Source organism: Actinoplanes lobatus, assembly GCF_014205215.1.
Taxonomy (GTDB): Bacteria; Actinomycetota; Actinomycetes; order Mycobacteriales; family Micromonosporaceae; genus Actinoplanes; species Actinoplanes lobatus.
On the sequence record NZ_JACHNC010000001.1, the window covers coordinates 7773416 to 8001089 of the forward strand.

213 protein-coding genes, 5 pseudogenes and 2 riboswitches (2 of these 220 cut by a window edge) are annotated in these 227674 nt (G+C 70.2%); of the genes and pseudogenes, 92 read left to right on the forward strand and 126 right to left on the reverse strand.

The features are described 5' to 3' along the window. Window positions 1-559, forward strand: the 3' end of a protein-coding gene (locus BJ964_RS35695; RefSeq protein ID WP_188124759.1) for a transposase. 668 nt of this gene lie to the left of the window's left edge; 559 of the gene's 1227 nt are visible here — the last part of the coding sequence; its start codon lies beyond the left edge, outside the window; the stop codon is at window positions 557-559. Window positions 560-682: 123 nt separating this feature from the next. On the opposite strand, the gene BJ964_RS35700 is transcribed toward BJ964_RS35695, so the two are convergent. From BJ964_RS35700 to BJ964_RS35710, 3 genes are all read right to left on the reverse strand, one after another. Continuing rightward, window positions 683-1186, reverse strand: a complete 504-nt coding sequence (locus BJ964_RS35700; protein ID WP_188124760.1) for a histidine phosphatase family protein — start codon at window positions 1184-1186, stop codon at window positions 683-685. Further along, entirely contained in the window at window positions 1183-2196 is a 1014-nt protein-coding gene (locus BJ964_RS35705) for a hypothetical protein (RefSeq protein WP_188124761.1), read from the reverse strand. Before BJ964_RS35705 ends, BJ964_RS35700 begins: the two co-directional genes overlap by 4 nt. A 147-nt stretch (window positions 2197-2343) precedes the next feature. Further along, window positions 2344-5667, reverse strand: a complete 3324-nt coding sequence (locus BJ964_RS35710; RefSeq protein ID WP_229807250.1) for a DUF4132 domain-containing protein — start codon at window positions 5665-5667, stop codon at window positions 2344-2346. 99 nt (window positions 5668-5766) lie between these two features. Here BJ964_RS35710 and BJ964_RS35715 point away from each other — a divergent pair, with 99 nt between their 5' ends. After that, window positions 5767-6771, forward strand: a complete 1005-nt coding sequence (locus tag BJ964_RS35715; RefSeq protein ID WP_188124762.1) for a hypothetical protein — start codon at window positions 5767-5769, stop codon at window positions 6769-6771. Window positions 6772-6839: 68 nt separating this feature from the next. Here the strand turns inward: BJ964_RS35715 and BJ964_RS35720 are convergent, their stop codons facing one another. The 4 genes from BJ964_RS35720 to BJ964_RS35735 all read right to left on the reverse strand — a co-directional run bounded on the left by BJ964_RS35720 (window position 6840) and on the right by BJ964_RS35735 (window position 9893). After that, window positions 6840-7487, reverse strand: coding sequence for a class I SAM-dependent methyltransferase (locus BJ964_RS35720; protein ID WP_188124763.1), 648 nt, complete (start codon window positions 7485-7487; stop codon window positions 6840-6842). Then, window positions 7484-7972: a peptide deformylase gene (locus BJ964_RS35725; RefSeq protein ID WP_188124764.1), complete on the reverse strand. Its 489-nt coding sequence runs from the start codon at window positions 7970-7972 to the stop codon at window positions 7484-7486. Before BJ964_RS35725 ends, BJ964_RS35720 begins: the two co-directional genes overlap by 4 nt. A gap of 21 nt (window positions 7973-7993) precedes the next feature. Continuing rightward, entirely contained in the window at window positions 7994-8554 is a 561-nt protein-coding gene (locus BJ964_RS35730) for a SigE family RNA polymerase sigma factor (protein WP_229807249.1), read from the reverse strand. 139 nt (window positions 8555-8693) lie between these two features. Further along, entirely contained in the window at window positions 8694-9893 is a 1200-nt protein-coding gene (locus tag BJ964_RS35735) for a chorismate-binding protein (RefSeq protein WP_188127366.1), read from the reverse strand. A gap of 119 nt (window positions 9894-10012) precedes the next feature. On the opposite strand from BJ964_RS35735, the gene BJ964_RS35740 reads away from it, so the two are divergent. Continuing rightward, window positions 10013-10213, forward strand: coding sequence for a DUF5999 family protein (locus BJ964_RS35740; RefSeq protein WP_183227848.1), 201 nt, complete (start codon window positions 10013-10015; stop codon window positions 10211-10213). 95 nt (window positions 10214-10308) lie between these two features. Here BJ964_RS35740 and gcvP read toward each other — a convergent pair whose 3' ends face one another. Beyond that, entirely contained in the window at window positions 10309-13149 is a 2841-nt protein-coding gene (gene gcvP / locus BJ964_RS35745; protein WP_188124765.1) for an aminomethyl-transferring glycine dehydrogenase, read from the reverse strand. 77 nt (window positions 13150-13226) lie between these two features. Further along, window positions 13227-13310, reverse strand: a riboswitch (glycine riboswitch). A 49-nt stretch (window positions 13311-13359) separates the two neighbouring features. Here gcvP and mgrA point away from each other — a divergent pair. From mgrA to BJ964_RS35775, 6 genes are all read left to right on the forward strand, one after another. Further along, the gene (mgrA, locus tag BJ964_RS35750) at window positions 13360-14355 is read left to right on the forward strand and encodes an L-glyceraldehyde 3-phosphate reductase (protein ID WP_188124766.1); all 996 of its coding nucleotides are present in this window, start codon (window positions 13360-13362) and stop codon (window positions 14353-14355) included. Between the two features lie 17 nt (window positions 14356-14372). After that, window positions 14373-15044, forward strand: coding sequence for a nucleotidyltransferase domain-containing protein (locus tag BJ964_RS35755; RefSeq protein ID WP_188124767.1), 672 nt, complete (start codon window positions 14373-14375; stop codon window positions 15042-15044). Window positions 15045-15047: 3 nt separating this feature from the next. Beyond that, complete coding sequence (locus tag BJ964_RS35760) at window positions 15048-15815, forward strand: nucleotidyltransferase domain-containing protein (protein WP_188124768.1); 768 nt, start codon at window positions 15048-15050, stop codon at window positions 15813-15815. Between the two features lie 38 nt (window positions 15816-15853). Continuing rightward, a complete protein-coding gene (locus tag BJ964_RS35765; protein ID WP_188124769.1) occupies window positions 15854-16861 on the forward strand; it encodes an aldo/keto reductase in 1008 nt (335 codons plus the stop codon). Continuing rightward, window positions 16858-17436 carry a pentapeptide repeat-containing protein gene (locus tag BJ964_RS35770; RefSeq protein ID WP_188124770.1) on the forward strand — a complete coding sequence of 193 codons (579 nt, stop codon included), beginning with the start codon at window positions 16858-16860 and terminating at the stop codon, window positions 17434-17436. The genes BJ964_RS35765 and BJ964_RS35770 overlap by 4 nt, the downstream gene beginning before the upstream one ends. A 79-nt stretch (window positions 17437-17515) precedes the next feature. Beyond that, window positions 17516-19174, forward strand: a complete 1659-nt coding sequence (locus BJ964_RS35775) for a polysaccharide deacetylase family protein (RefSeq protein WP_229807248.1) — start codon at window positions 17516-17518, stop codon at window positions 19172-19174. Between the two features lie 48 nt (window positions 19175-19222). Here BJ964_RS35775 and BJ964_RS35780 read toward each other — a convergent pair whose 3' ends face one another. From BJ964_RS35780 to BJ964_RS35790, 3 genes are all read right to left on the reverse strand, one after another. After that, window positions 19223-19849: a DUF6193 family natural product biosynthesis protein gene (locus BJ964_RS35780; RefSeq protein ID WP_188124772.1), complete on the reverse strand. Its 627-nt coding sequence runs from the start codon at window positions 19847-19849 to the stop codon at window positions 19223-19225. A 35-nt stretch (window positions 19850-19884) separates the two neighbouring features. Continuing rightward, entirely contained in the window at window positions 19885-20562 is a 678-nt protein-coding gene (locus BJ964_RS35785) for a hypothetical protein (protein ID WP_188124773.1), read from the reverse strand. A 216-nt stretch (window positions 20563-20778) separates the two neighbouring features. Then, entirely contained in the window at window positions 20779-21588 is an 810-nt protein-coding gene (locus BJ964_RS35790; protein ID WP_188124774.1) for a metal-dependent hydrolase, read from the reverse strand. Between the two features lie 99 nt (window positions 21589-21687). On the opposite strand from BJ964_RS35790, the gene BJ964_RS35795 reads away from it, so the two are divergent. After that, window positions 21688-21924: a hypothetical protein gene (locus BJ964_RS35795; RefSeq protein WP_188124775.1), complete on the forward strand. Its 237-nt coding sequence runs from the start codon at window positions 21688-21690 to the stop codon at window positions 21922-21924. 653 nt (window positions 21925-22577) lie between these two features. After that, a complete protein-coding gene (locus BJ964_RS35800) occupies window positions 22578-22919 on the forward strand; it encodes a hypothetical protein (RefSeq protein ID WP_188124776.1) in 342 nt (113 codons plus the stop codon). Window positions 22920-22923: 4 nt separating this feature from the next. Here the strand turns inward: BJ964_RS35800 and BJ964_RS35805 are convergent, their stop codons facing one another. Continuing rightward, the gene (locus tag BJ964_RS35805) at window positions 22924-23685 is read right to left on the reverse strand and encodes a hypothetical protein (protein WP_188124777.1); all 762 of its coding nucleotides are present in this window, start codon (window positions 23683-23685) and stop codon (window positions 22924-22926) included. A 25-nt stretch (window positions 23686-23710) separates the two neighbouring features. Here BJ964_RS35805 and BJ964_RS35810 point away from each other — a divergent pair, with 25 nt between their 5' ends. Together BJ964_RS35810 and BJ964_RS35815 are read left to right on the forward strand one after the other, a co-directional pair. Then, complete coding sequence (locus BJ964_RS35810) at window positions 23711-24349, forward strand: nucleotidyl transferase AbiEii/AbiGii toxin family protein (RefSeq protein ID WP_307838019.1); 639 nt, start codon at window positions 23711-23713, stop codon at window positions 24347-24349. Beyond that, on the forward strand, window positions 24346-24867 hold the full coding sequence (locus BJ964_RS35815) for an alpha/beta hydrolase (protein ID WP_188124779.1): 522 nt from the start codon (window positions 24346-24348) through the stop codon (window positions 24865-24867). The genes BJ964_RS35810 and BJ964_RS35815 overlap by 4 nt, the downstream gene beginning before the upstream one ends. 10 nt (window positions 24868-24877) lie before the next feature. Here BJ964_RS35815 and BJ964_RS35820 read toward each other — a convergent pair whose 3' ends face one another. Genes BJ964_RS35820 through BJ964_RS35845 form a run of 6 tightly spaced genes read right to left on the reverse strand, consistent with a single transcriptional unit; the run spans window position 24878 to window position 29131 of the window. Then, the gene (locus BJ964_RS35820; RefSeq protein WP_188124780.1) at window positions 24878-25105 is read right to left on the reverse strand and encodes a DUF4177 domain-containing protein; all 228 of its coding nucleotides are present in this window, start codon (window positions 25103-25105) and stop codon (window positions 24878-24880) included. Beyond that, entirely contained in the window at window positions 25041-25700 is a 660-nt protein-coding gene (locus BJ964_RS35825) for a GrpB family protein (protein WP_188124781.1), read from the reverse strand. Before BJ964_RS35825 ends, BJ964_RS35820 begins: the two co-directional genes overlap by 65 nt. A 38-nt stretch (window positions 25701-25738) precedes the next feature. Next, entirely contained in the window at window positions 25739-26500 is a 762-nt protein-coding gene (locus BJ964_RS35830) for a maleylpyruvate isomerase family mycothiol-dependent enzyme (RefSeq protein ID WP_188124782.1), read from the reverse strand. 37 nt (window positions 26501-26537) lie between these two features. Then, entirely contained in the window at window positions 26538-27383 is an 846-nt protein-coding gene (locus tag BJ964_RS35835) for a hypothetical protein (RefSeq protein ID WP_188124783.1), read from the reverse strand. After that, window positions 27380-27694: a PadR family transcriptional regulator gene (locus BJ964_RS35840; RefSeq protein ID WP_188124784.1), complete on the reverse strand. Its 315-nt coding sequence runs from the start codon at window positions 27692-27694 to the stop codon at window positions 27380-27382. The genes BJ964_RS35835 and BJ964_RS35840 overlap by 4 nt, the downstream gene beginning before the upstream one ends. 45 nt (window positions 27695-27739) lie before the next feature. Then, entirely contained in the window at window positions 27740-29131 is a 1392-nt protein-coding gene (locus BJ964_RS35845; RefSeq protein WP_188124785.1) for an aminotransferase-like domain-containing protein, read from the reverse strand. A 64-nt stretch (window positions 29132-29195) separates the two neighbouring features. Between BJ964_RS35845 and BJ964_RS35850 the strand changes: the two genes are divergently transcribed. Beyond that, window positions 29196-30362: a trans-sulfuration enzyme family protein gene (locus BJ964_RS35850; RefSeq protein WP_188124786.1), complete on the forward strand. Its 1167-nt coding sequence runs from the start codon at window positions 29196-29198 to the stop codon at window positions 30360-30362. On the opposite strand, the gene BJ964_RS35855 is transcribed toward BJ964_RS35850, so the two are convergent. Continuing rightward, window positions 30349-31131: a PhzF family phenazine biosynthesis protein gene (locus BJ964_RS35855; protein ID WP_188124787.1), complete on the reverse strand. Its 783-nt coding sequence runs from the start codon at window positions 31129-31131 to the stop codon at window positions 30349-30351. The genes BJ964_RS35850 and BJ964_RS35855 overlap by 14 nt on opposite strands. A gap of 65 nt (window positions 31132-31196) precedes the next feature. Here BJ964_RS35855 and BJ964_RS35860 point away from each other — a divergent pair, with 65 nt between their 5' ends. The 7 genes from BJ964_RS35860 (at window position 31197) to BJ964_RS35890 (ending at window position 39710) form a co-directional block, all read left to right on the forward strand. Then, a complete protein-coding gene (locus tag BJ964_RS35860) occupies window positions 31197-31805 on the forward strand; it encodes a TetR/AcrR family transcriptional regulator (RefSeq protein WP_188124788.1) in 609 nt (202 codons plus the stop codon). A 15-nt stretch (window positions 31806-31820) separates the two neighbouring features. Further along, entirely contained in the window at window positions 31821-34241 is a 2421-nt protein-coding gene (locus BJ964_RS35865) for an MMPL family transporter (RefSeq protein WP_188124789.1), read from the forward strand. Between the two features lie 253 nt (window positions 34242-34494). Further along, window positions 34495-35403: a protein DA1 gene (locus tag BJ964_RS35870; protein WP_188124790.1), complete on the forward strand. Its 909-nt coding sequence runs from the start codon at window positions 34495-34497 to the stop codon at window positions 35401-35403. Window positions 35404-35640: 237 nt separating this feature from the next. Further along, window positions 35641-36549 (forward strand): hypothetical protein, encoded by a 909-nt coding sequence (locus tag BJ964_RS35875; RefSeq protein WP_188124791.1) that lies wholly within the window; start codon window positions 35641-35643, stop codon window positions 36547-36549. Window positions 36550-36753: 204 nt separating this feature from the next. Continuing rightward, window positions 36754-37518, forward strand: a complete 765-nt coding sequence (locus BJ964_RS35880) for an ArsR/SmtB family transcription factor (protein ID WP_188124792.1) — start codon at window positions 36754-36756, stop codon at window positions 37516-37518. Between the two features lie 57 nt (window positions 37519-37575). Beyond that, the gene (locus BJ964_RS35885) at window positions 37576-38331 is read left to right on the forward strand and encodes a hypothetical protein (RefSeq protein WP_188124793.1); all 756 of its coding nucleotides are present in this window, start codon (window positions 37576-37578) and stop codon (window positions 38329-38331) included. Window positions 38332-38354: 23 nt separating this feature from the next. Beyond that, window positions 38355-39710, forward strand: a complete 1356-nt coding sequence (locus BJ964_RS35890) for a phenylacetate--CoA ligase family protein (RefSeq protein WP_188124794.1) — start codon at window positions 38355-38357, stop codon at window positions 39708-39710. Between the two features lie 14 nt (window positions 39711-39724). Here the strand turns inward: BJ964_RS35890 and BJ964_RS35895 are convergent, their stop codons facing one another. The 3 genes from BJ964_RS35895 to BJ964_RS35905 form a co-directional block, all read right to left on the reverse strand. After that, window positions 39725-40252 (reverse strand): hypothetical protein, encoded by a 528-nt coding sequence (locus tag BJ964_RS35895; protein ID WP_188124795.1) that lies wholly within the window; start codon window positions 40250-40252, stop codon window positions 39725-39727. A gap of 34 nt (window positions 40253-40286) precedes the next feature. After that, on the reverse strand, window positions 40287-40796 hold the full coding sequence (locus BJ964_RS35900) for a hypothetical protein (RefSeq protein ID WP_188124796.1): 510 nt from the start codon (window positions 40794-40796) through the stop codon (window positions 40287-40289). 62 nt (window positions 40797-40858) lie between these two features. Further along, complete coding sequence (locus BJ964_RS35905) at window positions 40859-41062, reverse strand: helix-turn-helix transcriptional regulator (RefSeq protein WP_188124797.1); 204 nt, start codon at window positions 41060-41062, stop codon at window positions 40859-40861. 105 nt (window positions 41063-41167) lie between these two features. Here BJ964_RS35905 and BJ964_RS35910 point away from each other — a divergent pair, with 105 nt between their 5' ends. Beyond that, complete coding sequence (locus tag BJ964_RS35910) at window positions 41168-41794, forward strand: hypothetical protein (RefSeq protein ID WP_188124798.1); 627 nt, start codon at window positions 41168-41170, stop codon at window positions 41792-41794. 391 nt (window positions 41795-42185) lie between these two features. Next, window positions 42186-42941, forward strand: coding sequence for a hypothetical protein (locus BJ964_RS35915; protein WP_188124799.1), 756 nt, complete (start codon window positions 42186-42188; stop codon window positions 42939-42941). On the opposite strand, the gene BJ964_RS35920 is transcribed toward BJ964_RS35915, so the two are convergent. The 5 genes from BJ964_RS35920 to BJ964_RS35940 all read right to left on the reverse strand — a co-directional run bounded on the left by BJ964_RS35920 (window position 42916) and on the right by BJ964_RS35940 (window position 47794). Continuing rightward, window positions 42916-44733 (reverse strand): vWA domain-containing protein, encoded by a 1818-nt coding sequence (locus tag BJ964_RS35920; protein WP_188124800.1) that lies wholly within the window; start codon window positions 44731-44733, stop codon window positions 42916-42918. The genes BJ964_RS35915 and BJ964_RS35920 overlap by 26 nt on opposite strands. Then, complete coding sequence (locus BJ964_RS35925) at window positions 44730-45083, reverse strand: hypothetical protein (protein WP_188124801.1); 354 nt, start codon at window positions 45081-45083, stop codon at window positions 44730-44732. Before BJ964_RS35925 ends, BJ964_RS35920 begins: the two co-directional genes overlap by 4 nt. 340 nt (window positions 45084-45423) lie before the next feature. Further along, on the reverse strand, window positions 45424-46539 hold the full coding sequence (locus BJ964_RS35930; RefSeq protein ID WP_188124802.1) for a CapA family protein: 1116 nt from the start codon (window positions 46537-46539) through the stop codon (window positions 45424-45426). 89 nt (window positions 46540-46628) lie between these two features. Further along, a complete protein-coding gene (locus tag BJ964_RS35935) occupies window positions 46629-47210 on the reverse strand; it encodes a GNAT family N-acetyltransferase (RefSeq protein ID WP_203832511.1) in 582 nt (193 codons plus the stop codon). After that, a complete protein-coding gene (locus BJ964_RS35940; RefSeq protein WP_188124803.1) occupies window positions 47207-47794 on the reverse strand; it encodes a dihydrofolate reductase family protein in 588 nt (195 codons plus the stop codon). Before BJ964_RS35940 ends, BJ964_RS35935 begins: the two co-directional genes overlap by 4 nt. Window positions 47795-47884: 90 nt before the next feature. Here BJ964_RS35940 and BJ964_RS35945 point away from each other — a divergent pair, with 90 nt between their 5' ends. Then, window positions 47885-48376 (forward strand): winged helix-turn-helix transcriptional regulator, encoded by a 492-nt coding sequence (locus BJ964_RS35945; protein ID WP_188124804.1) that lies wholly within the window; start codon window positions 47885-47887, stop codon window positions 48374-48376. Window positions 48377-48565: 189 nt separating this feature from the next. Next, complete coding sequence (locus BJ964_RS35950; protein ID WP_188124805.1) at window positions 48566-49459, forward strand: hypothetical protein; 894 nt, start codon at window positions 48566-48568, stop codon at window positions 49457-49459. 131 nt (window positions 49460-49590) lie between these two features. Here the strand turns inward: BJ964_RS35950 and BJ964_RS35955 are convergent, their stop codons facing one another. Next, window positions 49591-50535 (reverse strand): ketopantoate reductase family protein, encoded by a 945-nt coding sequence (locus BJ964_RS35955; RefSeq protein WP_188124806.1) that lies wholly within the window; start codon window positions 50533-50535, stop codon window positions 49591-49593. A gap of 117 nt (window positions 50536-50652) precedes the next feature. On the opposite strand from BJ964_RS35955, the gene BJ964_RS35960 reads away from it, so the two are divergent. Together BJ964_RS35960 and BJ964_RS35965 are read left to right on the forward strand one after the other, a co-directional pair. Further along, window positions 50653-51222 carry a TetR/AcrR family transcriptional regulator gene (locus BJ964_RS35960; RefSeq protein ID WP_188124807.1) on the forward strand — a complete coding sequence of 190 codons (570 nt, stop codon included), beginning with the start codon at window positions 50653-50655 and terminating at the stop codon, window positions 51220-51222. Window positions 51223-51412: 190 nt separating this feature from the next. Continuing rightward, window positions 51413-51835 carry a hypothetical protein gene (locus BJ964_RS35965; protein WP_188124808.1) on the forward strand — a complete coding sequence of 141 codons (423 nt, stop codon included), beginning with the start codon at window positions 51413-51415 and terminating at the stop codon, window positions 51833-51835. A 31-nt stretch (window positions 51836-51866) separates the two neighbouring features. Here the strand turns inward: BJ964_RS35965 and BJ964_RS35970 are convergent, their stop codons facing one another. From BJ964_RS35970 to BJ964_RS35980, 3 genes are read right to left on the reverse strand one after another with little or no spacing between them, the layout of a single operon-like run. After that, complete coding sequence (locus tag BJ964_RS35970) at window positions 51867-52280, reverse strand: NUDIX domain-containing protein (RefSeq protein ID WP_203832512.1); 414 nt, start codon at window positions 52278-52280, stop codon at window positions 51867-51869. Next, window positions 52277-53020, reverse strand: a complete 744-nt coding sequence (locus BJ964_RS35975; protein WP_188124809.1) for a class I SAM-dependent methyltransferase — start codon at window positions 53018-53020, stop codon at window positions 52277-52279. The genes BJ964_RS35970 and BJ964_RS35975 overlap by 4 nt, the downstream gene beginning before the upstream one ends. Next, window positions 53020-53361 carry an ArsR/SmtB family transcription factor gene (locus BJ964_RS35980; protein WP_188124810.1) on the reverse strand — a complete coding sequence of 114 codons (342 nt, stop codon included), beginning with the start codon at window positions 53359-53361 and terminating at the stop codon, window positions 53020-53022. The genes BJ964_RS35975 and BJ964_RS35980 overlap by 1 nt, the downstream gene beginning before the upstream one ends. Window positions 53362-53457: 96 nt before the next feature. On the opposite strand from BJ964_RS35980, the gene BJ964_RS35985 reads away from it, so the two are divergent. Both BJ964_RS35985 and BJ964_RS35990 read left to right on the forward strand, forming a co-directional pair. Beyond that, window positions 53458-54426, forward strand: a complete 969-nt coding sequence (locus BJ964_RS35985) for a quinone oxidoreductase family protein (RefSeq protein ID WP_188124811.1) — start codon at window positions 53458-53460, stop codon at window positions 54424-54426. Between the two features lie 24 nt (window positions 54427-54450). Continuing rightward, entirely contained in the window at window positions 54451-55317 is an 867-nt protein-coding gene (locus BJ964_RS35990) for a TIGR03620 family F420-dependent LLM class oxidoreductase (RefSeq protein ID WP_188124812.1), read from the forward strand. 65 nt (window positions 55318-55382) lie between these two features. Here the strand turns inward: BJ964_RS35990 and BJ964_RS35995 are convergent, their stop codons facing one another. Beyond that, window positions 55383-56012, reverse strand: coding sequence for a TetR/AcrR family transcriptional regulator (locus BJ964_RS35995; RefSeq protein ID WP_203832513.1), 630 nt, complete (start codon window positions 56010-56012; stop codon window positions 55383-55385). 73 nt (window positions 56013-56085) lie between these two features. Here BJ964_RS35995 and BJ964_RS36000 point away from each other — a divergent pair, with 73 nt between their 5' ends. Beyond that, window positions 56086-57357 (forward strand): FAD-dependent oxidoreductase, encoded by a 1272-nt coding sequence (locus BJ964_RS36000; RefSeq protein WP_188124813.1) that lies wholly within the window; start codon window positions 56086-56088, stop codon window positions 57355-57357. A gap of 37 nt (window positions 57358-57394) precedes the next feature. Here BJ964_RS36000 and BJ964_RS48595 read toward each other — a convergent pair. Further along, a pseudogene (locus tag BJ964_RS48595) lies at window positions 57395-57589 on the reverse strand (cyclic-phosphate processing receiver domain-containing protein); the annotation flags it as partial. Between the two features lie 194 nt (window positions 57590-57783). Here BJ964_RS48595 and BJ964_RS36005 point away from each other — a divergent pair. Continuing rightward, entirely contained in the window at window positions 57784-58596 is an 813-nt protein-coding gene (locus tag BJ964_RS36005) for a hypothetical protein (RefSeq protein ID WP_188124814.1), read from the forward strand. A gap of 13 nt (window positions 58597-58609) precedes the next feature. On the opposite strand, the gene BJ964_RS36010 is transcribed toward BJ964_RS36005, so the two are convergent. Next, window positions 58610-59020, reverse strand: coding sequence for a macro domain-containing protein (locus BJ964_RS36010; protein ID WP_188124815.1), 411 nt, complete (start codon window positions 59018-59020; stop codon window positions 58610-58612). An 88-nt stretch (window positions 59021-59108) separates the two neighbouring features. Between BJ964_RS36010 and BJ964_RS36015 the strand changes: the two genes are divergently transcribed. From BJ964_RS36015 to BJ964_RS36025, 3 genes are read left to right on the forward strand one after another with little or no spacing between them, the layout of a single operon-like run. Continuing rightward, window positions 59109-59843, forward strand: coding sequence for a leucine-rich repeat domain-containing protein (locus BJ964_RS36015; protein WP_188124816.1), 735 nt, complete (start codon window positions 59109-59111; stop codon window positions 59841-59843). Beyond that, window positions 59840-60970, forward strand: a complete 1131-nt coding sequence (locus BJ964_RS36020) for an AAA family ATPase (protein WP_188124817.1) — start codon at window positions 59840-59842, stop codon at window positions 60968-60970. The genes BJ964_RS36015 and BJ964_RS36020 overlap by 4 nt, the downstream gene beginning before the upstream one ends. Further along, entirely contained in the window at window positions 60967-62178 is a 1212-nt protein-coding gene (locus tag BJ964_RS36025; protein ID WP_188124818.1) for a vWA domain-containing protein, read from the forward strand. The genes BJ964_RS36020 and BJ964_RS36025 overlap by 4 nt, the downstream gene beginning before the upstream one ends. A gap of 8 nt (window positions 62179-62186) precedes the next feature. Here BJ964_RS36025 and BJ964_RS36030 read toward each other — a convergent pair whose 3' ends face one another. The 11 genes from BJ964_RS36030 to BJ964_RS36080 form a co-directional block, all read right to left on the reverse strand. Further along, the gene (locus BJ964_RS36030) at window positions 62187-64502 is read right to left on the reverse strand and encodes a leucine-rich repeat domain-containing protein (RefSeq protein WP_188124819.1); all 2316 of its coding nucleotides are present in this window, start codon (window positions 64500-64502) and stop codon (window positions 62187-62189) included. Between the two features lie 97 nt (window positions 64503-64599). Further along, window positions 64600-65238, reverse strand: a complete 639-nt coding sequence (locus tag BJ964_RS36035) for a DUF4360 domain-containing protein (RefSeq protein WP_188124820.1) — start codon at window positions 65236-65238, stop codon at window positions 64600-64602. Between the two features lie 344 nt (window positions 65239-65582). Continuing rightward, the gene (locus BJ964_RS36040) at window positions 65583-67766 is read right to left on the reverse strand and encodes a hypothetical protein (RefSeq protein ID WP_188124821.1); all 2184 of its coding nucleotides are present in this window, start codon (window positions 67764-67766) and stop codon (window positions 65583-65585) included. An 88-nt stretch (window positions 67767-67854) separates the two neighbouring features. Next, window positions 67855-71949, reverse strand: coding sequence for a hypothetical protein (locus tag BJ964_RS36045; protein WP_188124822.1), 4095 nt, complete (start codon window positions 71947-71949; stop codon window positions 67855-67857). Next, window positions 71946-72347, reverse strand: coding sequence for a hypothetical protein (locus BJ964_RS36050; RefSeq protein WP_188124823.1), 402 nt, complete (start codon window positions 72345-72347; stop codon window positions 71946-71948). The genes BJ964_RS36045 and BJ964_RS36050 overlap by 4 nt, the downstream gene beginning before the upstream one ends. Before the next feature lie 234 nt (window positions 72348-72581). Beyond that, window positions 72582-73493 carry an LLM class flavin-dependent oxidoreductase gene (locus BJ964_RS36055; protein ID WP_188124824.1) on the reverse strand — a complete coding sequence of 304 codons (912 nt, stop codon included), beginning with the start codon at window positions 73491-73493 and terminating at the stop codon, window positions 72582-72584. After that, window positions 73490-75073 (reverse strand): glycosyltransferase family 2 protein, encoded by a 1584-nt coding sequence (locus BJ964_RS36060; protein ID WP_188124825.1) that lies wholly within the window; start codon window positions 75071-75073, stop codon window positions 73490-73492. The genes BJ964_RS36055 and BJ964_RS36060 overlap by 4 nt, the downstream gene beginning before the upstream one ends. A 12-nt stretch (window positions 75074-75085) precedes the next feature. Then, a complete protein-coding gene (locus BJ964_RS36065) occupies window positions 75086-75859 on the reverse strand; it encodes an inositol monophosphatase family protein (protein WP_188124826.1) in 774 nt (257 codons plus the stop codon). Next, window positions 75856-76947: a glycosyltransferase gene (locus tag BJ964_RS36070; RefSeq protein WP_188124827.1), complete on the reverse strand. Its 1092-nt coding sequence runs from the start codon at window positions 76945-76947 to the stop codon at window positions 75856-75858. Before BJ964_RS36070 ends, BJ964_RS36065 begins: the two co-directional genes overlap by 4 nt. Beyond that, a complete protein-coding gene (locus BJ964_RS36075; RefSeq protein ID WP_188124828.1) occupies window positions 76940-78004 on the reverse strand; it encodes a zinc-dependent alcohol dehydrogenase in 1065 nt (354 codons plus the stop codon). The genes BJ964_RS36070 and BJ964_RS36075 overlap by 8 nt, the downstream gene beginning before the upstream one ends. Beyond that, window positions 78001-79254, reverse strand: a complete 1254-nt coding sequence (locus BJ964_RS36080; protein WP_188124829.1) for an aspartate aminotransferase family protein — start codon at window positions 79252-79254, stop codon at window positions 78001-78003. The genes BJ964_RS36075 and BJ964_RS36080 overlap by 4 nt, the downstream gene beginning before the upstream one ends. Before the next feature lie 380 nt (window positions 79255-79634). Between BJ964_RS36080 and BJ964_RS36085 the strand changes: the two genes are divergently transcribed. Further along, complete coding sequence (locus BJ964_RS36085) at window positions 79635-80204, forward strand: hypothetical protein (protein WP_188124830.1); 570 nt, start codon at window positions 79635-79637, stop codon at window positions 80202-80204. Between the two features lie 138 nt (window positions 80205-80342). Here BJ964_RS36085 and BJ964_RS36090 read toward each other — a convergent pair whose 3' ends face one another. Beyond that, window positions 80343-82136 (reverse strand): family 43 glycosylhydrolase, encoded by a 1794-nt coding sequence (locus tag BJ964_RS36090; RefSeq protein WP_229807247.1) that lies wholly within the window; start codon window positions 82134-82136, stop codon window positions 80343-80345. 29 nt (window positions 82137-82165) lie between these two features. Beyond that, on the reverse strand, window positions 82166-84199 hold the full coding sequence (locus tag BJ964_RS36095) for a family 43 glycosylhydrolase (protein WP_188124832.1): 2034 nt from the start codon (window positions 84197-84199) through the stop codon (window positions 82166-82168). A gap of 319 nt (window positions 84200-84518) precedes the next feature. On the opposite strand from BJ964_RS36095, the gene BJ964_RS36100 reads away from it, so the two are divergent. Continuing rightward, window positions 84519-87725 (forward strand): hypothetical protein, encoded by a 3207-nt coding sequence (locus BJ964_RS36100; protein ID WP_188124833.1) that lies wholly within the window; start codon window positions 84519-84521, stop codon window positions 87723-87725. Between the two features lie 145 nt (window positions 87726-87870). Continuing rightward, window positions 87871-89118, forward strand: coding sequence for a guanitoxin biosynthesis pre-guanitoxin forming N-methyltransferase GntF (gene gntF, locus BJ964_RS36105; protein WP_188124834.1), 1248 nt, complete (start codon window positions 87871-87873; stop codon window positions 89116-89118). A 36-nt stretch (window positions 89119-89154) separates the two neighbouring features. Here gntF and BJ964_RS36110 read toward each other — a convergent pair whose 3' ends face one another. Further along, window positions 89155-89739 carry a lysophospholipid acyltransferase family protein gene (locus tag BJ964_RS36110; RefSeq protein WP_229807246.1) on the reverse strand — a complete coding sequence of 195 codons (585 nt, stop codon included), beginning with the start codon at window positions 89737-89739 and terminating at the stop codon, window positions 89155-89157. 292 nt (window positions 89740-90031) lie between these two features. Here BJ964_RS36110 and BJ964_RS36115 point away from each other — a divergent pair, with 292 nt between their 5' ends. The 3 genes from BJ964_RS36115 (at window position 90032) to BJ964_RS36125 (ending at window position 92361) form a co-directional block, all read left to right on the forward strand. Beyond that, window positions 90032-90586 (forward strand): NlpC/P60 family protein, encoded by a 555-nt coding sequence (locus tag BJ964_RS36115; protein ID WP_229807245.1) that lies wholly within the window; start codon window positions 90032-90034, stop codon window positions 90584-90586. Between the two features lie 221 nt (window positions 90587-90807). Further along, window positions 90808-91431: a hypothetical protein gene (locus tag BJ964_RS36120; protein ID WP_188124837.1), complete on the forward strand. Its 624-nt coding sequence runs from the start codon at window positions 90808-90810 to the stop codon at window positions 91429-91431. A 42-nt stretch (window positions 91432-91473) separates the two neighbouring features. Continuing rightward, window positions 91474-92361, forward strand: a complete 888-nt coding sequence (locus BJ964_RS36125) for a hypothetical protein (RefSeq protein ID WP_188124838.1) — start codon at window positions 91474-91476, stop codon at window positions 92359-92361. A 42-nt stretch (window positions 92362-92403) separates the two neighbouring features. Here BJ964_RS36125 and BJ964_RS36130 read toward each other — a convergent pair whose 3' ends face one another. The 3 genes from BJ964_RS36130 to BJ964_RS36140 form a co-directional block, all read right to left on the reverse strand. Continuing rightward, window positions 92404-93399 (reverse strand): ribonucleotide-diphosphate reductase subunit beta, encoded by a 996-nt coding sequence (locus BJ964_RS36130; protein ID WP_188124839.1) that lies wholly within the window; start codon window positions 93397-93399, stop codon window positions 92404-92406. Next, the gene (locus tag BJ964_RS36135) at window positions 93399-95798 is read right to left on the reverse strand and encodes a ribonucleoside-diphosphate reductase subunit alpha (RefSeq protein WP_188124840.1); all 2400 of its coding nucleotides are present in this window, start codon (window positions 95796-95798) and stop codon (window positions 93399-93401) included. The genes BJ964_RS36130 and BJ964_RS36135 overlap by 1 nt, the downstream gene beginning before the upstream one ends. Window positions 95799-95923: 125 nt before the next feature. Further along, window positions 95924-96137, reverse strand: a riboswitch (cobalamin riboswitch). Between the two features lie 55 nt (window positions 96138-96192). Next, window positions 96193-96549, reverse strand: a complete 357-nt coding sequence (locus tag BJ964_RS36140; protein ID WP_188124841.1) for an ArsR/SmtB family transcription factor — start codon at window positions 96547-96549, stop codon at window positions 96193-96195. Between the two features lie 3 nt (window positions 96550-96552). Between BJ964_RS36140 and BJ964_RS36145 the strand changes: the two genes are divergently transcribed. The 4 genes from BJ964_RS36145 (at window position 96553) to BJ964_RS47525 (ending at window position 100448) form a co-directional block, all read left to right on the forward strand. Beyond that, the gene (locus tag BJ964_RS36145; protein ID WP_188124842.1) at window positions 96553-97179 is read left to right on the forward strand and encodes a hypothetical protein; all 627 of its coding nucleotides are present in this window, start codon (window positions 96553-96555) and stop codon (window positions 97177-97179) included. 478 nt (window positions 97180-97657) lie between these two features. Next, window positions 97658-98821, forward strand: coding sequence for an ISAs1 family transposase (locus BJ964_RS36150; protein WP_239163898.1), 1164 nt, complete (start codon window positions 97658-97660; stop codon window positions 98819-98821). 376 nt (window positions 98822-99197) lie between these two features. Further along, a complete protein-coding gene (locus BJ964_RS36155) occupies window positions 99198-99503 on the forward strand; it encodes a hypothetical protein (protein WP_188124843.1) in 306 nt (101 codons plus the stop codon). 99 nt (window positions 99504-99602) lie between these two features. After that, window positions 99603-100448: a CPCC family cysteine-rich protein gene (locus BJ964_RS47525; RefSeq protein ID WP_203832686.1), complete on the forward strand. Its 846-nt coding sequence runs from the start codon at window positions 99603-99605 to the stop codon at window positions 100446-100448. A gap of 24 nt (window positions 100449-100472) precedes the next feature. Here BJ964_RS47525 and BJ964_RS36165 read toward each other — a convergent pair whose 3' ends face one another. From BJ964_RS36165 to BJ964_RS36175, 3 genes are all read right to left on the reverse strand, one after another. Then, complete coding sequence (locus BJ964_RS36165; protein ID WP_188124844.1) at window positions 100473-101027, reverse strand: hypothetical protein; 555 nt, start codon at window positions 101025-101027, stop codon at window positions 100473-100475. 208 nt (window positions 101028-101235) lie between these two features. Beyond that, entirely contained in the window at window positions 101236-101631 is a 396-nt protein-coding gene (locus BJ964_RS36170; protein ID WP_188124845.1) for a TolB family protein, read from the reverse strand. Continuing rightward, window positions 101598-102269, reverse strand: coding sequence for a TolB family protein (locus BJ964_RS36175; RefSeq protein WP_188124846.1), 672 nt, complete (start codon window positions 102267-102269; stop codon window positions 101598-101600). The genes BJ964_RS36170 and BJ964_RS36175 overlap by 34 nt, the downstream gene beginning before the upstream one ends. Before the next feature lie 145 nt (window positions 102270-102414). Between BJ964_RS36175 and BJ964_RS36180 the strand changes: the two genes are divergently transcribed. Then, on the forward strand, window positions 102415-103485 hold the full coding sequence (locus tag BJ964_RS36180) for a cellulose-binding domain-containing protein (protein WP_188124847.1): 1071 nt from the start codon (window positions 102415-102417) through the stop codon (window positions 103483-103485). A 67-nt stretch (window positions 103486-103552) separates the two neighbouring features. Here the strand turns inward: BJ964_RS36180 and BJ964_RS36185 are convergent, their stop codons facing one another. From BJ964_RS36185 to BJ964_RS36290, 22 genes are all read right to left on the reverse strand, one after another. After that, window positions 103553-104197 carry a glycosyltransferase family 2 protein gene (locus tag BJ964_RS36185; protein WP_203832685.1) on the reverse strand — a complete coding sequence of 215 codons (645 nt, stop codon included), beginning with the start codon at window positions 104195-104197 and terminating at the stop codon, window positions 103553-103555. Window positions 104198-104220: 23 nt separating this feature from the next. Next, the gene (locus tag BJ964_RS36190; protein ID WP_188124849.1) at window positions 104221-105798 is read right to left on the reverse strand and encodes a hypothetical protein; all 1578 of its coding nucleotides are present in this window, start codon (window positions 105796-105798) and stop codon (window positions 104221-104223) included. Beyond that, window positions 105795-106634, reverse strand: a complete 840-nt coding sequence (locus BJ964_RS36195) for a hypothetical protein (RefSeq protein ID WP_188124850.1) — start codon at window positions 106632-106634, stop codon at window positions 105795-105797. The genes BJ964_RS36190 and BJ964_RS36195 overlap by 4 nt, the downstream gene beginning before the upstream one ends. Before the next feature lie 28 nt (window positions 106635-106662). Continuing rightward, window positions 106663-107487: a hypothetical protein gene (locus tag BJ964_RS36200; protein ID WP_188124851.1), complete on the reverse strand. Its 825-nt coding sequence runs from the start codon at window positions 107485-107487 to the stop codon at window positions 106663-106665. Between the two features lie 32 nt (window positions 107488-107519). Then, entirely contained in the window at window positions 107520-109496 is a 1977-nt protein-coding gene (locus tag BJ964_RS36205; RefSeq protein ID WP_188124852.1) for a phage tail protein, read from the reverse strand. Continuing rightward, window positions 109493-110530: a hypothetical protein gene (locus BJ964_RS36210; RefSeq protein WP_188124853.1), complete on the reverse strand. Its 1038-nt coding sequence runs from the start codon at window positions 110528-110530 to the stop codon at window positions 109493-109495. The genes BJ964_RS36205 and BJ964_RS36210 overlap by 4 nt, the downstream gene beginning before the upstream one ends. Further along, window positions 110527-111363 carry a hypothetical protein gene (locus BJ964_RS36215; protein ID WP_188124854.1) on the reverse strand — a complete coding sequence of 279 codons (837 nt, stop codon included), beginning with the start codon at window positions 111361-111363 and terminating at the stop codon, window positions 110527-110529. The genes BJ964_RS36210 and BJ964_RS36215 overlap by 4 nt, the downstream gene beginning before the upstream one ends. A gap of 4 nt (window positions 111364-111367) precedes the next feature. Then, window positions 111368-113203, reverse strand: coding sequence for a putative baseplate assembly protein (locus BJ964_RS36220; protein ID WP_188124855.1), 1836 nt, complete (start codon window positions 113201-113203; stop codon window positions 111368-111370). After that, complete coding sequence (locus BJ964_RS36225) at window positions 113197-116295, reverse strand: putative baseplate assembly protein (protein ID WP_188124856.1); 3099 nt, start codon at window positions 116293-116295, stop codon at window positions 113197-113199. Before BJ964_RS36225 ends, BJ964_RS36220 begins: the two co-directional genes overlap by 7 nt. Next, window positions 116292-116696 (reverse strand): GPW/gp25 family protein, encoded by a 405-nt coding sequence (locus tag BJ964_RS36230; protein WP_188124857.1) that lies wholly within the window; start codon window positions 116694-116696, stop codon window positions 116292-116294. The genes BJ964_RS36225 and BJ964_RS36230 overlap by 4 nt, the downstream gene beginning before the upstream one ends. Before the next feature lies 1 nt (window position 116697). Continuing rightward, the gene (locus tag BJ964_RS36235; RefSeq protein WP_188124858.1) at window positions 116698-116979 is read right to left on the reverse strand and encodes a PAAR domain-containing protein; all 282 of its coding nucleotides are present in this window, start codon (window positions 116977-116979) and stop codon (window positions 116698-116700) included. 26 nt (window positions 116980-117005) lie between these two features. Then, on the reverse strand, window positions 117006-117662 hold the full coding sequence (locus tag BJ964_RS36240) for a phage baseplate assembly protein V (RefSeq protein ID WP_188124859.1): 657 nt from the start codon (window positions 117660-117662) through the stop codon (window positions 117006-117008). A 9-nt stretch (window positions 117663-117671) separates the two neighbouring features. Beyond that, complete coding sequence (locus BJ964_RS36245; protein WP_188124860.1) at window positions 117672-118889, reverse strand: phage late control D family protein; 1218 nt, start codon at window positions 118887-118889, stop codon at window positions 117672-117674. Further along, window positions 118889-119554, reverse strand: a complete 666-nt coding sequence (locus BJ964_RS36250; protein WP_188124861.1) for a CIS tube protein — start codon at window positions 119552-119554, stop codon at window positions 118889-118891. Before BJ964_RS36250 ends, BJ964_RS36245 begins: the two co-directional genes overlap by 1 nt. A gap of 15 nt (window positions 119555-119569) precedes the next feature. Then, a complete protein-coding gene (locus tag BJ964_RS36255) occupies window positions 119570-120217 on the reverse strand; it encodes a hypothetical protein (RefSeq protein ID WP_188124862.1) in 648 nt (215 codons plus the stop codon). Next, entirely contained in the window at window positions 120214-120360 is a 147-nt protein-coding gene (locus BJ964_RS36260; protein WP_188127587.1) for a DUF6760 family protein, read from the reverse strand. The genes BJ964_RS36255 and BJ964_RS36260 overlap by 4 nt, the downstream gene beginning before the upstream one ends. Continuing rightward, the gene (locus tag BJ964_RS36265) at window positions 120357-120740 is read right to left on the reverse strand and encodes a phage tail assembly protein (RefSeq protein ID WP_188124863.1); all 384 of its coding nucleotides are present in this window, start codon (window positions 120738-120740) and stop codon (window positions 120357-120359) included. Before BJ964_RS36265 ends, BJ964_RS36260 begins: the two co-directional genes overlap by 4 nt. A 2-nt stretch (window positions 120741-120742) precedes the next feature. Continuing rightward, window positions 120743-121174 carry a phage tail protein gene (locus tag BJ964_RS36270; protein ID WP_188124864.1) on the reverse strand — a complete coding sequence of 144 codons (432 nt, stop codon included), beginning with the start codon at window positions 121172-121174 and terminating at the stop codon, window positions 120743-120745. Between the two features lie 17 nt (window positions 121175-121191). Continuing rightward, the gene (locus tag BJ964_RS36275; protein WP_188124865.1) at window positions 121192-122352 is read right to left on the reverse strand and encodes a phage tail sheath family protein; all 1161 of its coding nucleotides are present in this window, start codon (window positions 122350-122352) and stop codon (window positions 121192-121194) included. A 30-nt stretch (window positions 122353-122382) separates the two neighbouring features. After that, complete coding sequence (locus BJ964_RS36280) at window positions 122383-123201, reverse strand: Pvc16 family protein (RefSeq protein WP_188124866.1); 819 nt, start codon at window positions 123199-123201, stop codon at window positions 122383-122385. 5 nt (window positions 123202-123206) lie between these two features. Next, the gene (locus tag BJ964_RS36285; protein WP_188124867.1) at window positions 123207-124982 is read right to left on the reverse strand and encodes an ATP-binding protein; all 1776 of its coding nucleotides are present in this window, start codon (window positions 124980-124982) and stop codon (window positions 123207-123209) included. A gap of 115 nt (window positions 124983-125097) precedes the next feature. After that, complete coding sequence (locus BJ964_RS36290; protein WP_188124868.1) at window positions 125098-125796, reverse strand: hypothetical protein; 699 nt, start codon at window positions 125794-125796, stop codon at window positions 125098-125100. Window positions 125797-125903: 107 nt separating this feature from the next. On the opposite strand from BJ964_RS36290, the gene BJ964_RS36295 reads away from it, so the two are divergent. Both BJ964_RS36295 and BJ964_RS36300 read left to right on the forward strand, forming a co-directional pair. Beyond that, complete coding sequence (locus BJ964_RS36295) at window positions 125904-128723, forward strand: AAA family ATPase (protein ID WP_203832684.1); 2820 nt, start codon at window positions 125904-125906, stop codon at window positions 128721-128723. 12 nt (window positions 128724-128735) lie between these two features. Continuing rightward, window positions 128736-130781, forward strand: coding sequence for an eCIS core domain-containing protein (locus BJ964_RS36300; RefSeq protein WP_188124869.1), 2046 nt, complete (start codon window positions 128736-128738; stop codon window positions 130779-130781). Between the two features lie 7 nt (window positions 130782-130788). Here the strand turns inward: BJ964_RS36300 and BJ964_RS36305 are convergent, their stop codons facing one another. Then, window positions 130789-131355, reverse strand: a complete 567-nt coding sequence (locus tag BJ964_RS36305) for an NADPH-dependent FMN reductase (protein ID WP_188124870.1) — start codon at window positions 131353-131355, stop codon at window positions 130789-130791. A gap of 241 nt (window positions 131356-131596) precedes the next feature. Between BJ964_RS36305 and BJ964_RS48600 the strand changes: the two genes are divergently transcribed. Further along, the gene (locus BJ964_RS48600; protein WP_229806651.1) at window positions 131597-132661 is read left to right on the forward strand and encodes a LysR substrate-binding domain-containing protein; all 1065 of its coding nucleotides are present in this window, start codon (window positions 131597-131599) and stop codon (window positions 132659-132661) included. A gap of 21 nt (window positions 132662-132682) precedes the next feature. On the opposite strand, the gene BJ964_RS36315 is transcribed toward BJ964_RS48600, so the two are convergent. Then, the gene (locus BJ964_RS36315; RefSeq protein ID WP_188124871.1) at window positions 132683-134089 is read right to left on the reverse strand and encodes an FAD-binding oxidoreductase; all 1407 of its coding nucleotides are present in this window, start codon (window positions 134087-134089) and stop codon (window positions 132683-132685) included. Window positions 134090-134621: 532 nt separating this feature from the next. Between BJ964_RS36315 and BJ964_RS36320 the strand changes: the two genes are divergently transcribed. Together BJ964_RS36320 and BJ964_RS36325 are read left to right on the forward strand one after the other, a co-directional pair. Then, window positions 134622-134954, forward strand: coding sequence for an STAS domain-containing protein (locus BJ964_RS36320; RefSeq protein ID WP_188124872.1), 333 nt, complete (start codon window positions 134622-134624; stop codon window positions 134952-134954). Window positions 134955-135253: 299 nt separating this feature from the next. After that, on the forward strand, window positions 135254-135874 hold the full coding sequence (locus BJ964_RS36325) for a phosphate signaling complex PhoU family protein (RefSeq protein ID WP_407650820.1): 621 nt from the start codon (window positions 135254-135256) through the stop codon (window positions 135872-135874). Window positions 135875-135893: 19 nt separating this feature from the next. Here BJ964_RS36325 and BJ964_RS36330 read toward each other — a convergent pair whose 3' ends face one another. The 3 genes from BJ964_RS36330 to BJ964_RS36340 form a co-directional block, all read right to left on the reverse strand. After that, window positions 135894-136445, reverse strand: a complete 552-nt coding sequence (locus BJ964_RS36330; protein WP_188124874.1) for a phospholipase — start codon at window positions 136443-136445, stop codon at window positions 135894-135896. A 180-nt stretch (window positions 136446-136625) separates the two neighbouring features. After that, on the reverse strand, window positions 136626-137537 hold the full coding sequence (locus BJ964_RS36335) for an alpha/beta hydrolase (protein WP_188124875.1): 912 nt from the start codon (window positions 137535-137537) through the stop codon (window positions 136626-136628). A 110-nt stretch (window positions 137538-137647) separates the two neighbouring features. Then, a complete protein-coding gene (locus BJ964_RS36340; protein WP_188124876.1) occupies window positions 137648-138955 on the reverse strand; it encodes a chymotrypsin family serine protease in 1308 nt (435 codons plus the stop codon). 276 nt (window positions 138956-139231) lie between these two features. On the opposite strand from BJ964_RS36340, the gene BJ964_RS36345 reads away from it, so the two are divergent. The 4 genes from BJ964_RS36345 to BJ964_RS36360 all read left to right on the forward strand — a co-directional run bounded on the left by BJ964_RS36345 (window position 139232) and on the right by BJ964_RS36360 (window position 142555). Next, the gene (locus BJ964_RS36345) at window positions 139232-140200 is read left to right on the forward strand and encodes an aldo/keto reductase (protein WP_188124877.1); all 969 of its coding nucleotides are present in this window, start codon (window positions 139232-139234) and stop codon (window positions 140198-140200) included. A 175-nt stretch (window positions 140201-140375) separates the two neighbouring features. Next, a complete protein-coding gene (locus BJ964_RS36350; RefSeq protein WP_188124878.1) occupies window positions 140376-140888 on the forward strand; it encodes a YcxB family protein in 513 nt (170 codons plus the stop codon). Window positions 140889-141247: 359 nt separating this feature from the next. Continuing rightward, entirely contained in the window at window positions 141248-141895 is a 648-nt protein-coding gene (locus tag BJ964_RS36355; protein ID WP_188124879.1) for a hypothetical protein, read from the forward strand. A 177-nt stretch (window positions 141896-142072) separates the two neighbouring features. Then, window positions 142073-142555, forward strand: a complete 483-nt coding sequence (locus tag BJ964_RS36360; protein ID WP_188124880.1) for a YfbM family protein — start codon at window positions 142073-142075, stop codon at window positions 142553-142555. A 315-nt stretch (window positions 142556-142870) separates the two neighbouring features. Here the strand turns inward: BJ964_RS36360 and BJ964_RS49325 are convergent. Continuing rightward, a pseudogene (locus BJ964_RS49325) lies at window positions 142871-143021 on the reverse strand (transposase); the annotation flags it as partial. 2 nt (window positions 143022-143023) lie between these two features. Then, window positions 143024-143647 (reverse strand): DinB family protein, encoded by a 624-nt coding sequence (locus tag BJ964_RS36365; protein WP_188124881.1) that lies wholly within the window; start codon window positions 143645-143647, stop codon window positions 143024-143026. Window positions 143648-144210: 563 nt separating this feature from the next. Here BJ964_RS36365 and BJ964_RS36370 point away from each other — a divergent pair. The 5 genes from BJ964_RS36370 to BJ964_RS36390 all read left to right on the forward strand — a co-directional run bounded on the left by BJ964_RS36370 (window position 144211) and on the right by BJ964_RS36390 (window position 149695). Next, complete coding sequence (locus tag BJ964_RS36370) at window positions 144211-145380, forward strand: sensor histidine kinase (RefSeq protein ID WP_188124882.1); 1170 nt, start codon at window positions 144211-144213, stop codon at window positions 145378-145380. Beyond that, window positions 145377-146036, forward strand: a complete 660-nt coding sequence (locus tag BJ964_RS36375) for a response regulator (RefSeq protein ID WP_188124883.1) — start codon at window positions 145377-145379, stop codon at window positions 146034-146036. The genes BJ964_RS36370 and BJ964_RS36375 overlap by 4 nt, the downstream gene beginning before the upstream one ends. 82 nt (window positions 146037-146118) lie before the next feature. Beyond that, window positions 146119-146520, forward strand: coding sequence for a hypothetical protein (locus tag BJ964_RS36380; RefSeq protein WP_188124884.1), 402 nt, complete (start codon window positions 146119-146121; stop codon window positions 146518-146520). Then, complete coding sequence (locus tag BJ964_RS36385) at window positions 146520-147212, forward strand: ABC transporter ATP-binding protein (protein ID WP_188124885.1); 693 nt, start codon at window positions 146520-146522, stop codon at window positions 147210-147212. Before BJ964_RS36380 ends, BJ964_RS36385 begins: the two co-directional genes overlap by 1 nt. Further along, complete coding sequence (locus BJ964_RS36390) at window positions 147209-149695, forward strand: ABC transporter permease (protein ID WP_188124886.1); 2487 nt, start codon at window positions 147209-147211, stop codon at window positions 149693-149695. The genes BJ964_RS36385 and BJ964_RS36390 overlap by 4 nt, the downstream gene beginning before the upstream one ends. A 58-nt stretch (window positions 149696-149753) precedes the next feature. Here the strand turns inward: BJ964_RS36390 and BJ964_RS36395 are convergent, their stop codons facing one another. Further along, a complete protein-coding gene (locus tag BJ964_RS36395) occupies window positions 149754-151772 on the reverse strand; it encodes a 2Fe-2S iron-sulfur cluster-binding protein (protein WP_188124887.1) in 2019 nt (672 codons plus the stop codon). A 67-nt stretch (window positions 151773-151839) separates the two neighbouring features. Between BJ964_RS36395 and BJ964_RS36400 the strand changes: the two genes are divergently transcribed. Beyond that, on the forward strand, window positions 151840-152457 hold the full coding sequence (locus tag BJ964_RS36400) for a TetR/AcrR family transcriptional regulator (protein ID WP_188124888.1): 618 nt from the start codon (window positions 151840-151842) through the stop codon (window positions 152455-152457). On the opposite strand, the gene BJ964_RS36405 is transcribed toward BJ964_RS36400, so the two are convergent. After that, entirely contained in the window at window positions 152432-153283 is an 852-nt protein-coding gene (locus tag BJ964_RS36405; protein ID WP_188124889.1) for a helix-turn-helix transcriptional regulator, read from the reverse strand. The two genes, BJ964_RS36400 and BJ964_RS36405, sit on opposite strands and share 26 nt — an antisense overlap. A gap of 105 nt (window positions 153284-153388) precedes the next feature. Here BJ964_RS36405 and BJ964_RS36410 point away from each other — a divergent pair, with 105 nt between their 5' ends. Further along, window positions 153389-154249, forward strand: coding sequence for an NAD(P)H-binding protein (locus BJ964_RS36410; RefSeq protein WP_188124890.1), 861 nt, complete (start codon window positions 153389-153391; stop codon window positions 154247-154249). Between the two features lie 31 nt (window positions 154250-154280). Here BJ964_RS36410 and BJ964_RS36415 read toward each other — a convergent pair whose 3' ends face one another. Both BJ964_RS36415 and BJ964_RS47535 read right to left on the reverse strand, forming a co-directional pair. Further along, window positions 154281-154685: an NUDIX domain-containing protein gene (locus BJ964_RS36415; RefSeq protein WP_188124891.1), complete on the reverse strand. Its 405-nt coding sequence runs from the start codon at window positions 154683-154685 to the stop codon at window positions 154281-154283. A gap of 96 nt (window positions 154686-154781) precedes the next feature. Next, window positions 154782-155417 (reverse strand): TetR/AcrR family transcriptional regulator, encoded by a 636-nt coding sequence (locus BJ964_RS47535; protein ID WP_189638221.1) that lies wholly within the window; start codon window positions 155415-155417, stop codon window positions 154782-154784. A gap of 96 nt (window positions 155418-155513) precedes the next feature. On the opposite strand from BJ964_RS47535, the gene BJ964_RS36425 reads away from it, so the two are divergent. Then, window positions 155514-155963: a DUF6640 family protein gene (locus BJ964_RS36425; RefSeq protein WP_188124892.1), complete on the forward strand. Its 450-nt coding sequence runs from the start codon at window positions 155514-155516 to the stop codon at window positions 155961-155963. Further along, the gene (locus BJ964_RS36430; protein WP_188124893.1) at window positions 155960-156589 is read left to right on the forward strand and encodes an NAD(P)-dependent oxidoreductase; all 630 of its coding nucleotides are present in this window, start codon (window positions 155960-155962) and stop codon (window positions 156587-156589) included. Before BJ964_RS36425 ends, BJ964_RS36430 begins: the two co-directional genes overlap by 4 nt. A 205-nt stretch (window positions 156590-156794) precedes the next feature. Here BJ964_RS36430 and BJ964_RS36435 read toward each other — a convergent pair whose 3' ends face one another. Further along, the gene (locus BJ964_RS36435) at window positions 156795-157520 is read right to left on the reverse strand and encodes a GNAT family N-acetyltransferase (RefSeq protein ID WP_188124894.1); all 726 of its coding nucleotides are present in this window, start codon (window positions 157518-157520) and stop codon (window positions 156795-156797) included. An 81-nt stretch (window positions 157521-157601) separates the two neighbouring features. Between BJ964_RS36435 and BJ964_RS36440 the strand changes: the two genes are divergently transcribed. Both BJ964_RS36440 and BJ964_RS36445 read left to right on the forward strand, forming a co-directional pair. Continuing rightward, window positions 157602-157949, forward strand: coding sequence for a DUF952 domain-containing protein (locus BJ964_RS36440; RefSeq protein ID WP_188124895.1), 348 nt, complete (start codon window positions 157602-157604; stop codon window positions 157947-157949). 383 nt (window positions 157950-158332) lie between these two features. Continuing rightward, window positions 158333-160978 (forward strand): helicase-related protein, encoded by a 2646-nt coding sequence (locus BJ964_RS36445; protein WP_188124896.1) that lies wholly within the window; start codon window positions 158333-158335, stop codon window positions 160976-160978. Window positions 160979-161899: 921 nt separating this feature from the next. Here BJ964_RS36445 and BJ964_RS36450 read toward each other — a convergent pair. Further along, entirely contained in the window at window positions 161900-162115 is a 216-nt protein-coding gene (locus BJ964_RS36450; protein WP_188124897.1) for a helix-turn-helix transcriptional regulator, read from the reverse strand. Between the two features lie 480 nt (window positions 162116-162595). Then, window positions 162596-162939, reverse strand: a pseudogene (locus tag BJ964_RS36455) (IS982 family transposase); the annotation flags it as partial. A gap of 394 nt (window positions 162940-163333) precedes the next feature. Here BJ964_RS36455 and BJ964_RS49715 point away from each other — a divergent pair. Beyond that, the gene (locus tag BJ964_RS49715) at window positions 163334-163537 is read left to right on the forward strand and encodes a class III lanthionine synthetase LanKC N-terminal domain-containing protein (protein ID WP_456049056.1); all 204 of its coding nucleotides are present in this window, start codon (window positions 163334-163336) and stop codon (window positions 163535-163537) included. Here the strand turns inward: BJ964_RS49715 and BJ964_RS48610 are convergent. Continuing rightward, a pseudogene (locus tag BJ964_RS48610) lies at window positions 163528-163791 on the reverse strand (IS5/IS1182 family transposase); the annotation flags it as partial. The gene BJ964_RS49715 and the pseudogene BJ964_RS48610 overlap by 10 nt on opposite strands. Window positions 163792-164084: 293 nt before the next feature. On the opposite strand from BJ964_RS48610, the gene BJ964_RS36460 reads away from it, so the two are divergent. Beyond that, on the forward strand, window positions 164085-164459 hold the full coding sequence (locus BJ964_RS36460; protein WP_188124899.1) for a hypothetical protein: 375 nt from the start codon (window positions 164085-164087) through the stop codon (window positions 164457-164459). A 91-nt stretch (window positions 164460-164550) separates the two neighbouring features. Here BJ964_RS36460 and BJ964_RS36465 read toward each other — a convergent pair whose 3' ends face one another. From BJ964_RS36465 to BJ964_RS36485, 5 genes are all read right to left on the reverse strand, one after another. After that, window positions 164551-165057: a GNAT family N-acetyltransferase gene (locus BJ964_RS36465; RefSeq protein WP_203832683.1), complete on the reverse strand. Its 507-nt coding sequence runs from the start codon at window positions 165055-165057 to the stop codon at window positions 164551-164553. Window positions 165058-165236: 179 nt separating this feature from the next. Next, window positions 165237-165467, reverse strand: a complete 231-nt coding sequence (locus tag BJ964_RS36470) for a hypothetical protein (protein ID WP_188124900.1) — start codon at window positions 165465-165467, stop codon at window positions 165237-165239. Then, window positions 165440-166324, reverse strand: coding sequence for a hypothetical protein (locus tag BJ964_RS36475; protein ID WP_188124901.1), 885 nt, complete (start codon window positions 166322-166324; stop codon window positions 165440-165442). The genes BJ964_RS36470 and BJ964_RS36475 overlap by 28 nt, the downstream gene beginning before the upstream one ends. Then, window positions 166311-166784: a hypothetical protein gene (locus BJ964_RS36480; RefSeq protein WP_188124902.1), complete on the reverse strand. Its 474-nt coding sequence runs from the start codon at window positions 166782-166784 to the stop codon at window positions 166311-166313. Before BJ964_RS36480 ends, BJ964_RS36475 begins: the two co-directional genes overlap by 14 nt. A gap of 115 nt (window positions 166785-166899) precedes the next feature. Further along, a complete protein-coding gene (locus BJ964_RS36485; RefSeq protein ID WP_188124903.1) occupies window positions 166900-167193 on the reverse strand; it encodes a hypothetical protein in 294 nt (97 codons plus the stop codon). 250 nt (window positions 167194-167443) lie between these two features. On the opposite strand from BJ964_RS36485, the gene BJ964_RS36490 reads away from it, so the two are divergent. After that, entirely contained in the window at window positions 167444-167701 is a 258-nt protein-coding gene (locus BJ964_RS36490; protein ID WP_188124904.1) for a hypothetical protein, read from the forward strand. 34 nt (window positions 167702-167735) lie between these two features. Here the strand turns inward: BJ964_RS36490 and BJ964_RS36495 are convergent, their stop codons facing one another. From BJ964_RS36495 to BJ964_RS36530, 8 genes are read right to left on the reverse strand one after another with little or no spacing between them, the layout of a single operon-like run. Then, window positions 167736-168422, reverse strand: a complete 687-nt coding sequence (locus tag BJ964_RS36495; RefSeq protein ID WP_188124905.1) for an SDR family oxidoreductase — start codon at window positions 168420-168422, stop codon at window positions 167736-167738. Beyond that, window positions 168422-169246 carry a 5-deoxy-glucuronate isomerase gene (iolB, locus tag BJ964_RS36500; protein WP_188124906.1) on the reverse strand — a complete coding sequence of 275 codons (825 nt, stop codon included), beginning with the start codon at window positions 169244-169246 and terminating at the stop codon, window positions 168422-168424. Before iolB ends, BJ964_RS36495 begins: the two co-directional genes overlap by 1 nt. A gap of 14 nt (window positions 169247-169260) precedes the next feature. Further along, window positions 169261-170400, reverse strand: a complete 1140-nt coding sequence (locus BJ964_RS36505; RefSeq protein WP_188124907.1) for a glycoside hydrolase family 88 protein — start codon at window positions 170398-170400, stop codon at window positions 169261-169263. A gap of 21 nt (window positions 170401-170421) precedes the next feature. Next, window positions 170422-171063, reverse strand: coding sequence for a ferredoxin-NADPH reductase (locus tag BJ964_RS36510; RefSeq protein ID WP_188124908.1), 642 nt, complete (start codon window positions 171061-171063; stop codon window positions 170422-170424). After that, window positions 171060-171944, reverse strand: a complete 885-nt coding sequence (locus BJ964_RS36515) for a carbohydrate ABC transporter permease (protein ID WP_188124909.1) — start codon at window positions 171942-171944, stop codon at window positions 171060-171062. The genes BJ964_RS36510 and BJ964_RS36515 overlap by 4 nt, the downstream gene beginning before the upstream one ends. Beyond that, window positions 171944-172849 (reverse strand): carbohydrate ABC transporter permease, encoded by a 906-nt coding sequence (locus tag BJ964_RS36520; RefSeq protein ID WP_188124910.1) that lies wholly within the window; start codon window positions 172847-172849, stop codon window positions 171944-171946. The genes BJ964_RS36515 and BJ964_RS36520 overlap by 1 nt, the downstream gene beginning before the upstream one ends. Window positions 172850-172907: 58 nt before the next feature. Next, the gene (locus BJ964_RS36525) at window positions 172908-174197 is read right to left on the reverse strand and encodes an extracellular solute-binding protein (RefSeq protein WP_188124911.1); all 1290 of its coding nucleotides are present in this window, start codon (window positions 174195-174197) and stop codon (window positions 172908-172910) included. Between the two features lie 3 nt (window positions 174198-174200). Continuing rightward, window positions 174201-176042, reverse strand: a complete 1842-nt coding sequence (locus tag BJ964_RS36530; protein WP_229806654.1) for a DUF2264 domain-containing protein — start codon at window positions 176040-176042, stop codon at window positions 174201-174203. A gap of 240 nt (window positions 176043-176282) precedes the next feature. Between BJ964_RS36530 and BJ964_RS36535 the strand changes: the two genes are divergently transcribed. Both BJ964_RS36535 and BJ964_RS36540 read left to right on the forward strand, forming a co-directional pair. Continuing rightward, on the forward strand, window positions 176283-178178 hold the full coding sequence (locus tag BJ964_RS36535; protein ID WP_203832681.1) for a heparinase II/III domain-containing protein: 1896 nt from the start codon (window positions 176283-176285) through the stop codon (window positions 178176-178178). Then, entirely contained in the window at window positions 178175-179281 is a 1107-nt protein-coding gene (locus BJ964_RS36540; RefSeq protein ID WP_188124913.1) for a substrate-binding domain-containing protein, read from the forward strand. The genes BJ964_RS36535 and BJ964_RS36540 overlap by 4 nt, the downstream gene beginning before the upstream one ends. A gap of 22 nt (window positions 179282-179303) precedes the next feature. Here the strand turns inward: BJ964_RS36540 and BJ964_RS36545 are convergent, their stop codons facing one another. Continuing rightward, entirely contained in the window at window positions 179304-180278 is a 975-nt protein-coding gene (locus BJ964_RS36545) for an ArsR/SmtB family transcription factor (protein WP_188124914.1), read from the reverse strand. Between the two features lie 88 nt (window positions 180279-180366). On the opposite strand from BJ964_RS36545, the gene BJ964_RS36550 reads away from it, so the two are divergent. Beyond that, on the forward strand, window positions 180367-181554 hold the full coding sequence (locus BJ964_RS36550) for an MFS transporter (protein WP_316254213.1): 1188 nt from the start codon (window positions 180367-180369) through the stop codon (window positions 181552-181554). Window positions 181555-181619: 65 nt separating this feature from the next. Here BJ964_RS36550 and BJ964_RS36555 read toward each other — a convergent pair whose 3' ends face one another. From BJ964_RS36555 to BJ964_RS36565, 3 genes are all read right to left on the reverse strand, one after another. Further along, on the reverse strand, window positions 181620-182639 hold the full coding sequence (locus BJ964_RS36555; protein ID WP_268248012.1) for a substrate-binding domain-containing protein: 1020 nt from the start codon (window positions 182637-182639) through the stop codon (window positions 181620-181622). A 625-nt stretch (window positions 182640-183264) separates the two neighbouring features. Continuing rightward, entirely contained in the window at window positions 183265-186135 is a 2871-nt protein-coding gene (locus BJ964_RS36560) for a CBM35 domain-containing protein (RefSeq protein ID WP_203832680.1), read from the reverse strand. Between the two features lie 258 nt (window positions 186136-186393). Further along, on the reverse strand, window positions 186394-187395 hold the full coding sequence (locus BJ964_RS36565) for a LacI family DNA-binding transcriptional regulator (RefSeq protein WP_188124916.1): 1002 nt from the start codon (window positions 187393-187395) through the stop codon (window positions 186394-186396). Window positions 187396-187598: 203 nt separating this feature from the next. Between BJ964_RS36565 and BJ964_RS36570 the strand changes: the two genes are divergently transcribed. The 4 genes from BJ964_RS36570 (at window position 187599) to BJ964_RS36585 (ending at window position 192495) form a co-directional block, all read left to right on the forward strand. Continuing rightward, on the forward strand, window positions 187599-188966 hold the full coding sequence (locus BJ964_RS36570; protein WP_188124917.1) for an ABC transporter substrate-binding protein: 1368 nt from the start codon (window positions 187599-187601) through the stop codon (window positions 188964-188966). 62 nt (window positions 188967-189028) lie between these two features. Further along, window positions 189029-189961, forward strand: coding sequence for a carbohydrate ABC transporter permease (locus BJ964_RS36575; protein ID WP_188124918.1), 933 nt, complete (start codon window positions 189029-189031; stop codon window positions 189959-189961). Further along, on the forward strand, window positions 189961-190830 hold the full coding sequence (locus tag BJ964_RS36580) for a carbohydrate ABC transporter permease (RefSeq protein WP_188124919.1): 870 nt from the start codon (window positions 189961-189963) through the stop codon (window positions 190828-190830). Before BJ964_RS36575 ends, BJ964_RS36580 begins: the two co-directional genes overlap by 1 nt. Before the next feature lie 21 nt (window positions 190831-190851). Continuing rightward, window positions 190852-192495, forward strand: a complete 1644-nt coding sequence (locus BJ964_RS36585) for a glycoside hydrolase family 13 protein (RefSeq protein WP_188124920.1) — start codon at window positions 190852-190854, stop codon at window positions 192493-192495. A 90-nt stretch (window positions 192496-192585) separates the two neighbouring features. On the opposite strand, the gene BJ964_RS36590 is transcribed toward BJ964_RS36585, so the two are convergent. Continuing rightward, window positions 192586-193230 carry a hypothetical protein gene (locus BJ964_RS36590; protein WP_188124921.1) on the reverse strand — a complete coding sequence of 215 codons (645 nt, stop codon included), beginning with the start codon at window positions 193228-193230 and terminating at the stop codon, window positions 192586-192588. Beyond that, the gene (locus BJ964_RS36595) at window positions 193227-196925 is read right to left on the reverse strand and encodes a S8 family serine peptidase (RefSeq protein ID WP_188124922.1); all 3699 of its coding nucleotides are present in this window, start codon (window positions 196923-196925) and stop codon (window positions 193227-193229) included. The genes BJ964_RS36590 and BJ964_RS36595 overlap by 4 nt, the downstream gene beginning before the upstream one ends. Window positions 196926-197429: 504 nt before the next feature. Between BJ964_RS36595 and BJ964_RS36600 the strand changes: the two genes are divergently transcribed. The 4 genes from BJ964_RS36600 (at window position 197430) to BJ964_RS36615 (ending at window position 201639) form a co-directional block, all read left to right on the forward strand. Next, window positions 197430-197690: a hypothetical protein gene (locus BJ964_RS36600; protein ID WP_188124923.1), complete on the forward strand. Its 261-nt coding sequence runs from the start codon at window positions 197430-197432 to the stop codon at window positions 197688-197690. 54 nt (window positions 197691-197744) lie between these two features. After that, window positions 197745-197900, forward strand: coding sequence for a hypothetical protein (locus tag BJ964_RS36605; protein WP_188124924.1), 156 nt, complete (start codon window positions 197745-197747; stop codon window positions 197898-197900). After that, window positions 197897-199297 carry an RICIN domain-containing protein gene (locus tag BJ964_RS36610; RefSeq protein WP_188124925.1) on the forward strand — a complete coding sequence of 467 codons (1401 nt, stop codon included), beginning with the start codon at window positions 197897-197899 and terminating at the stop codon, window positions 199295-199297. Before BJ964_RS36605 ends, BJ964_RS36610 begins: the two co-directional genes overlap by 4 nt. 200 nt (window positions 199298-199497) lie before the next feature. Then, the gene (locus BJ964_RS36615; RefSeq protein WP_188124926.1) at window positions 199498-201639 is read left to right on the forward strand and encodes an NB-ARC domain-containing protein; all 2142 of its coding nucleotides are present in this window, start codon (window positions 199498-199500) and stop codon (window positions 201637-201639) included. Here BJ964_RS36615 and BJ964_RS36620 read toward each other — a convergent pair. Then, entirely contained in the window at window positions 201614-203074 is a 1461-nt protein-coding gene (locus tag BJ964_RS36620; protein ID WP_188124927.1) for a hypothetical protein, read from the reverse strand. The genes BJ964_RS36615 and BJ964_RS36620 overlap by 26 nt on opposite strands. Before the next feature lie 184 nt (window positions 203075-203258). Between BJ964_RS36620 and BJ964_RS36625 the strand changes: the two genes are divergently transcribed. Both BJ964_RS36625 and BJ964_RS36630 read left to right on the forward strand, forming a co-directional pair. Continuing rightward, window positions 203259-204008 (forward strand): phosphotransferase, encoded by a 750-nt coding sequence (locus BJ964_RS36625; protein WP_188124928.1) that lies wholly within the window; start codon window positions 203259-203261, stop codon window positions 204006-204008. A gap of 10 nt (window positions 204009-204018) precedes the next feature. Further along, window positions 204019-204195 (forward strand): hypothetical protein, encoded by a 177-nt coding sequence (locus BJ964_RS36630; protein WP_188124929.1) that lies wholly within the window; start codon window positions 204019-204021, stop codon window positions 204193-204195. Between the two features lie 15 nt (window positions 204196-204210). Here BJ964_RS36630 and BJ964_RS49330 read toward each other — a convergent pair whose 3' ends face one another. From BJ964_RS49330 to BJ964_RS36650, 4 genes are all read right to left on the reverse strand, one after another. Then, on the reverse strand, window positions 204211-205347 hold the full coding sequence (locus tag BJ964_RS49330) for a hypothetical protein (RefSeq protein ID WP_188124930.1): 1137 nt from the start codon (window positions 205345-205347) through the stop codon (window positions 204211-204213). Between the two features lie 115 nt (window positions 205348-205462). Further along, on the reverse strand, window positions 205463-206260 hold the full coding sequence (locus BJ964_RS36640; protein WP_188124931.1) for an alpha/beta fold hydrolase: 798 nt from the start codon (window positions 206258-206260) through the stop codon (window positions 205463-205465). Between the two features lie 13 nt (window positions 206261-206273). After that, window positions 206274-207560, reverse strand: a complete 1287-nt coding sequence (locus BJ964_RS36645; RefSeq protein ID WP_188124932.1) for a helix-turn-helix domain-containing protein — start codon at window positions 207558-207560, stop codon at window positions 206274-206276. A 44-nt stretch (window positions 207561-207604) separates the two neighbouring features. After that, on the reverse strand, window positions 207605-210181 hold the full coding sequence (locus BJ964_RS36650; protein ID WP_188124933.1) for an ATP-binding protein: 2577 nt from the start codon (window positions 210179-210181) through the stop codon (window positions 207605-207607). 169 nt (window positions 210182-210350) lie between these two features. On the opposite strand from BJ964_RS36650, the gene BJ964_RS36655 reads away from it, so the two are divergent. The 5 genes from BJ964_RS36655 to BJ964_RS36675 all read left to right on the forward strand — a co-directional run bounded on the left by BJ964_RS36655 (window position 210351) and on the right by BJ964_RS36675 (window position 213329). Beyond that, window positions 210351-210734 (forward strand): hypothetical protein, encoded by a 384-nt coding sequence (locus tag BJ964_RS36655; protein WP_188124934.1) that lies wholly within the window; start codon window positions 210351-210353, stop codon window positions 210732-210734. Beyond that, window positions 210731-211660 carry a hypothetical protein gene (locus BJ964_RS36660; protein WP_188124935.1) on the forward strand — a complete coding sequence of 310 codons (930 nt, stop codon included), beginning with the start codon at window positions 210731-210733 and terminating at the stop codon, window positions 211658-211660. Before BJ964_RS36655 ends, BJ964_RS36660 begins: the two co-directional genes overlap by 4 nt. Then, the gene (locus tag BJ964_RS36665) at window positions 211657-212055 is read left to right on the forward strand and encodes an NUDIX hydrolase (protein ID WP_188124936.1); all 399 of its coding nucleotides are present in this window, start codon (window positions 211657-211659) and stop codon (window positions 212053-212055) included. The genes BJ964_RS36660 and BJ964_RS36665 overlap by 4 nt, the downstream gene beginning before the upstream one ends. 103 nt (window positions 212056-212158) lie before the next feature. Next, on the forward strand, window positions 212159-212932 hold the full coding sequence (locus BJ964_RS36670; RefSeq protein WP_188124937.1) for a phosphotransferase: 774 nt from the start codon (window positions 212159-212161) through the stop codon (window positions 212930-212932). Window positions 212933-212936: 4 nt separating this feature from the next. Then, window positions 212937-213329: a hypothetical protein gene (locus BJ964_RS36675; RefSeq protein WP_188124938.1), complete on the forward strand. Its 393-nt coding sequence runs from the start codon at window positions 212937-212939 to the stop codon at window positions 213327-213329. Window positions 213330-213576: 247 nt separating this feature from the next. On the opposite strand, the gene BJ964_RS36680 is transcribed toward BJ964_RS36675, so the two are convergent. From BJ964_RS36680 to BJ964_RS36690, 3 genes are all read right to left on the reverse strand, one after another. Then, window positions 213577-213846 (reverse strand): hypothetical protein, encoded by a 270-nt coding sequence (locus tag BJ964_RS36680; RefSeq protein WP_188124939.1) that lies wholly within the window; start codon window positions 213844-213846, stop codon window positions 213577-213579. Window positions 213847-213910: 64 nt separating this feature from the next. Then, window positions 213911-214396, reverse strand: coding sequence for an adenine nucleotide alpha hydrolase family protein (locus BJ964_RS36685; protein ID WP_188124940.1), 486 nt, complete (start codon window positions 214394-214396; stop codon window positions 213911-213913). A gap of 74 nt (window positions 214397-214470) precedes the next feature. Continuing rightward, window positions 214471-215706, reverse strand: coding sequence for an RNA-guided endonuclease InsQ/TnpB family protein (locus BJ964_RS36690; RefSeq protein ID WP_188124941.1), 1236 nt, complete (start codon window positions 215704-215706; stop codon window positions 214471-214473). A gap of 25 nt (window positions 215707-215731) precedes the next feature. On the opposite strand from BJ964_RS36690, the gene tnpA reads away from it, so the two are divergent. Beyond that, on the forward strand, window positions 215732-216148 hold the full coding sequence (gene tnpA / locus BJ964_RS36695; protein ID WP_188124942.1) for an IS200/IS605 family transposase: 417 nt from the start codon (window positions 215732-215734) through the stop codon (window positions 216146-216148). 216 nt (window positions 216149-216364) lie between these two features. On the opposite strand, the pseudogene BJ964_RS47540 reads toward tnpA, so the two are convergent. Beyond that, window positions 216365-216484 (reverse strand): annotated as a pseudogene (locus BJ964_RS47540) (NAD-dependent epimerase/dehydratase family protein); the annotation flags it as partial. Window positions 216485-216500: 16 nt separating this feature from the next. Between BJ964_RS47540 and BJ964_RS36705 the strand changes: the two are divergent. Both BJ964_RS36705 and BJ964_RS36710 read left to right on the forward strand, forming a co-directional pair. After that, a complete protein-coding gene (locus BJ964_RS36705) occupies window positions 216501-217109 on the forward strand; it encodes an isochorismatase family cysteine hydrolase (RefSeq protein ID WP_188124943.1) in 609 nt (202 codons plus the stop codon). 74 nt (window positions 217110-217183) lie between these two features. After that, the gene (locus BJ964_RS36710; protein ID WP_188124944.1) at window positions 217184-217723 is read left to right on the forward strand and encodes a hypothetical protein; all 540 of its coding nucleotides are present in this window, start codon (window positions 217184-217186) and stop codon (window positions 217721-217723) included. A 72-nt stretch (window positions 217724-217795) separates the two neighbouring features. On the opposite strand, the gene BJ964_RS36715 is transcribed toward BJ964_RS36710, so the two are convergent. Together BJ964_RS36715 and BJ964_RS36720 are read right to left on the reverse strand one after the other, a co-directional pair. Continuing rightward, on the reverse strand, window positions 217796-219706 hold the full coding sequence (locus BJ964_RS36715) for a caspase, EACC1-associated type (RefSeq protein ID WP_188124945.1): 1911 nt from the start codon (window positions 219704-219706) through the stop codon (window positions 217796-217798). Continuing rightward, window positions 219703-220071, reverse strand: a complete 369-nt coding sequence (locus tag BJ964_RS36720; protein ID WP_188124946.1) for a hypothetical protein — start codon at window positions 220069-220071, stop codon at window positions 219703-219705. The genes BJ964_RS36715 and BJ964_RS36720 overlap by 4 nt, the downstream gene beginning before the upstream one ends. 223 nt (window positions 220072-220294) lie before the next feature. Between BJ964_RS36720 and BJ964_RS36725 the strand changes: the two genes are divergently transcribed. Then, window positions 220295-221470: an MFS transporter gene (locus BJ964_RS36725; RefSeq protein ID WP_188124947.1), complete on the forward strand. Its 1176-nt coding sequence runs from the start codon at window positions 220295-220297 to the stop codon at window positions 221468-221470. Here the strand turns inward: BJ964_RS36725 and BJ964_RS36730 are convergent. Beyond that, on the reverse strand, window positions 221454-221897 hold the full coding sequence (locus BJ964_RS36730; RefSeq protein ID WP_188124948.1) for a MarR family transcriptional regulator: 444 nt from the start codon (window positions 221895-221897) through the stop codon (window positions 221454-221456). The two genes, BJ964_RS36725 and BJ964_RS36730, sit on opposite strands and share 17 nt — an antisense overlap. Window positions 221898-221955: 58 nt before the next feature. Here BJ964_RS36730 and BJ964_RS36735 point away from each other — a divergent pair, with 58 nt between their 5' ends. Beyond that, the gene (locus tag BJ964_RS36735; protein WP_188124949.1) at window positions 221956-222615 is read left to right on the forward strand and encodes a hypothetical protein; all 660 of its coding nucleotides are present in this window, start codon (window positions 221956-221958) and stop codon (window positions 222613-222615) included. Next, the gene (locus BJ964_RS36740) at window positions 222612-223280 is read left to right on the forward strand and encodes an HAD family hydrolase (protein ID WP_188124950.1); all 669 of its coding nucleotides are present in this window, start codon (window positions 222612-222614) and stop codon (window positions 223278-223280) included. Before BJ964_RS36735 ends, BJ964_RS36740 begins: the two co-directional genes overlap by 4 nt. A gap of 290 nt (window positions 223281-223570) precedes the next feature. Here BJ964_RS36740 and BJ964_RS36745 read toward each other — a convergent pair whose 3' ends face one another. The 4 genes from BJ964_RS36745 to BJ964_RS36760 form a co-directional block, all read right to left on the reverse strand. Further along, window positions 223571-224335 (reverse strand): hypothetical protein, encoded by a 765-nt coding sequence (locus tag BJ964_RS36745; RefSeq protein WP_188124951.1) that lies wholly within the window; start codon window positions 224333-224335, stop codon window positions 223571-223573. A gap of 343 nt (window positions 224336-224678) precedes the next feature. Continuing rightward, window positions 224679-224870, reverse strand: a complete 192-nt coding sequence (locus tag BJ964_RS36750; RefSeq protein WP_188124952.1) for a hypothetical protein — start codon at window positions 224868-224870, stop codon at window positions 224679-224681. Between the two features lie 977 nt (window positions 224871-225847). Continuing rightward, window positions 225848-227245 carry an alpha/beta hydrolase gene (locus tag BJ964_RS36755; protein WP_188124953.1) on the reverse strand — a complete coding sequence of 466 codons (1398 nt, stop codon included), beginning with the start codon at window positions 227243-227245 and terminating at the stop codon, window positions 225848-225850. 65 nt (window positions 227246-227310) lie between these two features. Continuing rightward, window positions 227311-227674: the end of a serine/threonine-protein kinase gene (locus BJ964_RS36760; RefSeq protein WP_188124954.1), read on the reverse strand. The gene runs 1445 nt beyond the window's last position; 364 of the gene's 1809 nt are visible here — the last part of the coding sequence; its start codon lies off the right edge, out of view; it ends in the stop codon at window positions 227311-227313.

Here is a 227674-nt window from a genome sequence, read left to right on the forward strand (position 1 = left end):
AGCGGATGTCGACCGCTGCTGGCAGGTGTTCCGGCGCGGATTCGACATCGAGCACACGTTCAGAATGATCAAGCAGAACCTTGGCTGGACCGTCCTGCAGCTACGGGACCCGGCCGCGCCCGACCGGTGGACCTGGCTCATCCTGGCCGCGCACACCCAGCTGCGCCTGGCGCGGCCCCTCGCCCCAGACCTGCGCCGCCCCTGGGAGCGCCCGGGCCCGGCCGAGCGATTGACTCCGGCCCGGATCCGGCGGGGTTTCGGTACCTCCGCGCGACCAGCTGCACGCCAGCGCGTGCACCGAAACCCAGCCGACCCGGCCCCGGGCGCCCACCCGGCTCCCGCAACCGGCACACGGCCACCCGCCACGACGTCGGACTCATCCTCGTCACCGGCCAAGCCCACCAACGACCGGCCCACCACGAGAAGGGCACCAGGCCCCGCCGCACGGGTTAAATCACAAGCTCAAGCAGCACACGGCTCGGCTGATCGACAGCGACGCCGATGCCGCCGAGTGGCTGCGATCCGGCGGCCCGGCCAGGGGCCCGGCTCGATCAGGTGACAACAGCTCAAGCCACAACCCCACCACCCGGCTGCCAGGTCCGACCGACTCAGCCGACCGACAACTCAAGCCACCCAGGGCTCAGCTGCCCGGCTGCCAGATCCGACATGCTCGACGCCCGGCCTACGGCGCCTCGATCAGGTCGGGGAACCGCAGCGCCTCCCAGAATTGCTCGGCGGGCCACCCGACGGCATGCCGGCTGGCCAGCCACAGCGTGCCGGCGAGCCCGTGCGTCCCGATGACCAGAGTGCCCCCGGCCGCGGCGTGCCTGTCCACAGCGGCGGCGAAGCGGCCCACTACCTGGTCCCGCGGCTCCCATCCCTCGTGGTCGGCCCCGTTCAGGTAGGCGCGGGCGGCCGCCCGGTAAACGTCACCACCGGTCCACGCCGGCGGGCGGCGCACCTCGGCGAATCCGGAATCGACAGCCACCCTCGTATCTCCCGCGATCTGAGCGAGTGTCTCCATCGCCTTGGGCTCCGGGCTGGAAACGAACCGCGCCCCCGGCTGGATCAGCAGCGCCAGTTCACGGGCGGCCGCCCGGCCCGCCGCGCTCAACCGCCACAGCTCCGCCGGAACGCCCGGGTCGATCTCCGGCATCGCGTGCCGGACGAGCAGAATCCGGCTCACCGGCTCGGCATCCGATCCGGGGCGGTGAGCGGGCGGTCGGAGGCGAAAGCCCGCAAGATGCGGCCGAGGATCAGGCCGATCGGGATCGCCACCAGGATGAGTACGACGTCCTCGTCGGCGGCGTCGGCCGGCGGGTTGGCGGCGAGCGCGGTGAACGGCGCTCCGGTCCGCAGCACGATGGTCGCCAGTGTGAGCGGCAGCCACAACACCGGCAGCACGAGCGCGGCGATCACCGCCACCGGCGTGTGGTCGTTCCGGCGGAGAGCGATCGCGACGACGATCACCACGAGCAGCACCGTGAAGGCATAGGCCCCGATCACACGCCCCGCCGAGGGCTGCGGGGAGACGTATCGAAGCAACCACGGCGCCGCCGTGAGGAGAACACCGACCGCGACCCGGGTCAGGCTCACGACGGGGGCAGCGCGCACGGCGGCGGCGACCGCGACCGATGCCAGCAGGGACCCGACCGCAGCGCTGCCCAGGTGGAGGGCCACCTCGGTGTCGGTCGGCGACTCGGTGATCGTCACCAACCCGGACGCGACCGCCGCGACGGTCGCCGTGGTGAGCAGCGTCCCCGGGCGGGACACACGGGAGAACGCGCGTACGGCGGCGGAGCCGGCGAGGATCGCCACCACCGCACCGATCGCGAGCCGCATCGTGCCGGAGTCCTGATCGATCCGGTCGAGGCCGAGGTCGGCGCCCAGCCACAGCAGTCCCCCGGCCGATACGGCGCGGGTCGCCCTGCGGTCGCCGCGGGCGTACACGATCGCCATCAGGATCAGGGCGATCAGCGCGCCCCAGCGCAGTTCGCGGGCCCAGTAGGTGTTGTTCTCACCGTAGGCGGCCGGGCCCTCCGGCTCGCTCAACGGCTGCAGGATGGTCACACCGACCGCCCACATCGCAGCCGAAACGGCCGCGAGCGACAGCAGCACGACCTGTTTCGCCACGGTCCGCCACCCGACAGGTCCGGTGGCGGCATCAGCGACGGTGAGACGATCCCGGAGTCCCATGGCGGCACACGCTACCGAAGTTCAAGATCGGCAACGACCCACGACCGCCATGGGCGCCGGCTGTCAGGCGTGGTGACGACCCACGACCGCCATGGGCGCCGGCTGTCAGGCGTGGTGACGACCCACGACCGCCATGGGCGCCGGCTGTCAGGTGGTGACGTCGGTCAGGTCGCGCAGCACCTCCGAGGCAAGGACCGGGTCCAGGCCGGCCAGTGGCAGTGTCTGCTCGCCGGTGAGGTTCCATCGACTGGCGCTGCCGTCGTGCAGGTAGACCGCGACCAGTTTCTGTTCGGCGTCGTAGCCGACCTGGCCGACGATGCCCGGGTCGAGGTCGACGGACAGGATCTGCCCCGGCCCGGCCGTCAGGTCGAAGCCGCGCTGGATTCCGGCGTTCGCCGCCTCCTGCCGGATCCAGCCACGCCGGTCCAACATGATCACCTTGGTGGTCGGCACGGTCACGCCTTCGAACCGCTCCAGCCGCCCGGTGGCCGCCTCCTGCTCGGTGAGCGTGTACACCGGCCGCCCGAGCTGGGGGAACGGCTGCATGATCTCGTAGTCGGCGAACACCTCCGCCCATCGGGACGTGCCCACGCCCAACTGGACCGGATGAGCGATGCCGACCACGTCGTCGTCGCCCAGGTCGACGGGTTCGTCGTCGACGTCGGCGAGGCTGCGGTCCTCGGCGATCCGCAGTGCACCGACCACGGCGCCGTCGCCGGCGAAGCGGGCCCAGACGAGCCGCCGGCCGATGTGCCACATCAGCGGGTGCTCGGCGAACAGCCGACGGAACTCCGCACCGGTCCAGCGCCGCCCGGTGACCATGGCCTGTTCCAGCCGCTTGACCTGCTCGGTGGAGATCTTGCGGACGTCCCGTTTCAGGGCGGAGAACCGCCGGTAGGCCGCCTCGGCGAGCTCCTCGTCGTCCCGTGCCCCCGGTTTGGGCAGCGCCTTGAGCCGCTTGCCGTCCGCGTCGGCCACGAGCGGCCGCAACTGCTCGTCGAACCCGACCACGAACTGCCGCGGACCGTAGTCCAGCCGAAGCCGGCCGTCGGCGTCCAGCCCGAAGTCGGGGACCAGCCGGTCGGCCAGCTGCTCGGCGCTGAGCCCGAGCGCCTCGGCGACCTCGGCGATCCGGGCGGTCGCGGCTTCGCGCAACGGTCTGGACTTGGCCTTCTGGGAGATCCGGTGCACCTGCATGAGCGCCTCGTCGGTGCCGATGCCGACGAGGACGGACAGCCCGGAGACCGCGGCGGCGCTGCGGCCCTCGGTGGGCCAGACCATGATCAGTGGGGTGAGCCGCCGGGCGGTCTCGTCGTCGCCGGTCAGGGCGACCGCGTCGTACACCCAGCCGTCCTTGGCGACGCCTCCGGCGGCCTGCCACAGCTCGAACAGCGCCCACCCGAACTCGGCCAGATCGTTCGGTTCGACGGCCTCGCGGACCGGTTCGAGACCCGCGTACGGGTCGTCGGACCGGGAGATCATCAGGATGAGAAGGAGGTTGGCGACAGCCTCGACGGGTAGCGCCCCGGACCCGTCACGCAGCCGAACCGGCGGCAGCACGCCGGGCGCCGCCCACTCCGGCGGTGCCGGCATCCGGCCGGGAAGAGCCATCAGCGGGTCGGCGACGAACAGTGCCTCCACCCCGGCGGCGGCCTCCTGGCCGTAGCCGGCGGCGGCCGCCCGGATCTGCTCGGTGTGACCGTGGTCGTGCAGCAGGAGAAGGGCGCGCTCGGCCTGCCGGCGGGCCGTGCCGGCCCGGCCCAGAGCCGCCGGGATCAGCGCACGGGCGGCCGCCGCGGGATGCCGCGCCAGCCACCGCTGGGCGAGGCTGCGCACCGACTTGAGCCGCGCCGACCAGTCGGCCATCAGTGTCGCCACCTCAAGCGACGTGAACGGCATGAGCAACGGGCCGTAGTCGGCGGGTGTCGCCCGGGCCAGGGTCAGCACCGTCGGGAGCGCGTCGGTGCCGAGTCGTGCCGCGGTGGCCCTGAGCCACCGGGGCGTGCTGTAGTCGGTGCGCGGCCGCCATCGGGGGAGTGTCTGGCGAGCGATCTCCTCAGGGCCGCGGGTGAACAGGTTGCTGGGAGCGTCGTCCCACCGGCCGACACCGTTGATCACCGACTCCGCCACGGCGAGCCAGTCGGTAGCGGGTTCCTCGTGGTAGTACACGTAGGTATCCGCCCACTCCTGCCGCTCGCCCGGAAGCCAGCTCAGCGCGGGCGCGTCGGCGCAGGTCAGCCCGGCGACCACCGGCGGCTTCACGGCCTTCTTACGGTTCCGCCAGGGCGGGTCGGCCAGCACCGGCGGCACCGCGGACAGTGGAGCGGCCGCCACCTTGCCCCAGGCCTCCACGATGGCCCGCACCCGCCCGGCGGCCACCGGGCCGAGCAGCGGCATCACCTGATCGGCGAGGTCGGGATACCGGCCCACGTGCGAGCGCAGCAACTCGTCGTCCTCCTCGGCGAGGATCCGCAAGGCCCGGACGGGGAACCGCTCGGCCGCCTCCAGCAGAGCCGCCCGGACAGGTCGTGAACCGGAACGGGCCAGCAGGCCGCGCATGACGTCATCGCCCGGCAACGCCGCCAGCACGGAGAGAACACGCTGTTCGGCGCCACGGCCGGCGTAGCGCGGGAATCCCCGGTCGACCCAGTAGAACAGGGTCGGTGCGACGGCCACACCGACGCCGTCGACAAGGGCGAGCACGAGTTCCCTGTCCACGTCCAGGTCCGGGAGACCGAACTGGCTGGCAAGCTGGGCCGCCTGCTCCGGTGTCCGCGCCGCGTAGAGCAGCATCCCGCAGCGAGGGCGGTCGTCGGCGTTCAGCGCGTCGGTCACGTCCTCCTCCACCCAGTCCGGCCGCGGGACCAGCACCGAGCAGGCGGCCCGGGCGAACAGGAACCCGGAGCGGAAGGTCGCCAGCGCGGCGACGACCTGGTCGAACTCGGGCTGCGGCGCGCAGGCGAGCGCCGCTCGGACCCGCAACAGCACCGCCGGGCCGGGCGGCTCGTCGTCGAGAGGGGCGGTCTGCGGGCGGCGCCGGATCCCGGGATCGGCCGTGGGGGCATGCCGCCACGCGAGTGGCAGCCTGTCGTCGATGATCAGCAGCGATGCCATCTCGACCGCCGCGAGTGCCGCGAACCGGAGCCCGTGCTCGCTGATCCACACGTCGGCCAGCGCGGCCTCGTCGGCGGCGTCTCGCGCCGCGATCGCCGCGACGGCGGCGGCCCCGACCGGGACGGCCGCCCCGGCCAGCCACTCCGCTGCCGCCGCCCGGAAGGCCTCCGGTGTGGAGGGGGCGGCGAGGACCTGGCTCACCCGGTGCTGTCGCTCGGCGAGCATCCTGTCGACCCGGGTGCGCGCCTGCGGATCGGCCACGAACGGCCGCACCCGGGCGCCGCCGCGACGCGGATGCAGGTGCTCCAGCCAGGCGTCCGGCAGGATGAGACTGTCCTCTGTTCCCGTGTTCTCCACGCCGCGCAACCTACCGCCGGGGTACGACAGAATCGCCGGCGCGGCACAGGGAGTACTCCGGGCTGACACACACGCTCGGATGAGTCATGATCATCCGCCATGGGGTTCTGGGGAAGTTACGTCATCCATCGCGGCGAGGCCCTGGTGTGGGATCTGCTGCCCGAGGTGCCGGAGCTGCGCGACGGTGACCTGGAGTACGACCAGGTTTCCGGTGGATGGCAGGTCACCCGGATCTGGGCCTCGTCCGGCGACCTGCCGGACACGTTCCTCACCGACCTGCGTGACGCGACCGGGGCTCCGGTGCTGGCCGCCGACATCCTCGACAGTTCCGCCGCCTACGTGCACGCGGTCGGTGTGGGGACGCCGTTCTGGGACACGTGGCTGGACATCGACGCCGCGGTCGCCTACTCCGCGCTGCCGTCCTCGCCGTTCGACGAGGACGGAAACCATCTGGGTGACGACTGGGTGGATCCGAAGTACGAAGCCGAGGCGGCCGCCACCAGGCAGCGCATGCTCGCCGAGACGCTGAGCGGCGCCGCCGCCGCGGCCGCCGCGGTGGCTTGGGCGCGTGAGGCCGGCCTGAGCCCGGCACCGGTCGCTGCGGTGGAGGCGGTGCTGGCCACGACCGGGACATTCGTCGAGGACCAGTTCTTCACGGTGCTCAACCGGCTCGGCGTCGACACGTTCGCGGTACCGGCCCGGCCCACGGTCGCTGAGCTGCTGAGCGGGCTGATCGGCCACCGGCTGGAGGGCGTCGACGTCGTCGCGCACCAGCCGGTACGCGGCGAACACCTGAGCCATGCCGCAGCGCCTGACCTGCTCTGGCGCTTCGGTGACCACCCGCTCCTGATCTCGTGCGGGTGCCGCCACGAGGTGGAGTTACGGTCAGTGACCGTTTCGCCGGGTCAGGGGTCCGCGTACGATCCGGCGGAGGCGTTCGTGGGCGCCCGGCTGAGCGGTGCCGCCCCCCTGTTCGGGAAGTATGCGCAGGCGGAGGGTGCGGTGCTGCGGTTCGGCGAAGGCGACCTCGTCATCCGCTCCGCGGGCGGCGACTGGGCCGCGACGCTGGACGACGGCGTTCACCCTCGCCGCTGGTTGTCTTGACCGTTGCCGAGCGCATGTCGGCGCGGGTGAGCCGGCGTGATCTCGAAGTAGGGAGACAGGCAGACCTGTCAGCGGGTGAAGAGGGCCTGCCAGCGGGTCGGCAGGGTGGTTCCGGCGACATCCACCTGGGTGATCGAGATCGGCCTCAACCCGCCGGTCGCGAAACCGTCGACCTCGGCCCGGGTGAGCGGCCACGGCGGCCCGGACCCGTCACTGTCCACCCGGGTGGTGGCCGCCGCGAGCACGACCAGCAGCCCGCCGGGCGCCACGAACGTGCCGGCCACGGCGATCGCGCGGGCTCGGACAGCGGCCGGCAGGGCCTGTACGTTGTTGCTCTCCAGCACCAGGTCGAAGCCGTGCCGCCACTGGGTGGGCGGATCGAGCAGGTCCGCCACGACATAGTCGACCGGGCTCGACGGATGCCGGGCACGGGCCAGGTCGATGGCGGTGGCCGAGATGTCGAAAGCGGTCACCGCATACCCGAGCGCGGCCAGATACTCCGAGTCCCGGCCGGGACCGCAGCCGACGACCAGCGCCCGGCGGCCGTCCCCGGCGGGCAGGTCCAGCGCCCGCAGATGGGCGCTGGGTGCGGCGACGTCCCAGGGCACTTCGGCTCGCCCGTCGCGCGCTTGGGCGTACAGATGCTCGAACCAGCCGGTGGGATCACCCACCGCGAGGGAGGCCGCGGCCAGGCGCCGGACGTCGGCGGCGGTCATCGGGGAACGACGCGGCGCAGCTCGCGCAGGGCCTGGCGGCGCACGTCGCCGGTGAGGGTGTCGACGTAGAGGCGGCCGTCGAGGTGGTCGGTCTCGTGCTGGAGTGCCCGGGCCAGGAAGCCGGCGCCCTCGATGACGAGGGGTTCGCCGTGCTGGTCGAAGCCGTGGCAGACGACGGATTCGGAGCGGCGGGTGTCGAAGCCCATGCCGGGCAGCGACAGGCAGCCCTCCTCGTCGGTCTGCTCGCCGGCGAAGTCGCTGAGCACCGGGTTGACGACGTGGCCGACCCGGCCGCCGACGTTGTACGAGAACACCCGCAGGCCGACGCCGATCTGTGGGGCGGCGACGCCGGCGCGGCCGGGTTCGCGGACGGTGTCCTCGAGGTCCTGGACGAGTTCGCGCAGTGCCGCGTCGAAGGTGGTGACGTGGTCGGCGGGTGTGCGCAGGACCGGGTCGCCGAAGAGCCGAATAGGCCTGACTGTCATGCCCGCAAGGCTATCTGGTCGTTACGTGAATAGGACGGGCCGGTCGTTGACCAGCATCTGCCGGAGTTTGATCAGGGACCGCCGGGTCTGGCTCTTGACGACGGTGACGGGCACCCCGAGTTCCTGGGCGACCTGTTCCACACTGTGGTCGGCGAAGTAGCGCAGCATGACGATGGCCCGGTCGCGGGCGGGCAGGCGGGCGAGGGCGTCGAGCATGGTGAGCCGCAGTTCGGGGCTCATCGAGTAGGCGGGTTCGCGCAGTTCGCCGGGGACGGCCTCGGTGGAGCTGCGGCGGCGCCGGTGGTCGAGGTAGACGCGCAGGAGCACGCGCTGGGCGTACGCGATGAGGTTGTCGCTGTCGACGGCCCGGTCCCAGCTGAGGAACAGCTTGGTGAGGGTGGTCTGGGTGAGGTCCTGGGCCAGGTGCCAGTCCCGGCACAGCTGGAAGGCGCTGCTGTGCAGCCGGGCCGTGCTGGCGTGGGCGAATCCCGCGAAGTCCACCCGGAGGTGGATGCCGGAGACCGGTGGATCAAGGGTGTCGAGCATGACCGCGATGTCGCCTCTCTGCAGCCACCACGGCACTCTCGTGCCATTGTGGACCGCCTCGGTGCCGCGCGTGCGTCAAATTACGCGCTCAGCCCCCTGCTGTGGGGGCGGATGCCGACAGTGGCACGCAATAGGTAGAGGCGGCTCGGAGAGAGCTTGGAGGAGGCTGTGGGGGTCACACGCCGCGCAGGGCGGCCCGCAGGGGTCCGGCTTTGGCGGCGGCTTCGGCGACCTCGTCGGCCGGGTCGCTGTCGATGGTGATGCCGCCGCCGGCCCAGGCGTGGACGCGGCGGCCGTCGACGGCGACGGTGCGGATGCTCAGGCCGAGGTCGAGGTGGTCGTGGCCGAGCCAGCCGAGGGCGCCCATGCTGACGCCGCGGCCGACCGGTTCGAGGGCGGCGATCTGGGCGAGGGCGGCGAGTTTGGGGGCGCCGGTGACGCTGCCGCCGGGGCAGACGGCCCGCAGCAGGGCGGCCAGGTCGACGTCGCCGTCGAGCGGGGCGGAGACGACGGATTCGGCCTGCCAGAGACCCACCCATCGGCGTACGGCGAACAGCTCGTCCACCCGCACCGGCCCGGTCCCGGGCAGCCGGGCGAGGTCGTTGCGTTCCAGGTCGACGATCATCACGTGCTCGGCGCGTTCCTTGGTGGAGGCGAGCAGTTCGCGGCGGCCGGCGTCGGTGGCGGGGCGGGTGCCCTTGATCGGGCGGGTGATGACCCGGCCGTGGCGGACCTCGACGAGGGTTTCCGGGGAGGCGGTGGCCATGGCCCAGCCGTCGCCGGCCAGGACGCCGCCGTAGCGGGCGCCGGGCAGTCCGGCTACGCGGTGCAGCGCGGGCCCGGGGTCGCCGGTGTAGGGCGCCGACGCGTGCCCGACGACGTTGACCTGGTAGACGTCGCCGCGGGCGATGGCGGCCCGGACCTGGTCGACGGCGTGGGCGTGGTCGGCGCGGCTCCAGCTGTCCCGCCAGGGCCCGAGCGACCATCCCTTAGAAAGGGAAAAATCGCCCTGAAAGTCGGAATGTCGGTATACAACCGCGTAAACGTCGGGAATGCTGGGCACTGGCGAGGGGGCGCCGACCACTCCCCCAGCCATCACGCATCCGGCATCCGCCGACACGTACAGTGCTGCCCCGCAAGTTGCACCATCGCCGATCGTCTTGTTTTTGTCACCCGTTCGGCCAAGGTTCCGCACCGGTAGTCCGTTGCCGTCGAGGAATGCGGCCAGAAGCTCGGCAGGGTCACCGGGATCACCCCGATGCCATCGAAAAGCGCTCAACACGTCATGACGTGCACCGCAGTCCGCCGGGGCGCCCGGCGGCGCACCGAACGGAGGTAGCGGAGAGTGGTCAACGACGCCGCCGCCGTGGAACATCGGAATCGAGGAAGCGGACACCGGCGCCGTCACCGGGTTGAACCGCTGTCGTTCGATGTGAGGTAACGTTCGTCACCGCGATTGTGAACCTTCACACAACCCCCAACGGAGATCCACCGATGTGCCAGCACCTGAACCCATGCCCCCCCGCCGACGCTACCGACCGTGAGGCCGCACTCATCATCGCGACCTTCCGGGAGCAGGGCTGGAGCCTGCTCTGCAACGGCGTCATCATCTTCGAGGACACCGGCGAGCTGCTGCCGGACGGCACCATGATCGAGCCGCACCGCGGCCCGGCGGTGCACGCCCTGGCGGCGTGACCCGTCACCGAACACGCGACGCAGCGTAATCAATCGACGACTACGAAGGCGGCGCAGGCCGCGATCAAAGACGACCGCGACCTGCGCGACTGAGATCAGTCCTCGAACGCCTCGGGCGACGGGCACGAGCAGACCAGATTCCGGTCTCCGAAGGCCCCGTCGATCCGGCGCACCGGCGGCCAGTACTTCGCCGTCCGGTCCACGCCCGCCGGGAAACCGGCAACGGAGCGTGAATACGGGTGAATCCACTCATCCGCCGTCACCGCCGACGCCGTGTGCGGCGCGTTGGCCAGCGGATTGTCGTCCTTCGGCCACACCCCGGCCGCGACCTGGTCGATCTCACCCTTGATGGCGATCATCGCGGCGATGAAGCGATCCAGCTCCGCCAGATCCTCGCTCTCGGTCGGCTCGACCATGAGCGTGCCGGCCACCGGGAACGACATGGTCGGCGCGTGGAAGCCGTAGTCGATCAGCCGCTTGGCCACGTCGTCGACCGAGACACCGGTCGCCTTGGTGATCGGGCGCAGGTCGAGGATGCACTCGTGCGCGACCAGGCCGTGCTCACCCGCGTACAGCACCGGGTAGTGCTCGCGCAGCCGCGCCGCCACATAGTTGGCCGCCAGCACCGCCGACGCGGTCGCCGCCGCGAGACCGTCCGGGCCCATCATCCGGATGTACGCCCACGAGATCGGCAGGATCCCCGCCGAACCGTGCGCCGCCGCCGAGACGGCGTGGTGGTCGCCCTGCTCGAGCGGGTCGCCGGGCAGGAATTCCGCGAGGTGCGCGCCGACCGCGACCGGGCCCACGCCGGGACCGCCCCCGCCGTGCGGGATGCAGAACGTCTTGTGCAGGTTCAGGTGCGAGACGTCCGCCCCGAACTTCCCGGGCCGGGCGTAGCCGACCAGCGCGTTCAGGTTGGCGCCGTCCACGTACACCTGGCCGCCCGCCTCGTGCACCTTGGCGCACAGGTCGGCGATCGAGGTCTCGTAGACGCCGTGGGTGGACGGGTAGGTCACCATGATCGCCGAGAGCGCGTCCCGGTGCTTCTCGATCTTGGCGTCCAGGTCGGCCAGGTCGACGTTGCCGTCCGCGTCACACGCGACCACGACCACCCGCATGCCGGCCATCACGGCGCTGGCCGCGTTGGTGCCGTGCGCGCTCGACGGGATCAGGCACACGTCGCGGTGGGTCTCGCCGCGGGAACGGTGGTAGCCGCGGATGGCGAGCAGGCCGGCCAGCTCGCCCTGGGAGCCGGCGTTCGGCTGGACGCTGACCGCGTCGTAGCCGGTGATCTCGGCGAGCCACTTCTCCAGCTGGGCGACGAGATGCTCGTAGCCGGCAACCTGCGATTTCGGCGCGAACGGGTGGATGGCGGCGAATTCCGGCCAGGTGACCGCCTCCATCTCGGTGGTGGCGTTCAGCTTCATCGTGCACGAGCCCAGCGGGATCATGCCGCGGTCCAGCGCGTAGTCCCGGTCCGACAGTTTGCGCAGGTAGCGCAGCATGCTCGTCTCGGAGTGGTGGGTGTTGAACACCGGGTGCGCCAGGTAGTCGCCGGTGCGCTCCAGGTCGGCCGGGATCGGGCGGCCGACCGAAACAGGCTCGTCGCACACGTAGGCGCCCGCGACGGCCGTACCGAACGCGTCCCAGACCCGCTGCACCTCGGACGCGGTGGTGGTCTCGTCGCAGGAGACCGACACGTGGTCGGCGTCGACGAGGCGCAGGTCGATGCCGTACTTGGCGGCCGCGTCCAGGACGGCCTCGGCCTTGCCGGGGACGCGGGCGAGCACGGTGTCGAAGAAGTGGTCGTACACCACGGTCACGCCGTCGACGGTGCGCAGGCCGGCGGCCACGCGGGCGGCGTGCCCGTGAGTGCGGGCCGCGATGGCGCGCAGCCCGGCCGGGCCGTGGTAGACCGCGTACATGCTGGCCATGACGGCGAGCAGCACCTGCGCGGTGCAGATGTTGCTGGTCGCCTTCTCCCGGCGGATGTGCTGCTCACGGGTCTGCAGGGCGAGCCGGTAGGCCTGGTCGCCGTCGGCGTCCTTCGAGACGCCGACCAGACGCCCGGGAAGCGACCGCTCCAGGCCGTTGCGCACCGCCAGGTAGCCGGCGTGCGGGCCACCGAACCCCAGCGGTACGCCGAAGCGCTGCGTGGTGCCGGCCGCGATGTCGGCGCCGATGTCCCCGGGCGAGCGCAGCAGGGTCAGCGCCAGCAGGTCGGCGGCGACCGTGACCAGGGCGCCCGTGACGTGGGCGGCCTCGACCAGGGCGGCGTGGTCCCGGATCTTGCCGGAGGCGCCCGGGTATTGCAGGTGCAGCCCGAAGTAGTCGTCCGGCAGCTGCTCGCCGCCGTCGAGGTCCACGAGGTGGATGACGATGCCGAGCGGTTCGGCCCGGGTCCGCAGCACCGACAGCGTCTGCGGGAACGTGTCGGCGTCCACCGCGTACACGTTGCTCTTGTTCTTGGCGGCGCGGCGCGCGAGGGTCATCGCCTCGGCGACCGCCGTGGCCTCGTCGAGCATCGACGCGTTGGCCGTGACCATCCCGGTCAGGTCGGTGACCATGGTCTGGAAGTTGAGCAGCGCCTCCAGGCGGCCCTGGCTGATCTCCGGCTGGTACGGCGTGTAGGCCGTGTACCACGCCGGGTTCTCCAGCACGTTCCGCTTGATCACCGCCGGGGTGACCGTGCCGTAGTAGCCGAGCCCGATCATCGGGGTGGCCACCACGTTGCGCCCCGCGATGCCGCGCAGCTCGGCGATCGCCTGCTCCTCGGAGATGCCGGCCGGCAGATCGAGTGATCCGTCGAACCGGATGGAGGAGGGGATCGCGGCGTCCATGAGTTCCTCGACCGAGCCGTACCCCACCGTCTTGAGCATGTGGGACTGCTCGTCCGGGCCGGGGCCGATGTGCCGGGAAACGAACGGGGACGTCATGGGCGACTCCAGAACGTGAGAAGGTCGAGGATCAACCTCCCCCTCTGTCATACCCACACCGCGGCATTTCAGAGTCGCCTGCCCACGCGGTCCTTTTGCCTGAAAGTTTCCGGGGAGGAGTTGCCTCTTCGGCGCCCAAGGGTCTCTCCCGCGTGCTCCCCCAACCTACCAGCGCACGGGGGTGGGTCCGGGAGTCCTAGGGTGTGCGATGTGACGTACTTCCCTGCCGCCGACCGCTACCGCGAGATGATCTACCGTCGTGCTGGTCGCAGTGGCCTCAAGCTTCCCGCCATCAGCCTCGGCCTCTGGCACAACTTCGGTGACTCCCGCCCCATCGACCGTCAGCGCGCCATCGTCCGCCGCGCCTTCGACCTCGGGGTCACCCACTTCGACCTGGCCAACAACTACGGGCCGCCGCCGGGCAGCGCGGAGACCAAGTTCGGCGCCATCCTCAACACCGACCTCAAGCACCACCGCGACGAGCTGGTCATCTCGTCGAAGGCCGGCTACACGATGTGGGACGGCCCGTACGGCGACTGGGGCTCCCGCAAGTACCTGGTCTCGTCGCTGGACCAGTCGCTGAAGCGGATGGGCCTCGACTACGTCGACGTCTTCTACCACCACCGGCCCGACCCGGAGACCCCGCTCGAGGAGACGATGACCGCCCTGGACGCCATCGTGCGCTCCGGGAAAGCGCTCTACGTCGGCATCTCCAACTACCGGTCCGAGCAGGCCGCCCTGGCCGCCGACCTGCTCCGTGAGCTGGGCACGCCGCTGCTGATCCACCAGCCGTCCTACTCGATCCTGAACCGGTGGATCGAGCACGACCGGCTGCTCGACACCCTCGAGGCGGCCGGGGCGGGGTGCATCGCGTTCAGCCCGCTCCAGCAGGGTCTGCTCACCGACCGTTACCTGACCGGCATCCCGGAGGACTCGCGGATCCGCACCAGCGTGTTCCTCAACGAGAGCGCCCTGGACAAGAACACCCTGGCGCGGCTGCACACGCTCGACGACATCGCGAAGCGGCGCGGGCAGTCGCTGGCCCAGATGGCGCTGGCGTGGGCGCTGCGCGACGAGCGGATGACCAGCCTGATCATCGGCGCGTCCAGCGTCGAGCAGCTGGAGAACAACATCGCCGCCCTGGGCAGGATCGGCTTCGACCAGAGCGAGCTGGACGAAATCGACGCGACGGTGCTGGACCTGTAGACGTACGCTCCGGGCTCATGATCGAGTTCGTGCAACGGCACACGGCCCTCGCGGTCGTGGTCGGCTCCCGTGCCTATGGACTTCACCGGCCGGATTCCGACCACGACCGGCGGGGTGTGTTCGTGGCGCCGACCCGCGCCTTCTGGTCCCTGGACAAGCCGCCCACCCATCTGGACGGGCCGGCCGAGGAGCAGTTCTCGTGGGAGATCGAGCGGTTCTGCACGCTCGCGGCGCAGGGTAACCCGACGGTGCTCGAAGTGCTGTGGTCGCCGCTCGTCACGGACCGAACCGTCGACGGCGACGCCTTGCTCGCGGAGCGAAAGGCGTTCCTCTCCACCAGGGTGGCCGACACCTACGGCGCCTATGCGCGCGACCAGCTCGCCAAGGTGGCGTCCCGGCACGCCCGAACGGGGGAGATCAACTTCAAGCAGGCGATGCATATGATCCGCCTGCTTCTCGCCGGGGCGCACGTGCTGCGTACCGGGGAGGTCCTGGTCGACGTCACCCACCTGCGCGGCGAACTGCTCGCCGTGCGTAACGGCGACGTGCCGTGGCCGGACGTGGCCGCCTGGGCCGAGCACTTGCAGGCCGACCTCAGCGTTGCGGCGGCCGGCACCGCGCTGCCGGAGAAGCCGGACCGCGACCGCATCGATTCAGTGCTCGTGGGCGTACGCGAAAGGAATCTGTAGACAGTGACCGTCGATGTCCCGTCGTGGGCCGGCGAGGCCGCCGCCTCCCTGCCCTATCCCCTGCTCTTCGCCACCGTGAGCGGGGCGCACCTCTACGGTTTCGCGTCGGTCGACTCGGATCTCGACCTGCGGGGCGCGCACGTGCTGCCGCCGGACGAGGTGGTCGGCTTGCGAACAGGACCGGACACGCTCCAGGACGGCGGTGTCCGCGACGGCGTGGAGCTCGACGTGGTCAGCCACGATCTGCTGAAGTTCGCGCGGCTGCTCAACAGCCGGAACGGGTACGTGCTGGAGCAGCTGCTGTCGCCGCTCGTGGTGCTCACCTCAGGAGTGCACGCCGAGCTGAAAGCCCTGGCCCCAGGCATGATCACCAGCAATCACGCGCACCACTACCTGGGGTTCGCGGCCACCCAGGAGCGGCTCTACCACAAGAGCGGGCATCTCAAGCCGGCGCTCTACACGCTGCGGGTGCTGCTCACCGGCATCCATCTGATGCGCACCGGCGAGTTGGAGACCGATCTGGGCATTCTCGGTCAGCGGCTGGCCTACGTGCCGGAGCTGATCGCGGCGAAGCGCGAGGCCGAACACGGACCCCTCCCGGCCACCGCGGCGGCCCATCTCGCCGCGGACGTCCCGGCGCTGCGCGCCGAGCTGGAGGAGGCGAGAGACCAGAGCAAACTTCCGGGGTACGCGGACGCGAGCGCCGTGGCGGCCCTGCACGATCTCGTGGTGCGCACCCGGCTCACTCAGTCCTCCAGCGGCTGCCCCTAGGGTTGCCGGGCCAAGGTCCGGCTGGAAGGATTTCGGGCATGGAGTACCGGAATGTCGGGGGCAGCGGGCTTCGGGTCAGCGAGCTGTGCCTCGGGACGATGACCTTCGGCAACGAATCGGACGAGCCCACCTCGCACGCCATCCTGGACCGTTACGTGGAGGCGGGCGGCAACTTCGTCGACACCGCCGACGTGTACGCGGGCGGCGCCTCCGAGGAGATCGTCGGCCGCTGGCTGGCGACCCGGCAGCGGGATTCCCTGGTGGTGGCGACCAAGGCGTTCTGGTTCACCGGTGACGGCCCCAACGACAACGGCGCGGGCCGCAAGCACCTGATCGCGGCGGTGCACGCCAGCCTGCGCCGGCTGCGGACCGACTACATCGACCTGTACCAGCTGCACTGCTTCGACGAGACGACCCCGATCGAGGAGACCCTGTCGACGCTGGACCAGCTGGTGCGCTCCGGGCTGGTGCGGCATCTCGGCGTCAGCAACTACGCGGCCTGGCAGTTGCAGAGGTCGGTGGACGTGGCCCGGTTCCGCGGGTGGGAGCCGTTCGTGGCCGCGCAGCCGCTCTACAACCTGATCGACCGGGACATCGAGACCGAGCTGGTGCCGGTCTGCCGCAACGAGGGCGTCGGGATCATCCCGTGGTCGCCGATGCGGGGCGGCTGGCTGACCGGCAAGTACCGGCGCGGCATGACGGCGGCGCCGGCCGGCACCCGGTGGGAGGGCGACAAGCAGCCCTGGCTCGGCAACTGGCAGGACAGCGTCGACGAGCGCGTCTGGCGGGTCACCGACGCCCTGATCGCGGTGGCCGAGGAGTCCGGGCACACGCCCGCGCGGGTGGCGCTGCGGTGGCTGCTGCAACGGCCCGGGGTGACCGCCCCGATCGTCGGCGCCCGCACCGTCGAGCAGCTCGGCGACAACCTGGGCGCGACCGGCTGGGCGCTGGACGACAAGCAGCTGGAGCGGCTGACCGCCGCCGGTGATCAGCCGCTGCCGTACCCGCACGGCTACCTGGCCGGATCCCCGCGGCGGCGCTCGTGAAGGTGATCACCACCCGGGACTGGGACGCGGGCGCCGGCAAGGAGCGCCGGCACGAGGGTGTCCAGTTCTCCGCGCTGGACCTGTGCGAGACCGACGTGGAGGGCGTCGAGTTCTCCGAGTGCGTCTTCCGCGACGCCCGGTTCAACTGCTCCCAGCACACCGATGTCGCGTTCCTGAACTGCCGGTTCGTGAACTGCAACTTCTTCGACGCGACGTTCACCAACTGCAAGGCGGTGGGCAGCTCCTTCGAGGGGTGCGCGTTCGACCTGACCACGGTCGACGGCGGGGACTGGTCGTTCATCACGCTGCCCCGGGCCGATCTGGGCAGCGCCACCTTCACCGGCGTCCGGATGCGGGAGGCCGACCTGACCGGGATCCGCTGCCGCAACGGCACGATGCGCGGGTTGGACCTGTCCGCGGCGACCTTGACCGGCGGCGATTTCACCGGCTGCGACCTGCGCGGGACCGACCTGCACGCGTTCGATCCGCGGGCGCTGGAGCTGCGGGACGCGGTGATCACGGCGGACCAGGCGGTGGTGATCGCGATGACCCTGGGCCTGCAGATTCGCGACTAGGTTAGGCTGCCAATCGACCACTGTCGATTTATGTGCCCAATTTGGGAGCGCTCCCGGAATGAGATTACTCGCCGCAGCCATGTTGATCACCGCCACCGTCGCCGTACCCGCCCCGGCCGTCGCCACCCCGGCCTGCCCCGGCTACGTCGGCCTCACCTTCGACGACGGCCCCACCCCCGGCAACACCGCCGCCCTGCTCGACGCCCTCCAACGCGCCGGGTTACGGGCCACCATGTTCAACACCGGACAGAACGTCGAGGCCAACCCCGAACTGGCCCGCGCCCAGGTCGCCGCCGGCATGTGGCTCGGCAACCACAGCTGGGACCACCCGTTCATGACCCAGCTCCCCGAAGCCGAACAGGCCGCCCAGATCTCCCGCACCCAGGACGCCATCCGCAAGGTCACCGGCGTGACGCCCACCCTGTTCCGGCCGCCCTACCTGGACACCAACGACGCACTGCGGGCCGTCGAACGCCGCTTCGGCCTCACCGAGATCAACACCGACGTCGACTCCCGCGACTGGGACAACGCCTCGGTCGAACAGATCCTCGCCAGCGTCGACAAACTCTCCGACGGCGACGTCATCCTCATGCACGACTGGCCGCCGAACACGGTCGCCGCCATCCCCGCCATCGCCGCCTCACTGCGCGCCCGCGGCCTCTGCGCCGGCAAGATCTCCCCGGTCACCGGCCGGGCCGTCGCGCCCGGCACCCGGGCACTCACCCACGTGCACACCCCCGGCCGGATCGAGGACCGCGGCACCGACACCCGCTACACCTGGCCCGGCGTCTACTTCGAAGGCCGCTTCCGCGGCGACGCGATCGGCGTCGTCCTCGACGACGCGGTCAACGACTACGAGCTGCAAGTCGACGATCAGGCTCCGGTCACCCTGGTCACTCCGGGAAGAACAACCCATTGGGTACGCGGACTCGCGCGCGGCACACACACCGTACGCATCGCCAAACGCACCGAGAGCCCGTGGACGCCCGGCCAGTTCGGCGGCTTCGTGGCCGGACCCGGCGGCGCACTGCTCACCGAACCCGCCGCCCGCGGCCGCCAGATCGAGTTCATCGGCGACTCCTGGACCGCCGGCTACGGCAACTCCTCCGCCGGCCGCGACTGCTCCACCACCGGCGGCGTCGACCGCAACTCCAACGCCGACCAGGCGTTCGGCGCGCTGACCGCCCGTACCCTGCGCGCCGACTACCAGCTCAACGCCTGGTCCGGGATGGGAATGGTGCGCAACTACGACGGCTCCAACCCGGCCGTCGACTACCGCACCTACTACGACCGGGTCCTCCAGGCCGCCGACACCGCCGACTGGCAGCGGCCGCGCACGTGGAAACCGCAGGTCGTGGTGATCGGGCTCGGCATCAACGACTTCTCCACCGCCCTGCACGCGGGCGAACGCTGGGCCGACGAGGCCGCCCTGGCCGCCGACTACGAGGCCGCCTACCTGGGATTCCTCGACAAACTCCGGGACCGGTACGGGCCGCACACCCAGCTCGTGCTGACCTACCCGTCGATGTGGAACACCACCGCCCTGGCCACCTCGGTCGAGAAGATCGTCGCCCAGCGTACGGCCGCCGGCGACCGCCGGATCAGCGCACTGCACTACGACAACGACGCGCTCGGGCTCGACCTGCTCGGCTGCGACTGGCACCCGTCCGCCCACGACCACCGCCAGCTGGCCGGCGCGCTCACCGCCCACCTGAGGAGCCTGCCGATCAGGTGGTGAGATCCGCCAGGCTGTCGACCCTCACCGCCCACCCGCGCAGATCGCCGATCAGGTGGTGGGATCCGGCAGGCTGTCGAGCACGATCCGCAGCGCGCCCGCTGCGTCGGTCTCGTCATGCGTCCGGCCGTCCCGGGTGTGAACCCGGAAACGGCCGGACGTGCCCACCGGCTCCACCACCGGCCCGTTCCGTCCGACATGAAGATGGAAGTGGCTGGTCGAGGGCTCCAGCGCACGTAGCTCCGGAACGTGGAAGGCCAGTTCGACGAACGGGGCCAGCCGGTCCGCCACCGGGTCCGCCACGTGGTTCCCGTAGAGCCACAGCCACCGCGTCTCTCCACGGTCGCCGCGCTCACGGGCCTCGGCGAGCGCCACCGACCCGAGGAAAGGCCAGGCCGCGGCGATCGGGCCGGGCCGTTCCCCGGACAGCCACCGGTCCGCCGCCGCGGTAGCGGCCGCCAGATCCGGCGCGTAGCCCTGCAACCGGGTTGCCGGACCGTCCCTGAGCGCCAGGTAGAGCGGGCGCCGCCGCATGGAATCCCTCGCCAGATCCGCGCTCCGGTCGCCGTCGGCCACCGTGGCATGCCGAGGCGGGTTGGCGACGTCCCGCTCACGAACCAGCCGCGGGATCCCGGCCCGATCGAATTCGGCCTGCCAAGCTTCTCTCGCCGTCATCACCGGTCCAGAGTGCCACCGATCCACGGCGCCGGATGTCAGTCGAGGGCCGGCAGGGTGGACGGTCCGTTGTCGACGAGCGCGTAGGTGGTGGACAGTGGCGCGTCGCCGAGTTCCTGGGCGATCACCCCGTACCGGCCGGAGAGCTGGAGGAACGCGTCACCGTTGCTGATCGAGTAGATCGGCCGGCCCTCGCCGTCCTTCCTACCCACCGGCTCGACGGTGAACAGCTGACCGGCCCGGCTCGTGTCACAGGCGGCGGCCACCACGGTCAGCGGGTTGCTCCCGTTGCTCTTGATCCCCAGACAGGACGGCTCGCCGCCGGCGTCCGCCTTGGCCGTCTTGATCAGGTACTTCCCGTTGTGCGGGGTGAACACGAACAGGCTGTGCTCCGCCTCGCCGTCCGTGGTGGTGAGTTTGCCCTTCTCCAGCACGACGATCGACTCGGTGGTCTCGATCGGCTTGATCACGACCTGCCGCCTGCCCGCCAGAATCGGGTCACCGCCCGCGGTGGCGCCGGTGCTGTCACCCGCCGCGGTGGCGGACGGCTCGGCGTCGGCGGCCGCCGGCGCGGAGGCCGGCACCGGAGTGGCCGACGCCGGGGCGGCCGCCTGCGTGGCGGGCTGCCCGGCCGGCTCCGAGCTGCTCGAACAGGCTTGCTGGGTCAGAGCCAGGGTCGCGACGACGGCGACCGCGGAGATGTTCCGGCGAAGCAAGGCGTTCCCCCTCGTTGATCGGACGCTTCCGATCCTGGTGCACCCCGGTTTCCGGCGAATCCCTGTTTCGTGCCGTCCGGGGATCGATCAGGACACCCCTCGAAGTTCCTGTTCGGCGGGTCCCGCAGGGAGGATCAGGAGACAGGTTCCTGTTCGGCGGGTCCCGCAGGGAGGATCAGGAGACAGGTTCCTGTTCGGCGGGTCCCGCAGGGAGGATCACGAGACAGCCCCGAGAAGCAGCACCGAGCCGACGCCGAGCGCCACCATCGCCCACACGACGCCCGTCTCGGTGGGCGAGCCGGTGCGGAAACGCGCCCAGTGCGGCGCGCCGACCGGGGTCCACCGGCAACCCCGGATGCGCAGCGGCCACCACAGCGGAACCGCCGAGAACGTCAGCGCGTCACCGAGCGCGTGGGCCAGCCAGCCCCAGGCGACGGCGAGGCCCACCCACCAGACGGCGGCCCCGGCCGGGATCAACGCCGCCGCCAGGGCCGCGCCCACGCCTCCGACCAGCACCGCGCCGACGGCCGCCGTGAACCGGGGCGCGAACCGCCGGAACCGGCCCGGCAGAATCATGTCCCCCACCCTGGCCCGGGTCCGCGGCGACAGAGCGGAGTGCGCGGCCAGCCACACCGAGACCCCGATGATCCACAGTACGGCGGTCCGGCCCGCCCAGAGGCTCACCCCGGCGGCGACCAGGCCGGCGACGACCGCGCCGAGCGCCGTGTGGGTCACGGCCCGGTGCCCACCGCGCGGCCGGCCGGTCGAGCAGTGCCGACACGACGCGGTACGCAACGCGGCCGCCGCCCGGGACACCCCGCCGGCCAGCAGCCGGGTCGGATACCCCACCGAATGGGCGATCGTGGACTTCGGATGGTCGACATCCGGGGCCAGTGCCATCCCGGTGGCCACGGCGGCGCCGAACACCACGGCCGCCGGCGCGGGCGCCGCACCGGCCGCGGTCAGGACCGCGCACCCGGCCAGCCAGCCCACTCCCCCGGACAGCGCATGCGACCGGCCCATCATGGTCCCAGCATCGCCGGGCACCGCAAGCCGGATTGACTTCGGCCCGTAGTGGGCATGTCACGGGAGGACCACCCGAACCAAACCCATGGGAAGGCAGTCATGACCACCTACGACAGCACTGTCGGTGCCCGAGACGACATCGCCGCCCCTGAGCGGACGACCGGCTCGCGGGTCAAGCAGGCCGGACAGGTGGTGCGCAACCGCCCCGGCATCGCCTCGGCCGCCGTCCTCGCACTCGCCGCCGTCACCGCCACCGGCGTGATCGGCGGCCGCAAGGTCGCCCAGGCCCGCCGCCCGCGCAGCCGCTGGCAGCGCCTGCTCGACCGTGTCCGCTGACGCAACCCTCACCGAGAACGTGCCCGGTCTGCCCCGCAGCACCGGGCACGTTCATGATCCCCAACCCCACCCAGCCCTTCCGCGGCCCGCCCGCCGCGGTAGCGCCGCCGTAGCGCCGCTCCCGCCGGGCCCGACCTTGGACGTTTCCCCACCCCATCCGGTAGCCAGCCACCCAAGATCGCCCACCGCCCCGCGCCCACCAACCCGCGCAGCGCGACCTTGGACGTTTCCCCACCCCATCCGGTAGCCAGCCACCCAAGATCGCCCACCGCCCCGCGCCCACCAACCCGCGCAGCCCGACCTTGGACGTTTCCCCACCCCATCCGGTAGCCAGCCACCCAACATCGCCCAGCGCGACTCGGCCGGGACGGCCGAACCGGCGGGCGCGCGGCGACCCGCAGTCGCGGTGAGGCTGGTCGAACCGGCGGGACGGGACGGACTGCGGTTGGGGCGACGTCACGCGTACCGATGAGGGTTGTCGGCGCGGAGGTTGCCGGGCGTGCTGCGGCGGGTGCCGCCGGACCGTACCGGGGATGAGGCCGCGCTGGTGCTCGCTACCGCAACCACCTGGATGAGCCGCCGCACCCTGCCTAGAGCATCCTAGGAATCTAGGTGGTTGCTGCCTGACCGGTGTGTCGGTTTAGGCTGATGGCATGTCCGTGAGTACCGCTCCCGTCACGCACCTCGCCCGGCCCCACCGGCCGGTCGTCGTCGCCGGGACGCTCGGTGAGCTGCGCGGGCCGATCTCCGGCCTGGTGGAGCTGCCGCTGCGCCTGTGGTGGCAGCCGCAGCGGGCCTTCGACCTCGGCGTGCACACCATGCTGCTGTGGATGTATGAGAACGTGCTGCGCGAGGCGATCCGGGTCGACGAGCTGCGGTCGTACCTCGACGGGCCGACCCTGGCCCGGCTGTGGCCGGAGCTGAACCTGCCCCGGGGCGTGCGCACGGCCTGGGAGGCCCGGCACCCCCGTCTGCGGGTCCTCGCCGGCGCCTGAGCGGTCAGCTCGTTGCCTCGACCGCGGCTTTCCATGCTTCCGGAGTCCGGTAGTGGTTGCGGTTGGCGTCGGACAGGACCATGCGCAGCGGCGCCAGGTGCTCGGTGTCGGCGGGTAGGTCGAGCCGGCTCAGTAACGTGAGCGCCTCGCCCGGGTCGATGTCGCCGTAGTAATCGCGGTAGCAGCGGACCAGCGCCTCAAGGAGGGCGGGCGCGAGGGTGGGCACCGCGACGGCCGCCTCGTACACGTCTCGTTTGTCCTTCCACGGCACCAAACCCGAGAGGCGCAGCACGCGGTCGGCCCGCAGACGCAGGGGCCCGGCGGTGAGATCGCCGCCCCCGCGCACGTCGGCGCCGAGCACCTCGGCGAAGACGGAACCGCTGATGGTCCAGGTCTCGAACCACTCGACCCACAGCGAGTAGAGCAGCTGCGACGGCACCTCGGGCGCTTCCAGCCTGCTCCGCACTCCGGTCCAGAACGCCTCGGCCGCCGCCGGGTCGGTTTCCGGGGACGTGTACCAGGGGCTCAGGTAGAAGGCGATTTCCTGGGTGACCCAGAACTCGTCGATCAGGTCCAGGAGGCCGAGGGCGATCCGCACCCGCTCGGGCGGGGACAGCTCCTCGTCGCCCAGGATGGCCTCGGTCCAGTTGTGGGCCAGGAAATCGGTGCCCACGTTCGTACCATCGTCGTCTTGCCATCGACCGCCGCCGAGCGGGAGCACACCCGCTGAGCTCAGCCATCGCAGCGCGTCGTTCGCATCGGACATGGGCGCAGTGTGCCAATCTGTCGGCGTGCATGTCGACGACTTTTACCGCGACGTCGCCCGGATCGCGCTGGCCGTCGCCGACAAGCACGGCTTCGTTCTCGGCGGCGGGGTGGCGTGGCTGGTGAACGGGCTGGTCGCGCGGCCGACCGAGGACATCGACCTGTTCACCGACACGGCCGGTGGGGTGCTGGCGGCGGCCGGTGAGGTGACGTCGGCGCTGACCGCGGCCGGGTACCGGGTGGTCCGCGAGGAGGCCGACGAGCTGTTCGCCGGGATGGACGCCGACATCCAGGAGTTCCTGGTCGCCGGGGAGGACCGGGCGCTGCGGCTCACCCTGTGCCGGCTGGACCGGCACCGCGCCCCGGTGGTGATGGACGTCGGCCCGGTCATGCACCTCGACGACCTGGTGGCCACGAAGGTCGCGGCCCTGGTCAACCGGCGGGAGGTGCGCGACTACATCGATGTGGCGGCCGCGCTGGAACGCTATCCGCTGGACCGTGTCCTGGAGCTGGCGCACGCCGCCGATCCGGCCCTGGATCCGCAGGACATCGCCGATGCCGGGCGCTATCTGGACCGGCTGGACGACGCCCGGTTCGCCCTCTACGGCCTGGACCGTGACGCCATCACCGCCCTGCGCGAACGCCTGGCAGGATGGCCCCGATGATCTCCGGAATCCTGGTGCCCGGCCACGGCTACACCGTCGAGGGGTCGCTGTTCGACCTTGCCGACGCCATCCTGACCGCCCGCGGCGACGAGGTCGTGCCGGTGAGGTGGACCCCTCCGGACGGGCTGTTCCAGGTCGGCCCGGAGCCGTTCGTCCGGGTCCATGTGGCGGCCGCCCTGCACCACGCGACCGCCCGGCCGGTCCTGATCGCCAAGTCCCTGGGGACCCACGCGGCCGCGCTCGCCGCCGAGCGTGCGCTCCCCGCCGTCTGGCTCACACCCATCCTGACCGATCCGGCGGTGGTCGCCGCGATCGCCGCCAACCCGGCCCCGGCCCTGATCGTCGGCGGCACCGCCGACCGGTTGTGGCTGCCCGAGGCGGTCCGCGCCACCGGCAAGCCGTTCCTGGAGATCTCCGACGGGGACCACAGCCTGCGCGTTCCGGGGCCGGTGCGGGCGTACACCGACGTGCTCGGCACGGTCGGCACGGCCGTCGAGGAATTCCTGGCAGCGCTGTGAACGGCGGGATCTACCGCTGGAGGGACCGCTTCAGCGTGTAGACGATGTTGCCGAATCCCCAATAGGCGGACCCGTGCGCCGGCGTCTCGGCCGCCACGACCTCCCAGCCGCGGCGGCCCGCCTGATTGAGCGCAGCGACCGGATTCTCGGCCGTCATCGGTTTCTCGCCGTCGTCACCCAGCCAGTGGATGGTGCGCCCGTTCTTCACGATGATCGCCGCGTACTCCCAGACCGCCATCCGGCGAGGTTACCGGTGTGGCGGCGAAGGCGCGGGCGAGGATCTGGTCGATGACGTCGTTCTTGGACAGGGTGTAGCCGTCCGGGTCGGCGGCCAGCCGGCGTTTGGTGACGGCGTACAGGTCGCGGTCGGACGGGTGGGTGCGCAGCCAGTCGCGCAGCAGGCGGTGGCGGATCGGCTCGGGGGCGCCGGGTGGCCACACGTGCAGGTGGACGTCCTCGGCCGCGCTGATCAGCATGCGGTGGCCGTGCCACCAGGGTTCGCGCAGCAGCAGACGATAGCCGGCCCGTTCCAGGTCCGGCACGTAGGCGCTCTCGTCGCCGGTGCCGGACAGCAGCAGGTCGATGTCGATGATCGGCTTGGCGGCCAGGCCGGGCACCGAGGTGGAGCCGACGTGGTCGATGCTCAGGATCCGGTCGCCGAGGGCCTGCCGGATCCCGTCCCGGGCAGCCGTGTAGCGGTCCGCCCAGGACGGGTCGTGGTCCTCGATGACGACGGTCTGCCACCGCCCTGGTGGTTCGCCGATCAGGGCGGTGGCGGTCTGTTCCGGGGTGCCGTGAAAGCGCTCGGTGATCTCGCGCGGGTACTCGGCCATCTCAACCTCCGTCGATAGCAAAGTCCGCCAGAATACGACTACTCCTCGGGATCCCAGGCGAGGAGGAGGTCGAACACGCCGGCGTCGCCGTCGACTTTCAGGTCGGTCACCGGGATCCGGCCGTAGAGGGCCAGCACCAGCTCGGAGGCGGTCGCCCGCAGGGAGGCGCCGGCCGGGGCCTCGTCCGGCTCGGCGACCCGGACGCCGTCGGCGGTCAGGGTGAGCCGCCAGGTGCGGCCCTCGGTGGCCTGGTAGTCGACCGCGACCGGCTGGTACGGCCACCGGTACGGCCCGGCACAGCAGGTGGCCAGGAACTCGTCGACCCCGTCGAGCGCCACCTCGCCCGGCAGCGGCTCCGCGGCGCCGGCGGTGACCTGCGCGTCGTACGTGTGCACCGCCACCTCCTGGAGCTGGTGCCGGGCGACCGCCCCGGCCGTCTGCGGTGACGCGGACACGTCCCACCACGTCCAGCAGCCGTGGTCCGGGCCGGCCTCCCGCAGCGCGTCCGCGAGGATGCGCTGCGAGTCGGCCAGCCAGGACAGCAGGGCCTCGCGCTCGCCGGGCGCCTCGCTCGCCCAGACCGAGGCGTCCGGTGGGGTGTCGGCGGGCCCGGCGGCGACGGTGGCGGCCCAGCGGCGGCGCCCCTCCCCCACGTGCCGGGCCAGGTCGAGCAGCGCCCACTCGGGACAGGTCGGCACCGGGGCGCCGAGGTCGGGAGCGGCGGTGATGGCGGCCCGGAACGCCTCCGTGCGCTCGTCGAGGAGGCGGATCAGGTCGGGGAACTCAAGGATCTGTGACACGGCGAGTTTTCTACCATGACCCGTCTTTCGGCGCGCCTCATATAAGGGCACGGCGGTGGCCGACGGCGGCCGCGGCGAGCAGGAGCAGCCAGGGTGCGGCGGTGACCGCGAGGCCGTACGCGATGGTCCCGTCGCCGACGACCGCACCGACCGCGACCGCGGTGACGTGGGTGAGGAAGTTGCACAACGCGAGCGCCGCCACCGCGAGCGGGACCCGCGGGTCGATGAACGACCAGGCCAGACCGGCGACGACCAGTACGAGCATGGCCTGCTGCTGGATGAAAAAGCTGGTCCACAGCACCGTGCCGGCCCCGGTCGGCAGGATCACGATCGCGAACGGCAGAAGAGCCATCCAGAGGTACGGGCTGGAGCGTTCCCGCCGCGGGCTGAGGTTGACGGCCAGCACCAGCAGCGCGGCGACCGGCGCGGCCCAGAACCCGTCGTTGAGGTAGGAGCCGCTGCGTTCCAGCGCGACGAGCGCGGGGGCGACGGCGAGCACCGTGGCCACGGCCGACAGCCGGTACGCGCCCCGGGCCAGGGCGAACAGCGCCGTCACGTGCAGCACGAGGGCGGCCAGGCCGGCTACCGCGTACTGGGCGATGCCGAGCGGGGTGCCGACGATCGCGGGCACGTCCAGCGGCAGGGCGGTGAGCACGTCGACCGCGGTGGCGTAGAGCAGCACGGCGAGGGCGGCGAGGCGGATCGGCGAGCGGTCCAGACCGTACCCGGCCCGGGCCCGCAGCGCGCCGATGACCAGGGCGGACGTCTCCCGCAGGGTGGGCGCCTGGCCGGATTGCAGCAGGGTGTCGAGGATCTCGTCGCGGGGCGAGCGGGCCGGGTAGAGGCGGACCAGGCGGGCGTAGCGGCGTTCGACGCGGTTCATGCGGGGCGCACCACCGAACGGGTCAGGGGCACGATGCGGGCGGCTTCCGCGTACACCCGGGCTTGTTCTTGAAGGGCTGTCCGGCCGTGCGGGGTCAGCTCGTAGGACCGGCGGGCCCGCCCGTTGACGATTTCCTCGCTGGCCACCCGGATGTGGCCGGCGGTGGTGAGCCGGTCGAGTGCGGTGTAGAGGGTGCCGGTGGCGAGGCGGACGCGCTCCCCGGACAGTTCGGACACCCGTTGGATGATCGCGTACCCGTGCAGCGGCCCGTGTTGCAGGGCGGCGAGGGTGAAGTACGTGGTCTCACGCATGCACCAGACTATACGTAGTTACACGACATATGACGAGACCCGGAATCAGACGGCGATGGCGGGAAGGGGCACCGGGACACGCTCACCGCTGTAGCCCTGCCAGGCCTGTGCCAGCGCAAGGACCGCGGCGGTGATGTCGGCGGGTGAAGCCACGAAAGGCAGTCGCAGCCGGTCGTGGCTGCCGCCGGTGGGGTCGAGCTGACCACCGGGCAGGACGGCGACCCCGTGGCGGAGCGCGGCCTGGGCGTAGGCGGCGGCGTCACCGTACGGGAGGCGTACCCAGAGGGTCTGACCGCCGGAGGCGGCTTCGAACGTCCACGACGGAAGCCGTTCCCGCAGCTCGGCGCAGAGATGGTCGTGACGCCGGCGCAGCGAGAGGGCGCGGGCCGCGGCCAGCGCGGTCAGGTCGCCGACCAAGTGGGACGCGGCCAGCTGATCCAGCACCCCGCTGCCCAGGTCGTGGACCGCCTTGAGCCGCGCCAGCCGGTTGATCAGCGGCGCCGGGGCGTGGACCCAGCCGACCCGCAGCCCACCCCAGACCACCTTGCTCAGCGAACCGACGACGATCACGCCTTTCATCACCGAAAGGGGACCGTCGAAGGCCAGTTCGGCGAGGACGTCGTCGACGACCAGCGGCACGTCCTCCCGCAGCGCCGCGGCGACGATCTCGCGACGTCGGGGCTCAGCGAGGTGCCGGCCGGTCGGGTTGTGGCAGGCGGCGATCAGATAGCCGAACGCGGGCCGCAGTGCCAGAGCGGCCGCGAAACCCGAACCGTCGGCCGGGACCGGGACGGCCACGGCGGCGTGCTCCCGCAAGACCTCCAACATTCCGGGGTACGTGGGAGCCTGCACCACGACCTCATCGCCGGGCGCCGTCAGTGCCCGGGTGAGCAGTGACAACGCCTGCTGCCCGCCGGTGGTCACCAGGAACTCGCCAGGGCTCGCGCCGTACCGGCCGGCCAGCGCCCGGCGCAGCCGCGGATGCCCGGCGGGGTGGTAGCCCAGCCCGTCCCCCACGTCGTCGAGCGCACGGCGGTAGGCGGCCCGGAGGGCGGCCGGCGGGGTGAGCGGCCCGGCGCAGGCGAACTGGGTGACGTGGTCCGGCTGGTCGAGCAGGTGCAGGAAGACCGGGCTGGTGGTGGGCTCGGCGGTGGACGCCTGCGCGGGCGCGGCCCCGGCGACCCAGGTGCCACTGCCCTGCCGCCGGAGCAGCCGGCCCTCGTCGCGCAGCAGGTCGTAGGCGGCGACCACGGTGGTGCGGCCCGCCGACAGCGCGACGGCCAGCGCCCGGTCGGTGGGCAGGCCGGTGCCGGGCGGCAGTTCGCCGTCGTCGATCAGGGCCCGCAGCCGGGCGGCGAGCAGCAGGTAGAGCGGGCCGCGGCCGGCGGACCAGCGTCCGAGGCGGGCGGCCAGCTCGGTGGCCGGGATTGGACTCATCAGCAAACCAATGTATCGGTATTGGCTCTGGCCCGGGCACCCGGCCTGCGCACAGGATCGGGGCATGCATCCGGAGACCCGCCTCGTCCACGTTCACGCACCGGTTCCGGCCAGCACCCCGCTGTCGGTGCCGCTCTATCAGACGTCGTCGTTCGCGTTCGACGATCCCGGCCCGCTCGCCGACGGCCTCCACCGGCCGGACGGCTCCTATGTCTACTCCCGGTTCGCCAACCCGACCGTACGGGCCCTGGAGCAGACCGTGGCCGACCTGGAGGGCGGGGTGGCCGCGATCGCCACCGGCTCCGGGATGGGCGCGATCTCGACGGTGCTGCACGGGCTGCTGCGCACCGGCGACCACGTGATCGCCCAGCACTCCCTCTACGGCGGCACGCTCGCCACACTGCGTGACCTGTCCGACCGGTTCGGCATCGACGTCACCTACGTGACCGGGCACGACCCCGAGGAGGTCCGGGAGGCGATCACCCCGCGTACCCGGATCCTGTATCTGGAGACCGTCGCCAACCCGACCGGCCACGTCAGCGACCTGCCGAACCTGGCGCCGGTCGCCCGGGCCGCCGGGATCACCACGATCGTCGACAACACGTTCGCCACCCCGCTGCTGTGCCGGCCGATCGAGCACGGCGCCGACATCGTGATCCACTCGGTGACCAAGTTCCTGGGCGGCCACAGTGACGTGACCGGCGGCATCGCGGTCTTCGCCGACGACGAGCGGTACCGGACGGTGTGGGGGCACGGTGTCGAGTTCGGCTCGGTGGCCGACCCGTTCGCCGCCTGGCTGACCATCCGCGGCCTGGCGACGCTCGCCCTGCGGATGGCCCGGCACGAGGAGAACGTGACCCGTATCGCCGGGTTCCTCGCCGGGCATCCGGCGGTCGAGCGGGTGCTGTGGACCGGCGATCCCGGCCATCCGAGCCACGCGATCGCCCGGACCTTCGTGCGCGGCTTCGCCGCACCCTTCTGCTTCGACCTCGCCGGCGGCTACGACGCGGGGTTGCGCTTCCAGCAGGGGGTACGGCTGGTGCGCCTCGCACCCTCACTCGGCGGCACCCAGACGCTCGTCCTGCATCCGGCCAGCAGCTCCCACCGGCAGCTCGACGAGAAGCAGCTGCGGGCGGCGTCGATCAGCCCCGGCACGATCCGGATCGCCGTCGGCATCGAGCACCCGGACGACCTGATCGCCGACCTGGACCGGGCCCTCAGCGGATCCTGACCGTCCCGCCGATCCGGGTGGTGCGGCCGTCGGTGCTGGCCAGGACGGTGGACGGGCGGCCCAGGGCGTCACCCTGACGGACCTGGACGGTGTCGCCGCGGCCGGTGGCGTACAGGTGGGCGGCCAGGCAGCCGGAGCTGTTGGCGTTGGCGACGTCCTCGTCGACGCCGATCGCCGGGGCGAACATGCGGGCGGTCACCGACCGGTCCGGCCCGAACGCCCAGACGAAGCAGCCGAGCAGCTCCCGCTCGCGGCAGGCCGCCGCCAGCCGGGCGGAGTCCGGGGTCACCGCCATCACGGCTTCCGCGTCCGGCACCTCGACCAGCAGGCGCGGGGTGCCGGGCGACGCCACCGACAGCCCGATCACGGCCGGCGCGCCGAGGGCGGCCAGCACCCCGGCCGCCGCATCCGGGGCCGACAACGACACGGCGCCCTGGTCGTACCACACCTCGATGCCGTCCGGCCGCCACGCCGCGTCGGCCACGTGCGGCCGGTCGCCGGTCCGGTGCCGCAGCCGCTGCTCCGGCAGGCCGCTGCGGGACAGCAGCACGGCGTGCGCCGCCAGGATCCCGTGGCCGCAGTTGCGCAGCTCACCCGTACCGGTGAAGAAGCGCAGGTGCGGCACGGAGAGGAACGCGCCGTGCGAGGCCCCGCTCTCCCGGACGATCGCGCATCGGTCCTCGTCGCGCAGCGACGGATCATCGTCGACCACGACGGTCGGGCTGCCACCCGTGCCGTCGCGGGTGCAGGCGTCCACCATGGTTCGCATCCCTGAACGATATCGATCCGCCCCTCGTTTGCACCTAGTGCAACGATGCACCTAGTGTAGTCAACGTGACGACCGTGCCCATCGATCGCCGGGCCGCGCTGAAGGCACGCCACCGCCGCGCGATCCTCGACGCCGCCGACTCCCTGATCGGTGAGGGCGTCCGGTTCAGCGTCGACCAGCTGGCCGAACGCGCCGACGTCTCCCGGCGCACGATCTTCAACCACTTCTCGTCGATCGACGACGTGGTCACCACCGTGTGCACCGAGATGCTGGGCGTGGCGATCGGCCGGTTCCGCGACACGGTCACGTCCGGGGAGCGGGCGTCGATGTTCGACGACGTCGCCGGGGCGCTGCGCGACACCGACGTGCCGGGCGTCATCGCCTACCTGTGGCGGGCCCTCGGCGGATTCGCGCCCGGCGACCCCCGTGCCAACCAGATCTTCCTGGCCACCTTCATGCGGGCCTCCGAGGAGATGGCCCGCGAACTGGCCCACCGCTACCCCGACATGGACCCGATCGACGCGGCCATCCTGGTCAGCTCACTGATGAACGGCACCGTCGTGATCGCCACCCACTGGATCGCCACCACCTCCGCCGCGACCGACGGCGAATCCCGCGATCTCTGGCGTGACCTGCTCGAACGGCTCATCGCAACCGTCCGCACCGGCTATTAGAAGGAACAGAACACAGTGGCCGAGCTCCTCTACCGGCTGGGCAGGTTCTCCGCCCGGCGTGCCGGGATCGTCCTGGCGTCCTGGCTCGTGATCCTGGGGATCGCGGTGACCGGCTACTTCGTGGCCGGCGGCGCCCTCTCCCCGATGGTCGACATCCCGGGCACCCCGACACAGAAGGTGAGCGACCGGCTCGCCGAACGGCTGCCGGCCGTCAGCGGCGGCAGCGGGCGCCTGGTCTTCCACACCACGGACGGCTCGGCGCTCACCGAGGAGCAGCGGGCCGTGATCAGCGCGCTGCTGACATCGACCGCCGAGCTGGACGGCGTCCGGTCCACGACCGACCCGTTCGCCATCGCCCAGCAGATCGCCGACCGGCGGAAACAGGTCGCCGACGGGGTGCGGCAGATCGACGCCGGCCGGCAGCTGCTCGACGAGGGTCAGGGCCGGCTGAACGCGGCGAAGGGCGTCAAGCTGGACCCGGCCACCCAGGCCCAGGTCGACCAGCAGCAGGCCCTGCTCACCGGCAAGCGCGCCCAACTGGAGGCGGAGAGCGCCAAGCTGGACCGCGGCCGCAAACTGCTGGCCATGTCGGCGCCGATCCGCACGGTCACGGCCGACGGCTCGACCGCGGTGGCGCAGGTGCTGTTCGAGAAGCCGCAGCTGGACGTCACACCCGAGGTCAAGAAGGGCGTCATCGAGCACGTCGGCGGCAACGCCCCGTTCGGGGTCGAGGTGGAGTTCTCCAACGAGATCACTCAGGAGGTGCCGCAGATCCTCGGTGTCGGCGAGGTGGCCGGCCTGGTGATCGCCGCGATCACGCTGCTGGTCATGCTGCGTACGCTGGTCGGCGCCGCCCTGCCCATCCTGTCCGCGCTGACCGGCGTCGGCATCGGCGTGACCGCGGCCCTGTCGCTGTCCGGTGTGGTGGAGATGCTGTCGATCACGCCGGTCCTCGGCGTGATGCTGGGCCTCGCGGTCGGCATCGACTACTCGCTGTTCATCCTGAACCGGCACCGCCGCCAGCTGCTCGCCGGTGTGGACTTCCACGAGTCGATCGGCCTGGCCAACGGCACGTCCGGCAACGCGGTCGTGTTCGCCGGCGCCACCGTGCTGGTCGCCCTGCTGGCGCTGAACGTGACCGGCATCCCGTTCCTCGGCCTGATGGGCACGGTCGGCGCGATCTGCGTGGCGGTCGCCGTCCTGCTCGCCGTCACCCTCACACCCGCGCTGCTGTCGCTGATCGGCCGCCGCGTCCTCAACCGTAGGGCCCACGCGCAGGCCGCGTTCGACAACAAGCCGATGAGCACCAGCCGGGCGGTCCTGACCGTGGTGGGCCTGACCGCCGCGCTGGTGGCGGTCGCGATCCCGGCGCTGTCGATGCGGCTGGGCCTGCCGGACGGCTCGTCGGAGGCCAGGGAGTCCACCCAGTACCAGGCCTACCACCTGACCGAGGAGCGCTTCGGCGCCGGCGTGAACGGCCCGATCCTGGTGGTCGCCGACCTTCCGGCCCCGCTGACCGGCGACGCCCAGCAGGCCGAGCAGGTCCGCATCGGCACGCTGCTGCTGGCGCAGAACAACGTCACCGCGGTCGCCCCGATCGGCGCGTCCGCCGACAACACCACGCTCGCCTTCCAGGTGATCCCGGACGGCGGCCCGAACAGCTCGTCCACCGAACAGCTGGTCCGCGACCTGCGCGGCCTGTCGCCGATCTCCGGTGACGTGACGTTCGGCGTGGCCGGCACCGCGAGCGGCAACATCGACATCTCGGAGAAGCTCGGCACGGCGCTGCCCGGCTACCTGGGCCTGGTCGTCGGCCTCTCCCTGATCATCATGATCTTCGTGTTCCGGTCGATCCTGGTCCCGCTGACCGCGACGCTCGGCTTCATCCTGTCGCTGTTCGCCACGTTCGGCGGCGTCACCGCGATCTTCCAGTGGGGCTGGCTCGGCGCGATCTTCGGCGTCCACGACCCCGGACCGGTGCTGAGCTTCCTGCCGACCATCCTGATCGGCATCCTGTTCGGCCTGGCCATGGACTACCAGCTGTTCCTGGTCTCCGGCATGCGCGAGGCGTTCGCCCACGGCGCTCCGGCCCGGGTCGCGGTCCGGCAGGGCGTCCACGCCGGCCGCACAGTCGTCACCGCGGCCGCGATCATCATGATCAGCGTCTTCGGCGGCTTCATCTTCTCCAACACGGCGATCATCCGGTCGCTCGGCTTCGGCCTGGCCTTCGGCGTACTGGTCGACGCCTTCCTGGTCCGCATGCTCCTGATCCCGGCGATCATGCACCTGCTGGGCGACTCCGCCTGGTGGATCCCCCGCTGGCTGGACCGCATCCTGCCCGACGTGGACGTCGAGGGCGCGGCCCTGGAACGCTCCCACCCGGTCGTCCACCACGCGGAGCCGACGGCGCCGTCCGAGGAGCCGGCGCTTCGCTGACCCGGCTGCCCACTCGCCCCGCTGCCGCCTCACCGGGCAGCGGGGCGTCCTTCTTTCCCAACCCCGTTTCTTGTACGACAGAGCCGCGATCGACTGCCACGTGCTCCTTTGCCGCGCCCGCCGGGCTGAGATCGGTGGTCACCGGCGGTGAAGCCCTGAGCGGCGTCGGAAACGTGACATACGCGAAACGGGATTCGCGCCTCTTCCTAGGTGACGCCGGCACGGGGCCGGCGCGGGACGAGAAGAGACGAACATGGATCCCAATCGAATCTGCGCGGCCAAGGATTGCGGCCAGGAGGCCACGAAGGCCATCACGCCGCAGTCCGGTCCAGCCATCCCGCTTTGCGTCACGCACAGCGGGCAGCAGGTGCGCTGCCAAGGTTGCCAGAGGTGCATCGAGGTCGTGGGGGTGCAGGTGCGCCCGCACCAGCGGTACACCTATTCCGGCCACAAGGTCTGCACCGACTGCCAGAGGAGCAGCACGCTGAGCTGCCGCGCGTGCCTGACGCCGGTGGGAAAGCCCGGCGCAGACGGCCTGTTCCCCGCCACGGCGACGTGGAGGGGCGGCACCGGCCTCGCGGTGGGCTACCGCTGCGCCTACTGCGACAGTGCGGACATCCCGACGCTGGAGGAGGCCAAGCCGTTGATCGACGAGGCTGTGCTGTGGTTCGGGACCTGGCTCGGCGGGCTCAACTTCACCTGGCCCGACCTGACCGGCCGGATCATCTACGACGTGGTCACCGACGACGTCCTCGCCACGCGCGGCAATGACAGCGGCAACGTTCAGGGGCTCACCCTGACCAAGCAGGTCGGCAAACAACCGAAGCAGTACGAGGTGCTCGTGATCGTCGGCGTCCGCCGGATCACCTTCATGGAGGTGCTGCTTCACGAGCTGGCGCACGTCTGGACGAACGACAAGGACTACAACGACAGCCCCTACGTCGAGGGCTTCTGCAACCTCGTGGCGTACAAGTACCTGGAAGACCTGAACCGCAACGGGCAGACGCCGGAGATCCGGGCCGAGGCGGGCGAACGGATCGTCCTGCTGAAGACCGATGCAAGCCCGATCTACGGTGGCAACTTCAATGCGTTCCGGCAGATGGCCGAGAACTCGCCGAACATCGTCGGGCGGTATCTCGAGACGGTGAAGCCCAAGAAATGACGACCCCGTACGGCGAAGGGCGAGTGGGCAGCTCAGCCCGGCGGGCGCGCCGCCGGGCCGGGCCATGCGGGATCGGTGGTCACCCCGGCCGAGCCGATGTCCCTGGGCTGGGACGCTGAGCGCCACGCCCGGGCCCGGGTTCCGTAAGTCGGAAACGTGACATACGTGAAACGGGATACGCGTGTCTTCTTGAGGTGACGCCGGCAGGGGGCCGGCACGGGACGAGGAGAGACACGCATGAATCCTCAGATTCGGACCTGCGCGAGCAAGGGTTGCGGCCAGCAGGCGACGAAGTCCATCGACCGGCCGTCCGGTGGAGCCGTCCTGCTCTGCGCCACACACGCCCAGCAGACCGTGGCCTGCCCAGGCTGCCGGACGTTCGTCGAGGTCGCGGGGGTGGAGGTGCGCCCGAACCAGCGGTACACCTATTCCGGCCTCCAGGTCTGCAACGACTGCCGGAGGAGCAGCACGCTGAGGTGCGGCGCGTGCCTGACGCCGGTGGGACAGCCCACCGACCTGTTCCACGGCACGGTCCCGTGGGAGGGCAGCAACAAGGGCGTTGTGGCGGGCTACCGCTGCTCGTACTGCGGCACCGACGACATCCAGAACCTGGCGCAGGCCAATCCGCTGATCGGCGAGGCGGTGCAATGGTTCCAGACCTGGCTCAGCGGGCTGGGGTTCCCCTTCCCCGATCTGACCGGCCGGATCATCTACAAGGTGGCCGCCGATGACGCCCTCGCCGCGCACGGCAGCGACAACGGCAACGTTCAGGGGCTCACCCTGACACAGTCCGCGGGCAGCAAGCCGAAGCAGTACACCGTGTACGTGATCGTCGGCGTCCGCAAGATCACCTTCATGGAGGTGCTGCTTCACGAACTGGCGCACGTCTGGACGAACGACAAGGACTACAACAACAGCGACTTCATCGAGGGCTTCTGCAACCTCGTGGCGTACACGTACCTGGAGGAGCTGAGCCGCATCGGGGCAACGCCGGAGATCCGGGCCGAGGCGAGCGAGCGGATCGCACTGCTGAAGGCCGATGCAAGCCCGATCTACGGCAGCAACTTCAACGCGTTCCGGATGATGGCCGGGAACTCGCCGAACATCGTCCGGCGGTATCTCGACACGGTGAAGCCCAAGAGCTGACGACCCCGCACGGCGAAGGGCGAGTGGGCAGCTCAGCCCGGCGGGCGCGCCGCCGGGCCGGGCCATCCGGGAGCTCGCGGGTCGCCACGGCGCTGGCCGGCGAGGTGCGGCGGGCGCGGGCGGCGACCGCGGTGGCGGCGGCTGGGCGGTGCGTGTCGCGCTACCCTTGACGACATGCAGTCAGTTGCCTGCATAATGCAGGTCATGGACCTGGTGTTCAAAGCGCTCGCCGATCCGACGCGGCGCCGGCTGCTGGACAGCCTCCGGGCGGAGGACGGTCAGACCCTCGGGCGGCTGTGCTCGCGGCTGGAGATGACCCGGCAGTCGGTGACGCAGCATCTCGAGGTGCTGCGCGAGGCGAACCTGATCAGTGTCGTCCGGCGCGGCCGGGAGCGATGGCACTACCTGAACCCGGTTCCCATTCACGACTTGCAGCAGCGATGGATCGCCCCGTTCGAGCAGCCCCGACTGGGTGCGCTCGACGCGATCCGGCGACAGGCGGAGGAGCCCCGGATGAAACCCGATTTCGTGTACGTGACCTACATCCACGCCACCCCGGAACGGGTGTGGGAGGCGCTGACCGATGCTGATCTGACCGGCGCCTACTGGGGGCACAGCAACGTGTCCGACTGGGAGCCCGGCTCGCCGTGGGAGCACCGGCGGGTCGACGGGTCGGGAGTGGCCGACGCCGGCGGTGTGGTGCTGGAGGTGGAGCCGCCGCGCCGCCTGGTGATGACGTTCGGGGAGGCGGGCGCGGCGGCCCGGCCGGACTCGTCGACGGTGACGTTCCTGGTGGAGCCGTACCACGACATCGTCCGGCTGACCGTCACCCACGTGAACCTGGCCACCGACGACGACCTGGCGGCCGTGTCGCTGGGCTGGCCGGCGGTCATGGCGAACCTGAAGTCGCTGCTGGAGACCGGCCGGGTGCTGCCGCAGGCGCCGTGGGAGGTGCCGGCGCATCTTTAGGGTCAGTCGCACAGATCCGTCTTGTCGCATGCTGGGCCTTTCCGGTGCACTCGCGGCATGACGTTTCTGCGTTCCACCATCGGCGCGGTGTGCGCCGCCGTCCTCGCCGCAACCCCGGCGATGGCCGCGCCGCCACCCGGCGAGCTGGAGCTTCTGTACCTCGGCGACCTCACCGGCCCGGCCAAGGTCGCCGACAGCAGCGGCAAGAACCTGCACGGGGACATTTCGACCGGTGGCGGCGGGACGATCACCGCGGTGGACGGCTTCCTGCGCTTCCCTGGCGGTAGCTGCACCGCCGCCCCGTGTCCGCAAGCGATCATCAAGCCGACCGATACGGTCACCCTCAGGCCGGGCGACGGACGTTTCGTGTACGCCGCGAACATCCGCCTCACCGAACCGCCGTCCTCCGCGGCCGGGATGAACGTCTTCCAGTTCGGCGCGGCGGGCGCCGGCGTCAGCCAGTGGAAGCTCCAGGTCGACAGCGGCCGCCCGTCCTGCCGCTGGTCGGACGGCACCGAGTTCGTGCTGCTGCCGGCCGATCTGACGTTGACGGTCGGGCGCTGGTACCGGGTGACCTGCTATCGGCTGTCGCCGGTGCTGTTCCAGATCCGGGTGAACGACCCGGTGACCGGCCGCCAGGTGGTGCCGCCCGCCCAGCAGACCGGCAAGCTGCGGGACATCCTGCCGAGCGGCGCCGTGGTGATCGGCGGCAAGCGGATCAACCCCGCGCAGAGCGACGTGGACACCGACCAGTTCCACGGCGACCTGGACGACATCGAGTTCGGCCGCCGCATCCTGCCCTCCGACGACTGATTCATCGGCCATGATGGATAGTCATGGCCGACCGTCTCTTCTCCGTGATCCGGGACCTGCGCCGCGCCCCTCGCCATCTCGACGAACGGCAGCGCACCCGGCTGGCCTCATTGGTCGCACATGCCCGGGCCCATTCGCCGTTCTACCGGTCCCTTTACGGTTCGCTGCCCGCCGAGCCGGAAGACGTGACAGTGCTACCGGTCACGTCCAAGGCCGAGTTGATGAGCCGGTACGACGAGTGGGCCACCGACCGGGACGTGACGCTGGCCGGGGTACGGGCGTTCGTCGACGACCCTTCCCTGGCCGGCGCTCTCTACCTGGACCGCTACCAGGTGGTGACGACGTCCGGCACGAGCGGCCACCGGGGGATCTTCGTGCAGGACGACCGCATGTACACGGTCCTCTCCGCGATCACGGTGGCCCGCGCCGCCGGGTCCTGGCTGTCCGCCCGCGACTATCTGTCGATGCTGCGGCGCGGCAACCGGGTGGCCGCCGTGTGGGCGACCGGTGGGCACTTCGCCGGGTACGCCACCGCCCAGCGCCTCATCCGGGAACGGCCGCTGCGCCGCCGCAGCATCCGCGTCATGTCGGTACACAGCCCACTCCCCGAGCTGGTGCGAGCGGTCGGGGAGTTCCGCCCCACGATCCTCAACGGCTACGCCAGTGCGATCTCCCTGCTGGCCCGCGAGCAGCGCGCCGGCCGTCTCGACATCCGGCCGATCCTGGTGATGACCTCGGCGGAGGGGCTGTCGCCGCACGAGCGGGACCTGATCCGGTCGACGTTCCGGGCCAAGGTCCGCGACCACTACGCCTGCTCGGAGTTCATGGGTCTGGCGCACGGCTGCGACCAGGACTGGCTGCACGTCAGCGCCGACTGGGCGATCCTGGAGCCGGTCGACGAGGAGTACCGGCCGGTGCCGGCGGGCGAGCCGTCCCACACCGTCCTGCTGACCAACCTCGCCAACCGGGTGCAGCCGATCATCCGGTACGACCTGGGCGACAGCCTCACCGTACGCCCGGACCCGTGCCCGTGCGGCAACCGGCTGCCCGCCGTCCGGGTCCAGGGCCGTGGCTCCGACATGCTGGTCTTCCCCGGTGCGGTGTCATTGCCGCCGCTCGCCGTCGGCACCTTGGTCGACCGGAGCCCGGGTGTCCGGATGTTCCAGGTCGTACAGGACGCCCCGAACCGGCTCACGATCCGGCTGCTGCTGGAGGACGGCGCCGACCCGGATGCGGTGTGGACCCGGGTGCACCAGGAACTGCGCACCCTGCTCGACGGCCACGGTCTCACCACCGTGACGGTCCGCCTGGACACGCGGCCGCCCACCCGCACCCCCGGTGGAAAGTTCCGGACCGTCTACTCGGAATTGCCCACCTGACCCCGCCGCCGGGCTCAGGTGCGCCGCGCCTGCCGGGCGACCTGATGCCAATACGATGCCTGGGCGCTGCTCTCCCGCAGGATTGCCTCGGGTTCGGGCGGCGCCGGCCACAACGCCAACAGGTAGCGATCGGGGCGTGGGTCGTCGTCGAAGGCGCTGTTCTGTTCGGCGCCCTCGTCCATGCCCTCGGCGCAGAACCGGGCCCGCAAGCTGTCCGCCCGGGGCAGCGTCAGGTGGACGAACTGCTCGAACGCGCACAGCGCGACCTCGGTGCCCGGCGGCTGGTAGGACACCTCCACCACGTCCTCCCACCATGGATCGACCGATGGCCGGCTGTCATGCCACTCCACCCGGAACGGAACACACCCGGTGTGCAGCCCGGTGATCATCGACAGGATGCCCGGCGCGGCCCCACCGAGGATGCCGTTGCGCTGCCCGGCCCGCGCGCTGATCAGCTCCGGCCAGTCCGACCCACCGATCAGCCAGAGGAACCGGTAGTGGACGCTGATCTCCCCATCGAACAGCACCACGGCGTCACTCACCCGTTGTTCCCTCCGAAGCTGCCCACCGCATGATCTAGCGGCCCGCGCCGTCGGTTGGCCGCTTCGCCTCCTGCTCGCGAATGAGGGCCTCGATCTCCTCCTCGGTCGGCTCCCGGAAGTATTCGAACGGCGCCACCGACACGCCCTCGACCACGCTCCGCTCATCGTCGTCGGACGCGGTCGGGTCGATGTCCTGGGCCGTCTGGGAACCCATCGAGAAGATCGCGAACCCGGGCGCGAAACTGAACCCGATGTCGAACGGCTCGGCGCGCAGCCCCCGCTCTGCCAGATCAGCGACCACATCGTCCATGAACCGGCCGGTCAACTGGATGCCCTCGAAGAACACCTCCTCGCCGCCGTCGCCGATCTCCACCAACTCGACCGTGTCGTCGGCCTGATAGGTGATCACCAGCATCGGATCGGTCTCATAGACGGCCCGGCTGCCGCGGCCCGGATGCACGGGTGGACCGATCCGGCCCTCCACCACCTCACGGGTCTCGCCCACTCTGACCAATGCCACGCCCTCACCCGGCAGAATCTCCATGCCGGAGATGATGGCACCACCCTCTGACACTTTTGTGGGAGTCGGGAAGAAGTCGTTCTCGATCAGTCCGTCACCGACGACGGCCTGTGCACGGCCAGCCAGGCGTCGACATCGGAGGCTCGCCATACCTTGCCCTGGGCCAGGTCGGCGACCGGGCGCGGAAAATTCGCACGGTTGGTCAGCTGATAGGCGCGCTGCCGGCTGACGCTACCGAGCCGGAGCCGGATCTCATGGGCGCCCAGCAGCGCCCCGGTCTTCTCTGTCATGCTTCATGACTATAGGCTTAAGACGAGTAGTCACGAAGCCCCCGGCACGGTGAACGTCACGAGCACAGCTCGTGTGATTTCTCAGTGGATCCGATCCGTGCGGCAATGACCTGGGACCGCAGCTCCGACGGTGATCATTCGGCTGATCCGATAACAAGCCGGGCTGCGGATACTTCACTGATGGCCACCGTTGATCTCATCCCCGCACCAGCCGGCGACGCGGTGACGTTCCGTCTGCACCGATCGCGGCTGTGGCTGGGGATGGCACTGATGCTCATGCCCGTGATTCTGCTGGTCCGCGGGACCTTCATGGTGTTGGCCGCGACGACCGGCCTCCCGCTGGATGCGTGGGACTTCGCCGAAGCGGTGATGGGTGTGCTGCTGCCGACGATCGCGGGAGCAACGGGGGTCACCCTCGGCGCCGGGCGCAATCCCGGCTGGGTACGCGCCTCGGCCGCCGGCCTGGAGTTCGCGGCCACCGGCCGCAAGCCGGTGTTCTTGCCGTGGTCGGCGGTTCAGTCGGTCGGACTGCGCTTCACCGGCCCGTTGACCGAACTGCTGGTAACGCCCACCAGCCTGAACGCCGCCACCGTCGCAGCCCTGCCGACGCGGGCACCGCGGGTACGGCGACGCTCGGGCGCCGCCGCCTTCATCGTCGACGTCGGCCTGATGACGCCCGGACCCTCGGCGCTGCTCGCCGAGTTGAATCAACGGCTTGCCGCCCATCGTTGAGGGGCGGATCAGATTCGCTGAATCCTCACATCGCTGCCCACCCGGCCGGGCCTCGCGATCAAGATGGCCGTCGCGCCCGGGTCCTGCTGAGCGCCGACGTATCCGGTAGTGCCAGGTTGTCGCAGGAAATGACCCATTCCCCGACCAGGAGCGATCGGCAACAGGTGTCACCTGAGTCCGCGGGTTGCCGGCCCCGCATGCACGGATGCCAAAGGCCGCCAGAAGCGAATGGGGCTCGAGGATATTCCGGTATTCTCGTAGCGGAGTTCGACTGTTTACCGGCAAAGATTCTCGCATTTTCGCCAGCGTACTCACGCTATTGCGGGTCACCGCTTCCCAAACGCACTACTGTCGCTGATAATCTTCGTGGCGCTCCGGGGAGGGAGGAACCATGGTCGACCAGGGCCAGAACAGAATCCAGGGATACCAATTGGGTGATCGCAACGTTCAGATCAACCTGTACGGCGATGACCGGATGCGAAGGGTTCTGATCGGATACACGCCCGAGTTGGCGACGTCTCCGGAGTCCCGCTCATTCGCCAAGGCCGCCGAGGAGGCGGTGATCAGCGCCGAATGCGCCGTCGTCAAGATGCCCGGCTGGACCGATCCGCCCACCGTTCGACAATTTCGCGGCAACGTGAAAGAATTCGACATATACGTGTGCCTGCTAGGATTCTGCTTCGGAACGCCGATGAAGGATGCCTGGTGGAAATCGCTTCCGAGAGCGGGCCTGGATTGGGCCAGAAAGTTGGGTAAACCGTATATCGCCATCGTCATCGACAAAGGCCCCTATACGGCTGAGCACGACTTCTACATCGACCCTGAATATCAAGGTCGGCAGCGAAGGTTCCGGAGGGCCGTACGATCCGGCCGCTACCATTACTGCACGGTCGACAGTCCGGATCAGCTGGCGGAGGTGCTGACAGAATTCCTCGGGAGATCCGCCGGCAGGACTCGCGCCCCCAGGCCGCCTGTCGTAGACGCCTCGGCCGTGGCGTTATCCGTAGTGCTCGGTGTGGCGGGGTTCCTGGCGTTTTCGGTCGGCGTCGACATGTCGGTGAACTGGGCGGCCACCACCGCCGTGCTGGCAGCGGCCGGCACCTACCGGGGCAGCCGTGGGGTCAGACTGATCCGAGAACCTGACTGAAGATCTTGGGCATCGCCCCGCCGCCGTCATCGTTGCCGTCCTGGGCCAGTCCTGGGATTCCGTTGCACGTGGCGAGTTTCTCCAGCGTCTCCACGCCCTTCCGCTGCCTCTCGGCGTCGTAGATGCCCGCGTCGTAGTGGATGGTGTGGACCGGCACCTTGACCTTGCTCGCCTTGAAGTGTGCGCACACGGAATCGGCCGAGGCCCCGCTCTTCTTCCAGTCGTCGACGCCGTCGCTCAGAACGATCAGGACATCAAGCGTGTCCTTGCGGCCTTCGGCCTGCCGTTCGGCTACCTGGTCGTACAGCGCCGTGACGGTGGTGTAAAGGCTCGATCTCTGCGTGTTCGAGCTTTCCGGCACGGCACCGCGGAGGGCGTCCCCCTTCCACGGAGACCCGACGTCCTCGAGCGGCCGGATCTGCCAGTACGGATTTTGGAGACTGTCGGATCCGGCGAACTGGTAGATCTCCACCTGATCGGTCTTCCGCATTCGGTTGACCGAATCGATGACAGCCGTGGTGGCCTTGGCCAGTTCGTCGTCCTTCATGCTGCCGGACACGTCCATCGCGATCGTGATGCGGCGTTTCGGTCGCAGGTTCAGCCATTGCTCCACCATCTCGGACCGGACCATGCTGTCCGGGAGGGGTAGAGAGTCGACGCTTCCCGAGCGGATCGGAGCGCCGGCAGCGGTCCTTTCCGGGCTCGGGCCATCGCAGTGGACTTCGCCGACGTCGACGGGAGGGCGGAATCCCGCATCGCACAGCACGTTCCAGTTTTCGAAGATGAAGTCGAGAAAGTCCCCGGCGATGCGCTTCTCGTCAGTGTCCGCCCGGTCGAGTATGACGTACGGATGGTCGGCCATGATCGACTCTGCGGCTCCCGACGGTGACACCGGATAGATGGCCACCAGCGGAGTCGCCGGCGGTTGGCCTGCCTGGTGGCCGGGCTGCTGGTATCGCGAGTACATGCCGTGGTTGAAGCCGTACACCATCTGTTCCTGGATCATGATCATCGTGTCGCCGGGCATGGAGCCTTTCGGGCTCCATTTTCGGAGGATCGCGACCGAGTCGTTCAGGAATCCGCTCTTGGTTGCGGCTTGCACCTGCCTTACGAAGTCACTCAGCGACGGCAGATCCTTCTTCTCCACCGTATCGGGTGCCAGCGCGCCGTTATCCGCGGCTGCGGCCGCATATGTCAGGAAGGTCGCCAGCGCCCCCGACGTGGAGGTGCGCGGATTCTCCTGTGTGTAGTGCACGTCGCCGTTGCGCAGCGCGTCCATCGCCTGGCGCCAGGTCGGCGGCTTTTCAAGCCAGTTGAGAGGAGCCCTCGCTGCCGTCTGTTCGGGCATCGCGAGTACGAGAGGGCTGCTCGCGATCGACTGCAGCGTCCCTTGATGACTGCTCTTCTTCGTATCCAGGTCCAACTGCTCCAGCCAGATCGCCGAGGACGGCAGCCAGACGTGGGCGATCCGCACTGCATCCTTGTCGTTCTGGCTGATCGCCGGGTCCATGTGCTCGGGATCGGCCAGGAGTTGCTCCGCGATCCCCGATGAAACGCTGTACACGGCGATCTCACCACACGGCTCCCCGGGCGTCCGGACCTGTGCGTTGTATTTGCCCGCGAGGGTTCTGAGTGCGTCGGCCTTCTCCGTCGACGAGACGACGTGGACTTCTACCGGATCGGCGCATGCCACCCGGTCGGGCCGTTTGGGATTGACCCTCAGGTAAATGCCGAGCCCGACGGCAAGGACGGCCAGCCCGATAAGCACGCCCCGGGTCATCCGAACGATCACGATCGGAAGTCATTGAACTGAACACTCCCCGGGCCAAACTGGACGCCCTGGGCCCTGGTCAGGTTTACCTGCCAATTCGGCACCTGTGCCATTGCGTCGAGCAACCGCCGTGCCTCGGTCAGTGTCTCGGTGTCGCCCTCGAAGTCCTCCCCGTCGAGGCGTGCCTGCCAGGTCTCGGCGCCGGCCTGTGCGCCTTCCAGCTCGGCGATGGCCTTCACAGCCCGAGGCCGGTGCTGCAGCAGAGCTTTGAGCTGCTCGTATGCGTCCTTCACCGCTGTGCTGGCAACGCCGGTGACCCCGGCACCGGTGCCGGCCGCCAGCGCGGCGGCGATCAATTCCAGAGCAGACACCACAACTCGCTTCCCGCATGACTGTTGACTGTGCAGGAGAACCGGCGGTTCAGCGGCGCCACATCGCCGCCACTCATCGCCCGGCCTCAATCCGCGAGCTTAGGTAGGTGTTTTGGATGTGGATCGGACGGCTTGTCCGGCTCGGGCCTGCAACCGTCATCCAAGACATCAGCGCCAACCGTCATCACGACGAAGCACAGGCCGGTCGATCCCGAGGCCGTCGATCATCGGGGCGGCAGGGGTCCGGGAGTTGCATTGATGGCCGGCCGGTTCGGATGGTCGCCCTGGTCTGGCCGTGGACCAGAGCGATGTCCTGCCGGTTGGGGCACTGTCACTGGAGTCACGGCTGCACGGACTGCAGGTGGAGCATGCCGTCGGCGTGTGTCACCTGCAGCCCGAAGGGGCGGCTGATCCGACCGAGGGCACCGCGCAGGTGCTCCGCGTCAGCGGGGGTGGCGTGGTGCAGGCGCATGCGGCGGGCCTGCATCGGCGCCATGCGCAGCCGGACCAGGCGGCCGGTGTCCTGGTCGACCGACGCGAAGTAGAGCAGGCGCAGATCGTCACGGTATTCCTCGTAGCCGCGGATGCCCTCGTAGTCGTCGATGAGGTCGCCACAGCCGTACAAGATCAGTTTGCCGTGGTGGACCTCGATCGGCCGTGGATGGTGCGAGGAGTGCCCGTGTACGACGTCCACTCCGCCGTCGATGAGCCGGTGCGCGAAGGTGACCTGGTCGGCAGTGACCTCGTAGCCCCAGTTGGATCCCCAGTGGATCGAGGCCACGACGAGGTCGCCGGGGCGCTTGACCTGCTGCACCTGGCCGGCGACCGCCCTGGCGACGGCATCGGACAACTCCGGCAGGAGGTTGACGCCCGCCCGATCCGCGGTGGCGGCCCAGTACCGCGGGATGCCGCTGGACCGGGTGCCGAAGGAGAAGACCACGACTCGGCCGCCACCGGCCACCGGGACCATCGTGGATCGTTTCGCCAGGTCCGCGTCACGGCCCGCGCCTACCGCCGGGATCTCCGCCGCGACCAGGCTGTTCAGCGTCTCGGCGAGTCCCGGGAGGCCGAAGTCGAGTACATGGTTGTTGGCCAGGGCGCAGGCATCGGGTCGGATCGCGGTCAGGCAGGCGATGTTGGCGGGAGCCATCCGGTAGTGCACACCCTTGATGGGGTCGGGTTCGTCGCAGCAGGTGACGCTCGTCTCCAAGTTGATCACCCGCGCATCGGGGGCGATGTCGTCGAGCAGCGGCAGGGCGTCACCCCAGGGCCAGGCGGCGTCGACCGGGAGCGGGATCGGGCCGTTCACCGCCTCGGCCAACTCGACGTAGGTCCGCGCGTCCCGGACATGCCGCTCCCATAGTCGCGGGTCGCCAGGGTGCGCCAGGATCTGGTCGACGCCGCGGCCGGTCATCACGTCGCCGCCGAGGAGCACCGTCACGAGACGCTCGGGCACGCCTTACACGGTAGTCACCGGAGCCGGGCCCGCTGGAGTCATCTGGCAGATCCGCACGAGTCGCAGGAACATCGCGCACGGCCTGCGGGCTATGCCGAACCGGTCCACTCGTCGGAGAGCAGGGCATAGCCGACGCAGTCGAGCCATTCGCCGGATCGATGCAGGGAATCCCGGACGGTGTAGAACTCACGGCGCATCCCGACGCGTTCCATGAGTCGCCACGATGCCTCGTTGACGGCGAAGCAGGTGGCCGTCACGCGGTGCAGCCCGAGATCCTCGAAGCAGAGCCGGAGCAGCTCCCGTACGGCTTCGGTGGCGTATCCGTGGCCGGCGTGCTCCGGGTGCAGCACCCATCCCAGCTCTGCTTGCATGCCGCGGGCGCGTTCGGCGATCTCCGCCTGGGCCCAGGCGTCCTCGATCCTCACCATGAGGTCGCCGATGATCGTTCCGCTGTGCTCGATCACGAGGGCCTTGGCCAGGCTGTCGGGGGCCCGGAACCAGGTTCGGTGCTCGTCCAGGGTGGCAGAGGCACGGGTGATCCACCGGCTCACGTCCTCGCGGCGGCGGAACCGCCAGGTGGCGTCGGCGTCGTCCGGGGTTGCCGGCCGCAACGTCAGACGGTCGGTGTGCAGTGGCCAGGTCAACACGGCAAGTCCGGTGCTCATGGTCATGAACGCGACCTACGGACGGCATATCGGTGGAGCGTGACGCCCTGGTCGAAGCGCACCTGCTCGAGCAGGTCCAGCTCCAGCGGCTCGTCGTGGCCGTCGAACAGCGGTCGGCCGGCACCGAGGATGACAGGGTGGGTGAAGAGCAGCAGTTCATCCAGCAGTCCGGCCCGCAGCAGCGCGGTAGCCAGCGTGGCACCCCCGACGCCGATGTCGCCTTCGGTCTGCGCGCGCAGGTCCGCGAGCGCGCGGACGGCGTCGTCGGCATTGATGACCCGCGTGTTGTGCTCGGCGCTGGTACGCGTTCGCGACACCAGCACCTTCGGCATCGAGGTCCAGATCTGACCGTACTCGCGAAGGAAACCGGGCAACGAGGCGTCGTCGCGCGCTCTCGGCCAGAATCCCTCCATCGTCTCGTAGATGGCGCGTCCCTGGACCATGAGCGACAGCGCTCGCGCCCGTGAGTTGAACTCGTGGTGCAGGGACTCGCCGATGCGCATCCACGATCCGCCGCCTTGCTCGTCCGTGGCGTGCTCGATCCTCAGGTCGAGGGACACGTTCATCCAGTACACGAACCGGCCGGGCATCAGCCCTCCAAGTGATAGCGGTCTGCTACTGCTAGCGCCACCCTAAATAGAGTGATAGTAATCTGCAATCACTTGGGAGGAGGACTGTCGATGGATCCCGCGCCACGCTCGGGCTGCCCGATCAATCAGGCGGTCGAAATCCTGGGCGACCCGTGGGCGATGCTCGTGCTGCGCGACATCATGTTCGGCGACCGGCGTCACTTCCGCGTACTGCTCGCCGGCAGCGAGGAAGGCATCGCCCCGAACATTCTCAGCAGCCGCTTGCGGCGACTGTCGGATGCGGGTCTGCTCACGCGGCAGGAAGCCCGGCGCGGGCAACGGGCGGCCTACTCGCTCACGGAGGCCGGCATCCAAACGCTGCCGATCATGGTGGCACTCGGCTCGTGGGGCCTCGCCCACCGCAGCGGCGAACGTCGCCTGCGGATTCGTGCCGAGTTGCTGCGCGACGGCGGCCCGGGACTACTCGCTCGTTTCATGGACGATCTGCGCCACCTGCACCTTGGCGCCCCTCGGCCGGATCCGCACGCTCCGCGAGCGGCCGACGAACTCCGCTCGGCCTACGAGACCGCGTTACGCGAGTAAGCGTGCCGGACCAGCTCACTACGTCACCACGGGCAACTTTCTTGCGAGTCCGCAGTGCGGGGCCAAGGTGGTTGGCTGCCCCGGATCCCGAAGAGCACAGTTACCGGCCCCGAGGCGTCCGTCCATCCTGCGGCCGGTCCCGGATCGATGCCGGCCAACGAGGCATCGGTGATCATCTAGGCTCTCCGCGTGGGGTACTCGGGATCCATCGTGGTGGCGCGGGCGCACCGTCTGCTCAGCATGCAGAGCGGGGTGGAGGGCGTCGGACCGCAGCACCGCTTCCTGCGGGAGCTCGGCGACGGCTGGCAGATGCTGGAGAGCGTCTCGCTCACGCCGTCGCCCGACCTGGCCGGCGTGTCGGCGGCGGTCGCGGAGTCCACCGGGTGGCCCGTGCTGTCATTCGACGTCATCGACGATGACTGTGCGGCGATGTGCGCGGCGACGCCCGGATGGACCGGGCCCTTGACCCACCTGTGGGACGTACGCGAGCCGTGCCCCTCCTATCACCACCAGCCCGCCGGCGAGCCGCCGCCGGCCCCCCGCGAACCTGACGAGGTGGTGGCGGAACTGGTCGCGTGGGCGCAGACGGCAGGTCTCCGGCCGGCCCCGGAACGGCTGCTGGAGATCATCTCGCTGCCGGACGGAGGTACCGTCCGTGACCGGCTTCTCGCCCTGGTCACCGCGGCCGGTGCAGAACGGATCGGACCGGCCCGGCCGTGGTCGGTGCCGGTGGGGACGTGGCCGTTCAATCGGGTGGTCTACGGCGCGGGGAGCTTGAGCGCCGTGGCTCGCTCCTATGCACGCCATCGCGTGGAGGATCCGACGGGCTGGGCCAACAAGCCTGAGGCATCGTGGGAGGCGTCGGCCATCGCGCTCGAAGCCGAGGTGTGGGCGTCGCTGTTCAGCGACGACGTGGACGTGATCGCACTCGCACGCCGGGCCTTCGCGGTGCATCAGGACGAGGCGAGGCACATTCTCCCGGAGAAGGACCTTGCGGAATATCAGGAGTGGCTCGACGAGTTCGAGGCCACGATCTCCGCCGGTGGCGCCCGGGCCGCGCTGATGTTCGACCCGGACCGTTAGCCGTCGGTGGTCGGCCGGTCGACGGCGTACAGATCACGCCGGCTTCGCGCGTTCGGCTTGGCGTCACCGTGACGGCGACACGAACGGCAGGGATGGAGCCCAGCAAGCCGGCGAGACAGCCACCGAGTTGCCTAATCGGCAGCGAAATAGGGTTCGGCTTCCTCCAATCGTGGCACTGACACGCCTAGGCGGCGTGCTTCGGCCAGGGTGTCGCGGCAGACTGCACGCAGTTCCTCGGGGTTGGCGTGCGCCTCCATCACCGTACGCATGGGTGGGAAGTGACCGAAAAGCCAGGCGAGCACCGGCGCTGCCAACCAGAGGGGTGCTGTGTACGGCAGCACTTCGCTGCGATGTCGCCGCAGGTCGATTCCGCGAGCCTCGACGAGGGGCAGCAGTTCGCGAGTGGCGAGAATCGCCTCGCGTACGTTGCGTGGCCTTTTTGCCAGCTCGGCGAGGGAACCCAGCTTCAGGCTCTGTGTATGCAGGCCTGCGTTCTGGACGAAGTGGATCGACAACCATCCCCGGAAGTCGGTGTTCTCCCGGGTTCTGAACCCGGCCTGGCGGAACGCCGTGCGCACGGCTTGCGCACGCTCGGTCGGCGGCCCGCCGAGGGTGCCGAGGAAGACCATGGGCAGTAGGGCGGCCCGCAGCACACCGTCGTCGCCGAAGCCGCCGCCGGCGCCCGGGAATCCCCAGGCCACCTGGTCGGCGGGTAGGGCGCCGATCGCGACCAGTGGCTCTACCCACAGGTTGTTGAAGACGAGCACCGTTGCCTTGCCTACCCGCGGCGCCAGGTAGGACATCGCCTCGGCGAAGCTGTAGTGCTGCACGCTCACCACGATCAGATCGAAGTCGTGGTCCGGCTCCAGCGATTCGCGGTAACGCACCGGCCACTTCTCGGTGACGCGTTGCCCTCGCAGCCGGCGCCGTACGTCGATCAGTTCAAGGTCGATTGCCGTTCCGTACTTCGCCGCTCGACCGGGACGTACGTAGAACTCGACCTCGTGCCCGGCCTTCTCCAGCGCCCACCCGTACGCCACGGCGATGACGCCCCTACCGAACATCAAGATCTTCATACCGCACCTCCTCGCCGTGAACCCGGTCGTCGTCACGGGCGACCACGCCGCCTAGAATTGGAGATTGTCTCCACTTAAAATATGGAGACAGTTTCCGTTTGTCAAAGGAGGCGTCCGGTGACCTCTGCCAAGCCGTTGCGTGCGGACGCCCGCCGCAACCGTGACGCACTGCTCGCCAAGGCTCGCGAGCTGTTCGCCAGCGGTTGCTTCGATCTGCGTTTCGACGACTTCGCCCGGCTGGCCGGCGTGGGCACGGGCACGCTCTATCGGCACTTTCCCACCCGTGCGGCGCTGGCCGAGGCGGTCTATCGGGAAGAACTCACCGCGATATGCGCCCGCGCCCGCGAGCTGCAGGCCACGCTGCCCGCGGGGGAAGCGCTGGCGGCCTTCCTGCGTGACTTCGTGAGTCACCTGCATAGCCACCAGGGCCTGGCTCGCACGCTCGCCACCCTCATGGCCGCCCGTTCAGAAGCACTCGCCGACGGCGGCCGTGAACTGGACCGGGTCATCACCGACCTGCTGGCTGAGGGCGTCGAGGAAGGCACCATCCGCGACGACGTAGGTGCCGGCGCCGTCATAATGATCCTGCAGGGCATCTGTACGACCTGCGGCCAGCCGGGCTCCCCGGACGACGCGGACGGCGCCGTCACCCTCGTGCTCGACGGCCTGCGCCGCCGCACGCCGTGAGACCAACAAACATACTGCGTACGGCTTCGGCCGCCTCGGCCTCTGGCCGATCACTCAGCTGCATCAAACGCTGCACCGCGGCCTGCCAGAGTTCGCCGAGTACCTATGTGCCCGGTGACCCGGTGGCGGGCCGCTACGCTCGGCGGCTGGTGGGCGTCTGCCCGAGCGGCATGCCAGGGAAGGATGCATCGTGTCTGTTGAGGTCGATGCCTTCGCGCATGGCGTTCCCTGGGGTGTCCTGAGGATTGAGGGAATCGGTTCCGGTGGCAGCGTGCCGGAGCTCGACATCGAGTACTCCATGACCGCAGCGAATAGTGGATGCGTTCTGATTGCCGTGACGCACATCGACATCGAGCCGCTGCGGGTCGTGGTCGTACGCGAAGGGGTCCCTGATAGTTTCGTGCAGATGTTCTCCGGTGAGCTGAACGCCCCGGAATCGGTCATCGAGGTGGCGGACGTGGTCGGCGACGACTTCGGATACCGGTATTCGCTGTCCACCGACAAGCCGAAGGTGACGATTTTCGCCGACGTTCCCGAGGAGGCCACGGAGATCTATGTGGTTGTTCCGGGCATCCAGCAGAGGCTTTCCGGTGCGGGCGTAGTGACGGCGTGAACGTCGGAGAAGACGGAATGCCGGCTCGTGGTCAGGTTCGATGGCCGGCGAGGACCTTGCGGAACAGTTCCGGGTAGCTGTCGTGGGTCAGGGACAGATCTGCGAGCTGATCCTCGGTGAACCAGGCGATGGCGTCGTGTTCGTCCGGCGCGAGGTTGGCCGGGGTTCCGGTCCACGTTTCGATCAGCCAGACCTGCATGTCGAACGTGGCGCCGCGGACTTCCCGCAAGGGCGGGCCGGCCGGTTCCGTGATGGTGATGCCCAGTTCCTCGTGGATTTCCCGAACGAGTGCCGCGGCGGGCCGCTCCCCCGGTTCCACGTGGCCGCCGGGCATGTCCCAGAGGTTGGGGTACCAGCGCTTCCGGGGTGATCGGTGGACGAGCAGTATCCGGTTGCCGTCGCGCAGCAGCGCCGTGACGATGGGGGCCTTCGGTGTGTCGGTCACGCGGCCTCGCAGATGCAGAGTTGGAGCGGGGTGTCGGCGGCGAACGGCCGGCCGGACCAGTCGCCGAGGCGTTCGACGAGACGTAGGCCGCCGAGGGTGAGAAGCAGCGGCAGTTCCTGCGGGAAGATGCTTCGGATGTCGAGTGGCGCGACGACGAAGTCCGGTTCGACATCGGTCGAGAGGTGCCACGTTCCGCGGGTGACCTGCGCGTGTGCGTCGTAGGTCTCGGCGACGTCGACGGTGACGGCGCCGCGGTCGGGGTCCGGGAATGTCGCCCGGTTACGGCGGACCCCGTCGGCTCGGGCGAGCAGGCGTACGTTCGGGTTGAAGACGTCGAAGACGAACCGTGCTCCCGGCGCCAGGTGCCGGCGGATCGTACGGAAGCAGGTCACCAGATCGTCGGCCTCGTGCAGGTGCAGCAGGGAGTTGGCCGCGATGAACACGAAGTCGAAGGTGCGGCCGAGGTCGAAGGCGCGCATGTCGCCCCGCAGCCATTCCACGGTCACGCCGCGGGCGTCTGCCTTGCGCCGGGCTTCGGCCAGCATGTGGGTGGAGAGGTCCAGGCCGGTGCACGGGTGCCCGTCGGCGGCGATGGGGATCAGCTTGTGGCCGGTGCCGCATCCGAGTTCCAGTACGCCGCCGCCCTGCTGATTGGCGGCGTTGCGGTAGAAGTCGGCTCCCGGGCCGCCGGGGAACATCAGGTCGTACAGGCTGGCGTGCGTGTAGAACGCATCACTCATCAGGGGCCTCCGGGCGGGGCGGCGGCTTCGGTGTCGCGGCGGGCGCTGGCGAGGATGGCGGGCAGCAGGCCGGGGAACCGGGATTCGAGGTCGGCGGTGCGCAACGAGTTGAGGATCGCGGTGCCCTGGTAGCGCTGCTCGATGATGCCGGCCTCGCGCAGCACCCGGAAGTGGTGGGTGGAGGTCGACTTGCCGACCGGCAGCCCGAACGACAGGCAGGCCTGCTCGTGGTAGCCGTCGGCGAGCCGGCACACGATCATGCGGCGGATCGGGTCGGCGAGCGCGGACAAGATCGTGTCCAGGTGGAAGTCCTGTGGGCTGGGATGCTCCAGGGTACGCATCGATGATTCTCCGCAAGTCGTGCTTGAAGTACGCCGGTCATCGTACTAACGTCGCCCGTTGTACGAACATCGTCGTACTATCCGGGGGGACAGCAGATGAAGGCCGCCGTCTACTACGACAACGGTGGACCCGAGGTCCTGCGATACGAGGACGCTCCCGACCCGCGGCCCGGCCCCGGCCAGGTGCTGCTGCGCGTCGAGGCGATCGGTGTGCAGGGCGGTGACCTGCTGGCCCGGCAGGGTGCCCCGCTGCCGGCCGTGCCACACATCGTCGGCTACCAGGCTGCCGGCACGATCGCCGCGGTCGGCGACGGGGTCACCACGGTCCGCGCGGGTCAGAAGGCGTTCGCGTTCATGATGTCCGGCTCGCACGCCGAACTCGCCGTCGCCGAGCAACGCCACGTCTACCCGGTTCCCGACGACATGGACCCACGGGTCGCCGCCGGCATCCTCGTCGAGTTCGGCACCGCCGACGACGCCCTGTTCGAGTTCGGCCGGCTGCGCGCCGGCGAGACCGTCCTGGTGCAGGCCGCCGCCGGCGGTGTCGGCCTGGCCGCCGTCCAGCTCGCCAAGGCCGCCGGCGCCACCGTGCTCGGCACCGCCTCCAGCGACGCCAAACTCGCCCGGCTCACCGCGTACGGCCTCGACCACGGCATCGACTACACGACCACCGACGTCGCCGAACGGGTCCGGGAACTCACCGACGGCCGCGGTGCCGACCTCGTCATCGACCCGGTCGGCGGCAAGACCCTGCAAGCGAGCATCAACGCGGTCGCCTACCGCGGCCGGATCATCTTCCTCGGCCAGGTCGGCCGCGACCCGTACCAGCCGCAACTGTTCCCGCTGCTGCTCAAGAGCGCCTCCCTCAACGGCCTGTACTTCGGCGCGGAACTGGACCGCGACCCGGCCCGCACCCGCCCACTGATCGAACGGCTCATCACCCGGATCGCCGCCGGCGAACTGACCGTGGTCATCGACCGCGAGTTCCCGCTCTCCGACGCGGCCGGCGCACACCGCTACATCGAGTCGCGGGCCGCGTTCGGCCGCGTGCTCCTCATTCCCTGACCCCCTGACATCAGGAGGAAAACCATGCAACGGTACGGCCTATGGGCGTCCGCAAGAATCTGGCCGGCCGACCCGGACGCGGTCGCGGAAGCCGCCCGCGAGATCGAACGGCTGGGGTTCGGGGCGATCTGGATCGGCGGCAGCCCTCCCGACGACCTGGCCCTGGCCGAGGCGATCCTCGCCGCCACCAGCACACTCACCGTCGGCACCAGCATCGTCGACATCTGGACCAGCGACGGCGACCGGCTGGCGGCCTCGCACGCACGGCTCCGGCAGGCGTACCCGGGCCGGTTCTATCTCGGGGTGGGCTCGGGGCACGCCCCGACCGCCGAGTCACGGGGCCAGTCCTACACGCGCCCGCTGACCCGGCTGCGGGAATTCCTCACCGGACCGTTGGCCGAGGTGCCTGCGAAGGAGCGGATGATCGCCGCGCTCGGCCCGAAGACCCTGCAAACCGCGGGTGAGCTGACCGCCGGCGCACTGCCCTACTTGATGCCACCCGCGCACACCGCCGAGGCGCGCCAGATCCTCGGGGACGGGCCGCTGCTCGTACCGGAGCAGAAGGTCTTCCTCGGCACCGACGCCGCCGTGGCCCGCCAGGCGGGCCGACAGGCGCTGAAAATCTATCTGCCGTTGCCCAACTACACCCGTCAGCTGGTCCGGTACGGGCTGGACGAGTCCGATCTGGCCGGTCCGGGCAGCGACCGGTTGATCGACTCGGCCGTCGTCTGGGGTGACGACGACCGGGTCCGCGCCGGCATCGACGCCCACCTGGACGCGGGCGCCGACCACGTGGCGGTGCAGGTCCTCACCGAGGCCGGATCCCCGCGCGAACTGCCTCTCGCCGAGTGGCGGCGGCTGGCCGCCCTGCTCGGACTCGATCAGGCCTGAGCCTTCACCCCGGCCCGGGACCGGCACACGACGGTCCCGGGCATACATCCCTCACCGGGATGCCGCTAGGACCGCTGATCCGGGGCGGGCGGACGGGTGCCGGCGAGGTGGGCGACAAGCAGTTCGAGCTGGGTGGCGTACCGCTGGTGGAACTCCGGTGAGTCGGCGGCGAGGCCGGTGAGCTGGCGGGCGACCTGCGGCACCACGGTCGGCGCGAGGACGGCGCTGAAGAGGACGAGCATCACGTACGCCGGGTCGAGGTCGGCGGCGAGTTCGCCGTTCTCCTGGCGGCGGCGCAGGTCGTCGACCATGCCGGCGAAGATCGGGTCGTCGGGCATGGGTTCGGTGTCGGTGAGCCCGCTGAAGGCGAGCAGCCGTGCCCCGGAGCGGTGTTCCACGTTCAGGCGCAGGAAGTCGGTGACGACCTCGGCGAGGGGCCGGTCGGCGGCGGTGAACTGGCCGCTGATCGTTTTCCAGCGGTCCTGGAGGGCGCGGAACAGGCCTTCCTTGCCATCGAAGTAGTACGAGATCAGCTGCTGGTTGACGCCCGCCCGCCGGGCGATCGCGCTGATCCGGGCGCCGGCGTAGCCGTGTTCGCCGAATTCGATCTCCGCCGCTTCGAGCAGGCGCTCGCGGGTGCGTTCGGCGTCGCGCTTGCGGTGCGGGCCCTGCGGAGAACGGCGGGGTGGGTTCACGGAGATCACCGTAGCAGCCGAATTATTCAATCGTTTGTTTGACTAAGTCACTCGTCAGGTTGAGACTGGCGGCATGACGAACTTCCACGTGCTCGTGATCGGGGCCGGCATCGGCGGCCTCGCCCTCGCCCAGGGCCTGCGGCAGGCCGGCGTACCGGTCACGGTCTTCGAACGCACCCGGACCCGCACCGACTGGCTGCAGGGCTACCGCATCCACATCAACCCGGCCGGCAGCCGGGCCCTGCACGACTGCCTGCCTCCCCCGGCCTGGCAGCGTTTCCTCGACACGGTCTCCACCGTCGGCGGCGGCTTCGGCTTCGTCACCGAGCAGCTGCGTGACCTGCTGCGATTCACGGAAAGCGAGATCACCCCGGACGCCGGGCCGGCCGACTCGCACCACGGCGCCAGCCGCATCGGGCTGCGTGAGGCGCTGCTCACCGGCCTCGACGACGAGGTGCTCCACCTGGGAGCCGAGTTCGAGCGCTACTCGATCGCGCCCGACGGGCGCGTCACCGCGCATTTCACGGACGGGCGCACGGCGACCGGCGATCTGCTGGTCGGTGCCGACGGAGCCAATTCACGCGTACGGGGTCAGCTCCTGCCCCACGCCCGGCGCGTCGACACCGGGGTCCTCACGATCGCGGGCAAGCACCGGCTCCCCGACCCTGAGCTACCCGGAGTCCTCGTCCGGGACACCAACATGGTGATCCCGGCCGGGCGGGGATCGCTGTTCACCTCGGTCTGGCATCCCGACCGGGCCACCGTCCCGGCCGACACCACCGGGGACCCGTTCCTGTTCGGCACCTCAAGCGCGTACGCGATCTGGGGTTTCGGTGATGCGACCGCGACGTTCCCGCCCGGAGTGACCGACCTCCCCGGCCTGGACCTGCGGGATCTCGTCCTGGACCGCACGACCGGCTGGGCGCCCGAGCTGCGCCGGCTGGTCAAGGGCTCCGACCCGGCGACGATCAACGCGATCCGGGTACGCAGCGCCACCCCGGTCGGCCCGTGGGAGACCGGCCCGGTCACCCTGCTCGGCGACGCGATCCACAACATGACCCCGATGGCCGGCATCGGCGCGAACACCGCCCTGCGCGACGCCGACCTGCTGCGCCTCCGGCTGATCGCGGCCGCCCGCGGCGCGATGCCCCTGCACCGGGCGGTCAGCGGCTACGAGGAGGAGATGCGGGAGTACGGTTTCGCCGCGGTCGCCCAGTCGCTGCGTAACGCCCGGATGTCCGCGTCGGGCAGCCGGACCGGGCGGTACGCGTTCCGCACGGTCCTGCGGTCCGTGCACGCGATCGCGCCGCTGAGGCGCAGAATGGCCACCGGCCTGGGCTCCTGATCGGAGCCGAGGGGCAGTTCAGCGTCTCGCCCGTGGGTCAGTCCGAGGCGGCTGGCTTGTCCCGATAGCCGACATCGGCGGATCCTGTCGCGACCCGGACACGGTAGCCCCAGTGCTGGAGGGCCTGCACCATCTTCCTGGCGCCGGCCGGATTGGCGGAGTGGACGTGAATGATGCCGATGTCAAAGGGGCATCCCTCGAAAGCGGCACGCTCCAGGAGCTCGACAACCGGCAGGTTGTGATGGTGGCTCGTCCGGGGCGCCGACGCACACTCATTTTGCCGCAGATACAGCGTTACGCACAGTCACGCCTTCCGTCGCCGCTCGGCACACGCTCGTGCCGGGCTGCGGTCGTACGACCAGTAAATAGGTAGCCGCGATCTGCGCGTGCCTGTGCTGGCGTGCCGCCTATCTGGATAATGCCCGCATGTCGCATGTCGATCTTACCGTGGATGGGTGGCTGGCCCTCTCCGATGCTGGCGCTGCCGGCGTTGCTGCCGCTATCGCTCATGACGTCGGGGCTGCGCTGGTGTCGGTGAGCACCCACAGCTACGCCGGCCGGAGTGGGCGGGTGGCGCTGTTCGAGCGTGACGGCATCCGGTACGCGTTGGTGCCCGGGGGCACGGTGGAGCTCGGTTGCGATCCTGCACGGTTCGTTCCCACCTCTCGCCAACTGCACGATTTCGCGGAGGCGGTAGCCGCGTACTCGGTACCCGAGCCGATCCACCGCTTCCTGGCCGAACAGATGTCCCCCACGCGCCGGGCGACCCTGCCGGCTCGGCTGGTCGCTGTGCGCTCGGTTGACGCCGACTCGCTATTGACAGCCGAGCATGACGGCACCGACGACCACGAATCCGTCATGGCCCGGCTGGAGTGGCGAGGCCTACGGCCGCCCACGCCGGACGAGTGGGAATACGACTGCGGTGCCGGAGCGACCACGCTGTTCCGCTGGGGCGACGAATACCCTGACGGCGAGCCCTACGGTGATGTCCCGCTGATTCAGAGTCCCAACTTCTTCGGACTCGTCATCGGCGATGACCCGTACCGGGCGGAATTCACCACCGACCCGGCAGTGCTGTGCGGCGGTGACGGCGGCAGCGCGCTGTGCGGCGGCTATGGCGGGTTCTTGTCCTGGATCACTCTGGCCACCGCCTACCGCGACCCCACCCTGGCCGAAATCATCTACGAGGGCTATCTCGTCGGCGAAACGCCGGTGCGCCCCGTCCTGCCAGTGCCATGAGCGGCAATGAGCTTCACGCGTTCAGGTCGTAGATGACCGTGGGCACGTCGTGCGCGCACAGGGTCTCGCGGATCAGCGGCTCGATCTCGGCCCACGTGCCGCCAGCCAGACCACAGCCGATGCGTGGCATGTGCACCGAGGCGTGCTGGGCACGGGCGTGGGTGACCAGGGTGGTCAGGCATTCCCGGATCGCCTCGTAGCGGACCGGCGGCCCGGCGTCGGCCTCATAACTGGAGGCGGTGCGCAGGCCACGACGGGTGGCGATGCCGTGCTGGCCGACCATGTTGGCCAGCCAGAGCTCCGGGGCGACCGGCACCAGCCGCACAGCGCCGAGGCGGAACGTGGGCTCACCGTGCCAACGGCGGAACTCCCGCTCCGGCTCCGGCCAGCGCCGGGAGATGACCTTGACGATTCCTCTGCCCATTGTTCGTACCGCGCCGGACCACGTGTCTGGCGGTCTGCCTTTCGTCCGAGCACAGGGTGGTTCGTACCCGTCACCTAGCATGTCCGGCGTGCCGGAGATCGATAAGACATCGCCGAAGGAACGGATCAAGGCCGCGCGCATTACGCAGTCGCCGGTCCTGGACCTGTCCCGGTGTGGTCTTGATGAGCTGCCGAACGCCGTACGCGAGCTGACCCACCTGCGGTCTCTCACGCTGCGGTTCAACAGCATCGAGGCCCTGCCGCACTGGCTGACCGAACTCGATCAGCTGGTCGAGCTCGACGTCCAGGCGAACGACCTGGCCGAGGTGCCCGAGGTCATCGGCGACCTGACCGGCCTGCGCGTGCTCAAGCTGGACGAGAACAACCTGGAGGACGAGCCGCTCGACCTTCTCGGCGGGCTGACGAACCTCACCCGCCTCTCGCTGATCGACACGCGCTCGGACCGGCTGCCGGAGAGCATCGGCAACCTGACCCAGCTGACCGACCTGGACCTGTACCTCGACTGGTTCAACTGCACACCGGAGAGCCTGCCGGACACGCTCGGACAGCTCACCAACCTGACGCGGCTGGAGCTGTCCCGCAACGGCCTGTCGACGGTGCCGGAGTGGATTCGCCGCCTGACGAATCTGCGGGTCCTCGGGCTGTGGATGAACGAGATCGACGAGTACCCACGATGGATCGGTGAACTGACCGCGCTCACCGAGCTGACGCTGCCCGACGAACCCGACGACGAGCTGCTCGCCATTCTTCGCCAGCTGCCTCACCTGCGGAAACTCAACGACGAAGAGGTGGATCTTCGATGACGGCCGGCGCCTTCGCCTACGTGACGTACGGGACTGAGTGCGACACCGGCGAGCTCGTGCAATTCCTCGACCACGCGATGACCGTCAACGACCGGCTGGCCACCGAGGGCCGGCACCAGACTCCGGTGTGCGTGTGGGGCCGGCACGGGATCGGGAAGACCGAGGTCGTCGAGTCCGTAGCCGCCGCACGCCGCGTGCCGCTGGTGTCGATCGCGCCGGCGCAGTTCGAGGAGATGGGCGACCTGCTCGGCATGCCGGTGGTGGTCGACGGCGGCACGGCGACCCGCATGGCGCCGCCGGAATGGGTGCCCCGGCAGGACGGGCCGGGCATCCTGCTGATCGACGACGTCAACCGCGCCGACGACCGGATCCTGCGCGGCATGATGCAGTTGCTGCAACGGTCCGCCCTGACCTCGTGGCGACTGCCGGCGCGTTGGCAGATCGTGCTCACCGCCAATCCGGACGGCGGTGACTACTCGGTGACGCCGATGGACGACGCGATGCTCACCCGGATGCTGCACGTGACGTTGCGCTTCGACGTGAAACGGTGGGCGGGCTGGGCCGAGGCGCACGACGTCGACCCGCGCGGCATCGCGTTCGTGCTGGCGTACCCCGAGACGGTGACCGGATCACGCACCACGCCGCGCACGCTCGTACAGTTCTTCGGCCTGATCCGCGACATCACCGACCTGCGGGCGAATCTCGGCCTGGTCACGATGCTCGGCGAGGCCTGTCTGGACAGTGCCACCGTGTCGGCCTTCGTCGCGTTCGTCAACCGCGGCCTCGACGTGCTGGTGACCCCCGAGGAGATCCTCGGGGCCAAGGAGTTCGGCCCCGTCGCCGCACGGCTGACCGAACTGGCCGACCAGGGCGCCGAACGCCGGGTCGACATCCTCGCCGCGGTCTGTACCCGGCTGGTCAACGTCCTGGCGGCTCGCCGGACGAAGCTGACCGCGACCGAGGTGAACAACCTGCGGTCGATGCTGCGGCTCGATGTGCTGCCCGAGGACATGCGGCTGGCGCTGGCCCAGGACCTGGCCATGCTGGACGGTACGGTCGGCGCGTCGCGGGTGCTCAGCGACCCGGCCACGGCACAGATGCTGCTGATGGCGGGAACGATGCGGTGAACGAGCCGCCCGGCGCGCGGTCGGTCCGTGCCGGCGTCGACGCGGCCGCCCGGGATCTCCTGATCCGGGAGCCGTTCTTCGGGCACCTGCTGGTCGGCACGATCCGGTCGGTCGGTTCCGGCGGCGCGGCGGTCCGGCTGGTACCGACCCCGGTGGCGCCCGGCCTGGAGATCGGGACGGGCGAGTGGTCGACTCTGGCCCCCGCGGCCCGGACCGCCTCGCTCAAGCACGAACTGCTGCACCTGGCGCTCAAGCATCCGCTGCGCGGCCGGACGTACGCGTCACGGCAGCTCTGGGACCTGGCCTGTGATCTGGTGGTCAACCAACTGATGGACGTTTCCGGCCTCCCCGGCGCGATCACTGCCGGGCAGCTTCGGCTGTCGCCGGACCGTTCCGCTGACGAGTACTACGAGCTGCTGCGGGAACCGTTCCTGGCGGCCTGCCACGCCGACGGGACCTGCAACAGCGCCGTGGAGGCCATCCGGCGCTGGCTGACGGGTCCCGGGGCGGCCCGGCATCAAGGGTGGCCGGAGTTCAACGCGCTGCCGTCGGCGACGCTGTCGACGTACACGCACAGCGTCGACAGCCTGGTCGCTTCGACCGTACGCCGGGCCCGGCGCCGGGGCTGGGGTTCCCTGCCCGCCGCACTGGTCGCCCGGTTGGAGTCCGTCGGCAGGCCGCCGGAGATCCCGTGGCAGCGGGTGTTACGGCTGTTCGGGGCGACCAGCGAACGGACCTTCGTGCGTAACGTGCTGTCCCGGCCGTCGAAGCGGTACGGCACCGCGCCGGGCACCCGGGTTCGCCGGCGGACCCGGCTGGTGGTCGCGGTCGACACCTCGGGCAGCGTCTCCACCGCCGACATCGCCGCGTTCTTCGCCGAGATCCACGGGATGTGGCGGCGCGGGGCGGACATCACCGTGCTGGAAGCCGACGCCGAGGTGCACCGCGAGTACCAGTACCGGGGGCGGGCGCCGGCGGCGGTGACCGGGCGGGGTGGCACCTGCTTGCGGCCGGTGCTGCTACGGGCCAACGAGCTCGCCGCCGACGGGCTGGTCTATCTCACCGACGGTCACGCGCCGAGCCCCTGCGAGCTGTGTGTCCGGCCCCGCATGCCGGTGCTGTGGGTGCTGACGGCCGACGGCGTGGCGCCGGACGCCTCCCGCCTGCCCGGGCGCAAAACCCGCCTGACCCGCCCGGCCCGCACCTGACCGTGTGGTCAGGCGTCTGGTAGGTCGGTCCGGACGGTGATGCCGCGTCCCCGCAGCCGGGCGATCAGGTCCCGGTTGGCCGCGTCGTCGTCGAGCGACGCACCCTCCAGCAGCAGCTGGCGCAGCTTCGGTAGGTCGACCATCCACTCCGGGAGCCGGCGCAGCCGGGTTCCGCGCAGGTTCAGCCCCACCAGGTTCGGCATCGCGCGCATGGAGTTCGGCAGCGCGGCGATGTGCTGGTGGCTGAGATCCAGATGGGCCAGCCCGATGAGCCCGTCGAACAGATCCGGCAGCGTGGTCAGGTGGGCGGGCCAGGGCGGCCTCCAGTTGGACAGGCGCAGGCTGAGCCGCACCAGATCACCCATCGCGAACAGGACCGCCGGGACCTGTACGAGGTGATTGTTGGACAGGTCCAGATGACGCAGGTTGCGCAGTTCCGCGATCCCGGCCGGCAGCGAGGTGAGCCGGTTGTGTCCCAGGTCGAGGGTGTGCAGCCCGGTGAGGCGCCCGATGTCGTCGGGCAGTTCCACCAGGTCGGCCTGCTCGACCCGGAGGTGGCTCAGGTCGGTCAGTTCCAGGACGTACGGCGGCAGGTGCGTGAACGTCATCCATCCACCACTGACGTCCAGCATCCGCCCGGACCGGTCGGGGTCCCGCCGGGCGATGAGCAGGGTGAGCAGCCGGACCCCGTCGATCGTGCCGGGGCACAGCTCGGCCAGATCGTGTGCGGCGGACATCACGTCCCATGAGGTGGCCGAGTCGCGGAACACGTTCGTCCGGGCGAACGCGCCGGCCAGCGCGTCCCGCAACGCCGCCGGGGCGTGTTCGGCGAGCAGTTTCTGGGCACCGCTGCGGACCGGCCGGCCCAGCCGGGTGTCCTTCCCGACGACGATCAGCTCCTCCAGCAGCCCCGGCGGCAGGCCACCCTGCCGGGCCAGGTCCACCGCCAGTTTGATGTTGGCCTCGTCCGGCGACGTCAGCAGCGCCCGCAGCCGGGCGGCCAGTTCCTCCCCCTCACCGGCGGCGCCGGACAGCGGCTGCGGTGCGGCCCGGTCGAGCAGGTCACGCAGCTGGGACTCCAGGATCAGCGGGACGCCGGCATCCAGGTGTGCCAGCGCCCGGCCCTTGTGCTGCTCACCGGCGACGGCCAGCCGGGTCGCCGGGCCAGGCCGGCGCTGCAGAGTGGCACCCACCTCCGCGAGCCGGTCGGCCAGCACCGCCTGATCGGAGTTGATCTTCCCGGCCAGTAGTACCCCGTCGCCCGGGCGCAGGCCGCCCTCCGGGGCGGTGAGCCGGTCGGCCAGCAGCCGTTTCGCGGCCTGCCGGACGGCCGGCACGCCCGAGTCCATCGCCGCCACCAGATCGCGTACGCCGGACTGTTCCGCCGTGCCGTCGCCGGTGTCGAACAACAGCGCCACGTGCAACAGCCGCTCCGGCACCGGCAGGTCCCGGCGCGCGAAGTCGGTTCGCAACGCCCTTGTCTGACCGGGCCGGACGGCCTCGCCGCCGCGCTCGAAGGTGAACTCCTCCAGGGTCGGCACCTGGACCAGCCGAGTCAATGTGCCGGTGGGCAGCGGCCCGCGGAAGTGGGCACTGAACTCCAGCCGGGCCAGCCTCGGCAGGTCCGCGAGCGCTGCCAGCGTTTCCTCGTCGTCGCCCCAGACGTCCACCCACTCCAGGTTGACGAACTCCCGCAGCCGGCCGCCGGGGCTCCCTCCGGCCCTGAGACGGCGCACAGCCGCGGGGCCGGCCGCGTGTGCGGCTTCCATGCCGCGGAACAGTGGCGGATCCAGGTGGGCGAACAACTCCGCGTACCCCGGATGAGGCCACATGGGGGCCAGTGCCATGTCGTCGCGGATCAACCAGAGGGAACCGTCGTTGCGCTTTCCGGCGGCTACCATCTGCACCACCCGGTCCCGGTCACCCAGTTCGAAGTACACCCGGGCCGCGCAGTGGAAGATCTTCGGATACGCCGCTCCGTGCGGCAGAGCCGCGGCCAGGTAGATACGCGCCCGTTCCGGGTCGATCGGGCCGGCATACTCGTGGTACAGCGTCTCCAGCGCCGCGCAGTAGGTCTTGGCCTGCAGATCCGGCAGGGTCACCAGGTCGTCGAAGAGAACAGGCGCGTCGGCGACACGGCCGGCGGACGCGAACCCGGCGACCTCCTCGCGCTTGCTCGCCGAGCCGGCTGCCAGGATCTCCCGCCGCTCCACGGGCTCCAGCGCCCGCCATGTCGCCGCATTCTCCCGCTTGAGCGACCTCGCGAGCGCGGTCACCCGGCCCGTACGCAGGCATTCGCGCACCGCCGCCACGTCATGCCACATCCGTCGTACGCTCCCTGTCCGGCCTTCAGGTCGCCTGAGTGTGGCACCCCGGAACAACCCTCGAAATCAGGGCCGTGCCCTCGGCGAGGGCCGCCTGTCAGCACTTTTTCCAGGTGACGTGGTAGACGGTGTCGAGGTTGCCGTCGGTGGAGTCCATGGTGAGAAGGCTGGTGGCCCTGCTCTTGTCGGACCAGCCGGCGTTGACGCGCAGTTCGGTGTTGACGTTGAGGAAGCGCCGCTCCCCGCACGGCAGGAACGACACCGAGCTGATGTCGATGTCGTCGGTGCGCTGCCAGTCGCCGTCGGCCGGCCCGGTGAACTGGTGACGCGACCGGTGGGTTCGTGCTTCGCCCTGGAAGTAGTAGAACGACGACTGGGTCGCCGACGCGCCCTTCTCCAGGCGGGCGTAACCGCGGTAGTCGGTGCGGGCGATGGCGTAGGTGAAGCCCTGCGGGACGTCGACGTTCAGGGCGAGCTGGCAGTTCTTGCGGAAGTCCAGCGGTTTGGCGCCGGCGCCGGCCTGGGCGGTGAATTCGCTGTAGGTGACGGTGAAGGCCTTGTTGTCCGGCGACACGGTCACGTCGGCGGTGCCGAGCGGGCAGCCGGAGCCGTTGGCGGCGACCACGTCGATGACCATCTCGTCGACCGGCAGCGGCGCGGGGGCCGCGGCTGCCGGCACGACGGTCGCGGCGAGTGAGGCGAGCAGTGTGGTGGCGGTGACGACGGCGTTGCGCATGACGACCTCTTTCGAAGTGGGTGCGAGTTGGTCTTGGGTGCGAGCCGATTCGACCTGCCGCCGTAACGTACGTTTCATCACTTTATGTCCGCAATGGCACCACGCCTCACCATGATCACGTACAGGTGACTTACGGGTGCTTTACGGCCAAGCGGTTGATCAACCCGAGGGCCGAACGCGCGGCGGGCGGATCCGAAGGGACGGGTCCCTGTTCAGCCGACATGATCGAAAGCCGGATCAACGGGCGGCGGATCACGACAACCGACGTACCCCGAACGTGTCCCACCGGGACCACCGAGACCACGATCATCGGTACCGCGGTTCCCGTGGCACCGGCTTGGGGATCACGATGGGCGCGTGCCCGGGCTCGGCGCCAGCCGTTCCGCGTCTGGGCGCTGACCGCCGGCCGTCGCGGTGTGCTGGTCGATCTGCTGCCACATCGCCTCGTCCGACCAGTAGCCGGTGTGCCGCCGCATCCGCGGCATCGGCTCACCGGCGGTGTAGAAGACCGACTCCGGGTCCGGCAGCGGCACATCGACGTCCGCACGCCCGACCGGACCACCGATGTAGTCGGTCGGGTAGGAGAAGTTGCGCCAGTCCCGCAGGCCGGCCAACACCCGATCATTGATGTACGCCGGGAACGCCCACCCGTACAGCTTCATGAGCGGCGAACCGAAGGTCGCCAGGACCGCGCGGCCGGGCGGCAGCTGGGCGAGGGCCACGGCGGCCAGGACGCTGCCCTGGCTGTGCGCGACCAGCAGAACCCGGTCACCGTTGTCGTTCAGCCACCGGATACGGCGATGGATGTCGGGCACCGCCCGCTCGGAGTAGCAGGGCGGCGCGAACGGGTGGAAGGACCGCGGCCAGAACGTGCCGACATCCCACAGCACGCCCAGCCACCGGCGCGCGTCCCGGCGTCCCCAGCCCCACCGCAGCAACGCCACGCCCGCCACCGGGATCAACCCGGCCACCCAGACGGCGAACCGGTCGGTGAACGCGTACCGCACGACCATGTTGCCCAGGGACAGCCAGGCGAGCACGAGGGCCAGGACCGCGATCGCCGCGAGGCCGTCGAACAGGTAGCGGACGTCGAAGGCGTACTCGGCAAGCTCGCGGCCGCGGGCGACGGACCGAAGCCACCGCATACGGCGCCGCCGTTCCCCGGCGCCGAGGTCCCCGGTCGGCAGAGCGCTGCACCGCCAGGCGTCCCACGGCGGCGGTACGGGCGCGGTCGCGTCCGCCCGTCCGGCGTACTCGGCACGGATCACCGCCGGACCCGGGCCGTGGCCCGCAGCCGCATACCGGATCAGCTGGACCAGCGGAAACCCGATGAACAGCGCCACCGGCGCCAGAGTGAGCATCGGCAGCACGCCCTCGATCAGCGGGAACATCTCGACCCCGGGGCCGAGCGCGTTCACCGCGCCGACGAGGATGCCCATGCCGGCGACGTTGGCGCTGAGCAGGGCGAGCAGGGACACTACGAGCGGGGCTCCCGGCCACGGCCGTACCGGGCGTGGCACGGTTGCGGTGGCGGCGCCACGGCGAATCCCCACCCATCGGAGCAGGGCGATACCGGCCAGAATCGGCGCTCTGACGACGACCAGGCCCATGATCAGGGCGAGGGTGCCGATCGCGGTGGCCCGCATGTTCGGCAGGTGCCCGTCGCCGGTGAGGTTCGTGGTCCAGGTCTGCCCGGCGGTGACGCACACTGCCAGCATGGCCGCCACGGCCAGCGGCATCACGGCGCGGTCCCCGGCCGACTCGCACACCAGCAGCACGATCGAGCACCCCAGCAGCAGTCCCGCCGCGGCCGCCGACCAGGGCGCCCGACTCAACAGGAACGCCAGCCAGGACAGGCCGGCGCTGACGTGCAGCAGACTCAACCGGCGTACGGTGTCGGCGCCGTCGAAGAACCGCGGGTCGGTCACACCGCCCGCCAGGGCCGCGGCGTAGCCGCCTCCGTCGGTGGCCGGGGCGACTTCCTCGTACCGGTTGCGGGCTTGCTGTGACAGCAGCCAGAGGATGAGCAGGACCGCGGCGACGACGCCCGCCCCGAGGACCACCCGCTGACCGGCCTCGGGCCGGTCGACCAGGCCGTGGGCGATCTTCCGCCACTGCGGCGCCGACGGGTCGCCGGGGCGCCCACCGAACTGGAAGGCCCAGCAGTCCATGGCGGCGATCGCGATGATCAGCAGCAGGTTGAGGGTGATGCCCAGCGCGGCCAACCGCCCGCAGGCGCGGTGTGCGGCGAACGCCCACCGGTCCGCCCGGGTCCGCGCCGAGCAGGTCCAGCCGGCGAGATTCGCGATCATGAACGGGAACAGCAGCAGCCACAGCACCCGGGTGCTGCTCCGTGAGGTCATTCCACCCCAGCAGTACGCCTCGATCCGCCGGCCCCGTTGCTCGGCTTCCGCGGCGTAGAACCCGGCGAGCCGGTCACCCCACACCTGGCGGTGGCTCGGGGTGCCGAGCAGCACGTCCGGCCGTGCTCCGCCTACGCCGTGCACCCGCAACTCGGTCACCGCCACCCACCGATTATCGGCTTATGGGGCAAATCGATGAAATACCACTATGGGATGATTGAGCCACTCGACCGCAGGGCGGCGGTCGTTCGCGTCATCGTCCCTTGCGGACCGCCCGCATGATGCTGTCGATGGCTCTCTCGACGTCGGCTGCTCGCGGGGTCACGGCACCGAGCAGTGCCCGCAGGTCGACGCCGGGGTCGCGGGTCAGCACGCCGGCGAGCGCGTCCGGACCTGCTGGCCTGGTTGAGCGGAACCCCTGCCGGCTCGGCTCGGCGCGCGCTGCCGTCACCGACCGTGCCGCCTCCGTTGCATTGCCGGTCAGGTCGTAGAGGACCGCGGCGGCGATCCGGTGCGCCACGCGCACGGCCACCTCGCCGTCGGCCGCGCGCAGGTGGTTGGCGTAGTTGACGTGCAGGCGGGCGGCGGCCAGTGGGTCGCGGGTCGCGTACGCCCGGCGCAGCGCCGCGCGCTCCCCGCCGAGCGCCGCACCGGGGTCGCCGCGCCGGGCTACCAGCAGGTCCCGCGCCACGGCGACCGCCTCGGCCATGGCCGTGTCGCCGTGCTGGGCGAAGACCCGCTCGACTCGGCCGAGCAGCAGCTCGCACTCGTCGAAGCGGCCCAATTCCATGAGGGCCGCGTTGTCGCTGAACCGGTAGTGGGCCCGCTCGTGCTCGTCGGCGCCCGCCGCCGCCAGCAGGTGCTGGATCCGCTCGTTGAGGTCGAGGGACCGCTGCCAGTCGTGGGCCGCCTTGGCCGAGCCCACCGCGCAGTGCAGCAGCGACACCCGCGACCGGTCGGGGTCGTCCAGATCATCGGCCCAGCGGTCGATCTCGGAGAGGCCGTCCCGGACGGCCGTGACGACGTCGTCGTGCCGGCCGAGGGCGTAGAGACCGTGGGCGCGACGGTCGAGCCAGCGGACGTGCTCGGCGCCCTCCGAGCGTCCCGCCCACGACTCAGCCAGCGCCAGCGCGTCGCCGGGACGATGTCCGCTGAGCAGCCGGTCGTGGATCTCGGCGGCGATCGCGTCCTGGAGCCCAGCCAGATCGTCGTCGTCCAGCATCTCCAGGGCCGCGTCCAGGTCACCGGCGGCGGCCACGGCGAATGTCGCATAACGCTCGGCGCTGCCGGTGCGCATCGCGACCTCCCGCATCAGGCCCAGGACCTCCCGGTTGTCGCCGAGTCTCTCGGCGATCGGCAGGGTCTCCTCCACCGCGCTCCACGCGGTGTCGTCGTCGTGGCGTTCCAGGGAGTAGATGGCCATGCCCAGCCCAGCACGCACGGTGGTGGGGTTCGGCGCGTGCCGGGTGGTGAAGAAGACCTGCGCCCACGCCGTCGCCATCAACTCGTTGACCAGGTCGCGGCGCTCGGCGCCGATCGCGTCACGGGCCGGCGGACGCAGCGCCGGGTCGGCGAAGGAGTAGCGGACGACGGGCCCGACGTCGGGCGTGTGCTCGGTGACCGCCTCGATCAGACCGGCTCCGGTGAGGGCGGCGGCGGTGTGAGCGAAGGACGGCAGGGGACGGCCCGGGAACGCGCTCTCCCACAGCGGCGCCCACACGCCGGAGACCACATAGGAGTAGGAATCGGCGACGTGCACCAGCGCCAGCAGGTCGAGCAGCAGCCGGGACGCCGGGGTGAGCGCGCCGAGCCGGTCGCGGGTCTCCCGTCGGTTCCGCTCGATCCCGGAGATCGCCTCGTCCAGCGGTCCGAGGTCTGCGGGGCGGGTCGCGGCGATGTCGTTCCGTGCGATGCGCAGCAGCCCCTCGCCCTGGGCCACAGCGCCACTCCTGATGTGGAGCAGTGCGAGGAGCATGACCGCGTGCGCGTGCAGCGGCCGGTCCTCGGCCCGCTTCAGGCCGTCCGCGGCCAGCGTGAGCAGCCGGGCGGCCTCGGCCGGGTCGTGCGTCTCGATCATCAGGCGGCCACGCAGGTAGCGGCACATCGCGATGCCGTAGCCGGACTCCAGCTCGTGGTAGGCCGTCTCGGCCCGCTCCAGCCACCGCGCCGAGGCCGGGAAGTCGCGGCGCCTCAGCGCAACGGCGGCCAGGCCACGCAGCGAGTTCGCCACGCCGAACCGGTCGCCCAAGCGCTCGTAATCCGATCGCAGCACACCGAACGCCGTCTCCGCCGCCGCCGGGTCGCCCTCGTCCGCGGTCATCTCGGCGAGCCGGTAACGGCAGTTGGCCGCGCCGAGGTCGTCGCCGAGGGTCTCCTTGATCCGCTCGGCGGTGCGCAGGTGCGTGCGGGCCGTGCCGAGGTCGCCGGCCTGCTGGACCGCCTGGCCGAGCGCGATGTGCGCGTCGGCCTGGCCGCTGCGCCGACCGGCCTCGACGTAGCGGGAGAGGGCGCCGGCCAGGTGCTCCCGGGCCTGGGCGTTGTTTCCCGTACGCAACACCAGGGTGCCCAGGGAGAGCAGCGCGTTCGCCTCGCCCACCGTGTTGCCGGCCAGCCGGTAGGCGGCGATCGCCGCGCTGAAGTGCGCTTCGGCCTCCGCCGGTTCGCCGGCCCGTAGGCTCAGATCGCCGCACAGGTCGTGGGCGTTGCCGATCTCGGACGGCAGTCCGAGGTCCTCGGCGAGCTGCAGGGCGACCCGCGCCTCGCCGAGACCGTCGGTGATCCGGCTGTCGCGCAGCGCGAGCCGGGCACGCTCCTGGGCCACCGCGCCGAGCGCCTCCCGGTTGCCGAACCGCCCGGCGAGTCGCTGCGCCTCGTCCAGATGCGCGGCCGCCTCGCCGGGCCGGCCGGTGAAACGGCAGACCGTCGCGGAAGTCAACTCACCCTCGATGACCGCGATCGGATGCGCCGCCAGCAGCACGCCGCGCTGCTCCGGCGCCAGAAGCAGACCGAGGGCCGTACGGGCGCCCGCGAAGTCGGCGGCGGCGACCGCGTCGCCGCACCACTGCCGCCAGCCGGCCACGGCGGACGGATCACGGAGCGCGAGCCGGTGGTACAGCTCGTCGACCGGCGATCCGATCCGGGCGAAGTGGTCGCGGGCCCGCTGGTGCAGGCGGGTCAGCGTCTCCGGGTCGTCGCGCCGCAGGCTCTCCAGCAGCGACGTGCGCACCAGCGGGTGCAGCGTGCGGGTCACCTCGCCGTCCCGGCCGGTCTCGGTACGCACGAACGCATAGCGGTCCAGCGCCGTGAACCAGTCGTCTCCATCGGGTACGTCGTCGAGCAACGCGGCGACCGCGGCACGGCCGAACATCCGAGGCACCGCCGCAGCGGCCAGCACGACATGTGTGGCCGGTGGGAGCCGGTCGAGGAACACCTCGGGCAACCAGCGCTGCACCGGGTGGACCGCGGCCCGGCGGGCGATCTCGGCGGCGGTCAGGCCTGCGCCGGAGTCGCGGGCCGCGTCCACCGCGGCCGCGGCGAGATCGACCCAGCCGGGCAGGCCGCCGCAGGTGCGGTGGATCGCCGCGGCGAGTTCGGCGTCGCCGAGCCCCCGGGAGGCGAGCAACTCGGCGGTGTGGCCGGGTGCCCATTCCTCGAGCGTCACGTGTGTGGTGCCGGGCCGCACCGGCAGCGCCTCCCGTCCGGCCAGCACCACCCGCAGGCCCGACGCCGTCAGCTGGGGTAGCAGCCCGGAGAGGAACCAGGAGGACTGTCCACCGGAGGCGGTGTCGGCGACCTCGTCGAGATAGGTCAGCCGCTCGACGCTGTCGAGGAGGAGAACCTGCCCGGCCGGGCGGTGCGCACGAAGATCGTCGGCGAGAGCCCGGGTGAGATGGTCACGGTGCAGCGAGCGAACGCCCGCGGCGCGCACCGCCACCGGATCGGTGATCACCGTGACCGCCACCTGGTGCAGTTGAGCCCCGTCCCGGGCGATCAGGCTGACCGTGGGTACCCGCAGGTGAGCTTCGGCGAGCGCCGCCTCCGCCCGCTCCCGGGCCGCCCGGTAACTTTTGAAACGGGATCCGGTCCATTCCTCGGCCACTGCGGCGACGGCGTCGGTCAGCGCGAACGCGACGTCGGTGTGTTCCCCGGGCTGTGCTTCGACCAGGGCCTCCAGGTCGAGCACCCGGGCCCGGCCCGGACCTGCCCGCCGGGCCAGTTCGGCGAGCAGAAAGGACTTGCCGAGCCCGGACATGCCGGAGAAGGCCAGCACCTCACCGGCCGACCCGGCGAGGAACCGGCCGAACGCCTCCAGGGCGTTCTCCCGGTCGACGAACGCCGTCGAGCTCACCGCGGGTCGGTCCCGCCAGGCAGGGCTGGGCCCGGCCGTGGCGGCGGGGGCGTCTCGGAATGCGACCGGATCACGATGCTGCTGCCGGTGATCGAGCCGCCGTCGCGTGCCTCCTGCCGGGTCCGGGCGGCCGAGCCGGGACCGACATCGACGTGGGTGTCCAGGATGTGGCCCCGATCGGCGAGCTGGACGTGGTCGGCGCTCTCCGGCGCGGGCGACTCACCGGCCCGTGCCAGCAGGACGGCCAGGGTCACCGCCGCGACGATCGCCACGGCGAGACCACCGGCGACGGCCGGGCCGGGACGGTCGGTGACGATGTTGGTGAGCATGCCGACCACGGTGCCGGCAAGGACGGACAGAGCGGTGAGAACAGCGGTCCGGCGGCGCGCACTCCACATCGGAACCTCCCGGGCTCCCCGCCATGGTAATGCCGCCTCGACCAGCCTGCCGTCAACTGATACGTCCTGATCCCGTCATGGGGGCAGCGATCGGCGGCCGCCGACGCGCCGGGCAGTATCGTCCGCGATCGGAATTCGATTCGGTGCCGCAGTCGATCAGAGGCGGCGGTGACCCGCAGGGTCGCCGTAGCTGACGGCCGGATCCTTCCGGCCGTCAGCCGGGCACGGGCCTGGCTATCGCGTGCCGGTCCTGCGGCGGTCCTCGTCCGGGAGGCGGTCCAGGGCCGCCCGTACGTCCTGGGCGACGAACCGGACGAACCCTTCCGGGTCGGGGTCGTCCGGGGTGGGCTGCAACACCACACTGTCGGCCCCGGCGCGTGCCCATCTCCGGACCTGCCCGGCGATCTCGGCCGCGCCGCCGGTGACCATCCGGTCGACCGGGCTGGGGTAGCCCCAGCGGTCCTGCTCCGCGGTCATCCGGGCCACGGCGCCGGCGCCGGTGGCCGCGTGCAGGTAGACGGTGATCCGGTGTGGGCCGCCGCGTCCGCCGGTGGCTCTCCCCCGCTCCACCTGCTCGCGCGCCGCGGTGACCTGTGCCGGGGTGGTGCCGCCGGTGAGGATGGTGCCGTCGGCCGCCGCGCCGGACAGGCGCAGCGTGCGTGGGCCCACCGCCCCGACGTGGATCGGCGCCGGGGCGGCCGGTGGCCGGTCCAGGGCGACGTCGTCGAGGTGCACGTACCGGCCGTGGGTGGTGACGCGCTCCCCGGCGAGCAGGGCACGCAGCGCGGTGACGTACTCCCCCAGCAGTGTCATCGGCGATGCGGCGCGCGCGCCGACCTGGCCCATCCACTCCTGCACTCCGTGGCCGACACCGACGTGGACGCGGCCGGGGAACAGCCGGTGCAGCGTCGCGATCTCCATCGCGGTCAGCGCCACGTTGCGCAGCGGCGCCGGCAGCAGTCCCACCCCGATCCGTGTCCGCCGGGTCCAGGCCAGCGCGGCCGACGCGGCGGCCACACCGCTGGTGAGGAAGCAGTCCTCCCACAGCCACAGCTCGTCCAGTCCTGCCTCGTCGGCGGCCCGCACCACCTCCCGCAGACGTTCCGGCGGCAGCTGCGGGAGCACGACCGCGCCCAGGACGGTCATGACCGGGCCAGGGCGCGGTCGGGGCGGGCGACGATCCGGCGATAGAGCTCCTCGGGGCTCAGGTCGTGGTACCACGGTGTCACCGGGCTGCGCTCGTAGCGTTCCATGCTGATCAGGAAGGCCAGCACGTAGGCCGAGCTGAGGGTCAGGAACGCCGCCGACCAGGTGGCGATGACCACGTGTTCGCCCTGGACCAGGCGGGTCACCGCGAAGCCGAGTGCGGACAGTTCGGCCAGGGCGAAGATCCGGTACGCCCATTTCAGTCGCTGGTCGGTGGTGCGCGCCGTACGTTTCTGGGTGACCCCGAACTCGCGTTCACCGAGCAGGACCGCGGGCAGGGCGGCCAGCATGGGCAGGGTGTCGGCGACGGCGAACGCCTCGCTGTGCAGCATGTGGTAGTGGCCGCGGCCGAAGCGTACGACGACCCAGATCGAGAAGACGGTGAACGCCAGGAAGGCGAGGCCGTAGACGGCGTAGGGCCCGTGTACCGGTGCGACGCCGGTGGTCAGGGCGGCCACCGGGATCAGCAGGTAGAGCAGGCGGTTGATCCCCTGGAGGTGGGCGACCATCGCGCTCAGGTAGTTGAGCCGCTGGTGCAGGGTCAGGCCGCGGACCCGCAGCGGCGAGTCGGGGTGGCGGAACAGCAGGTGCAGGCTGCCGATCGCCCACCGTCGCCGGGTGCCGTAGTACTCGCGCAGGTTCTCCACCTCGAGCCCGTACGCCAGGGGTGTCTCCAGATAGACCGACTTCCAGCCGCGTGCGTGCAGCCGCAGGGAGGTGTGGATGTCCTCGGTGGAGGTGTCCGGGGCGAAGCCGTCCACCGAGTCGAGTGCGCTGCGGCGCAGCATCGCCGACGTACCGGTGAAGATCGCGCTGTTGGTGGTGTTCTTCGTGGGCTGCACGCCGCCGTAGAACATCTCCTGTTCGTGCCAGCCGCCCTCGGCGCCGTGGCGGCGGCGGAAGGTGAAGGATTCGGTGTTGAAGAACGACTGCGGCGACTGTACGACGGCGACGTCCGGATCGTCGAAGTAGCCGAGCGTGCGTTCGATGAACTCGGGCAGCGGGATGTGGTCGGCATCGAGGGTGACGATGAACTCGGCGTCGGTGATGGTCAGGCCGTGGTTGAGGTTGCCGGCCTTGGCGCCGTCGCGGGCGGCCCGGGGCAGGTAGCGGGCGCCGAGCCGGTCGGCCATGTCGCGGACCTCGTTGCGGACGCCGTCGTCGAGGACGATGACGTCGCGCACGCCGCGTACGCGAAGCGCCCCGAGGACCGTCGGTTCGAGCACGGGCAGGGGCTCGTTCACCGTCGGCACCAGGATGTCGACGGTGCGGGTCACCGGCGGTTCCACATCGCGCGGCAGCGGACGGGTCCGGCGGCGCAGGGAGAGCACGAACAGGGTGGTGGTGCCGACGGCGAACATCTCGGCGAGCCAGGCGAGCGGCCCGTACCAGACGCCCCAGTTGACGACGGCGGTCCGCCAGACGGCGAAGACCGGGGCGAGGGTCATGAACGTCGCGAAGAGCAGTGGCAGGTGTGGCGGGTCCCGGTCGGTGACCTGTTGGACACGGTAGAGCGACATGCGTCGTCCCCTTCAGGTGAGGGCGGCCACGAGGGCCGGGTGCAGGGTGGGGCCGGCGGCCAGGACGCCGGTGGCCAGGGGTGTGACGGTGGCGCCGGCTTCCGCGGCGACCAGGGCGCCGGCGGCCCAGTCCCAGCGGGCCAGTTCGTCCTCGTAGTAGGCGTCGCAGCGGCCGGCCGCGAGCCAGCACAGTTCGAGGGCGGCGCTGCCGTGACTGCGTACGTCTCGGACCCGGCTCAGCAGTGCCCGTACGGTCTGCGCCTGCCGGTCCCGGGACGCGGATCCGTACGCGAACCCGGTCGCCACCAGGGCCCGGTCCAGTGGCACCGGGTCGTTGGCCCGGATCGGCTCGCCGTTGAGGTGGGCGCCTCCGCCGCGGGTCGCGGTGAACGTCTCCGACCGTGCCGGGTCGTGCACGACGCCGGCCACCGGTTGCCATGATCCGTCGGCGGCCTGCCGTTCGACGGCGATGCTGACCGTGACGTGCGGGGAGCCGTAGAGCAGGTTCGTGGTGCCGTCGACCGGGTCGATCACCCAGCGCAGTCCGGTGCGGCTGGTTCGGGTGGCGCCCTCCTCGCCGAGCAGGCCGTCGCCGGGGCGGTCGGCGGCGAGCACCGCGACGATCGCGGCCTCGCTCGCCAGGTCCACCTCGGTCACCGGGTCGGTGGGTGAGGATTTGTGCCTGGCCGGCGCCGTCGCCCCGGCGCGGGCCAGTACCGCGCCGCCGGCGTGCGCGGCCCGGACGGCCACCGTGAGCAGCTGCCGGGACAGCGCGGGATCCGTCACGCCGGGTTCCCGACGCGGCGCAGTTCGGCGAGGATGTTCGCCCGGTACGGGTCGGGCAGCGCGTGCACCGCATCGTGTGCCCGGCACCGGTCGATGCTGCCGTCCGGGTAGGGCAGTGCCAGGCCGGCCAGGGGCAGCACCCGTACGTCGGTGGCGCCGGCGGGCAGCACGCCGGTGGTTCCGGCCGGTACCCCGGCGATCAGTTCGCTGCGGCCGTCGACCGTTGCCCGTACGACGGTGAGCGTGCCCGCCAGGCGGCGGAACTCGGTGTACCGCTCGTTGGCCTCGAAGTCACCGAACGCGCAGGCCAGTTCCACGTCCGGGCCCGGCCATTTGGCGAGGAAGCGCCGGTAGTTGGGTGTCTCGGTGCGTCTGTTGGCGGCGACGTCACGCACGTGCGGCAGGTGGACGCCGAAGAACTCCCGTCCCATGATGATCGGTGTGCCGGTACGCCCGACCCGGTACGCCCATTCCAGGTCTTCCACGCCGTACCCGTGGAAGTCGAGGTCGAACCAGAGGCGGTGTTCGACGACCAGTGGGCGGGGCAGGGCCACCAGCGCGGTCCAGGCGAACGACCAGGGGATGACGTGGCGGGCCGTGATGCGGGGGTCCTGCTGTCCGGGGCCGGTGGTCTCCAGGTCGGCGAGCAGTTTGCGGTAGTGCTCGAACGGCAGCGCCCGGACCTCGGTGACGTCGCCGGTGTTGTTGTCGTAGTCGATCATCTGGCCGACGACGCAGATGTTCTGCCCGTACGCGAAATGGTGGTGAAAGAGGTCTTCCAGGCATCGCGGCGGCAGGGCCATGTCGACGTCCATGAGCACCACCACGTCGCCGGTCGCCTGGCGTAGCGCCTGGTTGCGGGCGTGGCCGACCTGCCAGGGTCGCGACGACAGCACGGAGACGATGTCGAGGCGGCCGGTGAACTCCCGGCAGACGTCGAGGTATTCGGTGCTGTACTCCATGGCGCCGACGACCACTTCGAACTCGCCGCTGCTCAGTGTCTGCTCGGCGAGGGCGGCCAGGGCGAGCCGCAGGTTGTCGGCCCGGTTACGGTACGGGACGACGACGCTGATCTTCGGGTCACTCACTGAGGTCCCCCGGCGCGATGAGGACCTTGCAGCTGGCCTGGTCGGCCGGGCCGAACCGGCGGGTGTCGATGTCGCAGCCCAGCGCCGCGAAGCCGCGCCGGTACTGCTCCAGCGGCACCACGTCGCTGATCAGCCGTTCCGCCGGGATCCGGCCGCTGGTGATCAGGTGAAACGCTTCGACGAAGGAGCCGTGCAGGGAGTCGATCGAGCCGATGACCGACAGGCTGCGGTCGGCCAGCAGCATGGTGTCGATCGAGGCGCGTTTCTCCTTCAAACCGATCGACATGTACGTGCCTCCGCACGCCATCTGCGGGAACAGCTCCTCCAGCAGCATCGACGTGGTGTCGACGACGATGTCCAGCGGCGCCTGCGGGTCGTTGAAGAACTTGCCGCGCGCCTCCTCCAGCGACTCGTAGGCGCCGGTGCCGTCGGGCAGCCGGTCGCGGGCGAACTCCAGCCGGGCCGGCGAGTGTTCGACCACCACCGGGGTGAGGCCCTTGAGCGACAGCACCCAGGTGTAGAGCAGCCCGAGCGGGCCGGCGCCGATCACGTACGTGTTGGCGGTCAGCGACGGCGGCCGCAGCTTGCGGGCGCCGGCGACCACGCAGCTGAGCGGTTCGGTCAGGGCCGCCGCCCGCAGGGACACGTGGTCCGGGACCCGGTGCACGAACGCCGAGGTGGTCCGGTAGCGGTCGGCGTACGCGCCGTCGTAGCTGACCCCGCTCTCGGTGCCGTGCTTGTTGACGCAGTGGTTGATCCGCTGGGTCTGGCACATCCGGCACCGGCCGCAGTAGGGGGTCGGGTTGATCACGACGCGATCGCCGACCGCGACGCTGGTGACGGCCGGGCCGATCTCGGCGACGATGCCGCTGGCCTCGTGGCCGAGGGTGACGCCGCTGACCGCGACCGGGTAGTTGCCGGAGACGATGCCCAGGTCGGTGCCGCAGATCCCGCAGTAGCGGATGTCGACGACCACGTCGTCGTCGCCGGTGGCGTGCAGGTCGGGCACCTCGCGCAGTTCGACGTTCCAGGCGCTGTGGTACTTGAGGGCTTTCACGGCCGGTTGGCCTCCTTCTCGTAGGAGCGCAGCGTGTCGTGGAGGCGGGCGAGCAGGTCGTCGACCTGCTCGGGGGTGATGATCAGCGGCGGGCGGACCTTGACGGTGCGGCCGAAGCCGTACCGGCTGCCGCGCAGGATGAGACCGTGCCGGCGGCCGATCGCGATGAACTGCTCGACGTCCACGCTGGTGGGCAGGTCGAAGGCCTGCATCAGGCCGATGCCGCGGACGCCGGTCACGCTCGCGGAGGAGGCGGCGAGGGCGAGCAGGCCGCGGTGCAGCGGCCCGGCGACGGCTGCCACGTTCTCCAGCACCCGGTGGTCGCCGAGGTAGCGGACGGTGGCCTCCAGTGCGGTCAGCGCCAGCGGGTTCGCGCCCGAGGTGCTGGAGTGCTCCCAGGGTTCGAGCACGTCGAGGTCGGGGCGCATCAGCACGCCGGCGACCGGGATGCCGACGCCTCCGGCGCCTTTGGCGAAGGTGATGATGTCCGGCCGCAGGGCTTGCGCGTAGCCGGTGGAGGCGAAGAACGATCCGGTACGCCCGAAGCCGGTCTGCACCTCGTCGGCGATGATCAGGATGCCCAGTTTGTCGCAGGTGTCGCGGAGCACCCGGTACCAGTCGCGGGGCGGGACGATGTTGCCGCCGTTACCCATCACCGGCTCGACGACCACGGCCGCCACCTGGCCGCTCGACGCGTACTCCACGAAGTCCTCGAGCCGGCGGGCGCAGAGCATGCCGCAGCGGTCGGCGACCTGCCCGTAGAAGCAGTTCGCGCAGTCGGGCGCCGGGATCTTCACCGAATTCGGGAACGGCAGTGTGAAGCTGCGTTGCCGGAAAGCGTTGCCGGAGATTCCGGTGGTGGCCACGGTCTGTCCGTGATGCGACAGGAACAGCGAGAATATGTCGGAGCGGCCGGTGGCTTTCTGAGCGATTCTGACGGCCGCCTCGTTGGCGCCGGATCCGGTCACGTCGCGGAACCAGAACGCGCCGATGTGCGGCGGCAATTCAGGGCGCATCAGCTGAAAGATTTCCTCTGATTTACCGCGGGTGAACTCGGAGGACAGGTGAGCCACCCGGTCCAGCTGGTCGTGGAGTGCCGCGAGGACCTCCGGGGGGTTGTAGCCGAGCGAGACGTTGAACGTCCCGGACGCGCAGTCGATGTGGCGTTCGCCGTTGATGTGCAGGTAGATGCCTTCTCCGACATGGTCTGGCAGGCCGGTCAACGGCCTGTGCGCAACACTCGAACTCATTGGGTGGCCTTTCCCCGTCGACATGGTATCGCTGCTGGTGAACCGGTTAAGTGAACGGGCGTGAAAATCCCGTGCGGGTATCGGAATGAAGTGGTGGGAGCTCTCCCAGGAACAGGCTCCACAGTGGTCCGCCAGTCGCCGGGGAGTCAAGGCGGCACCGGCGGACGAGGACCGAAGAATGGCCTTGACCTGCACTACCGGGGGCGTGTGCGCTTAATCACTGACGCCCCACGAACATCGATTAACGTTCGCGAAACAATAGAGCATGGCCGATTAATATCCGGCCCGATGAAGAAAGATTGCCGGATGGTTACTGAATTGATCTCGCCCACGGCAGAGCCGGTGCGCCGCGCCCGTCATCGACCCCCTACCTTGAACGGATGCCTGTGACTGTCGAGAGACTGGCCGGATACGGCGAGCGTGATTTTGACGCCGACCTGGCCCGATGGTTCCCTGACCGCTCCCTGGTCACGCTGAGCAGCCAGATCCGCCCGGTCGCGCCGTTCCTGGAAAGACTGCCGGGAGGTGCGGCGGCGGCGCTGGAGGGCTTCGACCGCAAGGTCCGGTCAGGCGCCCTGCCAAGGGTTCTCGATGTCAGCGACGACTCGTACGGCTTCGCATTCGCCGCGAACGGATGTGACATTCTCGACAGCGACTACCAAACCGCCCTCACCGACGACGACGTGTGGTCGATCGGTTTCGACGGAGGCGGCAATTATTACGTGGTGCTGACCAACGGTCAGGTCGCGGTCTGGTTCCACGAGGAGCAGGTCATCGAGGCGGACACCCGGTTCGACAACCTGGACGTGTTCCTCTACGCGATCGTGCGGTACCAGGCGGTCCGGGCGGGCGTTCTGAACCGTGCCGACGTCGAGGCCGACCTGCGTGCACTCGGCCAACCGGGCATCGACCACCCGGACGTCGGGCTGCTGGCCTACCTGCCGCGGTAGCCGACACCGTCCACGAACAACCCGGCGACCCGGGCTGGCCGGCGCGGTCCGTGATCATCTGCGCCGTCGCCGTGCCGGGGTACCCGGGTGCTCAAGCCGGGGTCACCCGCTGCGCGGCCGACCCCGGCTGGAGCGTGTCTATTGCAGAGACGCGTCGTCGAGGTAGAGCCCGTCGGTTCCGGCGGTGGTCTCGACGTAGAGGGCCGCCCGGGACAGGGCGCCGGTCCAGGCGACCGTGGCGCTGCCGGTGAGCAGTGTCCATCCGCCGGTGCTGACCGTGGTGGCCGGGGTCAGTTGCACGTAGCCGGTCGTGGTCGCGGTGGTCACCGCCAGGGTCACCTTGGCGCTGGGCGTTCCGCTCTGCGAGCGGACCCACATGTTCGTCCGGTAGGTCGCGCCGTTGGTGAGCCGGCCGGTGAGGTCCTGCGCCGGGCCGTTCCACGCGGCGGTCCGCCCGGAGATCGCCAGCGATCGCGTGCCGCTGCGGACCACGGATGTGCTCGCCGACAGGCTGCCGGCGCCGAACACCTGCCAGCCGTCGGTGCCGTTCTCGGCGCCGCTGTTGACGAGCAGGTTCCCGTCGCCGGAGGCGCTGAACTGCCACCAGTCGAGGTTGAGCAGGTAGCCGGTGCCGCCGGCGAAACGCAGGTAGAGGTCCTGGGTGCCGGTCGCACCGGTGATGGGGCAGGTGATCGTGGTCCAATTCTGCCAGCCGCCGGTGCCGCCGGTGGTGCAGGTGCCGGCGAGGGTTCCGGTCGGGCTGCCGAGGCGGATCTCGATGCGGCCGCCGGATGTGCCGGAGGCGACCCGGGCCTGGAAGGACGTGGCGCCCGTACCGAAGCCGACGCCTTTGATCTTGAGGTAGTCGCCGTTGTCGGTGTTGGCGATGGTGATGCCGCCGCCGGAGGTGGGTTCGGTCTCGACGCCGGCGGCCCAGGCCGTGGTCTCGGCCTCCTGCCGGACGTACGGGTTCAGCGTGCCGGCCTGCGGCGGCCCGGCGGTGGTCATGGTGATCGCCGGAATGGTGCCGTCGGATCCGTAGGTGAACCGTTCCACGGCGACGGACCGGGTGAACCCGCCTCCGCCGGGCAGCGCGCCGTTGTGGTAGAAGAAATAGGAGCCGCCGTTGAAGTCGACGACGCCCGCGTGGTTGGTGAAGCTGCCGCCCTGCCGGGGCATGATCGTGCCGCGGTAGGTCCACGGGCCGGTCGGGCCGGGGGCGGTGGAGTAGGCGATGTATTCGGAGCAGCATTCGGCGGCGAAGACGTTGTAGTAGAGGCCGTTGCGTTTGAAGACCCACGGCGCTTCCTCGTACAGCGTCGGGCGGTTGGGGTTTCCGGTTCTGGTGCCGTAGCCGGCGGTGGTCAGCGGGATCTGGGTGGGGCTGCCCGAGTAGCTGATCATGTCGGTGTTCAGCCGGACGTACCAGAGGTTGGGGTTGCCCCAGTAGAGGTAGGCCTGCCCGTTGTCGTCGATGAGGACGTTGGGGTCGATCTCGCCGTTCTCCACCAGGGGGCGGCCGATCGCGTCGGTGAACGGCCCGGTCGGGCTGCTGGACACGCCGACGCCGATGGCCATCCGGCCGGTGGCACGGTTCTTGACCGGTACGTACCAGTAGAAGCGGCCGTTGCGTTCGGTGACGTGGCCGGCCCAGGCGTCGGCGCTCGCCCAACTGAACGTGGCCAGGCTCATCGGGGAGCCGTGGTCGGTCCAGTTGGCCATGTCGGTGGTCGAGTAGACCCGCCAGTCACGCATGGTGAAGTAGGTGGAGCCGTCCTCGTCGTGGCCGGTGTAGACGTAGAGGCGGCCGTTGTGCACCAGCGGCGCCGGGTCGGCGGTGTAGACGGTCTGCACGATCGGGTTGTCGGCACGAGCGGGAGCGGGCAGGAACGTGGCGAGGACGGCGGCGACGGCGGCGACGGCGGCTCTCATGAGGTTTCTCCTGAGGCGGTGTCGTGTGGTCATGGTGTGGTCAGGTCGAACCGGTTGACGGTGACCGCGCCGCCGAGCGCGCTGGTGGCGTAGTTGAAGATGCCGAAGCGATAGCCCATGAAGAACTGCCAGGCGTTGTTGAGGGTGAAGGCCGGGCCCAGCGTGGTGAAGGTGCTGCCGTTGGTGCTGTAGGAGAACGTGGCGGTCCGTCCGGAGCCGGGCCGGATGTCGGCGGTGGCCCGCAGCCAGATCCGGCCCCCGGTGACGGTCGCGCCGGCCGCCTCGGCACCGGTGCCGGTGGTGGCCCAGCTCGAGTTCATGGTCAGGCCGTTGGTCATCGACACCCGGGTGGCGCCGTTGTCCTTGCGGACGCCGATCCAGGCCGAGGAGTCGCGCAGCATGGCCAGGCCCGCGCGGTCGCCGTTGGCCATCTGCGAGTAGTCCAGCTCGATGGTGGCGGTGGAGGACGGTCCCTGGATGCGGTGGGTGAGGGTGTTGCGAGCGTCGTACAGGTCGTTGGTGACCGTCGCGGTGGACAACCGCAGTCCGTTGCCGACGCTGAACCGGCTGGTGTCGGGGTTGTGGTTCCATTCCCAGCGGTGGCCGAGCGTGGCGGAGGTGAACGTGTCCGGGCCGGTCATCGGTTGCACGGTCCTGGTGGTGCTGATGTTCGGCCTCGGGTAGGTGGCTCCCCACCGGCCGTCGACGGTGGTCAGCACCGGCCAGTCGTTGCTCCAGGTGATCGGGGCCAGCGTCGGCACCCGCCCGCCGGGGAAGGCGTCGGTGAACGCCATGTACCACCAGTCACCGTTCTGGGTCTGCACCAGTCCGCCCTGGTGCGGGACGCCGCCGCCGGAGATCGGGCCGGGAAGGTCGAGAAGGACCTGGCGTTGCTCGTACGGGCCCCACGGGCTGGTCGAGCGCAGCACGTACTGGCCGTTCGCCGGACGGGTCAGCCAGATGTAGTAGTAGTTGCCGCGCTTGTACATGCGGGCGCCCTCGAGGGTGCCGATGCTCGACGGTGTGGTGTAGACGGTCTGCGCCCGCACCTGTGAGGTCAGGTCGGCCGACAGCTGGGCGACGCTGATCGTGCCGTTGCCGTAGGCCACGTACGGGGTGTCGTTGTCGAACAGCAGCCCGGCGTCGTAGTAGCAGTTGTTGATCCGGGCCTTCTTGCTCCAGGCGCCGTCGACCGCCGGGGCGGTGTAGACGTAGGTGCGGTTGAACTCGGTACAGCCGAGCCAGTAGTAGGTGCTGTTGCTCGCCCGGTAGTTGAACGCCGACGCCCAGATCCCTTTCACGTACGCCCGGCCGCCGGACAGGTCGTAGGCCGTCGAGTCGAAGTCCAGTCGCGGCACCGAGTGTCCGGCGTACTCCCAGTTCACCAGGTCGTACGAGCGCAGGATCGGCGCGCCCGGCGAGTAGTGCATGGTCGACGCCGACCAGTAGTAGGCGTCGCCGACCCGGATGATGTCGCCGTCGGCGAAGTCCTGCCACACCACGGGGTTGGTGAAGGTGCCGGCGGGTGTCGTGGAGCCGCCGATCCGGACGAGCTGCCACTGCTGGTTGGCGCCGTTCCAGTCGGAGTACTGCACGATGTTCGCGCCGTCCGCGGTTGATGCGCCCTGCACCTCGACGGCCTTGCCGCTGTTGCGGTTGATCAACTGGATATAGCCGTCAACATCGTCAATCTTGAACTGTTGATTCGTCGTGTTGTTGTCCGTCCACTGCACGATCGAACCGCCGTCGACGGTTGACATGTTGTAGACGTCGAGCACCTTGCCGGAGTGCCTCGACTTGAGCCGGTAGAAGCCGCTACCGGAGTCGACGAACTGCCACTGCTGCTGTGCCTGGTCGTTGCGCGTCCACTGGGTGATCCGGCCACCGTCGGCGGTGGACAGGTTGTAGACGTCGAGAGCCTTGCCACTGTTGCGGTTGACCAGCACGTACCAGGCATTGGTGTCGATGGTCGCCGCCCGGGCCGCGGACGAGACGGCCACGGCGAGCACCGCCCCGAGGACGGCGGCCAGCACGGTGACGGAGATGAACGGACGAGCCCTCATTGTTGAGCTCCTCGAATCGGAAGTGAGTTTGCCGGAAACCAGAATGAGAGCGCTCACATTCGTAAGGCGATATTGCCAGACGATTTCCGGTGTTTCAAGACAGAAACATAGATGAGCAGCTCAGATGGCCTTCCATCACCTCACAAGGCATCCGACTCGAGACGACTCCCCCATATTACAATTTCTCAGATTTCGTTCTCGATATTAACGCGAACATGATTGTCGGGACGTTTCTGTTATATGCGGGAGGGCACCGAAGTCGGTACGAACCGGCCGATCGGCTGTGGCGGCCCGCCGGGCGGCACACCACAGTGGAGCGATGGATGTCGTGGAACTCCACCGGCAGTTCGCGGAGGGTGTGGCCCGCGGCGACCCGGAGGTGGCCGACCGGCTCCTGACCCGGCTCCGCCCGCTGCTCGGCGCCACCCCCACGGTCGGGGTGCTGCTCCTGGCCGCGAACCTGCTGACGGCCCGGCACACCGCCACCGGCTCCCGGCACGACCTGCGGGACGCGTTCGCCGCGCTGCACCGGGCGAGCGAGCAGGGTGCGGCCGATCCGGACGACCCCCACTTCCTCGAGTGGGCCGTGGTGTCGGCCGGAACGTTCATCGCGGCCTACGCCGTCGACGCGGACCCCCGCGTCCTGGTGAACGCCGCCGACCTCATGCGGCCGCTGGAACAGCGCCTCGCCGGGGATCATCCGGTCCGCCCAGCCGTGCTGCACCTCTACGCCACAGCGCTGTTCCTCAACCAGACCCAAACCGACAAGACCATTCATCTGGTACGGGAATGCCTGGCCAAGATCCCGCCCGGATCACCGCAACGGCCCCCACTGGTCAGCATGCTCGGACTCGCCCTGCTGTCACAGTCCCAGCTGACCGGCGACAGCGCGCCCGCCGCCGAGGCCCGGACACTGCTCACGACCGCCGTGACCACGCTGCCCGACGGCCATCCGGCCCGGCTCCAGCTCGTTCCCGCCTACGCCAGGTCCCTGCTCGCCGGCGAGGACACCGACGACGTCGACCTGGCGATCAGCGAACTCGGCCGGGCGCTGCCGAGGGCACGTGACGCCGCCACACATACCGACCTCACGCAGGGCCTCGCCCAAGCCCTGCTCTTCCGGGCGACACGCACCGGCGGCCGCGACGACCTGGACCGGGCCATCGCGCTGTCCCGCGACGCCACGGGGGTGGCCCGGCACGGCGCCCTGGAGACCGGCGGACGGGCGTACCTGCATCGTTTCGTCTCCTACGGTGACCGTGCCGACCTGGACCGGGCCATCGACATGTTCCACCAGCGCGGCGCATACCCGGCGCCGCCGGACATCGGCACGCTCGCGTCACACGCGCACGCTCTGCGGTTGCGGTTCGACGTGACCGGCGACGCGGCCGACCTGCATGCGGCGGTGGAACTGCTGAGCGGCGCCGAGACCGCCGAGGGCCCCGGCGCCGACCTCGCGAGGATCATCCTGGCGCTGATCCTGTCGGTGCGGGCCATGCACCACGACGGCGATCTCGGCGACATCCGCCGGGCCCTGGCCCTGTTGGACCGCACCCGGCCGAGCACGACGCACACGACCGCCACCGGAACCGCTCTCGTGGCGGCCTACCAGGTCGGCGGCGATCCGGCCGACCTGGAACGCGCGATCGGCACCCTCCGCCGGGACGGGCCGGGCCCGGCATCCCACCGGGAGGAGATCGATCGGCTGATGACGCTCGGGGCGGCGCTGACGGCCCGAGCCGGTTTCGCCGGCGACGGCGGCCTTCCGGAGGCGATCACCGTCCTGCGCCGGGCCGGCACGATGATCGACGACGGCGACGTGCTGGCGACGGCACTGCGATACCAGCTCGCGAACGCCCTCGTGGCCGCCGGTTTCCGGGACACCGTCCGGCTGGAGGAGGGCATTCTGCTGCTGCGGGAGATCCTGTCTCGAACGGATCTGCTGACCATCACCCGTACCCTCGCCGTTGGTCGTCTCGGAACCGCTCTGACGCACCGGTTCCTCTTCTCCGGCCGCCCCGAGGACCTCCGCGACGGCATCGATCGCCTCCGGGAGGCGCTGGCGCGGACGCCGATCGAGGGTGTCGGCCGATGGTCGCTGCAGGCGGACCTGGCGACGGCCCTGTCGACCCGGTTCGAGCAGCACGGCGACCCGGCCGATCTGGAGGCGGCGATCGAACTCGTCGGCACGGCGGCCGAACAGGCCGGCCAGACCCAGGTCTACGGGACCAGCGCCCTGCGGATCACCCTGCTCACCAGGCTGGAACGGCTCGGCGGCGAGGACCGGCTCGACGAGAGCATCACGATGCTGTACGACACCGTCGGCCGGCTTCCCCGAACCCATCACATGTACGACGTCGTGTCGGCCAACCTCGCCGTGGCGCTGACCCTCCGGTTCCGGCGGGACGGCCGGGTGGCGGATCTCGACCGGGCGATCACCATCGAGCGCGCGCTGGTCCGCGACGGCACCCCGGATCCGCTGTTCGCCGCCAACCTGGCCGGGCACCTCAGCGACCGCTACCGCCACCATCGGCACCTGGCGGACCTCGACGAGGCGATCGCGATGCGGCGGCTGGCGATCGACCGGGCCGCGCCGGGGCATCCCGGTCGCGCCACCATGGTCGCCGAACTGGGCGGACTGCTGCGGCTGCGGGCCGACCTGTTCGGCGACGAGGCGGATCTCCGCGAGGCGGTCGAGAAGGGCCGCCACGCGGTCGAACTGGCCGGGCCGGATCTCGGCAAACACGATCAGGGGTCGATTCGCGAGGACCTCGCCACCACGCTGATCGCGTGGTTCGACCGGACCGGGCAGCGTGACCACCTCGAGGAGGCGATCGACCGGCTCGGCGAGGCGATCGCGGTGTCCCCGGCCGGGGACCGCAACCAGGCCGCCTTCCTGGCCACGCTGGGGGATGCCCGGCTGCGCCGGTGGCGGCACTCCCGCGACGAGGCGGACCTGCGTGCCGCGGTCACCGCCCACCGTGACGCCGTGGCGAGACTGCGGCCGGACGGGCCGACCCGCTCCGTGCACCTCGCGGCCCTGGCCGAGGCGCTCATCCTGGACGGCGTCAACCGTGGTGACGTGACGACGCTGGCCGCCGCCCGCGACCACGGCCGGGAGGCGGCACAGCATCGGCCCGCGCCGGCCGAAACGCGGATCGACGGCGCCGCGGCCTGGGGCAAGGCGGCCCGCTGGCTGGGCGACATGCCGGAGGTGCAGCGCGCCTACTCGTACGCGGTCGATCTGCTCGCCACGCTCGCGTGGCACGGCATCAACCGTTCCAGCCAGGAGAAGGCGCTCGGCCGCTGGACCGGCGCCCCGCCGCAGGCGGCCGCCGCCGCCCTGACGAACGACGACCCACCGGGCGCGGTGGAGATCCTGGAACGCGGCCGCGGCATCCTCTGGACCGGCCTCCTCGACGCCCGTTCCTCGCTGGCGGAGGTCGCCGACCGGGCCCCGCACCTGGCCGCCGAACTGCTCCGGGTCCGCCGGGCCCTCGACACCCCCGCCGGGCTCAGACCCTGACGCTCGATGCTGTCGGCAAGGCGACGTACGCAACGGGCATCGTCCGCTGTCTCCATCACAACCTTCCCGTTCAGGAGGAGCGATGGGTACAGCGCAACGTCCGGTATCGCTCGTTCCGCCGGTGCGGACCGCCAGGGGTACGAGGATGTCGCCCGCCGCCGCCTGGGCCGCGAGCCTGGCGGCCACCGTCGCGTCCACCTACGCGCTGGACGCCTGGGCGGCGGTCACCGGCGCCGGTCTGGTCGCGTCCGGGTTGCTCGCCGGCTTCGGCCATCAATCGGTGGTGGCGTTCCTCCTGGCGAGCTACACGGCCTGGGTGTTCGGGCTGCGCGCCGGCCTGAGAGCGAACGGAAGCCTGCTGGCGGCGACGGGCACGAGCACCAACGTGCTGTCCAAGCTGGCGTACGACGTCGCCCGCCGCCGGTTCGGCGAGGGGACCGCGGCCCGGCTGGCCGCCGCCGTGGCGTACACCGGCACCGAGATCGCCAAGGAGGTGCCGTACTACCTGGCCGCGTTCGGCGCCGCCGCCGCGACCGACGCGATCACCACCGATGAGGCACTCGTCTTCCTCGCCGGCGCCAACCTCGGCGCCGCGTGCTACGAAGGCGTACTCGCCCGCCTCACCCGGACCGTTCTCGGCCGGGACCGCGGGCATGCGTCGTTCGACACCGACTGGGTGCCGGCCGAGTACCTCACCGACTACTACCGCACCGTCGAACCGGACGAGATCGCCACCATCGCGTTCCTCGTCGACGCGATGCGCCACGCCGAACGCGATCAGCCGATCCTCTACTTCGGGACCGGCCCCACCCTCCACCACGTGTTCGCGTGCGCCGAGGCGGCATCCGAGATCCATCTGGGCGACTACCTGCCGGAGAACCTGGCCGAGATCCAACGGTGGATCGAAGGGGCACCGGGCGCCCACGACTGGCGGCCGTTCGTCCGCTACACCCTGCAGTGCGAGGGCAACACCTGTCCCACCGACGACGAGATCACCGCACGCGAAGACCTGACCAGGGCAAAAATCACCACACTGGTACGGGTGGACGCCCACCACCCCCGTCCGGTGAACCGGCGCTACCCGACGGTGGTCAGTGCCTACTGCGCGGACTCGGCGACCGGCGACCGCGCCACGTGGGAACTGTTCATGCGCCACATCACCGGCCTGGTCCAGCCGGGCGGCCTCTTCCTCACCGCGGCGCTGCGCCGGTGCCGCGGCTACACGGTCGGCGGCAAGACCTTCCCCGGCGCCGACATCGACGAACGCGACCTCCAAGCAGCCCTTTGTCCCGACTTCGAACCGCTGCACGAGGGAATCGAGGTCATACCGACGGCCCAGCATGGTTCCCACGGCTACGCCGCGATCCTGCTCTGCCAGGCACGCCGCGCGTAGCCGTCCGGCCGGACCGGTCCGTCGCCGACAGATCGTCTAGGGGCGCCGTCCCGCCGCTGCCACCGGCGCGATGGCGCGGAGTTCGGCGGTCAGCCTCACGGCCAGCTCCTGCGCGGATTCCGACGGCGGCGACGGTGTGGGTTCGAAGAAGGTCACCTTGAGACGGGGGCGCCGGGGAAAGCGTGCGATGTCCACGGTCCCGGAGACCGCCGCGCAGACGATGCGGGCCTGCGGCACGGCCTGGGCGAGACGTCCGACGCCGCTGCGGGCACGCAGGTTCCGGCCCTGCGAACGGCTGCCTTCGGGGAAGATCCCGAGGCAGCCGCCGGTGGAGAGGCACCGCATCGCGGCCTCCAGCGCGTCCGTGTCGGCATGCCCGCGCCGTACGGGGATCTGTCCCATCCCGTCGAGCACCCGGCGGAGCAGTGGGTTCTTCCAGAGGGATGCTTTGGCGAGCGCCCGGATCTGCCGGCGCCGGCGGCCGGCGAACGCGATGACCACAGGGTCCCACGCGCTGTCGTGGTTGGCCGCGACGATCGTCGCGCCCTGCGCCGAGAGGTGGTTCAAGCCCACCACTTCGATACGGCCCCACCAGCGGACGACGGGCCACGCCGCCGCCATGACTGCTCGATAGACCGGCGAAATCCGGCCGGCGTCGCCGGGGGCGGCAGAACTGTCGCGTTCCATGTCTCACTCTCGCTGTTCGAACCGAGGCCGTTTCGCCGGTGACGCTAGCTGGTTCACGCACGGCCACGTGCACCCCCGCCTGTGGACGGCCATTCGGCGCCGGGACGGTGTGCCGTCCTTCAGGCGCAACGATCAGGTCGGGATGCGGCGGAGGTGCCCAGGCGGCCGGCTCGGCGTCAGAGGTGGTGGGACCCTGCGGCGCGCAAGCTTGCGCGCTCGAATTCGCGTGGCGATCGAAGCTTTCAGCGGCACCGACGAAGGCCCGTTGAAAGGCAACCTCGTCGTCTACCCGAACACGGGCGGGGTGTCCTGGGCCAGCAACACCGGTGGAGGTGGCGGCACCCTGATCATCCAGAACGACGGCAACGTCGTGCTCTACGGGCCCGGCGGCGCCTCCTGGAGCACCTACACCGCCGGCGGCGTCTCGAAGCTGGCCGCGTCCGCCGCGATCGCGTTCGTCAAGCGGCAGCTGGGCAAGCCGTACCTCTACGGCGGGACCGGTCCCGGCAGTTACGACTGCTCCGGGCTGATGCAGGCGGCCTACGCCAACGCCGGTGTCGGCATCCCCCGCACCTCCTCCGAGCAGTACAACCGGTCCCGCCGCATCAGCCGCGCCGAACTCCAGCCCGGTGACCTCGTCTTCTACTACAGCGGCATCAGCCACGTCGCCATGTACGTCGGCAACAACCAGATCATCGAAGCCCTCAAGACCGGCACCGTCGTCCGCTACGACTCCATCACCCTGCCCGGCAACCCGATCGGCTACGGGCGCGTGGCCTGACACCCAGCCCAAGACAGAGGCGCCGCCGTCCCGGTCGGGACGGCGGCGCGGCCCGGCCGCCTGTTCCGCGCCGAGGAAAGGGACGCACCTTGAAGACGAACGGCTGACTTCGCCGGTACGGGCTCGCGAGGAGGATCGCCTGGTCAACGTCACGATCATGGGGTGAGTTCCTGGCGGCGGCGGCACTGCGCGGTGACGACCTGGCTGAGGTCCTCGACGGGGTGATCCGCTACGCGCGGCTGCATGATGTGCCGGCGGAAATAGTCGATCCCACGGAGGCCGACGACAAGTCGACGGTGGCGGTGTGGGCGCCGCGGAGCGGTTGGATACTCATGATCTGGCCGCGGTTCTTCAACGGCCTCGGAGACGCCGCCCAGTGGCTGTCCCGCGAATTCGATGCTCTGGTCAGCACCATCGAGGTCTACGACGGCGACCTCTGGAATCACGTGCTGTGGCGCGGCGGGACCGAGCTGGACCGCTTCAGCTCCTGCCCGAACTACTTCACCGGCGATCGCCGTGAGATCAAGCGCCTGAAGCAGGAATGGGCCGGCCACCCGCAGGTGGTCGCCGAAGCATTCAGCATAGCCACCGACCTCGTCACCCCGTACCTGATACCCGTGGCGTCCTCGGGCCTCTTCGGCTGGTGGCTGGGCCGCCGCAAGCCATTCCCTGACGACCACACCACGCTGAACGACATCTGGATCTTCACCGACTTCTGGCAGAAGGCAGGCATCACCTACCCGGAGACAGACCTCCCAGAGATCCGTACGATTCAACGATCCAGGCCCCGAAGCGCTGCCGAGCGGAGGCCCCGGCCTGTAGTGATCCGCAGGTCTCGCAGCTGAACACCGATGCAAATCAAGATCAATTCCAGTACGGTCCCCGGCATGCTCCCGCGCCTCCGGCTTCTCAGCGCCGGCGAACACTTCAGTGTCTGGGTGTGCGCCCTGTTCGCTCTGGTCTCCATGACCATGCTCGTCACGGCGCCGTTGACGGCCGCGTTGTGCCTGCTGTTCTTCGGTGGCGGCTTCGTATTCTGGGTCTTCGAGTGGCGCAGGCGGGCCGTCGACGAGACGATGCGGACGGTCGGCGTATCCGCTCGGCGGTTCGCACGGCACGACATCGCCGGCTATCAGCAGCTGATCGTGGACGTGGCTCCGTTGGGAGGAAGGCGAGCCGCCGACACACTCACCGAGCTCAGCGAATGCGCCCGGCTGCTGGACGGCCTGTTCTTCCACGCCCGCCGACGGGAGATCCGCGCGTTTCCCGAGGTCGGCGATGTGCCGCTGAGCTGGGCGTTGGCCAGTCTGAACCCGGACGGGTACGTGCGGGCGGCCGCCCTCGCCAAGATGGGCCGGGCGCCTCAGCCCGAGTTCATTCCGTTCCTGGTCGAGCGGGCCGTCGAGCGGGTCGACGTGGTCCGTTCAGCGGCGCTGACCGTGTTGCGCCCGATGCTGGCCGACGAATCCGCCCGTACGCTGATCGCCCGTTCGTTCTCGCGGGTGGCGGGCCGGCGCCATGCCGGCGAACTCGCCGCGTTGCTCGCGCCCGAATCGAGCCGGCCGGAGCCGGGCCGGTGTTCGGAGGCGGCGTTCGCGTCGTGCGGGACCACTTCCCAGTACTGTGTGGCCCTCGAACGGGGAGCCGGGCCATCGCTGGCGCCGATCTGTTGCGGCAACGACGGCAACCTCTGGCAGCCGTGCGACCTCGTTTCCCGGCAACGGCGGCGGTGGGCCCGGGAGCAGAGCGGTCAGCACTCCGTACGCGAACACTGAAGCGGCCGGGACCGCAAGGGTCCCGGCCGTTTCTCGTGCCGGTCAGAAGTCGTCGTCGAAGCTGACGGTTCCGGTCACGCCGACCTGGTATGCCGACACGCGCCGCTCGAAGAAGTTGGACAGTTCCTGAACGTCCTGGAGTTCCATGAACGCGAAGGGGTTCTTGCTGCCGTACATCGGGTCGATGCCGAGTGCGGCGAGCCGCCGGTCGGCGACGTGCTGGAGGTATTCGCGCATGTCCGCCGGCGACATTCCGGAGACGCCCTGTTCGAGCAGGTCGGCGGCGAACTGGACCTCGCACTCGACGGCCTCGGCCAGCATGTCGCGGACCTGCTGCTGCATCGTGGCGTCGAACAGGTCGGGCTCCTCGGCCCGCACCTGGTCGACGACGTCGAAGGCGAACGCCATGTGCATGCTCTCGTCGCGGAACACCCAGTTGGTGCCGGACGCGAGACCCTGCAACACGCCGCGGGAGCGCAGGAAGTAGACGTACGCGAAGGCGCCGTAGAAGAACAGCCCTTCGATGCAGGCGGCGAAGCAGATGACGTTGAGCAGGAATGCCCGCCGGTGCTCCTTGGTCTCCAGCCTGCGCAGATCGAAGACCGAGTCGATCCACTTGAAGCAGAACTCGGCCTTACGGGCGATCGACGGGATGTTCTCGACCGCGGCGAACGCCTCGAAACGCTCCTGCTCATCGGGCACGTAGGTGTCGAGCAGGTTCAGATAGAACTGGACGTGTACGGCCTCCTCGAACAGCTGCCGCGACAGATAGAGCCGGCCCTCCGGCGAGTTGACGTGTTGATACAGGTTGAGGACCAGGTTGTTGGCGACGATGGTGTCGCCGGTGGCGAAGAAGGCGACCAGCCGGGACACCAGGTGCTGTTCGGCGGGCGACAGTCTGGCCAGGTCGGCGAGGTCGGAGTGCAGGTCGACCTCCTCCACGGTCCAGGTGTTCTTGATGGCGTCCTTGAAGCGGTCGAAGAAGTGCGGGTACTTCATCGGCCGCAGGGTCAGGTCCATTCCGGGGTCGAGCAGCATTACTGGCAGGCCTCACACGATTCGGGGTTTTCCAGGGAACAGGCCTCGGCCGGCGTGAGCGCCGGGATGAGGGAGACCGGGGCGGTGACAGCGGGCGCGACCGCGACGGTGGCCTGCTGGATGCGGGTGGCCGGACGCGAGCGCAGGTAGTAGCTGGTCTTGAGACCGGCCTTCCAGGCGTACAGGTACATCGAGGAGAGCTTGTTGATGGTCGGTGCGGCCATGAACAGGTTCAACGATTGCGACTGGTCGATGAACGGGGCCCGGGCCGCCGCGAGTTCGATCAGCGCCTTCTGCGGCAGTTCCCAGGCGGTGCGGAACAGTTCCCGTACGTCGTCCGGCAGTTCGGCGATCGCCTGCACCGAGCCTTCGGCGCGCTTGATCTGCTCGCGGATGGCGGCGGTCCACAGTCCGCGGGACTTGAGTTCCCGTACCAGATAGGTGTTGATCTGAAGGAACTCGCCGGACATGGTCTCGCGTTTGAACAGGTTGGACACCTGCGGCTCGATGCATTCGTAGGCGCCGGCGATGGACGCGATCGTCGCGGTCGGCGCGATGGCGATCAGCAGCGAGTTGCGCAGCCCGTGTGCGGCGATGGTCGATCGCAGCGCCTCCCACCGGTCGGTCTGCGTGACCTCGGCGCCCCACAGGTCCGGATGCAACTCACCCTTGGCGGCCCGGGTCTCGGGGTACGCCGGATGCGGGCCGACGGCGGCGGCGAGTTCGGCCGACGTCTCCAGGGCGGTCAGGAAGATCTCCTCCTGGACGCGGGTCGACAGGTCGCGGGCTTCGGCGGAGTCGAACGGCAGTCGCAGGGTGAAGAACGCGTCCTGCAAGCCCATCAGCCCGAGCCCGACCGGCCGCCACCGCGGGTTCGAGGCTGCGGCCTGCTGCGACGGGTAGTAGTTGATGTCGATGACCCGGTCCAGGTAGACGACCGCGGTCCGCACCGTCTCTCTCAACTTGACCCAGTCAACACCGTCAACGTTGACGTGTTGACCCAGGTTGATCGAGCCGAGGTTGCAGACGGCTGTCTCGTCGTCGTTGTTGACCTCGAGGATCTCGGTGCACAGGTTCGACAGGTGGATCACGTTGCCGGGCTCGCCCGTCTGGTTCGACAGCGAGTTCGAGCGGTCCTTGAACGTCATCCAGCCGTTGCCGGTCTGCGCCAGAGTGCGCATCATCCGGCCGTACAAGTCTCGGGCTTTGACGGTTTTGACGGCCTTCTTCTCGGCCGCCCGGTAGGCCTCGGTGAATTCGTCACCGAACAGGTCCGGCAGTGACGGGGCGTCGGACGGGTCGATGAGCGACCATTCGCCGTCGGCCTCGACGCGGCGCATGAACTCGTCCGGGATCCAGTTCGCCAGGTTCAGGTTGTGCGTGCGGCGGGACTCCTCGCCGGTGTTGTCGCGCAGTTCCAGGAACTCCTCGATGTCCGGGTGCCACGGCTCCAGGTAGACACATGCGGCGCCTTTGCGGCGGCCCCCCTGATTGACCGCCGCCACCCCGGCGTCGAGCGTTTTCAGGAACGGGACGATGCCGTTCGACTTCCCGTTGGTTCCGCGGATCAGGGCGCCCCGGCCGCGGATGCGTGACCAGGCGATGCCGATGCCGCCGGAGAACTTCGACAGTTTCGCGACCTGGTGGTAGCGCTCGTAGATCGAGTCCAGTTCGTCCTTCGGCGAGTCGACCAGGAAGCACGACGACATCTGGGTGTGCCGCGTGCCGGAGTTGAACAGCGTCGGCGAGCTGGGCAGATAGGCCAGCGAGGACATCAGCCGGTAGAAGCCGATCGCCTCCCGGGCGTCCTTGGACAGTCCGCAGGCGACCCGCAGCAGCCAGTACTGCGGGGTCTCCACGACCAGGCGGGACTGTGGGTGGCGCAGCAGGTAGCGGTCGGCGACGGTACGCAGGCCGAAGTACTCGAACCGCAGGTCACCGGCGGCGTCCACGGCGTCGTCGAGTTTGCGCGCGTTGCGGGCCACGAACGCCGCGGTATCGTCGCCGATCAGGCCGAGGCCGTGGCCGTAGCGGATCGACTGGCTGAAACTGGCGACGCCCTGACCGCGGACCTCCTTGTCGACGTACGCGGCGAGCAGCCGGGCGGCGAGCTTCGAGTACTGCGGTTCCTCGCCGATCAGCTCGGCCGCCGTCTGGATCGACAGTTTGTCCAGCTCAGCGGTGGTCGCCCCGTCGTACAGGCCACTGATGGTCTTGGTCGCCACCCGCAGCGGGTCGACCTCACCGAGATCAGCGACCCACAACTCGACCGCCTTGACGATCTTGTTGACGTCGACCGGCTCCAGGTCGCCGTTTCTCTTGCGCACCTGCATCACATGGCGGCGCTGCTCCGGCACCACATGTCCGGTAGCCGGCGGATCCTGCGTAGCTGCTGTCATGTCTCGTCCCCCTCATCACGCCGGCCGAGGTCTCGGGTGCGCAGGAGGACGCCGCCGCGGCCCAGGAAGGGCCCGGCTGATGGCGTCGGCCGTCCCACGCGGCCTTCGACCGCCGCGCATCACTGTGGATGCACGGCGCGCTGGCAGGTCTTCGGACTCGTGGGCCTTGGGTAAAGCCGCCTACTGGCCGTCGCTTCCCAGGCTCTGACGAGCCCAGTGCTTCATGACGGCGGTCGTTCCCACTCACCGCTGCGGGGCAGTCCCGGTTTCACACCGGGTTCCCTGTTGCCTCGGACACACCCTGACGGGCGCGGCCGAACCAGCTGCGGGGAACACCATATATGGGCGGCATCGGAAAGTCACAACCCCACATGGTGTGTCCAAACCGTCACCCTCATGGCGGCATCGTTCGTGGGGCGCCGACACCGGCATTGGCCAGGATCGCCGGCAGCAGGCCGGGAAAGCGCTTCTCCACGTCACGTGTGCGCAGCTCGCAGCAACGGAACCGGCCGGCCTGGCTCACGCGTACGAGACCGGCGGTGGTGAGAGTCCTCAGGTGATGGGAGAGGGTCTGGCCGGTCACCGGCACGTCGAACGCACCCTGCACCACTCCCCCAGCGGTGGCCAACTGCCGGACGACCTCCAGCCGCACCGGGTCGCCGAGAGCGTCGAGCACCCTGCCGAGGTCGACGTCAGCAAGGTCGGGATGTGCCCAGCCCCGTGGCCGCCGTCTCCGCACGTCGTACCTCATCTCGTGACCCGCCTTCTCGCCGACTGTCCTTACCGGGTGAGTCGCTTCGGCGGAGCGTTCGGTTCCCGGATCGCCACCGGCCGGAAAGCCAATAATGGTCAGGTCATGGGTGAGGATGAATTGAGCGCCGTTCGGCGACGACTTCCACGAGGATCGCGAACCTGGGGAATGGTGACCGGATTCCCGGCGGGTGCCGGGCGCGCGGGCATGGCGGTCGACGTCGGCGACCCGGTTCCCGGTTGGGTCGATGCGCTGGCGCTGCCGGAGGAGCCCTCGCAATGGCCGCCCGTCGGGCGTAAGGGCCTGTTCGAAGTACTCCAACATCGCGGGTTCGAGATTCGGCTGCTTCCGCTCGACGCCGGCATGCGTGGCCGGGGCGCGCGGTCACACCGACGGTCGGGGTCGGAATGGGCGGCGATCGCGCGACGCCGGCCCGTGGGCGCCGTCCTCGACGCAACGGTCGAGCGCGTATTTCCGGGCAATCGCGAGTACACCGTCCACTTCGGCGAGGCCTACGAGACTGTCGAGTACGAAGGCACCCCGCCCGACCCCGGCGCCCGGGTGTCGCTCATGGTCGAAAAGCAGTCGGAGTGGACACGCTCGTTGATACTTCGCCCCTGCGACGAGTAGGGCGATCATCCTGAGTCACCACAGTTTGATCTGGTCGGGGTCATTCCCCGTCCAGGTCAGTGGTGCCGCCTCCCAGTGCCGTTTCAAGCGCAACATCAAGAACATCGTAGGCTCGCCATGACCGGCTCAATCCTGAGGTGCTTGCCCTGCCAGCACGCGGCGCCGTCGCTCCTCGTAGTCGGAGGCAGTGAGAACACCGAGGTACTCGACGAGAAGCCCTTTTGACAGCCTGTCGATGCTCAGAACATCTGGCGAACTCACCCGGGCAGCGTAGGCCAGTGAGCCGGCCGCGTGCACAACATCCGCCGACCGCCTACTTCGCGGCAGATCAATAAGCAGGGCCCCGGCAAAGTCGTGACGGTGTCCGACTTGGGGGATCTGGAGTAGAAGCGCCGCTGTTGGGTGTAGCAAGACGGGCATGACCGGTTCGAAAGATCATCAAGGTTCCTACGCCACGATGATCTATCCGAAGTGAGTCATGCCCGCACTGCCATCATCGCTGATCTCCTCTTTGTCCTGCGCACCGGCTCTGACCGTGCCCGAAACCGCTGGCGGCCTGGTGGCAGTGCTCGATTGCCTGCCTGATCCGCGGGCACGTCGTGGGGTCCGGCACCGGTTGACGGCGGTAGTGATCGCAGCAGTCTGTGCCGTGATCGCCGGCTGCCGTTCCTATACGGCGATCGCCGAATGGGTCGCCGACGTTCCGGCCTCGACAGCTCTCGCCCTGGGTATCGCCCCTGACCGGCGCCCCTCTGAAGCGATGATCCGCCGATTGCTGCAGGCCCTCGATGCGCAGCTGCTGACCACGGCGATCGCTGTCTGGCTCGTAGGCCGGGCCGAGACCTCGACAAGCCGGCAGGCCATCGCGGTCGACGGCAAGACACTGCGCGGATCCCGCACCGGCGACAGCACCGCCCGGCACCTGCTGGCCGCCTGCGATCAGAACGCCGGCATGGTCCTGGCCAGCACCGATATCGACAGCAAGACCAATGAGATCACCCGATTCGCGCCTCTGCTGGACCAGATCGGCGACCTACGAGACGCCGTGATCACCGCCGACGCGATGCACTGCCAGCGCGAACACGTCGACTACCTCGCCGAACGGGGCGCCCATTGGATCCTGACCGTCAAAGGCAACCAACCGCACCTGCACAAACAGCTCTCCCGTCTGCCCTGGCGGCAAGTCCCGCAAGCTGCCCGCCAGGATGACCGCGGCCACGGCCGCCGGGAGATCCGCACCCTGAGGATCGTGACCGTCGCCGCAGGCATCGACTTCCCGCATGCCGTCCAAGCCCTGCAGATCCGCCGTCGTAGACGCCGCCTCGACCAGCCACGGCGCTTCACCACCCAAACCGTCTACGCCATCACCGACCTACACGTCCACCAGGCAAAACCTGCCCAACTGGCAGCCTGGATCCGCGGGCACTGGACCATCGAAAACAAGATCCACTGGGTTCGCGACGTCACCTACGCAGAAGACCGCAGCCAAATCCGTACCGGCACCGGACCACACGTCATGGCCGCCCTCCGCGACGCTGCCATCAGCGCATTACGGGCAGCCGGAACCACCAACATCGCCGCCGCCACCCGCCATCACGCCCGCGACAGCAACCGCCCGTTGACACTCCTCGGCCTCATTTAGGACTTTGCCGGGGCCCTGGATCAATAAGCGCTCGTATCGGGGGAACCGCGATGAGGGCACCGGATCATGCATGGCCACCCGCCAGAGATCACAATTTGGCGATGGCCGCGAGATCTCCACTCGACGACATACGTGATCATTCACATTCGTCAGGCCGGACCGCGCATCCAGCTGACCGAAAGGATGAGTGCTCGCCATCGTTTCCCATGTAATTTCTCGATGCAACAACATGTTCCTTGCTTCTCGTTGCGCCACCCTATCGCGTAGAACATTCACTATTGACACGCGAGGCTTACCGCTCGCGACCCCGCGCCCATTGCGTTCGCTTCCATGGGCGAGAATCCAGACTCGACGCGCCGGTGAAAGGAATCACGACGTGACATTGAATTCCTGGGCGGCCGGGGAATCGGCACGTGCCGCCACTGTCGGGTGGATCGTTCTGGCCGTTGCGGCCCTGGCCTTGCTGATCTTTGGCATTGTGGCCGCGTCGGTCGCCTCGGAGAATCTTCTTGATCGAGTGGCTCGGCTCGCTCCGCCGGGTTCCGTCACCCGATGGTCACTACTGGTCGGCGGCATTGGATTTGTGGCACTCGGCTTCATCGTTGCCAGCTGGGGAATCGCTATCGTTGGCGGCGTGGCTGTATTCATCTTCTGGCGACTGGTGGACAGGAACATCTATTGAGGTTTCTCAACCAGGCCACTCGCGTCCCCATGGGGTGGAAACGGAGGTCATGTCCTCCTGGATACTCTGGCGCCCGCCTGGCCTGTCAGAATGCGCCGGATGGAAGCCCAGGATCTGGAGCGTGCTGTCCGAACGATGGGCGAGGTCCTCGAACCACTGGTGGACCTCGACTGGTCGGTCACGGCCGGCACCCTCGACCGGACCTGCCGGGAGACGCTTGCCCACATCGGTCATGACCTGCTCGCCTACGCGGCTCAAGTGGCCGGCCGGGTACAGGATGCGTACCTGCCTCTGGATCTGGTGATCCGCGACGACGCCTCGGTGCCGGAGGTGCTGGCGGTCGTCGAGGCATGCGGTGGGCTGCTTGTCGCGGCGCTGCGAGCCGCGGGGCCGGACACGCGGGCCTGGCACTCCGGGCCCTGCGACGTCAGTGGTTTCGCTGCGCTCGGCGTCGCCGAGGTCGTGCTCCACACCTACGACATCACCCAGGGCCTGAACGTGAGTTGGTGGATACCCGCGAAGTTCAGCACCCGCGTGCTGGCTCGGTTGGCGCCGGACGCGACTGTCCAGCAGCGGCAGGAGACCGGAAAGCGGCAGCATTCCACGCAGGTCCTGCTCCGGCACACCGGACGCCTCGGCGATGCGGGCCCGCGGCGGTGGCACATCACACCGGATGAGCAATACGCCGCTACGGAAGACGCCGGGGCCGGCGGCGCTCCTTACACCTGCCCCTGCTGCGGCCATGCCACGTTGTCGGAGCGAGGGAACTTCGAGATCTGCGATGAATGCTGGTGGGAGGACGACGGCCAGGACAATCACGACAGCGCAGTCGTCAGGGGTGGACCGAACGGTGGTTTGAGCCTCGACCAGGCGCGAGTCGAGTACGTTCGAAAAGGCCGCGGCCGGGCACTGAAGCCGCATTTCCCCCCGAATGAACCCAGGTAGCGCCATCCGGCCACCTCACGTCGGTCATGTGGGGAAGGAATGCTCCATGACGTCCGCATAGAGACGGGCGAACTCCCGACTCAACACCAGCGCCTCCCCGAGATTGCTGGACGCGAATGATTGCGCCTGCTCCTCGATAGCTGGAAAATCGACGGCTTCCCATTGGCCTTGATAGTGCCTTTGGCCGCGGTAGACCGCTCCGCCGGCAAGATGGCTTGCCCGCCGGATGCAGTCACTCAACAGCTGCCGGTCACCCGGGTCCTCCATCAGCGACGATGCCTCGTAGATGAGGTTCACGTGCTGAAAGAGTTTTGTACCGAAGGGCCCGCTGTCCGGGTCGTAACCCTCCAACCAGTCCATCGCATGGTCACGCAATTGCCGAGATGAAGGATCCGTGCGCTCTTCCGCGTCGACTACGGTGGCGGCGACCGCAACGGCTCGCGACATCAATTCACGCACTTCAAGAAACCATGGCGCGAACTCTCGGTGCGAGTGCCAGTTGCAATAACGTACGAGGAAGAGCGCGCCGGCGATTCGATTCGACCCGGCATTGGCGAGTTGAGGATTGTTCGGACTCATCTACGCGGAAACTTCCTTTGGTCGAGGAAACCGAACTCGGAGTCCGGGAAGGCCATCGAGGCGTCGCGCTCGAAGTGAAGGTACCCGGCGACTGGCCGCCACCGGTCAGCGCACTGGTGCCGGGTTCGCGGAGTCAGCCGTGGCGAATGCCGGGGGCGGGTCCACGATGTCCCCGGCCACTCGTCTGCCCGGGTGGGCAGAGCCCTGCTCAGTTGCCGCGGTCGCGGAGGAAGACGTTGGTGATGTAGGTGACGTCGTTGTCCCCGCCGGCCAGCAGGTTCCTGGCGTACGACGTGAAGGCGACGAACCGGCCGTCCGCCGAGACCACCGGGTCCTGGCTCTCTCCGGTCGGCTGCGCCCCGTCGTAGGCCACACTGACCCGCTCGATGTCGCCGGTCTGCACGTCCCGTACGAAGACGTCCCGCCGCCCGTTGGTGTCGCCGGCGACGAGCCCGTGCTGGCCGGAGGTGAACGCGACGTACCGGCCGTCGGCCGAGATGGCCGGGCGCGCCGTCGGGGTCCGGGCCGGCGATTCCGTCGGCCGCAGGTACGCCTCACGGCTGGCCCAGGTCAGTGTGCCGGTTTCCAGGTCGCGAACGTACACGTCGGCTTGGTTGTTGGTGTCTCGGGCACCAGGTTGCTGTCCGACTCGAAGGCCACGTGGCGCCCGTCGGCGGAGATTCGCGCGATCAGGCTCGTCTTCGGTGACTCCGAGCCGTCGGCCATGACGCTGACCCGGTCGGTGATCCCGGTGGAGCGGTCACGGACGAACACGTCGGAGGCGTGGTTGGTGTCCGGCCGCAGGGAGAGGTTCGGGGAGGCGGTGATGAAGGAGACGTACCGGCCGTCGGCCGAGATCGAGCTCTGGGCGACGATGTCGGTGGCTTCCCGGCCGTAGGTGTCGACACTCACCCGTTCGGTACGGCCGGTCTGCCGGTCGTGGACGAAGACGTCCATGGAGCGGTTGGTGTCCCCCGGCACCAGGGTGGTGGCGAACGATTGGAATGCCACATAACGCCCGTCGGTCGAGACGGACGGGGCTTCGGCGCCCTGCGGCACGGGTAAGCCGTTCGGGCCGACACTGATTCCGGTCGTGGTGGCGGGCACGCCCTCCGCGTGGGCCGGGACTCCCGGCGCGAGCGCGGCGACGGCGAGTGAGCCGGCTACCGCGACACCGAGCGGCCGGCTGACATGTGCTGCTTTCGTCTTGTCCTTCCGAGCAAGGCGATCGCCCGTGGACATTGATCGACGAATGACCATATGTGGATGCGACAAGGGCGCCCGGGCGGACGTGATACCGAAACTTGCCGAAACCGTTTTCGTTCGTCACAGTGAGGCGCAATAGATGGATGGTCGTCGATTCGACCGGGTCCGGAAGGAGACCAGGATGTTTCAACGGGTACGCCGTACAGTCGTGGTCGCGGCCGCGCTCGCCACCGTCGCCGCCGGAGCGGCGATCGGCGGGGTGACGTCCGCGCAGGCCGCCGCGACGGGCTGCCGGGTGAGCTACACCGTCGGCAGCCAGTGGGGCGGAGGATTCACCGCCGACGTCGCCGTGACCAACCTCGGCGACCCCCTCACCGGCTGGACCCTCCGCTGGTCGTTCACCGCCGGTCAGGTGGTGACACAGGCCTGGAACTCGGTGACCACGCAGAGCGGCTCCGCGGTCACGGCCGTCAACGCCGCCTGGAACGCGAACCTCGCCACCAACGGCACCGCGACCTTCGGCTTCAACGGCTCGTGGAACAACAGCAGCAACCCCGTGCCGGCGAGCTTCACCCTCAACGGAGTCGTCTGCACCGGCACCACCACACCGGGACCCACCACCTCGCCGAGCACCTCGCCCACCTCCTCGCCGCCCACGTCCACACCGCCTGAGCGCACCGTGCGTGTCTACTGGCTGCGGCCCACCGACGTCGCGTACGACCAGCGGTACGTCGACGGCATCGCCGGCGTGATGCGCGAGGCCCAGAGCTACTACCGCCAGGAGCTCGGCAAGACGTTCACCCTCAACAACCCGGTCGTCGAGGTCGTCAACGGCGACCACCCCCGATCCTGGTACGAGAACACGCCGAACGGCAGCGAGTGCTACTGGTGGGTCGTCTTCAACATGCAGCAGGAACTGATGCGCAAACTCTCCCTGCGCGCGCCGGACAGCCGCTGGGTCAACGTCGGCGAGATCAGCGCCGAGGCGTCGTGCTCCGGCGGCGGCGGAGGCGGCGGCTGGGTCATCCTCAGCGGCCACGACGCCGACGGCGCGGCAGGCATCAACGGCGCGATGAACCGCTGGTACGGCGGCATGGTCCACGAACTCGGGCACGCGTTCGGCCTGCCGGACTCGACCTCGACCGACGGCACCCCGATGTCCGCCTCCTTCTACAGCTACCCGAACACGCACTTCAGCCAGGCACAGAAGCAGGGCATCCTGAACGGCCCGTACGGCGGTTTCCTGTCCTGACGCCGCCCGCGACCGCCGCCGGTCCGCGAGGAGGCCGGCGGCGGCAGGCCGTCGCTCAGGTGGGGGTTCACCACGGTGACCGGTAGAAATCCAGGTCGGGGCCGAGGTGACGGTGGGCGGTCGCCGGTGCGGCCGGGGTCCAGAACGAGCCGGTGGTGTCCTTGGCAGCGGTGTTGCCGGGATGGACGATGCCGATGTGGAAGACGCCCGGTACCTCGGCGGGCGGGCGGCCGGCGAACACGAAATGGTTGTCCTCGCCCGTCGCGACCGGCGGGAACGGGTGCTCACGCCAGCGGTCACGCAGGTAGCACAGGGTGTTGCCGGCGACCCAGCGACGGCGGACCGGATAGCGGTAACGCCAGGCCCGGTCGGTCGCCGGCTCGTAGTAGAGCTGGTCGCCGGTGCCGCACAGGTCGGCGTTCGCCCGTGACAGGGCGGCGACCTGGCGGCTGACCCGGTCGGGGGCCTGCCAGTCGTCGTCGTCCCAGTGCACGATGATCTCACCGGTGGCCAGTTCGTTGCCGGCGTTGCGCTTGGCGCCGAGCACGAGCGGGCGGTCCAGGTGTTCGTAGCGGATCGGCCCGGCCGGGATCAGGTCGCGGATCTCGTCGTGGCCGTCGTCGAGGATCACCAGCTCACGGTCGGGGAAGTCCTGCCGGAGGAAGTAGGTGATCGCCCGCTCGGCGAAGCGGCGCCGGTCGCGGGTCGGCATCACGCAGCTCACCCGGGGCCCGGTCACGGCGGGAGCAGGGCGATCAGCTGGGCGGCGGTGAGGGTGGAGACCGCGGCGACGAAGTGGGCGTAGACCGCGGCGTCCGGGTTGCTCTGATGCATTGTCGAGAAGTCCTGCACGATCTGGGCCTGCTGTTCGCGGTTGAAGTCGCCGAACCCCGTTCCGGCGGTCTTCGCGGCGGTCAGGCCCGCGATGCCGCCGTAGGTGTAGCCGGCGCCCCAGATCTGGGCGTGCAGGGCCTGCGGCATGTAGATCGCGCCGGCCCGTTCGTACTGCCAGACGTGGGTCAGCTCGTGGATCAGGGTGTCCGGGGTGATCGGGCCCCAGCCGTTGATGGTGTGGAAGCTGGTGTATTCGCGGTGGCTGAACGCGGGGCCGATGACGGCGTGTTCGTCCAGGCGCACCAGGTCGAGGTTGAGTGACGTGCCGAAGATCAGGGTCGCGGCGGCGCGTTCGGTGCTGTTGAGCGTCCGGGTGTTGAACTTCAGAAAATCCTGGATCGTCTCGTACGCCTCTCCCACGCCGAGGATCTCGATCAGGTCGATCAAGCGGCTGCCGAGCCATCGCAGCAGCCCGAGCCAGGTGCCCGCCGAGCCCAGTGACTGCCACCAGTCCAGGGCCCATGGGCGTACGCTCCGGACGCCCTCCCAGAGGCCGAGCAGCAGCCGGCCGATGCGGGCCGGCAGGTTGGCTACCCAGTGTGCGATCCGGGCGAAGACGCCGACCGATTTGTCCCAGAGCTGGGTGGCGACCCACGTGACGCCGTTCCACACGGCGGTGGCGGCCCGGCCGATCGCCTTACCGGCGGTCCTGGTGGCCTCCCAGGTCGCCGACGCGGCGCTCTTGATCCCACCCCACACCCAGCGACCGAACCGGGCCAGTGCCCCACCGACCGCCTTCGCCCCGGTGACGATCCCGCTCCCGACCGCTTTGACGCCGGTCACGATCCCGCCGCCGACCGCCGCCGCTACGTGGACGATCGCCGCCGCCACCGTCTTCGCCGCCTCCTTCGTGGCGTCCCAGGCCGCGGAGCCGATGGCTTCGGCCCTGGCTTTCAGGCGGCGCACCGTGTCGATGACGACCCGCGCACCGTCATCGGTCCGGGCCAGTTCGACGACCTGTTTCTTGAGCCGTTCGCCCTCCGGGGTGTCCAGGCAGGCCTTCGCCCGGTCGGTCACCTCGCCGAGCGGGTCGGCGACCGGCATCCGGCCCGCGGTGTCCGGGTGGATCGGCCGCCCCTGCTCGGCGGCCCGTCGCAGGTCCTCCTCACATCGGCGGAACGTGGCCGAGGCGGCGTCGGCGATGTTGTCGGCCTTGGGCGGCGGCCGGTCGCCGTCGCCGCGGGCCGATTCGGTGAGCTCCCGGCTGAGCCGTTCCTCGTCGGTCTCCGGTTTCGGCTCCGGGAACAGGTTCACCGGCCGTTCGGCCACCGGGGCGTCCTGGGCGAGGTCCTGGGCCAGCAGGCCGCCCCCGGCAGGCGCCTCGGGACGGAGCCGGTCGGGTTCCTCACCGGTGGGCGCGGGGGTGGGCACCCGGACGTCCGCCCGGGTGCGGTCCTCGTACGCCCGGTGCCCGCTCATGTCGTGGGTGCACGGCGGCGCCGGGGCGGGGCGGCGGCCTTCGGCTTCTCCTCGGCCTTCTCCTCCGGCGGCCAGTCCTGGTCGGTGCCGTCGCAGCGCCGCCACGTGCCGGGTTCCAGGATGCGGCGGCACACACAGTTGTCGATCTTCTCGACGGTGCCGTCGGGGGCGAGGGTCACCTCGGCGAGGACCACCCACGGGCCGGGCGCCGCGGGGTCGTACGGCGGATTGCCCGCCCGCCCGGCCGGGTCTTCGACGTCGTCGCAGCCGGAGAGCACACCGAGGACGAAACCGTCCTGGTAGCGGGAGTACTCACACTGCTGGCTCCCGCAGCCGCAGCCACCGGGCTGGGCGAGCACCGGCCGTACCTGGAACTGCTCGTACCGGACCGCGACGTGGAGCGGGCCCTCCGGGTCGTCGTCGAACACCTCGACGCACCACGGGTCGGTCGTACCGTCGGCGGCCGACACGACCCCGCCGCGCAACGTCACGTCCTGGGCCGTGCCGATCCACACCTCGTCCCCGGGCGGGGTGAGCAGATAGCCGGGCTGCACCCGGACGGTCCACTTCCGGTTGCCGGCCTCCGGTTTCGCCGGGTCCTCCGGGATGACGCACACGAGCGCTCCGGAGACGACGCCCCAGCCGTGCAGGAACCGGTTGTGCCGCCGCAACCGCTCACGGAAGTAGTCGGCCTCGGCGGTCAGGTCGTCCGGGGTGATCAGCTGGCGGGGGAAGTAGCGCGGCCGTTCCAGGACGCCACCGCGCCCGGTCGCACCCACCGGGGTGTCGGCACACCCGCCGCAGCAACCGGATCGCGTGCCGGTGGTCATGGTCATCGGATTCCTCCTTCCGCTGTCTGGCGCCCTACCGGCGCCAGCTGTCTCCGGACTGTTCTTCCTCGACGACGCGGGACAGCACGTCGAACAGCAGCCTGCCGAGCACCACCTCACGCACCTCGATCTGTACGTCCTCGATCTCGACGTCCCCGGCCGGGCGCCCGTCGTCGCTGAGCCGCAGGTTCGCCAGCGGGATGCAGGGGTCGCGCGGTGGCCGCGGGCACTCCCGGGTCACCCACCGGGCGATCGCCCCGTAGTCGATCTCGCCGTCGCGCAGCACGTCCGGGAACCGGCAGCTGACGTCGGGCGGATCGGCGCGGCCGGGTTCGAACCCGATCCGGTAGCGTTCGCTGATCGTCCCGGGAGTGCACGGCTGGGTGGTGCCGCAGTCGCCGTCGAGCACCGGAGCCGGGTCGCTCTCGCACTCGTGGTAGCAGAGCACGGCCGTCACCCAGCCCCGGTCGCGATATCCGCGGTCCTGGTCCTGGTCGCGGGGCGGCCGTTTGCCCTTGGTGTCGCCGTCCGCGCCGCACACCCGCTCGATCAACTCCGGCGGTACGGTCACCGGCGCCGACCGGGCCGGTACGACGATCTCGCGCCCCCACCCGTCCAGTGCCACACCGGGGGTCACCGTGATCGCCCGGTGGTCGTCGGTGCGTTCGACGTCGAGGCCGCAGACCACACCCGCGCCGTGCACGAGGCGGTTGAGCAGGCGGCGCAACCCGATGCCGTACGCCGTCTCCAGTTCGAAGTGGTAGACGTCCATCATCTTGCCGTGGAAGAAGTTGTTGCGCCGGGGCGTGTCGAGCCCGCGCCAGCCCGTGGCCGCCGGTGACTGCGTGGATCCGTGCATCTCTCTCTCCTGTCCGGACTGTGCGTAGCGCGTCAGTCTTCGATGGCCGACGAGCCGAGGACCGTGTTCCGGCCGATCCGGCTGTGCCGGCCGAGGCGTCCCGGGCGTCGGCCGCCGAGCCGCAGGTCCTCGCCGTCGGTGAGCCGGGTGGCGGGCGGATCGCCGCCGAGGACGGTGTCGATGCCGATCCGGGCCTGCATGCCGATGCTCAGGCCGGGCTCGACGCGGCAGATGTGGTATTCCGTGTCGGCCGGACGTTCGTGTTCGAGGACGTCGACGAGTGCCTGCCGGCGTTCCTCGCTGTAGTCGGCGCCGCCGTAGAGACGGACCGTGAAGCGGTGGGCGTAGGCGTCGAACAGCGGCGCGCCGTAGTCCTCGCCGCTGATCAGGTGGGATCGGTCGACGGTTGCGGTGGAGCCGAGCACCGCGCCCTGCGGGTCGGCGGCGGCCAGCATGGTGGTGACACCGAGCACCGAGGCGCCGGTCGAGCCGGCGGCGGGCAGGGCCCACCAGGCGGCCTGGGCGAGCGGTTCCTCTATCCGTACGGTCAGTCCGGTCGCCTGTTCCAGCGTGGCCCGCAGCCCGGCCGCGGTGCCGGTCGTGGCGGTCCGGGCGTACGCCGAGGCCACGTCCTCGCGGGTCTGCGCCTCGGTGCGTCCCGGTCTCGCCGGTGTCGCCGTCCAGCGCGCCAGCTCGGCCAGGAACGGCGCCGTGGCGCCCGCCGGATCCAGCCGCGACAGGTCGCCGATCTCCCGCTCGACGTCCTCGAACAGGCTCTCGACCAGGGCGAGATACCGGGGCAGCACGTCGGTGGGCGCGACGCCGTCGCCGTAGACGGCCGGTAGCAGCGGCAGCAGGCCGGGCCGGTCGAAGTCGAGGCGCACCTGCTCGACGTCGGCCGATACGTGTCCCGACCCGGTCATTCGCAGGCCGAGCCACGCGTACCGGGCCGGCGGCCGGTCGACGAGATGCTGGGTGACGTCGGATGGCCCGGCGTACCAGGCGGGGTCGGCGAAGGCATCCGGCCCGGTCCCGGACACCGGCGGCCGCGCCGTCGGGTCGTTGGTGACGTGCACGAAGAATCGCAGATGCGCGTCGACCGGGAGGGCGGCGGCGGACGCCGTCACCCGCTGCCACGTCTTGGCCGGTTTCGTGAAACCGCCGAACGGCCCGCCCCAGGCGACGCCCTCCCGGACGTGCCCGGTCGGCGGCAGCCGCGCCGGAACCCCGGCGCCGGGATGGACCCACAGGTCACCGGCGGGGTCGACGGCGAGCGCGGTCACCGGCCCGGCATAGCCGACCGCGGCGCCGATCAGCTCACCGTCGCGGCTCAGCCGCAGGATCCGGCCACCCGCGGCGGTGTTGTCGCCGACGAAGAACGAGTCGGCCGTGACCGCGAGACCCAGCGCCCGGCCGGTCAGCGGCAGCCGGATCTGTGCCAGGGTGCGGCCCGCCTGGTCGAGGGTGACGATCGTGCCGGCGCCCCGGTCGAGGACGTGGATCAGCGGGTCGTCGGTGGCGACGGCCACCGGTTCCCGCAGCCGGGCCGCGAAGGACGTGATCTCCCGCCCGCCGGCGGTGAACTGCCGGACGTGGTGGTCGCCGGGGTCGGCCGAGTAGACCCGCCCGTGCCGGTCTGTCGCGAGCCCGTACGCGACGACGTCCTCCCACACGTCGACGAGTTGCCCGGTGCCGAGCTGGAAGAGCCGCAGCCGGCGGTTGCCGGTGTCGGCGGCGAACAGTGCGTTGCGCTCGGGATGCACCAGCAGCGCACCCGTCCCGGCGGCGCACGGCAATCCGGCGACCTGTCCGTCCTCGGTGAAGAAGACCGTGCCGTCCGCGGCGATCGCCAGTCCGGCGGGGCGGTCCGGGTTCACCGGCCCGGCCGGCTGCGGGCCGTCGAGTACCGGTAGCCGGGCCAGCCGCAGGCGCCCGCCGCCGATCTCCAGACCGTTCAGTGTGAAGTCCGGCCACCGGTCGTCCCGGTTGGTGTAGAGGTGTGTGCTCATCCCTCGAACCCCAGCCAGCCGACCTGCCAGGCAGTGAGCATGGCCAGCAGGTCGAGCTCGTCGTCGGGGACCAGGATCTCCTTCGGCGGGCTCTGGTCGGTGGAGCCGGTGTCGAAGCGCAGCACCAGCACCTGGGCGACGAATCCGGCCGGGCCGGCGTCGGTGATGCTGAGCTGGCCGTCGAGCACGACCGCTTCGAGCGGCAGCTCCTCCGCCGCCTCCACGACCTCGCCGTCCGGCTTGCGGATCGCCGTCATCCGCCGGGGCCCGTCGATGCGGGCGAGGTAGCCCGGCGTGGCCAGGAAACCGCCCGCCCCGGTGGGGATGTCCGCCTGCACACCGCCGACCAGGCGGTACAGTCTGCGGTCGCGGAGCGGCAGGGCGATGTCGGCGTCCTTCTCCCACGGGTTCCACTCGGTCCAGGCTGTCGGTGTCGCCACGCCGCAGGCGATCCGGGGCATACCGGTCGGCCGGGCGTTGCGCCGCTGGACGATGCCGAGGTCGCGGTCGAGTTTGCAGTCGCGTACGGCGATCTCGGCCAGGACGGTCCGGCGGCCGGACAGGATCTCGGCGGCGTCCTCGGCCGGGCTGCCGTCCGGGTTGAGCGCCGCCCAGCAGAAGATCGGTTCCTCGCGGAGCCGGACGGCTCCGCGGGTGTCGCAGATGCCCTGGCGCAACTCCACCTCTTCGAGGTCGGCGTCGCCGGGGTAGGCGATGGTCAGCACGAACCGCCGGGCCTGCCCGGTGCTGTCGCCGGCCACCGGCGGCACCGGTAGCGTCCGCGACGTAGTGAGGACGATCTCGCGGCCCAGGTCGTCGATGGCGTAGCCGGCGCCGGCCACCACCTCACGGTCGCCTTTGCGGCCGGTCACCGCGAAGCCGTTGCCGATGCCGGGCTGGTGCAGGCTCTGGTTGTGCAGCCAGCGCATCTCCCGGTTGAAGCCTTCGATCTGTTGCAGGTCCTCGGCGAACAGCCGCTGCCCGTCGAAGAACCGCTGGCGCTCGATCGAGCGGGTCAGGTCGATGAAGCTCATCGGTCCCCCTCCGAGGGTGAGCCGTGCTGCTGGACGCCGGTCCACACCAGTGAGCTCTGGATGACCCGGAAGAAGCTGCCGAAGAGTTCCTCGGGGTCCTCCCCGGCCGGGGAGGTGATCCGCACGAACCTGGGGATGAGCAGCCGGTAGGTGAACCCGTCCCGGGTCGGTTCGGCGACGTGCTCGAACGGCACGGTCAGGAAGTCCGGCACCTCCGGACCCCACATCGCGCCGGTGAACTGCACGAAGTAGCAGGGCACGGCGGTGAACCCGCTCGCCGAGGTGTCGACGCGCAGTTGCAGGCCGACCAGTCGTTGCTCGCCGGCCAGCGGTTCGCGCCACACCCGCCAGCCGTTGCTGCCGGGCAGCACCACGCCGTGGCCGATCCGGGGTGCGGCGATCGGCCGGGCCCGCGGCGGCGCGAACACCGTGCCGTCGCCGAGGGCCAGCGGTACGCCGTCGGCGCCGAGTGGCCGGGTTCGCGGTGACCAGGCCAGGCGTACCGGGCCGTCCGCACCACCGGTGGCACGGTAGCCGAGGACGAGGCGGTACCTCTGCGGCTCGGCCGGGATCGTGATCCGGCGTTCGGCGCGGGAGATGAGCTCGCGGCCGTTGCGGTCGTAGGCCAGTCCCGGCCCGACGATCGCGACGCCGTTCTCGAACCGTACGCCGAGGCCCTGCACCACCCCGAACGGGTCGTGCACGGCCCGGTTGTGCCACCAGCGCAGCTGATCGTCCTGGGCGGCCTGCCCGGCGAAGTCGTCGCCGAGCAGCGCCTCGCCGGGGTCGTGGCGCATCCGCAGCGGCGCCACGGGGATCAACGGATCTGCCATGCGATCACCTCACGTCGATCTCGTGCGGTCCCGATGCGACCAGGCCGGTCGGCCCGACGCAGACGTCGCCGCAGGTCGCTCCCTGGGACACGAGTTCGAGGGCGAGCACGTGCGCGACGCCGGGCACCCGGTCGACCACGGCCAGGATCTCGGCCCGGTAGACGTCACGCCCGAACGGCCAGCCGGCGCCGTCCGGCCCGCCGGTCAGCGGATCGAAGAACGCGTCCAGGGCCGTACTCACCGACCGGGGCAGCCCGTCCCCCGGCACATCGGCTCGGGCGGTGACGGTGGCCCGAACGCTGACCTGCGTGAACGTGGGTGCGGCCACCTCGATGCGGGTGCCGACGATCCGGCGGGTCTCCAGATGGGCGCGGACCGCCCGGAGCAGCCCGGCGGTCGGTGCGGGACGCTCCCGTGGCAGCGACGGCAGCACGACCACGGTCACCACGCCCGGCGCGGTCAGGCACCCGAACGCCGGATGCCGGTTGGCGAACGCCTGTGCCCGGACCGGCTGGGCGCCGGGTGTGGCGAGCGCCAGCGCCACATGGTCGTCCAGGGTCACCGCCCGGTTCGGCGCCGCCCGCTCCCGCCGTGCCGCGGCCGCCGCCTCGTCGATGGTCTGCGCCGCCCGCCCGCCCACGGCCGGTGTGACGTTACGGGCCGTCACGTCGGCGTCGTCGGTCACCACGGTCACCGCGCCGGCGCCGAGGTTGCCTCGTTCGGCGGCGGTCACCTCCACCGCCACCAGCAGCGCCGAACCCTCCGACGGCACGCGCCCGTGCTCGCCGTCGCCGAAGGTCACCACCGCGCCGGCCGGGTCGGCGCACGCGTGGGCGTCGGCTCGCCGGGAGGCGGCGAAGTCCGGCACGATCCGCCACTGGTGGCCGTCGCCGGTGACGCGCAGGGTCTGCGCGACCAGCCGGCCGCCGGACAGCGCGATCCGCTGGCCGGGGCCACCCGTGCCCCGGTAGGTGGCCTCCAGCGGCACCGACTGGACCGCCTCGACGCCGTTGTAGGCCAGGCCCAGCAGTGCGGGCGTGACATCGTGACGTCCGCGGGCGATGCGTGCGCGCAGCCAGCCGAGCTGTTCGCCGGGCCGGTCCGGCAGGCCGCGCGGGGTGAGCGTCCACGGCAGTCGCAGGGTCACCCGGCCCTCGGCGGTGAAGGCCCGCGTGGTGTCCTCGGCCGGGACGGCGGCCCAGATGCCACCGGCGGTGAGTTGCTCCCAGACCAGGCGGACGGAGTGGTGCCGCCGGTCGCCGGGCGGCGCCTCGACCGGGTCGGCGGGCACGACGCCGAAGCTGAGCCGGCTTCCGGCCGGCAGAGACCCGGGAAGATCGAGACCCAGATGTACGGCGGACCCCTCCCCCGGGTCGTTCCCGAAGATCGCCATCGGCCGCCGCCCGGTGACGTCCACCAGGTCACCGGTGAGCACCGTGGCCAGCCGCCCGGGCTGCACGGTCACCGGGTGCCGGGTCCGGAACGGCACGGTGGCCCCGAACGGGTCGTGTCCGGCCAGCCCGGTGCCCTCCGGCAGCTCCCGGGCCGCCGCGCCGGCACGCAACGTCAGCTCGGCGACGACCCGCGCCGGTCGCGGCGGCTCCGGCGCCACCCCGGCCAGGGCGAGCAGTTTGCGCAGCTGGCCGGGCCCGATCCGGTTGAGCGTGAACAGGTCGAGTTCGGCCAGGTAGGCGAAGAGTTCGAGCAGCGTGATGCCGGGGTCGGCCGGATTGTGGTCGGTCCAGTCCGCGGCGTACGCCGGAATCAGCGCCCGCCCCTCGTCGACCAGCGTCTGCCAGCGCAGGTCGTCGAGGTCGGGCAGCGGCAGCCGGATCACCATGGCTCCTCCGTCACCGCGAGCCGCAGGGTTCCTTCGGCGACGACATGACCCGGGGGTACGGCCACCGCTTCGCCGCCGGTCCGCCCGGCCACCGAGATCGCCAGATCCTCGACATGGTCGAGACCGGGCAGTGTGGCCAGCACCGTGGCCACGTCGGACAGGAACACCGGCCGTCCCGGTGGCCAGCCGTCGCCGTCCGGGCCGCCGTGCAGGGGGTGCAGCAGTCCGCCGAGCGCCGCGGCCGCCGCGTCCTCCAGCTCACCGGCCGCCCCGCCGCGCCGGGCCACCAGGGTCGCGTCCACGTCGACGCCCTGATATTCGGGTCCGGTCACGTCGATCCGCCGGAGTGCCGCGGTGGTGGCGCCGGCCCGCCGCGTCAGGTATTCGCGCACCGACTCGCGCAGCCCGAAGCTGGGCCACGGACGCGGATCCGCCCCGGCCGGGATGATCACGACGGTGAGGCGTCCCGGGCCGCGGCGGCCGCCGGCCGCGCGGGTCGGCCGCACCCAGGCCCGGGCCACCGCGGGCGACGCCTCCCGGGCCAGGGCCGCCAGGTCGTTCGCCGACAGTCCCCGGTCGCGGTGGCGCAGCGTGGCCGGTCCTCGTGCGTTGAACGCGGTCAGGGTCTCGGTGTCGGCGCCGCCCTCGGCCGGCACCGGGTTGGTCACCGATTGAACGCCGCCGATGGCCGCCTGCAACTGGGTGATGGTTCCCGCGGTGACGTTGCCGGCGCCGCCACCGCCGGTCCGGTATCGGCGGGCCGTCACGGCGGCGCCGGGCGCGGGGATCCGGCCGTGCACGCCGTCGCCGAACGTGAGCCGCCCGCTGGAGCGTTCGAGCAGGTAGTGCCGGTCCCCCGGCCCGGAGTTCACCAGGCCGGCACGGTACTGCCAGGTCACCCACACCTCGGTCACCCGCTTCGCACGGTCGCGGCGCAACCGCAGCGGCGGGCGTTCCACGTCGGCCACGCCCTCCCGGCCGAGCAGCGTTTCGAGGTCGGTGATCGCCCGCTGGTCGCCGGGGAACAGCTCGTGGGCCACTACCCGCCATTCGGTGGCCGCCCGGGGGCCGGCGAACTCGCGCACCTCGACCGTCTCGCCGGGCAGCACGGGGATGCGCGGGAAGGCGAGGGTCTGTTCTGGTACGCCGGTGCCCGTGCCGAGTGGCTGATCGGTGACGGTCTCCTGCTGGATCACCCGGGCGGCGTTCGGATGGATGGCCCGGATGGTGGGGCTGCCCGGTGGCCCGTCCTCGGCCAGGCGCACCCGCAGCCAGTGCAGCGGCGTGCCGAACCGGTCCAGCGCCCGGCTCTGCCGCGGGCCGGTCAGATGGACGAGGCCGGGCAGCCGCAGCCGGTTCGTCTCGTCGCCGGCGGGTAGGCGCCGCCAGGCTCCGCCGTCGAAGAACTCCCAGATCTGGGCGGGCCCCCGGGTGTCGGCCGGGTCCTCCACGACGTCGACGAAGACGCCCAGGTCGTCGACCGGCAGCGGCCGGTCGAAGCCGAGGTACAGCGCCGGGGTGGTGTCCGCGGGCGGGGTGAACGGCCGGAACACCTGGCCCGGCCAGACGGCCTCGGTGGTGCGGTCGGTGTGGCGGAAGTCGTTGTACGCCAGCACCCGCTCGGGTACGGCCGGCCCGGATGTCCAGGTGTAGCCGAGCTTCAGGACCGACACCGCGGGCGGGCGGGCGACCACGTAGCTGAAGGTGTTGTGCGCGATCGGGCTGGCGGCCGTGTCGGTCCAGCTCACCGTGGAGGTGAAGCCGAAGCCGCCGCTGACCAGGCGGGCCCGCAGCCAGCGTGCCTGACGGCCGGCGACGGTCAGCGGTTCCATGTCGTCGGGGACGGTCAGCAGGATGGTGCCGATCGGTGAGCCGGCCGGTGGGTCGAGGTCGGCGGGGCTGGTCGCCGGGTCACGGGTGGTGCCGGGCATGGTGACCCAGGCGTCGCCCCGCCAGTATTCCCAGGCGACCTCGTGGCTCAGGGTGGTGCCGCCGGCGGCGAGCTCGTCCTGGGGCGTGGCCGTTCGGACGTACGCGATCTGAAGGTTGGCTCCTGGTTTTTCGAAGGCGTCGGCGGAGCTGAGGTAGAACGCGGAGCCGGGTTGTGGCTGTTGGCCGAAGGGGTAGAACGGCTTGGTGACGTCGGCCTCGGCGCCGTCGACGATCGCGAAGTCCGGCAGGAAGCCGTCGCTGACGCCGGTCGTGGTGCTGACGGGCCGGGTGACGATCGTGGAGAGGCGGATCTGTTCGATCTCGGGCAGCAGGGCCGCCGGGTCGGGCAGCAGCGGCTCGGTCAGGCGGCCGCGGATCCAGAGGTTGACGGTGCCGTCGATCTCCAGGGGTGCGGTCTGTGCCGCGTCGGTGAGCAGGTGGATCGCGCCGGTGTGCCGGAGGCGGTCGGTGCTGTCCTGCTGGGCGGCGGCCTCCCGGTCGCAGGCGGAGATCGAGTTGGCGAACGGCCGCCAGACCACGCCGTCCCAGTACTCCCAGACGGTGTCGAGCGGTTCGGACGAGCCCTGGCTCAGTTCCAGGTCGACGGCGACGTGGCTCTGCCCGGTGAGCGCGAGCAGCGACGAGTGGGCGAGGTAGAGGTGGTGCGGCTGGTCCTGGAGGTCGGCCGGGCGCCACGGCTGGAACGGTTGCCCGGCCGTGATCGCCGGCATGTGGTCGATGGACTGGTCGCGGCCCGGCCACAGGCTGCGGACCTCGGCGAGCCGCGCGCCGGTGAGGCCGGTGGTGCGCTCGACCTCGAACAGCACCTGGGCGTCGCCGGACGCGGCGACCAGCCGGGTGCCGACCGGCACCCGGCTGTCGGCGGCGCCGGGGGCCAGGGTGAACACGACCGGCGCGCGGGCCGGGCGTGCGGTGGTCAGCTCGACGCCGAGCAGGTCGAGCAGGGCTGACTGGTGGCGTTCGGGGACCCGGTTGAGCCGGGTGGCGATCGCGGCCAGGTACCGTGCGAGGGCCTCGTGCAGTGCCGCGTCGGCGCCGGTGCCGCCCGGCCGCCACTGCGGGACGAATCCGGGCAGGCGCTCGTGCAGGGCGGCGACGAAGGCCGCGGCGTCGCGCGGGTCGATGACCGGGCCGGTCATGGCGCTGTCCCCTCGTCCAGGTAGAACGGGTAGACGAGGTTGTGCAGCGAGTTCGTGGCCCGGATGCGGTACTGGACGTCGATGGCGATCAGCGGCAGTTCCCGGTCGGGGGTGACGGTGACGGCGAGGACGTCGATGCGCGCCTCGGCGTCGACGAGGGCCTGCTGGACGCGGTTGCGGATCCGGATCAGGGTGGCGGTGTTGATCGGCTCGAAGACGAACGTGCCGAGGCCGGCGCCGAAGTCGGGGCGCATGACCCGTTCGCCCGGATCGGTGGCCAGGATCAGCCGGATCGACTGCGCCACCGCCTCGTCGTGGGTGGCCGTGTGCGGCGCGCCGTCCGGGCCGACCCGGATCGGGAAGCCCCAGCCGGTGCCGAGGAAGGCGCGCGGGTCGGACATCTCAGCCTCCGATCAGGACCGTGAACAGACCGGCCACCACGGGCGCCCCGCAGCCGGAGAGGTCGCCGACCCGGACGGCGCCGCGGCCGCCGATCAGCACGGTGGCGCTGCCCTTGGTGAACGGCGACGGTGGATGCGGCCCGGCCGGTGGCGGCATCGCGCAGGTGTGCGTGTCGCCCATGACGGCGGCCGGTGTTCCGCCGATCAGGACGGTCGCCACGCCGGGACCGGCGATGACGCCGGGGTGTCCGGTCGGGTCGAGGATCCGCGCGGCAGGGGGCATGGCGTTCTCCGTCGCTTCTCGGGCAGTTAGTTGATCTTGACGAGGGTGCCGGTCACGTTGCAGACGCCGGACGATTTCAGGGTCGCGGTGGCGGTGCCGTTGATCTCGACGGTCGCCCCTTCGAGGCTGATCTTGGGAGCCTTGATCGAGATCGAGGCGGCGGCCTGGAGGGTCACCGCCTGGCTCGCGTTGTCGAGGCTGACCTTGACCGTGCCGGCCAGGTTCGTCAGCACGATGCCGGCCGGATCCATGGTCACCTTCTGGCCGGTGGAGGTGGTGATGGTGACCGTCTGTTCGAGATCGTCGAGCTTGATCTCGTGGCCGGCGCCGGCGGTCACCCCGCTCGCGAGCAGGCGGGTGGTGAGCGCGGTCAGCGGATCGCTCACCGGGATGCTGTCCTGGCGGTTCCAGAGACCACCGAGGACGTACGCGTCGGTGACGTCCCCGCCCGCGAAGGCGAGCAGCACCTCGTCGTCGATCCTCGGCACGTAGAACAGCCCGGCGCCACTGCCCGCCCCGGGAGCGCACAGTCGCGCCCACAGGGTGCGCTCCAGCGCCGGCACCCGGACCAGGATCTTGCCCTCCATCAGGGTGTCCACGTTGTTGCTGACCACCCCCACGGCGACGGTGAGCCCCGGCGCGGCCGCGGTCGCCGGCCCGGCCTGCTCGAACAGCCCTGTCATGTGTGCTCCTTAACCGATCCGCTGCCCGTTGACGCGGGCCAGCCCGCCCAGGCCCCGGGGTGTGGGTATGCCGCCGAACCAGATCTCCTTGCGGGTCTCGAAGCTGGTGCGGAAGCCGCCGCCGTCGATGGTGTGGGTGGCCGAGGTGATCCGGTACAGGCCGCTGAACTGCTCCCCCAGCCCTTGCAGGTCGATCACCCGGCCGGCTTTGATCGAGAGGTTCCCGACGGCGCTTCCGCTGCCGGTGAGCCGGTTGTTGAGGCGCGGCAACAGCTCCGACAGCAGCGTCTTCGGCGCCAGGGCCGGCCCGCCGCCGGAGACGGTCAGCACGTCACGCGAGCGCGGCCCGAGCTCGGGGTCGACGAACTCGTCGAGGCCCGGGAAGATCTGCAGGTCGAAGGCGGCCCGGTCGAAGTCCCAGCCGAGCTGCACGACGATCTCGGTCTTGATCGCGGCGATCCAGATCCGGCACTGCACCGCGGCGACCTGCCCGACGGTGGTCAGCCGCGGGGTGTAGTCGATCAGCGACCGGCCCCAGGCCAGTTGTACGGCCGGTTCGAGGTCGCTCAGCGGGAACCGGAAACGCAGCACCGACCCCTGCGGCTGCCGGGTGTGGTCGATGGAGAAATCCCAGCCGTTGTCCTTGGCCACCGTGGCGAGGAAGTCGAAGTCGGACTGCTCGTTCTGCACCCGGACACCGCGTTTGGCCTGGTCGGCGTCGATCGCGTAGGCCGCCAGCAGCAGGAAGAACGACAGTGCCGCCCCGACCGGGTCGGGTTCGGGGATGAGCAGGCCGGTGGCCGCGACCAGCGACACCACCGCCGGGTCGGGCAACGGGAACTGGCCGATCGTCGGGATGTCGAGCATGAAGCTGCGGTTGCGGGTGCCGGTGGTGAGCCGGTGCAGGAAGTCGTGCGCCACGATGGTCAGCCGGGGCATGCCGCCGTCCGGGAACGAGGCGGTGATGCCGGTGATCTCGCCGGTGAACACCTTCTCCAGGGGGTCCGGCGCGTAGCCGAGGGCCAGGGTGAGCCCGTTGTCGGTCTGCAACAGCGGGTGGTCCAGCCAGCGCAGATCCTGGTTGGCGACGGTGATCTCGACCCGGTCGGCGCCCTGGATGCCATCGGTGTAGCTGATCCGGCTCACGCAGCCGCGCAGAGCCGGCGGGATCTCGCGGCCGTCGATCTCGATGCGGAACTCCGGGGCGTACGACGGGAATCGCGCCATCAGCTCACCACCTCCCCGGTCTGCGGGCTGTGGAACGGCAGCGACGGGATCCGCAGTCGCCGCCCGGCGTGCAGGTCGCGCGGGTCGGTCATGTCGTTGGCCAGCGCGATCGGCCGCCACTGCCGGGGGTCGGTGTAGTAGCGCGCGGCGATCGACGCGAGGGTCTCGCCCTCGGCGACCATGTGGACCTTGCTGAAGTCGGCGGTCTGCCGGTCCACGGCCCGGGCTTCCTTCTCCGGGTCCAGGTAGCGGCTGAAACTCGCCGTGACCCGGGCCCGGACCGGGACGCCGCTGTCGGCGAACATCTGGAACCGCTGGGTCGCCTTGGCCAGCACGCACGGGAATTCCAGGCTGCCCCAGCGCACCGTCAGGACCGGGGGCGCGTGCAGGTCACGGTCGATCTCCAGGAGTTTCAGGAACGGGGCCATGACCTCGCGTACGTCCTGTTTGTCGGCGCTGTCGCTGTCCCAAGTGTCGAAGAACAGCTCCATGTCGAGGGTCTGCTGGTTGCCGTTGGCGAACTGCAACAGCGGCCCGGACAGGCCGGGGATGGTCTGCGAGGCGAACGTGTTGTCGTGGTTGACGGTGTATTCCTCCGGGTTGAACGGCAGGAGGATCTCGGCGCCGGTGTGCTCGACCGTCACGTGGAGCTTGGCCTGGGCCATCGTCGTCGCCTCCCCTCAGAACGCCCGGCCGAACCGCTCGCGGTGGGCGATCAGCCGCTGGTCCAGCCGGTCCACGATGCGGTCGGTGAGCCGGTCCAGGTCCGGCACGGCGACCTCGGCGGGCTTTTCGGGAACAGAGCGCGCCGGTACGTCGTGGATCGCCCTGGTGGAGGTCATTGCCGCCGGTTGCCGGTGTGATTCCACCCGGTGCCGGTGGATCACCTGACCGGTCGTTGCCGTCCGTATCTCGGTCCGGCGCCGGGTGTGGGTGTGTGCCCGGCGTTCCGTCGTCGCCGTGGTCGTGGTCGTGGTGGTCCGCTCGGTCCGCGACACCGTGGCCCGCAGCATCTCGCGGCGAAGCACCGCACGGTGCGATGTCGTGCTGCTCGCCGTCGACCTCAGCAGCCGCAGGACGTCGCGCCCCACCGGAGCCCGGCCGGCCGGCGGCGGCACCCGGCTCGCCGTGACCCGCGTCGTCGTCACCGACCGGCGGCTGACGGGCGCGGTGATCCTGGTGACCCGGAGGAAGAGGCCGACGTGCCGGTGGACGACGGTGTGACCGGCGGGCCGCCAGGGCAGCAGGAAGGCCCGCCGGGCGAACGGCGTGCGTCCCTCCCGCCGCGACCAGCGACGGGACACGGCCAGCATCGGGTGCCCGATCACGTGGCGCTCCCCTCGTTCATCCGTTCGTTGATCGCCGAGATCTCCGCCACCCAGCGGCGGCGGTCGGCGTGTTCCAGGTCGAGGACGGTCTCCGGCGGCCAGTGGAAGTGGTACGCGATGAAGGCCACCTCCTCGTAGATCACACGGAGGGGGTAGCCGAGGATTCCCCCGGCTCGCTCACCGCCAGCGAGAACTGGTGGTCGCACTGCGGGCACGCCGCCTGGAGGGCCGCCGACCCGTGCCGGTTGAACCGGTTGTAGAACTCCTGCAGATAGGCGAGGTCGGCCGCGTACAGGCCCTCGATCAGCTTGGGGTTGATGTGCGGCACCGTGCCCAGGTTGGTGATCACCCGGGACAGGATGATGACGATCAGGTACGCCTCGTTCTGCTGCACCCGCGGATCGCGCAGCGGCAGGATCTCGTCGGCCGCCGTGGCCATCCGCATCATCCCGGTCCGGTGCAGCGTGCCGGCCTCGTCGACGTAGCCGACCGGCAGCACGAACTCGCATTCGGTGCGGATCATCGTCAGGCCCTCTCCAGGAATTCGCAGACCAGTTCCAGGCTCTCGATGGCCACGTCGTTGCTCTTGGCCACCATGTCGCCGGGCCGGTACATGCGCGGCCAGGCGTTCTCGAAGTTCCAGCGCGCCCGCTCGGTGCCGGTCTGGTCCTGGAGGATGATGCTGCCGTCGCGGCGCTGCACGATCCCCCGGGCGACGTCACGGAACCAGTCGTAGAGCTCCCGCGAGTCGGTCAGCCCCCACTTGAGCGTGATGTTGGGATAGGTCACCTGGCCCGGCAGCTTGCGCGGGGTGACATGGCCGCCCTCCTGGTACTCGGCCACGGCGATGTCCACGCCCATGCCGGTGACCTCGGTGAAGCCGGCCTGCTCGATGCCGTCGATCTCCAGGATGAAGTTGCTGTTGCGGAATGGGTCCTTGCGGACTCCGGTGGCCATGCGCCGACCTCCTCGAATCAGGCAGCGGGTATCTCAGCGAACTGGGCGATCCGGAAGATCACGAACTCGGCCGGTTTGACCGGTGCGACACCGATCTCGGTGACGACCATGCCGGCGTCGCGGACGTCCGGCGGGTTGGTGGACTCGTCGCAGCGTACGAAGAAGGCCTGCTCGGGCTGGGTGCCGAAGAGCGCGCCGTCGCGCCAGACCCGGGTCAGGAAGGCCGTCACGCTGCGGGTGATGGTGGCCCACAGCGGGTTGCTGTTGGGTTCGAAGACCGCGTTCTGGGTGCCCTCGTCGATCGACTCGCGCAGGAAGTTCATCAGGCGGCGCACGTTGATGTATTCGATCCGGCCCGCCGTCCCGCTGCCCAGCGTGCGCGCGCCCCAGACCAGGATCGAGCCGTTGAGCCGCCGGATCACGTTGATGCCCTGCTTGTTCACCAGGGCCTGCTCGTTCTTCGACGTCTGGTACTGCAGGCCGAGCGCACCGCGCAGCGGCACGTTGGCGGGCGCCTTGTGCACCCCGCGGGTCGCGTCGACGCGGGCGTAGACCCCGGCCATCAGACCGCTCGGCGGAATGAAGATCAGATCGCCGGTGATCGGGTCCGACACCTGGACGAACGGGAAGTACATCGCCGCATAGTCGCTGGTGCTGGCGAGGGTTCCCTTGATGTCGGCGACCGTGACGGTGGTCGCCTGCTGGCCGTCGAGGATCGCGAACCGGTCCTGTAGGGAGGCCTGGTCGCAGTGCTCGATGAGGGCGAGCTGCACCGCGGCGTCGAGCGCGCCCGGCGCCGCCACGATCGCGATCTCGTCGATCGCCTCGAACGCGACGAGGACCTCCTTGACCTCGTTGTCGTCGTCGAGGTCGGCGACCCGGGCGACCCAGCACGCCGATCCGCCGTTGTTGAAGAACCCGTAGACCGAGTGGGCGAGCGTGCCGTTGCCGGCCTGGAAGTCACCGAAGTGGCGTTTGAACTGGTCGAAGTTGGTGACCAGCACCGGCTCGTGCATGGCGGCCACCACGTAGTCGCCGCTGCCGTCCGGCAGCTCCGGCATCGTCACGTTGTCGGCGACCTCACCGATGAGTCCTGCGGTGCTCGTGCCGACGCCGACGATGGTCGGAGTGATCGGTTGTTCCTCCACATAGACGCCGGGCGCGGCGTAGTCGGGCATCGGGGGCTCCTTTCTCAGGGCGTTCGCTTCTCAGGGCGTCAGGGTGAAGTCGAAGGCCGTCGGGGTGCCGCCGGGGACGGTGACGGTGCGCTGCCCGTCGCTGAAACCGGCCGCGGTGACGTGCAGTTCGTGCTGGCCGTCGCCGACACCGGTGAAGACGAAACCGCCTTCGGCGCCGGTACGGACGGTCCGGCGCCCGTCCAGGGTCACCGTCGCGCCGTCGACCGGGGCGTTGCCGGCCGCCGCCCGCACCCGGCCGCCGATCGCGTTGCGGGGTACGGCGTCGAGCAGCACCCGGCTGGTCTCCACCGGCGGGCCGAGGGCCACACCGTCCTGGAGGTCGAGGGCGACCGTGACGGTCAGGTGGAACGCCGACCGGGGCGGCACCCCGAGCGCGCTCCAGAACTCGCCGAGGCTGCGCGAGTCGTCGGCCTGCCCGACCCAGGTCTGCACCGGGAACGGCTGGCCGGTCATCGAGTTGCGCAGGTAGCCGGGCGGGATCAGCGGGAACTTGGTGAGCTTGGCGAGGGCGGCGGCCAGCAGCCGGTGCTCGTCGCGTACCGCGGCCGCCCGGGCGCCCTCGGACCAGGCGGTCAGCAGATAGTCGCAGTCGACGCGCAGGGGCGGGGTACGCCGTACGAACTGTCCCGCCACCACCTCCACGATCGGCACCGGATCGCGCAGCACCCGGTTCTCGTGCACCCCGAACAGGAACAGGTTGAGGGTGTCCCCGGTGAACGTGAACGACTTGTCGGGCGTGTCGAAGGCGATGTCCACGTCGGTCAGCGCCGGTGCCACGGTGGTGTCCTCCAGCAGCGCCTTCAGGGTGAGATCCAGATCCTGGAACACGGCCGTCACCCCGCGACCGGGTGCTCGCCGGCGTCGAACATCCGGCCGATCTTGAGATGTTCGTCGTGGGTGGCCCGGATCAGGTGACCCATCCCGATCCGGCCGCCGTTGGCGCTGGCCAGGTAGGCCGCCGACAGCACGATGTTCTTGATGTTGCCGCCGGAGAGCCGGAACCGCCGGGCCAGGAGATCGAAGTCGACCGTGTCGGCGACCGGCGCCGTGTCCGGCAGGAACCGTCGCCACATCCGCTCCCGGTCGCCCTGTCCGGGCATGGGGAACTCCACGACGAACTGCAACCGGCGCAGGAACGCGTCGTCGAGGTTCTCGCGCAGGTTGGTGGCCAGGATCGCCACGCCGTCGTAGCGTTCCATCCGCCGCAGCAGGTAGGCGACCTCCAGGTTGGCGTACCGGTCGTGGGCGTCGTGCACCTCGGAGCGCTTGCCGAAGATCGCGTCCGCCTCGTCGAAGAACAGCACGGCGCCGGCCGACTCGGCGGCCGCGAAGATCCGTTCCAGGTTCTTCTCGGTCTCGCCGATGTACTTGCTGACCACACCGGCGAGATCGATCTCGTAAAGATCGAGATCAAGTTCGGCGGCGATCACCCCGGCCGCCATCGTCTTGCCGGTTCCGGACGGGCCGGTGAAAAGAGCGGAAACCCCCCGGCCGTACGGCAGGAGCCGCCCGAAACCCCATTCGTCCAGCACCCGCCGCCGGTGCGCGACCCGCTGGGTCAGCTCCCGCAGTCGCCGCACCGGCTCCGGCGGCAGGACCAGGTCGTCCCACCCGAACGTCGACGGCACCCGGAACGCCAGCTCGCTCAGCTCCCGCCCGGACCGGGCATGACCGCGGTCCGCCGACGCGAACGGCACCACGGCGACACCGTCCCCGGGCGGCTCGGGCCACCACGAGCCGGTGCCGGACAGCACCACCGGCGTCCGGGCGGCGGCCACCGCACGGCTCATCGCGGGTGCCGGCTGCACGCCGGTGAGCAGCAGGGCCGTACGCCGGAACCACGCCTCCCGCAACGCCACCCGGACCACCTCCCCGGTCGGCACCGGACCGTTCGCGGCCTGCTCCAGATCCACGGTGAGCAGCGGCAGCCCGAGGCCGGCGGCCAGCGCTCCGGCGGCCTCGGCCTGCCCGGTCCCGGGCGCACCCCGCAGGTAGATCCGGGGCGCGGGGCCGGTGAACCGGGCGAGCGGATGCCCCGCCACCGGCGTGCCGTCGGCCAGCTCGGCGCAGCCGGCCAGCCGCGAGTCCAGCGCCGACTCCCCGATCAGCAGCCGCAGCACCTGCTCGTCGGCGCGGATCGCGTGGGCCGGCAGCGGTTCCGGCTCACCGGCCACCGTGACGAGTCGGTGCGCGAGCAGTGGGGCGTCGGCCGCGAACCGGCGGCGGGCGGCGATCCGCTCGGCCGCCGAACCGCACAGCAGGTTCAGGGCGAGGTCGACGGTCGGACGGCGCCTGCGGCTGTCGTCGTGCAGGTAGGCGTACACCCGCTCGTATCGCAGGTCCAGGTCCGAGGCGACCGCGAGCACCAGCACGTCCACGTCGAAGCCGGTCAGCTCGAAGGTCTCGGCCAGCCAGGCCAGCAGCGGCCCCGGCTCGCCGCGCGCCGTCACGGGCGACGGCGGCAGAAGTGGCTCGCGCGGCAGCCGGCCGGCGTCACCGTCCCGGCCGGTGGCCCCGGCCCGGTCCACGGCCGCCATCAGCAGCGTGTCCAGACGTGCCAGCACGGGAAGCAGGTCCAGTCCCGGCCCGGCGGACGGTGGCATCGACATGGTCGCGTCCCTCCCGTCCGCCGTGGCCGTCACCGGACCCCATTGAAGGACCGGCCCGGCCGGCGGCACATCAGGGTGTTCCCTGCGGCCCGCATGGTCGCCGGGCCCTGCCGCCCTAGGGATTTCCCGGTGGTGTGAGCCGTTCGAGGAGAACCTCGGTGGTACGCCGCCGCTGCACCGCCACCACCCCGCAGTCACGCAGCCGGGTGTCGAAGGCCCGCCAGACGACCTCGGCGCCCGCCGGCTCCACCCGCAACGTCAATTCGAGGATGTCCGGGCCGCCGTCGGCCATCCACCAGCCGGCGGCGATCCGGTGCCCCTGCCAGAACACCGGCCAGCACCGCCGCACCCGGACCGGCCCCACGCCGGTGAGACCGTCCAGACGCACCACGCCGCCGCACTCGGCGAGGAACTCCCGCTGCACCCCGGTGAGCACCAGCTCGTGCGGTGGCGCCGCCGCCGGCCGGGGGGCGTCGAGCGAGGCGACCAGAACCCGGTCGACGGCCCAGTCCTCCTCCACCCGCAACCGCAGGTCACCGGCCTGCCCCAGGGCCAGCCAGCGCGCGGTGAGCAGGCTGCGGCGGCCCGGTCTCAGCTTCACCGTGGACACGCCGGCTCCGGCCCCGGGTTGCCGGGCGCGCAGGATGACGCCCCGCTCGTACAGCGGCAGGTGGCCGACTGCGCCGGCGCGGTCCTCCCAGAACCGGACCGTCCACTCGTCACCGGTGGGCCGCACCGGCAGCCCGGCGGCGGCCTGCCGGGCGTCCTCCCCCGTCAGCGCCACCTTGAGCTGCACAGCGTCGAGCCGGTGCATACGCCTCACCCAAACGGGCGAGCCGACCGGACCGCTACGGTAGGAACCCGCGATCGCGGTGACACTTTCGTGACAGCGGGGCTCCGGCCGCTGTGCCGCGGCGCACGATGGAGGTTCGACAGCGGGAGCGGACGCTGGGGGCCGCGATGATCGGCGAGTCAGGTAGCCACACCCTCACCGCCCCGGTCACGGCCGAACCGATCGGACGCGACCGGGAACGCCGCCTGCTCGACGCGGTGCTCTACGCCGTCACTCGCCGCAGCACCACCCTCGCGCTCTGGGGCGATCCGGGGATCGGGAAGACGGTGCTGCTCGACTACGTCGCCGACCGGGCCGGGATGCCGGTGCTGCGGGCGCGCGGGGCGGAGCAGGAGGCGCTGCTGCCGTACGCCGCCCTGGCCGACCTGATGGTGCCCCTGCAACGGCATTTCGGCGCCATCCCACGGGTGCAGCGCGATGCCCTGGAGAGCTGCCTCGCGATCTCCGACGCGGTCAACCCGAACCCGTACGCCGTCTGCGCCGCCGCACTGAGCGTGCTGGCCGCCGCCGCCGAGACGGCCCCCGTCGTCCTGCTCGTCGACGACCTGCACTGGATCGACCCGTCCTCGCGGCGGGTTCTGCTGTTCGTCGCCCGGCGCCTCACCTCGGAGCGGGTCGCCATGGTGCTGACCAGCCGGGACGACGACGATCTGCGCGGCCGCTGCGACGTGCCGGCCGTCGACGTGACAGGGCTGCCGCCGGCCGCCTGCGCGCAACTGCTGCAACGGCACGGGTTCACCCCCGTCGCGGGCGTGCTGGCCGATCTGGTCGACCGTACCGGCGGCAACCCTCTCGCCCTGATCGAGTCCGCCGCCTCGCTGCGTGCCGCCCAGTTGGCCGGGCAGGAACCGATCGGGCACGCTCTCCCGCTCGGCCGGCAACTCGAGAGCACCTGGCTGCCGCGGCTGCAGCAGCTGCCCGACCGGACCCGGGCGGCACTCGCCGTCCTCGACGCCGGCCGGTCACCGGCCACCGGCGATCTGGAACCCGCCCTCGCGGTCCTCGGCCTCACGCTCACCGACCTGGCGCCGGCCGAGGCCGCGGGCGTGGTGGTGCCCTCCGGCGCCGGCTACGAGTTCCGGCATCCGCTGCTGCGCTCCGCCGTGCGGCGGCAGACGCTGCTGCCCGACCGGCTGGCCGCCTACGAGGCCCTGGCCCGGACCACCACCGGCACGGCCCGCGCCTGGTACCGCGCCTCCGCCACGACCGCACCCGACGAGGGAGCCGCCGCGGAGATGGCCGCGGTCGCGGTCGAGGCCCGCCGGCGCAGCGCGTACGACGCCGCCGCCCACGCCTGGCACCGGGCCGCCGAACTGACCCCGCCCTCGGCCGCGCGCGGCGCCCTGCTGTGCAACGCAGCCACCGACGCCCTGCTCGGCGGCATGCTGACCCGGGCCGCCGCGTGGTGCGACGAGGCGCTGACCGCCGTCACCGAACCCGCGGCGCGCGCCGGCGTCGAACGCCTGCGCGGCCGCATCCGCACCTGGCTGGGACGGCCCGCCGCGGCGCACGACGGGCTGATCGCCGCGGCCGAGGCCATCCGCGAGCAGGACCCCGCTCAAGCGTGCCTGCTGCTCAGCGAGGCGGCCCTGCCGGCCGCCATGGACGGTGACGTGCCCCTGTCGGTGCGGTGCGGGCAGCGCGGCGTGTCGCTCGCCGAATCCACCGGGATCCGGTCACCGCACAGCGCGATCGCGTACGGCCAGGCCCTGATCGTCGAAGGACGGATCGCCGAAGGACTCGCCAGCCTCGATCGGGCCGCCGACTTCCTGGCCGCCGCGGATCCGGTCGCCGACCAGCACCTGCTCGCCGTCGTCGGGCAGTCCCTCGGGCACGCCGAACGGCACGGACCGGCCCGGCGGATGGTGACCATGGTGGTCGACGCGGCACGCCGGCACGCCGCCCCGGCCGTGCTGCCGATCGCCCTGAGCGCCCGCAGCGAGTTCGAATGCTGGGCCGGCCGGTGGGCGGCCGCGGAGGCCGACGCCACCGAGTCACTGCGCTGGGCCGAAGAACTGGGGCAGCCCGGCGTCCTCGGTTACGCCCTCGCCTGCCTGGCACGGATCGAGGCGCTGCGCGGCAACCCGGCCCGCTGCGAGGACCACATCACCCGCGCCCGGCAGGATGTCGGACCGTACAGTGTGGCCTGTCTCGACGTCTATTTCACCGCCGTCCTCGGCCTGTCCGCGCTGAGCCTCGGCGAGTACGAGACCGCCATGACCCAGCTGCGCCAGACCTTCGACCTCGCGACCCGGCAGGGCGTGGGCAACCCGCGCATCGTCCCGTTCGCGGCCGACCTCATCGAGGCGTCCATCCGCGCCGGGCACCCCGGCGAGGCCGAACAGCCGATCGGCTGGCTGGAGCGTGCCGCCGAACGCAGCGGCCAGAGCTGGGCGGCCGCCGTGCTGGCCCGCAGCCGGGGAATGCTCGCCCCGACCGCAGGAAAGGCCGAGAGGTGGTTCGACGAGGCCGACCGCCTGCACAGCGCGCAGGACTATCCGTTCGAGCGGGCCCGCACCCTGCTCTGCCGCGGTGAGGCGTTCCGCCGGTTCCGCCGGCCCTCCGCGGCCCGGCCTCCACTGTCCGCCGCGCATGCCGGCTTCCAGTCGCTGGGCGCCACCGCCTGGGCCCGGCGGTCGGCGGCCGAGCTGGCGGCGGCCGGGCAGCCCACCGCGGTAGCGGTGATCAGCCTGGACGCGCTCACCCCGCAGGAGGTGCAGGTCGCGCGTTCGGTGGCGCGCGGCATGAACAACGCCGAGGCGGCCGGCGCCCTGTTCCTGTCCCGCAAGACCGTCGAGGCGCACCTCACCCACATCTACCGCAAGCTCGGCGTCCGCTCCCGCACCGACCTGACCAGGGCGCTGGTGTCGGCGGGACTCGCCGAATAGGAGGTGCCGACGATGGCCGAACCGGCCCGGGCCGAGCGGACGGTCCCGCCACGAGCAGGCGCGGGCCGGCCGTTGGACGCCGCCACCCGGGCCGAGATGGAGGAGCGTTTCGGCCACGACTTCAGCCGGGTACGCGTCCACACCGGCGAGACCGCCGGAGCACAGGCGGTCACGGTGGGTGACGACATCGTCTTCGAACCGGGCCGGTACGCGCCGGACCGGGTGCGGGGCCGGTGGCTGCTGGCACACGAGCTCGCCCACGTCGTCCAGTCCGACCCGCAACGCCCTCCCACGGCGACGGCAGCCACCGCGGAGACCGACGCGGGCCGGGCCGCCGCGGCCGTGATCTCCACGCACGGCCCGGTGCCGGTCGAGGCCTCCGTGGTGCCGGGAACCCCGCTGCGGCAGGAACCCGGGGAGGCTCCGCCCGGGGAACCGGAGGCCGGGGAGCTTCCGTACCGCCGCCGGTTGCACCTGCTCGACCAGGACCTGCTCATGCCGTCGGGCATCCCCACCGGGCCGCCGCACGAGTTGCGGCTCACCTACTTCGGCGACCCGGAGGTGGACGAGGCCGTCGGCGTGCTGCTGCTCGCGCTCGACCCGATGATCGGCGCACCGGTGGCCGGCAAGGAGTGGGACGACACCTGGCGCAAGGTCGTCCGGCAGGTCAACGATCCGGAACTGCGGCCCCGCGGCGCCCCGGCCCTGCTCTACGACCAGACGGCCGTCCGGGTGCTGCGCGCACTCACCCCGGCCGGCAAGCCGGACGAGGTCAAGGCGGAGGCCCTGCGCCGCAAGGAACTGGTCCTGCAACGTGTCCTCACCGTGCTGCTCACCGGCACCGAACGGCGGCTGGAAACGTACGCCGGCGCGGCCGGAGACCCCGAGACGGAGTGGACCGGCACCTTCACCGATGCGACGCGCCGGAGTTTCGCCGGAGTCAAGGACGCCGACCGGTTGGCCATGTACCGGTCGATCCGGCTGCTGGTGATCCAGGCGTTCGGCGGCCTGGCCGACGGAACCGCCGTCGCGTTCGCCCGGCTCAACGCGTACTGCGCGAAACTCAGGACGGTCACGTTCCTCGGCCGGGAGGTGCGGGTGCACGAGGAGCTGGGCACGCGGCTCGCCCTGGCGGAGAAGCGCCTGCCCCCGGCGGATCTGCCGGACGTACGGAGGGCGGTGACGTCGATCCAGGGCGCCAACATACGGACCAACACCAACAATCCGTTGGCACTGTCGGAGCACGGTTTCGGTGGCGCCGTCGACATCAACCCGCTGACGAATCCGAACGTGCCGGACTTCCCGGCCCGTTTCATCGAGGACGTCACCGGCGAATCGCTGAGCATGACGCCGGAAGGCCGCAAGAAGAAGGACGCCTTCGACCTCGGCGAGTTCGTCGACACGCTGGTCTTCGGCACGAAGGATCCGGCTCTGCGAGAGCTGGAACGGCTACTGAGGACGAGCCGTGAACTCGTGGACGTCTTCCGCGACGACCGCTCCATCGCGGACGGCCTCGTCCGGGTCGCGTACCGCAAGGGAGCCTCGATCGCGGCCGCCACCGCACCGGCTCACCTGCTGGCCACGGCACGGGCGGCCCGCGCCGAAGGGCAGCCCCGCTGGCGCTACTCCGACCCCGAACTGAAAGTGCCCCGTAAGAAGCCGTACGGCACGGCACACGACCACCTCGCCGACCTGCTCTACCCCCACGGGCCCGGGGCTTTCCTGCCCGAGCCGCTGGACGTGTGGGAGGACCACCGCCGGACCATCGAGCTGATCATCCGGATGGTCGACGTCTACGAGCGGTCCTTCCTCCCACCGAAAGGCGGAAAGAACAAGAAGACAGCCGTCCCGGAACGCACACCGGCCAGCGCCCGTGCCCTCCCCGGCGAGAAGGCACTCCCGCAACTGGTCGTGCACGGTTTCCTCGACATCCCGCCGCTGCTGATCCAGGCACTACGCGCACCCGACGGCGGCAACCTCACCTGGCTCGGCGCCAGCGAGCACGGCACCAAGGACTTCATGCACTTCGAACTGCGAAAACGCCCACCCCTGTGGTGACGCCGCTCTACCGGGGCAGCACCGTGAGGACGCGGACGATGTGGTCGCGGAACTCCTGCATGTACGTGGCGAGGAAATCCTCGGTGGTCTTGTCGGTGACCTGGCCGTTGCCGGGGAACAGGTCCGGGGTGAACTTGATGTACGCCTCGGGTGAGGTCATCTGCCGGGTGTTGCAGAAGCTGAGCACCGCGCGCAGGCTCTGCTGTGCCAGTGCGGTGCGGATGTCGCCGATCGACGCGCCGATCACGGCGGCCGGTACGTGGTCGAAGGAGTTCTGGCCCCATGGCCGTGACGCCCAGTCGATGGCGTTCTTCAGGGCGCCGGGGATGGAACGGTTGTACTCCGGTGTCACGAACAGGATGGCCTGAGACCTGCTGATCGCTTCCTTGAGCGCAAGCCCTTCGGGTGGATAGTTCGTGTCGTGGTCCGGGCTGTAGAGCGGCAGATCCCGGATCGGGATCTCGGTGAACTCGAGGTCGTCGGGCGCCAGCCGGATGAGTGCCTTCGACAGCTCCCGGTTGATCGACGTGGACGACAGGCTGCCGACGAAGTATCCGACCTTGTAGCTGGCCATCGAGCTGTGCTCCTTGATAGACGGATCAGGTATCGCGGCGGCCGAGTGCCTGCCACCACTGCGCCCGCCCGGGCGGAGGCCATAGCCGTACGCCTCCAGCGTCCTGCCGTCGGCGAAAGGACGTCGGGCACCATGGCTGCCGGACGCCGGCCACATCAGGGGCCGTTACCGTCGACTGCCGCGAGGGCGCTCATGACCAGGCTAAACCTCGCCAGCCGCCGGGACCGGACAACGCCCGAACGTGACCGGAGCGCGCCTTCGGCATCGCCGAGGGCGCGCTCACCATGGTCAGCCCTCGACGGCCGCGGCGGGCGGGGTCCTGCTGCGCGACGCCCGCACCGCTCTCGACGCGGTCGCCGCCGCCGCTCGCCGTACCGTGCGGGCCGGCAGCCGGTCGCCGCGGCTGCGGGTGGCGCTCAAGGCCGACGTCGACGGCGGCCTGCTGCCACGGATCCTCGACGCGTACGCCGCTGACGCCGCCGCCCTGCCGACGGAGCTGGTGCTCGGCGGATTCGGCGAACAGGCGCAGACGCTGCGCGACGGCCGTGCCGACGTGGCCCTGGTGTTGTGCCCCTTCGACGACCGTGGCCTGGACAGTGAGCCGCTGTTGTCCGAGCCGCTGCTGGCCGCGCTCGCAGCGGCCGATCCCCTCGCGGCCCGGACGCGGTTGTGCCGGTCCGACCTGGAGGGCCGCCGCCTCATCGGCGGGCCCGCTTCCTCGTCCGGCGCCGCCAGGCCGGCCTCGAACCTGGCCGAGATCTTCAGCCTGGTCGAGACCGGCAACGTCGTGTTCCTGACGCCCGTCTCGGTGGCCCGCCGCTACCAGCGTCCCGGGATCGCCTACCGCCCCGTCAACGACCTTCCCGACGCCACACTGGCCGCCGCCTGGCCCGAGGACGTACGCTCACCGGCCGTCGCCGCGTTCGTACGCGCCGCCGGCACGGTCGCCGCGATCACTGAATCGTGTCAGCACTCATGGGGCGCGGCCCGACCGGCGCAGCAGCCAGCCGGCGATCGGAGTCACGATCAAGGTGCCGATGATCGCGCTCAGGATCCCGCCCCAGTCGAAGATGTCGTCGTCGCCGATGCCCAGCCCGAGGGTGAAGAGGACGTACCCGGCCAGCGCACCGGCCAGGCCGAGCCCGACCGAGACCAGCCACGACGCCGGTCCGCTCATCTTGCGGAAGGCATCGCCCGGCATGAGCACTCTCGCGATGACGCCGGCGACGAAGCCGAGCAACAGAGCTCCGATCATCTGGCCAGCCTTGTCCCTCCTGGTCAGGTCGGCATCATCCGCAAGGGGTGATCCTTCAGACGGGCCCCCGGCTCAGGCCGACGGCCGGATGTTCTGGTTGAGCCGGAACAGGTTCGCCGGGTCGTAGCGGTCCTTGATCGCCACCAGCCGCTCGTACGTGTCCTTCGGGTAGGACGCCCGGACGCGGTCCTCGCCGGCCTCGCCGGTGAAGTTGACGTACGCCGCGGCATCCGGGCCCAGGACGCCGGTCGCCGCGCGGGCCCACTCGGTCGTGGCCGCAAAGCCGTCGGCATCCGTGGACCGGGCCGCCACGTTCAGGATGAAGTCCTGGTCGCGGGTGCCGAACGCGGTCGCGTCGGCGGGTACCCGGCCCATCGCGCCGCCGAGGTGGTGGATGTGCAACTCCGAGACGGCGTTGGGTGCCTGAGCGTACGCGTCGACGAACCCGCCGATCGTCGTGTCGTCCAGGTCGCCGAAGAACGCCGACCGGAAGTAGTTCCACATGCCGCGCGGGTACAGCGGGTCGAGCATGCTCTGCATCGCCGTGTACGGCGTCGGGCCGAACAGATCGACCACCACGGGCGCCAGTTCCCGGAACGGCCGGGTCGCGGCGTCGCCGGCGTCGGGGTCGCCCGACCACATGCCGAGAACGACGACGACGGGCTTGCCATGTATCTGCTCAGGCAGGAACGGCACCGGCGGCGCGGTGGCCAGGTTGACCGCCACGGTCAATTCGTCCGGTGCGGTGGGCGCGGCCGCGCGGAAACCACGCAGCACGCGTTCCGCGTCCTCGCCTCGATAGAAGACGGGTCCGGCGAAAACTGTCGGACCGACGTCGTGCAACCGGAGCTCGAACGAGGTGACGACGCCGAAATTGCCGCCGCCACCGCGCAGCGCCCACAGCAGGTCGGCGTGCTCGTCCTCGCCGGCGTGCAGGTACCTGCCGTCCGCGGTCACGACGTCCGCGCCGACGAGGTTGTCGCAGGTGAGACCGAATCGGCGGACCAGCCAGCCGATGCCTCCGCCGAGGGCGAAGCCCGCGATTCCCGTCGTGGAGATCAGCCCGCCCGTCACCGCCAGGCCGAAAGCCTGCGTCTCGGCGTCGACGTCACCCCACAGGCATCCGCCCTGCGCCGTGACCGTACGCCGGCCGAGGTCGACGCGGGCGCCCGTCATCGGCGCCAGATCGAGCACGATGCCCCGGTCCACCGTCGAGAAGCCCGGGATGCTGTGCCCGCCGCCGCGGACCGCGAGGGGCAGTCCCTCGCCACGGGCCAACTCCACCGTCTTGAGTACGTCCGCCACCCCGCGACAGCGGACGATGAGAGCCGGTCGCCGGTCGTGGGCGCCGTTCCAGATCGACCGTGCCTCGTCGTAACCCGGGTCACCCGGTTGGATCATCTCGCCGCGCAGGCCCTGCGCCAGCTCATCGAGAGTGGCTTCGCCAAGGACCTCCGCGCCTTTCTGTCTTGTGGTCATCGTGAACTCCTGCCTCGCGATCGGTAGCGCCTCGGCTCTGGAGATTTCGATCCGGAAGTTCGGGATTGGGACATGCCGCCTGTGGCGTGGACAAGACGCTCAAGGGGCTCCGGGCCGCCGTCGTCGTCGCGGCCTGGCCCTGCTCGGTGAGCATACGCGCGCGCGGTGGCGCTCACCGGCGAACATTCCGGTCCGGCCGCGGCCCGGCGGTGGGCGAAAGGCACCGATTCCATGATCGGGAACCCATTGTTCACCTATTGGCCATCGACCATTCCGCGCACGTCGATCTCGTTACATCGCATGGTGAGATCGTTGCCTTGCTTCACAGCTCCGTGAGGCAGCACCAACGACACTCGGCACCACAAGCGACAAGCACCCCACCCCACAGTTCGTCCATTTCAGAGCCGCTGCGGTGGCCGCCGGCCCACTCCTGATCACGCTGTCGACCTGGGCCGGCTCCCGCCGGAACCGTGCAATATCCAGTTAATTCCATGCATGGGCGCTGAACGGAGCATGACGAAGGGTAAACGCCATGAGTACGCCGACGTTTGAGGTAAGCACCGAACCCGACGGAACGGTCGTGATCCGGCCGCAGGGTGAGATCGCGGCGGCCCACGCCACGCAGCTCCGGCAGGTTCTGGTGCACACCGTCCGCAAGGTCCGGCCACCTCGGCTCGTCCTCGACCTCACCGCCGTATCCAGGGTGGACGCGCTCAACGTGGGCGCGGTTTCCGCCGCCTGTGCTCTCGGCGAGGATCATCATGTCGCCGTGTACGTGCACAACCCGTCCAGGCACATCGCCGCCAGGCTCTTCGCCGCCGGGGTACCAGCCCAGCAGCTCCGGCAGGCGAGAACTCCGGCCTGAACGGCGAGAATGGGCGCCCGGCGAATTCACAGCACAGGTGGTTCATTCCACCGGGCTGTTTCATGTCGACACCCCGGCCGTACGGTGATCGCCGGGTTCTGAAAGGATTGAACATAGACCGATATGCGCCGTTGCGCCGCCCCGCCTACCCGAGCGTGTCAGACGACGTCGCGCTCGGCGTGAAACTGAATCCGGAAAAGGGGCGCCGGCGGAGCACTGACGCACCAGCGGGCCGGGAGGCTGCCATGCGCGAGGGATTCCACACCCAACTGTCGCGGGTCAATGGCACGCTTGTCACGATGGCCAAGGTCGTGCGGGAGGCGATGAGGCAGGCGAGCGGCGCCCTGCTGACCGCGGATCACACGGCGGCTCAGCAGGTGACGGTCCGTGATGCCGAGATCGACGTGCTCTACCGCGTCGTCGAGGACCGAGTCTTCGGCCTGGCCGCCTGCCGGCCGCCGGTCGCCGGTGACCTGCGGATGGTCCTGAACATGTTGCAGGTGGCCGCCGACCTGCAGCGCATGGGTGATCTGGCCGCGCATGTGGCCCGGGTCGCGCTGCGCCGGCATCCGGTGCCCGCGGTCGTGCCGGAGCTGGCCGATCTGTTCCGGGCGATGAGCGCGGTGGCCGACGAGCTGGCTGCCAAGATCGTGTCGGCGCTGGCCGACCACGACGCGGTCCAGGCCGCCCAACTCGACCGCGACGACGACGCCATGGACGACCTGCACCGGAAACTGTTCACCGTCATGCTCAGCCCGCAGTGGCCGCTCGGCGTGGAAGCGGCCATCGACGGCGCCCTGCTGGGCCGGTATTTCGAGCGATACGCCGACCACGCCGTCAACATCGGACATCACGTGGTGGTTCTCGCGACCGCGACAGACCGGCTGAGTTCCGCGGCGGGCGCGAGCGGGCCTTCCTGATCCGCTCGCGCCCGGTCGGCTATTCGGCGAGGGCCGCGGCCTTGAGTTCGGCGGCCTTGGCCAGGTCCTGCTCGGTGACCGCGTCCAGGGAGCCGAAGGCCGAGACGGCCTGATAGTAGGTCCAGGCCAGGCTGTAGCAGGCGGGCCGGACGACCGCCGCGTAGGTGGCGCATTTGCGCTTGAGGTCCGCGTAGAACATCGAGTCCACCCGGCTCTTGTTGGCGGCGAAGATTCCCATGGCCTTGTGGTTGCGGTAGCCGAAGTCGTGCCGCCAGCAGGAGAGTTTGAAGTCGAAGCCCAGGGGGTTGTCCGGGCTGGCGGAGCAGTAGTCGGTGCTCCAGTCGAAGGCGTACGCCGCCCATGCGCCCTGGTTCTGGCGGGCGGCGTTCCAGCTGTTGTAGCTGGTGACGCTGGTTTGTGTGAACGACGAGAGGACGGCCAGCTTCTCGGCGGTGGTCACGGCGAACGCCGGTCCGGCCGGGCCGAGAACGGTCAGGGCGGCGAGCGCCGCGGCGAGCAGCAGTCGGAGAGCGGTACGGCGGGTACGCGTCGGGGCAGTGGATGTGGACATCCGGGGCTCCTGTCGAACGGCCCGTCCGGTGGAGGCGGGCTGCCGGTGGGCGACCGAGCGACCGTGGGGTTACTCACGAGTCACTCGAACGTTGGTTAAGCTTCGGTGTCCTACGTGGCCCCTACGCCATCGTTACATGGCAATTTTTGAATCTATGGGGAAACGTACAATCCCCGGCGGCTACCGGTTGAACGTCTGGTCGAGGAAGGCGTACGCCGGGGTCAGCTGGGTTCGCATGAAGGCCGGGTCCTCGTGGTGGGCGCCCGGCAGGACGTTCAGGGCGGCCTGCCCGCCGGCCGCGGTGAGGGCCTGGTGGAGGCGCCGGGACGACTCGACCGGGACGATGCAGTCGGCGGTGCCGTGGGCGATCAGGAACGGCGGCAGCGGGCGGCCGGGCTTGACGTAGGCGTACGGAAGCCGGTCCGGTCCGATCGTGCCGGGGAGGTTGGCGGCGTCGGTGGGGCCGAACCAGTCGATCACGGCCTGCACGGTGGCCGGCACGGCGGGGTCGGCCAGCGCCGGGTCGTCGAACTCGGTCGTCAGGCCGCCGGTCACGCCGAGCATGACGACGGTGTAGCCACCTGCGGAGTTGCCCCAGACCGCGAACTTCTGCGGATCCAGGTGGTATTTCGCGGCGTTGGCCCGCAGGAAGCGGACGGCTGCCTTTGCGTCCTTCACGGCCGCGACCGGGTCCTGCTCGAGGCGGTAGTCGATGGCGGCCACCGCGTACCCCTTGGCGTTGAGGTCCGGCACGTCGGGCGTCTGGATCTGGGTGTTCACTCCGCACCGCGTCGGCTGGGGTGGCGGCGGCGCGGACGGGTCGTAACCCTGGGCGATGACACTCTTCGTGCCGGCGCGCCACCCGCCGCCGTGCACCCAGACGACCAGTGGCGCGGGTTCCGCGGCCGGCGGCGGAAGGTACAGGTCGAGCTTCTCCTCAGGGGACGCGGCGGCGTAGGCCACGTCGTAGATCGTGGAGGCCGCGGGCGCCGACGGCGACGCCGACCCGGCGGTGCGGGGCGCGGAGGCCGTGCATCCGGCGAGCACGGCGGCGGTGGCGGCAGCCAGCAAGGCCCGGCCGGACAGCCTCATGTCGACACGGTAGTGCGGTCCATATCGATGCGACAACCGTCGGCGCCGGTGGTGCAGCCGGGTCCCGTCCCGTGCGATGTCCGGCGACAGGACCCGGCTGGCCGAAGTTGCTAGTAATAGTCAATTCCGTAGGAGGTGAGCCCTACCAGAGCCACATCAACGTTGGTGAAGAAGAAGTTGTCGGCACAAGCGTTTCCCGAAGGGTAGCGGATGTTGCATCCCGTTTCCGTGGAGTTCTGGATGGCCTGCAGGATTCCTACAGCCCATGCGCGGCCCTCGGTATGGAGAGAGATGACCGGTCCACCACTGTCGCCCGACGCAGCGATTATCGCCGAACTGCCACTGGTCACGTAGTTTATCTTGATTGCACTCCCGTAGCCGTCGTCCCAGTTCAAAGCGATCTGCCTGATGGTCCCGCAGCGCTCCCCCGAGTTACCTCCTTCCTGGCATACCGGCGTGCCGACCGTGTTCAGATTGGGATCCCGCTGAGTCAGCAGGCGCGTTGTCGTCGGATTCCCGACATAAGAGCCGTTGAACACGTATTCCGAGCCCTTGCCACTGAAGACAGCAGCACCGTTTGTGCCGGTTCCCGCCTGCACAATGGAGCCGTAGCTGTAGGTTCCGGTTTCTGTTTTGTAGGGAGTGGCGGTGCAGTGGCGGGCGGAGAGGAATCGGTAAACCGATGCCCCGTACACGACACCGAAGCCATTGGTGCATATCTTTCCACCGGTGCCGACCATCAAGCCGCCCGCATAGAACGGCGGGCCGTCATCATACTTTCCGCCGGCCGGCCGCATGTCGGCATAGGTTATCGAAACCGGGACGCTCGCGGCGCTCTGCAGCGATTGCGCAACATCTGGCTGGAGCTTCGACGCGGACGGCTTCCCGTTGACAGTCATTTTGAGGCCGTCGAAGTCCGCCGAGAACCCGCCGTAGGCCTGGACGTCGATTCCATTCTTCCGGTAGGTCGGAAGGTTGGCGGCCACCTCGGCTTCGGCCGCGTCGAGCTGCGCTCTACTCGTCTTCCTCAGCGCGATGACCAGGCCAAGACCACGGTCGCTGGCGGGTTGGGCGATATCGTCCAGAACGGATGCCTGGGGGTCGCCCGACCAGTACACAATCAACGACCTGGTGCCCGTCTGGAATCCGAAGTCGACCAGGTCGGGAGTGTCTCCGAGCACATCACCGACCGCCGACCTCAGATTCGACAGTTGATCCACGACCTTGGAAAGCGACTCCACGTAGGAACGGTTGCCATGCAGGCGCGACAGGTCGACTCCGGCATTGACATCGGGGGTGCCGCCAGGATCCACCGATATTGCCGGCTTGGCAGAGGCGTCGAAGGCAAACGCCTCCGGCGGAGACGCCCCGATGATGAGAAGAAACGAGAATGCAGCTGGCACAATGGAACGCTTCATCGAGCTCCTTGCGTCGAAGACTTGATCATGCGGAGAGCGTGCATCGTAACGCGTAAATATCCGAATTTTTCTATGGAGTGTGACGCAGGTCACCGTCAGTTCGTGCGGGTGTAAACATCGAGCCTTTTCATCCTCGGTAGGTCGGGCTCCCGACCGGGGATTCCGGACCAACCCCTTCGCCTGCCCTCAAGGCCACGCTTCGCGTGCGAGGCTTGGCGGTGTGGCCGCATGGCCGGCGCGGGCGGTGTGCCCGTGGATTGTTCGGGAGGTAGTGCGGTGGAGTTCACGCGGCTGGGCCGGACCGGGCTGAGGGTGAGCCGTATCGGGCTGGGGTGCATGAGCTACGGCCGGGCCGCGGCCGGCATGCATCAGTGGACCCTGGATGAGGATGCCGCGGCGCCGTTCTTCCGGCAGGCCGTCGAGCTGGGTGTGACGTTCTGGGATACCGCGAACGTCTACCAGGGCGGCACCTCGGAGGAGTTCGTCGGGCGGGCGATCAGCCGGTTCGCGCGGCGGGAGGAGATCGTGCTGGCGACCAAGGTCAGCGGGAAGATGCACGACGGCCCGGGTGGCAGCGGCCTGTCCCGCAAGGCCGTCCTGGAGCAGGCCGACGCCTCGCTGCGCCGGCTGGGCACCGACTACATCGACGTCTACTACATCCACCGGTTCGACCCGCAGACCCCGGTCGAGGAGACCATGCGGGCCCTCGACGACCTGGTCAGAGCCGGCAAGGTGCGCTATCTCGGCGCGTCGTCCATGTGGGCCTGGCAGTTCGCGAAGGCACAGCACGCCGCGGTGGTGAACGGTTGGACGACATTCTCGGCGATGCAGGACCAGTACAACGTGCTCAAGCGCGAGGACGAGCGCGACATGATCCCGATGTGCCTTGACCAGGGGGTCGGTCTGACTCCGTACTCGCCGTTGGCCAAGGGCCGGGCGACGCGGCCGTGGGGTCAGCAGACGGCCCGCTCGTCGTCGGACGCCGTGGCCAGGGCGTTCGACCGCGACGTCGACGAGCCGGTGGTGAACGCGATCCAGAAGGTCGCCGAGGCACGCGGCGTCGCGATGGCACAGGTGGCGCTGGCGTGGGTGCTGTCCAAGCCGGTCGTGTCCTGTCCGATCGTCGGGGCCACCAGGCCGCATCATCTGCGGGACGCCGTCGCCGCTCTCGAGCTGCGCCTGACCGAGCAGGAGATCGCCGAGCTGGAGGCCCCTTACCTGCCGCAGGACAACTACTGGTGGTGATCCGCTGCCTTTCGCTGAAGCCAGCCGGCTGCCTGCGGGATCGCGGCGGTCACGGTGGCGGGGGCGGTGATGGCGGCCCACCAGGCGAGCTTGGGTTCCCGGTAGGAGCCCGGCGGTCGGTGCTCGCCTTCGACCTCCCCGCAGGGGCAACCAAGATCATCTCTATGATGCGCGCATGGAAGACGCGGGGCAGCTCACCTTTCAAACCCGACCGGACCCGAAGCTGGCGGAGGCGCTGCTACGGCACAACCTGTTTCCGATCGTCGCCGGGCTCGCGGCCGTCACGCTGGCCATCGCCGCACTGCTGTACCAGGCCGGCAATCCGGATGGCTGGGGGCTGTCCCTCCTCGTCAGCGGTGTCGTCGGGCCGCTGTACATGCTGTTCGCGATACCGCGGCAGGTCGTGAGGCGGGAAGCCCACAAGATCGGTGGGCCGGCCACTGTCCGGATCGACGCCGTGGGTCTGCACACCACCGACGGTTCATCGACGGACACCCTGCCCTGGTCGGCGATCAAGACGGTACGCCGGACGCGCGGCCAGGTCCTGCTGTTGCACAGAGGGTTCTCCGGCGCCAAGCGCCGGATGTCCGGCATCCCGACCGCTGACCTGACCCCGGCCGAACAGGCCCGGCTGCTGGCAGTCCTGCATTCGCGCGGCGCGGCGCTCACGAAAGCACCCACCCTTTGAGCGGTCTGCCCGCCGTCAGCGTGGATCTTCCACGGTTGCACGTTGCCGCGGTCCATGGCGGACGCTACGTCAGTCGCATCAGTCCGGCATGGGTTGCCTGGGAGCGGCATTTGTCGAGATAGAAGTGTTCGAGGTGTGGTTCGTAGTCAACGTGCAGCCATTCGCATCCGGCGGCACGGACCTCCTCAGCCGCGGCGCCGACCAGAGCGGACAACGACTCGCGACAAGCGATCCCCAGCCTCCAAGATCAACGAATACCGCAGCGTACGAATACTGCACCTACACCGGCTCACCATGCAGAGTTGCAGTAGCTCCGCTACGGACCGGCTGAGGTTCAGCGAGACCGTATGATCTTGATCATGGGGATCACGGGTGCTCCGCGGCTGGTCCGGCTGTCGTCGATTCTGCTCGGCGTGCTGGCGGTGACCGGTCTGTTTCTCATCATCATCGCGGTGGTGGAACTGCGGTGGTGGGGCACCTCCGCGCCGGAGAAGCTGACGGCGATCTTCGCTGACGTCGCCGATCAGGACGGGCCGGAGCCACCGCCGATGCTGCGCGGTCACGGCGGTGCGATCGAGCTGCTCGTGATGGGTGCGGTCGGCGTGGCATGTGGTGTTCTCGCGCCGCTTGTTCTGCGCGGCCGTCGTTGGGCTCGCACCACGATTCTGGTCACCACCGCGACTCTGACCCTGTGGGGCATCTTCTCCGTCGGCGCCGACGGCAGCGTCCTGACCGGATTCCCCGACTATCTCGACGAGCTGGCCGGCGGAAGCTTCGCCGCCCGCATTCCCGAGATTCAGGCGCTGCTCTACCCCGACTGGTATTCGTGGACGGAAGACATCGCCCAAGGCCTCCTCCTGGCCATGTCGCTGACCTGCCTGGCGGTTCTCGCTTGGGCCGTCATCCGGCACGGCGACTATTTCACGACCAAGAAGGGGGATCAGGCCGGGCCGGATGTGTGGCAGGAGACGCTCAGCCGCATCCACCAGAAGGGCACGGGACGATAAGCCGAGGTTCCGTGACGAATCGTCGGGTGAATGTGCGATGCGTTGTTCCACGAGGTCCGGCCTCATCTTGGCGCTTCCGATAGCGCTGCCCCACCACACACCGAGCGCGGCCCTTGACGACCGGGACGGTGCTGATCTTGGCACTCACGTACCCTGCCGGGTGTGGCATGTCGCGGGATGTTCTTTGCGCTGACGGAGGACCAGGAGGCGGCACTGATGGCGACGCGCGACGACGCCGAGGTGCGGGCGTTCGTCGAAGAGGTCGAGATGGGCGACTGGGACGGCGTACCTCTGGATTGCGAGACGGACAAGGCCTGGGATGCCATCCATCGGTGCCTGAGCGACGGCACCCTGGGCTGTGGCAGGCGCCTGTCGCCGTTGGACATGGCGGTTCTCGGCGGCGGCCATCACCACGAAGGCGATGAGTACGTCGTGGCGCACCTGCGCGCCGGCGAGGCGGCTCAGGTCGCCGACGCCCTCAAGACGGTGGACCAGTCCTGGATGCGTCAGCGCTATGACCGCATCGACCCCGGGGACTACCAGGGCGTACTCGGCGATGAGGACTTCGACTACACCTGGTACTGGTTCACCCGAGTACGCGATTTCTACCGGGAAGCCGCGGCCGCGAACCGTGCGGTCATCTTCACGGTCGATCAGTAACGCCGGAGTCGCTCCCGGCGAGGGGTACGATCGCGGGCGGCGCTGCCCGTGCGCCATATCTCCTGACCGGCGATCCACGCCGCCGGCGACGCGGGGGGCGAAGGTGGCCTTCATGCCATCGCGGGGCGTAGTCGATGCCGTCCATGTCCAGCCGCAGTAGCCGGACGGGGCCGCGGCGAGCCGACGTGGGGCGGTGCCGCTGCCGCCGTCCAGGACAGGACAGGACGTGACCGAACAGCGCCGACTCAAGAAGCTGGTGCGCGAGCGTATGGCGCGTACCGGGGAGTCGTACACCACCGCCCGCCGCCATGTGGTCATGCTTGGCCGGTCGTTCGCCCTGCGGCTGGTAGACACGCGGCGGGGCCGGACGGCGCAGTACTCGGTCGGAACGCATCCGGCCGAGGATTTCGACCAGCAGGTCGCGCAGCAGCCAGGCGATGTGTGGAACCTCGTACCCGGCGTCGAACATCACGGCGCAGTCTCAACGGCGTTTGGTGTGACAGATGGGTCCGATTGGTCCGTGCCGCCGGTCGCTGCCTGCGCAGCCCGCTCGATCTTCGCCCGATGTGTCGCGCGGGCCGCCGTGTCGATCGGCTCCTCGTACTCGGCCATCACCCCGGTCCGGCCGTCGAGCTGCTCACGCAGGATATCCGCGTGGCCGGCATGCCGGGTGGTGTCCTGCAGGACATGGACCATCATGTTGAACAGCCTCACCTCGGGGCTCGGCCACCACGGCACGTGGCCCAAGGCGTCAAGGGGAAGGTCCCTGATCGTCGCGTCGGCATGGTCCCCAGCGCGCTGGTAGAAACCGATAACCTGCTCGCGAGTCTCATCCGGCGTGACCCACAGATCGCTTCCGTCCGCATCCTGCCAGCGTGGCAGCGGCACCGGGAACGGGCGGGCGAAAATCTCGCCGAGATACCTGGCCTCCCAGGTCGCCATATGTTTGACCAGGCCGAGGAGGTTGGTCCCGGTCACCGTCAAGGGACGCCGGATGTCGTACTCGGACAGACCATCGAGCTTCCAGACCAGCGCCTCACGGGTCACTTTGAGCTGGCGGTGCAGGTAGTCCTTCGCGAAGTCATCGATCACGGGACACGAGCTTGCCAGGCGGCAACAAGAAGAGCCGCCCCGAACCTCGCGGACATGAATCCAGCGACGATCTTGCGGTGCCGAAACGTTGATGCTTGCGTGGTTGGCGCGACCGCCGAGGTCCACCGAGTCCCCCGGCGTGGTCAGCCACGTGACGGAGGTGGAACCGCAGCCCCGGGCTCTCCCGGCGTCCGACCTCGAAGCGATCTTCGGTGTGCTCGTCACCGTGCATGGCTCGCTGTTCGCTGATGATCTCCCGCCGGACTTGGTGCGGCGTCTGCTCAGCCGGCTCACCCGGCACGGGCCGCTGCCCGACGGTGCCTCGGTAGGTGAGCTGAACGCACTGCTGGCCGACCTTTGCCAGCGCATGCACTGGGCGATGTCAGAGGATTACGGCGACTGTCCAGAGCCGATGCCACGCAAAACCAGCTACTACCTCGACGTCCCGGACGAGGAGGCCGAAGCCTGCATGGCGGCACTGGTCGAGTTCGGCGGTGAGGTGAGCCGCCACCGGACCGATAGACGCCGCATGGTCAGCTCGTGGCGCCGTCTATGGTGGCGGGGTGTTTGGTCGGTGGGCCCCGCAGCTGGGCATCCTGTGGGATCTCATCATCGCGACGGTGGTGGCGACCGTCGCCGTGCAGTACCGCGGCCACTCGATAGGGGACGCGGTCATCGGGGTCAGCATGGCGGCGGCCCTCATTTTCCGGCGCTACGCGCCGGTGCGGGTCTTCGCGGTGGTCACGGTCCTCGCCTCGGTGCAGGTGCTGGTGGCTTCGGCGGTTCCGGCGGCGTACGACGTGGCGCTGCTCGTGGCGATGCTGGCGGTGGTGACCCACTCGCGTGACCAGCGGGCGGTGCACCTGTCCGGTGTGGTGGTCGCGTTCGGTGTGGTCGTCGTCGCGCTGGTGCGGATCGACGACTCGTGGTCGGGTTCCGTGTTCGACTACCCGTACCTGGCCGAGCATGTCGCGGCCCTGGCCGGCTGCGGCGCGCTGTGGCTGTTCGCCTACGTGTTGCGGACGAACCGGGAGCGCGGTGTGGTGCTGGCCGAGCGGGCGGCGACCGCGGAGCGGGAACGCGACCATCTGGCCCGGCTGGCCGCCGCGGACGAGCGGGCGTTCATCGCCCGGGAACTGCACGACGTGGTGGCGCACAGCCTCGCGGTGATGATCGCGCAGACCGACGGGGCGCGCTATGTGATCGACACGGACACCGAGCGGGCGCGCGAGGCGATGCGCACGGTCGCGGACACCGGCCGGGAGGCCCTGGACGACATGCACCGGATCGTGGCGGTGCTGCGCGGAGCCGGTGGCGAGGAGGAGGATCCGGAGGACCGTCGGCGGAGAGGTCTCGGGCAGCTCGGCACGGTGGTGGAGCGGGCGCGGTCGGCGGGCCTCGATGTGGAGACGCGGTTCGACGGTGACGTCGGGAGGCTGTCCGCGGCCGACGAGCTGACCGTGTTCCGGATCGTGCAGGAGTCGCTGACGAACGTGTTGCGGCACGCCGGGACGGGCACGCGGGTGGTGGTGACGTTGTCCGTGGATCGGGGCCGTGCGGTGCTGGAGGTCGGCGACGACGGCGCGCCGGGGTCGATGACCAGCGGCGGCGGCAACGGTCTGCTCGGGATGCGCGAGCGGGTGGCGGTGCACGGCGGCGAGTTCTCCGCGGGGCCGGGTACGGACGGCGGTTGGCTGGTCCGTGCCATGATCCCGGTCAGGGAGGCGGCATGAGCATTCGGGTCCTGATCGTCGACGACCAGGCGTTGGTACGGGCCGGGTTCGCGATGGTGCTGTCCGCGCAGGCCGACATGGAGGTGGTGGGCGAGGCCGGTGACGGCGCCGAGGCTCTCGCGTTGCTCGTCCGGGTGCCGGCGGACGTGGTGGTGATGGACATCCGGATGCCGGTGATGGACGGGGTGGAGGCGACGCGGCGGATCTGCGCCGGACCGGACGGGCCGCGTGTGCTGGTGCTGACCACGTTCGACACCGACGAGGACGCGTTCGCCGCATTGCAGGCCGGGGCGAGCGGGTTCCTGCTGAAGAACGCGCCGCCGGAGCAGCTGCTCGCGGCGATCCGGGTTGTCGCGGCGGGTGAGTCGGTGGTGGCGCCACGGGTGACCCGGGCGCTGCTGGACCGGTTCGCGGGTCAGCTGACCCTGCCGGGGCGCGCCGACGAACGGCTGGCCATGCTGACCGAACGGGAACGCGAGGTCCTGGAGCTGGTCGCGGCCGGGCTGTCGAACGCGGAGATCGCCGGCCGGCTTTTCGTCGCGGAGGGCACGGTGAAGACTCATTTCGGGCGAATATTGGCGAAACTGCAACTTCGTGACCGGGTGCAGGCCGTGGTGTTCGCGTATGAGATCGGCCTGGTCAAGCCGGGCGTGTAATACCTGAGTCGTACACCGGGCCCCGCCGGATCAGATCTGGCGTCAATGCGCCGGGCCCGCCCCACGCCACAGAATGGCGGCCGTGAACAGCAAACACATCACCTTCGGAATCCTGACCGCGATCATCCTGGCCGGTGTCGGCTTCGGCGTGAACTACCTGTGGGACAAGCGATTCGGCCCGACGGCCGCGTCCGGCGCCGACTGCGCCCTCGCCCAGGAGCTGATCGACAAGGCGCAGACGCCGCCCGCCGACGCCACCGAGGCCGAGAGCTGGGAGCAGCAGATCCGGCAGGTCCGCTACACACGGTTCGAGAACGACGGGATCAGCACCGAGGTCGGCCGCTACGTGTACTGGTCGCGGGTCAAAGCGACCGGTGCCGCCGAGCGGCCGCGGGCCGGTGAACTCGACGAGATCACCGAGCTGGCCGTCGGCCACTGTGCGGACAGCGGTGTGGACCTGCGCATTCCGAAGCTCGCCTTCTGATGGCCGCCGTCACCGCCACCGGCCTGGTCAAGGTCTACGGCACCGGCGACCGTGCGGTCCGTGCCCTCGACGGGGTGTCGGCCACCTTCACCCGCGGCCGGTTCACCGCGATCATGGGGCCGTCCGGCTCCGGCAAGTCGACCTTCATGCACTGCCTTGCCGGGCTCGACACCGTCACCAGCGGCCGGATCACGATCGGCGACACCGAACTCACCGGCCTGTCGGACAAGGCACTGACCGCCGTACGCCGGGACCAGATCGGGTTCGTCTTTCAGGCGTTCAACCTTCTGCCACAGCTCACCGCTCGGCAGAACATCACTCTCCCGGCCGAGCTGGCCGGCCGGGCCGTGGACCGTGACCTGTTCGACCATGTCGTCGGCGTCCTCGGCATCGGTGACCGGCTCGGGCACCGCCCCTCCGAGCTGTCCGGCGGCCAGCAACAGCGCGTCGCCCTGGCCCGGGCCTTGAGCACCCGGCCGGACGTCATCTTCGCCGACGAGCCGACCGGCAACCTCGACTCGCGGTCCGGGGCCGAGGTGCTCGGCTTCCTGCGCGACTCGGTGCACCGGCTCGGCCAGACCGTCGTCATGGTCACCCACGACCCCGACGCCGCCGGATACGCCGACCGGGTGCTGACGCTCGCCGACGGCCGCATCGTGAAGGACACCTCTCTCCAGGACATCGTCCGATGACCGCGAGCGTCCTACGTACTCAGCTCAGCGGGGTGTCGCGCCGTCCCGGGCGGCTGTTGACGACCGGGCTGTCGGTGCTGGTGGCAGCGTTCGTGGTGTTCGGCACGGTGCTCGCGTACGTGATCGTCACGCGGACCACGCTCGACACGTTCAGCGAGACGCCGGAAGCCGTCAGCCTGGTGGTGTACGCGGCCGGCGGCGAGTCGCTGACTCCGGGGCAGGTCGCCGAGGTTCGTGGCACGGCCGGGGTACGGCAGGCGGTGGGCCGGGTGACGGCGACGTTCACGGTCGGCGACGCCTCGTCCGGCAACGAACTGGAGCTGATCGCCGACCCGGGCTCCGGGCCCCTGTCGCGGATCACGCTGCTCTCCGGCGGCTACCCGCGCGGCGACCGGGAGATCGCGATGGACCGGCGGGCCGCCGCACGGCTCGGCACGACCGTGGGCGGCACGCTACGGCTGCACACCGGAGACCGCAGCGGAAAGCCCGTGACGGTGACCGTGACGGGTGTGGTCGACGGGCCGCGGGACACCGCCGAGCGGGCGTACGCACACGACGAGGCCGTCGCGAGGATCAGCGGGAACCCGGGGTTCCCGCGGGTCGACGTGCTTGCCGCGGACGGCGCGGACGTGCCGTCGATGATGAACGGGTGGTCCGAGCGGCTGCTGGACGATCCTCGGGCGTACGTCAGCGTCACCACCGGCGAGGCCATGCGGGTCCGGGAGGCGCACGACGCCGTACGCCAGCTCGATCAGATCTTCGCCCTGGTGGCGATGTTCGTAGCGATCGCGGTGGTGGCCACGGCACTGGTGGCCACGTCGACGTTCCGGATCGTGTTCGCGCAGCGTCTGCGGCAGTTGGCGCTGCTGCGCACGATTGGCGCCCAGCGCAATCAGCTGATCCTGGCACTGGCCGTCGAGGGCGCTGTGACGGGCCTGGTCACCGGGGCGGTCGGCGTCGTTCTCGCCCAGCTCGCGGGGCTGGCCGCCCCTGCGGTGGCCGCGGCTTCCGGCCGTACGCTGACCGGTCCTGGTGTGCCGCTTGCCGCGGCCGTCGCGGTGGTGGCCGGCGCCGGACTGCTGACCGCGGGCGCCGTTCTCGCCCCGGCCTTCGCCGCGGCCGGTGTCGCCCCGCTGCAGGCCCTGCGAGCCGCGAGCACGCTGGCCGCCGAACGGGGTGTCGCCGCGCCACGGCTGGTGGCGGGCCTGCTGCTGGTCGCGGCGACTGCCGGCCTGGGGTGGCGGACCGCCGGCCGGATGGGTTCGTCCGACGCGCTGTTACATCTCGTCGGTGTCGGCGCGCTCGGGTTCGGTGCGCTGATCGTACTCGGGCCGGTGTTGATCCGACCGATCCTGGCGGTTGCCGGGTGGCCGCTGCGGCGGCTCGGCGCAACGGGCAACCTCGCGGTCAGCGGCATCGGGGGTACGCCCCGGCGCGCCGCGGCGGTGTCGGTGGTGGTGGCGCTGGGTGTGACCATGCTGGCCGGCACCGTCGTCGGGATCAGCAGTCTGCGGTTGTGGACGGACCGGGAGATGGCCGCCCGTACCCCGGCCGACCTCGCCATGTTCGCCGAGTCACCGGACGGGTTGGACAAGGCGATGGCGGGCGTGCGCGCCGACCCGCGGTTCCGGGACGTCACCCCGTTCCGGATGGCGGACTTCACCGCGCCTTCCGGGAATTTCTCGCACGGCGCCATCGCGATCGACATGGCGGCGATGCCGGCTCTGCGGAGACTGGAGGCGGCCAGCGGAGACATCGCGGCGCTCGGCCCGGGGACGGTGATCCTGTCGGCGGTCGCCGCCTCCGACTTCGGCGCCCGGGTCGGTGACGTGGTGACGCTGCGATCGGACGGTGCGGCCCGCGTCGAGGTGGTGGCGATCCTGACCGGGGAGGCGCCGCTGCGGATGGGAGCGGTGCTGACCAGCGCGGACCTGGATGCCCTCGGCGACTCGTCGGCCGGTTTCCTCGCCGACGTCGCCACCGGGACCCGGAACGAGGCCCTGGCCGAGTTCCGGCGCCTGAGCGGCCCGGCCGGCGCGGAGGTGGCGGTGCTCGCCGACGAACGAGACAAGGCCGACGGCGAGGTGTCGTCGCTGTTCGCGGCGGCGCTGGGCCTACTCGGACTGACCGTGCTGATCGCCGTGGTCGGTGTCGGCACCACGACCGGGTTGTCGGTGCTGGAGCGCACCCAGGAGTTCGGGCTGGCCCGGGCGCTCGGTCTGACCAGGGCCCGGCTGCGGATGATGGTCGGGTTGGAGGCCGGACTGTACGGCCTGATCGGGGCGGTCCTCGGCGTCGTGCTGGGCGTGCCGATGGCCTGGCTCACCCTGGAGTCGCTGCGCCTGGACCTGCCGCTGACGTTCCCGGCCGGTTGGCTCGTCACGATCGTGGCGGCGATCGCCGGAATCACCGTGCTGGCGGGACTGCTGCCGGCCCGGCGGGCGGCGAGGGTCAGCCCGGTGGCGGCCCTGGCGATCGACTGACCGTCCCGAGGCCCGGGACGGTTGAGACTCGATCAGCGCCCTCGTCGCCGTCAAGGACTCATCGTCGGATATCGAGTGTCACTGCCGAGAGCGGGCAGCTCATACACGCCAGCACGGTCCCGTCCGGCTCGGTCTGGGTGACGTCGCCGACGGTCAGGTGGACGGTGCAGGAGCCACAGCCGCCGGCCGTACACGAGTACGGCATCGGCAGCCCGGCGGCGAGCCCCGCGTCCAGCAGCGTCTGCCCGGGCGCCACCACCGTCGTCCCGGCGAGACGCCCGTTCTCGGTCACGGTCAGCTGCTGCGGCTCGGTCGTCACGGTGTCCGGGCGGCGGTGGAAGCGCTCACTGTGCACCCGCCCGGCGGGGACGCCCAGCCCGGACAGGACGGACCGGACGGTGTCCGTCAGGGCCTCGGGCCCGCACACGTAGTAGTGGGCGTCCGGGCCCGGCTCCAGCCCGGTGACCCAGTGGCGGATGCCGTCGGCGCCGATCCGGCCGTTCCGGCGGGTCAGCACGTGGGTGACCGACAGCCGATCCGGGTGATCCCCGGCGAGCCGGTCGAGTTCGGCCCCGAAGATGATCTCCGTCTCGTCGCGGCTGCTGTAGAGCAGGGCGATCCGGCCGCCGTCCGGGCCGGCGAGCCGGGTGCGGATCATGCTCATCATCGGGGTGACGCCGCTGCCCGCCGCGACCAGCACGATCTCGGCTGGGGACCGCGGGTGGAACGTGCCGGACGGGCCGCGCACGGCCAGACGGTCTCCGGCGCGCAGCTTTCGGTGTACGTGTGTGGAGAACGCCCCGCCGTCGATGCGTTTGACGGTCACCTCCAACCGGGTCGCCCCGGGTGCCGAGGAGGCCGAGTAGGCGCGGCGCACCGGGCGGCCGTCCACCTCGGCGACAAGGGTGAAGAACTGGCCCGGCCGGAAGTCGAACGGGTGGCCGTCCTCCAGCACGACGGTGACCACGCTCGGTGTCTCCCGGCGGACCTCGGTGACCCGTACCTCCCGTAGCGCGCCGTCGGCGTACCCCTCTTTGCGCAGCCCGGAGCGGTACGCGCGGTTCATCACCCGCCGCAGCAGCCGGCCCAGCCCCGGGATCGCCCGGACGGCGGTAAGCACGAACCGGGGTGCCGTGTTGGCCGCGAGGTGCTCCCCCGCCAGCATCATCAGGTCCGGCGCCTCACCCGGGCGCACGTGCGCGGCGGGCGACCACAGTCGGGCGTCGACCACCGCGGAGCCGGTGGTCAGTGCGGCGTGTTCGACGTCGACGAGCAGGGCCGCGTGCGGTGGCGAACCGCGCAACTCCAGGGTGTGCAGCAGCGCCGGGTCGGTGGTGACGGCTCCCCGGCCACGCAGGTGCAGCACGTCGGCGCGGCCCGGCACCAGCGCCGCCAGCGAGAACCGGTCGTCGTACAGAAGGTTGTGCAGGGCGTCGGCGCGTCTGTTGCCCTTGCGATCGGCGATGAGAAGCGTACGGTCGTCGAGGATCCGTGCCACCGGGCCCTGATCGCCGCGCGGGCTGGTGTCGCTGCCGCGGTCGCCGGCCCAGGTGGACAGCGCGAGGAACGGAGCGGCGGCGAGGAAGGCGGCTACGCCGGGGCGGCTCAGCGGGCCGTCGCCGGAGACCTCGGGAACCGGCTCGGCCGGGCCTGGCGTTTGCCACAGGCGGGACCGCAAGACGGCCTGCGCGCAGTGCACGAACGCTTCCTCGACGCCGATGACGACACCGTCGGCGGCGTCGGCGGTCACCGAGCCGTTGACGCGCAGGACTTCGCCGACACCCGGGAGCAGGAAGAACAGCGAGACCGGCCCACATGCCGCCGGCGGAACGGTGAACGTGATCCGGGTGGGTGACAGCATGCGCGCGAACCCGGGCCGGCCGCCGACGAACGTCGTCGTGCTCGTCCCGTCGGCGTCGCGGTAGCCGAACGCGGCGATCGGGCTGCGCGCCAGCACCGCCCGGCAGCCCTCGTCGAGCGCGCTGATCTGTTTCATCAGCACCGGCGCGGGAGGCCGGCCGATGAGCGCCTCGACCTCGTCGACGGTGGTCAGTGTTCTCGCATCTTCCCAGTTCATTGCACTATTGTGAGCAATAGCTCAGCTATTCTGGTACTCGCTTTCTGTCGCCTGGGAAGGTGTCGATATGCCGTCGGCCGACCGCCGTCTTCAACCACGTCGCAAGCCTCGCCAGGTCCGCGCCGAACTGACCCGCGAGCGCATCCTGACCGCGGCTGCTCACGTTTTCACCGAGTACGGGTACGCCGCCGGCACCACCAACCGCATCGCCGAGCAGGCCCGCATCTCGATCGGCTCGCTGTACCAGTACTTCCCGAACAAGGACGCGATCCTCGCCCAGCTGCTGATCCGCCACATCGACCGCGGCACGTGGGCCGAGGCGGACCGGCTGGACCTCTCCCCGGGCACCCTCCGGGAAACGGTCCAAGCCCTGGTCCGCGACGCGATCGACAGTCACAGTGAGGATCCGCAGCTGCTGCGCATCATGATCGAGGAGGCGCCGCTGTCCCAGGACCTCCTCGACGCCGTCGATCGGCACGGCCGGATCCGTACCGCCCAGATCCGCGACCTGCTCTCCCGGCACCCGGACGTCCGCGTCGGCGACGTCGGCACGGCCGCCGACCTGATCCTGTTCACCATCGAGATGAACACGCACAAACTGATGGCCGCCCCCGGCTCGGTACCGGTCGAGACCTTCGCCACCGAACTGGTCGACATGGTCACCCGCTACCTGCGCGGCGACTGAAACCTACGGGTTTCCTGTCGGCCGTGCATGCCTCGGTGGTGGGCCAGCGTCGCATGGTGAAGGCGGAGGGGGTGACACCCATGACGCGATGGAACTCGGCGGTCATGTGTGACTGGTCGTAATAACCCGCTGTGGTGGACACCTCGGGCAGCTTCTGCTGGATACGGGTGAGCACGGCCCGAACGCGGTCGAGGCGCACGAACTGGCTGGGCGTCAGGCCGGTTCCATCGGCGAACACCGTGCGAAGATGTCGCTCGCTCACATTCAGGCGCCGGGCGACGCGATGGACGGATTCGCGTGGCACACCGTCGCCGATGGACAACAGCGCCGTCGCCTCGGCGACGATGTGCCGGCGTAGAGCGGCGCGGTCGCTGTGCGCCGACGGGGCATCCGGTAACGCCGCGGTCAGCGCTCTCAGTCGGGCCGCGTGCGACTGCGAGGCGACCTGCGAACCGCCGGCGGCGATCGCTTGGACGAACGTTCTCAGCGACGTGCTGTCAAGATCGGCAGCGGCAACAGCCCGGTCGGCAAGCTCGCGCAAGGGAAGGCCGAGAAAGTCGACAGCCCGTCCTGGCAGGAAACGCAGTTGTAGACAGTCCCGGCCGGGCTGCCCGAGACGGTACCGGGCTTGTGTTCGGGGACCCATGATCACGATGTCATGCGGGTCGTCGGAGCCCACCCGCCAGGTCAGTGTGACGGCATGGTCGGGCTGTTCCAGTACGGCCGGGGCATCGTGGATGACAGGTTGCGCTCCTACGGTGGCACCGGAGAACCATGGCCGAAGCAGGTTGGCCACCTCCGGGGTGATCAGTTTGTCGCGCCGCACAGTTCAGCACCGTACTTCGTGGTGCAGGACAACATCGGGTGCCCGCGTCGGACTGTGCCGAAAGTTCCTAGGCCTGGCCGCGGCTGTCCTGCAACGGTGACACCCATGATCCTTGTTACCGGCGCCTCCGGCACCGTCGGACGCCACGTCATGCAGCTGCTCCAGCAGAGCGGGCACCGTGCTCGCGCGATGGTCAGGGCCCGGCCCGGCCGGACGATGCCGCCGGGCGTCGATGTGGTGCAGGCCGACTTCGAAGACCTTGCCTCTTTACGTCGGGCGGTGGCCGACGTACGCGCCGTGTTCCTGCTGACCGCTCCGGACACACCTACGCCAGATCACGACATGGCATTGCTGGCGGTCGCCCGTGCGGCAGGGGTCAGCTCAGTGGTGAAGCTCTCCGCGATCGGCACCGGCGAACGATTCGGCACCGCAACCGTCGGCGCGTGGCACCACATGGCTGAGGACGCGGTCCGCGCCAGTGGCCTGACATGGACGATCTTGCGGCCGTCGAGCTTCGCCTCGAACTGCCTCTACTGGGCGGATGCCATCCGAGCCGGACAACCCGTACCCAATCTGACCGGCGACGGCGAACAGGGCGTCATCGATCCGCGTGACATCGCCGCGGTCGCGGTCGCCGCCCTCACCGATCCCGCCCATGCCGGCAAGACCTACACCCTCACCGGTCCGGAACTGCTCAGCCTGCCCGACCAGGCGAACCAACTCGCCGAGGCCATCGGTCGCCCCGTCGTCACCGTGGACGTCCCCCCAGCCAGCGCACCGCAGCAGCTACTGGCCTCAGGGATGCCCCCGGCAGCCGTTGAGGCCACCGTCATCGGGACCGCCTGGGCGCGCGCCGGGCACAACCGCATCCTCACCGATGACGTCGCGACGGTACTGGCACGCCCCCCTGCGGCCTTCCGGGACTGGGCACGGCGTCATCGGGAGGCCTTCACCGGAGCCCCGTGACGGCACCGACCACTACGAAGAGGCTGGGAGTTCAGGATCGGGCACCTCGCATCGCTTCCACCAGCGCCGTACGCATGGGTTCGTGGGCGAGCGGAGGCAGTTCCTCAGGCTGGAACCAGCGGATGTCATCGTGTTCTTCGGGGGCGGCGTTTGCCGGTGTTCCCTCCCACTCCTCGACAATCCAGGCGCTGAAGTGCACGGATTCCTCTCCTCGGCCTACCTGCAGCCGACACAGATGAATCGCCGAGTCTGGTTTTATCCGCACGCCCAGTTCCTCGTACGTCTCCCGGGCCAGCGCGGCCAATTCTGTCTCGCCCGGCTCTGTGTGTCCGCCGGCCAGTGACCACACATCCGGGTAGACATGGCGGTTCGGACTTCGGTGGACGAGCAGGACCCGGCCTTCGCGAACCAACGCCGCGCTGACGATCTGAATCATGGGCGGGAGTGTGGCATGACCCTCCGACAGAGACGTCCACGACAGCATCGATGAAGGTTCGTTCTCAGGATCAGGTTCCCGTGATCGGGCAGGGGCCTACGGACCCGACCGCACCTGCTGGCAGGCGGCCTCGGCGGCGTTGAAGAGCTCGCCGACCAACGGCTCGAGCGCGGTGAGGATCTCGTCGACCGGTTCCCCGGCGAGCAGCCGGCGCCGGACCTCGGCGTCCAGCACCCGGTCGACGGCCGAGGCGAACGCTGCCAGGAGGCGCTGCCGCAGCCCGTCGCTCAGCGGCGGCTCGCTCTCGGCCAGCGTGGCGGCGAGCAGGTCCTCGCGCTCGCGGCGCAGTTCCAGTTCCCTGCCGCGCAGGGCGGGGCTGTCAATCAGGGTCCGCTGGTATTCGACGCCGCGCCCGAGCAGGCCGGCATCGTGGTAGTCGGCGAGCAGCCTCCGGTAGCCGCGGGCCAGTGCCTGCCCGATCGACTCGTCGGCGCGGCGGTCACGGAGGGCCGCGCTGGGCGCCGTCACGTAGCTCTCGCGTTCCTGGAAGAAGAGGTCTTCCTTGGTGGGGAAGTGGTTGAAGACCGTCTGGACGGCCACGTCGGCTTCCTGAGCGACGTCGGCGATGGTGACCGCGTCGAAGCCACGGGCGAAGAACAGCCGCATCGCCGCGTCGCCGATCACCCCTCGGGTCTGCTGTTTCTTCCGCTCCCGCCGGCCAGTCACGCTCATGGACGCAAGCCTACGACCGTGGTGTGACCCTATTCATGCCACCTATCCAAAGTTGTAGTCGCTACACTCATGGTGCTACTACAAGATGGGAGCGCCATGACCCGCCACTGGTCCCTGCCCCGAATCCTCATCGCCGCAATCGCGGTCGAGACAGCGCTCGGGGCTCTCCTGTTCGACCTCGTCCTCGATGGCACGGCCGCCGAGCACATGGGCAACCCGGCCTGGCCACCGCATGCCAAGTTCCACGACGCCCAGTACATCGTCATGTCGCTGGGCCTCGGGGTGCTCACGCTCGCCCTGCTGGCCCGCCGTCGCGGAGACACCCGATCCCGGCTGCTGTGTGCCGCGGGCATCCTGGCCGTGCCATGGGCCGCCATGTTCCCCGCACTGCTGCTTCCCGGCACCGCCACCTACGATCCGCAATTCCGGGCCGGGACCCAGTTCATCCTCGGCCTGCACGGTCAGCTGTTCATGGCCGCAGTCACCCTGGCGATCCTCGCCGCCGCGACCTTCCTCGCCCTGCCTCACCGGCGGGCCGCCACGTGAGACTGTTCGTCTTCGGCGCGAGCGGCAGCACCGGCGCCGAACTGATCGCCCAGGCCCTCGACGCCGGCCATCGGGTCACCGCCCTCGCCCGCACCCCGGACTCGATCCCCCGCCGAGCCGGACTGACGGTCCTGCGCGGCAACGTGCTGGACCCCGACGGCTGGCGGACGTCACTGGCCGGGCACGACGCCGTGCTCTCCTGTCTCGGCAGCGCCGACCGACGCCCCACCACCGTCTACTCACAAGGCGTCACCGGCATCATCGCGGCGATGCACGACCACGCCGTACGCCGCCTGTCCTGCATCTCCTCCATCGGCCTCGGCGAATTCAACCTTGCGCCACTGAGCCGGCGGCTGCTGATGGGTTACCTGGTCCAACCCCTGTACCGGCACATGTTCGCCGACATGAAAGAGATGGAACACCTCGTCGCCGCGAGCGAACTGGACTGGACCATCGTCCGGCCGCCCAGGCTGACCAACGGTGCCCTCACCGGCCGGTACCGGACCGCCGTCAACGAGGATCTGCCGAACAGCCAGTCACTGGCCCGCGCAGATCTGGCGCACTACCTGCTCCATCACCTCGACGACCCGGCGGGCCGGCGGGCCATCGTCCACATCGCCAACTAGCGGCCGCGCCAGCCACTCGGGGACCCACTCGACCCGCTGCACAACGGTCTCCCGGCCGCGATGACTGCGGAGGACCGTCCCCGGTCACCACCGGCCCGCCGGAATCCTCATGGGCCGCAGTCTCGGCGGCAGGTTTCCGCAACGCAGGGGTGCAACCGGAGGGTGAGCCTGCTCGTACGCCGAGAGGTGATCGTGCCGGTGCCGACTATGATCGCCCGCCGCCAAGGTGGACGCTGAGCTGGGAGCCCAGTTCCTGGAAGCCGAGGGCCCGGGCCACCCGGCGGGAGGCTTGGGGCCGTGCCCGCCACTGCGGTAGCAGACCGGACCGCAGCGCCTGGTCGACGGCCGCGCCGGCGACGGCACGCGCGAGTCCTCGTCCGCGCTCGCCCGGGGCGGTCAGCACACTGAGGTGGGCGGCGTCGCCGGGCCACGCCCGATAGCCGGCGGCCGCGACGACCCGTGTCGCGGCACGGACCACGAAGACCGGTGAGGTGACGTCGGTGAGGCCGGCCTCGTCGGCGTCGTCGGCCGGCACGTCGGCGAGCAGGGTTTCCAGGTCGGCGTGGCTCGCCGGGACCGTCTCGACCGTGGCCGAGTCGGCCGGGCGGAAGTGGGCCGTGTCGCAGTAGGCCAGAGTGGCCGGTCCCAGCACGTCGTCGAGGGGCAGGATGCCTCGCAGGATCGCCGGCTCGGTCATGGCGGTCGTGGGCAGATCGTGGACGGCGCGCCGCAGGGTTTCAGCGGCCTCGCTGTCCGGGGCGGTGACGATCACAGCGTCCCCCAGCGCGACGATGCCCACCCAGCCCGGCGGGCACAGCAACGATCGCGGGGAGGCGACCACCTCGACCGCCGCGCCCCTGAAGGCGACCGGTTCCCCGGCCAGGCCCGCCCACAGCCGCCGCGCTCGCGGTAGGAGAAGGTCCTCGATCATGTCCGGATTATGCCGACGGGCTTGCCTGTACGACACCGAAAATCGACGGCCGCCGCCGATGCGTCCGGGTACTTTCCCGGCATGACGCAGCTGCTTCACATCACCGAACGGGCCTGCTGGGAGGCCGCCATCGAGACGGGCTGGTACCGCATGTCGACACGGGGCGTCTCGCTCGACGAGCAGGGCTTCATCCACTGTTCCCTGTCGCACCAGCTGCGGGCCGTCGCCGAGTACGTCTACGGCGACGGCGACGACCTGGTGGTGCTGGTCATCGACAGCGAACGCCTCGGCGTACCGGTCAGGTTCGAAGCCCCGGAGCCGGGCGCCGAGGAATACCCGCACATCTACGGTGCGGTGCCGGCCGGCGCGGTCAGCAAGGTCGTCCCGGTCGAGCGTGACACCGAGGGAAGGATGCTGCTGCCCGGGTAGCGCATCGGGGCCACCGAGATGCGGCTTTCCGCGGTCACCGGTGTCACCCGCGAGCAGCTGGACAGTGCTTTCCAGCGGGCACCGGCGGCAATCGGCTGCGGCGGACCAGCGGCCTCTGCTCTCCACACGGCACGGTCTGCAGGAGGGCGATCACAGGCGAGCCGCGATCGACACGGCCACCGCCGTCGACCGCGGCCCTGGAGGAAAGACGCACCCGCGTCCGTCAGAGTCAGGTAACGGTGGCGCCCCGGCAGGCCGACTGGCTGATGCGGATCCGAGCGGAGATGAACGGTTGACCCGTCCTACCGGCCCGACGCCGGAGTCGTACATATGATCTATTGTTGCTTTCTGTTCTGTATTCATCGAGGTCAGGACGATCGCCGTTGACTACCCCCGACAGCCGCCGGCTCAGGCCGGGCTTTATCGACGAGCTCGGGCACCTGCCCCCGGATTGCCTGGTCGACGACGACACGGTCAGGGCGATCCTCGGCGATCAAGGTGCACGCGCTCTGCACCGGGAACGTCAGTGGCAGACCGCGGCGGGCGTCATCGCCGCAGCGGACCTGCTGCGACAGCACCCGGACGCCAGGCCGGACACCGTCGTCCGGTACGCCCAGGAGGCGACGACCGGCACGCGGCGAATGGCCCGGAGGGCACAGACGAAGCAGGAACGCCGGCAGGCGGTAGCCGCAGCCAAGGAAGCGCTGGGCGATGCGGACCCGGTCGGCTGGGACAGGGTGATCGCCGCCCGGCCGGACGTGACCGGCATGGTCGACCGGCACCGTTGGTGTGGCCGGCTCCCCGCCACCATCGACCGGGCGACGGCGGTAGCGGTCGTCGTCGACGGTCCGGGGCGAATCGGACCGATCGTTCCCGGCCCGGACGAGCGGATGGACGTGAAGACGGTCGCGCGGTTGCTGGGCATCCCCCAGGCCGCGGTCACCGCGCTACGGGTGGCCGCCGGCAGGAAGGCGACCACTCACGACCTGGTCGACGAGTGGACCGTTCTGGCGAACACCGACCGGGTGCGATTCGACGCCACCGTCGCTCAGGCCCGTACCGATCTTCCGGAGTTGCGGCGTCAGGCCCGGCAGCGGCGAGCCGAGGCAGCCCAGGCCGGGCAGGCCCAGCGGGAACAGGCCCAGGCGGAGAAGGACCGGATCGCCGCGGTGCGAGCCCGGCTGGGTTTGCCGGCCGATGTCCGGTATCCGGCCGAGGTGGGCACGAGCGATGTCGCGATCGTCCTCGGCCTGTCCGAAGGGCAGGTCCGCACCGCTTTCCAGGCCGGCCGGCTGCCCGCCCAGCAGAAGACCGTCCGCACCGACTACGGGCGGCAGGACCGCTGGTACGTCGATGTCGACAAGCTGGCCGCCGTCGTGGCTGATCAGCCGGACTGGCTGGCCAAGGCACTGGCCCGGCGCGGTACCGCGGCGGCGGCGGCCGCGACCCGGGCCGCCGTGCAGCAGCAGAGCCGGGAAGCCGAACGTGCGGCCCTGGCCGCCGCGGCAGCGGCCGTTCGGATCAGGGCGCCGGTGCGTCGTACCACGCCGGAATCGGTGGTCGCACATCTCGGCCCGACCAACAGCGGTAAAACCCACGACGCTCTCGCGCTGCTCGCCGAACGGCGTTCCGGTGTGTACGTGGCCCCGCTCCGGATGCTCGTGCTCGAAGCGTACGAACGGCTTTGCGCCGTCCTCGGGCCGGAGACCGTCGGCTACGTCACCGGTGAGGGGTCGCAGAACCCGCACGCAGCCGTCGTGTGCTGCACGCCCGAGTGCGCGCCGCGGGCACCGATGGACACTCTCGTGATCGACGAGGTCCACTGGCTCGCGGATCCGGAACGGGGCTGGGCGTGGACCCGCCTTCTTGCCGGCGCCGACGTCACTCACCTGCGGTTGTGCGGCGCGCCCGAGGCGGAGCCGCTACTGCGGCAGATCTTCGCGGACCGGATCACCGTCACCCGTCATGCCCGGCTCGCTGCGCTGCGGTTCGCCGATGCGGTGACAATCCCGACCATTCCGTCACGGTCGTTGCTGGTGTCGTTCTCCCGCCGGTCGGTGTTGTCCCTGGCCCGGGAAGCCGCTGCGGGCTCCGGAATGCGGGTGTCCGCACTGTACGGGGCGATGCCGCCGGCCGCCCGCCGCGACGTGATCGCCAGGTTCATCGACGGGGACCTGGACGTCCTGTCGGTCACCGACGTCATCGGGCACGGCGTGAACCTGCCCGCCGACCACGTGATCTTCGCCGAGACCGAGAAGTTCGACGGCCTGCAACGCCGCGCCCTGCACGTGTGGGAGGTCGCGCAGATCGCCGGCCGGGCCGGCCGGTACGGCATGTCGGACACCGGCACCGTCCGCTGGCTGCGCACCGCCGCACTGACCGTCTCACCGCGGCTGGTGGCAGCCGGCACCCACGCCGCCGCAGGCCTCCGCCCATCCGATCTCACCGTGGCCAACGGGACACTGCGGCCGGTATTCGCCGACCTCGGCACCGACGACCCGGAACACCTGGTCCGCCACCTGACAGCGTGGACACACGCCGCCACGACCGAACTCGCCGCACATCCCTGGCTGCGGGTCCACCCGACCGGACCGGTCAACGCCCGCATCGGTGGGCTCGGGCAACACCGGCGCGCCGGCCTCGGCGCCGAGCGAACCTGGCAGATCGCGAACCTGCCCGTCGACAGCCCCGCCGCGATCGACACGTTCGCTGATGCGGTCGCGTTCGGCACCCGCATCCACCTGCCCGCCCTCGGCGAGGTGCAGACGCTGCGACTGGAAGACGCCGAGGCCACAGCACGATGGGCCCGCGAATGTCTCGTCTTCACCGAGGCGTTCGGAGACATCGGGGGTATCTCACACCGGCAGGCCGCCGACATCGAACACGCGGCCTCCGCACGGGTCACGGCCCTGCTCCCTCGCGCGGTCACCGAGAATCGGTACGGCAGATGCGCGAGCTGCGGCAAAGAGTGCCCGCCGTGGTTCGACAACTGCGACAACTGCCATCACTCGTACGATGGATGGGTTTGATCCGTCTGTCGCCGGCCTCGTGGTTCACGAAGGTCACGGACGGGCTTCGCTGAGGTGGTGCACACTGGTCGTTGCCTCAGCGATCACCCGTTGCCGGGTGACACGGTGGGCGCCAAATGGATGCGCTTGTCCCATTTTCGCTGGGACGGTCCATGGAAGGCGTCGGCTCGCGCTCGCGGATCTGTGGCGACGCACAGGATTGGCAGCGCCCCTCCTCGGCACTGCGCGCGACCACAACACCCAGCGCCGCCACAACGGCCCGCTCGACGATGCTGCCTGGGGTCGTCCTGCAGCCGCAGCCGTCGGTGAGGTGGTCCTCGCGCAGGATCACCCCCGCGTGCGCGGGGAGCAGTCCGAGCGCTGGGGCTCGTTGCTGTCCTGACAGGGATCACCCCCGCGCACGCGGGGGTGATCCGACGCATGACCGAGTCGGGGCTGGGCCAGATGCCTGCTCCCCGCGCACGCGGGGGTGATCCCGCGGTCGCGTCCACACTCCGCTTGTAGGCGCCCTGCTCCCCGCGCACGCGGGGTGATTCTCCGCGCGCCTCGGCCAGCATGTCCGAGACACTCTGCTCCCGTGCACGCGGGGTGATCCGCCCAGCTGCGCGGTCGCCGCTCGGCTGGTGGTCTGTTCCCCGCGTATGCAGGGATGATCCCAGCAGGTCCAGCCACGCCGCGCCGCAGACCGCGGTCGGTGACCGCGGGTTTCCTCTACCTGGCCACCGTTATCGACCTGCGCTCCCGCCGCTTCGTCGGCTGGGCGATCGCCGACCACATGCGGCATCGATGCACAGTGGCGGAAGCCGGCAGAGTCCAACAAGAACGGCGGGCGCCTCCCTTCTGGCTGATTGGCGCGCTGGGGAGGCGAATACGCCTCCCCAGGGCCTGAATCGTCAGTGCCCGCCTCATCGGCGGCGATCTTCAGGTTGGCTTCTTCTGCCGGACTCCGGAATTCTCACGTTCCGCGCACCATGCTTCGACCTCGGCGGCTAGCCAGATCTTGCCCTGACCGAGTTCGGCGACCGGGCGCGGAAAATCGGCCCGGTTCGTGAGCTGATACACCCGCTGACGGCTGAGCCAGCCCAGCCGTACCCGGATTTCATGACTGCCGACTAGCTTCAGCTTTCGAGTTCCCATGAACAAGAGAGTAGGCACTGGACAAGATTGCTAGCGACAAGGTCACCCGGATCGGGGTCTAGGCACGAGCGTCTGCGATGTCAAGCCCCCGATTAACCACATCCTTGAGGTGGATGCCCCCGAGCACCTGCTGTCCGTTGCTAATAGAACGATGTCACGCAGCCCAGAGGGCATATAGCGAGGCCTCGAAGATCGGCCAGGAATTGCGGTATGGGTATAAACGGGCGTACCGAGTCGACGGGGACGCCGTCATGGCCTTGGGCGCAAATTATGAAGCGGCGGCGACGGCTCACCGGGGGCCGTCGCCTATCGAGCCCTTCTCGCATTACGAGGTGAAGGGTGGGTAGCGACGGCGGTTCGAATGTGGGTTCGGCGAGCCAGCAGTGGTCGAATTCGCGTTGGTCCCAGCGCTATTGCAACCATCGCACTTGCCGCACCCTCGAGGATCGCTCAGGATATATCTGACATTAAGGACAATGCCACCGGTGCCGAGTCGATCAACCGCAGGATCGGGGCACTCGATCGAGTGACCTGGGCCAGGGCACGGATCGCGGTGGAGATCAACTGTCCACTGGCCCGCACGCGTTGGCCGTAGCCGGACGCGGTGGGCAGGTACGGAACAGATACCGCAGGTGAGCATGGGCGTAGCGGATCCGGTGCCGCTCACGCGGGAAGTCGAGCAAGACCTGAGTGATCAGCAGGCAGACCAGTTCGGCGTCGGACAACCGCTGCGGACGGCCTCGCCGCCGTCGGCCCTGCGGGATGAGGTGATCGTCAACGAAGACGTACGGTGCGGCGAGAAGGGTGTTGATGTCAGCAGTCACGAGCCGACAACGACACTCTTCCCTATTTCGATACGCCCGCACGCGTCCCGGCCGGACTTGGGACTCAGCCATCTAGATCGCCGTCAGATTGCCGGGCAGGATCCGGGCGGGCTTGGGCCGCAGTGCCGCGTCGCCGGCCGCGGGGCCTGTTCGGCTTCGGCGAGCGCCCGGTAGAGCGAGGCCGCCGACCGGCAGCCGTACGCCGGCGACAAGGCAGAGCCGGTGCGGCGCCCACCGGGAGCTTTTCTTCCGATTTGCACCCCGCGTGCCGATACACTCACGATCTGTGAGCGCCCGTTATGACCGAGCGTGCGAGCCGGCCGGCCCGTTATTCGATGCCCTCCCCGCGGACGGGGCCGCCGAGGACGCGGCGGGCTATGCGAGGTGGGCTCCGGTGCCGCCCGGCTGGACGAGCCGCGTCAGCGAGCAGTGGCGGCATTTGCTTCCCGCCGCCGTGGTACCGGAACAAGGATGGAAAATTCATGTGTCCGCGACCCACCAGAGCGCGGTCGCCGCGCTGCAGGCGGTGCACGAGTACTGTGCGCGCGAGGCGGTGGCGTTCAAGCACCTGTGTTCGCCGGCGGAGTCCCAGCGGTAGAGCGTACGGGCTCGTGCGATGAGCTGACGGATCGTGACGATCAAGGCTGCCAAGCAGAGGTGGAAGTCGATGATGGCGGCATTACGGTCGGTACAGCGGCGGATCTTGCCGAAGCCGTTCATCCGCGAGTTCGTCCGCTCGACCACCCAGCATTTGCCGACCTGGACCGGGGCGGGCACGCCCTTGCGGGCGATCCGCGCGTCGAAGCCGATCCCATCGTGGCCGCGATCCAGATGCGCGGTCGGTACGGGTGGTCTTGTACACGAGCTCCGGCGCCAGAACCGGCGCGCCGCTCACGCTCGGTAACGGGCGCGCAAGCCGGACGCGCGTTGTCTGCGGCTACCAGATGAGCGCGTGTCCTATCGAAGCCGAGGGCGCCAGGGGCTGGAGCCCCCTAAGACATCGTTATTCGGACGGAACTGTCGCGCATGCTGCTGTCCTGCCTGGAGTCCCGATTTCTGTATCATCCAGACCCGCCACACCTGCCGTGACAGGACCGTGAGGCGCGTGTGTGGGTGGATTCGAAGTCGTCAGGGAGAGCTGAGCAATGGACGAAGCCGGCAAGCACGAAGCCCGGTCCGGCGAGGCCCAGCTGACGATGCTTGTGGCTGCGCTCAACGCGCTGCCGATGGCTGAGTTCCTGGATGTCATGCGGCAGGTGCTGCCGGTGCAGGCCGCCAATAATGCCGACCCCGCCTTCCGCAACGACCTGATGATCGTCGAGGTTTCGACCGACCAGTACGACGGAGAGGTTGACGAACGCTTGGTGGCATGGCCAGATCGCGACCGCAATGGCGGTGGTCTCGGCGTCTATCAAGGGCTCTGGGAGGAGGGAACGTGTTCTGGTTGTCTCAGCACGGTGACCTCGAGCGCCAAACGAGCAATCTGTCCGCGGTGCGGCGCACCCTGCGGACTGACCTGATCGGGCAAACCGTATCCGGTCAGCGAAGCTGATGTGACAGCGATTCCCGAGGTTGTGATACGACAGGCGGGTAAGTTTGCTCTTGCTGGCATCAGCGGACTTGATCGACGAAGCCTAGTCGCCGGTTCATTGCGATGGCGGTCTGGTTACGGGGGTGATGGAAGGCCACCAGGCGTCGGTAACCCGCTGATCGAACGAATCGGATCGCCAGTAGTTTCAACGCAAGGGACAGGCCCTTGCCGCGGTGAGGAGCAAGCACTCCTGTCATCTCCGAGAACGCGAACTGTTGATCGGGGTGCAGGGAGGTGGCCGACATCGCGATCCAATCGGCGCCCTGGGTGGCGACTATGACACCGTTCGGGTTGAAGGTCGCTACATCGATGCGCTGGACCACGTACTCGTCGTATGTGTAGAACGGTCCTCGGTCGGGGATGTCTGCCGAGCAGGCCTTGTTCAGGCGGTAGAGCGCCCGGCGTTGCTCTGGCGCATCCCCGAGGGCGGCCATGGTCGTGAACCGTGTGCCTGCCAACTGAGCCTGTTGCAGGTAGGGCTCGAAGGTCGGATCGTCGAACCTGTCGATGTCCAGCTCGAGTTTCACCCACTCCACCATAGGAACGGACTCTACCGATGTGGCGCGCGGCTCCGGCGGACGCGTGCGCTCGACGTGCTTCTGGTTCAAACGGCCAGAATGACGTTCTGTTTGTAGGCATGCTGAAGGCCCGGCGCGGAGGGCTGGGTTCCTCTGATCGTCGACGCGATCATCGGCCGCTGGGGCCGTCAACCTTTGGCCGTCAGCAGGGTGCGGTCGAGAGTGACACCCAGCCAGGCACCCACCACCAGACCGAAGGCGATGGTGAAGAGCTGGATGCCGAAACGGACCGCGCGATTCTCCGCGGCGCCCTCGGCCCGGATCGACGGGGCGTATTTTGACCGAGGCTCGGTCCAGACCGCTGTCGTCTCCCGCGAGCGGGCCTGATCGGTTAGGGCCAGGGTGTTGCGCAGCCGCAAGCTGCCCAGTTCGACGCGTACCTCGGGGCCGCCGTTGTGCACGTGCGGGGCGTCCGGTAGGGCGACGGCGTTGTGCATCGGGACGAAGTCGGTGAACCAGAACCAGGCTGAGAAGGAATAGATGCCGAGCGGTGTCTGACCTCGGTGGGCTGAGGGAAGGACTCGAACTCGGTCTCCACCGGATCGAGCGTGTAGTCGAGGTCGACGGCAAGTTTCTGGGCCGGCTCGCCGGAGGCAAATTGCGGCAGCGGCCGCACGTCGGCGGCCGCAGCAAGGGCATCGAGACTGCCGAACTCGACCGAGATGGCCTGCTCGGCGATGCGTGACGGGCGGCTGTAGATGGTTGGGTCGATGGCGAGATCAAGCTCGATTTCCAGGCGTGCCCAGTGGTCCGGGAACGATACCCGGAGCAGACGGCCGTCGACGGCGGTCCGCGGAGTGACGGCCTCGCCGTGCCCTTGTTGGTTCACCTCCGCCGCATCGGCGGTCTGATCCTCCCACAAGGTAAGATCCACCGACTTCAGTTCCACCTCCGTGGGAAGCAGGAAGTAGGCGCCGCCTGTCGGCGACTCAGCTTCACCGCTCACCGTCTTCAGGTAGAGCGACAGCGATGCGCGGCTCGTCGGTGAGTCGAACCAGTAGGCGTAGAACGACGCCCCGATGTCCGACTGCACCTGGTTCGGCGAGGTGTCGGCGGTCAGCGCGACGCCGAACGAGGCCGGCGGCCTCGCGGGCGGCGGCTTGCGCTGGTCGGCGCGCAACAGCATCAGATAGCCACCACCGGCCAGTAGGAAGAAGCCGATGACCAGGGCGGTGGCCAGCGGGCGGTGCCGGCGCGCGGGCTCAGAAGGCGGCATCGATCACCTGCCCGAATGCAGCGTGCCGCCGTAGCGAAGCCTCGTCTGTGGGATCCGGGTCCGAGAACCTGTAGCTGGGATAGCTCAGTAGCAGTACCAGATCGCCACGCCGGATCACGAGACCCCAACTGCGCTGGAAGGCGGCCTCATCACCGAGGCCGGGAACCGCGACGAAGGACTCGGGGACGGCGTCCGGCGCGTAGTAGCGCCGGCCTTGGAAGAACATCAGGGTCAACGTTCTGGTCACCGGTGGTGCATCGCCGACCCGCACGTTGCCGACCTCGATCTCGCACGACTCGAAGTCGTCGTCTATGCCACCGTCCTTAAAGACCGCGGTCACCCCGGGCGAGGCGACCGGGATGTTCGCCGCAATGCGGCGGCAGATTGCGTCGGCGGGCAACTCTTCGAGGCGGCCGAAGTACGTGAGCAGGCCGAACGTGCCGCCGCAGAGCACGACCATTGCCAGGAAACCCCACGCTGAGAGTCTGATGTGGATATCGTCGACCCGTTGCGCGAAGGCCGGAACCCCCAGAAGGACTGCCTCGACCGGCTGTTCGACTTCTCCCCCGCAGTCGTCAGGTGATCAGTGAATAGATGCCGTACAACGCGACATCCCCGAGCAATACCAACCCGCCGGCAATCGCGAGCCGCCGAGACGACGTCCGCGGATCACGGGCCGCCATGCTCAACACCGCGAACACCACACCGACGAGGTTGATCGGCGCCGCGACGAATACCGGCACCCACGCGTCGCCGGCGTCCGCATCCGACGCCACGAGCGCTATACCGACCACCGGCACCACCGAGAAGAAGATCAACGCCAGGCCCACGTACCAGCGCATCTGTTCGGTCGGGTCGTCCAAGCTCACGATTCCTCCGGCGGCGACGGCAGTCGCTACACAGTGTCGATCGAAAACAATGCCCGGTTCGACACTGTCCGACTTGCGATAACCGACGGCAACCCCGCCCGGGTGGCAGCGACCAACCCGATGCTCGACCTGCCTCTCGGAATACCCTCGCCGAGGTCGATGCTCCTCGATGTCTTGGCGAAGGCTTCGCTGGCGGCATGGGATGCCGTGGTGTCGCACATGCCCACGAGTGTCCCGTGGAGGAGGACAGATGGCGGCGCTTCTGGTCTTGGGGCCGGGTATCGACTGGCCGACGTGCGGGGGCCTGTTCGACTGGACGTTGGACTTCCTGGTCGCCCGGATTTCCGACCCGGCGGCCATCGCACGGCTGCGGGAAGTTATAGACAACAGTCCCGGGTCGGTCGACCTCACCGAGTTCTCCCTCGCGGCGCGCGTCGAGGTGCGGGCCCAATTGCGCGACAATCTCGTCCCCTCCGGCGACGGCGCTGGGCGTTGCCCGCGCCGTTGACCCGCTGATCCGCTCCCCGTGAGCGGATCAGCGGTCAACGGGCCAGCCATCCCCCGTCGACCGGGAGGACGGCGCCGTGGACGTAGCGGGCGGCGTCCGAGGCGAGGAAGACGACCGCGCCCTTGAGGTCGTCCGGGGTGCCCCAGCGGCCGGCCGGGATGCGGTCCAGGATGCCGGGCGCGCGCGACGGATCGGCCCGGAGTTCGGCGGTGTTGTCGGTGGCCATGTAGCCGGGCGCGATCGCGTTGACGTTGACTCCCCGCCCGGCCCACTCGTTGGCGAGCGCCCTGGTCAGCCCGAGAATCGCGTGTTTCGACGCGGTGTAGGCCGGCACCCGGATGCCACCCTGGAAGGACAGCATCGACGCGATGTTGATGATCTTCCCGGATCCCTGGGCGAGCATCACCCGCCCGGCCGCCTGGCTGAGGTGGAACACCGCGTCCAGGTTGACGCCGAGCACGTCGTCCCAGTCGTCGGCGGTCACCTCGGCCGCCGGCGCCCGCCGGATGATCCCGGCGTTGTTGACCAGGATGTCCAACTGACCGAAGTCGGACACATAAGTCCGCAGGTCGGCGGTGCGGAGGTCCAGTGACGAGCTGTCCACGGCGACGACCGAGGCGCCGGCGGAGGTGAGGGCCTCCGCGCACGCCCGGCCGAGACCGCGGTTGCCGCCGGTGACGAGGGCGACCCGCCCGTCCAGCCGGAAGCTGTCCAGGACCATCAATGCCCCAGGTCGCGCAGCATCGGCACGGTCTTGGTCACCCAGGACAGGTCGGTGTCCTCGTGGGCGCCCTGGGTGCGCTGTGTCCCGGCGAGGAACCACAGGTAGTAGGTGGTGTAGCCGGGCGCGCTGACCACGGTGTGGTATCCCTCGGGCATCATGTGGACGCCGTGGTCGCGGACGGTGAAGTTCTCCTCGTACCCCTCGTCGGTGTACATGCGGCAGATCCCGAAGCCGCCCGCCGGGGCGACCCGGAAGTAGTACATCTCCTCGTGCGCGGCCTCCGCGGGCAGGTTGTCGTTCTTGTGCCGGTGCGGCGGGTAGGTGCTCCAGTTCCCGGACGGGGTGAAGGTCTCCCCCACGATGAGCCGCCGTGCGGGCAGGGTGGGCTGGGCGATCTCGGTGAGGATCTGGTGGTAGCCGCGCCCGAAGTTGGCCGCGCCCCACCGTCCGGAGGCGACCTGTCCGGGTTCGATGACGTACGGCGTGGTGGCCAGGTCGCTGGGCGCGCTGGGCAGGGCGATTTCGACCGGTGCAACCGCTTCGATGGTGACGTCGGTGCCGTACGGGATGTAGACGGAATGGGGTTTGCCGGAGAACACGTTGGCCCGGCCGCCGACGGCGGCGAACTTCTCCCCGCCGACGGTGAAGTGCGCGGTGCCGCCGAGGATGACGGCGAGGATCTCCCGGCTGCCCGAGTGCCCCGACCAGGTCTCACCCGCGCCCAGTTTGAGCAGCTGGAAGTCGAGCAGTGAGCACGGGTTGAACGGCAGCGAGTTCGCCCCGTTCTCGGCCGGGATGTAGCAGTGGTAGCGGTAGTCCATGAGAGAGGTGCTCCTTACCAGGGGTGGGTCCAGCCGGGACGGGTGGCGCGAGTGAGGGCTTCGAGGTAGAAGTAGTCGCCCCACAGGTTGCCCTCGTCGACGCCGACGTCCTTGGGTTTGTCGTAGACGCCGTGCAGCAGCAGCGCGTTGGAGTCGGGCCGGGTCAGGGTCGAGTAGCCGTCGATGAGCGACCGCAGGATGCGCCCGGCCTCGGCGCGGTAGCGGTCGGCGCGGTTCGGTACGGCGGCGGCGAGTTCGAGGAGCCCGTTGACCGCGATCGCGGCCGCGGAGCTGTCGCGTTCCTCGCCGGTGGCCGGGTCGCGGGCGAAGATCAGGTCCCAGTGGGCGACGCCGTCGGCGGGCAGGTGGGCGAGGAAGTAGTCGGCGCAGCGGACCGCCGCCGTCAGCAGGGTGGGGTCGCCGGTGTACTGGTGGTTGAGGGTGAAGCCGTAGATGCCCCACGCCTGCCCGCGCGCCCAGCAGGACTCGTCGGCGCTGCCCTGTTCGGTCTCGCCGCGCAGGGGTTCGCCGGTGGCCGGGTCCCAGTAGAAGGTGTGGTAGGTGGTGTCGTCCGGCCGCAGGATGTGATCGCGCAGCTGGGCGGTGTGCCGGCGGGCGGCGGCCGCGTAGCGCGGGTCGCCGGTGGTGCGGCTGGCCCAGAACAGCAGGGGTGTGTTCATCAGGCTGTCGACGATGGTGCGGCCCTGCTGGCGTGGATCGGCGAGGTCGCCCCAGGCCTGGATGATGCCGGCCGACGGCAGCACCCGGCTGAGCAGGTGGTCGGCGGCGGCCAGCGCGGCCCGCTTGGCCTCCGGGTCACGGCCGCGCCGCCAGGCGGTGACGCACGACAGCGTGTAGAGGAAGCCGAGGTCGTGGGTGTCGAGGTCGACGCCGCGGTCGATCCGGTCGGTGAAGCCGCGCACGTGGGCGGCCGCCGCCTTGCGGTAGGTGTCGTCGCCGGTCAGGTCGTGGGCGAGCCACAGCATGCCGGGCCAGAAGCTGGTGGTCCACCCGGTGTTCGCCGGCCGCGGCTGGTACCGGCCGTTCTCGGTGGTGTCACCCGGGTAGCGGTCGCCGAATGCGGCGAGGTTGGCGTCGATGGTGCGCAGGGCGGCGGTCACGGCAGTTCCGGTCTGGTCGGCGATCGCCGTCATGACTTCCTTCCGGTCGGTGGTTCATGCGGTCGGGGCTGCGGTGGTCAGGGCCGGGGCCAGCGTGTATCGGCTGTTGGCCCAGACCACGTACAGCAGCGGGCTGGCGGCGATACCGATGGCGAGCGCCGGGCGGGCGGCCAGCAGCGCCTCGAACACCGCCAGCACGGCGAGGGAGAACAGGCTCAGATACCAGCGGCGCACCGCGAGGTAGACGCCGGCGCGGGCGGCGTCGCGCAGCCGGACGGCTGGTCGTTCGGCGAGGACGACCAGCACGAGCAGGGTGGTGACGGCGATCAGCGTCATGGCGACGGCGATCAGCGGCAGCACGACCGCGCCGATCGGCCTTTCCCAGGCCCAGCGGGCGTCCACGCCGAGGACCAGCAGCGCGGCCGTGGCGACACCTCCGGCGGTCAGCGCGCGCCGAGCCGAGCCGCGCCAGGCCCGCCAGAACCCCAGGACCACACCATCGGGGTACGCCCTGAGCACGGTGAACGTGGCTACCAGCGCGGGGCCGCCGAGTGGCGCGAACAGCACCAGCAGCGGCCACGTCCGTCCGGGGTCGCTGGTCAGCAGCACCGTGAGCAGCGGCGAGCAGGCCACCGCGAGCAGCAGGTTCGTCGTCAGGGCGAGGTGGGCGCCGCGCAGGATCCGGGCGGCGGTCATCCTTTCAGCCCTGTGGTCGCGATGCCCTCGACGAAGTAGCGCTGCCCGGCCAGGAAGATCACCAGGATCGGCAGGACGGACAGCACCGAGCCCGTCATGATGAGCGCGTACTCGGCGTTGTACTGGTTGATGAACGACTTGAGGCCGAGCTGGATCGTCCACAGGTCGGGGCTGCGCAGGTAGAGCAGCGGCCCGAGGTAGTCGTTCCAGGTGGTGACGAGCGTGATGAGGGTGAGGCTGGCCAGCGCGGGAACCGAGAGCGGCAGCATGATCCGGCGGTAGATGCCGTACTCGCTCATGCCGTCGATGCGGGCCGCGTCGATCAGCTCGTCCGGGACGGTCTCGTAGAACTGTTTCATCAGGAACACGCCGAGCGCGCCGAACGCCTGGAGGGCCACGATCGCCCACAGGGTGTCGGTGAGCTGGAGTTTCGACATCATCACGAACTGCGGAACCATGTACGACTGCCAGGGCACGGCGAGGGTGCCGATGTAGGCGAGGAACAGCACGTCGCGGCCGGGGAAACGGACCTTGGCGAAGCCGTACGCCGCGAAGCTGCCGGTGAACACCTGGAGCAGGGTGACCACCGCGGACAGCAGGACGGTGTTGCCCAGCCACGTCGTCATGTCGGACTTGGACCAGATGTCGAGGTAGTTGCTCCACACCGGGTCGGTGGCGATCCACTGGACCGGGACGGTGAAGACGTCGTTGTTGCTCTTCAACGACGACATGACCATCCAGTAGAACGGCAGCAGCACCAGGACGGCGGCCACGCCGAGGGTGAGGTAGCCGAGGACCCGCCGGCCTCCGGACAGCCGCCGGACCGGCTGGAGCTCGTCGCCGGCGACCCGGGGCGGTGGGGTTTGCAGCAGGGTGGTCATCAGGCGCTCCGGCGTTTGTTGACGACGAACTGGACGACCGTCACCACGAAGCAGATGGCGAACAGCACGACCGAGACCGCGGACGCGTAGCCGAACTGGTTCTCCTCGAAGCCCTTCTGGAAGATGTACTGCGACAGCACCAGGGTGGACTGGCCGGGGCCGCCGTCGGTCATCACCAGGATCAGGTCGAGGACCTTGAAGCTCTCGATGGTGAGCAGCACGGTGATGAAGAAGGTGGTGTGCCGCAGCCCGGGCAGGGTGACCGCGCGGAACCGCTGCCAGGCGCTCGCGCCGTCGACGAGCGCCGCCTCGTACAGCTGGGCCGGGATCGTCTGCAATCCGGCGAGGAAGAGCAGCATGTAGTAGCCCATGTACCGCCAGGTGCCGACCACGATGACGGCCGGCATCGAAGCGTCCGCCGAGGTGGTCCAGCCGGGCGGATTGTCCACTCCGATCCACCGCAGCACCTCGTTGACCGGCCCGAACCCGGGGCTGAACAGCATGTTCCAGATCTGGGCGATGGCCACGATCGAGGTAATGTAGGGGAAGAACGCGACGGTCCGGAAGAAGGCCACCCCGCGCAGTTTGCGGTTGAGCAGCAGCGCCAGCCCGAGGGAGACGCCGAGGGTGAGCGGGATGTGGAAGGCCGCGTAGTAGAGGGTGTTGCGCAGCGCCGTCCAGAAGCTGGCGTCCCGGGCCAGCTGCCGGAAGTTCTCCAGCCCGGTCCAGGTGGCGCCGCCGAACACGTCCCATTCGGTGAACGCGTAGTAGAACAGCAGGCCCACCGGCACCATCGTGAGGATCACGAAGCCGGCGAAGTTCGGCAGCAGGAAGGACCAGCCCACCGCGGTGTTGCGCGCGACGACCCGGCCGCGCCGGCGGCGGGTATCGGCGATCGTCGTCATGTGTCGGCTCCCGTAGTCGGACCGTGGGCCCGGCACGCGTGCCGGGCCCACGGGAGGATCACTTGCTCAGGACCTCGTTCTTGGCCCGGTCCTGTGCCTCGGTGATGGCCGCGTCGATCGGCTTGCTGCCGGACAGCACGGCGGTGTGCAGGTCCTTGAGGATGTTCTGCAGCGGCGCCGTGTATTTGGAGACCGGGTTCTCCGGCTTGGTGTCGTGGGTGGTGAAGGTGAACTTCGACAGGTCGTCGGTGGGCGCGCCCTTGAGCGTGAAGATGGTGTCCGCGGCGGTGGCGGTGTCGGCGGGGGTGACGCCGATGCCGGCGAGCGCCTTGGCCGCGTCGGCCGACGCCGCGTAGGCCAGGAAGCTCTTGGCCGCCTCGATCTTGCTTTCGCTGATCTTCGGGTTGATGCCGAGGCCGGTCGGGTCGGCGAAGGTGACCGGGGTGGCCGCCGTGCCGGTGGTCGACTTCGTGGCCTGCGGGGCCGGGGCGATGCCCCACGCGAAGGTGTCGGCGTCGCCCTTGGCCTGCTGGCTGAGCAGGGTGGCGATGTACCAGGTGCCCATCGGCATCATGGCGGCCGACTGCTTACCGAACTGGGCCTGGTAGGTGAGGCTGTTGGTGGTGGCGTCGCCGAAGCTGACCTGCGCTCCGGCGGCCTGGAGGTCGAGGGCCTTCTCGTAGTAGGGCTTGAGGAACCCGAAGTCGCCGCTCTGCAGGTCGGCTCCGGCGGTCTGGCCCAGCGCGAAGCCCTGCGAGGTGGACTGCCAGGTGTGCTGGTAGGTGCCGAGCGCCTTGTCGCCGGCCGCCTTCAGCTTGGTGGTGAGTTCCTTGGCCACGGTCGCGTAGTCGTCCCACGTCCAGGAGCCGTCGGGGTGCTTGACGCCGGCCTTGTCGAACAGCGCCTTGTTGTAGAACAGCACCCACGAGTCCTGCCGGTACGGGATGGCCCACGTCTTGCCGTCGACCTGGTAGGAACTGAGCCCGCCGACGCCGGAGCCGAGCTTGCCGGCCACGTCGGACACGTCCAGCAGCTGCTTGCCGTTCTGGTAGGTGTAGAAGTTCTTCAGGTTCTTCTGCACGTAGATGTCGGGCGCCTTGCCGGCGGCCAGGTCCGCGATCATCTGCGTGTCGTAGTTGGCGGCGTCGTACTCCTTGAGCTCGACCGCGATGTCCGGGTGGGCGGCGCGGAAGCCGTCGGCGAGTGTCTTGAACTCCGGTGTCGTGGCCAGGCTCCACCCGGCCAGGGTGAGGGTGACCGGGCCGGACTCCTCGGCGTCGTCTCCGCTGCACGCGGAGGCGGAGAGGGCCAGCAGGAGCGCAGTGAGGGCGGCGAGGGAGCGCTTCAATTCCTACTCCTCTATGTCGATACGGGTGTGTGTGAGGACGGCGTCGGGCCAGACGGCCCGCACCTGTTTTCCGTGGATCTCGACGCGGCAGGTGGTCTCGTGCCGCTCGCCGCTGAGCTCGACCAGGACGGCGATCCAGGTGCCCGGTCCGGGGACCGGGAGGTCGAGCCACGGCACCCGGACCGGGTCACCGAGCGGCCCGGCGTCGTGGTGCTCGCTGATGCCGGCGATCGCGTCGTCGCCGGTCAGTGGGGTGAGCCGGGAGATCAGGGTGCCGCCGGTGACCGGCCAGCCGCCGATCCGCAGCCGCACGGCCGCGGGCTCCGCGTCGTCCACGCGGACGAGCCGGATCTCCCACGGCCCACGGACCAGGGAGAACGTCGTGATCCGGCCGGCCCGGCGCAGCTTGCCGGGGCGGCCGCCGCCGTGGTCACGGCCGGGCGGGTCCTGGTCCAGCCAGTGCGCCTCGGCCACCGACCCGGCAACCCCCAGACCCTCTTCGATCCGTACGCCGAGCGTGCGCATCCCGGTGCGGTGCGACCGGCGGCCGGCCGGGTCGGCCAGGACGACCGACTGGTCCTCCGGGTCGGTCCAGCCGCTCTCGTCGAGCACCGGGGCGGTCGCCGTCGAGTAGCCGAGCCGGGCGTACAGCGGTGAGTCGCCGCCGGGCACGCCCGGCTCACCGTGGTCGGTGCCGTGGTTGACGACGCGGACGATGCCGTCGGCGCGGGTGCCGGCGATCAGCCAGCCCGGGGCGCGGGCGGCGTGCAGGACGTCGCCGGTGTCGATCGGCAGCGGTTCCGCGGGCGCGGCCCACACCGGATGGTCGGCCGGGAGGGCGATGCCGAGCAGGCCTTTGCTCGCCCAGTAGGGCGAGCCGGGGCCGGAGTAGGACTGGGCGAGCCGGGGCCACGGCCGGTGCCAGCCGAGGGTGAGCAGGTCGCCGTCGCCGGTGAAGTGCCCGACGACGCGGCCGGCGGCGTGCCGCAGCCGCCCGGGGGCGTGGGACGGCACCCCGGCCAGGACTCCGGCCCAGAACGGGGCGGCGGCCGCGAACCGGTAGATCAGGCTGCGGCCCTGGAGCAGTGGGGAGCCGTCGCCGCCGGTCAGGGCCAGCGCGTCGGTGAGGAACCGGTCGAGACGGGCCACGTCCTGCGGGCGGGGGCCGTCGACGCCGGCCATCCGCGACCACAGCACCGGGTAGAGGTGCAGCGCCCAGCCGGTGTAGTGGTCGAACGCCCGCGACGAGCCGTCGGACAGCCAGCCGTCGGCGCGCCGGAACGTGTCGTGGGTGGCGAGGTCCTCCTCCATCTCGGCCGTCGAGTGCGGCCCGCCGACCGACCGCAGGAACGTCTGGACGACCAGGCGGAACCAGACCCAGTTGATGCGTGGATAGGTGCCGTCGCCGACCGCGGGTGACAGGTAGTCGACGATCCGCTCCTGGACGGCGCTGTCCAGCCGGTCCCAGATCCAGGGGCGGGTCATGTCGAGGATCAGGGCGATCGAGGCGGCCTCCACCTTGGCCTGCCCGTGTTCGTCCAGGCGGGCCCATCGCTCGGTGACCGGTGACGCCGGATCGGTCCCGGCGGCCAGGCCCTCGGCGTAGCGCTCGGCCAGGTCGCCGAGCCCGCGGCCGTTCTCCCCGGCCAGGCGGAACCCGGCCAGCAGGAAGGTGCGGGCGAAACCCTCCAGGCCGTCGATCGCGCGACCGTATCCGCCCTCGGCTCCGGGCAGGGTGATCAGCGCGTTCCGCGGCGAGGCGTGCCGGGAGGCGGCGGCGAGGAGGCGGTCGGCGAACCCGGTCCAGTCGGAACGGGTGTCGAGGGCAGCGGTCGAGGGTGGCACGTCACGCTCCGAAGTCGGTCGGACGGAACCTGTGATCGGTTTCCGGGAAGTAAAACGCTCATAAACGAGCATGTCAATGAGTTCTTCGCTCACCGATCGCCAAAAGTGATCGGACATGACCCTGACCTGCCCTTATCCGCAAGACGGCGACGCTCGTCGTCCACAGGGGGCGCGAGAACGGGCGCGGCGGGACCGCCGAAGTGATCTGATACGATCGCATTCGATCACAGGGGAGGTCAGATGCGCGTTCCGTCAGCCGACGATCGCGACGCCTGGACGACGGTGGACGCGGCCACCCTCCAGGCGCTCACCGAGCGCGCCCGGGCCAGTCTCGGCACGCCGTGGCCCACTCCCCTGGCCCACGACTTCGCCCGGTTCCATCGCGACGGCGACCGCGACACCTACGAGCAGGCCGTCTGGGCGCGGCACGAGCGACTGGCCCGGGCCACCGCCCTGGCCGCCGTCACGCTCGAACCGGTGTGGCTGGACGAGGTCACCGACGGCGTCGTCCTGTTCTGTGAGCAGAGCACCTGGTGCTGGCCGGGCCATGACGACATGCACGCACGGCACGGCTCGGTCCTCCCGGTCGTGACCGATCCGTGCGTCGATCTCGGCGCCGGGGAGGTGGCCGCCGACCTGGCGTGGATCGACCATGTGCTGGGCGGGCACCTCGACGGGCACGTGCCGGGCCTGCGCGCCCGGATCCGGCACGAGGTGGACCGCCGTGTGCTGACCCCGTTCACCGAGCGGCGCGACTGGCACTGGCTGGGCCTCGACGGTCGCGTGCACAACTGGAACCCGTGGATCCACAGCAACGTCCTGATCGCCACGCTCGCCCTGGTCGACGACCCGGCCCGCCGGCAGCGGCTGATCGGCCTGATCACCGAGGGCCTCGACCGGTTCGGCGCGGCCCTGCCCGCCGACGGCGCCATCGACGAGGGCGTCCACTACTGGTGGTACGGCGCCTGTCGTTACCTGGAGGCCCTCGAGATGCTCGGCGCCACCACGGCGAAACCCGGCGTCGTCGCCTTCCCGCACCGGGTCCACCTGGGCGGGCCGTGGTATGTCAACCATGCCGACGGTCCGGCCCGCCCGTCGTACGAGCAGCCGTGGCACGTCCTGCACCGGCTGGCCCGGCTCCACGGCGACAAGGAGGCCGAGGCGCACGCCGCCGCGCACCGCCGCCCCGGCGAGCCGGTCGCCCACGAGAGCCCGGGTCTCGGCTATCTACTGCTGGCGCTCACCGACCGCGACTGGGCGGCGGTCCGGCCCGGCGGGTCGCCGCTGCCCCGCGACGTCTGGTTCCCGTCCACGCAGGTGCTGCTCGCGCGGTCCGGGGCGGGCGGCTCCACCGGGCTCACCCTCGCCGTCAAGGGCGGCCACAACGACGAGAACCACAACCACAACGACGTCGGCAGCTTCATCGTGGCCCGCGACGGGGCGCCGGTGCTGGTCGACCCGGGGCGGCCCACCTACACGGCGCAGACGTTCGGGCCGCACCGCTACGAGATCTGGACCATGCGATCCACCTGGCACAACACACCCACCATCCGGGGTACGGAACAGGCGGCGGGCCGTGCGTTCGCGGCGCGGGCCGTGGTCGCCGGCGATGCGGCGCTGACCATGGACCTCGCGGCCGCCTACCCCCGCGACGACATCCGTTCCTGGATCCGGGCCGCCCGGCTGGACCGCGCGACCGGCACGGTCACCATCCGGGACTCCTGGGACCTGGCGCCCGGCCCCGCCGATCCCACCGTGATCCACCTGGTGGTGGCCGGAGACGTGACCGTGTCGGAAAGCCGTGCCGAGGCCGGCGGCGTGGTCATCACCTGGGCAGCCGTCGAGGCCGGCGATCCCGGCGCGAAGCCGCCGAACGCGGACGCCGTCCCGGCGCACACGCACACGGGACCGGCAAGAGCGGACGCCAGCCCGGCGAATGCGGACACGGGGCCGTTTGATCCGGGCGTGCGTCGCGGAGGATCATCGCCCGGTCTACCGTGCACCATCGTCGTGCGGGAGCTGGACGACCCGATGCTGTCCGACGTGTGGGGCGACCGGCTGACACGCCTGGACATCGACGTCACCGCGCTCGGCCCCGTCGGTACCCTCGAACTGACCGTCAAGGAGACGCGGTGAGCACTTCTGACAAACGCGGGCCGTTGCAGGTGGCCCGGCGAGCGCGGCTGCTGGAGCAGTTGCAGCGCGACGGCGTGCTGCGCGTCTCCGACCTCACCGACGCGCTCGGCGCGTCCACCGTGACGATCCGCCGCGACATCGCCCAGCTCGCCTCGGAGGGCCTGGTCCGGCGGGTGCACGGTGGTGTCGCCCTGCCCACCGCCGACGACCTGCGAGACCCGGAGCTGGACGGGCCGACCGGCGGCAGCGTCGGCATGCTCGTGCCGTCGCTCGACTACTACTGGCCGCACGTGGCCCGCGGCGCCGAGAGTGCGGCCCGCGAGCTGGACCTGAGGATCGTGCTGCGCGGTTCGTCGTACCAGACGGAGGACGACCGCCCCCAGCTCAACCGGCTGGTCGACCAGGGTGTCGACGCGCTGATCGTGGCCCCGCGGATGGACGTGCCGACCGCCCGGCTCACCATCGAGTGGCTGGCCGGCACCGGTCTTCCGGTCGTCCTGCTGGAACGCACCGCCCACGCCGGGCCGCACCACGCCTTCCTCGAGTCGGTCGTCACCGATCACGCGCAGGGCGCCGGCATGGCGGTCCGGCACCTGACCGGCCTCGGCCACGAGAAGGTGGGCGTGGTCCTGGCCCAGCCGAGCCCCACCCGCCCGCACGTGCGCCGCGGCTGGCTGGAGGCGGCCGACGACTGCGGCCTCGACGTGACCGGCACGGTCGACATGCTGGTCCCGGACGCCCAGTCCCCCGACTGCCGGGCCGCCCTGGACCGGGTGATCGACCGGTGTCTGGAGACCGGCACGACCGCGCTGCTGGTGCACGCCGACGCCGAGGCGATCGCCCTGGTCGAGCGGTGCGAGGAGCGGCACCTCTCCGTGCCCGGCGACCTGTCCGTGATCGCGTACGACGACGAGGTGGCCGGTCTGTTCAGCCCGGCCCTGACCGCCGTGCGACCACCCAGGGGGTCGATCGGCGTGGCCGCCGTCCGGCTGGCCGCCGATCGGCTCGCCGACCCGCGCCGCCCGGTCCACCGCGTCATGATCAGCCCATCGCTGCAGGTGCGCGATTCGGTCGCCACCCTGCGCCGGCCACCGGCCAAGTGACCGCGGCCGGCCAGTGGGCGGGTCAGCGATCCGGATGCACCGACCCGGCCAGGAGGCGGTCGCCCAGGTCGGAGCGGCGGTACAGGACCGAACGGCCGTGACGGGCACTGACCAGGAGGCCGCCGGCGCGGAGAGCGCGTAGGTGCTGGTTCACCGCGGTGGTGGTGACGCCCAGGCGGGTCGCGAGTTCGGTGGAGGACGCGGGTGTGCCGAGGCGGGCGAGCAGGCCGGCCCGGTGGACGCCGAGCAGGGCGGCCAGGGCTCCCGGGGCGGGCAGGGGTTCGGGCTGCCACAGGGTGCCACTGCCCCGGGCCAGGTAGATGATCATCGGTGGCTCGCCGGGGGAGATCGGGGCCGCCACCGCGGGGGTCCACATCGTCGGGACCAGGGTCAGGCCGCCCAGGGTCGGGCGGGTGTAGTGGACGTTGGAGTGCAGCCGTACCTCCACGGTGTCGCCGGTCATGGCGACCCGGTCGGACAGGCCCGCGAACATCGTGGCCAGGCCGTGCTGGGCGATCTCCCGGCCGCGGTAGGTGACGTCGCCCTCCAGCAGGGCCCGCATCCGGGGCCAGTGGGCGGCGAAACACAGGTCCCAGTAGCCGGCCAGTGCGGTGACCATCCGGGTGAGCGCGCCCGGGGCGCGTAACGGTGGCGGGAGGCGCTCGCCGGCACCGTGGAGCAGCCGCAGGTCCCGGTCGACGACGTCGGCCGGGGTGGCCGCGACGGTGGCGAGTTCGTCCTCGATGCGGGTCAGCGGTGAGCGTGGCCGCGGGGTCAGGAAGTCCGGGGTCCACAGCCGTTCGTCGATGAGGGCCAGCAGCATCTCGGTGTCGAGTGCGTCGCGGGCCTGCCGCATGCGGCGGATCCACGGCAGGTGGATCGGGAAACGGCCCGGATCGCGCCAGCTGCGCAGCGACAGGACCAGCTCGTTGAGGGGTGAGACGGCGAACCGGACGCTCGCCAGGTCGGGACCGACCAGCTGGTATCGCACCGGCATGAAGCAGAACGCTACATCAATCGTTTCCTCCGGCCGGACCGGGTGAACTCTTGCCGTGCCTGTGAAACAAGTCCTGACCTTGGCCACCGTGGCCACCTCGACGGCCAAGGGGGTGATGTTCAGCGTCAGCGCGCTGTTCTTCACGACGGCGGTCGGGATCAGCCCGGCGACCGTCGGAACGGGCCTCACCGTCGCCGGGGCCGGGGGTGTGGTGACGGCGTTCGCGGCCGGGCCGCTCTGCGACCGGTTCGGGCCGCGGCGGGTGCTGCTCGTCGCGGCCGCGGCGCAGGGCGGGGCGCTCGCGGCGTACTGCCTGACCCGCGGCGCCGCCATGTTCGTGCTGGTCGCCTGCCTGGCGGTCGGTGCCGAGAGCGTGCAGCGGACCGCGCACGTCGCACTGCTGGCCCGGGCGTTCACCGGTCCGGACCGGGTCGGCGTGCGGGCCTGGCTACGGGTCGTGGACAACGTGTCCATCGCGGCCGGATCCGGGTTCGCCGCCGTGGCGCTGGCGGTGGGCAGCCGGTCCGCCTATGTGACGGCGGTGCTGGCGGCCGCCGTACTCACGCTTGTCGCTCTGGTGCCGTTGCGGGCCCTGCCCGCTCTCAGCGGGGGCGGCGGTGACCGGCCGGCGCGGGGCGGCCGGTCACCGCTGAAGGATCGCCGGTATCTGACCGCGACCGCGCTGCACGCCGTGGTGAGTATCCAGTTCCTGCTGCTCACCGTCGGGATGCCGCTGTGGGTGACCGGCCGCACCGCCGCACCGGACGTGACCGTCGCGTTGCTGTTGTTGCTGAACACCGGCCTCGTCTCGGTCCTCCAGGTCTGGTCGACCCGGCTGGTCGGCGACGTGCCGTCGGCCGGCCGGGCGGTCTTCCGCGGTACGGTCCTGCTGCTGGCGGCCTGCCTCTGCTACGCGGCCGCCGGATACCCCAGCGGCGCCGGGTTCGCCGTCGCGCTGCTGGTGGCGGCGGTCGTGGCACACAGTCTGGGCGAGATCGTCTCCGAGACCGGCGGATGGGAACTGGCCTTCGAGTGGGCCGACCCGGCCGACTCCGGCGCCTACCAGGGCGTCAGTCAGGCCGGTGTGGGCATCGGCCGGGCCGTGGCGCCGGTCCTCGTCACGTCGACGGCCATCGGGCTCGGGCTACCCGGGTGGCTCCTGCTCGGCGGCGTGTTCCTGGCCGCCGGCGCCGGAACCCGGGCGCTGAGCGCTCGGGGGCAGGCGCCGCGACCCACGCCGAGCGCACGGAGGACGGTCAGCCCACGCCGCCGGTGAGCGGCAGGCGCCGCGACCCACGACGAGCGGACGGACGACGGTCAGCCCACGCCGGCGGTGAGGGGTCAGGCCCGGACCCGGCGGGCGAGGGAGGACTGCCGGACCACCAGTTCGGGGGCTACCAGGACGCCCTGGACCGGGCGGCGGTCGCCGTCGATGAGGCGGGAGACCATCAGTTCCACGGCGGTTCGGCCGACGTGGTTCTTCGACGGGCGGATCGCCGTCAGCGGCGGGGAGGCGAGGTGGGCCACCTCGTCGTCGTACGAGACGATGGCCAGGTCGTCGGGGACCCGGATGCCCTGTTCGGCGCAGGCCTGGGCGACCGCGATCGCCTGCGGGTCACTGTGCACGATCAGCGCGGTCAGGCCCAAGCCGACCGTGTGACGGGGGTTCACCGCGTCGTCGGGGATGCCCAGGTCGGCGCAGGCCCGGTGCCAGCCGCGCAGCAGGTAGGCCGACGTGGGGCTGCCTCCGGACAGGACCAGCCCGATCCGGCGGTGGCCCTGGTCGTACAGGTGATTGACGGCGATCTCCAACCCGAGAGAGTGATCGCTGCGCACCCATTCGACCTGCCGCGGAGCGGCGGTCCATCGTCTCGGCTGGCGTTCGACGAGGATGGTCGGGACCGGCAGGCGGGTGATCCAGCCGATCATCCGGTCGGCGTCCTCACCGTCCAGGCAGGGCGCGAGCAGCAGGCCCTGCACCTGGCCGGCGTCGACGAGCCGGGCGATCTGCCGCCGGTCCTCCTCCGGGTCGTAGCTGGAGCCGCGCAGCTGCACGTTGACGCCGAGCGCCGCGCCGGCCGCGCGGGCGCCGGCGACGATCGGCGGCCAGTAGAAGTCGAGCGACGGCACCACCATGCCGATCGTGAACGTGGCCGGGCGGGTGGCCCGCGGCGGCAGCGGGCGGGTCGCGGCGGGCAGCGTGGCGCCGCCGTGCACCCGGTGGACCAGGTTGCGTGCGGCCAGGGCGGCGATGTCCCGGCGGATGGTCAGCTCACTGACGCCCAGGTCACGGGCCAGATCACTGACCCGTACGGCGCCGCTGCGCCGCAGTTCGGTGAGCAGATGCTCGTGCCGCTGCACCGAGAACAGCGTTGTTCGATTGGTTGCGTTTCCGACCGAGCGGGATCGCACCATGGCCTCACCGTTTCCGACCGTTTACGAAGACGTTACGCACATTCTTACGCATCGATCAGAGAGTCGGATGAGATTGTTCGCCGCGGTCATGGCGGCGCTGCTGTTGATGCCACCCGCTTGGTCTCGCCGGAGTCGCAGCGGCCCGGCTCGCGGACACCGGGATCAGCGGCGCCACCGGTAGGCCGGCACCGCCCGGTTTGCGGCCGGCTCCATCGGGAATAGGCTGACTCGAGCCTTCAGCAGCGAGGTAGCCAAGTCCGCCCTCATACGCCCGGACCCGTCATTCGACGCCTTCCCGCACGATCACATCCACCTACGGGTGGACCAGCAGGAGGCCTTCACTTGCTGGCTGCAGCGGGGCCGCTGCTGAGGGGCCGCTGCTGAACCGCCGCCGAGCCGAAAGACATCTGTCCGCCGCGTGGGGACCGCAGCCTCGCCGTTTTCGGCGCCGCCCGCCCGGCCAGATCGGGGTGGCCACGGTCGAGGCCAGGATGTAACCGGTGGTGACCCAGGCCTGGCAAAGGGTCCCTCTGAGGCCCGGCGATTGCTCACCGGGCCTCAGGGACGGTGCTCAGAAGCCAGTGTTCCCGGCTCCGCGGATGACGGTGAAGGTGCTGCTCGTGTTGCTGAGGCCACCGGACGCGGCGCCGGTGACGCTGGTGTTGCTGAAGGTGGCGTTGCCGGAGACGTTGTCGACGGCGATGCCGTAGGTGCCGGTGTTCTCGATGGTGACCCGGTCGAAGGTGACGCCGCTGATGGTGCGGCCCCAGCTCAGCAGCACACCCTGGTAGGTGCTGTCGCGGATGACAGTGTCGCTGACCTGGAGCGGGGCGGTGATGTCCGCGGTGTCGGCGTAGATCCACAGTGCGCCGAGCCGGCTGCCCCAGTTGGGTTCGAAGCCGCCGGTACGGGTGAGGGTGTTCCGCGCGACGACCGTGGTCCCGGACAGCGGCACCGGGTTGAACCGGGTGCTGACCGTGATGCCGGCCGACGCGGTGACCGTGTCGGACAGCAGGTTGTCGGTGATCCGGTTGCCGTTGCCGCCGTAGATCGCGGCCGTGTTGGCGAGCATCGGCAACTGCACCGTGTTGAAGGTGAACGCCGAGTTGGTGACCGCCGACCCGTCGGACCACATGGCCAGCGCGTCGTCGCCGGTGTTACGGATGCTGGACTGGTCGATGCGGGTGTTGCGGACGTCGCCGTGCAGGTTGACGCCGTCGGCGTAGGTGTCGCGGATGCGGGCGCCGACGACGTAGAGCCCGTCGGTGCCGTTGTCCGCCCACAGGCCGACCTTCGAGTGGTGGACGAGCACGTTCTGCAGCAGCGAGCCGGTACCGAAGTTGCCTTCGAAGGCGGCGTCGTCGCCGCTGTCGTCGCGGTAGGTGGCGTCGCCGGTGATCGCCAGGTCGGAGATCCGCACGTCACTGCCGGTGGCGAAGAAGCCGCCCTTGCCGTCGACGCCCTTGAGGGTCGTGTGCCACGGTCCGGCGCCGCGGATGGTGACGCCCTGCACGTTGATCCGCGACGAGATCGGGTAGGTGCCGGCGGGGATCCACAAGCCCGTTCCGGCCGCCTTCGCCGAGCTGATGGCGCTGTTCAGGTCACCGCCGGCGAACGACACGAACCCGGCGGGCATGGTTCCGGCGACGGCCTGCTCGAGATCAACGACGTCGATGGTGTACGACGATGCGCTGTCCCCGGCGTCCTTCTGCAACTTGAGGACGGTGCCGGCCGGCCAGTCACCGATCAGGGTGCGGCTCTCGTCGTAGAACCGGTGGGCGTTGCCGTTCGCCGGGTTGTTGCCGAACGGATAGTCCCCGTAAACCCACGAGTACCGCGAGGTCAGCCCGAGGTCGCGCAGGTGCGTGCCGTTGGCGTACAGCGACAGCGACGCGTCGATCCCGGTGCCCGCCGCGTTGTCCGGAATCGAATAGCGGACGGTCAGCGCGTCAGCCGGTTTGGTGAGGGTGAACTGGACGTACTGGCCGGTGCCGGTGAGCTGCACGGCACGCCGCCCGGACGACTCCGAGGCGATCGTCCTGTAGGTGCGGTCGGCGGCGAGCACGGTGCCGTTGGTGGTGGCGCTCTCCGCCTCGAACGAGGTCCAGGGCAGGGTCGCGCCGCGCTCGGCCAGGGCCTCCGCACCGGCCACGGTGATCCGGTCGATCGCCACGTCACCGTTGTCGGCGGCGTCACGCTGGTAGCTGATCGTGTTGAGCCCGGCCCGCAGCGCGAGGCCGGTGGCCACGGTCGTCCAGCCGGTGGCGGCCGGCAGGCTCACCTGACCGCTCTTCACCCCGTTGACATGGACCGAGAGGGTACGAGCGGAGCCGCTCGCGTTGCTGTACCGCAGTGTCGTGGTCCGGGTACCGGCGGCCGGCAGGTTCGCGGTGAAGACGACCCGCGCCCCGGTGGCCGTGAAGCCGGTGAGGTGGCCGCTTCCGGAGTAGCCGCCGATGGCGGTGCTGACCGACGGCCCCGACGAGTGGAAAGCCGTCTCGGCCTCGGCGATCACACCGTCACCGGCCGGCGGCGGGGTGGTCGTCGTCGTCCCGACGATCAGGTGATCGAGGTTGACGTTGCCGGAGTCGGCCGCGTCGAACCGGATCGCCACGGTGTTCGTCCCGGGGCTGAGCACCGCAGTGGCGGTCTGGGTGGCCCAGGTGTCCCAGTTCGCGGTGGCGGCCAACGAGAGCTGCTGGGTGCGGGCGCCGTTGACGTACAGCGAGAGGGTCTTGACCGTCCCGGTCCCGTTGGCGTAGCGCAGCGTGAGCGGAGCGGTCCCGGTCGACCCCGAGTTCACCGCAAACGTGGCGGCGGCGTTGCCCTTTGCGGCGTCGGTGAAACCGCCCGCGAAGCCGGTGCCGGTGTAGCCGGGATGATCGGTCTCGACCCGGGCGCCGCCGGTGAGGGTGGCGTTCTCGGCCTCGAGCTGCCCGGCCGGTGCGGCGGTGACCGGGGAGACAGCCAGCTCGTCGAGGTTGACGTTGCCGGAGTCGGCCGAGTCGAAGGCGTAGGCGACCGTGTTGGCGCCGGCGGTCAGCGCGGCCGTGGTGCCGGTGGTGGTCCAGCTGTCCCAGTTGGCGGTGGCGGGCAGCGGGACCTGCTGGGTGCGGGCGCCGTTGACGTACAGCGACAGGGTCTTGACCGACCCGGTCCCGTTGGCGTAACGCAGCGTGAGATTGTGCTGCCCGGTGGTCGCCGCGGTGACGGCGAGAGCGGTGCGGGCGTTGCCCCGGTTGCCGTCGGTGTATCCGCCGACGAAGCCGGTGCCGGTATATCCGGAGTGGTCGGCCGCCTTTACGGCGCCGCCGGTGAGGGTGCCGTTCTCGGCCTGGTAGACGATGGTGGCGGCGGAGGCGGGGCCGCCCGACACGGCGGTGATCACGGCGGCGGTCATGGTGAGGGCCGCCACGGCGGCGGCTATCGGTCTTTTCCGCATGAGGACTCCAAGGTGGACGTGTCCCGGAGAGGAGAGGATGTGGGGCGGGACAGTAGCCCTCGCCGCAAGGAGCTGCAATAAGACGGAAATCTTGAGAAATTCGGCTGCGGAATCGTTGTCGAAAAGTCGACAAGAATCTGACGTGCTTGCTGAGCTGAGCAAACGCCCCACAGAGAGGCCAGTCAGGCCCCGGCCGGTGGAAACTCGCCGCCGTGGACCGCTCGAATCTTTCGTCGTTTCCGATTCGTTCCCGGCGTGTCAGAGAGTTGTTTCGAAGGTCGGCCCGGTCGACCCTCGGACGACCAGTTCCGGCTCGTGCAGCAGCTCCTTGGGAGCGGTCGTGGTGGTCCGGCCGCCGATCTGGTTGACCAGCAGCGTGACCGCGGCCCGGGCCATCGACTCGATCGGCTGGCGCAGCGTGGTCAGCGGCGGATCGGCGTAGTTCATGAACGCCGAGTCGTCGAAACCGACCACCGACACGTCCTCCGGGACGCGCTTGCCGACCCGGCGCGCGGCGCGGGTGGCGCCGAGCGCGAGCACGTCACTGCCGCAGATCAGCCCGGTGGCGCCGGCCTCGATCAGGTCGGCGGCGGCCGCGTGTCCGCCCTCGAAGGAGAACATCGCGTGCGAGATCAGCCCGGTGACCGCACCGTCGGAGCGGGCGGTGAGATCGCGCATCGCCGACACCTTGCGATGCGACGGCTCGTGGCCCTCGGGCCCGACCAGCAGCCCGATCCGGCGGTGCCCGAGCGAGGTCAGGTGCCGGTAGGCCATCTGCACTGCGGCGACGTCGTCGGTGGACACCCGCGGGAACCCCGGGTACGCCTTGGCGGCGTTCAGCATCACCACCGGTACTCCCCGGCTCAGCAGTTGCTCGTGCTCGGGTTCGGTGAGCCCGCCGCAGAAGACGACACCGGACACCTGCTGGTCGATGAGCATCGTGGCGTACTCGGCCTCGGTCAGCCCGCCGACCGTACGGGTGCAGATGACCGGAGTGAAGCCGAGCTGCACGAGGGCGCCGCCGACCGCCTCGGCCAGCGCCGGGAAGATCGGGTTCTGCAGTTCCGGCAGCACCAGGCCGACCAGCCGGGCACGGACACCGCGCAGCTTGGTGGGCCGCTCGTAGCCGAGCACATCGAGGGCGGTCAGCACGGCCTGACGGGTGGCGGCCGCGACACCGGGCTTGCTGTTGAGCACCCGGCTGACGGTGGCCTCGCTGACCCCGACCTTCGAGGCGACCTCTGCGATCTTGCGTGTCATGGGCTGGAGCGTAGCGAGAGTTACCTTTATGACGGTAGTTTGCGACAAAACTTGCACAGAATCCGACGGTTCTTGCAAGTCGTTGTTGTTCTGTTGCGCAGCGGTTACGCCTGCCCGTAACTTGTGGTCCACGCCACCGGTGACCGGCTCTGACCTGCACATTCGGCGGTGCTCCCTCCTTATGACCTTTCCCAGGAGTAGCGATGACCACGCTCACCAGGGTCGGCAGACGCCGCCTCCTCTCGTCCGTCGCGGTGACGGCGAGTTTCGCCCTGTTGCTCGGCGCTTGCGGTTCGGACGAGACCCCGGAGTCCTCGAACGGCCAGGTGACGATCACCGTCAACAACATGCCGCCGGAGACCGAGGCGCTGCAGCGCAAGAACTTCCTCGACGACATCGCGGCGTTCGAGAAGGCCAACCCGAAAATCAAGATCGACCCCAAAGAGGGGAAGATGGACCCGGCGACCTTCTCCGCCAAGCTCGCCGGTGGGCAGCTGGAGAACGCCTACTACGTCTACTTCACCGACCCGGCCGGGCTGATCGCCCGCAAGCAGGCCGCCGACATCACGCCGTACGTCGCCGGGTTCCCGGACATCCAGCAGATCAAGCCGAACCTGCTCGAGGTGTTCGGCGACGGCAAGGGCAAGCAGTACGGCCTGCCCGAGGGCAACTACACGATGGGCCTGGTCTACAACCGGGAACTGTTCAAACAGGCCGGACTCGACCCGAACAAGCCGCCGGCCACCTGGGACGAGGTCCGCGAGTACGCCAAGAAGATCTCCGCGCTCGGCGACGGGATCAACGGGTACGGCGACTACAGCAAGAACAACACCGGCGGCTGGCACTTCACCGCCGAGATGTACACCCGCGGCGGCGACGTCGCCGCGCGGGGCGCCGACGGCAAGTGGACCGCCGCGTTCAACAACGACACCGGTAAAGCCGTCCTCCAGCTGCTCAAGGACATGCGGTTCACCGACAAGGCGATGGGTGAGAAGCAGCTGCTCGAATGGGCCGACCTGCTGCAGCAGATGGGCGCCGGCAAGCTCGGCATGTACCTGGCGACCGCCGACAACATCCCCACGATCGTCTCGCAGTACAAGGGCAGGACCGAGGACTACGGGTTCGGCCCGGTTCCCGGCGGCCAGGGCACCCTCGGCGGTGGCGGCGGCTACATGTTCAGCCCCAAGAGCAGCCCCGAGCAGATCAAGGCGGCCATGGCCTGGGTGCTGTTCCGGCACGCCGACCCGGCCCGCATCGACGAGGGCAAGAAGCGCGACGCCGACAACAAGCAGCCGGTCGGCCTGCCCGAGCCCAACATCTTCACCGGGGCGGCCGGCGCCACCTACGACGCGGCCAGCAAGAAGTACGCCAACGTGCCCACCGAGAACTTCGCGCCGTTCGTGGCGGCCCAGGCGAACATCCCGCTCAAGGTGGAACCGCCGAACGCGCAGAAGATCTACGCCGTTCTCGACCCGGTCATGGCGGCCGCGCTCACCAAACCCGACGCCGACATCCCGGCCCTCCTCGCCGACGCGGAGAAGCAGGTCAACGCCATCCTGGCCACGGTTTAGCCGGATTCGCCCGGGGACGGTCAACCGTCCCCGGGCACAGCACCGATCACGAAAGGCTCCGCATGGCGACAACCACGACCGCCGCCGTGTCACCACGGCTGCGCGCGCACCGCGACACCGGGCGGCTATGCCGCCGACTACAGGACAACCTTCTGGCGTACGGGTTCCTCGCGGCCGCCCTGGTCTGCTTCGGACTGTTCTCCTGGTATCCGCTGGTGCGCAGCATCACCCTCAGCCTCCAGCAGGACAACCTGGTCACCGAGCCCGAATGGGTGGGACTCGACAACTTCCGGGCCCTGTTCGACGACCCGCTGCTCGGCACCGCGATCGCCAACACCGTCGAGTTCACCGGACTGGCCCTGGTGTTCGGCTACGCCATCCCGATCGCGATGGCCATCCTGCTCAACGAGCTGCGGCACTTCAGCACGTACTTCCGGCTCGCCGTCTATCTGCCGGTGATGCTGCCGCCGATCGTCAGCGCCATGCTCTGGCAGTTCTTCTACGACCCCGGACAGGGACTGTTCAACACCCTGCTCGACGGCGCACACCTGCCGACCTCCCAGTGGGTGCAGTCGCCGGAGACCGCCATGCTGTCACTGGTCCTCGTCTCCACCTGGGCAAACATGGGCGGCTCGACCCTGATGTACCTGGCCGCGCTGCAGTCCGTGCCGCCGGAACTCTACGAGTCGTCCGAACTCGACGGGGCGAGCCTGTGGAAGCGGATCTGGCACGTCACGCTGCCGCAGATGCGCTTCATCATGCTGGTGATGGCGCTGCTCCAGATCACCGCCACGATGCAGGTGTTCATCGAGCCGTTCCAGCTCACCGGGTTCACCAACCCCGACACGATCACCGTGATGACGCTGATCTACCGGTACGCGTTCGCCGTCAACCAGGACTTCGGGCTCGCCGCCGCCCTCAGCGTGCTGCTGTTCGTCGTGCTGGCCGCGTTCGCCGCCCTCTACCTGCGGATCACCCGCGAGAGGACCGTCTGATGGCCGCCACCCGGACCCTGATCTCCGACATCGCCCTCAAACGGCCCCGCACCCGGGCCGTCTACTTCACCGTCCTGGCCGTCACCACGGTCGCGGTCGCCGCGGTGTTCCTGTACCCGCTGTACTGGATGGCCACGGCCGGGTTGAAGACCCCGGCCGACTTCGCCGCGCAGACGGTCACCGTCATCCCGCGGAATCCGAGCATCTCCGCGTACGCCGACGCGTGGGACCACATGCGGATCCCCCACTTCTTCCTCAACACCGTCTACTACGCGATCGGCGGGTGGATCGTGCAGCTCGCCGTGGACGTCAGCGCCGCCTACGCGCTGTCCCGGCTGCGGCCGATGTTCGGCGGGGCGATCTTCGCGGGGATGCTGGCGACGCTCATGCTTCCGGTGGCGGCTCTACTCGTACCCGCGTATCTGACCCTGAGTGATCTTGATCTGATCAATTCGCCGTGGGGTCTGTGGTTGCCGGCCGCCGCCAACGGTTTCAACATCTACGTGCTGAAACGGTTCTTCGACAACATCCCGCAGGAGATTCTCGAAGCCGCCTGGATGGACGGCGCCTCCCGGATGCGGACCCTCACGAGTATCGTCCTGCCGCTGTCCCGGCCCGTCCTCGCCGTCATCTCGATCTTCTCGATCATCGGCATGTGGAAGGACTTCCTCTGGCCGATGCTGGTCATGCAGGACCCGGACAAGCAGACCCTCTCGGTCGCCCTGCAACGGCTGTCGGCCAGCAGTCAGGTGCCACCCACCGAGATGATCGCCGGCATGACCATCGCGGCCATCCCGATGATCGTCATCTTCGTGATCTTCCAGCGTCACATCCTCGGCGGCCTCTCCGCCGGCGCCGTCAAGGGCTGAAAACTCTTTAGGAGCTTCACCGTGCCTCAGCATCAGTGGTGGCGTGACGCCGTCATCTACCAGGTCTACGTGCGGTCGTTCGCCGACGCGAACGGCGACGGCGTCGGCGACCTTGCCGGCGTCCGGCAACACCTGCCCTACCTGGCAGAACTCGGCGTCGACGCCCTGTGGTTCAACCCCTGGTACGCATCCCCGCAGGCCGACGCCGGCTACGACGTGTCCGACTACCGAGCCATCGACCCGCTCTTCGGCGACCTCTCCTCCGCGTCCGCGCTGATCGCCGAGGCTCACGAGCTCGGCCTGAAAGTGATCATCGATGTGGTGCCCAACCACGTCTCCGATCAACATCCGTGGTTCGTCGAGGCCGTCGCGGCCGGACCCGGCTCGCCGCTGCGGGACCGATTCTGGTTCCGGCCCGGCCGCGGGGACCTGCCGCCCAACGACTGGCAGTCCGTCTTCGGTGGACCGGCCTGGACTCAGATCGCGGACGGCGAGTGGTACCTGCACCTGTTCGCCCCCGAACAGCCGGACCTCAACTGGACCAGCCCCGACGTCGCCGCCGAACATTCCGACGTGCTGCGGTTCTGGTTCGACCGGGGCGCCGACGGAGTCCGCATCGACTCCGCCACCATGCCGGCCAAGGACCCGTCACTGGCCGATTTTGATCCGGCCGACCCGCCGCTGCCGCACCCCTACATCGACCGGGACGCCGTCCACGACATCTACCGGTCATGGCGTGCCGTCGCCGACACCTACGAGCCGCCGCGCGCCCTCATCGGCGAGATCTGGCTCGACAAACCGGACCGGCTGGCGCTCTACCTGCGGCCCGACGAGATGCACACGGCGTTCAACTTCGACTACCTGAACTGTGCCTGGGACCCCAAAGCCCTCCGGCACGTCATCGACGCCACCCTCGACGCCCACGCCCCGGTCGACGCGCCCGCTACCTGGGTACTGTCCAACCACGACGTCACCCGGCACGTCACCCGATACGGGCGAGCCGACAGCTCGTACGGTCACGCCCTGCGCCAGCACGGCACCAGCGTCGACCTTCCACTCGGCGCCCGCCGGGCGCGCGCCGCGCTGCTGCTCAACCTGGCATTGCCCGGTTCGGTCTACCTCTACCAGGGCGAGGAACTGGGACTCGAGGAAGTCGAGGACATCCCCAACGGCCTCCGACAGGATCCGATCTTCCACCGTACGGGCGGACTGGACATCGGCCGCGACGGATGCCGGGTGCCGCTGCCCTGGTCCGGCGACCAAGTCCCGTTCGGGTTCAGCCCCGACGACGCCGCCGCATCGCCATGGCTGCCGCAGCCCGCCGCCTGGGCCGGCCGCACCGCCGAGGCCCAGGCCGGCGACCCGAACTCGATGCTGTCGCTCTACCGCACGGCGATCGCCCTGCGCCGCCGGCACCTCACCACAACCGCCGACCCGCGATCGTCGTCGTTCCCTTCTCCGCCCTCGTCTTCGCCTTTGTTCGAGTGGCTGCCGACTGATCCCTCGCTGCTGGCGTTCACCCGAGCCGGCGGCTTCACGTTCCTGGCCAACCTTTCCGACCAGCCAGTCCGCCTGCCCCCACACGACGAGATCCTGCTGGCCAGCGGCCCCCTCCTCGCCGGCCTCGTCCCCCCGGACACCGCGATCTGGCTCCGCACGGCCTGACCTGGCCACCAGGAACCGCTGTCGAGTCCTCGGCCGGGGCGAAACTCACGTCTCGCCCCGGCCGTGGCCCTCCGGGTTCACCGGTTCACCTCAGTGCAGTTGGTACGCCTTGGGGATGGTCTGCTCGACGGTGTTCCCCGCACTGTCGGTCGCGCTGATCCGCAGCCCGACCCCTTCGGGGGCCTTGTCACGCCTCGGATTGTCGATGTCCACGGCGAAGGTGTTCTGCTTACCGGCCTTGGTCCGCACCGGCCGCCAGGTCTTGCCTCCGTCGAAACTGGCCTCCGCCCGCAGCTTGTTCACGGTCGGCGGGGTGCTGATCCGGTCCTGGTAGTAGCCGGTGACCGTGATGTGGTGAACACCGCCCGCCTTGGCGGTGTTGTCCAGACCCAGGTCCAGGTCGTACCTGAGGAAGATCAGCGGCTCGGGCCGGCACGCGCCGCTCTTCTGCTGGGTCAGGTCGCCGATGCAGGGCGACGACTGCGGAACGTCGGACTTGGCCGGCTGGTCGGAGGTGTACTCCCACACGGTCTTGGTCCCGGCCGTCTGCGCCTGGAACGAGTAGCGGGCTGATGCCGCCGGCAGGTCGTAGGCGACGACGTCACCGCCGAACGGGTTGCATGCCGTCAACGCGATCAGGGCGGCAGCCGCCACGGCCGCGAAGCCCGCCGTCCGGCACCACCGTGATGGCGCGCTGTTCATCGCAACACTCTCCTTGCTCAGGTCGGTCCTCATCGCTGTCCCTCCGAGACCAGGTCCGCCGGGTTGCCGGACTCACCCGGGATGGGGATGGAGGCAGTGATCGGAATCAGCTTTTTCGTGATCTCGTCGCCGGCCTCGTTGAAGAGGCTTACGTCGCAGGTGGGCGGCCAGCAGCTCTGCATCCCCCAAAGGAGATAGGGGATGCCGTACCTGTCGTTGACGATGCCGGTCACGGCCTGGCGGCCACCGGCGCTGCTGGTCGTGTACAGGTTCGGCCAGAACTGCGTGGTGTCCCGGCAGCCCGCGCACGGCAGCCCGAAGCTGATCGTGTTGCCCGACTTGGTGCGGACCTGTGGCACCGCTCCGGGAACGGTCGGACCGACGTTCCAGTCGGTCGTGTTCTGTCCATCGAGCGCCAGGTCCTGGGCTTCGGAGAAGCCCGATCCCACCCCGTCCACCACGGATGGCGCGACCCAATCCCTGACGGCCAGCGCGAAGCTGTCGATCACGTTGTCGTTGTGTGGCCCGACCAGGGTGGTGAACTGCCGCTGGCCGGCCGGCCTGGGCAGGTTTATGCCCGCTGCCACCGAGCCGGATGTGGTCGCCCGGTTCCAGGTGAAGGAGCTGACCGTGCCGGGCCGGTCGGCGTGGATGCGGTGATCGACGCGGTCGAGGTCTGCGGGCTGAACCCGATGCGGCAGCCTACTGGGAACCCGGCCGGTGGTGTCGAACTCCAGGGCGTAGGCCTTCGACACCTCGCTGTTGCCGCCGATGACGACCCGGACGCGGGGGTCGTCCCCGCTACTGATCTGTTGGATCAGTGTGGCGGCCGCGGTCGGCGACACGGTCATGATGGGCAACGCCGAGTACGGCTCGATGGGCGGGCAGCTGTCCGGACCGTTGGCGCACTGGTAATTCTGGCCCAACCCGTACGTCGGCAGGGTGATGCGATTGGTCTCGCCGGCCACGAGCACCCCGGCCGCGCCTGCGGCCGCAGCCGCCACCACTCGCTTGCGCAGTGCGGTGAAATTGCAGGTCGTCGTGCAGATTTCGGTGGGCCTCAGCAGCACCAGCGCGCCCTTGGCGTCGACCTTGGCGAGTTCTTCGGCCGAACCGGTGCCCGCGTGGACGACGCGCTTGCCGCCGACGGCAGGCAGTCGGGGAATCTTCAGCCGCACGAGGCGGGTCACGGGTGCGGGCTTGCCGGGCTCCCTCCATTGCTGGGCGCCGGCGAGGATGGAGTCGTCCGGGGTCGGGTAGCGGGCGTCCAGGTCGAAGGAGTGGCCGTTGCCCGTGACCTTCATCGTCACCGACGGCGGTACCAGGACATGCTGACTGTTGAAGGAGAGCGTGCCGAGGCTCACCTGGCTGGTCGGCAGTACCCACCAGTTCGGCTCACCGGGACCGTAGGCGATGACCGACTGCGAGGTGAGCCCCCAGCTGCCGTCGTCGGAGATGCGCTGGATCCTGAAGGCCGCGCTGTAGGTCTCGGTCGGCTTCGGGATATTCACTTTGACCGGCTTGATCTTGCGCAGATCCAGCTCCACGGTGGTCGCCCCGGTCACCTTCACCTGCGGTGCCATCGGAGCGGCCTTCTGCAGCTCACCGGCCGCGTCCCGCCACGTCACGGTCATCGACGCCGCGACCGTGCCGGCGAAGACCCGTGCCGTGGTCGTCTCGCCGCCCGGTACCACCACCGGGTCTTCGTACAGGGGCTGCAGCTTGTCATCGTTCATCGGGACGATCACCGCGTCGCTGTAGGCGATGTGGGTGGCGCCGGCCGGGGGAATGACCTTGATGGTCAGATCGTGGCGGGGCGACTCCAGGAACGCCGAGATCTTGTTTGATCCCAGCAACGTCCCCGCGCTGTCCTTGGCGGTCAGCACGCCTGCGGATCTGCCGTACGGCCCGGTACCGTCCAGGACCCTGCCGTCCACGGTCACCGTCACGTCGGCCGAGCCCTTGGCGGGCACGGTCACCTGGTCGGCGCTGAGCGTCAGCAGCCCCGCCGGTGCGGGCTTGCCCGACGAGGAGAGCGACGCGGACAGCGTGAGGGCGATCGGCTCGTCGGTGAAGTTGCTGTAGGTGACCTTCCTGGACACCGGCGCGTGCGGGTACTCGGCGCGGCCGAAGTTCAGGCTCCCGTCCGGGAGAATCCTCGGGTCGATCGCACGGGCCACGTCCACCCGGCCGGCGCCCTGCTCGTACAGGTCGTGCCCGAGGTCCTTGGAGGTGGCCATCAGCAGCGCCTTGATCTGGCGCCCGGTGAGGTCCGGGTGCTGCTGGGCGATGATCGCCGCGGCGCCGGCCGTGTGGGGCGCGGCCATGGAGGTGCCGCTGGCGGACGTGTAGAAGTCGTCCAGGGGCTTGCCCATCGCGGTGCCCTTGGCGCGGGCCGCGGCGATGCTGACACCCGGAGCCGCGATGTCCGGCTTGGCGGCGCCGTCCCCGAATCGAGGACCGCGGCTGGAGAAGGACGCCATCTGGTCGCTCTTGTCCACGGCCGCGACGGTCAGTGCCTCGTCGGCGGCACCCGGCGCCCCGATCGTCGTGGCGCTCGGGCCGCTGTTGCCCGCGGATATGACGAACAGGGTGCCGTAGGTACGGCTGAGCCGGTTGACCGCCTGACTCAGCGGGTCCGTACCGTCGCTGGGCGAGCCGCCGAGGCTCATGTTCACCACGCGGACACCGGACTTGGCGGCCCACTCCATACCGGCGATGATCGCGTCGCCGGCGCATCGTCCGCTGGCGCCGCAGACCCTGCCGATGGCGAGCTTCGCACCAGGCGCCACACCGCGGCGCAGCCCGTCGGAGGCCGCGCCGGTGCCGGCGATCGTGGACGCCACATGGGTACCGTGGCCGTACTCGTCCTGCGTTCCCACCGGGCTGTTGGTGAAGTCGACCGCCTCGGCGATCTGCCCAGCGAGATCGGGGTGAGTGGCATCGATGCCGGTGTCCAGCACCGCAACCTTGACGTTCGAACCGTCGTAGCCGCGGCTCCAGGCGGCGGGCGCGCCGATCTGCGGTACGGACTTGTCGAGCTCGAGTTTCGTCAGCTCGTTCAGCCACACCTTGTGCACCCCGGCCAGCGGGCCGGCCGCCTGGGCGGCCGAGACGGACTTGCCGGTGTTCTTCTCGCGCACCTCCCGCCACCACTGGCCATCGCCCTTGACGGTCATCGAGCGGCCGTTGATGCTCGTCAGGACGCCCTTGGCGGTCGTGCCGGCGGCGGTCGCCGCCGTCCGGGGGTCGGTCTTGCCGGTGAACGTCTCGATCACCGGTACCTCACCGGTCCTGCCCTCGGCCGCCCAGTCCGCCAGCTTGGCAAGGTTGAACAGCTCCCAATCCAGCAGGTCGGCACGGAGCAGCGACATCGTGTCGTCCGGCACGACGTAGACCTGGCCGTTCCTGGTGATGGTCTGGAAGAGCACCGACTCGTTACCGGGCCGCGTCGCCGGCTCGATCTCGCGGACGACCGGCTGCCCGTCTGTGCCGACACCGATGTGTACTTTGTCGCCGGTCACCAGAGTCAGCGACAGGTTTGCCTGAGTCGCGGCGGCAACCCGCAGAAGGTTGTCGCGGACCGTCGTCGGCAGGCTCGCGTTGAGGTCAGGGGCAGCCGGGGCGGGAGTTGGGCCGGCCGCATTCGCCGAGGTGGTCGACATGACCGTCGCGAGGACGGTGATGCCAGCGACCGCGGCGGCCAGGCGTCGCCCGAAGTGTTTCACTGCTGGGCCTCCTGAAACACCGTTCGGTCGGGTTCGCCCTGACGATGGCGTGGGGAATGCATGTGCGCCTCCTGGTCGTCGCGACAAGGAAATCCGTGCCGCATTAGCTAGACACTCTCGGAGTCTGCACCGATCGAATCAAGTGAATGTGATGGCGTATTTACTGCATGGCACAAACCCGCCACGGCAATCCTCAGGGCAGCGAATGGGGCATGCCATATCGCCTTGTCGTAGCTGGTCAGAGCGACAGAGTCACACGTAGAGGCGCGCCGTGAATCCTCGCCACGGTCCCATCCACGAGCGTTATTGGGCAGAAAAGAGCGCCATGCCACTCACACGGAATCGTCATTCCTCGCCAATGCCTGCGTGAACCGTTGTCGCGCCACGGGCCATTACAAGAATTGCCGGTCAGCAGGGGGACGAGCCTCCGGCCAACGGATGACAGCATGCGGCTCCCCATGCAACGGCATGAATGTCGTCGACTCATGCTGACGGTCGCCGAGGATGGTGCTCAACCTGCACGGATGGCGGATTCCTGCCCTGACGCACATCCGCCATAGGCAGGACGAGCCCGCAACGGGGTGCGGCGGCCGCGTGTCGAAGACGCCGCCTGTTGCCCGACCCGGGGCGCGGCTGCGGATCGCCCACAACGATGACACCCTCATGATCAACTTATGGAGCCCGCCGGAGGGTGTGCTGCTGATGTCCGAGCCTGTTTGCGCGAGTCGTCGATCAGAGGTCATGTTCGAGTCTGAACGCTTCTGACCTTCTGGGTTCGACTCATGGCTGCGAATGTGTCAGATGCATTACCAATGTTGCATGCGAGCAGAATTCTCCTTTGTGCTGGTTGCGGCGCCGCTCGCGACCGGAATCATCGCGCCGTTCGGCACCGGCCCGGCGCGAGCCGCGACGGCCGGTTTCCGGGGCGTCTGCAACGGCGGCACGAACCAGCAGCGGTCTCGGGGCGCGGCATGAGGAAGCTTCTCGCGGCGATCACGACCGCCATCCTGATTCTCCTGCCGGGCGCACCGGCCAACGCCGTCGGCGTCACGATCGCCAACGGCACCCAGCTAGGTGGCGTCCACGCCCACGGCGGTGGCGTCATCAAGGTCGGCGGCTACTACTACTGGTTCGGCGAGAACCGCAACTCCGACGACACCTTCTACGCGGTCAGCGTCTACCGCTCGACCGACCTGCTGAACTGGGAGTTCCGCAACAACGTCCTGACCCGGTCCTCCGCGACCGAGCTGGCATCAGCGAAGATCGAGCGCCCCAAGGTCATCTACAACGCGTCCACCGGCAAATACATCATGTGGATGCACAAGGAGAACGCCACCGACTACGGCGAGGCGCGGGCTGCGGTGGCCTCTTCGGCGACGATCGACGGCACCTACACCTATCACGGCAGCTTCCGGCCGCTCAACCAGTACATGTCCCGGGACATCACCATCTGGGAGGACGGCGGCACCGCCTACATGATCTCGGCGGCCGACGAGAACCGGGACCTCCAGATCTACCGCCTCACCAGCGATTATCTCCAGATCGCGGCGCTGGTCGGCAACTTCTGGGACAACGCGACCCGTGAGGCGCCGGCCATGTTCAAACGCAACGGCGTCTATTTCCTGCTCACCTCGGGCACGTCCGGCTGGAATCCGAACCAGGCGAAATACGCGACCGCCACGAGCATCAGCGGACCATGGTCCGGCTGGACGAACGTCGGCGACTCGACCACCTTCGGATCGCAGCCCGCCTACGTCCTCCCTGTTCAGGGCACGTCCGGCACCAGCTATCTGTATCTCGGCGACCGCTGGGCCGGCGCCTGGGGCGGCCCTGTCAACGATTCCCGTTACGTCTGGCTGCCGATCGCCTTCCCGTCGAACACGTCGATGTCGCTCTCCTGGTATCCCACGATCACCGTCGACGCGGCCGCCGGAACGGTCACCGGAAACGCGGCCACCTACTACCGGATCACGAACCGCAACAGCGGCAAGGTGATGGACGTGGTGAGCGCGTCGATGGCGAACAGCGCCGAGATCAAGCAGTACACCTGGAACAGCGGCGGAAATCAGCGCTTCGAATTCCGTGACGCCGGGAACGGGTATTTCCAGATCGTCGCCCTGCACAGCGGAAAATGCCTCGACGTGGCGTCGGCGTCCACCGCCGACGGCGCCAACATCGTCCAGTACACCTGCGGAAACGGCACCAACCAGCAGTGGCAGTGGGCCGCGACCGGCAGCTATTACCAGCTCAAGGCCCGGCACAGCGGCAAATGCCTGGACGTCGTCTCGTCCAACACCGCCGACGGCGCCGACATCCAGCAGTACACCTGCAATTCCGGCACCAACCAGCAATGGTCGAGAACAACTACATAAAAGTGCGACGGTACGCGGAGAGCCGCCCCCGGCCATGATCGACGGTGCTGAGCAACGCGGAAGAACTCGTGGCCGCGACCGGTGTGCGCGCCGCCGCGCGTACCGGAGAGGGAAGCGAAAGCGACCGTCCTGGATGGAGCCGTGGCGGGTTGGTGTTAGCGTCCGGATGACCGGGATTCCGACGGAGTTACGGAGCGCCGATGCTGGAGGTCCTGGCCGCCGAGGCCGTCCGCGTGATGACGCCAGGGGTCACCGCCGCCACCGGTTATGGGGCCCGGCGGATCTGGCAGCTGGTGCGTGGGCGGTCGTCACGGCCGCCGAGCGACCGGACCGCGTTGCAGGCGTGGATTCTGCGGCGGGCCCGCGAGGACGAGACGTTCGCGGCGCAGCTCGCCCAGGAGCTGGTCGCGGTCGACACGGTGGACGCGATCGCGGTGCTGGCGCCGGCGATGTTCGCGGACCGGACGGAGATCCGGGAGCGGATCCAGGGGCCAGGTTTGTGGGTGATCGCCGGGGCTCGCGGGTCCGGGAAGACGGCGCTGGCCCGCCAGATCGCCTACGACCTGCGGGATCGGGTGAACGCCTACGCCGAGGTGGATCTCGGCGACTTCCGCGACGGCGAGTCGCTGCGCCTCATCGAGGTGCAGCAGGCGGTGCTGCGGCAGCTCGGCGTGCCCCACGTCGACGACACCGCGCCCGTCGTCGACGACCAGTACCGGCGGGCGCTGCGGCACCGGAAGTTCACGCTGATCCTCGACAACGTGATCGGCGAACGCGAGGCCGCCGGACTGGCGTACCCCTGGGAGCACGCCACCGTCCTGGTCACCACCCGCGTGCTGAGCCAGGACCTTCGGGTCTGGAACACCGGCGACACGATCGTGCTCGCCGGCGTCGACGAGGACGGGGCACGGGAGATCCTGGCCGCCCGGTGCGACGAGGCGATGCTGGCTGCCGAGCCGGGGGCGACCAGGGAGCTGATCCGCTTGTGTGACGGGCTGCCGACCGTGCTGGCGCAGGCCGGGGCCCGGCTGGCCCGGCGGCGTGGACGGCCGGACGCGGTCGCGGAGATGGTCGAGCAGTTCGCGGGCGCCACCGGGCCGCTGGTGGACGACCTGATCCGGCGCAGTGTCGCGGAGCTACCGGTGGACGGGCTGGAGTCGATCGTCGACCACCCCGGCACGGACCTCACCGACGCGGGCGTGTCCGCGCTGCTCGGGCAGCCGGGTGAGGAACTCGTCGACGCGCTGATCGACGCGGCTCTCATGTTCCGCGGGCCGGGTGGCCGGCTGAGCCTGCTGTGGTCGGTCCGGCGTGCGGTGCGCGCGGACGACGCGGGCTTCCTGCGGTTCCTGGGCTGGTTCCGGGACATGGCCGGCGCCGCGGATCTGGCCATGGACCCGGCGGGAGTGACCGATCGGGTCCGGCACGGGCGGCTGCGGCGTTACCCGGCTCCGCCGGAGCTCGGCTGGCCGGAGCGACGACTGCGGCCGGTCGACTGGCTGCAGAACGAGGCGCACGTGGTGCTCGACCTGCTGCGGGAGGCCCACCATCGTGGGCATCACGTCGAGGTGGTGCAGATCTGCGGGGCCCTGGAAGCGCTGCTCACCGTCCATGGGCATCACCTGGTCTGCCTGGCCGCCAACGAGTGGGGGATCGCCGGCGCGGAGGTGCTCGGCTGGCGGCCCGCCGTCGCCCGGCTGCACGCGATGCAGGGGCGGATCCAGATGCTGCTCGGGCACCTCGACCGCGCCGACGTCTCGCTCAGCACCGCGGAGACCCTGGTGGCGGCGCTCGGGGACCGGCAGCTGGAGTCGTCGGTGCTGGAGTTCCGCGCACGGTGGGCGCAGGAGTCGGCGCGGGGCGGGGCCGCGGGGCGGCTCACCCTTGCCGAGACCAGCTTGCGTACGGCCATCGCGATCGACCAGGAGCTCAGTGACGGGCGGGCGCGGGGGCTGCACCTGCGAATGCTCGCCAACGTGCTCGTCGACGCGGGCCGGGGCGGGGAGGCGCTGGCTCTGCTCGCCGACGTCACCGCTCCGGCCGGGGACGGGCGCAACCTGGCGCGGCTGCATCTGGTGCGGGCCCGCGCTCACCTGGCGCTGCGGGACGCGGCGGCGGCTGCCGAGGATCTGCGCCGCGCCCGGGAGCTGACCACCGACAGCGGCGCCACCCAGTACGAACTGGAGCTGGCCGACCTGCGCGCCCAGGTGGCACTCGCGTACGGGGACGTGGAGCAGGCCCGGCGCTGGTGGGGCTGGGTCGCCTACCGGCATTTCCTGGCCGGGCATCCACGGCAGCGGGAGTTCGCGGCCCGGCTCAATCAGCTTCCGCCCGGACCGTGATCACGCGGCCGCCCAGGCGCATCGCGCCGTTCAACGGTTCACCGCGCCGCAGCCGGATGTAGGCCCAGGACGCCAGCAGCCACGGGTCGATCGTGGGGTCGTCGCCGTTCAGGGCCGTGGTGTGCCCGTCGCGGGTCCGGATGACGCAGGTGTTCCCGTCGACAGTGGCGGACAGGTGGGCTCTCGGCCAGTCGTCGAGGCTTGCGCCGCCGATGATGGTCGCGCCTTCGGCCTGTGTGAGGGTGCAGTGTTCGACCCGGGCGACGGTGTGCCGGTAGGACAGCTCGTCGTGCGGCGCGCCGAAGCCGATATCCGGGTATCTCTCGATGTTTGCGGTTTCTCCCGCAACCCATGCGCCTATGGTCGGTCCGTCGTCGCCGGGGACGGGCAGTGGCGGGAACTCCGCCGGGGACGACGGCTCCGCCAGGTCCATCAGGCTGTAGAGCAGGGACCGCAGTGGGGCCGCGGCCTCCATCGGTGGCTCCAGTTCCGGTGGTCCGGCCGTGTCGATCTGGCTTCGAAGGCCTACGCCGATCCGGGGACAGCGCTGAGCCAGGTGGTCGGCGATCGAACCCGGGACGGTCGTGGCACTCCCCCGCGGGCCCAGCAGCACCGGCACCCCGGCCAGCGCCGCGTATCCGGCCGCCGAGCCGTGGTCGGCGATCACACAGTCGGCCGCCAGCAGGGCCGCCTGCCAGTCGCTGTCCGGGGCCGGCACCCGGACGTCCGCCCTCGCGAGCCAGGCCCGCACCTGCCACGGTCCGTGAGCGGCCCAGATGCCCGGGTGGAGGACGGCCACGATGCGGTACTCGTCCATGGGCAGTTCTGCGACCAGCTTCTCCGGCAGGCCGGGCGCGGCACCGAGCAGTGATTCCGGTCCCCACGTGGAGGCGAGCACGACGAGCCGCCGTCCCTCGGCGCCGAACGCCGCGCGGTAGGTGTCGCGCCGATGCCGGCTGGCCCGCATCCGGGACCAGCACGGGTCTCCGACGACGACCGCCCGGTCCCGGCCCTCGGACATCCACTTTCGCTGCCCGGGATGGGACAGGGCGATCACCCGGTCGTGCTCTTTCAGCCTTTCCGGGTCCAGACCGGCCACGGTCCGGCCGCCCGGATAGAACTTCTGGAATCCCAGTCCGTGCGGCAGCACCAGGGCCGGGCCGTCGATCTCCGCCAGGCCGTCGTTCTCGCTGGCCGACAGCACGAGATCGAAACGGCCTGTGCGGGCCTGCTCCCACGGGATCATCCGTGGCGCGATTCCGGCGAGGGCGGGCCGGACGCCGTCGCCGAAGACTGCGGCGCGCTCGCCGTCCACCGTGAACAGGATCTGCACCCGCCGGTCCGCGGCGATCAGCGAGACCACGTCCAGAAGCCGCGTCAGCGCGGTGACCGTCCGGACCACCACGAGCACCACCCGCTCGCAGCGGAAAGTCACCCAATCAGGCCCGGCTCCCGGCTCCCGGCTCCCGGCTCCCGGCTCCCTACCAACGGTCGATCGGTCGACGGGGTTATGCACGACGTCAACCTAATCGAAGGATTTTCGGACACTGCGGCGCAGGACCCGATCGATACCGGGCGCCCGTACGTATATTCCAGAGCTGGCGGGAGCGAGAGGTCGAGTGAGTTCATCGAGGGGCGAGCAGGCGCTGCCGGGCGGGTTCATCGCCGGGGCGGTACGGGTGGGCGACACCGTGCACAAGGCGCCGCCGAAGGATCCCGGGTTCGTGCACGGGCTGCTGCGGCACCTTGCCGACTGGGATGGGGCGCCGCGATTCCTCGGCGTCGACGAGCACGGGCGGGCAATGCTCGAACACCTCGACGGACAGGTGCCCTGGGAGCGGGGACGGCCCCCGGAGTACGTCCGCTCGGAACGCAATCTGCGGTCCGTGGGGCGGATGATCCGGGAGTTTCACGATCTGACCGCCGGGACCACGCTGGCCGGGGAACACGAGGTGGTCTGCCACCACGATCTGTCGCCGAAGAACACCGTCTACCGCGGTCGGGAGCCGGTGGCGTTCATCGACTGGGACGACGCGGCGCCCGGCCGGCGGGTGCAGGACGTGGCGCACGCGTGCTGGCAGTACGTCGGGCTCGGGCCGGACGTGCCCGACCCGGAGGACGCGGGACGGCTGGTGTGGGTGGTGGCGGACGGCTACCGGCTGGGTGACGCGGACCGGTCGGTGCTGATCGACACCGTCCTGTGGTGGCAGGAGAGCTGCTGGCGGGGCATCCTCGCCGGGGCGGAGGCCGGGCAGGCGGCGATGATCCGGCTGTGTGAGCTGGGCGCCGCCGACGAGGTGCGGGCCGCCTTCGAGTGGACGCGACAGCACTCTGCGCGAATCCGGGTCGCGGCCGGGCCGCCGGGATGACGATGGGTGTATGGAAGAGATCCATCCTCAACAGGAGTCGTTGAAGATTCACGGTGACAAGCTGGCCGGGGCGTTCCGTCGGGAGAAGCCGGCCGACGACGATGCCGGGCAGGACGCGACCCGGATGCCACGGCACCCGGCGAGCCGGGCCCGCGGCACGCTGGACACCGCCGCCGGACGGAGCTGAACAGGAGCGGGACACTCAGGCGGACGGGCCGGCCACCCAGCGCACCGGCCGGGGCGGGACGACCAGATCATCGATCAGGCCGACGACACGGCCGCGGTCGTCGATGCCACTGACCTCCAGGCCCATCTCGGTGCTGTAGTCCTCCGAGAACAGGACACGGCCGTCACGCCACCGGAAGACGCGATTCCGGGCGGGGTCCGGGAAGGTCGCCCATCCGGCGACGTCGCCGCGCTCGTTGATCTCACGGGCGTAGGTGTACAGGCCGGGCACGGCCAGGTCGACGACGTTCCCGTCACGCCACAGGACCGCCTTGAACCCGATGTTGCCGACCACCTCACCGGCGTTGTTCACATCCCACGCCAACCCGGATTCGGTCGGGTGGCCGGCCATCAGGTCCCGCATCCGGCCGGCCTGCCAGAGAAAGGCGTGCCGGACCTCGGAGCCCGCCACGGTGCTGTACCCGACGACCTCACCGCGGTCGTTGATCGCCCGCGGGTCGAGCACGGTGCCACCCAGCGGTTTCAGGATCGTCATCCGGCCGGCGTGCCAGACGAACCCGTGCCGGACCGACCAGCTCGCGTCGGTCAGGTAGCCCAGCACCTGACCGCGGTTGTTGATGCCGAGCGGATAGCCGCGCATGCCGGCCGGAGGGCTGAAGGTGGTGAATCCCCCGTCCTGCCAGAGGAACATCTGTGCCACTCCGGACGAGTCGGGATCGATGGTGCCGGTGGCCTGCCGCTGGTCGTTGATGTCCACCGACCGCATCTGCCGGGACGGGTCGGCCAGCGTCCGCACCCGGCCGTCGCTCCACAGCCAGTTGTCGCCCACCACGTCGCCGCGGTTGTTGACGGCAGCGGGGCTTCCACGGTCGACGTCGATACGCACCGGGGCGCCGTTCCGCGGCCACAGCACCGGCTGCGGATTGACGTTCTCGTCGTTGAGGGCACCGACCACGTCACCGCGGTCGTTGGCGTCATGGACGTAACCGCCGCGCCCCCAGTCGCCCAGGTAGGCCGAGTTCAGGCCGGGGCGCGGCGGTGCGGCCGTGGCCGTGGCCGCCGGCGAGAACAGGAACACGACCGCGGCCGCCGCGGCCCATCGAGGGAACACATGCATGGTGAGCGCCTCCAGGTCAGTGGATCGGCGCCGCACGCTGAAAGGGATCCGTGGCGCCTGCCAGCATCGTCGTCCGTGAATGTGCCTGCGGCACATCCCGGAAAGATGCCGAAGCAGAACCGTCAGGCGTGTTCGCGGTGGTTCACGAAGCTCATCGAGCGGCCTTCTCGATGAGGTCGGCCAGCACGCGCGGCTGGGAGATGTGGGCGACGTGCGAGGCGGAGACCTCGACGGTACGGGCCTTGGCGCGCGCCGCCATGAACCGCTGGGCGGCCGCCGGGATCAGGTTGTCGTTGCGGGCGACCAGGTAGTACGACGGGATCGTCTTCCAGCCGGGTTCACCGGACGCGGTCTGGAGGGTACTGCCGTCGCCGGGGCGCTGGGTGGCCCACAGCAGGTCGGCCTCCTCGCGGGACAGGTCGCCGGCGAAGACCTCGCGGAACACGTCGCGCTTGACGTAGCCGTCGATGTGGTCGCCGGGGTAGGGCCGGAAGTCGAGCGCGTCCAGGGTGAGCTTGGTGCCCTCGTGGAGGGTCTGCAGGTGCAGGACCGTGTCGCCGGCGTCGGGCGCGAACGCGGCCACGTAGACCAGGGCTTTCACGTTCGGGTTGCCGGTGGCGGCGTTGGTGATGACGACACCGCCGTAGGAGTGGCCGACCAGCACGATCGGCCCGGCGATGGTGGCCAGGACGCTGGCCAGGTAGGCGGAGTCGGAGTCGACGCCGCGCAGCGGGTTGGCCGGGGCGAGCACCGGGTAGCCGGCGCGGATCAGGCGCTTGAGCACGCCGGACCAGCCGGCCGCGTCGGCGAACGCGCCGTGCACCAGGACGATGGTCGGCTTGATCCTGGCGGTGCCGCCGGCCGTCGCGGGGGCGGCGGCGGAGACGGCGGCCACGGTGGCGGCCGCGGCGGTGCCGGCCAGAACGGTCCGTCGGGAAACGGGAGACATCGAGGAAGACCTTTCATCCGTACGTCGGTACGTCGATGCAACCAACCTCGGCGGCCACCGACCAGGCAGGACGACCGGCAGAAATCCTGCGGCGGGTGGCCTCCCGGGCGGCGGCGGTCTCCTCGGCGTGCAGGCGTTCGGCGGCGTACAGGCGGATCAGGTCGGGCATCCGGTAGCGGTCGTGGCCGACGGTCTCCAGCAGGCCGATCTCGACGAGTTCGTCGAGCCGGTCGGTGGCGTCGTCGGGTCCGGCGCCGGTGAGGGCGCCGACGGCCGGGGCGGCGAACCCGGGGCCGGGCAGGTGGGCGATCCGCCGGAACAGGGCGCGGCCCTCGCCGGACAGCTGGGCGTGGGAGTGGCCGATCGTGGCCGCCACGCCGGTGTCGCCGCTGCTGAGCAGGGCCAGCCGCCGGGCCGGGTCGGCGAGCCGGGCGGCCAGGTGGGCGGCCGTCCAGTCGGGGCGGGCGGCCAGCCGGGTGCCGGCGATCCGCAGCGCGAGCGGCAGGTGGCCGCACAGGTCGGCGATCCGGGCGGCGGCCGGCCCGGTGGCGCGGTCGGTGACGGCGGCCAGCAGGGTGGCCGACTCGTCCGGGGTGAGCGGGCCGAGGCCGGTACGCCGGACGTCGTCGAGGCCGCCCAGCATGCGGCGGCTGGTGATCAGGGTCAGCCCGTCGCCGGTGCCGGGCAGCAGCGGGCGTACCTGGGCCTCGTCGGCGGCGTTGTCGAGAATCAGCAGGCAGCGGCGGCCGGCCAGTTCGGCGCGCAGCTGGCTGCACCGTTCGCCGCTGGCGCCGGCGATCCGGCGGGGACCGACGCCGAGGGCGCTCAGCAGTTGCCGGGCCGCCTCCCCGGGGTGGATCGGGACCGGGTCGAGGCCGCGCAGGTCGAGGAAGATCCGGCCACCGGGCAGTCGCAGCCGCCCGGCCAGGTGCACGGCGAGGGCGGTCTTGCCGATGCCGGGCTGGCCGTGCAGCAGCACGACCGGCGCCGGGCCGGCGGCGTGCCGCAGGATCCGTTCGGTCTCGGCCGTCCGGCCCACGAACCCGGTCGTCACCCGGGGTGGCTCTGCGCGGCCGAGGTGGCTGTGCAGGCGCCGTGGCCGCAGGCCGGCGAGACCGCGCGGGTCGGCGCCGAGGGCCGTGGCCAGGGCGGCGACGGTCCGTGGTTGCGGCGCCCGGCTGTGGCCGCGTTCCATGTCGCTGATCGCCCGGACGCTCACCCCGGAAGCCTCGGCGAGCTGTTCCATCGTCAGTCCCGCGTGATGGCGCAATTCCCGCAGCCGGTCCCCGTATGCCGTCATGGGTCCAACCTAGGTTTCCGGCGCCGCCGCTCGCGTACGTAGTACTACGCAAGCGCGCGGGCCAGCTCGGCACGGGACTTGATGCCCAGCTTGGGGTAGATGCGCGACAGGTGGGTGGTGACCGTCCGCGGGGACAGGAACAGCCGCTCGGCGATGTCCCGGTTGCTGAGCCCGTCGGCGGCGAGCCGGGCGATCTGCGTCTCCTGCGGGGTGAGGTGCCGCTCCGCGGCGGACGGGCGGCGCAGGGTCTCGCCGGAGGCGCGCAGTTCGGCGCGGGAGCGGTCGGCCCAGGCGGTGGCGCCGAGCGCGTCGAAGGCGGCGGCCGCGGCCCGCAGCAGCGGCCGGGAGTCGGCGGGGCGTCGGCGGCGGCGCAACCAGGCCCCGTACGCGTGCTGCCGTCGCGCCCGCTCGAACGGCCACCCGGTCAGGTCGTCGGCGAGCGCCTTCTGGTAGGCCACGTCGGTGTCGGCGAGCACCGCCCGCGCGTAGCCGAGCCCGTGCGCCAGCGCCGGCGACGGCCCGTCCGGCAGCCCGTCCACGATGGCCCGCAGCTCCGCCCGCGCCCCGCAGCCGGCGGCCGCCTCGGCCAGGTGGGCGACCAGCAGCGGCCGGGTGTGCGGGTGGTAGGAGACGTCGGCCGGGTCGAACACCCGCCGCAGTTCCCGGAACGCCTCGTCGGCGCGGCCGGCGCCGAGCGCGGTGACGCCGCGGACCTGCCGGACCAGCGCCAGCAGTGGGGTGCGGCCGGCCGGCAGCAGCATCGTCTCGGCCTGGTCGGCCAGCCGCAGCGCCTCCGCCTCGCCGCCGCGCAGCGCCTCGGCCAGACCGTTGGCGAGCAGGGCGGTCGGCACCCACCCGCCGGGGCTGATCTCGGCCGCCAGCCGTCGGCCCTCGGCCCCGGCATTCAGGGTGGTCCACACGTCACCCAGGTTGCCGGCCACCATCGCGTGCGAGATCAGCACCTGGGCGAGCACCGCGAGGCGGCCCTGTTCGCGCAACCCCACCTCGGCCGCGGTGAAGAACGCGACGGCCAGGTCGCAGGCGCTGATCGCGGCCGCCGCCATGCCCAGCTGATGGCCGTCGCCGGCGGGCTGATCGATCTCGGCCGCCGCGGTCAGCCGGCGCAGGCACGTCTCCGCGCGGTCCTGTGGCGCGAGCAGAGCCTGCACGAGCAGCAACGGCACCTCGGACACCGGCTCGGGCGTGTTCTCCACGGCGGCGAGCAGCCGCTCGATGAGGTGCGGATCCGGATAGGACCAGTAGGCGCGCAACGAGATCGCGGCGAGCACGTCGACCGCCGCCTCCGCCTCGCCGTCGCGGCACATCCGCTCCACCGCCTCGGCGAAGGTGGACAGCCGCCCTTCGCCGGTCCAGCCGGTGCCCTGGACGACCTCCCGGAACAGGCCGAGCAGCGCCTGATCGCCGAGACTCAGGTCCTCCTCGCGGATCTCGCCGAACAGGCGGACCGCGGTCGGCAGGTCGCCCTGCTGGACGGCGAGGTCGGCGGTCCGCAGCTGGCGGTGCCCACGGGCCTGCGGGTTCGCGCTGAGGCGGACAGCCTGGTCGAACGCGGCCATGGCGATCCCGGCCGCCTGCCGTTCCGACGCCCGGACGGCGATCTCGGTCAGCTCGCGGGCCAGGTCCTCGTCCGGGCCGGGGGCGCCGGCGGCCCGGTGCCAGGTCCGGCGTTCCGGATCGGTCACCACCCCGGCCAGCGCGGCGTGCCCCCGCCGTCGCCGCAGCACCGGCGCGGCCTGCTGGAGCGCCGACCGCAGCAGCGGATGCCGGAACCGCACCCGGAACCGGCTGTCGACCCGGATCAGCCGGGTGGCGACCGCCGGTTCCACGTCGTCCGGGCCCAGGTCGCCGTCGTGCAGGCGGCGGGCCGCGGCCACCGTCTCGTCCAGGTCGTCGCCGTCGTTCAGCGCCGCGACCAGCAGCAGCGTCCGGGTGGCCGGCGGCAGCTCGTCGACCAGCGCGGTGAACGTCCGCTCCACCCGGGTGCTCAGCGGGATCGCCGACGGCAGCAGCGCCGCGCCGCCGGAACGGGCCGCCGCGCGCCCGAGCTCGACCAGCCCGAGCGGGTTTCCGGCGGCCTCGGCGAGGACCCGGGTGGCCAGCGCCGCGCCCAGCTCCGGGGCGACCCGGTCCAGCAGGTCACGCGAGTCCTGTTCGCCGAGCGGCTCCAGCGGCAGCTCGGTCAGCCCGGCGCCGGCCAGCCGCCGCGCCACGAACGCCAGCGCCGCCCAGCTCGGCTCGTCCAGCCACTGCGCGTCCTCCACCGCCACGAGCGCCGGGGCCTCACCCAGAAGTCCGAGAAGGATCATCGCGGCGCGGACCGGTGGGGTGTCCGGGGCGTTCAGCACGGTGTCCGCGAGATCGGGGGCGCCGCGCAGCAGGCGATGCAGTCCCGCGTACGGGATCCGCACCTCGGCCTGCACCCCGGCGGTGGCCAGCACCCGCATCCCGCGCTCGGCCGCCCGCTGCACGGCATGCTCCAGCAGCGCCGACTTGCCGATGCCGGCCTCGCCGCGGATCACCAGGGCGCCACCACCACCGTCGGCGGCCTTGTGCAGCAGAGCCGCCACAGTGTCCAGTTCCGCCCGCCGCCCGAGGATCATTCGCAAATCCTAAAACCCCTTTTCTCGTACGTGGGGGATGAGGAACCGCCGGACACCGCGAGCTTTCCGCGCCGGCACGGCCGTGCCGCGCCCGCCGGGCGTGAGCGCGCCGTCGCGCTCACGACGTTTACAGTGGAGCTCCGTTTGCCGCCGCTCGACGGGAGGGCCTGTGACCGTACCGATCGATCTTGCCCGGGAGCTGCTTCCCCGACTGGGCCTCCTGGTGAACCATGCCGAGGCCACCCGGCTGAACGACGCCATCGAGCAGCTCCTGCGCGAGCACGACAACGGGGTGGACGTCGACACCCGCCTGGTGGAGCTGTTCTCGTCCGTGCCCGAGATCCAGCGATACGTCGCCAACACCCTCACCGACCCGCACATCCCGCAGAAGACGCCCTACGAACCGCTCGCCGGTGACCGAGCCGGATCGTCCCTCCAGCGGTACGAGTGCCCGTACGGCCCGCATACGACCTGGTTCCGCACCTCGCTGTCCCAGGAGATACCGCTCTGCGCCGAGCACCAGATCCCGCTGCGGCTGGTCCCCGGCCGATGATCGACGCGATCGGCGAGGCCGTGGCCGGGCACGTGGTCGAACGGGCGCTGACCAGAATCGGTCCAGCCCTGATCTTCTGGACCGGCGGCGCCCTGGCCTGGCTGTCCGCCAACGGCGGCTGGGAGAAGCTGGTCGCCCTCGGCACCGACGCCGCCGGGCTGCCCGTCCTGGCCGTGCTGGCCGTGGTGGCGCTGGTCCTGGCCGGCGCGTACGCCTCCACCACGCTGGTCACCCTGCTGACCCGCCCGGTCCTGCGCCTGCTGGAGGGCTACTGGCCCCGGCCGCTGCGGCGGTCCCTGGTCAAGCGCAACACCGAGCGGCAGAAGGCCCTCTCCAAGCGGCTGAGCGACCTGGAGGCCAAGCGGAAGGCCCCGCCGGCCGCCGGCACCGACCTCGATCAGGTCCACGCCGACTACGCCCGCTCCGAGGCGCGGTGGCGGCGGCTGCCCAGTCCCCGGTGGATGATGCCGACCCGGCTCGGCAACATGCTGCGGGCCGCCGAGACCCGGCCGTTCGAGAAGTACGGCCTGGACACCCCCTCCGTCTGGCCGCACCTGTGGGACTCCCTGCCGGATCCGGCCCGCGCGGACATCGGCGCCGCCCGTTCCGGCCTGGACCGGGCCGTCGCCGCCGCCATCTGGTCGCTGGCGTTCGTGTCGTTCACCGGCTGGAGCATCTGGGCGCTGCCGATCGGCCTGGCCCTCACCGCGTGGGCGGTCCTGCTGTGGGCCCCGTACCGTGCCGCCCGCTACGCCGACCTGCTGGAGGCGGCCTTCGACGTGCACCGCACCGTCCTCTACCGGAAGTTGCGCTGGCCGCTGCCCACGAATCCCGACGAGGAGCGCGAGACCGGTAGGGCCGTGACCACCTACCTGGTCCGCGGCCTGGCCGGCCCGGACCCCACCTTCACTACGGACGCCCCATGACCGAAATCGACAAGATCGCCTGGATCCACCTGGTCGACGGCCGGGTGCTGAGCACGCGCTCCCGCGGCAGGGACGTCTACTACCTGCCCGGCGGCAAGCGCGACCCCGGCGAAACCGACATGGACACCCTGATCCGCGAGATCCGGGAGGAACTGAGCGTCACGATCGACCCGGCCACCGCCCGCCACCTGGGCACCTTCCGGGCCCAGGCGCACGGGCACGCGGCCGGCGTCACGGTCCGGATGACCTGCTACAGCGCCCGCCACGAGGGCGCCCTGCACCCCGACAACGAGATCGAGGAGATCGTCTGGCTGACCCACGCCGACCGCCCCCGCGTCTCCCCGGTCGACCGGCTGATCCTCGACCACCTCCACACCGAGGGCCTGCTCACCTAGAGATCTCTGTGCCGGCTCCGGTGTCCCCGCCGCCCGCCGTCCCGCCGACCCGCCGACCTCGAAATCGGTACCGCCGCCGCCCGCCGTCGCGTATGAAGGGGCGGTGAGCGAAACGGAACTGCGCGGTGGGAACACCGTCGGAGCGGCGCGGATCGGCGATGTGGTGCACAAGCGGGCGGCACCGTGGACACCGACGGTGCACGCGGTGCTGCGCCATCTGGAGGCCGCCGGCTTCGACGGCGCCCCGCGGGCTCACGGTTTCGACGCCGAGGGTCGCGAGATGGTGACCTACCTGCCCGGCGAGGTGATCGGCGACCGCGTCCCGTGGCCGGACTGGGCGTTCGCCGACAAGACCCTGACCCAGGTCGGGCAGTGGCTGCGCCGCCTCCACGACCTGACCGAGGACTTCCGGCCGCCGGAGGGCGCGACCTGGTTCGCCGGTGGCGAGATGCGCCCCGGCATGGTGGTCGGCCATCAGGACGCGGCGCCGTACAACGCGGTGATGGACGGCGACCGGCTGGCCGGCTTCTTCGACTGGGACACCTCGGGCCCGTCGTCGCGCGAGTTCGACCTGGCGTTCTCCGCCCTCTCCTGGGTGCCGCTGTACTCCCCGGGCGCCGCCCACCACCTGGGCTTCCACCACCCCGAGGACCGTTCCCGCCGACTGCACCTGCTGCTGGACGCGTACGGCTACACCGGCGACCGCGCGACCTTCGGCACGGTGGTGGTCCAGCGCGCCCGCCGCCAGTCCGAGGTGATCCGCCAGATGGCCGCCTCCGGCGACCCGGCCGCCACCGCCCTCCTCCCGGTGGCCGACAACCTCGCCCGCTCCGCCACCGAGGTCGAGTCCCTCCCCGCCGACTTCTGGCACGGATGACAGCGTGCGCACCGTCTTCGCGTTTCCGGCCGGCAGACGTGCGGACACCGTCGCCCTGCTGACTCACCCCCGCGACGGCCTCTACATCAGCATCGAGGACGAAGGAAACGGCACCCTCTACGTCGACTGGGACCCGGACGAGCTGGCGGTCCTCGAAGAGGCCGTAGGGCATCGCCCCGGCTGGGCGGTGCAGATCGACATCTCCGGCCGCATCGACGGCACAGCCGAGGTCCACGACCTGCTCGCCGTACTGCTGGCCGACGGCGGCGTGGCCTTCGACGACTACACCACGCACGCATGGACCCTGCCGGAGATCCAGAACGGAACAGCCGTCGACGGCCTCCGCTTCTTCGACTTTCACACCTACCACGCCCGAAAGCTCGCCAACGACCGTTAGCGGCCGAGGCCCGATCCTCACCTCCGGCCCTTTCAACGGACAAGGACGGCGTCCGCCCCGCCCGACCGTGGCTCCCTGTGGCCACACAGGCGACCCACTGCGACCACCCGCTGTGCCGCGACCACCGGGTCGACCCGCCCACTCACGCTGTGCCGCGACCACCGGGCCGACCCGCCCACTCACGCTGTGCCGCGGCCACCGCGTCGACCCGCCCACTCATCCTTTTCGCGAGCGCGGAGGGCGGCACTCACGGTCGTTGATGGCCGCATTCGAGATCGGCGCCGTCGAGGTCGGTGACCCATCCTCCGGCGCCGTTGAGGTACACCTGGATCGAGCCGGGCTGGTAGTTGACCTCGAACGGCTCGTCGCCCCTGAGCGTGCCCGGCCACGGCGACTCGCCATCCGACCGGCCGGCAGTGTGAACGACCAAGGATTCACCGGGCCGCAGCCAGTAGTCACGGCCGAAGGGCTCGAGCACCACTTCGAGCGGTCCGTCGCTGTGGTTGCGGATCGGCAACCCGACCCCGGTCTCAGCCATCCACGCTCGCCGTCCTCAGTGATCGCCGTCTTCAACGCCCTTCTCACCGCGACCGCAACCAGGCGTCCTCGGCGGCGTAGTCGAACCAGCCCACCGGATCCGAGACAGGCGGATGATCGACCAGCCACCGGATCTCGGCTGAGAGGTCCCCCACCGGCACGTAGCCCAGAGCAGAGGCCGCCCGGGTGTCCAGCACGATCCCCGGCAGCCGATGGAACGGGTGGCGACCCAGACACGAGTGGGAAAGCAGCACCTCCTCCCAGAAATGACCGAGGTGGGCCGCGACGAGCCGGGAGATGGCGCGGCCGTCGGGCGCGGACGGGTCGGCGGCGTTGAGGACGCGCCTGCCGGGAACGTCGGCGACACGGGCGACGAGTGCCGCGATGTTCACGGCGGCGGACGGGTGGTCGACGCCACGGCCACGGCCGGCGAGCAGCACGGCGGGCCGGCGGTCGAGCACCCGTTTGACGAACCACCAGGTCCGGGCCGGGACGGCACCCTCTCCATGGACCTTGGAGGGCCGCAGCACGGTGACCGGGGCGCCACTGTCAAGCAGGACGTGTTCGGCGGCGACCTTGTTGGGACCTTGACATCCTCGCCGCCCTATAGGACGGCGATTCCAGCCGCGCTGCGCGGGGTGCGCGCAGTGTTCTGGTGGGTTACCGCTTCACTGCGCGCTGCCGGGACGGGTCCTGGTCTTATGTGCGCTCGACGGTCGTTTAGCCTGTCCGCCCGTCCGGCGGCCAGGATGTTGATGGCGGCGTTGACGTCCCGGTCATGGTGGCTGCCGCAGGGGCAGTCCCATGCCCGGACGGTTAACGTCATCTTGTCGTTGATCCGGCCGCATGCCGAGCACATCCGGGTGGACGGGAACCATCGGTCCACCCGGGCGAACGTGCGCCCGTAACGTGCGGCCTTGTATTCCAGCATGGCGGTGAAGCTCGCCCATCCGGCGTCGTGGACGCTCTTGGCGAGCCTCGTGCGGCCGAGTCCGGCAACGCACAGGTCCTCGACGTACACCGCTTGGTTGTCGCGGATGATCGTCGTGGACAGTTTGTGCTGCCAGTCGCGGCGCGTGTCGGCCACCCGCGCATGAGCGCGGGCGACCTTGACAACGGCCTTCCTGCGACGGTTGCTGCCCTGGGTCTTGCGGGACAGGTTCTGCTGCAGCCGCTTGAGTTTGCGGGCGGCCCGGCGCAGGAACTTCGGGGCGGTCACCTTCGTGCCGTCGGACATGACCGCGAAGTGGGTCAGCCCCAGGTCGATGCCGACCTCCGAGTCCAGCTCGGGCAGGTTCTCATCCTCGGTCGTGGTGACGACGAACGAGGCGAAGTACCGGCCGGCCGCGTCCTTGATCACGGTGACCGAGGAGGGTTCGGACGGCAGGCTACGCGACCACCGCACCTTGATGTCGCCGATCTTCGGCAGCCGTAGACGGCCGTTGTCGAGGACCTTGAACCGGGCGTTGCGGGTGAACCGGATCGCCTGCCGGTTGTCCTTACGAGACCGGTACCGGGGTGGGCCGACCGTGCGGCCCTGGCGTTTGCCGGACAGTGAGGTGAAGAAGTTGCGGTACGCGGAGTTCAGATCGGCGAGGGCCTGCTGCAACACCACCGCGGACACCTCACCCAGCCACGCCCGTTGGTCGGTCTGCCTGGCCTCGGTGATGACCCGCTTCGACAGGTCGCTGTCGGAGATGTACTTCTCGCCCGCCTCACGGGCCTGCCGGCGCAGCCTGAGCCCGTCGTTGAACACCACCCGGGCGCACCCGAACGCTTGCGCCAGCGCGGTGCACTGGGTCGCGTCCGGATAGACCCGGTATTGGTAACGGAGCTGCACGATTACCACCGTATCATGTTGGTCTATGGCTGGACTTCAAGGAATCCGCACTGGCAGGCACTGCACTTTCGCGATGCATGTTCACTTGGTTTTCGTGACGAAGTTCCGGCACAAGGTGTTCACCGACCGACATCTGACCCGGATGGAACAGATCATGCGGGACGTCTGCGCCGACTTCGAAGCGGAACTGGTCGAGTTCAACGGCGAGAACAACCACGTCCACCTGCTGGTCAACTTCCCGCCCAAGATGGCCGTGGCCCGTCTGGTCAACAGTCTCAAAGGCGTATCCTCACGCCGCCTGCGGCAAGAGTTCCCCGACCTGGTACACCACTACTACCGGGCGAACAAGCTCTGGTCGGGTTCGTACTTCGCCGGGTCCGTCGGCGGCGCCCCACTGAGCATTGTGAAACAGTACATCGAGCAGCAGAACCGTCCCGGTTAGAGCACTGCTCGGGCCTTGACGGCCCTCCCAGCACGGGCCTTCACCCCCGACCTGAAGGCCAGAGCACTGGCCCGCATTCCGGTAGCAGGCACAGTCCACGACCAGCTCGTACTCGCCGGACGGACGGCCGCCGCGGTCGGTGGGCAAGGAACCGCCGGCCGGTTCGCCCGACGGCCAGGTGTCGCGGTCGGTGCGGAGGAAGTGGCCGGTCAGGTCGGCAGGCACCCGGCGCGGGTCGCGGCCGGTGACGGTTACCCGCCAGCCGGCACGGAGCAGATGGCGGGCGACGGCACGGCCGATCAGACCGGTGCCGCCGATGACGAGAGCTGTTCGCACCGTTTAGGTTGTACCGGTGACCGATCACGTCGCGCCACGCTGGGAATCCTCGGCGCTCGTCGTCATCGACATGCAGGCCGATTTCACCACGATCGGCGGCACCGTCGAGGTGGCGCCCCGGGTGGACGAGCTGGCGGCCGCGTTCCGGCGAGCCGGGCGACCGATAGTGCACATCGTGCGGCTGTACCCGCCGGGCTCGTCCGATGTCGATCTGCCACGCCGTGGAGCGACCACGATCGTGGCGCCGGGCACGCCGGGCGCCGGACTGCTCGCCGGCCCGGCCGCACCGGTGGATCTGGACGCACGACTGCTGCTGAGCGGACGCCCGCAGGAGATCGGCGACCACGAGATCGTGCTGTTCAAGCCACGATGGGGCGCCTTCTACCGGACCGTCCTCGAGCAGTGGCTGCGCGACCGCGGGGCGGACACGCTGGTTGTCTGCGGTTGCAATCTGCCGAACTGCCCGCGGGCGACGCTGTTCGAGGCGAGCGAACGCGACTTCCGTACCGTTCTCGCCACCGACGCGGTGTCGCAGACCAGCGCCGAGCGCCTCGCCGACCTGGCCGGGATCGGCGTCACCCTGGCCACCACCGAGGAGATCACCGAGCGGCTGAGCGCGACCTGAGCGCGGCTCAGGCCGATCACAGCGCCTCCCTCCGAGGATCGATAGACAACGATCCCTTTGGTACGGAGGAAGCGATGCCCCGGTCCCGAAAAGCCCTGGCCCTGGCCGCCGGAACACTGTCGGTACTGTGCCTGCCGACCGCCGCCGGCGCCGAACCCGACTCGCACGTCTCCCGTCTGCACGGCTCGGCGCTGGTGCTGTTCCCGCCGTCGCCGGACGACGTGGTCCGGTTCACGGTGGACGCCTACGCCCGGCACGACGATCCCGGCCCCTACCCGACCGCGTCCTGGGGAACCGCCCACCTGCGGCACTATTTCGCCGGCCACGACCAGGAGATCTGGTACTCGATCAGGGTGGACTGCCTGATGGCGTCCGGCGGCCAGGCGACGGTCACCGGGGAGGTCGTCGACGCGTCCCCGGGTGGCGAGAAGCTGTTGCACACCCGGATCGGTTTCAGCGTCGCCGAGCGGGGCCGGCGGGATCTGGTCGGGTTCACCGGCGGGGCGAGCCCGTACCCGGAGGACGCGAAGGAGCTGCGGATGTGCACGGCGCCGCCGCCGTTCTTCACGACCCGCGACGGCGGATATTCGGTGAGCGGGGCGATGCACTGGTGACGCAGGTTGCCGCCGTGATCGACGACGGGCCGGGGGAAGGTCCTTCAGGGCGACCATGGACGCTGCCTTCCCTCAGCGGCCCGGAAAGCCGCCCAGGTTCCACACCCGGATGGTGGTGTCAGCGCTGGCCGTGGCCAGTAGGTTGCCCTCCGGGTGGAATGCCACGCCACGGACGCTCGCCGTGTGGCCGGTGAGCACGCCCACCAGCCGGCCCGATGCCGTTTCCCAGATCCGGACGGTGCTGTCATCGCTGCTGGACGCCAGCCAGTCGCCGACCCGCCGATAGGCGACCTTGACCGCGATGTCGGTGTGCCCTTTGAAGACCGCCAGGGCCTTTCCGGTGGCGACCGACCACAGCCGCACCTTGCGGTCCTCGCCGCAGCTCGCGAGCACGGTGCCGTCGGGGCTGAAGGCCACTCCCCAGACGGCGCCGTCGTGACCGGAGATGACCCGCGCCGACCGGCCGGTCGCGGTCTTCCAGACCCGGATCCTGCCGTCCTTGCCCGCTGATGCGAGCAGGTTGCCGGCCGGGTTGAAGGCGACGCCGAGCACCGGCGAATCGTGGCCGGTCAGGGTGGCCCGGGCGGTGGTGGCGCCGCTTTCCCACAGTCGTACCGTGCCGTCGTAGCTTCCACTGGCCAGGGTGTCTTCCCGGGGGCTGAAGGCGATCGTCTCCACCCAGTCCTGGTGGCCCTTGAGGTCGCCCAGTGGCTGGTGGGTGTCCGTGTCCCAGAGCTTGATCGTCCGGTCGCCGGCGGAACTCGCCAGGATGGTGTCGGCCTTGTTGAAGGCGAGACCCCATACCGCGCCGGTGTGGCCGTAGAGGGCGCCGACCTTGTCCCCTGCCGGGGTCCACAGGCGGACGGCGCTGTCGCCGCCGGAGCTGGCCAGCATCGTCCCGTTGTGGTTGAACGTCACGCCCCATGCCTGCTCGGTGTGCCCGGCCAGGACCGTCGACGGCGGATCGGCCGTGCCGGCGTCACTCGCCGGCCCGGCCGTCGAGCCGTCTTTCCGGTCGCTCGGCGGGTCGTCTCCCCAGCGGCGGAGGAGGACGGTCGCACAGCCGATCACAGCGGCCCCGGCGGCCCCGCCGAGCACCCTCCGCCGACTGAGGGGCGAGGTCGGCGTGGCGGTGTCCGGTGGCGGGACGGTCGTGCCTTCCGCGCCGGGCGCCGGCGAAGCGGCTCGGCGCACCGGCTCCGCCGCCTGGACGGCCGGCGCTGGGACCAGCGTCGTCTCGGCCACTACCAGCGATCCTTCGCCCATGCGGAGCTTGCGCGGGCGTTGCGGAGACGGCCCTTTCACCACGTGGTGGTACACGTACTCGTACAACTCGTCGACGGTGATCCGGCCGTCCCGGTTCATGTCCGCGGCGCCGGTCCCGATCCCCGCCACCACCGCTTCGGTGAAGTAGGAAAGGCGTATCACCGCCGAGCCGGTGTCCTCGAAGCTCGCATCCCGCTCACCGGAGGCGGTCAGCACCGCGACCCCGCTGCCTTCCGGCGCACCCTGCACCAGTACGTCGACATCGGCCTCGCCACCGGAGCGGGCCTGCATTCCCGCGATGAATCCACCGCTGAAGCAGCAGTCGACGAGAACCACCGTGGACTTGGACCGGCTCGCCGAGATCTGATCACGGACCCACTCCGCGGCCACCGCGGTCGCCCCCGGATACCCCTGCTCGGTGTCGCTGAAGGCGAAATGGAGTCTGCCCTGCCTGTCCCGCAGTCCGTGACAGGAGAAATAGACCATGTTCAGGGCGTCATCAACACGCGCCTGTTGCAGGAACGTCTCCATGGCGAGCTTGGCCTGCTGTGTAGTGCAGTCAATATGAGACGGCACCTCGCTGTACCCGGCTTCCCGCAGGACCCGGCGCAGTTCCCCGACATCGCGGCGCGGGGACCTAAGGTCCGCCAGTGCGGCGTCGGTGTAACTGCCACAGCCGATCAACAGCGCTCTGCGCCGCGGAAGCGCTGCTGTCACAACCCGTCGTCCATCCGGCGCAGAAATGCCGCCACCAACACGTCGCGCTGCGCTTTCGACACCCGCCCTTGGAACCGGTTTCCGTCGATCTCTATCACCACGTCGCTCGGCTGGCGGCTCAGCCACGACGAGACGACACCCATCAGGCTGTCGGCCACCGTCGGCGCCAGGGTGACGGCCAGCGCGCCGACCGCGACCAGGACATCGGATTTGGCGCCGGCCGGGGCCTTGCCGACGGTGGCCGGCTCGGCGCCGGCCACATCGGTGTCGAGAATCTCCCGGAGCAGCTCAGAGGTCAGGTCTGCCACGCCGTCGTCGTCCAGACCGGAGCACGTCACCCGCACATGGATCCGGAGCTGTTCCATGAAGATCACCATTCAGTCAGTCGATAACGCGCCCACGGTGTACTGGCGGACACGCGGGCCGCGGCCGGAGTCGCGGCGCTTCGGCGTACCGGGAAGGGTCTTGATCTTGATCGGGAAGCGCGGCGGAAAATGATTTGACGCCACCGATATTCTGATCCTCCGTGCTTGCGGTAGGCAGGTGAGCCGGGAGGGGCCATGCCCTTCTCGACACACAGGAGCCGCAATGCGCCGGGCGCCAGCCCTCTCCTTCCTTCTCGTCACCGTCTTTCTCGACATGCTCGGCCTCGGCCTGGTCGTGCCGATCCTGCCCGCCCTGATGACGGCCGTCGCCGCCGACGTGACGGCCGCCGCGTTCTGGTCCGGGCTGCTCGGCTCGGTGTACGGGCTGCTCCAGTTCGTCCTGTCTCCGCTGCTGGGACGGCTCTCCGACCGGTACGGCCGCCGCCCGGTCCTGCTCGTCTCGCTGGCCTGTCTCGGCGTGGACTGGCTGGCCCACGCCGTCGCGCTGAGCCCGTGGCCGCTGCTGCTGTGCCACGCGCTGGCCGGGGCATTCGCGGGAACGAACACCGTTGTCAACGCGTACATCGCCGATGTCACGCCGCCGGACGAGCGGGCCCGGGCGTACGGGCTGATCGGCTCCGCCTTCGGTCTGGGTTTCGTGGCCGGGCCGGTGCTCGGCGGGCTGCTCGGCGCGGTCGACGTGCGCCTGCCGTTCTTCGCGGCGGCCGCCCTGTCGCTGGCGAACGTCGCCTACGGCTGGTTCGTGCTGCCCGAGTCGCGGCCCGGCGACCGCACCACCGCGCTGACGCTGCGCGCGAGCAACCCGTTCGGGGCGATCGCCGTGGTGCTGCGGCGGCCGGTGCTGGGACGGCTCGCCTACGCGCGGCTCTGCTCGGACGTCTCCCGCATGATCTTCCAGTCGGTGTGGGCGTTCTTCCTCACCTACCGGTTCACCTGGAGCACCGCGCACGTCGGCACCGTGATGGCGGCATCCGCGCTGGCCGGGGCACTCTTCCAAGCCCGGGCCGTCGGCGGAATCGTCCGGCGGCTCGGCGACAAACGCGCCGCGGTGGGTGGCGGCCTCATCAGTGCGACAACCCTTCTCGGTACGGCGTTCGCCGCGCAACCGTGGCAGCTCTACACGATCCTGGCCGTCGGGGTGCTCGGCTCGGTCGGCGGGGCGGCCGCCCAGTCGTGGATCTCCCGCACCGTGGGCGACGACGAGCAGGGCACCGTGCAGGGCGCGCTGACCGGCATCGGGGCGGCCGCCGAGACGGTGGTGCCAGTGGTAGCGGGAGTCGTTTTCGGGTCGTCACTGGCGTACGGATCAGCGGGGTTGATCTTCGTGGTGGCCGCCGCGTTCGCGGGGTGGTCCGTGCTGATCACCGCACGTTGCTGATCATTTTCCGCAGCACCCGCAGCGTGGTCACGTAGTCGGCGTCGTCGATGCCCTCGTGGATCCGAGCGCGGATCGCGGGGGCGTGGCTCTTCATCCCGATCCGCGCCTCCTCGCCTTGCGGGGTGATCCACCAGCGGCCGTCGTCCTGGCGAAGCCAGCCGCGCTCGGCCAGCGCCGCCGCCTCGGCGGCGAGATCGTCCTCGGGCCGCAGGTAGTCGCTCATCGCCTGCCGCAGCTCGGGGACGGTCCGGCCGCGCCCGTCCGGAGACAGATCATTTACGGACAGGTTCCGCAGCAGCCAGAACTGCGGCTGGGTGAATCCGGCCTCTGCCTGGCGGGCCCGGGTGAAGGCGATGAGCGCCTCATAGGCGACACCGGTCCAGTATGCGGCGGGCTGTCCGGCGAGTTCGGCATCGGTGAGCTGCATGTTGACGACCGTAGAACCTCAATCAATGTTGAGGTCAACGCTCGGGCATGATCTATACATGGATCTTCCCTTGCACGATCCGCTGTTCTGGGCGCGGTACACGTTCGCCTACGAGGACGAGGACCGCGTCGGCGAACTGGCGGACCAGATCGAGGACGTCGAACTCGATGACGACGACGAGGACATCGAGGGTGTCGAGGTGGTCTTCGACGTCGGCGGCGGCTGCCGCCTCGTGCTCGACGTCGCCCTCGAACTCGACCACCACTCGCTGGAACTGATCGTGCCCGGCCTCACCGAACCCGCCGAGCTGGGCTGGGACGACCTGGACATGTGGCATCCGCACGCGCTGCGCTGGTCCGAGCTCGACCTGATCTGCCGCGCCGTCGACCCGGAACCCGGCCCGGCGCTGGCGCTGCTGTGCCGGTTCGCCGCAGTGTTCGAGGACGACGACGTGGACGCGGCCGCGGCCGCGGTGGACGCCGCCTACGCATCGCTGCGCCCGGAAGGCTGGACCGGCTACTGGCCGAACGCCGCCGACTGGCTGGAACGCAACGACCTGCGCGGCCAGGCGGTCACCTGGCACACCGACGGGCAGGGCCGGCACTGGGCAACCCAGAAGGACTGGCACCAGAAGAAGGACTTCTACAGCACCCGTCAGGGGCCGGACAAGTTCCCGCACGACGAACTGCGGACCCTGCTCCAGGCGGCACGCCGATGATCCGGGCCGTCATCATCGACGTCGACGACACGCTGTGCATGACCGAGGCGGCGTCGTTCGTACTGGAGAACGAGGTCCTGGCGGCCATGGGCCGTCCGCCGATGACCCGCGAGCTGCACCTGGCCACGTGGGGTGACCCGCTGCTGGAGGCCATGCCGAAACGCTCCCCCGGCCTCGACCTGGACGTGTTCGGCACGCTGTTCCAGACCATCATGGAACGGCATGTGGCCGAGGGCCGCCTCGACGTCATCCCGGAGGAGAACCTCCGGGCGCTGGACGCGCTGATCGAGGCCGACCGGTCGGTGCTGCTGCTCACCTCCCGGGCCGAGTCGGAGGTCCGGCACATGCTGGAGCCCGGCCACGCCGTCGCGAGCCGGGTGTCCGGCGCCTACCACCGGGACAACACCCGGTACGGCAAACCCGACCCGCGCGCCTTCGACGAGTTGCTGGCGCACACCGGGCTGTCGCCGGCGCAGTGTGTCTACGTCGGCGACTCGCCCGGTGACGCGGTGGCGGCCGGCGGCGCCGGGATGGCGTTCATCGCCTGCATGCAGAGCGGGGTGCGCCGCCTCGAGGACTTCGACGGCCGCCACGTGACCGCGACGATCGACGCGTTCCCCGAGGTGGTGCCGGTGGTGGAGCGGCTCAGCCGAACTCCGGGCTGACCCGGAGCCAAGTAGTACAGCAGAAGGACGCCGGTTCGAATCCGGTCGGCTTCGCCGCCTGTGCACCCGTAGGGAAGGCCGACATGCCCGGTTGCTGCCCCGCCTACCAGCTGCGGGCGTCGATGTGAACGCCAAGGACGTGGAGGGCAGCACCGCGCCCTACCTGGCTGTCGTCCACCGCTGGCCAGCCCGGCGAACGCGGCGGGCGCAGCTCCTGTCGACGGGTGCGCGCTGCGCCTGACGTTTACGGCGCCCGCGTTCGGCAACGCGAGACAGGTCGTCACGGCCAATTAGGCCGATCTCAGTAGATCGGCGGCCAGCAGCACATCGGCAGGTACGGCCTTGCGGCTCTCGAAGTCCTTCGGGCGCAGCAGGAGCTGCCGCTGGCCATATCCGATCTCGGGCCGCAGCGCCCTCTCGAGGAAGCGCCGGGCCTTGGTCGCCACCTCGGACGCATCGTCCGCCAGCGCGGCGAGGGCCCGTTCCACGGCCGCCTCGGCGTCCGGCACGTACACGTAGTCGTCGCCCGCCGGCAGTTTCTGCGCGGACAGGTCCACCCCGAACCGGAAGCTGACCTTCACCAGCTCCGCGCCGGTGAAGTCGTTACCCCGGATCTGGTTGCGCTCGCGCAGTACGAGCTCGCGGTAGCCGGCGGGCTCCGGCCGGCCTTGACGGGCGAAGGAGCGCAGGGAGCCCTCATACCAGCTCTGCCCATCGGGCGGAGCACCGTTGAGCGTCAGCCCGGTGATCCGCCCGGTGAACGTGCAGTCCACGAACTCCAGGTAGTCGGCGCTGGGCCGCACGAAACGCGCATTGTGGAACGTACAGCCGGTAAAGCGGACAAAATTGCCGAGGAAGGTGAGCGCCGCCCGGTCGAACGAGCAGCCGGCATACACCGACTGCTCCGTCCCCGCGCCGAACGACGCGTCACCCACTTTGATCCGGTCGAACGTGCACTTCTCGAAGGTGGACCCCTGCGCGCTGAACTTCACCAAGCTCAGCCCCGAGTAGTCGGCACCCACCACGTGCTCATGGTCGACGCTGATCCGCTCCATTGCCGTCACTGTACTGAGCGGCGCGATCACGACGGCGGGAAGTTGTACTTGGCTGCGGGTGCCTCGCTATGGCTGATCGGCCTCGACAGCCTGTTCACCGCGGTCCACCCGGCACCCCGCTGGCCACGTCATAACCACTGAAGGCAGGCGGCTCGGCACAGGCCACAACCCTCTCCTGCCCGAACGGCCGCACCCCGGAGCAAGCCGATCACACAGTCGGCGATTTCAACCCGTCCCGAAACCACCCAATACCGAAACCCTTTGCTAACCCACTTATCGAATAGAGTGCGACCGTGCACCAGCCCACGTGCTCAACGGTCCTCACTCGTTGAGCCGAGACACCTTAACCAATACGCTCCGACCGGCCAACGACACGCTCGTAAGAGGTAGGAAAAGGTGAGCCGAGGACAGCCTCGCGCGCCGAATCGTTCGCATTCTTCGCGTAAACCAGGAGGAAGGACATCGCATCGGCCCCGTTGGCGAACAGCCGGCCGCACACCTGCTCTTCGATCCAGGTCCACACCTCGCCAGGCACGTTGAGCTCCGCCCATTTGCGAACCAGCCCCTCGACAATCGAACAAGTGTACGATAGGGGCTTCGCTGGGCCGCGACGAGCATCAACGCCAGGGACGAACACCATCGGCTGACGGCTCTAGCTCGGGCAGAACCACGCAGCTAGGCTCCTGAAACCTTGCAGGGCCAACGTCGTCCCGACCTAGAACGAAACACGCTGCACGAGGAGCGAACGTCAATGGGTCGGGACTTGCTGGGATTCTTCTCTTGGCTTCAAGGTCACGAGATCTGGTTCATCGCCATTACGGCCTGCACCCTCCTGCCGGCCTGCCTTCACAGGCTGGAGCGCCTCTGCATCTTCGTTCTCGCCTTCTGGTCCCGTAAGCCAGGCACCAGACACTTCGCCCGCAAGGTCTACAAGGTTATGCTTCGTGCCGATCGGCATGGTCGGCACGAAACGCTAGCCAATAGCAGCGTCGCCGAGGCAAAGAAAAGTGGCAACCCGACCAGCAAACGATCATGAAACATGGCCTTTCATAAAGCAGCCCAGGCCAGACCGGAAAGGCGAACCTGGTCACCACAGCTTGCGGGATCGGGGTTTCGCGTCCACTCAACAGTGGGCGGGCATGCTCATGGGCGAGGCCGTCGAGGAACGCAGGATCGTCACCAACCCTGCCGACGACTCCGCCCGACCGCCGACCTCAAACCTGAGCGCCCTTGGGCCACGGAATTCCAAGTCCTCGCCATCGCCAACCACCTGGGCCCGGCGGAGGCCACCCTGGTCATCACCGCCGCCTACACCGGCATGCGCCGGGGTGAACTCGTCGGGCTGCGACGGCAGAACTGCAAACCCGACGACGCTCGGATCCTTATCGACCCCGATGCAGGCGCCGCCTCGTCGACGGCTTGCAGCAACGCTGGGAGAACACCGGCAACCCGCACCCCGAACGATGACCACTTTCCCGGCACGGTCGGGCGGCCCCGGTTCGCGGCGCCCGGTCAGCCGAACTCCAGGCTGACGCGGTGTCCGCTGGACGGCCAGGCGGGCACGCTCAACCGCGTCCGTCCCGCCCCGCGTTCCTGCGCGGTGATCTCCACGGTCCTCCTGGGGCGCGCGGGAATGAACAGGTCGACGCCGGAGATGAACGGCTGCGCGATGAACTCCGGCAACGGCGCGGTCAGGTCGGTGACGCCGTCGCTGCCGTCGTCGAAGGCGAAGACGCCGATCACCCGCCGGTTGTGCGGGGCGGTCGCCGGGTTGAGGATGTCCTGCCCGTTGATCCACAGATGGTCGCCCTCGCCACCCCACCACTCCTTCTGCCGCTGGAACGTCAGCGCGGTGTGCCGGTCGCTGGTGTCGACCAGAGCGCCCAGGCCCTCGCCGGGCCGGCTGGTGAGCAGGCGGACGAACGTGTCCGTGCGGCGGAACGGCTCGAAATAGAAGTGGTGCACCGACTGCCCGGCCCGGAGCAGGGCGAACTCGTACCGGGAGTGCGGGTCGAGCGGCACCGGGCCGAACGCTCCCCCGGCGCCGACCGCGATCCGCGCCACCGGCCGCCCGCGGAGTCGCCGCCCGGTCGCATGGTGGACCGGGTAGATCTCCAGCTCGGCGTCGGTGACCCCGGCGTTGCTGGGGAACAGCACCGCGCGGCCGGAGACGTGCGCGATCCGGGTGGATCGGACCTCGGTGGTACGGGGACCGCAGCCCCGCAGGAAGCCGTGGATCGCCGTGAAGGACTCGGCCGACGACACGGTCTGGGTGTGCGACTGCTCCGGGAAGGAGACGTTGGTGGCGCCGACCACGGTACGGGCCGGGTCGCCCTCGCCCCAGATGGCCAGCGTCGGGACCCCGCCGGGCAGCGCCGCCGCGGGCCGGCCGTCCAGGTTGACGTAGTGCGCGACGCGGGCGGCCCGCTCGGGTGAACTGTTGAGGTAACCCTGGGTGACGTAGGTGCCGAGCGAGTGGGCGAGCAGGTCCACCCGGTCAGCGCCGCTGGCGGCGAGCAGGCGGTCGATGCGGGCATCGAGGCCGGCCCACACGTCGGCGAGGACGGCGACGATGTTCGGGGAGTCGTACTCGTGGGCCTCGATGATCCCCGCCGGGTAGCCGTTGCCGGCCAGACGTTTGGCCTGCACCCGGAACTGCATCGCGGAGCCGGCACTGCCGTGGATGAAGATGACCGGCCGTGGTGCGGCCGGGTGCGCGGGCGCACCTGCTCCGGCGGCGGCGTGTACTGGCGCCCCTGTTCCGGCCCCGGCGTGCGCGGGCGTGCCCGTTCCGGCCGCGGCGTGCGCGGGCGTGCCTGCTCCGGCGGCCGCGTGCGCCGGTGCGCCGGTTCCGGCGGCGAGCGCGGCTCCGGCGGGCAGCGCGATCAGCGTTCGGCGAGTAATCCCCATCGACTCTCCCGATAGACAGCGGTGATTATTGCACTGTGAGTGCGATTATTGCCGCTGTCTATCGGTCACACCAGAGCAGGGACTCCGGAATCGCAGTTCACCGTCATCGTGACCAGCCGGTTGCCGTGCTTGAAGGTGACCGATGGGGCCGCCGCCGGGCCGGGATCGGCGGACTTCACCTTGTACGAGCCGGCCGCCTTCCAGGAAAGGATCTCCGCATCCCCGCCGGAGTGACAGGTGGCCACCACGGTGCCGCCCGCCGACGAGAGGGTGCGCTGCACCGGCGCCGCCGTGGTGGTCGTGGTGGTGACCTCGACGGTCGGCGTCGGCGCGGCGGTGGTCGTCGTGGCCGTGGGCTGCGCGGCCGGCGGCGCCGTCACCGTCGGGGCGACCCCGGCCGGCGGTGCCGGTTTCGGGTTTCCGGCGCCC

Excerpts from the sequence above, each read along its gene's own strand:
- BJ964_RS47525 (WP_203832686.1), top strand. The coding sequence starts at position 99,603 with ATGGAAGCCCAGGATCTGGAGCGTGCTGTCCGAACGATGGGCGAGGTC.
- BJ964_RS36035 (WP_188124820.1), bottom strand. The coding sequence starts at position 65,238 with ATGCGCAACGCCGTCGTCACCGCCACCACACTGCTCGCCTCACTCGCC.
- BJ964_RS36755 (WP_188124953.1), bottom strand. The coding sequence starts at position 227,245 with ATGGGGATTACTCGCCGAACGCTGATCGCGCTGCCCGCCGGAGCCGCG.
- BJ964_RS36010 (WP_188124815.1), bottom strand. The coding sequence starts at position 59,020 with ATGGGCAGAGGAATCGTCAAGGTCATCTCCCGGCGCTGGCCGGAGCCG.
- BJ964_RS36295 (WP_203832684.1), top strand. The coding sequence starts at position 125,904 with ATGGAGGTTCGACAGCGGGAGCGGACGCTGGGGGCCGCGATGATCGGC.
- BJ964_RS36055 (WP_188124824.1), bottom strand. The coding sequence starts at position 73,493 with ATGACCGTCCTGGGCGCGGTCGTGCTCCCGCAGCTGCCGCCGGAACGT.
- BJ964_RS35875 (WP_188124791.1), top strand. The coding sequence starts at position 35,641 with ATGAATCCTCAGATTCGGACCTGCGCGAGCAAGGGTTGCGGCCAGCAG.
- BJ964_RS36235 (WP_188124858.1), bottom strand. The coding sequence starts at position 116,979 with ATGCCCCCTGCCGCGCGGATCCTCGACCCGACCGGACACCCCGGCGTC.
- BJ964_RS36325 (WP_407650820.1), top strand. The coding sequence starts at position 135,254 with ATGGCCAAGGTCGTGCGGGAGGCGATGAGGCAGGCGAGCGGCGCCCTG.
- BJ964_RS36110 (WP_229807246.1), bottom strand. The coding sequence starts at position 89,739 with ATGGCGGCGGCGTGGCCCGTCGTCCGCTGGTGGGGCCGTATCGAAGTG.
- BJ964_RS36440 (WP_188124895.1), top strand. The coding sequence starts at position 157,602 with ATGACGCAGCTGCTTCACATCACCGAACGGGCCTGCTGGGAGGCCGCC.
- BJ964_RS36185 (WP_203832685.1), bottom strand. The coding sequence starts at position 104,197 with ATGCCGACCCGCGACCGGCGCCGCTTCGCCGAGCGGGCGATCACCTAC.
- BJ964_RS35705 (WP_188124761.1), bottom strand. The coding sequence starts at position 2,196 with ATGGGACTCCGGGATCGTCTCACCGTCGCTGATGCCGCCACCGGACCT.
- BJ964_RS35975 (WP_188124809.1), bottom strand. The coding sequence starts at position 53,020 with ATGAGTGATGCGTTCTACACGCACGCCAGCCTGTACGACCTGATGTTC.
- BJ964_RS36410 (WP_188124890.1), top strand. The coding sequence starts at position 153,389 with ATGATCCTTGTTACCGGCGCCTCCGGCACCGTCGGACGCCACGTCATG.
- BJ964_RS35890 (WP_188124794.1), top strand. The coding sequence starts at position 38,355 with ATGGCCGACCGTCTCTTCTCCGTGATCCGGGACCTGCGCCGCGCCCCT.
- BJ964_RS35805 (WP_188124777.1), bottom strand. The coding sequence starts at position 23,685 with ATGTCCGATGCGAACGACGCGCTGCGATGGCTGAGCTCAGCGGGTGTG.
- BJ964_RS35915 (WP_188124799.1), top strand. The coding sequence starts at position 42,186 with ATGGTCGACCAGGGCCAGAACAGAATCCAGGGATACCAATTGGGTGAT.
- BJ964_RS36085 (WP_188124830.1), top strand. The coding sequence starts at position 79,635 with ATGCCTGTGACTGTCGAGAGACTGGCCGGATACGGCGAGCGTGATTTT.
- BJ964_RS35845 (WP_188124785.1), bottom strand. The coding sequence starts at position 29,131 with ATGAGTCCAATCCCGGCCACCGAGCTGGCCGCCCGCCTCGGACGCTGG.
- BJ964_RS36180 (WP_188124847.1), top strand. The coding sequence starts at position 102,415 with ATGTTTCAACGGGTACGCCGTACAGTCGTGGTCGCGGCCGCGCTCGCC.
- BJ964_RS36275 (WP_188124865.1), bottom strand. The coding sequence starts at position 122,352 with ATGCCCGACTACGCCGCGCCCGGCGTCTATGTGGAGGAACAACCGATC.
- BJ964_RS36240 (WP_188124859.1), bottom strand. The coding sequence starts at position 117,662 with ATGACAGGGCTGTTCGAGCAGGCCGGGCCGGCGACCGCGGCCGCGCCG.
- BJ964_RS36505 (WP_188124907.1), bottom strand. The coding sequence starts at position 170,400 with ATGACGGCGATCGCCGACCAGACCGGAACTGCCGTGACCGCCGCCCTG.
- BJ964_RS35755 (WP_188124767.1), top strand. The coding sequence starts at position 14,373 with ATGATCGAGTTCGTGCAACGGCACACGGCCCTCGCGGTCGTGGTCGGC.
- BJ964_RS36460 (WP_188124899.1), top strand. The coding sequence starts at position 164,085 with ATGGACGAAGCCGGCAAGCACGAAGCCCGGTCCGGCGAGGCCCAGCTG.
- BJ964_RS36330 (WP_188124874.1), bottom strand. The coding sequence starts at position 136,445 with ATGTCCACATCCACTGCCCCGACGCGTACCCGCCGTACCGCTCTCCGA.
- BJ964_RS36215 (WP_188124854.1), bottom strand. The coding sequence starts at position 111,363 with ATGGCAGATCCGTTGATCCCCGTGGCGCCGCTGCGGATGCGCCACGAC.
- BJ964_RS35940 (WP_188124803.1), bottom strand. The coding sequence starts at position 47,794 with ATGCCCGGCCGGTTCGTGTACTGGATGAACGTGTCCCTCGACCTGAGG.
- BJ964_RS36060 (WP_188124825.1), bottom strand. The coding sequence starts at position 75,073 with ATGTCGCTCTACCGTGTCCAACAGGTCACCGACCGGGACCCGCCACAC.
- BJ964_RS36515 (WP_188124909.1), bottom strand. The coding sequence starts at position 171,944 with ATGACCACCCTGCTGCAAACCCCACCGCCCCGGGTCGCCGGCGACGAG.
- BJ964_RS36565 (WP_188124916.1), bottom strand. The coding sequence starts at position 187,395 with ATGACACGCAAGATCGCAGAGGTCGCCTCGAAGGTCGGGGTCAGCGAG.
- BJ964_RS36735 (WP_188124949.1), top strand. The coding sequence starts at position 221,956 with ATGGATCTTCCCTTGCACGATCCGCTGTTCTGGGCGCGGTACACGTTC.
- BJ964_RS36720 (WP_188124946.1), bottom strand. The coding sequence starts at position 220,071 with ATGGAACAGCTCCGGATCCATGTGCGGGTGACGTGCTCCGGTCTGGAC.
- BJ964_RS35980 (WP_188124810.1), bottom strand. The coding sequence starts at position 53,361 with ATGCGTACCCTGGAGCATCCCAGCCCACAGGACTTCCACCTGGACACG.
- BJ964_RS35990 (WP_188124812.1), top strand. The coding sequence starts at position 54,451 with ATGCAACGGTACGGCCTATGGGCGTCCGCAAGAATCTGGCCGGCCGAC.
- BJ964_RS36375 (WP_188124883.1), top strand. The coding sequence starts at position 145,377 with ATGAGCATTCGGGTCCTGATCGTCGACGACCAGGCGTTGGTACGGGCC.
- BJ964_RS35905 (WP_188124797.1), bottom strand. The coding sequence starts at position 41,062 with ATGACAGAGAAGACCGGGGCGCTGCTGGGCGCCCATGAGATCCGGCTC.
- BJ964_RS35855 (WP_188124787.1), bottom strand. The coding sequence starts at position 31,131 with ATGCGAACCATGGTGGACGCCTGCACCCGCGACGGCACGGGTGGCAGC.
- BJ964_RS36095 (WP_188124832.1), bottom strand. The coding sequence starts at position 84,199 with ATGAGGGCTCGTCCGTTCATCTCCGTCACCGTGCTGGCCGCCGTCCTC.
- BJ964_RS36090 (WP_229807247.1), bottom strand. The coding sequence starts at position 82,136 with ATGAGAGCCGCCGTCGCCGCCGTCGCCGCCGTCCTCGCCACGTTCCTG.
- BJ964_RS35885 (WP_188124793.1), top strand. The coding sequence starts at position 37,576 with ATGACGTTTCTGCGTTCCACCATCGGCGCGGTGTGCGCCGCCGTCCTC.
- BJ964_RS35790 (WP_188124774.1), bottom strand. The coding sequence starts at position 21,588 with ATGATGGGCCGGTCGCATGCGCTGTCCGGGGGAGTGGGCTGGCTGGCC.
- BJ964_RS36150 (WP_239163898.1), top strand. The coding sequence starts at position 97,658 with ATGCCCGCACTGCCATCATCGCTGATCTCCTCTTTGTCCTGCGCACCG.
- BJ964_RS36610 (WP_188124925.1), top strand. The coding sequence starts at position 197,897 with ATGAGGAAGCTTCTCGCGGCGATCACGACCGCCATCCTGATTCTCCTG.
- BJ964_RS35715 (WP_188124762.1), top strand. The coding sequence starts at position 5,767 with ATGGGGTTCTGGGGAAGTTACGTCATCCATCGCGGCGAGGCCCTGGTG.
- BJ964_RS35880 (WP_188124792.1), top strand. The coding sequence starts at position 36,754 with ATGGACCTGGTGTTCAAAGCGCTCGCCGATCCGACGCGGCGCCGGCTG.
- BJ964_RS35945 (WP_188124804.1), top strand. The coding sequence starts at position 47,885 with ATGGATCCCGCGCCACGCTCGGGCTGCCCGATCAATCAGGCGGTCGAA.
- BJ964_RS35775 (WP_229807248.1), top strand. The coding sequence starts at position 17,516 with ATGTTGATCACCGCCACCGTCGCCGTACCCGCCCCGGCCGTCGCCACC.
- BJ964_RS36450 (WP_188124897.1), bottom strand. The coding sequence starts at position 162,115 with ATGGGAACTCGAAAGCTGAAGCTAGTCGGCAGTCATGAAATCCGGGTA.
- BJ964_RS35840 (WP_188124784.1), bottom strand. The coding sequence starts at position 27,694 with ATGCGTGAGACCACGTACTTCACCCTCGCCGCCCTGCAACACGGGCCG.
- BJ964_RS36290 (WP_188124868.1), bottom strand. The coding sequence starts at position 125,796 with ATGCACCGGCTCGACGCTGTGCAGCTCAAGGTGGCGCTGACGGGGGAG.
- BJ964_RS36740 (WP_188124950.1), top strand. The coding sequence starts at position 222,612 with ATGATCCGGGCCGTCATCATCGACGTCGACGACACGCTGTGCATGACC.
- BJ964_RS35765 (WP_188124769.1), top strand. The coding sequence starts at position 15,854 with ATGGAGTACCGGAATGTCGGGGGCAGCGGGCTTCGGGTCAGCGAGCTG.
- BJ964_RS36605 (WP_188124924.1), top strand. The coding sequence starts at position 197,745 with ATGCGAGCAGAATTCTCCTTTGTGCTGGTTGCGGCGCCGCTCGCGACC.
- BJ964_RS35870 (WP_188124790.1), top strand. The coding sequence starts at position 34,495 with ATGGATCCCAATCGAATCTGCGCGGCCAAGGATTGCGGCCAGGAGGCC.
- BJ964_RS36630 (WP_188124929.1), top strand. The coding sequence starts at position 204,019 with ATGGAAGAGATCCATCCTCAACAGGAGTCGTTGAAGATTCACGGTGAC.
- BJ964_RS35835 (WP_188124783.1), bottom strand. The coding sequence starts at position 27,383 with ATGAACCGCGTCGAACGCCGCTACGCCCGCCTGGTCCGCCTCTACCCG.
- BJ964_RS36335 (WP_188124875.1), bottom strand. The coding sequence starts at position 137,537 with ATGAGGCTGTCCGGCCGGGCCTTGCTGGCTGCCGCCACCGCCGCCGTG.
- BJ964_RS36710 (WP_188124944.1), top strand. The coding sequence starts at position 217,184 with ATGCCCCGGTCCCGAAAAGCCCTGGCCCTGGCCGCCGGAACACTGTCG.
- BJ964_RS36400 (WP_188124888.1), top strand. The coding sequence starts at position 151,840 with ATGCCGTCGGCCGACCGCCGTCTTCAACCACGTCGCAAGCCTCGCCAG.
- BJ964_RS36165 (WP_188124844.1), bottom strand. The coding sequence starts at position 101,027 with ATGAGTCCGAACAATCCTCAACTCGCCAATGCCGGGTCGAATCGAATC.
- BJ964_RS36250 (WP_188124861.1), bottom strand. The coding sequence starts at position 119,554 with ATGGCCCAGGCCAAGCTCCACGTGACGGTCGAGCACACCGGCGCCGAG.
- BJ964_RS36315 (WP_188124871.1), bottom strand. The coding sequence starts at position 134,089 with ATGACCACAAGACAGAAAGGCGCGGAGGTCCTTGGCGAAGCCACTCTC.
- gntF (WP_188124834.1), top strand. The coding sequence starts at position 87,871 with ATGTCGCCCGCCGCCGCCTGGGCCGCGAGCCTGGCGGCCACCGTCGCG.
- BJ964_RS47535 (WP_189638221.1), bottom strand. The coding sequence starts at position 155,417 with ATGAGCGTGACTGGCCGGCGGGAGCGGAAGAAACAGCAGACCCGAGGG.
- BJ964_RS36360 (WP_188124880.1), top strand. The coding sequence starts at position 142,073 with ATGTTCTTTGCGCTGACGGAGGACCAGGAGGCGGCACTGATGGCGACG.
- BJ964_RS36730 (WP_188124948.1), bottom strand. The coding sequence starts at position 221,897 with ATGCAGCTCACCGATGCCGAACTCGCCGGACAGCCCGCCGCATACTGG.
- BJ964_RS36650 (WP_188124933.1), bottom strand. The coding sequence starts at position 210,181 with ATGATCCTCGGGCGGCGGGCGGAACTGGACACTGTGGCGGCTCTGCTG.
- BJ964_RS36645 (WP_188124932.1), bottom strand. The coding sequence starts at position 207,560 with ATGACGGCATACGGGGACCGGCTGCGGGAATTGCGCCATCACGCGGGA.
- BJ964_RS35815 (WP_188124779.1), top strand. The coding sequence starts at position 24,346 with ATGATCTCCGGAATCCTGGTGCCCGGCCACGGCTACACCGTCGAGGGG.
- BJ964_RS36545 (WP_188124914.1), bottom strand. The coding sequence starts at position 180,278 with ATGCCGGTGCGATACCAGCTGGTCGGTCCCGACCTGGCGAGCGTCCGG.
- gcvP (WP_188124765.1), bottom strand. The coding sequence starts at position 13,149 with ATGACGTCCCCGTTCGTTTCCCGGCACATCGGCCCCGGCCCGGACGAG.
- BJ964_RS35800 (WP_188124776.1), top strand. The coding sequence starts at position 22,578 with ATGTCCGTGAGTACCGCTCCCGTCACGCACCTCGCCCGGCCCCACCGG.
- BJ964_RS36475 (WP_188124901.1), bottom strand. The coding sequence starts at position 166,324 with ATGCCGCCTTCTGAGCCCGCGCGCCGGCACCGCCCGCTGGCCACCGCC.
- BJ964_RS36300 (WP_188124869.1), top strand. The coding sequence starts at position 128,736 with ATGGCCGAACCGGCCCGGGCCGAGCGGACGGTCCCGCCACGAGCAGGC.
- BJ964_RS36665 (WP_188124936.1), top strand. The coding sequence starts at position 211,657 with ATGACCGAAATCGACAAGATCGCCTGGATCCACCTGGTCGACGGCCGG.
- BJ964_RS36385 (WP_188124885.1), top strand. The coding sequence starts at position 146,520 with ATGGCCGCCGTCACCGCCACCGGCCTGGTCAAGGTCTACGGCACCGGC.
- BJ964_RS36225 (WP_188124856.1), bottom strand. The coding sequence starts at position 116,295 with ATGACCGGCCCGGTCATCGACCCGCGCGACGCCGCGGCCTTCGTCGCC.
- BJ964_RS36130 (WP_188124839.1), bottom strand. The coding sequence starts at position 93,399 with ATGCTGCTCGACCCCGGAATGGACCTGACCCTGCGGCCGATGAAGTAC.
- BJ964_RS36350 (WP_188124878.1), top strand. The coding sequence starts at position 140,376 with ATGGAAGACGCGGGGCAGCTCACCTTTCAAACCCGACCGGACCCGAAG.
- BJ964_RS35720 (WP_188124763.1), bottom strand. The coding sequence starts at position 7,487 with ATGACCGCCGCCGACGTCCGGCGCCTGGCCGCGGCCTCCCTCGCGGTG.
- BJ964_RS36490 (WP_188124904.1), top strand. The coding sequence starts at position 167,444 with ATGGCGGCGCTTCTGGTCTTGGGGCCGGGTATCGACTGGCCGACGTGC.
- BJ964_RS36390 (WP_188124886.1), top strand. The coding sequence starts at position 147,209 with ATGACCGCGAGCGTCCTACGTACTCAGCTCAGCGGGGTGTCGCGCCGT.
- BJ964_RS36640 (WP_188124931.1), bottom strand. The coding sequence starts at position 206,260 with ATGTCTCCCGTTTCCCGACGGACCGTTCTGGCCGGCACCGCCGCGGCC.
- BJ964_RS36340 (WP_188124876.1), bottom strand. The coding sequence starts at position 138,955 with ATGAAGCGTTCCATTGTGCCAGCTGCATTCTCGTTTCTTCTCATCATC.
- BJ964_RS36210 (WP_188124853.1), bottom strand. The coding sequence starts at position 110,530 with ATGAGCTTCATCGACCTGACCCGCTCGATCGAGCGCCAGCGGTTCTTC.
- BJ964_RS35820 (WP_188124780.1), bottom strand. The coding sequence starts at position 25,105 with ATGGCGGTCTGGGAGTACGCGGCGATCATCGTGAAGAACGGGCGCACC.
- BJ964_RS35735 (WP_188127366.1), bottom strand. The coding sequence starts at position 9,893 with ATGTTCCACGGCGGCGGCGTCGTTGACCACTCTCCGCTACCTCCGTTC.
- BJ964_RS36590 (WP_188124921.1), bottom strand. The coding sequence starts at position 193,230 with ATGAGGACCGACCTGAGCAAGGAGAGTGTTGCGATGAACAGCGCGCCA.
- BJ964_RS35725 (WP_188124764.1), bottom strand. The coding sequence starts at position 7,972 with ATGACAGTCAGGCCTATTCGGCTCTTCGGCGACCCGGTCCTGCGCACA.
- BJ964_RS36195 (WP_188124850.1), bottom strand. The coding sequence starts at position 106,634 with ATGACCATGACCACCGGCACGCGATCCGGTTGCTGCGGCGGGTGTGCC.
- BJ964_RS36355 (WP_188124879.1), top strand. The coding sequence starts at position 141,248 with ATGGGGATCACGGGTGCTCCGCGGCTGGTCCGGCTGTCGTCGATTCTG.
- BJ964_RS36220 (WP_188124855.1), bottom strand. The coding sequence starts at position 113,203 with ATGGTGATCCGGCTGCCGCTGCCCGACCTCGACGACCTGCGCTGGCAG.
- BJ964_RS36305 (WP_188124870.1), bottom strand. The coding sequence starts at position 131,355 with ATGGCCAGCTACAAGGTCGGATACTTCGTCGGCAGCCTGTCGTCCACG.
- BJ964_RS36575 (WP_188124918.1), top strand. The coding sequence starts at position 189,029 with ATGGCGACAACCACGACCGCCGCCGTGTCACCACGGCTGCGCGCGCAC.
- BJ964_RS36285 (WP_188124867.1), bottom strand. The coding sequence starts at position 124,982 with ATGTCGATGCCACCGTCCGCCGGGCCGGGACTGGACCTGCTTCCCGTG.
- BJ964_RS35955 (WP_188124806.1), bottom strand. The coding sequence starts at position 50,535 with ATGAAGATCTTGATGTTCGGTAGGGGCGTCATCGCCGTGGCGTACGGG.
- BJ964_RS36205 (WP_188124852.1), bottom strand. The coding sequence starts at position 109,496 with ATGAGCACACACCTCTACACCAACCGGGACGACCGGTGGCCGGACTTC.
- BJ964_RS36135 (WP_188124840.1), bottom strand. The coding sequence starts at position 95,798 with ATGACAGCAGCTACGCAGGATCCGCCGGCTACCGGACATGTGGTGCCG.
- BJ964_RS36535 (WP_203832681.1), top strand. The coding sequence starts at position 176,283 with ATGCGCGTTCCGTCAGCCGACGATCGCGACGCCTGGACGACGGTGGAC.
- BJ964_RS35935 (WP_203832511.1), bottom strand. The coding sequence starts at position 47,210 with ATGACCATGAGCACCGGACTTGCCGTGTTGACCTGGCCACTGCACACC.
- BJ964_RS36395 (WP_188124887.1), bottom strand. The coding sequence starts at position 151,772 with ATGAACTGGGAAGATGCGAGAACACTGACCACCGTCGACGAGGTCGAG.
- BJ964_RS36080 (WP_188124829.1), bottom strand. The coding sequence starts at position 79,254 with ATGAGTTCGAGTGTTGCGCACAGGCCGTTGACCGGCCTGCCAGACCAT.
- BJ964_RS36245 (WP_188124860.1), bottom strand. The coding sequence starts at position 118,889 with ATGGCGCGATTCCCGTCGTACGCCCCGGAGTTCCGCATCGAGATCGAC.
- BJ964_RS36005 (WP_188124814.1), top strand. The coding sequence starts at position 57,784 with ATGTCGCATGTCGATCTTACCGTGGATGGGTGGCTGGCCCTCTCCGAT.
- BJ964_RS35850 (WP_188124786.1), top strand. The coding sequence starts at position 29,196 with ATGCATCCGGAGACCCGCCTCGTCCACGTTCACGCACCGGTTCCGGCC.
- BJ964_RS35795 (WP_188124775.1), top strand. The coding sequence starts at position 21,688 with ATGACCACCTACGACAGCACTGTCGGTGCCCGAGACGACATCGCCGCC.
- BJ964_RS36140 (WP_188124841.1), bottom strand. The coding sequence starts at position 96,549 with ATGAGGTACGACGTGCGGAGACGGCGGCCACGGGGCTGGGCACATCCC.
- BJ964_RS36320 (WP_188124872.1), top strand. The coding sequence starts at position 134,622 with ATGAGTACGCCGACGTTTGAGGTAAGCACCGAACCCGACGGAACGGTC.
- BJ964_RS36570 (WP_188124917.1), top strand. The coding sequence starts at position 187,599 with ATGACCACGCTCACCAGGGTCGGCAGACGCCGCCTCCTCTCGTCCGTC.
- BJ964_RS35825 (WP_188124781.1), bottom strand. The coding sequence starts at position 25,700 with ATGGCCGAGTACCCGCGCGAGATCACCGAGCGCTTTCACGGCACCCCG.
- BJ964_RS36510 (WP_188124908.1), bottom strand. The coding sequence starts at position 171,063 with ATGACCGCCGCCCGGATCCTGCGCGGCGCCCACCTCGCCCTGACGACG.
- BJ964_RS35900 (WP_188124796.1), bottom strand. The coding sequence starts at position 40,796 with ATGGAGATTCTGCCGGGTGAGGGCGTGGCATTGGTCAGAGTGGGCGAG.
- BJ964_RS35985 (WP_188124811.1), top strand. The coding sequence starts at position 53,458 with ATGAAGGCCGCCGTCTACTACGACAACGGTGGACCCGAGGTCCTGCGA.
- iolB (WP_188124906.1), bottom strand. The coding sequence starts at position 169,246 with ATGGACTACCGCTACCACTGCTACATCCCGGCCGAGAACGGGGCGAAC.
- BJ964_RS36415 (WP_188124891.1), bottom strand. The coding sequence starts at position 154,685 with ATGATTCAGATCGTCAGCGCGGCGTTGGTTCGCGAAGGCCGGGTCCTG.
- BJ964_RS36100 (WP_188124833.1), top strand. The coding sequence starts at position 84,519 with ATGGATGTCGTGGAACTCCACCGGCAGTTCGCGGAGGGTGTGGCCCGC.
- BJ964_RS36435 (WP_188124894.1), bottom strand. The coding sequence starts at position 157,520 with ATGATCGAGGACCTTCTCCTACCGCGAGCGCGGCGGCTGTGGGCGGGC.
- BJ964_RS36745 (WP_188124951.1), bottom strand. The coding sequence starts at position 224,335 with ATGGAGCGGATCAGCGTCGACCATGAGCACGTGGTGGGTGCCGACTAC.
- BJ964_RS35740 (WP_183227848.1), top strand. The coding sequence starts at position 10,013 with ATGTGCCAGCACCTGAACCCATGCCCCCCCGCCGACGCTACCGACCGT.
- BJ964_RS36560 (WP_203832680.1), bottom strand. The coding sequence starts at position 186,135 with ATGCGGAAAAGACCGATAGCCGCCGCCGTGGCGGCCCTCACCATGACC.
- BJ964_RS36270 (WP_188124864.1), bottom strand. The coding sequence starts at position 121,174 with ATGGCCACCGGAGTCCGCAAGGACCCATTCCGCAACAGCAACTTCATC.
- BJ964_RS36190 (WP_188124849.1), bottom strand. The coding sequence starts at position 105,798 with ATGAGCGGGCACCGGGCGTACGAGGACCGCACCCGGGCGGACGTCCGG.
- BJ964_RS36615 (WP_188124926.1), top strand. The coding sequence starts at position 199,498 with ATGCTGGAGGTCCTGGCCGCCGAGGCCGTCCGCGTGATGACGCCAGGG.
- BJ964_RS36265 (WP_188124863.1), bottom strand. The coding sequence starts at position 120,740 with ATGATCCGCACCGAATGCGAGTTCGTGCTGCCGGTCGGCTACGTCGAC.
- BJ964_RS36425 (WP_188124892.1), top strand. The coding sequence starts at position 155,514 with ATGACCCGCCACTGGTCCCTGCCCCGAATCCTCATCGCCGCAATCGCG.
- BJ964_RS36030 (WP_188124819.1), bottom strand. The coding sequence starts at position 64,502 with ATGTGGCATGACGTGGCGGCGGTGCGCGAATGCCTGCGTACGGGCCGG.
- BJ964_RS36495 (WP_188124905.1), bottom strand. The coding sequence starts at position 168,422 with ATGGTCCTGGACAGCTTCCGGCTGGACGGGCGGGTCGCCCTCGTCACC.
- BJ964_RS36725 (WP_188124947.1), top strand. The coding sequence starts at position 220,295 with ATGCGCCGGGCGCCAGCCCTCTCCTTCCTTCTCGTCACCGTCTTTCTC.
- BJ964_RS36580 (WP_188124919.1), top strand. The coding sequence starts at position 189,961 with ATGGCCGCCACCCGGACCCTGATCTCCGACATCGCCCTCAAACGGCCC.
- BJ964_RS36660 (WP_188124935.1), top strand. The coding sequence starts at position 210,731 with ATGATCGACGCGATCGGCGAGGCCGTGGCCGGGCACGTGGTCGAACGG.
- BJ964_RS36000 (WP_188124813.1), top strand. The coding sequence starts at position 56,086 with ATGACGAACTTCCACGTGCTCGTGATCGGGGCCGGCATCGGCGGCCTC.
- BJ964_RS36200 (WP_188124851.1), bottom strand. The coding sequence starts at position 107,487 with ATGCACGGATCCACGCAGTCACCGGCGGCCACGGGCTGGCGCGGGCTC.
- BJ964_RS36050 (WP_188124823.1), bottom strand. The coding sequence starts at position 72,347 with ATGTGGAGTGCGCGCCGCCGGACCGCTGTTCTCACCGCTCTGTCCGTC.
- BJ964_RS35910 (WP_188124798.1), top strand. The coding sequence starts at position 41,168 with ATGACCTGGGACCGCAGCTCCGACGGTGATCATTCGGCTGATCCGATA.
- BJ964_RS36480 (WP_188124902.1), bottom strand. The coding sequence starts at position 166,784 with ATGGTCGTGCTCTGCGGCGGCACGTTCGGCCTGCTCACGTACTTCGGC.
- BJ964_RS36600 (WP_188124923.1), top strand. The coding sequence starts at position 197,430 with ATGGTGCTCAACCTGCACGGATGGCGGATTCCTGCCCTGACGCACATC.
- BJ964_RS36020 (WP_188124817.1), top strand. The coding sequence starts at position 59,840 with ATGACGGCCGGCGCCTTCGCCTACGTGACGTACGGGACTGAGTGCGAC.
- BJ964_RS36520 (WP_188124910.1), bottom strand. The coding sequence starts at position 172,849 with ATGACGACGATCGCCGATACCCGCCGCCGGCGCGGCCGGGTCGTCGCG.
- BJ964_RS36125 (WP_188124838.1), top strand. The coding sequence starts at position 91,474 with ATGCTCCCGCGCCTCCGGCTTCTCAGCGCCGGCGAACACTTCAGTGTC.
- BJ964_RS36175 (WP_188124846.1), bottom strand. The coding sequence starts at position 102,269 with ATGTCCACGGGCGATCGCCTTGCTCGGAAGGACAAGACGAAAGCAGCA.
- tnpA (WP_188124942.1), top strand. The coding sequence starts at position 215,732 with ATGGCTGGACTTCAAGGAATCCGCACTGGCAGGCACTGCACTTTCGCG.
- BJ964_RS36230 (WP_188124857.1), bottom strand. The coding sequence starts at position 116,696 with ATGTCCGACCCGCGCGCCTTCCTCGGCACCGGCTGGGGCTTCCCGATC.